Source organism: Clostridium sp. AF22-10, from assembly GCF_003478725.1.
GTDB lineage: Bacteria > Bacillota > Clostridia > Lachnospirales > Lachnospiraceae > Otoolea > Otoolea fessa.
Genome location: NZ_QUFZ01000001.1, coordinates 57672 through 288357, shown reverse-complemented (window position 1 = coordinate 288357; position 230686 = coordinate 57672). Strand labels below are relative to the sequence as shown.

The following is a 230686-nucleotide window of genomic DNA, read 5'->3' as shown; positions in this document are numbered from 1 at the left end:
GCCAGGACACATTCGTTGTCCATCCCCGAGTTATAATCAAGAACAATATAACTCCATAAGCAAATGATAATAACATCTATAAGACTATTTTTATTTGATTTTGCCGAAGAGATGATATATAATACATTACAGAAACAGAAAAGTTCACAAAAACGATTTGGAACCAGAGGGAAAATTGTACAAGATAGATGAATATATCATCGAGTATTAGTGGTAACCATAGTTGAGTGAGCTATTCAAACTTATATACATATCAGGAGGTATTATCTAATGAGCAAGTATGTTGACAGAGTTCTTGCAGAACTCAAAGAGAAAAACGCACATGAGCCGGAATTCCTTCAGACTGCAGAGGAAGTATTATCTACTCTGGGTCCGGTTGTAGATGCACATCCGGAGTACGAGAAGGTAGCTCTTCTTGAGAGAATGGTTGAGCCGGAGAGAACAATCGAGTTCCGTGTTCCGTGGGTTGATGACAACGGTGCTGTTCATGTAAACCGTGGCTATCGTGTACAGTTCAACGGCGCTATTGGACCGTACAAAGGAGGCTTACGTTTCGCTCCTTCTGTAAACCTGTCTATCATGAAGTTCTTAGGCTTCGAGCAGACATTCAAAAACAGCTTAACAACTCTGCCGATGGGCGGCGCTAAAGGTGGTTCTGACTTCGATCCGAACGGCAGAAGCGACAACGAGATCATGAGATTCTGCCAGTCCTTCATGACTGAGTTATATCGTCACATCGGACCGGACGTAGATATCCCGGCTGGTGACCTTGGTGTAGGCGGACGTGAGATTGGTTATCTGTATGGCCAGTACAGAAAACTTCGCGGTGCATTCGAGAACGGTACTATCACAGGTAAGGGAATGTCCTTCGGTGGTTCTCTGGTTCGTCCGGAAGCAACTGGTTACGGCGCTGTTTACTATGTAGAAGCTGTTATGAAACATGAGAACGATGACATCAAAGGCAAGAGCGTTGTTGTATCTGGTTTCGGTAACGTTGCTTGGGGTATCTGCAAGAAACTGGCTGAGCTGGGTGCTAAGGCTGTTACCCTGTCTGGTCCGGATGGATACATCTACGATCCAGATGGTGTTGTAACTGAAGAGAAGATCAACTACATGCTGGAGATGAGAGCTTCTGGACGTAACAAAGTTCAGGATTACGCAGACAAGTTCGGCGTACAGTTCTTCCCAGGTGAGAAACCGTTCGGCGTTAAGGCTGACATCATTATGCCGGCTGCTACTCAGAACGATGTTCGTATGGAAGAGGCTAAGAAGATCGCTGCTAACGGCATCAAGTACTACATCGAGGTAGCTAACATGCCAACTACCAACGAAGCTCTGAGATTCTTAATGGATCAGAAGAACATGGTAGTAGCTCCGTCCAAGGCTGTAAACGCAGGTGGCGTTCTTGTATCTGGTCTTGAGATGAGCCAGAACAGCGAGAGATACAGCTGGACAGCAGAGGAAGTTGATTCCAAACTTCATCAGATCATGACTGGTATCCATGATGGTTCCGCAGCAGCAGCTGAGAAATACGGCTTAGGCTACAACCTGGTAGCTGGTGCTAACATCGTTGGTTTCCAGAAAGTTGCTGACGCTATGATGGCTCAGGGTATCTGCTGGTAGTCAGTAGTTCCCCATACCATATGGAGTGAATGTATAAGTAATATAATTGCATAACGCAGTTACATAAAGAGACTGCTGATTCGGACAACCTGGCGACAGGAAGTCCGGCTCAGCGGTCTTTTTTGCGTAATAGGAAATTCCTTGGAATTCCCTATTACGCAAAAAGGCACTAACGTGCCAAGGAATAATTCTTCCCTCCCACACATAAAATAGTAATGGTAATTTTTGACAGTCTATCTAAGACGTAAATGTTCAAGCAGGGAGGAGAATGAGAGAATGAGAAGAACAAAAAAGACGAAAAAAACGAGAATGCAGGGACACATGGCAGTAGCAATTTCCATGGCGATGGCGGCAGGGCTGGCGCTGACGGGATGCGGCAGTACCGGAACGACAGGAGTATCGGCAGAGACATCTGCGGGAGGTAAAAATGAAGCCGGGAGGAATACTGCCGGTAACACAGCAGGCGGACAGGAAGAAAGTCAGAGTGGGGCTGGCGCTGCGCAGGTGACAGACACGAAAAAGGGCGGAAAGGATGGCGGAACCAGCCTCATTTTCACGACGGGAGGCGATCAGGGTACATATTATGGATTTGGCGGCGTGCTTGCAGGAAAGATAGGGGAATCGACCAGCACTTCGGTGACGGCGATCACATCGGGCGGTTCGCAGGCAAATATCGAGGCGCTGGATGCACATGATGCGGATTTGGGATTTGTGCAGTCGGATGTCATGGCATATGCCTACAATGGTACGAATCTCTTTGAAGAATATGGAAAAGTTGCTGATTTCTCGACCGTGGCGGCGCTCTATATGGAGCAGGTGCAGATTGTTACGCTGGATCCGTCGATTCAGTCGGTAGCCGATCTGGAAGGCAAAAATGTTTCGGTCGGCGCGGCGGGGTCAGGCGTCTATTATAATGCGGTGGATGTGCTGGGAGCATATGGATTGGATATCGAAAAAGATATAAATCCGACGTATCAATCCTTTGGGGACAGCGCAGAGGCGCTGCAGGATGGCAAGATTGATGCGGCATTTGTCGTAGCGGGTGCACCGACGACCGCAATCACCTCCCTGGCAGCGACGAAGGATGTGTATCTCGTCAGCCTGGACGATGAGCATATGGATCAGCTGATTAAAGAATCGCCATATTACAGCAAAAACACGATCCCAGCGTCCGCGTATGGAACGGATGAGGATATCAGGACGGTGGCTGTCGGTGCGGTAGTAGTGGCGCGCGATGACGTTCCGGCAGAGGATATCTATAACTTCTGCTATGGCGTCTTTGAAAACATGGATTCCATCAAGGCGGCGCATGCGAAGGGAGCGGAGCTGAACCTTGAATTTGCCACTTCGGTCACAGCGGTTCCGTATCATCCGGGAGCAGCGGATTATTTCGCAGAGAAAGGGATGGAGGTGCCGGTGAAATAAGGGGGAAACCCAGAAATGAAGTATGAAAGGGGGTTATACGAATGGGTGAATGGAAGGAAAAGAAAAACAGGGCACCAGATCTAAAATACCTGGAACGTGAAAGCCTGAAAAAGGGCGATTCGGACACAGGGACAGCTGCGGATGTTGAGTTAGTCATGAAAAAATATGACCGCGAGTCCAACACGCGCGTCTGGCAGGGGAAACCAGCATCGATCATCCGGTGGCTGTCGGTATTATTTTCCGTTTACAGCATTTATGTGACGCTTTTCAGTACCGCCTTGCCGGAAATCCGGTTGTCGATGTTTCTGGGAATGATTCTGATTCTCGGGTATCTGCATTATCCGATTCAGAAGGGAGACGGACGCATCAACCATATGCCGTGGTACGACTGGGTTCTGATGGCAGTGGGGGCGGTTCCATTTTTCTATTTTGCGGCGAACGCGCATGCGATCATTAAGCTGGCGACGCGGGTCACGAAGAATCCGGTTATGGTGCTGATGGCGATTCTGGCGGTGCTCTCGCTGATGGAACTTTGCAGGCGTTGTGTGGGAATCCCGATTCTCTGTGTGGTCGGTGCACTGCTTGTATATACATTTGCGACGGTGCGTTTTGGAAAGGTTATTTATGATTTATTTTACACGACGAGCGGAGTTATGAATACGCCGATCAATGTCTGTGCAAAATATATTGTGGTCTTCATCATTTTCGGGGCGTTTCTGGAACGGACGGGGATCTCGAATTTTTTTATCGACCTAGCGAACTGTCTCTGCGGTTCCTCGGCGGGCGGTCCGGCGAAGGTGGCGGTTATCTCCTCGGCGCTCTGCGGGATGGTATCGGGATCTTCGGTTGGAAATACTGTCACAACGGGTTCGGTCACGATCCCGATGATGAAAAAATGTGGTTACCGCCCGGAATTTGCCGGAGCAGTGGAGGCGGCTGCTTCGACCGGCGGGCAGATCATGCCGCCAATCATGGGCGCGGCAGCATTCCTGATGGCAGAATATATGGGCGTGCCGTATGCGACGGTGGCGCTGAAAGCGATTCTTCCGGCAGTGCTGTATTTTGCGGGTATTTATATCGCAGTGCATCTGGAGGCACAGAAACTGGGACTTCGTGGAATTCCGCGGGAGGAACTGCCGCAGATGCGGGTGCTGATGAAACAGATCTATCTGCTGGCACCGTTGATTGTGCTGGTGGTGCTGGTATCGACAAATACATTTACGATGCAGTTTTCTGCGTCGGTAGCGATCTTTGCCGCGATTGCGGTCGGTGCTCTGAACCGGAATAACCGGATCACGCTGAAAAAGATTGTGGATGCGCTGGAGGCAGGCGGACGCGGCACGATCACGGTGGCGGTTGCCTGTGCGATGGCGGGGCTGGTGGCTGGATGTATCACATCGACCGGTCTGGCATCGAAGCTGATCACGGCAATTGTGGCAGTTTCCCAGGGAAAACCGCTGATCGCGCTGTTCCTGACGATGTTATGCTGTATCGTGCTTGGCATGGGCGTTCCGACGACGGCAAATTACTGTATTATGGCGGCGACCTGTGCGCCGATTCTGATTGCACCGGAGATCGGGATCAATCTGGTCTGCGCGCATTTCTTTGTTTTCTATTTCGGAATCGTGGCGGATATCACACCGCCGGTGGCATTGGCAGCTTATGCGGGTTCCGCGATCGCGAAAGCGCCTCCGATGAAAACGGCACTCAATGCGACGCGGCTGGCGGTTGCCGCTTTTATCGTGCCGTATATTCTGGCATTTAACCCGGCGATGGTATTCATCGACACGAATGCACTGCAGGTTGTGCAGATCTGCATCACCTCGCTGCTCGGTATCTTCGGGATTGCGGCGGCGCTTAACGGTTTTCTGTTTGGATGGCTGTCCGTTGTAGAGCGGCTGGTTTTGATCGTGGGCGGTCTGTGCATGATGGATCCGGGCGCATGGACGGATCTTCTGGGACTTGTGTTGGTTGGCGGTGTGACATTCTGGCAGAAGAACCATGGATTGGAGAAAGATGCGGAGACGGGTGTTGGATGAATGAATTTGCATTGCAGTTTACATAACGTGTAAACTGTGATGTGAAGTGTGTGTAAACGTAGACCGCACAGGCGCAGGCATGTGCGGTCTTTTGTGGCATAGGAAACTTCGTGCGGTTTCAGCAAGGTATGTTTTTTGTTTCCGGTGGGATGTTTGCAAACCAGAGGCTGTGAATCGGGCGGTAGCGAATCGATTTTAAGATAATTTTCACAAATTCACTCTGGAAATATCGGGTGGAATATGGTTAAATAGTCAATAGAGTTTTGCCACCCAAAAGAGTGTAGAAGGAACGGAAAGGAGAAATACCAGGATGGATGAGAATAAAGAGTTGGTAGAGACAATGGAGGACTATGCCGAGGAGCTGGAGGCGTCTTTCAAACGCCTGCATGAGGGCGATATTGTGACAGGCACGGTTGTTGCAGTGACAGACGACCAGGTGCTGGTGGATTTGAAATATTTTGCTCAGGGCGTGATTGACCGTGAGAATCTGAGCAATGATCCGGATTTTAATATGAAGGAAGAGATTCAGCCGGGCGACCTGCTCACGGCAACGGTAATTCAGACCGACGACGGCGAGGGCAATGTCGTTTTATCCCGCAAGGAGGCGAATGACAGGATGACGTGGGAACATTTCCGTCAGCTGCTCGATGAGCGCACACCGCTTGAGGTTACTATTTCCGAGGTCGTAAACGGCGGTGCGGTTGCAATGGTGGAAGGCGTGCGCGGCTTTATACCGGCGTCGAGACTGGATGCAGCGTATGTCGAGGATCTGGACAGCTGGAATGGAAAGAAGATTCCGGTGCTGGTGATTGAGGCGGATGAGGAGAAGAAACGTCTCGTCCTGTCCGGCAGAGAGTTGGCGAGAGAAAAACAGGATGCGGAGAAGAAGAGCCGGATTGCGCGCTGTGAGACTGGCGCGATCATGGAAGGAACGGTCGAGACAATCAAGCCATACGGCGCGTTTGTCCTGCTGGAAAATGGCTTAAGCGGACTGGTACATGTTTCCCAGATGAGCAAAAAACGCGTGGAGAATCCGGGTGCAGTCGTAAAGGTGGGACAGAAAGTGACGGTGAAAATCCTGTCTACCGCAAATGGCAAACTAAGCCTCAGCATGAAAGAGGTAGAGCCGGACGAAGCGCCGGAAGAGGAAGTATTTAATTATCATGAGTCAGGCGAGGCGACAACCGGATTTGCCGAGCTGTTAAAGGGCTTTAAATTTGACTAAATAGCAGTAAAGGAGAGGGAAAATTGAATATCCCTGAGACGTATAATCAGCTTGACCAGTGGACGACAGTCATGTTTCTGTACAATTCTGCCCTGAAAGCGATTAACACGAAAATTGAAATTCTAAATAACGAGTTTATTCATTTATATAATTACAATCCGATCGAGCACATCAAATCGCGCCTGAAAACACCGGAGAGTATCGTCAAGAAGCTTAAACGCGGTGGATATGAGGTGACGATCCCGAACATGATTGAGCATCTGAGCGATATTGCGGGCATCCGTATTATCTGCTCGTTCAGCCCGGATATTTACCGGATCGCGGAGATGATCGCGCGTCAGTCGGATGTGACGGTGCTGGTGGTGAAGGATTATATCAAGAATCCGAAGCCGAATGGCTACAAGAGTTACCATATGGTTGTAACGATCCCGATTTATCTAAGCGATGGTCCGGTGGATACGAAGGTGGAGATCCAGATACGGACGATAGCGATGGATTTCTGGGCAAGTCTGGAACACAAGATTTATTATAAATTTGAAGGAAATGCGCCGGATTATCTGGAGCAGGAACTGAAAGCCTGCGCGGATATGGCGGATATGCTGGATAATAAGATGTTTTCCCTGAATCAGGCGATCACGAAGATTGCGGAGGAACAGGCGAAGGAGAAGGAAGCTGCGAAAGTGGCGGAGGAAATGAAGAAAGCAGAGCGGGAGGATGTGCCCGCGGGGAACGAGCAGGAGCCGAAAGACGGGAAACGGAGCGGGGAAGCTGCGACCGGGAACCGGAAAGAAGCCGGAGAGTAAGAGACGAAGAAAATGAAGATACGCAGGCGGATGGGTGAGACAAAGCAGATTGTTCAGGTAAATGGGGGGAATATTCTGCTGTTTGAGCTGGCTTTCCGTTTGCTCACGCTGCCGCTTCTTTTGCAGGCAGTGGCGGCGCTGTTCCGGCTGTCGGTGCGCGCGTCTGGCTACAGTTATGTGACGGTCAGCAATCTGGTTTCCTACCTGCTGCGGCCGGTTACGATCGCGATTCTGGTTTTGATGGCAGCGATCCTGCTGGTGGGAGTTTCCATCGAGGCGGCGGGACTTCTGGCGGCATATCAGGCGGCGGCACTCTCGCGGAAAATGAGCGCTTTTTCGATGTTTGCGGCAGGCATCCGTCTGACGGTATCAGAGATCCGAAAGCGGAATCTGAGGTTGTTTCTGGTGCTGGCGGTTCACGGCCTGGTGCTTCATTCATTTTTGATTTACCGGATGTTATGCCATGTGAAGGCGGTCAAATTTATCCTTCCGGCGCTTCTGGCGGAGAACTGGGGGCGGCTTTTACTGGTTGGCGTGATTGTTGGCGCGGTTGTGATTTCACTTCCGACGATTTTTATCTGTTTTGGCTGTATGCTGGAGCAGCGGTCGTTTCGGGGCGGATTTCTGCGAAGCAGGGAGCTGCTGCGCGGTAATCGGGTACAGGTAGTTGGGACACTTGTTTTGTGCAATCTGGTAGTTACGGCGGTGACGGTGGTGCTCTATCTGATTGCGGTTGTGATTGTGGCGGTGTTTGCTGTCTGGTTTGCGGACCGGCGTCTGGAATTGATTCTGGTTTTAGAGGCGCGCGACCGGATCGAGATGGTTCTGATGCCGCTCATGAGCATCGCGCTGATGTCGGTCAATTATGGCGCATTGACGGTGTTATATGTGCAGCTGGACCGGAAACGTCAGAACAAAGAGCGCTGGAAGTTTGAAGCTGGCGAACATGCGGGTCTTCCGTGGATGAGCCGCCGCAACCGGATGGCGGCGCTGGCACTTCTGACGGCATTGAGCGCCGGAGCAATGTACGACGCTTTTTACCGGGGCAATGTGCTGGCGGCGGATCAGCTGAGGGAAGTGCAGCTCACGGCGCATCGGGGCGCATCGACGAGTGCACCGGAGAACACGATGCCTGCGATGGAGGCAGCGGTCGATCAGATGGCGGATTTTGCAGAGCTGGATGTGCAGGAGACGCGGGATGGTGTGCTGGTATTGTTCCATGACAGCACTCTGGAGCGGATCGACGGGACGCGGCGGACGATCCGATCGCTTTCCTGGGACGAGCTGCAGCAGGTAGATGCCGGTGGCTGGTATTCGGAGCAGTACAGCGGGACACGGATTCCGAAGCTGGAGGACGTTATCGAATATGTCAGGGGACGGATGATGCTGAATATCGAGATCAAATATGCCGGCGCTTCGAGCGATCTGCCGGAAAAGGTCGTGGACTGTATCCGGGAGAATGATTTCGTGGAACAGTGCGTCGTGACATCGACGAGTCTTTCTTATTTAAAGCGGGTGAAGGCGGCGGATTCGGATATTTATACGGGCTATATCCTGTCGGCAGCATATGGAAGCTATTACGAGGATGATGCGATCGATTTTATCAGCCTGCTCTCCAGTTCAGCGAACCGGAAGCTGGTCGAGCGCGTCCATGCCTGTGGTAAGGAGGTTCATGTCTGGACGGTCAATAAAAAGAGTGAACTGGAGCGAATGAAGATGATCGGCGTCGATAACATCATCACCGACCGGCCGATCCTGGCGCGGGAGGTCATTCTGGGCGAGGAAAATGCGGAGAATCTGCTGGCGCGGCTGAGGGCGCTGCTGCGGTAAAGAAAGATTACAGGAAAAATAAAAATCAGGAGAAAAACATGAGATTTGTACTACAGAGAGTCAAACACGCGAGTGTAAAGGTAGACGGCGAGCTGATCGCTCGATCGGCCGTGGATATATGGTGCTGATGGGCGTCAGCGACACCGACACGGAGGAAATCACCGACAAAATGGTGGATAAAATGTGCAAGCTGCGTATTTTTGAGGATGAGAACGGCAAGACGAACTGTTCGCTGGCGGATGTGGATGGCGAGATCCTGCTGATCAGCCAGTTTACTTTGTACGCGGACTGCAGCCACGGAAACCGCCCGGGCTTTACGAGTGCGGGAAATCCGGAACTGGCGAACCATCTCTACGAACACGCGCTGGCGCGCTGCGCCGGACAGGTGCGGAAGGTCGAGCACGGTATTTTCGGGGCAGATATGAAGGTCGAGCTTTTAAACGATGGACCATTTACGATTCTGCTGGATAGTGATACGATAGTGAAAAAGAAATGATTCGCAAAAGGAGGAAGGATATGTCAGTAGCGAAAGAACAGAGAGAAAAACTGATCTGGGAATTTCCTAATATTGGAAAGAAAGCCCCGGAGCAGGAGGAAAAGGCATTTGCATATTGCGAGGGATATAAGGAGTTTTTAAATGCGGCAAAGACCGAGCGCGAATTTGTGCGCGAGGCGGTGCTCCGCCTGAAAGAGGCTGGTTATGAGGAGTTCGAAGAAGGAAAAATCTATCAGCCGGGCGACAAGGTATACCAGATCAACCGCAAGAAAGCGCTTCTGATGAGCACGTTCGGAAAACGTCCGCTGGAGGACGGCGTCCGCATTAACGTGGCTCACATCGATTCCCCGCGCCTGGATCTGAAACCGAACCCGCTGTATGAGAAGGCAGAGGCGGCATATTTCAAGACCCATTATTACGGCGGCATCCGCAAATACCAGTGGGCGACGATCCCGCTGGCGATGCACGGCGTTGTGATTTTAAAGGACGGCACCTCGATGGATATTTGCATCGGCGAAAAAGAGGGCGATCCAGTCTTCTGCGTGACCGATCTGCTTCCGCATCTTGCCGCACAGCAGAATGAGCGGAAACTGAAAGACGGCATCAAGGGCGAAGAATTAAATATCATTGTTGGATCCCTGCCGTACCCGTGCGAGGAAGAAGACTCGATCAAGGAGCCGGTCAAGCTGCTGGCGCTGTCGATCTTAAATGAGCGCTTCGGCATGACGGAGAAGGATTTCCTGCGTGCAGAGATCGAATTTGTGCCGGCAGTAAAAGCAACGGATGTCGGTCTGGACCGCAGCCTGGTCGGCGCTTACGGACAGGATGACAAGGTGTGCGCGTACACGGCACTGACCGCAGAGATGAAAGCCAAGTCCCCGGAATATACGACGGTTACGATTCTGGCAGATAAAGAGGAGATCGGTTCCGTTGGAAATACCGGCTTAAATTCCGATTTTACCCTGCATTATATCGAGGGACTGTGCAAGGCAGGAAATGTGGATGTCCGCAAAGTGCTGAAGCATTCTCTGTGCCTGTCGGCGGATGTCAATGCGGCGTATGACCCGACGTTTGCGAGTGTATTTGAAGAAAAAAACTCCTGCTATCTGAATAAGGGTGTCGTTTTGACGAAATATACGGGTGCGCGTGGCAAATCCGGCAGCAACGACGCGAGCGCGGAGACGATGGCGAAAGTGATCCAGATCATGGATGAGGCAGGCGTATACTGGCAGATCGGCGAGCTGGGCGCAGTAGACGTCGGCGGCGGCGGCACGGTTGCCTTGTTTGTGGCTGGCATGGATGTAGACGTTGTGGATATGGGTGTTCCGATTTTATCCATGCATGCCCCATTTGAGCTGGCGTCGAAACTGGATATCTATAACACATATCTGGCATTTGCAGCATTTTGCAGCTAAAAAATAGCCAGAAAATTCCGTCAGGAAAGACAAAACGTTTTTTCTGGCGGGATTTTTTTATCAAATAATTCATATCAGGTTTTCTTAAATTGGAAAAAGTGATGAACTATGAAAAAAGAGTGTTGCTGAAAATATAAAATATTGAAAAATCGCTTTTGCGACAGGCTGGTTTGTGGTATGATGATTGGTAAGACATACGTGCAGATATATCATATGTGCGTTTGAAAGCCAGGTGCCGGATGGCGCAGGCAGGAAATTGAGAGATAGAGGACGACTAAATGAAGAAATGGAAAATAGCAGGCATCTGTCTGGCGGTTGCGGTAGCAGCAGCGGCATCTGGATGCGGAAAAAAGACAGGGACTGAGACGACCGCAGCAGAGAGCACGGCTGCAGAGACAGAGGAGTATGTCGCAGAGAGCAGCGTGAAGCTGGGCGAGTACAAAGGCATCGCTGTGACCGTGACCGAGGCATCCGTGACGGACGAGGAAGTAGAAAACCAGATTCAGCAGGTGTTGAATTCAAAGGCCGAGTACCGCGAGGTAGATCGGGCAGCCCAGACGGGCGATCAGGTCAACATTGACTATAAGGGACTTTTAGACGGTGAGGCATTTGAGGGCGGTACCGCCGAGGGATATGACCTGACACTGGGATCCGGCAGCTTTATCGATGGATTCGAGGATGGGCTGGTCGGCGCTGTGAAGGGCGATCAGAAAGACTTAAACCTGACCTTCCCGGATCCGTATCCGAAAAACCCGGATCTGGCAGGTAAGGCGGTTGTATTTGAGGTAACGGTCAATGCGGTCAAGGAGCGCTCCGTTCCGGAACTGACGGATGAGTTCGTTGCTTCCGTATCACCGGATGATGGAACTGTGGAGAAATACCGTGAATCCACCCGTGAGAACCTCTTAGAGCAGAAACAGCTCTCGATTGACAATCAGAGAGATACGGATATTCTGAATGCGGTCGTGGACAATTCAGAAGTTGTATGCTCGACTGCATCGATCGACGAGGCATATGATACACAGTTAAAGGCATACACCAACATGCTTTCCTCCTACGGCGTCGATCTGGCGACCTATGCGGGCATGATTGGAAGCGACGAGGACAGCTTCAAGCAGGAGATCCGCCAGGAAGCCAAGGAAATGGCGAAACAGTCCCTCGTTTTAAATGAGATTGCGAAGCAGGAAAATATCACGATCGACGATTCGGACAAGGAAGCACTGGCGAAACGCTACGGCTACGAGAGCCTGGAGACGATGCTTCAGAACGATAACATCGATCAGAAGATGGTGGACGATACGGCACTAATGCAGAAGACACTTGATTTTCTGGTAAAAAATGCCAAGATCACCGTCAGCACTGAGGAGAACAATGCGGCGCTGAATACAGAAGCAGCCGAGGACGAGGCGGAGTAGAAAGCGTCTCATAAAAATACAGATAAGGGGATAGACATATGCAGATTTTATACGACAGAATCCGTAAAGATGGAATCGTAAGAGCAGGAAATGTATTGAAAGTGGATCGTTTCCTGAATCACCAGATGGATATTCATCTGTTCCAGGAGATCGGCAAGGAGTTTAAACGCCGTTTTGAGGGTGAGGAGATCAATAAGATCCTGACGATCGAGCGTCGGGTATTGGTATTGCCTGTATCGTAGCCGAATATTTTGATGTTCCGGTTGTATTTGCCAAGAAAACAAAGACGAAAAATATTGCCGGAGAAGTGTATACAACGAAGGTTGAATCGTTTACCCATGGCACTGTATATGATATTATTGTGTCCAAGGAGTTCCTTGGAAAAGGCGATAAGGTTCTGGTTATCGATGATTTTCTGGCAAAGGGCAAGGCATTAGACGGTCTGACCACTTTGATTCAGGATTCGGGAGCAGAATTAGTTGGTGCGGGCATTGTCATTGAAAAAGGTTTTCAGGACGGCGGCAAACGCATCCGTGATAAGGGCATCCGCGTTGAGTCACTGGCGATCGTAGACAGCATGAATGCAGAGACCGGGGAGATCGTATTCAGAAATGAAGATAAATAAAAAAGCATTGTTTTTTGATATTGATGGAACATTGTTTAGTGAAAAATTAAGGCAGGTACCGCAAAGCGCGGTGCTTGCCTTAAAAAAAACAATGGAAAAGGGAAATTTGACATTTATTAATACGGGGCGGACCTGGTGCCAGACGTCCAAAATTCGGGAGGAAGCGCCGGTAAACGGGCTGCTCTGCGGCTGTGGTACCTATATTTCCGTGGATGGAAAGACACTCTATGACCAGAGAATTTCGCAGGAATGGGCGGAGAAACTGAAAGAGGATATTCTGCGGTTCCGGATGGATACAGTGATGGAGGGCGTGGACGCCTGCTTTTTCCGGCCAGATGGGGTGCAGACCGAGACGATGCGGGCGATCCGCTCGATTCTCGACCAGAGCGGATCGGTTTCGACGAAGGGCTGGTCGGATCCGTCCTTTTCGATCAGTAAATTTTGCGTGGCAGTCGGAGCAGACAGTGATCCGGCGGGATTTTTTGAGACACTTCGGGATTTTGAGGTGATTGACCGGGGCGGCGACTTCTATGAGTGTGTGCCGATGGGGCATTCTAAGGCGAGTGCGATCGAGTGGATTTTGAAGCAATATGGGATCGCGCTGGAGGACGCGTGGGTCTTTGGAGACAGCATGAACGATCTGTCGATGTTCCAGTATGTGCCGAATGCGGTTGTCATGGGAAAACACGATGCCGGGCTGGAGCCGTATGCGACGTTTACGGCGAAGACCGTGGAGGAAGATGGGATTTACCGGGCGATGGAAGAGCTGGGACTTTTGTAAGGAAGCAATGGTTTGGTGTTTGATATATATGTATAAAGAGTGAAATTTGTGTGGATGTGTGGAGTTCAGAGAAACATCCTGTGGAGAGAAGTTTCAGGAAAGATTGACCTGGTGGATGTCTGAGACTTGAAATGCTCAAGATTGTGGATAGTTGAGACAGAACTAGAATGAAAGGGTGTTGGATAAAGATATATGAATTATGAGAAATCGGAAAAATATGAAGTTCTCAAGCGGTATTTCGGATATGACAGCTTCCGCGAAGGACAGGAAATGCTGATTGATGGGATTCTTGATGGGCGTGATGTGCTGGGAATCATGCCGACGGGCAGCGGAAAATCACTGTGTTATCAGGTTCCGGCATTGATTCTTCCGGGAATCACGCTGGTGGTGTCACCGCTGATTTCTCTGATGAAGGATCAAGTCACGGCACTCAATCAGGCGGGCGTCCACGCGGCGTATCTGAACAGTTCGCTGACGACGGCACAGTATTATAAGGCGCTTGGGTATGCGCGCGAGGGGCGCTATCCAATCATTTACGTGGCGCCGGAGCGGCTGATGACGGAGTCGTTTCTCGATTTTGCGATGCATGTGGATATTGCGATGCTGGCGATCGACGAGGCGCATTGCATTTCCCAGTGGGGACAGGATTTCAGACCGAGTTATTTGAAGATTGTTGATTTTATCGAGAAGCTGCCGAGGCGTCCGGTGGTCAGTGCTTTTACGGCGACCGCGACCAAGGAGGTCCGGGATGATATCATCGACATTTTGCAGTTACAGAACCCGGTGATGCTGACGACGGGATTTGATCGGAAAAACTTGTATTTTGCAGTGGAGACGCCGAAGGACCGCTATGCGGCAATCCGGGCATATCTGGAGGCGCACCCGGGACAGGGAGGGATTATTTACTGTCTGACCCGCAGGAATGTCGAGGAAATCTGTGAGAAGTTAATCCGGGATGGATTTTCAGTGACGCGTTACCATGCGGGACTTTCTGATGCGGAGCGGCAGAAGAATCAGGATGATTTTATCTATGACCGGGTTCCGGTGATGGTGGCGACCAATGCGTTCGGCATGGGAATCGACCGGTCGGATGTACGGTTTGTCCTGCACTGCGGGATGCCGAAGAACCTGGAAGCCTACTATCAGGAGGCAGGACGTGCCGGGCGTGACGGCGAACCGGCGGAGTGTATCCTGTATTATAGCGGGCGGGATGTGGTGACGAACCAGCTCTTTATTGAGCGGAACCAGGACAATCAGGAGCTTGACGACTATACGCGGCAGGTGGTGCTGGAACGTGACCGGGAACGCCTGAAAAAGATGACGTTTTATTGTTTTACGAATGAGTGCCTGCGTGATTATATCCTGCGGTATTTCGGCGAATATGGAAGTAATTACTGCGGAAACTGTTCGAATTGTATGACGCAATTTGACACGATCGATATTCAGGCGGCGGCAGAGAGTCTCTTAGGCTGTGTGCAGTCGTGCGGACAGCGCTATGGAACAACGGTGATTCTCGACACGGTTCACGGGGCGAATACGGTAAAGATCCGAAATTACCGGATGGATGAGAATCCGCATTATGGGGAGCTGGCGAAGGAGAGCGTCGTGCATCTGCGCCAGATGTTTAACTTCCTCCAGGTGGAGGAGTATCTGTTTGTCACGACGGATGAGTATTCGATTGTCAAATTGACAGAAAAAGGTGCTGCTTTCCTGGAAGCACCGGAGCCAATCGAGATGAAGATGGCGAAGGAGCGGGAAAAACAGGTAGCTGGAAGCAGCAAAAAGAGCCGCCGGGGCGCGAAGCTTCCAGCCGGGGCAGCCGAATTTACGGAGAAGGAAGAGACGCTCTTCGAGGCACTCCGCGCGCTGCGCCGCGAGATCGCATCCGAGGAAAAAGTGCCGCCGTATATCGTATTTTCTGATAAGACGCTGACGCATATGTGTATTTTAAAACCGGTCACGGAAGCGGAGATGCTGGAGGTGTCCGGCGTGGGTGCATATAAGTTTGAAAAATATGGAGAACGGTTTCTGGAGTGCGTGCGGAAGTTCTTAGAGTCTTAGTATCGGGTGTGTGTTCTGTTTGTGAGTGAAAAATGCCTGAAGAAAAGACAGAAAAATAAAAAAATATACATATGATGACAGATTTTAGCTTGTTAAACGCCACATTTTCTAGTATAATAAGGGTATCAATCCATGGATGGAAGTGACTGTGAACATGGAACTTTTAGAAGCAGTTTCAAACATTTATGAACACCTATTTAGATGGAGAAGGGGGCGTTTTTATGGAGAAAAGTTATACAAAGATCTACACAACTGGAGCGACAGTACCGTTAAAGATTCGTCCAGGACATTTCGCAACAAACCATGCACATATCAATTATTACATTGATGTGACGACCCTGAAAGCGAGAACGAAAGAGGCGGAGGAAGTTGCACAGGCGCTGGTTGGCATGTATCTGTATGACACTGTGATCGACACGATTGTCTGCATGGAGGGCACGGAAGTTATCGGTGCTTTTCTGGCGGAGGAGCTGGCAAAGGGCGGTTTTCTCTCGACGAACGCGCACAAATCTATCTATGTAATCAGCCCGGAGTTCAACAACAACAGCCAGATCATTTTCCGTGACAACCTGATTCCGATGATCCGCGATAAACACGTGATGATCCTGATGGCATCCGTGACGACGGGACGCACCTTAAATAAGGCAGTTGAGAGCATCCAGTATTACGGTGGTATCTTACAGGGCGCATCGGCGATTTTCAGTGCGATGGATTCGCTGGATGGTGTGCCGATCAAGTCAGTCTTTGGCAAGAAGGATTTACCGGATTATACGTATTCAGATTACCGTGACTGCCCGCTCTGCAAGGCAGGAAAGAAGATTGATGCGCTGGTAAATACGTTTGGATATTCGCCGATGGGGTGATGCAGCGATCGGAAGCTGCTTCGTTTGATGAATACAGGATTTGTAAAAGCCGGATCGTTGAAATGAAACGCGATCCGAATGCGGGTGCTGCATGGCAGCATAGAAAGCATTATTGAGAAAGAGATAGATTTTACAAGGTTTGAGAACAGATAGTGGATACCGCAAAACCACAGAATCCGTGCACTGACCTGTCAGAAATAAGAAGATGGGGAGCAGAGGGATGGGAAAAAGGTTTTGCGGTATCTCTTTTTGTGTCAAAGGTGCCAAGGCACATTAATGAAAAAAATAACAGAAACAAGAATAAAGAAGGGAAAGAAAGAGGGATAAAAATGGATACACAGCAGATGTTTCAGGAACTGGATCACCTTTATGCACAGGGAAAACTGGACGAAGCGGAAGAGAAAATGATGGGTTGGATGAAGGAAGGGCTGGATTCAGGGAACAAAAGCCTCTGCCTGATGATGTGTAATGAGATGGAAGGACTCTACCGGAATACCGGACGGGTTGCACAGGCAGTCGATATGGCGGATATGGCGCTGTCCCTGATTGCGGGGATGGGACTGGATGGTTCGATCCACCATGGAACGACACTTTTAAATGCGGCAACCGCGCGCCGGATGGCAGGAGATGTGGAGAAAGCGCTTTCCCAGTACCGGGAGGCGGAAGCGATTTTTAAGAATCTTGGAAAAACGGATGGCTATGAGATGGCAAGTCTCTACAATAATATCAGCCAGATTTATCAGGAACAGGAGGAACATGAAAAGGCGCTGGAATCGCTGGATAAGGCGCTGGAACTGATTAAAAAGATGGAGAACAGCGAGGCGGAGGTGGCAACGACCCATGTCAACCGGGCGCTATCCTTGATGGCGCTGGGACGGCTGGATGAGGCGGACGAAGAGTTAAAGGAAAGCCTGACCTTTTATGCGTCCCCGGAGGGCGTGCAGTCGGGACACTTTGGTTCGGCGCTGGCAGCAGCCGGGGAGCTGGCATGGAGGCGCGGTAATTATGATCAGGCGATCGGGCTGCTGGAAAAAGCGCTGATGGTAACGCAGTCCCGGTTTGGCGAGAGCGATGCGTGCGCGGTGATCCGCCAGAATCTGGAGATGATCAAAAAAGAAAAGGAAGAAAAAGGTATTACCGGTGATGAGGGCAGAACGGAAAGCACAGGCGGAAAACAGAGCACTGTGCGAGCTGCCAGTTCAAGGATGCGAAATTCTGAGACAGGACAAGAAAAAAGCGTTTTTTGAAAAGTTTTCAGATGGAAGATTTGATAAAAAGCGTGCAAGAAACGCGCATGAAAAAAAGATACTGAAAATAGAGAAAACGTAGAAATAGAAAAAACCATAAAATCAGGTAGGGGGATCAGATGCAGGGACTAGAACTGGCAAAACGATACTATGAAGAAGTTGGGCGTCCGATGCTGGAGCGGGATTTTCCAGAGCTTCTGCCGCGGCTGGCGGCGGGGCTGGTGGGCGAAGGTTCGGAATGCCTGGGATTTGACGATGCGATATCGCAGGATCACGATTTCGGGGCAGGTTTTGACCTCTGGCTTTCGGCGGAAGATTATAACCAGTACGGGAAGGCGCTTCAGGATGCTTACGACCGTTTGCCGGGGGAGTTTGCGGGCATTCCGGCACGGCTTACAAGTGCGCGGGGCGGCGGACGTGTCGGTGTGTTTGAGATAGAGGCATTTTACAGCCGTTTTATCGGGATGGAACAGCCGCCAAGGAGCTTGATGCGCTGGCTGCATCTGCCGGAGGATAAGCTGGCGGCAGTTACAGGCGGGGCAGTTTTTGAGGACGGACTGGGAGAATTTTCCGCGGTCCGCGAGGAGCTTCGGAAGTATTATCCAGAGGATGTCCGGATCAAGAAGATCGCGGCGCGGGCAGCGAAAATGGCGCAGTCGGGACAGTATAATTATGGCCGCTGTATGCGGCGGGGGGATACGGTTGCGGCGATGCTGGCGCTCGATGAATTTGTGCGGCAGGCGATTTCGATGGTCTATTTACTAAACCGGACGTATATGCCTTACTATAAGTGGATGTTCCGGGGAATGGAAAAATTTCAGATATTGCCGGAGGTGGCGGAAAAAATCCGGGAGCTTTCGGTGATGGGAGATACGAGCGAGATGTGGAAGCCGCCGTTTCCCCCGGGATGGAATCCTTATGTAAACCAGTTGGATCCGCGTGTGGGTCGGATTGAGAAAATCTGTCAGGCGGTAGTTGGGGAACTGCGAAAACAGGGACTGACTGACAGCCGGGATGCATTTCTGGAAGCGCACACGTGGGAGATCATGAAACGGATTCAGGATCCGGAGCTGAAAAAATGTCATGTGATGGAAGGATAAGCCGCGGATAGACACATCAAAATGGGAACGCGCATGGACTGTAAATGAAAGAAAAGATGCAGGAAATTGATTTGGAAGGGATCTGGCAAGCGAAAGGGAGGACAGCGTATGACGAAACAGGAGAAAATAGAGAAACTGATTCAGATGGAGTGGGAAGATTTTCAGAAAGTTAATAACGAGGGCGGACGTGCTTCTTGTCAGGACGATCCGGAGACATTTTTTATCATGCGACGAAGCCATTTTGCACCGTGGACAGAGGAACTCATCGACTGCGTGCTGGCGGATATGAACCGCGCCCATGAGCAGGGGCGCAATCTGGTAATGGAGAAATATGCGTGGATGATGGCGAGCACCGCACCGGAGCAGTTTAAGAAACTGCATCATTTTCTGATTGATCCGACGCTGGCGGGTGAACAGTGGAGTGATGCGATCGTGAAACAGCAGCTTGCTTGGATGGAAGAGTACCAGGCGAAATATCCGGTGCTGGCGTCTGGAAACCGGCTTCTCTACAGTTCTGAAGATACGCCGTATGATACTTCCTTCCAGACGTACCTGCTTGGAGAACTGCGGACTTACTCGGACAGCACCCTGCATACGTACTGGCAGTTTATCAATGACCTGAAAAAGGAAGGAAAGAGTCTGGCACTTCTGACGATGGAGGCGGAAGTGAAGGCATATGGATATGAGGGGCTGGATGCGGCGGAGAAGGCGCTCTCTAAATAAAAATTAGAAGGATGTATATTCGAAAATTTATGGCAATGATTTCGAAAAAGTGAATGTATAATAGCTAATATACAAGGTAAGTTGAAAAAAATCGGAGAGAATGAATGATCAAAGTTCCTCTCCGATTTTCTTATATCAGCACATTCTTTGTTTCCAATTTTTACGAAAACCGCCGAACCACCCGCATCACCTGTTCCACCGTATCGCTCAGATTCTTCCGGGCGGATGCCGGTTCCATTGCTTCTTCCAGCGAGCAGATGGAGCGGAGAATTGGGAAAAAGGCGTCGATTCCGGCATCGTTACACTGGATGGCATCTGGGGTGACGCAGCCGGAGAAGGCGAAGACGGGCTTGCCGTATTTTTTAGCCAGTCTGGCGACGGCGATGGGGGCTTTTCCCATAGCAGTCTGTCCGTCGAGACGACCCTCACCGGTGATGACGATATCGCTGTCCTGGATGAACGATTCCAGAGAAGTTTCTTCCAGCACGATCGAGGCGCCCGGTTCCAGGACAGCGTTCATATAGCTTAAAAAGGCAAATCCGAGACCTCCGGCGGCACCCGTGCCGGGAACCGTTGGATCGGCGTGTGGAAATTGCCGGGCAGTAAGGACGGCGTATGCCTGCATCCAGCGATCCATATTTACGATATCTTCCCTGGAAGCGCCCTTTTGCGGACCATAGACGGCACTGCAGCCATTTGGACCGCAGAGCGGATTGGTGACATCGCAGGCGATCCGGAAGCTGCACGCGGACAGTTCGGGAAGAACGGAGCCGGTACGGATGGAAGAAAGCTCTGACAGTCCGGCGGCACCCGGGGAGACGGGCGTTCCGTCTTCTTTGAGAAATTGATATCCCAGCGCGGAGAGCATGCCGAGTCCGCCATCGTTGGTGGCGCTGCCGCCGATGCCAATCAGGAAACGCCGGCAGCCTTGGCGGATGGCGTCAAGGATCAGTTCTCCGACACCGTAGGTGGTAGTGCGGAGTGGATTGCGTTCCGCAGCAGCCAGGAGCGGAAGTCCGGAGGCAGCAGCCATCTCGATCACCGCAAGCGGTTCGCCCTGTCCCGGTGAGGTGAGAATCCCGTAGTCGGCTTGAAGGGGGCGTCCGAGCGGATCGGAGACGGAGATGGTGCGGATCCTGCCGCCCAGTCCTTCCGTCAGGGCATCCACGGTTCCCTCGCCGCCATCTGCCAGAGGGCGCACGAAGACTTCTGCCTCGGGATAGACGCGGAGAATGCCGCCTTTGGCGGCGTTTCCGGCTTCCATTGAGGCCAGACTTCCTTTCAGGGAATCGATTGCAACCGTAATTTTCATATGAGGTTCCTCCTTTTTGGTGTTTTGGATCCGATTCATTGTTACTTTCAGATGGAAATTGAAACTTTTCTTGACAGCTATGCTTCTTTTTATTATAATACTATTGGACACTGGATACAATATTGGATGCTCCATTTTAAGAAACAAATTTGGCATTTATCTCATGTTTGAGATAGCCAGACGAGCGACAGGAGGTACCGATATGAGTAACTTAACAATCAGACCAATCAACACTGGTTTCGTGACGATGATTCCGAAACAGTATCTTTACCACCATTCTACGGTGGCATATTATCCCGATGCTTCCGATCGGGAGGAAGAATACCCAGTTTTTACGTATCTGGTAGAGGGCGGAGACAAACTGCTGCTTGTGGATACAGGCATGGCATACACAGAGCGCGCCGATAAATACCACCATCATGGATCATATCAGCCGGAGGGCATGGCGATCGCGGATCAGCTTGCAAAGATCGGATATAAACCGGAGGATATTGATATTGTAGTGTTTACCCATCTGCACTGGGATCATTGCTTCTATATGGATAAATTCACGAATGCGAAATTTTATGTAAACAAGAAGGAATACGAATTTGCGATGGATCCAATCCCGCTCTATTACAAATCATACGAGGCGCCGCAGCTTGGCATTACCCGCCCATTTGAGGGAATCAAGATGGAACTGCTAGAAGGCGAGGCAGAGGTCATGCCGGGAGTGCGCGTATTTGAGACGCCGGGACATTCCATCGGGCATCAGTCGGTTGAGATCGACACGGCAGCGGCAGATATATTTGCTGCGGTGATGCAATTTTCATTATGGATAATACGAAACCGATCGAAGAGATTCATTATGATATTACGCCTCCGAACCGGTTTTCAGATATTGTCTCCGCCTGGAAGAGCATCGAGCTTATCAAAGCCCGGGCAGAGAGTCTGGATAAGATTCTGACCTGTCATGACCGCGAGATGTTAGATCGGGTTTCGAAAACACCGATCCTTGGTCTTTAAGACGAAAGGCAGGTGAAAGAAGAAGTTCGTGAGACTTCGAGAAAATGGCAGTGGTTGGGGTAATTGCAAGCTGTGACACGAAATATCATGAAGTACAGTTTGTACAGAAAAAAATAAAAATGAGCGGAAACAGTCCGCTGATACTCGATGTCAGCACGGGACCGCATATTCCGATGCGCGCAGATGTCAGCCGGGAGGAGATTCTGGCAATGGGTGGTTATACCTGGGAGCAGGTGCACGCGATGGACAAGAGCGGTGCGATCGCAGCGATGACGGAGAGTATTTCCAAGATGCTGTTAAAACTCGTCGGGGAGAAAAAGATTGACGGCGTGATGGGAATGGGCGGACTGCAGAATACGGTCATGTGTTCTGCGGCGCTGCGGCTGCTTCCGATCGGATTTCCGAAGATTATCTGTTCCACGATCGCCAGCGGATACCGGTATTTTGACACGGTTGTGGGCGACAAAGATATCATGGTGGTTCCGTCGATCGTTGATTTTGCCGGTATGAACCCCGTTAATGAGGCGGTGTTGGGAAATACAGTCAGCGCCCTGATTGGCATGGTGACATATGGGGGAAAACGGATCGATACACATGGGGAAAAATATATCGCGACAACGCTTATGGGGATTACGAATGATACCGTGATGCGGGCATCCGACGAGCTGACGGCGCGCGGCAGAAAGATGATCAGCTTCCATTCGACCGGAATCGGCGGCCGGGTGATGGAGTCGATGATCCGCGAGGGCGTTATTTCAGCCGTTATGGATCTCTCACTGCATGAGATGACAGCGGAATATTTGGGCGATTACGGATACAGCAAGGGTGCGGATAACCGCCTGTGTGCGGCAGCGGAGATGGGGATCCCGGCGCTGATCTGCCCGGGCGGCATTGATTTTGCGTGTCTGAGGAAAGAGGAACTTTTAAAAGATGAGGAAGATCGGGGGTACGTATGGCATAATCAGGATTTAACACATACGCGCCTGTATGAGAGCGAAATTCTGGATATTACACACACGATCGTGGAACGACTGAATCGTTCCAAGGGAAAAACGGAGGTCATTCTCCCGATGGGCGGATTGCGGACAATGAGTTATCCGGGTGAATTTTTCTATAAACCGGAGACAATTCAGAAGATGCGTCAGATTTTCGAGGCGGATCTGAAGCCGGAGATTGTGTTTAAAGCGTATGATCTGAATTTCTGTGATCCTGAATTTGCGGATATCTGCGCACAGGAGATGGAAGCGCTGCTGAATGAAGCGGAGGGCAGCAGAAAGGAGAGCGCATGAAATATCAGGAATACAAAGAGCTGAGCGATGCGATGGAACAGGCGGCTCACAAATTTTATCAGCTCCGCTATCAGATGAGCAACGGCGGAAATCTGAGTATGCGTGCGCCAGGGCATGACTGGATGCTTGTGAAGGCGACGGATGTGGCGTTTGACGAGGTGTGCGCGGACACAATTGTTGTGACGGATTTTGACGGAAACTTGATTGAGGGCAATCGGAAACCATCCAAAGAAGCTCTTTTGCACGGTGCGATCTACCGGGAGCTCCCGGAGGTGTGCGCGATCATGCACTGCCATTCCCCATATGCGACTGCATGGGCGGATAAGCATGAGACGCTTGATTTTTCGACGCACCATTCGGAAATGAAGCTGGGCGGAAATGTGCCGGTGTTTGACACCCATTCGTATGCCGTTCCGAAGGAATATTTCCCGATGATTCTGGAAGAGTTCCGGAAAAATAAAGAGATGAATGCATTCCTTCTGCGCGGTCACGGTCAGGTGACGGTGGCAGGGACGATGCGCGAGGCAGCTTATCTGGCGGAACTTGTCGAGGAGACGGCGCAGATTTCGCTGCTGGCGGGTAGATAAGAAAAGCAGAAAAAAGTAATAGGCGGTGAACGCAGAGAGACAGGAACTGCGCTCATCGCCTTTTGTAATTATACGGCTGTCGATGCTTGGTAGGTGTTTTGTCTTTAAGAAAAATTGGCTTGGCGTCCAACACATTCGACAACATCTTTCAGATGACCGTAGATCGCCTGTTTGGTGGCGTCGATATCGCGGTTTTTCAGTCCCTGGATGATCTTTGCATGCTCGGACAGAGTATCGTTGATGCGTCCCTCCAGAGAGTAGTAGATGGATTTGAAGGAATCACATTTATTCCAGAGTCCCTGCAGGATCTCAACGGTGTCGTCGCAGCCGGAGAGCTCACAGAACCGGGTGTGAAACTGGCGGTCCAGCTGCATAAATTCCTTCGAATTATTGGAAAAATCGAGCATTTTTAAACTAATCTCTTCCAATTGGCGGATATCGTCATCACTTGCCCTGATACAGGTTCTGGCGGCGCAGTACTGCTCCATCAGGATACGGATGTCGTAGATTTCCGTCAGACGTTCCTTGGAGAGCTGGAATACGACTGCCCCACAGTGCGGTTTCGTGATCAAAAGTCCCTCTGCTTCCAGACGTTTGATTGCGTCGCGGACCGGGGTGCGGCTGACTCCAAGTGTTTTGGTGAGGCGTTCCTGGGCGATATGTTCGCCTGGCTTAAACTCACCTTGAATAATTGCATTTTTGACCCAGAGATAGACTGAGTCGGAAACGGTTGTATATTGAATAATTGGTTGTGTCTGATCCATAAACCATGGCTCCTTTTAAATTTCTTTATGATTATTATAACCGAAAAGAAAAGGAATAGCAATAAAATTGGATAATGTATCCAATCTGAAACTAAAATATTGTTTAAACTGTACAGAATGATGTTTATATAAGAAAGTTTATTGACAAAACAGACAGGTGGTGTTAGAGTAATAGTATCAAATTGTATCCAATATCCGGTGTCCAACGGAGAGGCGAAACAAAAAAGAAACGCAGAACGTGAAAAAGAGAAAAAGAAAGGAAGAAGGAACATGAGGAGAAGACGATTTGTGGCATTAGGTTTAGCAGCGATAATGGCAATGACGGCAATGACGGGATGCGGTGGAAGGTCATCCGCGAAAACAGACAGTACAACAGGCGGCGATAAAAAACAGGCAGAAGCAACCAGCGGAAAAGAAAAGATTACACTTCGAATTGGATCCGGACATTCGGAATCCAACCCATGGATCACAGCGCTGGAAGATTATTTTGTGAAAAATGTATCGGAGAGAGTCAGTGAAGAGACAAATTATGAGATCGACTGGGTTAAATCCTACGGCGGTTCTGTTATCTCCCTGGGAAATGAGTTGCAGGGCGTGCAGGATGGTCTGGTCGATATCGGATGTACGATTCTTGTATTTGAGGCATCCAGACTTCCGTTACAGGATATGGTTTACAGTATGCCGTTCTCCTGCTCCGATCCGCTGATTGTGGCAGAGACGATCAAACAGATGTATGAGAAATATCCGGAATTCACTTCGATTTATGAAGACAGCTACAACCAGAAGTTCGTCGGAATCGGTGTATCGGATCCGTATGGATTCTTCAGCACGAAAGAAGTTAAGTCTCTGGAAGATGTAAACGGAATGAAGATCGGCGCGGCAGGCATCAACCTCTCCTGGATCGAGGGCTCTGGTGCAGTCGGCGTCCAGACTTCCTTAAATGATACCTATCAGAACTTACAGACGAATGTATGTCAGGCGACGATTCAGCCGACCCATTCCTGTGTCAACTTAAAGGTATATGAGGTAGCGCCGTATTATCTGGACGCAAACTTCAACGTAGTTCCGTTCAATGCAATTACTGTCAATATGGATACCTGGAATGACCTGCCGGAGGATGTACAGAACATCATTTCCGAGGTTGGCGAGGGCTATCTGGACTATGAGTCTGAGTATATCAATACGATTCACGAAGAAGATATCAAAGCACTGGAAGAGCAGGGCTGTACCGTTACAACTCTGAGCCGTGAAGAGCAGGAAAAATGGGCAGCAAGTCTTCCGGATGTTGTCAATGGTCTGGTAAAGAGCCTTGACGACGCTGGGTACAATGGTTCCGAGATCGTGGAAGATTATTATGAGATTCTGGAATCTCAGGGTGTAGAGAGAGTACGCGACTGGAAGATCAGCGAGTAAGAAAATTGAAGGGAGCGGCTTGTCGCAGAGGAGAGTGTGAGCCGTGTGAAAAGTTCATCGGGACATACAGCGAAGGTATGTCCCGATGTGTTCAGAAAGACAGAGAAAGAACAGACAGAAGAGAGAAAAGGTGGGATGATATGTCAGTCCTTAGAAAATTAGATCGGTGTCTGGAACGTTTTTTGAGTATTATGGATGGAATTGCAGCGATCTCAGTATTTGGAATCATGATTCTGATTACAGCGGACGTTCTAAGCCGATTGATATTAAATAAACCGTTCGCGGGAACGGCGGAAATTGTCAGCAGCATTATCATTATCGTATGTTTTCTGGAGATCCGTATGTAGCAGTTAAGGGAGCCCATGTCCGGACAACTATGCTGTATGATAAGGTCGGTGTAAAGGGAAAACATGTGATCGATATTGTAGCAGCGCTGATTGGTGTTTTGGTGTATGCATTTATTATCCGGGCAAGCTGGGGAAATCTGTTAAATGCAATTTCGATTCATGAAGCGGAGATAGCCGGATCGGTCCGTATCACAACGGTTCCGGGGCGTTTTTCCATTATATTCGGTTCCGCGCTGATGATTCTGGAATTTATCAACCAGATTATAAAGTATACGTATGAATTAGTTACAGGAAAAAGCTTTGCAGAAGGGGGGAAGGCAGAATGAGTACAGGAGCAGTAGCAGCACTTTCACTGATTCTTTTGCTGGCGCTGATTTTCTTTGGTGTTCATCTGAGCACATCCCTGATGTTTACCAGTGTGCTCAGTGTATTCCTTTTCACGGGACGTTTTTCAACAGCGATGAACGTGCTAAGCCAGTCGGCGTGGGGCGCGGTCCGGCAGTATATGTTCGGCGTTATTCCGCTGTTTGTCTTGATGGGACTTCTGGCGAACTTATCCGGCGCCAGCCAGGATTTGTATGATTCAGCCAGCCTTTTATTAAAGAAAGTCCGGGGCGGCGTCGGAATCGCGACGGTTATCGCCAATGCGATTTTCGCAGCTATCACAGGTGTTACGGTTGCGTCAGCGGCTGTTTTTACGAAAATTGCACTTCCGCAGATGCTTCGTCTGAAATATAACCGTAAGATCGCGCTGGGAACGATCTCTGGCTCTGCGATCTTAGGTATGTTGATTCCTCCGAGTCTTCTGATGATTGTCTACGGCTCGCAGGCGGACGTATCGATCGGCAAGTTGTTTGTGGCGGCGGTTATGCCGGGTATTCTGATGACGATCGCATTTATCATCGTCATTTTGACGGTCGCACATATCAAACCGGATTATATTCCGGAGGTAGAGGAGCTGACTGAGTATGAAAAAGAAAATTTCTGGAAAATTGTGCTGCGTCCGTGGCCGATTGTTCTTCTGATTATCATCTCCCTCGGAGGTATCTGGTGTGGATTCTTCACTCCGACGGAAGCAGGCGGAGTCGGTGCGTTCGGCGCTTTCCTGATTGTGATTTTCCGGAAGCGATTCAACCGCAAGGAGTTCTGGGAGACGCTTTTATCGGCAGGTTCAACCTCCGGCAGCGTCCTGATTCTTCTGGTATCGGCATCCACATATTCCAAGACGTTGTCCATGTGCGGTGTCATCAATGTACTCCGGGATCTGGTAGAAGGTTTCAGCATCCCGCCGATCGGAATCGTTTTATTATTTATCCTGATTCTGATGGTACTGGGATGTATCCTGGATTCTACTTCGATTCTGCTTTTAACGACGCCTCTGATGTGCCCGATTATGGCAGATTTAGGCTATGACTTAGTATGGTTCGGTCTGGTTATGATCATTGCGATTGAAACCGGTATGATTACGCCTCCGTTTGGCATGAACGTATTTACCGTTAAATCGTCCCTGTACGGAATGGATGGCATGGAGGGGATCACAGTCAACGAGATTTTCGCCGGTTCGATGTGGTTTTTGGCAGCGATCATTATTGTCGATTTGATTTGTATTTTCATTCCGCAGATTGTATTATTCCTGCCGAATGCGATGTAATAGGAAAGGAGAAGTGTATGGCACAGATTAAGATTCCGAAAGAGAAAGTTGCGATTGTTTTGATTGAACCGCAGAATGACTTCTTGTCCGAGGGCGGAACGATGTACGCCCACATCAAGGAGCAGCTCGCCGAGCGTCATGTCATCGCCAATCTTCAGGATTTACTGGAGAAGGCGCGAGGTCAGGTGGCAAAAATCTTTTACTGCCCGTTCCATCCGTTTGATCCGGGATTTCCAGAGCTGAAAAAGGGTGGTCCGGCGTGTGAGGGTCTGCGTGGAATCGAGATGGATATGGAAGCAGACTGGGGAACCGGCGCATGGTTGCGCGGCACACCGGGACCGGAGATTATCAAAGAATTGACTCCGCAGCCGGGTGATGTGGTGGTTGAAGGCAAGAAAACGCTAGACGCGTTCCATTCGACTGGTTTGGACTATTATCTGCGGGCAAATGAGATCGAGTATGTAGCATTTACTGGTTTCCATACCGACTGGTGTGTAGAGTCATCGGCGCGTTCGGCGTATGATAAGGGCTACCGTGTCATCGTTATCAACGACTGCACCGCGACCGATACGCAGGAAGAGCAGGATTTCTGTGAAAAATGGATTTTCCCGAAGATTGGAAAAGTCATGAACCATGAGGAATTTCTGGAGGCGCTGGAGTAGCCAGAATGTGAGCGTGGCAGAGCTTTGAAATAAAAAAACGAAAACATCCCACGGGATTGCCGGAAGTAGCAGTTTCGTGGGACTTTTTTTGTCTATCGATGAAAATGTTGATTTTACATGTTTTTATTCAATTTTACATAAATAAGATAGTTACGAAGAACTCTGCCTGTTGTGATGCAAAGTGAAAATAGATTTCGGCAGAATCGAAGCAGCGGGACTGTACGGAAAAATACATGATGGAAACGCCTCTTTGTTGGTAGATCACATTGTCGTCGGATGATCAGAAAGTGTTGTAGTTTCTATTTTCGTTGTTAAAACAACTGAAAAAATGTCCCAAAGCATGTATACTCCTTCTTGTAAGCGGCACAATACATATGAATGGCAGGAGAGACTAGAGGCATGCTTGTCCATATGCAGAGAGTGGATGCTAGAAATATGGACATGCAGTATAAGCCGGAGAAAAAAGGAGAAATGAGCGTATGAGCAGAGAGGTAAATCCAAGAAAAGCGGCAGTCATCGGGTGCGGATTTGTGGGTTCAGCAACGGCATTTACACTGATGCAGAGCCGGTTGTTTTCGGAGCTGGTTCTTTTGGATGTTAATATGGAAAAGGCGGACGGCGAGGCGAAGGATATCGCGCACGGGATTCCGTTTGCGGGGCAGATGAAGATTTATGCAGGTACCTATGACGATGCGGCGGATGCGGCGATCATCATTATCACGGCGGGGGCGAACCAGAAGCCGGGGGAGACGCGGCTTGACCTGGTGCAGAAGAATACGGCAATTTATCAGAGTATCATCCCGGAGATTGTAAAACGCGATTTTGGCGGGATTCTGCTGATCGTATCGAATCCGGTAGATATTTTGACGTATGTGGCATTGAAACTGAGCGGGCTGCCGGAGAACCGGGTGCTCGGTTCGGGTACGGTGCTTGACACGGCACGGCTTAAATATGCGCTGGGCGAACACCTGGGCGTGGACAGCCGGAGTGTACATTCGTTTATCATCGGTGAGCACGGGGACAGCGAGATCGCGGCATGGAGCAGTACGAATGTATCGGGCATTCCGCTGAACGATTTCTGCGAGATGCGCGGGCATTTTAACCACGATGCGGCGATGGACGCGATCGCGGAGAAGGTCAAAAACAGTGCTTACGAGATTATTTCGAAAAAACAGGCGACGTATTACGGAATTGCGATGTCGGTAAAACGTATCTGCGAGTGTATCGTCCGCAATGAGCGCTCGATTCTGCCGGTGTCTGCGATGATGCACGGGGAGTACGGCATCGAAGACATCACGCTGAGTATGCCGGCGATCGTGGGAATCGGGGGTGTGGAGACGCATGTGCCGATTGCATTGAGTGAGGAAGAGGCGGAGAAGCTGGTGGAGTCGGCTAAGAAACTGAAAGAGGTAGCGAAAGGGCTGATAGAATGATGCCAGATGGGCTGCCGTACATTGGCACGGCAGCCCATCTGAACCAATCGGTTTTACTATAAAATTCTTTTCTATCAGTAAAGGCCATCTTTTAGGACAATAAGCGGGAATCCTCGGCAATTCAATTACCGAGATGAAAGCGCAGGAGTGTGCATATCTGCACAATGCAAATAGTATAATAATTCTCATCCTTTGATGGTAATGCCGTAACCGGCATACAATAAAAACGAAAATATGTTCGAATAATAATTGCGTATTACACTTCAATATGATATACTATATGTATGAAAGGAAATCTGATACATTATAGAACTTGCGTGTGTAATATTAACTACCATATGGTTTGGCCGGTGAAATACAGACGGAAGATATTAACCCCAGAAGTTGAGAAATACCTACAGGAACTCGTGCAGCAGATAGCTGACGATAAAGGTTTTACCGTTCATTTATTTGAATGTGGTGAAGGTGATCATGTTCACTGTTTTGTATCAGCTCCACCAAAGCTGTCAATAACAGCCATTATCAAGTATCTGAAGGGGATCACAGGCAGGAAATTATTCGAACGTTTTCCGGAAATAAGAAACCAGTTGTGGAAGGGAGAACTGTGGAACCATTCCTATTATGTGGAAACGATCGGATCCGTATCTGAGGAAAATATTCGCCGTTATATTGAACATCAGAGCAAGTCGTATTAATTCAATGTGAATTGTAAATATTCATATGCATGGCTGTCTGAAGGGGGAGGAGAATGCTGTTGTCGCACAGAACATCGGTCAATATCCGGCCGGAATATTCTAATATTATAGGGCATATGTGTTACGCTGCTTCCAAGCTCTGGAATGTCTGCAACTATGAACGCCGTCGATATAAAGAATTGGGGCTGGAGAAGTATCCTGACTGGTATTATCAGAAGAAAGCGCATAAAGGAGATCTGTGGTATAGACAGCTTCCGTCCCAGACAGCGCAGGAGACCTGCAAGCAGCTGGATAAAGCCTGGAAATCATTTTATGCCCTTAAAAAGACCGGCGGGATCAAAGTGCCAAATCCTCCGCGATTTAAACAGGACAATATACCGATCACTTACATGCAGATGGGAATCCGGCACGAGAAGGGTTCCGGCCAATTACGGCTGTCTCTGTCAAAGGATCTGAAAAGCTACATGGAAGAAACTTACGGGATTCATGAAAAATTTCTATATCTTGAAAATAAGATTTTCAGGAACATGGATCACATAAAGCAACTGCGGATCTATCCACCGGAAGATGGAAAATGTGACCTTATCGTTATCTATGAGGTCAAAGAACCAGAACTGGAAAGCGATACCAGCCAGTGCAGCCCGTTTTCACCAGAAATATCAAAAAGATATGCAGAAGCATCAAACAGAAAAGAGCGGGGCATGTATATAACGGATGGAGTAAGATATAATGCGGATGCAGTAGGAGCATTTAATATCCTGCGTAAACATCTTTCCGTATCCGGAAAACAGAAAGAACTGTCCGTAACCGGACTAAAGAATCCAGAAATAATAAAAGTAGCTGTATAGCCGAAAGGTAAGCGGTAGTGGTGTCATGGACGCACCCTGAAAAAAGGCGGTATCCCACCAGATTTCAGATGCTTTGGTAACTTAGTTACCGAGTAGTTCACTGTTATTCGAATTGATTGTGATTATTATACTGCAAAGCACAGGCCGCTGTCAGTGAATCCAATCGTGTAAAATGAATGTTTCAGTACATATAATAGGAAACGTCACATGAAATATGATAAGATAGTGAAAGCAATTTTCATAGAACGTCCCAATCGTTTTATTGCGCGGGTAAAGATTGATGGCTCGGAAGAGGTAGAATCGGTTCATGTAAAGAATACGGGACGTTGTCGTGAATTACTGCTGCGAGGGGCGGAAGTGATTTTGGAAGATTGCATAGAAAAGAATCCAAATCGAAAGACTCGCTATGATTTGATTGCAGTTAAGAAGAATAAGATATGGGTTAACATTGATTCTCAGGCACCGAATAAAGTGGTAAAAGAATGGCTGATGACACAGGGGTATGATTCTATTAAACCAGAGTATACCTTTGGAAATAGCCGGCTGGATTTCTATATGGAAAAAGGAAAGCAAAAATATCTAATGGAAGTCAAAGGCTGCACCCTTGAGATAGACGGAGTTGGATATTTTCCAGATGCCCCGACGGAAAGAGGAGTTAAGCATTTAAAGGAACTTGCAGCTGCGTGCGGACAAGGATATAAATGTTTGATAGCATTTGTGATTCAAATGGAAGGCATTAGTGAAGTCAGGCCGAATACGGAAACGCATCCCGAATTTGGCGCTGCACTTCACGAGGCAAAGGCAGCAGGTGTTGAGGTGCTTTTCCTGAAATGTCATGTTGGGATGGATAGGTTGGAAATCATAGGAGAAGATGAGTCTTGAGGGCAAGGTTCTAAAGGAGAGAGAAATCTATGATACGTGAAATTGAGAATAGAAGAAGTATAAGAAAATATAAGCCAGATGAGATCGAAAGGAAGTTAATTGACGAGATCATATACAGTGCTTCCCTTGCACCATCTGCTAAAAACAGGCAGCCTTGGAAATTTATTGTATATCAGGGGAAAGAAAAAGATAAACTGGTTGATGTCATGCGTCATGGTATAAATTCAGAAAAAATGACCCATGAACTTATGCCGGAATGGGCATTTGCCATACCGGATGCTGAGAATACCGTTAGAATCATGCAGGAGGCCCCATGCCTTATAGCAGTGCTTAATACCAACCAGCATACTCCATTTGCAAGCATTGAAAATGAAAAGCGAATTGTTGAAATATGTGATTCACTGTCCATAGGTGCGGCGATTGAAAATATGATTCTGACAGCAACGGGATATGGATTGGGCACCTTATGGATTGCCAATACTTGTTTTGCCTATAATGAGCTGATGGATTTTATCGGAACAGACAGCCAGTTGACAGGAATTGTTGCGATCGGCTTTGCCAATGAAGCTCCGGCTAAAAGACCAAGGAAACCTTTCGAAGAAATTATTGAGTACAGATAGGTAAATCGTAATGAGTTAATCGTGTTATAATCAGGTTGGATGGAGAATAATCATTATGATTAGAAAGTTGCAGAAGGCAGATATAACAGAGTTGCTGACATATGGTTGAAGACCAATCTGAAGGCACATTTTTTTATTTCCGAACAATACTGGATAAGTAATTATGAATTTGTGAAGGAATTGCTGCCACAGGCGGAGGTCTATGTGTATGAAGATGATAAAATGATTCAAGGCTTTATAGGAATAAATGATGAATACATAGAAGGTATTTTTGTTTCTGACGAAATGCAGTCACGTGGCATAGGTAAAATATTGTTGGATTACATCAAGGATAAAAAAGACAGATTACAGTTAAAGGTATACCAGAAGAATGTCAGGGCAATGTCTTTTTATCAACGAGAAGGATTTACTATTCAGAGTGAAGAGATGGACGAATTCACAAGAGAAAAAGAATATGTGATGAATTGGGAATCGTCTGGAATTTGAATACCCATGGCAGGAGGGGATGAACCGCCTGTTTGTTTACAAGATGGAAGATGATTCCCATTGGATGTAGTATTTTGCAGCAAGAATGCCGATGAGATTCTTCACCAGAAAAAAATATCTGAAGGGAGACTTTTGGTATGAAAAATAGAAAATACAGTCTTGTTTTTATAATGCTTTTGTGTATGATAATGGCAGTTTCAGCATTTCCGATGACAGTCAATGCCGATATGGGACCAAAGGCCTCTGTTCGGATTCAGTTTGAGCATATGGGGGATGAGCTCTGTTATGGAACTTTGCTGTCGAAGGAGAAATCTACTGGTCCGGCAAGTGCCTGGGATGGAAGAACGGAGAGTGCCCAGAAAGAGTACATGGATCCTGGTATCTGGAAGATCTTTGTGAATTACAAGGATCCGGATGGATACTATTTTCTGCAGCGGAGCTGGAAGGTAAGTGAAAGCAAAGAGCTTGCATGGACCTATTATCCGCCGGGTGATTTTAAGATTCTTCTGTATTATCCGGAAACGGAAACCTTTGTATCCAGTGGAATTTATGCTCGTTATGCATTTGATACGTATTATACAGTGGATATGGATGGTGTGGATATCGGTTCGGTGGAATACAATGATGATTTGAGTACCAATGAGCGGATTGAGGCCTACCGTTCGTATAATTACCGGCAGGAGATGCTGGCTCTTGGGGCAAGGATCGTCCTTACTATTTTAATCGAAATGCTGGTGGCGCTGCTGTTTGGTTTCAGACAGAAAAAACAGCTGTTGATTCTGGCTGTTGTCAACATTATTACGCAAATTATCTTAAATGTGCTGCTCAATGTGATTAATTATAATTCCGGCCCTCTTGCATTTACATTTTTCTATGTACTTTTTGAGCTGATTGTATTTGCTCTGGAGGCAGTGTTGTATTGCACAATTCTTAAGAGGCTATCAGAAAAGAAAAAGGAGGATGCATATTATATCCTGTATTCCTTTGTGGCCAATCTGATCTCATTTGGTGCTGGATTATTCCTGGCGGCGAAACTGCCGGGCATGTTTTGATATAGAGATAAGTTAAGGTAACTTCTCAACGTGTTCAAATAGAAATGGCTCAGAAGAAAGTTCATCCAAAGTGATAACATCTTTTTGAGCATAGAGGAATGGATATATATGAAAAAACTTCTAACTTTTATGATTGTGTGGACTTGTTTGCTTACCCTGGCTGGCTGTGGCAAGAAGGACATGGATTATACGATGCAAAATGAGTCAAGTGTTGCAGAAAGTGTCCGGGAGACCGGTGAGGAGTCCGTATTGATTCAAAATGAGGATGCAGGGGAAGGGGAAAATTCGGCTCCTGAAACTAAGTATATCACCATTGACTTATCCGGAGTTGGGGAGATTCATCCGAAGGGAGATGCAGTTTCACCGTTAACGTTAAAAATTGTGTCGGAAGAGGAAAATGGAATCGATTTTGCGAACGAATGGTATGAAAGCAAACAGTTATCCCTTCCTATGGTCGGAAAGGAATGGAATAATTTCTATGATGACGAATATCAGTATATCTGGTCCGGGGATGCGCTGTATATTTATGAAAATATTTCCGGAAATTGTCTGTATGTGCTGGAGTATCCAACGGATAAATGGTATATCAACGGCAATAATGCCTGCCTCCTGGATGATATCTTTTATGGCATCAGTGTGACAAATGGTTACGCACAGCCGGATAGCTGCTTTATGTTTGCCTATGATCTGGAAAATAACAAGCTTCTTTGGCGAAGTGGGGATCAGACCTGCAACACCATGAATTTTATTGTAAAAAAGGATGTTATTATCTGCGGGTATGGTTTTACCTCGGAAAAGGATTATCTTTATCAGCTCAACCTTCACACCGGCGAGGTTATTGCAAGCCTGGAGCTGAAAAAACAGCCGGATCTTCTGGTGCCTCAGGACAATATGCTTTATGTTCACACATACAGCTATAATTATACGATAGAAATGCAATAGGAAAGGAACAAGAACTGAATGGATTCATCTGCTTCAAAAAACTTTGAACTTACTGCAGCTGTCCTGCACATTATCGCCATGACACTTATGCTGATGGATCACCTTTGGGCGACGCTTCTTCCTGCTAGGGAGTGGCTTACCTGTGCCGGAAGAGTGGCATTTCCTATCTTCGCTTTTATGGCGGTGGAGGGGTACTTCCACACCAGAAGCTTTAAAAAGTACATCCTTCGGATGCTGCTGTTTGCAGTGCTTTCAGAAATTCCCTTTGATTTGATGTACGGCGGTACCTGGTTTTATCCGGTTCACCAGAATGTCCTCTGGACATTCCTGTTGGGTCTTTTAGGTGTCTGGCTTATGGAACAGGTACGGAAAAAAGGAAAAACCTGGATGTATCTGCTGGTGTGCGTTTTGGTTGTGCCGGCAGGTCTGGTACTGGGAACTCTTTGCATGGTGGATTACTACGGGGTTGGTGTTCTGACGGTATTTGTGTTCTATTCTACATGGGCGGAAATGGTGGTGCTTCTTGGGACAGCTGGCTGCCCTATACTGGCTGAATGTGGAACTGCTGGGCGGTCTGATGTATCCGGTTCAGCTCTTTGGCATGGAATTTGAACTGTGCCAGCAGGGGCTTGCGCTTCTGGCATTGATCCCCATCTGGCTGTACCACGGCAGACAGGGTTACCACAGTAAACCATTCCAGTATCTCTGTTATGCATTTTATCCAGTTCATATGCTGCTGCTTGTGGTGGTACTGAATTTCATCAACCGATGATAAAATTTTACAATCCCCGCCATTCATGGTATCATAACAGGTAGTAAAATTGCCTGTGAATACCTTGAATGGCGGTGATTTACGTCAGTCGGTTTACCGGGCTATCCGTCATGGCCTGATGCAGGCACATTCGATGCTTTTGGAGCCATTTTATGCATTTCATCTGACGATACCGGACAAGATGGTAGGACGTGCAATGACGGATCTGGAACGCCGGTTTGCGGTTTTTGAAGGACCGGTTCTGGAGGATGGACAGGCGATACTTACCGGCCGTGCACCGGCTTCATCCTTGGATGGATATCAGACAGAAGTAACGGTTTATACCAGCGGCTTAGGACAGCTTGTCTGTACCCTGGATGGATATGGACCCTGCCATAATGAGGAAGAGGTCATCGAAGCAGCCGGTTATGATCCGGATGCGGATTTGGCAAACCCAAGCGGCTCGGTCTTCTGTTCCCACGGAGCCGGTGTCTACGGTGAGACTGCCGCACACCGGAAGTCCGGAGGATGTAATATCCGCAGCTCTGATTATCGCTGATAAGATGGATGTACGAAGAAGCCGTGTTCGTGAAAAAGAGAGAGCCACTTTTGATATCCACGACCGTGTGAATTATGCGGTAACAGAGTCCAAACTTAAGATTGAAAAGGATCGTTCAGTTATTGCCCTGAATCTTCAGGTAGATGAAAAGATATGTTCCATGTATGATTATTTTGAGATTTTCCTGGGAAGAATGATGCTTTGCCGGAAGTCGGCGGAGATACTGGGAACGACCTTTAAGTTGACTTTAAATGGACGGAAGGTGCTGTAAAAAGTACCTCCCGTCCTTCTTTTCTGTTATCTTACTGATACGTCTCCGTCTTAATAAAGGAATCCATATATTTGATATACTCCTCTTTGGTAAAGATGGGCTGATAATTCGCTACAATCTCTTTTGCTTTCACAGCCCCGTCCCGAAGCAGGCGGTAAGCGGAGAGGGCGAAGATTTTTGCAGTGACCACATAGGCAAGCTCCTCATCCACGATATCGAAATCAACGGAGTGGAGGCCGCTTACCTTGCCGCCGGTGTTGAAGGTAAGGACCGGCTGCAGATGCTGTACATCCCCTACATCGGTGGAACCGCCGCTGTAGGCGTGAGTATCTTCCTGGACGATCTGGTAATCTTTTTCACTGGTTTGTGCGGCAATCTCAGCGGCTGCCAGGACTGATTCATCGGCTTTTTCACTCAGAGCCGGAAGGTATCCGGGCATAGTGGTGATTTCGCAGGAAGCACCGACGGCGATGGCACCTGCCTTGAAGGCACGGTCCGTTTTGGCAGCAGCATCGGCGATGGCATCCTTGTTGGCGGCACGTACCAGAGTTTCGATTACCACCTCATCCGGTACTACATTGACGAGATTTCCGCCTTTTGTGATAATGGGATGGATTCGGACATGGTCATCATCCCGGAAGGTTTCGCGCTGGTAAGCCAGGGCAGAAAGTCCGAGGGAAGCTGCATTTAATGCATTGACTCCCAGATGCGGGGTACCGGCTGCGTGGGCAGCCAGTCCTTTATAACGAATGACCTTGGAGACGAAACCATTGTTGGAGTGGGAACCCACACTGATATCCTTGTCACCGGTGTGGTGGACGATATCCAGGTCGATATCATCAAAAGCACCGATGCGGATGAGTTCACATTTTCCGCCGCCATATTTGATTTTTCCCTGGGCGGTCAGGGAGTTCTTGAATTCAATCTCACCATATTCCTCTGCCGGTACGGCGAAGAATACAACCTGTCCGTCCAGCTCTTTTTTAACATCTTCATTGGTCAGAGCCAGGGCTGCACCGATGACACCGGCCAGCTGGGCATGATGTCCGCAGCAGTGAGCTCCCTGAGTCTCCGGATTGGCATATTTATGTTCCGGGATGCGGAGCGCATCCAGTTCCCCGATGAGGGCCAGACTTACATTCTTTTTCTCTTCTTCATTTAAGTAGCTTTGACACCGGTGACAGCCAATCCTTCCGTTGTCTCAAGCCCCAGATTTTTCATGAAAGAAGCAAATTTTTCTGCAGTTCTGTATTCTTTATAACCCAGCTCTGCATGGGTGTAGATATCTTTGGCGAATGCAATGATCTCGTTGCGGTGTGCGTCGATGATATCGACAATTTTCTGTTCGGTTTTATCTAAAATGAGAGCCATGTGAAATCCTCCTGTTTCCTGCTGATGCCTTCCGATGCTGTTTCCTATTAGTTAAACAGTTCCTCCGGAACAAACCATAAACCATTGTTATTCTTGTCTAAATATTCTTTGAATTCATCGGAGTGGTAAGCAGCAACGATATCTTTTGCCCACTGAGCATCTTTATTTTCCTCTTTTACAACGACCTGCAGAATCAGATGCGGCAGAATGTCTTCCTGAAGAAGGGCAGTGGATGGATCGATTCCTGCATTGTATACAATACTTCCGGTGATAACCGCATAATCAAAGTCATCTAAAACAGCTGGAATATTGGTGGAGTTCATTTCGGTAAATTCGATGTTGTAAGGGTTTTCTGTGATATCCGCCTGGGTGACAGTGGAGAGATCCACATCCGGGTTTAAGGTGATCCATCCGGCTTTCTGTAAGAGTACATAAGCGCGGGCTGTGTTGGCGGCATCGTCCGGAACGGCTACTTTGGCACCGTCATGAATGGCGTCCAGAGAGGTTTCGGTGGCAGAAAAGATGGCAGCCAGAACGGTAGGAATCGGGGAAATCGGGACCAGGTTACCCTTCTGGGCTTCGTTGAAGTTTTCAGCATAAGCGGTATGCTGCTCTACATTGAAATCGATCTCGCCGTCATTTAAAGCAAGGTCATTCTGGAGAAGGTCAGAGAAATCAACCTCGGTGAGTGTATAGCCCTCTTTTTCCAGAATTGGTTTGATGGCATCCTCAAATAAGACAGTGTACGGACCGGCAGCTTTTCCGTATTTGAGCTCCTTCTTATTAGAATTGGAAGCATCGGCGGAAGCAGCAGATTCGGTGCCGGAAGAAGCAGCGGCAGTATCAGCAGCGAGCTCCAGCATCACTCTTTGAGCAGCCTCCCAGAACAGCAGCTGCGAGGATCAGACCGGCGGTCAGGGTGGTTCTTACATAAGCTTTTACATTTTTCATAATGGGGTTCTCCTTTTTTCGTTTTGTTATTTTGTATATAAAATAATTTAATAGCTTTTATGATATGATTTGGTTTACTGATGTGTCCGTCTCTTCTGTGACAGCCGGTTTCCCAGACTCTGGATGATCCAGACAAATGCAATCAGGATGAAAACGGTCGCAAACATCAGCGGGAAGTTAAAGGTCTGATAGCCGTAGGTCAGGGCGATGTTTCCGATGCCGCCGCCTCCGATGTAGCCAGCCATCGCAGTTGCTCCGATGAGGGCAATGGTTCCGGTTGTCAGAGCCAGGATAACCGAAGCAAATGCTTCCGGAAGCACAAAATGAACGATAATCTGGAACGTGGTCGCTCCCATCGACTGGGCTGCCTCGATGATGCCGCCGCCGACTTCCAGAAGCGATGTCTCAAGAAGTCTTGCTAAAAATGGAGCGGTATAGATAACTAATGGCACGATAGCCGCCCTGGTACCGATCCGGGTGCCGACGATGATTTTCGTAAAGGGCATTACACATACCAGAAGGATGATAAACGGTGTGCTTCGGATGATGTTGATGAAACCGTTTAAAATCGTGTAAAGCAATGGATTTTCCTTGAGCCCGCCTTTGCGGGTCAGCCATAAGACAATGGCGATGAAAAATCCGACGATGGAACCGATAATCAGGGAAAAACCGACCATATACAGGGTTTCCCAACCGGCCTTGATGAGTTTGTCTGGCGAAATGCCTAAATACTGCTGAATCATGGTAATACAACCTCCTTATATTCTTCGTTTGATTCGAGAATGTAGCGCTCGGCTTTTTTGATTTCCTCGTCGCTTCCGATGAAGAGAACGAGCATGATGCCGACGACGATGCCCTGAATAACGTTGATGGTGGAGTAGAGGATGTTGGTTTCCACCTCAAACCGCCGGTTGATATCCCAGAGAAGCGGCTCGGTGCTGTCTGTATTTTCCAGCTTGATGCGGAGCAGGCGGCTGTTCCGCGTTTCTCGGCGGATGCTCTCGACGAGCGGTTCCGGAATAACATCGTGGATGAGATTGCCGACAAACCGTTTGGCGATATCGGACTGCGGGTCTGAGAAAACCTGGATGACAGAGCCCGTTTCTACGACTTTACCGAAATCCATGACGGCGACTTTATTACAGATTTTCTGGATGACATTCATCTCATGTGTGATAATCACAATTGTAATATGAAGAGTTTCATTAATCTTCTTTAGCAAATCGAGAATGGAATCGGTCGTTTTCGGGTCGAGGGCGCTGGTCGCCTCATCGCAGAGAAGAATCGACGGATTATTTGCAAGTGCCCTTGCGATACCGACGCGCTGTTTCTGTCCGCCGGAGAGCTGTCCCGGATAGTAGGACTTCTTATCGGAAAGTTCGACGAACTCCAGCAGCTCATTCACACGCGCTTCGATGTCTTTTTTGGGGGTGCCGTTTAGTTTCAGGGCAATCGCGACGTTGTCGTAAATTGTCTTGGATTCCAGGAGGTTGAACTGCTGGAAAATCATTCCGATTCCCTTTCGGAGGCTGCGAAGCTCTTTTGCACTCAGGCTTCCAATGTCCTTATCTTCGACGAAAATCTTTCCGGAAGTCGGTCTTTCCAGGGCGTTTACCATTCGGATCAGGGTGGATTTTCCGGCACCGCTATAACCGATGACGCCGTAGATATCGCCCTTTTCGATTTCGAAGGACACATCCTTCAGTGCTTCAAATGCACCGTCTTTCGTCTGGAATGTTTTACTTAAATGTTCAAATCGAATCATTTCTGGTCTCCTTTAACTTTGTTTATCTGGGGAAGCACATTTTTAAGGGATAATTCCTGAAAAATGACTTCTGTATGTGTCGCGTTTTTTATACGAATGATATATCTAAATGCAATATAAATATTTAATTTTGCATACTGAAATATAAATGGGTACAAAAAAGGAGGTCTGGTTGTCCAGACCTCCTAAATTGGATTGTATCTATCACTTTCCAGTGAAAGCAAGATGAGAAAAACCTCATGAAGATATCATCCAGTTATCTGTCTGCACAACAAAAGTAAGAGTGTCACAGCAACAGCAGCACATACACTCCATACAACAACACATAGCAGACATAACTGAATAAGATGTTCTCATGATGGTTTCCTCCTTTCCTTAAAATTCATAAACGATTATAAAAATATATTTCCTACTTGTTTTGTGGGTTTTAAATGATAGTTCTTATTATAGCGCGGAAATGAGATTTGTCAATCATTTTTTTATTTCATAGGAAATTGCGTCCTAAGAAATAAAAAACGCTCCGCGAGAATGTGCCAAGGCACATTCTTTTTCATATCATCCAATACCGCCCAATGCGATGCCTAATATTAATACCAGCACACATACCGGAATATAAATATAGCGGCACACCGGTACAAACCATTTTGAAAATTTCTTTTCGCGACCTTTGTTGACCTGCGTTTCTGCATAGTCTTTTCCGAATACCCAGAAGAACATGATTCCGGCGAGTCCGGCACCGAGAGGGCAGATGTAGATGGAGAGAACGTCCATCCAGTCGGAGACGATGCCCTGGATTAACAGGGAGACGGCAGCTCCGATGATACCGATAACTGCGCAGGCAGGGACGCGGCCGAGGTGGAGTTTTTCCTGGACGGTGGCGATCGGTGCTTCGTAGAGATTGAGCAGGGAGGTCATCCCGGCGAAGAGAACGGCTACGAAGAAAATAATCGCGATCAACGTACCGCCCGGCATTGAGCGGATGAGGTTCGGGAGGTAGATGAAGAGAAGTCCCGGACCACCCTGATCAAGTTTTGCGCCGGTGGTTGCCATTGCCGGGATGATGACGAGGGCGGCGAGAATCGCGGCGATCGTATCAAACAGGGCAACCCGCGCGGCGGATGCCGGGATGTTTTCCTCATCGGAGAGGTAGGAACCGTAGATTAAGGTTCCATTTCCGGCGACGGACAGGGAGAAAAATGCCTGCCCCAGTGCGAAAATCCATGTTTTTGGGTCTGCGAGGATCTCAGGATCGATGCGGAAAATGTAGCGGTAACCCTGCATCGCACCCGGCTGGAATGCTACGTAGATGCCTAAAAAGACAAACAGGATGAAGAATACCGGCATCATCAGCTTGTTGGCGTTCTCGATTCCGCTTCCGACGCCGAACATCAGAATCAGAATGCAGAAGAAGAGGGCGGCAAGCTGCCAGCCATTGTTTCCAAATGCGGACGCCATCGAGCCGAAAGCAGAGGCAAAACCGTCTGTGTCGGCCGGGGCAAGCGTGGCACCGGTAAAGGCTCCGATGGCATATTTTAGGATCCAGCCCATGACGACGGTATAGCCGATCGCCATCGCGAGGGAACCGGCTGCCGGGATGAAACCGAGCGCGTCACCCAGTTTGCGCCTGCCGCGTGTCTCGCAGGCAGCGCCGAACGCGTCGATTGGACCGGAGCGGGTGCCGCGTCCCAGGCACATTTCCCCGATGACACCCGTGGAGCCGATCAGGGCGACGAAGATAAAGTACGGGATCAGGAACGAGCCACCGCCGTACAGGGAGACGCGGGTGGGAAACATCCAGAGATTTCCCATACCGACCGCTGAGCCGATACAGGCGAGGATGAAGCCCCACTTACTGTTGAAAGATTCTCTTTTTTCCATGAAATTGTAACTCCTCAAACATTATATAAGATTTGCCGCAAATATCTAGAAGTCCGCCGATTGGAAGCGGTCAGGCAGATGTTTGCATAAGTCCATCTATTATACCAGAAGAGAGGCATTGCTTTCAAGTGGCAGAGCGCGCGAATCGTATGTTTTAGGGGAAAAGGCGATCTAAAGTAACTGCCGGTGAACCGTTACAGGGAAATACCTTGATTTATAGGGTGGAAAGATGGTATTCTATAGAGGACGGCAGCGGCGGGCTTTGGGAGGGTGGCGCCGCGGCAGAGCAGATTCGAAAAGGAGAAGGTAGCACAATGAAAAACGCAAACAGGATTCCGGAGACGTTTCAGACGGATGCGGAATACAGACAGTGGATGGAGCGCTGGCAGCAGGAGGCGCGGGAGGCGACGATCGAGGGATTTAAGCAGAATCGTAAGTTAAACGGCATGACACAGACGGAGCTTGGCAGAAAGGCGGGGATTTCCCAGCCGAATATCACCCGCTTCGAGAGCGGCAGCTACAATCCGTCGCTGGATTTTATGGTAAAGATCGCAGCGGCGATGGGGAAACGGGTACAGATTACATTGGTAGATGAATAAGAGGCGTGCGCCGGGGCGCACAGGGACCATTTGGGGAATAAACAGGGGAGACAGCGGTGTGTGTGAGGCTGTCTCCCCTGTTTTTAATGAGTGCATTTCAGCGACGATTCAATAAACCGTGAAATCATATTCCACTCATAGCTCTGTTTCAGCCACGCAAATTTGATCGGGTACCGCGCTTCTTCCCCGAGCGTAAAGACATGGAGTGTATCCAGCTGTTCCTTGCTGAGAATAGAAAATGCGAGGTTTTTTGGGCTGATGCAGGCACCTTTTCCCATCGCGCAGAGGGCAAGCAGGGTAGCGATGTTGTCAGAGCAGGCATGAACCGAGGGGACGAAGTTGTCTGTCGCGAGGATATTCCGCCCGATGCGTCCGACTAGATCATGTTCACGGTTTAGGAGAAACGGACATGGAGCCAGAAGGGAGTAGCGGTGATGGCGGCTGACTTCCTGGATAATGGCTTCGGTCTGTTTGCCGTAAATGTTCTGCAGCAGGGCAGTGGAGACGATGAGAACCATCTCTTCCTCATAGAAATCCCGCAGAATGATGCCGGGAATGCGAACTGAAAATTGGCGATCGCCAGATCAATTGTGCCGTCCAGCAGGTATTTTTGCAGCACATCGTTGGAAGATTCGACGAGTTCCACATCCACGCCGGGATATTCCTTTTGAAAGGCGGCGATCAGCTCCGGCATGATGGCGTGTCCGCGCGTGAATGCGATGCCGATCCGCAGTTTTCCTGTCTGGTTATTTAAAATATCGCCAAATTCGTGAAGCATACAGTCATATTTTGTATTAAATTCCGTTGCATAGCGCAGAAATACCTCCCCCGCATAGGTAAGCTCCAGCGGGATGTGACGGATTAGGAGCGGACATCCAAGCTCCCGCTCGATTCCGGCGATATGGGCGCTTAATGTCTGCTGGGTAATATGCAGCGCATCGGCGGCCCTAGTGAAGCTGCGGTTTTTCGCAACCGCGGCAAAATATTCCATTGATTGAAAATTCATATTCGAATGACTCCTCTTTTCCCAAAACTTTCATCTTAAGTTTCTAAAAAGCATCTGACTATAAAAGTGGCCCTTCTAACTCAAACACCGTCCGCTGCAGCTGCGCGATCAGCAGGCTGGCAGCTGGGGACGCTTTTTTTGCTGACGGAATCCGGACACCGAGCACGCGCTCCATCGGCGGATTGAGCGGCAGCCGGACAACATTTTTAGAAATATCACGGACAACCAGCTCCGGCAGGATGCAGACGCCCAGGTTGTGGCTGACCATCGCCAGCATGGAGTAGGTGTTCTGCGAGGTAAACGACGGCTTTGGCGGTGTGATGCCGAGCTGCTGGAACTGGCGCAGCAGGTCATTTTCACCTTTTTCTTCTATATAAGAAACCTTGGGGAGATCCTTTAAGTCAAAGCGCTCATATTCAGCATAAGGGGAATCGTTCGCGCAGACAGCCAGGTAGGGTTCTTTTTTCAGGGGAAGCCAGTCCATCTTTCCGTCCGGGTGGGGGCCGACGATGCCAAAATCGATGGAGCTATTTTCCAGCCATCCTTCAATCTCCTGTGAACACCCCTCCAGCACTTCAACGGTCATATCCGGGTAATCGGTAAGAAACTTTTTGAGGGCGGGCGGCAGCCATTGGACGGAAGCGCTTAAGTAAGCGCCGATCCGGATGTGCCCGGTCTGGACACCCCGGATGGAGGCAGCTGTCTGATCAAAATATTCCGCCGCCGCCAGCGTCCGCCGGATCGGGGAAAGCAGTGCCTCGCCGTTCCGCGTCAGGGCAAGTCCTCTCTGGGAACGCGAAAACAGGGAAAACCCGAGTTCTGTTTCAATATTTCGCAGCATATGGCTTGCCGCCGACTGCGTGTAACCGTTTTTCTGGGCGGCACGCGTCAGGTTATTTTCTTCTGCAATGGCTAAAAAAAGCCGCATATCTTTGAGATCCAAAAAATACTCCCTCCATTTTCGTAATAAGCGTTCGGTCTGATTCATAAAATGTACAGAGCTGACAGATACCAAAGGAGGATGAGAAGATTTGTAAGAATTATGTAGAATACGAATCTGATTCATACGGAATATCCGGGCGGATTACATGGGTGCGTGTGCGGCGGACATTCATTCCGATGGCTCTGCCAAGTGTCCCTAGTATATCATATTCGTGAAAGAAATGGGAGAAAAAGATAGAAATATGCCTACGATCTCAAATACAACATAAAAAATTCATCTAAATGAAACACACAAAAAGTTAAAAAATAAACAAATGGTAAACAAAATTCATGAAACTCCGAAAGAAAATGGACAAAATTCTGAACGGGAGTCTAACGGAAAATGGTGCAGTTGTAGACAAAATATCATGATATCTTGTGCATTTATACTAATTGACGCCCGAAAAAGTGCAATTTATTTCATGAAAAAAACAGATGGATTCATGATTCTGCGCTATATCATGAAAATTCTGCATAATAAATTCAAATAATTTTGTTGAACAAATTTCACTTTAGTGATATAATTTTTTCAAAAGCAAGAAGTTTTTTGAGCGAATTGAAAAACTTGCTTAGCCAGCGCGCGGCACTACATCAAATAAAGGGGGAACTTTATATGGAAGCAATTAACAACATCGTCAATATGTTGAACGGACCCATTTGGGGCGTTGGAATGTTAGTTCTGATTGTTGGTAGTGGTTTATACTTTACAATCCGTCTCGGCTTTTTCCAGTTTGTTCATTTCAAAGATATGTGGAGCCGAATCATTGATAAGTCGGAGTCTGAATCCGGTATTTCTTCATTCGCATCTTTCTGTACGACCATGGCGATGCGTGTTGGTACCGGTAACGTAGCCGGTGTAGCCGTAGCTCTTTACATGGGCGGTCCTGGTGCACTCTTCTGGATGATCATCGCTGGTATGACAAACTCTGCTGTTTGCTTTACTGAGTGTACATTATCCGTACTTTATAAGAACCGTATCGATGGTCAGTATCGAAGCGGTGGTGCTTACTGTGCTGAGAGAGGTCTTGGCTGGAAAGCTTATGGTACTTTCTATGCAGCATTCTTCGGACTGGGCGTTGTATTATTCATGCCGGCAGCAGCTACCTATACAATCTGCGATGGATTTAAGAACGCTTTAGGTATTCCGATGTGGATTACGGCTCTGGTTATCGCACTGGCTATGGCAGTTGTAGTTATGGGTGGTGTTAAACGAATCAGTTCTGTAGCATCTATGCTGGTTCCGCCGATGGTAGGCGTTTACCTGATTGCAACAGTCGTTATCTTAATCGCAAACGCAGGTCAGATTCCGAGCGTTATCGCTCAGGTTGTATCCTGTGCATTTGGTTCCAAAGAAGCTCTTCTGGGCGGCGGCGTTGGTATCGCTATCCAGCAGGGTGTTAAACGAGGCACATTCTCATCTGCATCTGGTATGGGTGAGTCCATGCCGACCGCAGCAGCAGCAGAGACCAGCCACCCGATTAAACAGGGTATGGCAAACGCAGCTGGTGTTTGGCTGGATACCGTTATCGTATGTACCGCTTCTGGTCTGATGATGCTCTTAAGCGGATGCTACAATACACAGTTTGGTTACATCGGTGGTACCGGTGCAATGCACGATCAGATGGCTCAGTTAGCAGCAGATGGAACATATGGCGTTATCTTCGTTCAGAATGCCTGCAGCACCGTTATGGGAAGTATTGCTCCTCTGTTCATTGCTATCATGCTGGCTCTGTTCTCCTTTACCTGCTTAATCAGCTACTATTACGAGGGCGAGACTTCGGTTCTTTACCTGTTCCAGGGCGATGATAAAGCAGCTACCCGTAAAGTGGTTATCAGAATTATGCAGATTGTTATGCCTATCCTTATCTTCATCTGGGGCAATATCGATTCCGGTCTGGCTTGGAATCTTTCCGACCTTGCACTTGGTGGATCTACATGGATCAACATGTTAGTTGTACTGCTTCTGTCTCCGAGGTATTTGCACTGTACAAAGACTACGAAGAGCAGATGAAAGCAAAGAAAGACCCGTACTACAACCCGGATAAGCTTTGCTGGAAGGGCGTAGACGTTGAGATGTGGAAAGACATCAACAAAAAACGTATCGCAGAAGATAAATAATCGAATGTGAATCGTTACATATTATTAGATATAGAGTTTAACTCCTAAAGTCTAATATAAAAGGCAGTCCCTGTCGTGTGGCAGGGGCTGTTTTTTTGCTATTATATAGATAATGTCTATGATAGAAATGGTAATTTTTTGTAAATTGTCATTGACGATCCAGCCGCCGCGCGATACAATCAACCGCGAAAGGCGGTAATGGTATGGTACAGAAAGTGATTCGGGATCGCCTGGATGCGATCCTTCATTGGAATATATCCCTGGTCGGGGGATTTCTCGGAGCCTATGCGATTTTGCTTCATGCCGGAAACTTTGGCTCTGCTCAGACAGGCAACCTGATGGAGATGGGAGCGGAACTGGTATCGATGGAATGGTTTAACGTCCTTCTGCGCCTGGCTGCGCTGGTGCTGTTTGGACTGGGCGTGGCATCCGCATATCTGCTCACGAACTTTACGAATATAAACATGCGGAAACTTGCCCTCTGGGTGGATGCGGCTGCGCTGGCACTGGCATCGATGCTGCCGCTTGAACCGGCGCTGGTCGGAATTTATCCGATTTTCTTTGCATCCGCATTTCAGTGGGGCGTCTATTCCGGTGCCGACGGATTTAACAGTGCGACGATCTTTATGACGAACAACTTCAAACAGTCGGTGCTTGGCTGGCTGCAGTACGGTCTGACAAAGGATAAGGAATTTAAGAGAAAAGCAATTCTTTATACCTATACGGTCATCAGCTTTTTCCTGGGCGTGGTACTCGGAGCGTGGGCGGTCGGTCAGTTCGGCATCTACAGCGCCTATGTAGGCTTTCTGCCATTGGCGGCTGCGAGAACCTTTATCGCGGTCGGTACGGCTCCGCTTGAAAGCGAGACTCCAGAGGAGACGGCAGTCGAGGCGGCAGAGGAGATGGAAGAAGCAGAGAAGCTGGAGAAGGAGCAGAAGCTGTAAAGTCTGTTCCCTGCAAGTTTTCTACAGGATGAGGGAAAGAAAAGCGGCAGGAAACAGGCTTCGGCGGGAACAGGATGCGGAAAAATGCAGGCGTTTAAGAACAGCAAACGTGAAGCAGGGGACAGATTTAATGCTGGTGATATTGCTGCTGTAGAAATTTTCCCAGTATTCCTACTCCCTGATATAGCGCCGCAGACATAATACATAAAAGAATAATACTCATCACAACCATATCCATCTGGAATACCTGTGAGCCGTAGATGATCAGATATCCGAGTCCCTGTTTGGCAGCGAGAAATTCACCGATGATGACGCCGACCAGGCAGAGACCGATGTTGACCTTCATGTTGGCGAGAATCAGCGGGATTGAGCCTGGCAGCAGGACTTTGGTTAAAATATGAATCCGGTTTCCTCCGAGGGACCGGATTAATTTGATCTGGTCGGGATCCATCGAGGAAAATCCGTTGTGGAGTGTCAGGATCGAGCCGAAGACAGCGACCGAGATGGAGGCAACGATGATCGTGCGGATGTTGCTCCCAAGCCAGACGATGAGAATCGGGGCGAGGGCGGATTTCGGCAGACTGTTGAGCATGACGAGATACGGCTCCAGAATCTCTGAAAGATTCCGGCTCGACCAGAGGAGAATCGCGCCGATCAGCCCGCAGAGGATGACCAGTGTAAAGCTGATCAGCGTTTCATAGAGCGTCACACCGGTGTGGATGAGGATGCTTTTGTCCTGCATCATCCGCAGGAAACAGCGCACGGTGCGTGACGGGGAACTGAAAATAAACGCGTCGATGAGCCCCAGTCGGGCGCTCATTTCCCAGCATATTAAAAAGAAAACGAATAAGAAAATCCGGCAGAAGAGAACCAGACGGCGCCGATGGAGCTGGCGGCGGAGGTAGGCTTTCTGGGCGGTGGATTCTTTCTTACATTTCATACTTTTTGCCCTCCCCTTGCAGTGTCTTCCATAGTTCATTGAAATAAAGAGAAAAAGCCGGATCATTCCGGCGTTCCAGCGGTCGGTTAGCGGACAGCGGGAAGGTAACCGGCAGGATGCGGCAGATGGTTCCGGGGCGTTTAGTCAGAACCAGGATGCGGTCGGCGGCACTCACGGCTTCGGAGAGGTCGTGGGTGATCAGAATCGCTGTTTTGCGGCTCTCCCGGATGATGGTGCTGATATCGTCGCAGACGGTTAAGCGTGTCTGATAATCGAGCGCCGAAAATGGTTCGTCGAGAAGCAGAAGCTCCGGTTCCAGCGCCAGTGTCCGGATCAGGGCGGCGCGCTGGCGCATTCCACCGGATAGTTCGGAGGGGCGGGAATGCTCAAATTGTTCCAGTCCGTAGATTTTTAAGAGCCGGTGGAGGCGGTCTTCCGCGGCATGATCCATTTTTTTCTGGATTTCCAGCCCGAGGGCAGCATTCTGGATGATCGTCCTCCATTCAAAAAGCTGGTCGCTCTGCAGCATATAACCGATGCGGCACTGGCTTTTCGAGAGTGGAACCCCATTTATAAGAATGGAACCCTCTTCCAGAGGAAGGAGCCCGCTGATTAAGGAAAGCAGCGTGGATTTTCCACAGCCGGACGGTCCGACAATGGCGATAAATTCGCCGGTTTCTACCTGAAATGATATATCAGAAAGGGCTTTCGTCTCCCCAGACATCGTGTGATAGGAATAGGAAAGCCCGGAAACTTCCAGAATGGGCGGCATAAGCAAATACCTGGGTAACTGTGTATCAGTGGGACAGTTACGCTCCTTGAAACATTCTTACTTTATAATATGCGGAAATGAAAAGCCGGGTTACTGTACACGGGTAGGCACTTTTGGAACCGAAAGTGCCGTAAGAAAACGTGGTGGCAGCAGGAATTTGCCGTATTGAAATGCGAAGCCACGGCAAATTCCGTTACTGGACACGTATGCGTGTATAGTAACAAAGCCGGGTTACTGGTTGTGCGAGAAGCGCCTTGCATTGGTTGACCCGTGTGGAAAAGAGATGCTATAATAAAATATAGGTAATTGTGGAGAGAAAAGCGCTTATAGACAGGATACAGGGGGTATTTATGATACGCAGATATACAGTGGCATTGATGCAGATGGATACGCAGAATGATAAAGGGAAAAATCTGGAGACGGCATGCGCCTGGATTGACGAGGCGGCGGCAAGGGGGGCGAAGCTTATTTGTTTCCCGGAGGTGATGAATCTGATCGGGAAAAATATCGGTGAAGGCGGCGGACGCGAGGAAATTCCAGGGTACACGACCGAGCGCCTCTGCGCGAAAGCGAAGGAACACGGCATCTATATTCAAGGGGGCAGTATCACGCAGGCACTTCCGGGGGAAAAGCGATCGGCAAATACGAGTGTGCTGATTTCGCCGGAGGGGAAGATTCTGGCGACATACAGCAAACTGCATATGTTTGACATCACGCTGGCGGACGGCACGCCGTACCGGGAGTCGGACCGGGTCAAACCGGGCGATTCGATTGTGACGGTGGAGACGGAGCTGGGCGTTTTTGGAATGTCGATCTGCTATGATGTGCGTTTTCCGGAGATTTACCGGCTCATGGCGCTTCGCGGGGCGCAGGTTATCTTTGTTCCAGCGAGCTTTACGATGCCGACGGGAAAGGATCACTGGGAGGTTCTTCTGCGGGCACGGGCGATCGAGAACGGCTGTTACATTGTGGCAGCGGGACAGATTGGACAGAAACCGGCGTATGCAGCATACGGCAACAGCCTGGTGGCAGATCCGTGGGGAACGGTGATTGCACGGTCAAAGGATGCACCGGGGATCACCTATGCGGAGATTGATTTAGATTATCTGGATAAGATACGGAAACAGATTCCGTCGTTGGAAAACCGGCGGAGTGATTTGTATGAGGTGAGTGAGAAGAAGTAAGGCGTGAATATTTTCAGCCGGCAAAATGGCGGTGGACGGAAATGAAAAACGGGTGTATTCGGGCAAATGGATAAAAAGGATAGAGAAAAATGGAGTCCAGGGGGGAAAACCATGGTAAAGGTGTTTCTGGTAGAGGATGAGGCGATTATCCGGCGCGGTATCCGGGATAATATTGACTGGGCAAGCCACGGATTTGAATTTGCGGGGGAGGCGGGCGACGGCGAGTACGCGTATCCGCTGATATTGAAGGCACAGCCGGATATTCTGGTAACGGATATCAAGATGCCGTTTATGGACGGGCTGGAGCTGAGCCGTCTGGTGAAAAAGACGCTTCCGCGCACGCGGATCATCGTGCTCAGCGGCTACAATGAATTTGAATATGCAAAAGAGGCGATCAAGATAGGAATCAGCGATTATCTGCTGAAACCGGTATCCTCGGCGGGACTCATCGATGCGTTGAAAAAGGCGGCGGACGAGATCCGGGAAGAACGGGAAAAATCGAGGCTTCTGGAGCGGTATTTTGTCAGCTACGAAAAATATACAGAATTTCTGGACAAAACGGATTACAGCGGCGTTGACCGGAAGCTTATCAACGATTTTTTAAAGCTCGGCTCAGTCGAAGAGTGCAGTCCGTTTGTCGAGGAGTATTTCGCAGCGATCGGTGAACATAATTACAAATCGCTCTTGCTGCGTCAGTATATGACGATGGATATTTTTTACTGTGTGCAGGAGTTTTTGAAGAAATTGAAAGCGGAGCCGCCGGAGGTTTCGGAAAGCGTGGTTGACATAAAACGGGTTCCGAAGGTGATCGAGAGCGTGGAGATGACGAAAGCCTATCTGATTGAGGAGTTTACGGCTGCTCTGCAGGCGCGCGACCGGGCGTCGAACGACCGTTATGGCAGCGTGATCCGGGATGCAAAGGAATATATCCGGGCAAATTTCAGCCAGAGCGACCTGTCGCTGAACCGGATTGCCGTGCACATTGGCGTCAGTCCGAGCTATTTCAGCTCGATTTTCAAGCAGGAGACGGGGCAGTCCTTTGTGGAGTATCTGACGCAGGTGCGGATGGAACGGGCGTGTGAACTTTTGAAATGTACCTCCTACCGGACGTCCGAGATCGGGGAGCAGGTGGGATACAACGATTCACACTATTTCAGCGCGGCATTCAAGAAAGCGATGGGGCAGTCGCCGAAAGAGTATAAGGCGAGCCAGACGCGGCAGGAGTAAGAAAAGTGTCAGTACATAACTGAAAAAGGGAGGAAAGATATGGGAGTGGAGCAGGGGCAGATTGGAAAAACAGAAGAGATGGCAGATTTGAATAAAAATCAGGATCCGGGCGCTGATTCATTATCTGTTGCCCGTCCATATCGCCCTCTTTCTCTCCGCGCCCGTCTGATCCTTCTCCTCTTCGTGATCGCCATTCCATTGACAGGCATGGCGCTCGGATTCCAGAAGATGATCGCCTCCTATTCTGCTTCCTATGACGCGATTCTGGCGAATCTAAAGACGGCGAATGAGTACAACATAAAGTTCAAATCGGATATGGAGTATTCGATGTACCGTGTTATGATCGGGCTGATCGACGCGGAACAGTTCGAAAATGGAGATATTGTCGAGGGCGAGACGAAGTATGCGACGGTGGTCAAGAATCCCCACAGCCTGATTGCGTCGGCGAGACAGGCGTTCGGAACGACGATCGAGCGGGAACCGGGGTCGGACTGTGATATCAAGATAAGAGGTATCCTCTCCTGTCTGGATTCCCTGGAGCGGGCAGTGGATAAAATGATTGGAAATGCCGCCGCCGGTGGATATTACGATGAAAATGTCAATATCTGGGAGAATGACATCCAGGGTCTTTGCTCGATGATTCAGGATTACATCACGCAGTATACCTATTATGAGATGATCAACATGGAGCAGCTTCAGAAAGAGCTGAAGGTGCAGATGGCGGATCAGATGCAGAGCTATCTGGCGCTTCTTCTGGTGGTGCTGGTGGTCGGTATGTTTCTGGCAGTCACGATCACGAAATCCATCACGGAACCGCTGCAGCAGTTACAGAGGACGGCAGAACAGCTCGGCCGCGGGAACCTGAATGCGAGGGCGAGAACGGGCGGACTGGAAGAGATCAACGTGCTGGCACGGGCGTTTAACCAGATGAGCGACCGCATCCGGCGGCTGCTTGATAAGACGAGGCAGGAGCAGAAGAACCTGCGGGAGCTGGAGCTGCGCCTCCACCAGGAGCAGATCAGTCCCCATTTCCTCTATAATACACTTGATTCGATCGTATGGATGGCAGAGGGCGGCAACAACCGCCAGGTCGTGGAGATGACGACGGATTTAAGCGACTTTTTTCGCACGGTTTTATCGGGCGGGCGCGATTTCATCACGATCGAGGAGGAAGAATCACACATCCGGAGCTATTTAAAGATTCAGAAGATCCGGTACGAGGACATTCTCGACTATTCGATCGAGATCGAGCCGTCCATCCGGCACCGGATTGTGCTGAAAATGCTGCTGCAGCCGCTGGTGGAAAATGCCCTCTACCACGGCATCAAAAATAAGCGCGGCGGCGGATGCATTGTGCTCCGCGGCTATGAGGATCGGAATGGGCTTGTCTTTGAGGTGGAGGACGATGGGATTGGCATGGATGAGGCGGAGCTTGCCGCCGTGCGCGCCAAGCTGACACTGGAACCGGAAGAGGAACTTGCCCTGATCGGCAGCGGCGGATTTGGGTTACATAATGTGGCACAGCGGATTCAGATGTATTATGGCGATCAGGCTGAGATCCTGGTTGAATCTGAAAAGAATATCGGCACCTGCTTTAAGGTTTATTTGGGAAATCAAAAAAAATCATAACTTTTCGAAAAAATTGTAATTTTTTAAAGACATACCCGGAAAAACACAGAAAACGACAAACATCGCAAAAAAATAATATACCTTTTTCCAAAGATGCCCCGTATCCATGATGCGGGGTGCTTTGTTATAATAAATACGCAAAAACAAATATATTGGGTCTTATAAGGAGGAAACAGTATGAGAAAAAGATTAGTGTCCGCAGCTTTAGCAGCAGCAATGGCGTTATCCATGACCGCTTGTACAAGCAATCCGGCTGAGAAAGAGACGGAGGCAGCAGCTCCGGCTGATACAGAGGCAGCAGAAGAGGGCGAAGAGAAAGAAGCGGCAGCAGACGGCGATCTGATTACCGTAGGTTATGCACAGGTTGGTGCTGAGTCTGACTGGAGAACAGCCAACACCGAATCTTTCAAATCTACATTTACTGAGGAAAATGGTTACAAACTGATTTTCGACGATGCACAGCAGAAACAGGAAAATCAGATTAAGGCAATCCGTTCTTTCATCCAGCAGGGTGTTGACTACATCGTAGTTGCTCCGGTTGTTGAGACTGGCTGGGAGACCGTTCTGGAAGAAGCAAAAGAGGCTGGTATCCCGGTTATCCTTTCTGACCGTCAGATGCAGCTTTCTGATGACAGCCTGTATGAGGCATGGGTAGGCGGAAACTTCGTAAAAGAAGGCGAGACCTGCGGCGACTGGCTGGCTAAATATTTAGAGGATCAGGGACGCGGCGACGAAGAGATCAACATGGTTACCATTCAGGGTACCATCGGTGCATCCGCACAGGTTGGCCGTACGGAAGGTATGGACAACAAGCTGAAAGAGCACTCCAACTGGAAGATGCTTGACAGACAGTCTGGTGAGTTCACCCAGGCAAAAGGACAGGAAGTTATGGAGTCCTTCTTAAAGAGCTATGATGACATCGACGTTGTTATCTGTGAGAATGATAACGAGGCATTTGGTGCCATCGATGCTATCAAGGCAGCAGGCAAGACCTGTGGTCCGGACGGCGACATCATCGTTGTAAGTTTTGACTCTGTAAAGGCAGCTTTCGAGTCCATGATCGCTGGCGACTTAAACGCAACCTCGAGTGCAACCCGCTTCATGGTCCGCGTGTAGCTGAAATCATCCAGAAACTGGAAAAAGGCGAAGAGGTTGAGAAGATTCAGTACGTAGACGAAGCATACTTCGATACAAGCATGGATCTGGAAGAAATCTTAAAGACAAGAGCTTACTAATTCGCTTTTGAATGGTATTTTTAAATGTTAATAATCGGACAGGCAATCGCTTTTGACCGTAAGTGAATGAGTGTCAGACCGGAGGTTTCGGCGGACGGCAGGCACTTGGCAATCAGGAGGCGCGGGGCTGGAGGCTTAGGTTTCCGTCCCTGCGCTTTCTTTTTCAAAAAATAAGGAGGCAAAGCTTTTATGGAAAAGGATTCCGTTCTTGAGATGAGGCATATTTATAAGACATTCCCGGGTGTAAAAGCTCTGCAGAATGTGGATTTTACCTTAAAAAAAGGCGAAATTCATGCCCTGATGGGGGAAAATGGCGCAGGAAAATCCACGCTGATCAAAGTCCTGACGGGTGTAGAGGAGTTTGAAACAGGGGAAATCATGATAGACGGCTGCGATCATGCGATCATCAACCGCAGCCCGCAGGAGGCACAGAACCGGGGCATCAGCACCGTGTATCAGGAAGTCAATCTCTGTCCGAACCTGACGGTTGCAGAGAATCTGTTTATCGGACGCGAACCGCGAAAAGGCGGATTGATTGACTGGAAAACAATGAATAAAAAGGCCAGCAAACTGCTGCAGGACCTTGACATACATGCAGATGTAACACAGACGATCGACAATTATTCGATTGCAATTCAGCAGATGATAGCGATCGCCCGTGCAGTCGATATGTCGGCAAAGGTATTGATTCTTGATGAGCCGACCTCCTCCCTCGATGATGGAGAGGTAGAAAAGCTCTTTAATCTGATGCGCCGCCTGAAATCCGAAGGCGTCGGCATCATATTCGTTACACATTTCCTGGAGCAGGTGTATGCAGTCTGCGATAAGATCACCGTTCTTCGGAATGGGCAGTTGGTAGGACAATTTACGACGGCGGAGCTTCCGAGAGTCCAGCTGGTTGCCAAGATGATGGGAAAGGATTTCGATGATCTGGCAGCGATCAAGGATTCCAAGAGTGAGGAGAAACACGGCGAAGCGGACATCGTCATCAAGGCGGTGGGACTCGGAAAGAAAGGATACATAAAGCCGTTTGATCTGGTGATTCACAAGGGTGAAGTCGTCGGATTTACCGGGCTTCTGGGTTCGGGACGTTCTGAGACGGTCCGTGTTCTCTATGGAGCGGAAAAGCCGGATGAGGGCGAGCTGAGCGTCAAGGGAAGACCGATCGCGGCGCGCCACCCGCTGATTTCGATGAATGCCGGCATGGCATATCTGCCGGAGGATCGGAAAAACGAGGGTATCATCGCGGATCTATCCGTGCGTGAGAACCTGATCATGGCACTTCAGGCAAAACGCGGTATGTTCCACCTGCTCAGCCGCAAGCAGCAGGAAGAATTTACCGATAAATACATTGATATGCTGCAGATTAAGACCGCCAGCCGTGAGACACCGATCAAATCACTCTCCGGCGGCAACCAGCAGAAGGTAATCATCGGACGCTGGCTTCTGACCAACCCGGATTTCCTGATTCTGGACGAGCCGACCCGTGGTATCGACGTCGGAACCAAGACAGAGATTCAGAAACTGGTCGTAAAACTGGCAGAACAGGGCATGGCAGTCGTGTTCATTTCTTCCGAGATCGAGGAGATGCTCCGTACCTGCGACCGCATGGTTGTTATGCGCGATGGTGCAAAGGTAGGAGAACTTTCCGAGGATGAGATGAACCAGTCCAACATCATGTCAACCATTGCAGGAGGACAGTAGCTATGAAAAATATGACGTTCAAAAAAATTACCTCGCAGAGGCTGTTTCTCCCGATTTTCTGCCTTGCGCTGGTATTGCTGGTAAATATCGTCACGACGCCGAACTTCTTCGCGATCGAGGTGCGGAACGGCGTTCTCTACGGATACTTAATCGATATCATCAACCGTGCGTCAGAGCTGGTGATTCTGGCAGTCGGCATGACGCTTGTCGTATCGTCCTCCGCTGGAACGGATATTTCCGTCGGCGCGATCATGGCGGTCAGTGCGGCAGTCTGCTGCAACCTCTTAACCGGCGGCGAGCGCGCAGCAACTGCATATGCCAATCCGCTGATTCTCGGCTTCCTGGCAGCGCTCATCGTCGGCGCGGCGATTGGCTGCTTCAACGGTTTTCTGGTTGCAAAGTTAAACATCCAGCCGATGGTAGCGACTCTTATCATGTTTACCGCCGGGCGCGGTATCGCCCAGCTGATCACGGATGGACAGATCACATACGTGCGCGTGGACAGCTACCGTACCCTGGGCGCTTCCCTTCCGGGATTCCCGGTTCCGACCCCGTTTATCGTGGCGGTCGTCGTTGTGGCGCTGACTTCATTACTCTTGAAGAAAACGGCACTGGGTATGTACATCCAGTCGGTCGGTATCAATAAACGTGCGTCCCAGCTCGTCGGCATCAAGTCGGTTATGATTATTTTCCTTACTTATGCGTACTGTGGACTCTGCTCCGGTCTTTCCGGTCTGATTGCTTCCAGCCGCATCTACTCGGCGGATGCGAATAACATCGGTCTTAATATGGAGCTGGATGCGATTCTGGCAGTTGCCATCGGCGGAAACTCCCTCGGCGGCGGTAAATTCTCGCTGGCAGGTTCCGTCATCGGCGCGTATACGATTCAGGCGCTGACGACCACCTTGTATGCGATGCACGTATCCTCGGATCAGGTTCCGGTTTACAAGGCGATCGTGGTTGTCATCATCGTAGCACTCCAGTCACCGGGATTCGCTAGATGGAGAAAATCTCTGGCACAGAAAAAAGAACTGGGCGCGGCAGGAAAGGAGGCGGCATAAATCATGAAAGAAAAGAAGAAATTAAATCAGAACACGTTCCTGCTTCTTGTCACGATCCTGCTGTTCTTCGTGATGTACGCGATCGGCTGCGTGCTCTTTAATGCACAGGGCTTTGCCAAGACACAGAATTTCTTAAACCTCTTTATTTCCAATGCGGGTCTGATTGTCATCGGTATCGGCATGACGATCGTCATGATCACCGGCGGTATCGATATCAGCGTCGGTTCCTTCGTGGCGATGGGCTGTATGATGTTGGCATGGATGATGGAAAAAGGCGGTATCGGTGCGGTTCCGGCGGTTCTCATCGTGCTGGTGACCGGGATTGTCTTCGGTCTGGTACAGGGATTTCTGGTTGCCTACATGGATATCCAGCCATTCATTGTTACCCTGGCGGGTATGTTCTTTGCCCGCGGCATGACTGCGATCATTTCCAAGGACATGATCAGTATTACGAATGAAACTTTCATGGCATGGGCGAAGATGAAACTTTATATTCCGTTCGGCGGCTATCTCAACAAAAAAGGCATGATGATTTATCCATATATCTATCCGACGGTTGTGATTGCGCTGGTTCTTCTGGTTCTGGCATTTATCATGCTGAAATATACGAAATTTGGACGCAGCATCTATGCGATCGGCGGCAACGAGCAGTCAGCGCTGATGATGGGCTTAAATGTGCGCCGGGTAAAACTAAAAGCCTATATCCTGGACGGTTTCCTTTGCGGCGTCGGCAGTGTCCTGTTCTGTCTGAATACGCTGGGCGGCTTCGTTGAGCAGGCAAAGGGCTTCGAGATGGATGCGATAGCTTCCTCTGTTATCGGCGGCACGCTCTTAACCGGCGGCGTCGGTAATGTATTCGGAACCCTGTTTGGCGTCCTTATCAAGGCGACGATCGAGGCATTTATCACTTTCCAGGGAACCCTTTCTTCCTGGTGGACCCGTATCACGATCGCGGCGCTTTTATGCTTCTTCATCGTGCTTCAGTCGATCCTTGCGATGGTAAAGAAGAAAAAGTAGAAATTCTCTTCCGGAGACAGACAAACCGGCATGAATGTCTGGTATGACAGCATCAAGATAGAACAGTCAAAATGACGGGAAATATCCATGCAAAGAGAGGGAAGACATCTGAAAAAAGTACAGTACATATCAGAAACAATATAAAGATGTATTTTTTTGATTCGACATAATTCGAGAGAAAATCAACAAACCTATACATGATGCATAAATATTTAGCGAAAACAGCCGCTTTAATTTATGCATCATTTGTATTTCGGATAAAAGAATGTCAAAATTAGACGTTAAATTTATAACAATATACAAAATAAAATACAACTTTATGAAAAAATGCTCTTGTATTTACTTGCGCAATTTGTCCTAGATTGTTATAATAAAATTACAAAAAGTTGTGAAAAGCAACAACGCAGTGCGGCTGGGGTGCCGCTTGCAAAGAAAATTTTATGGGAGGTAGTTAGAATGAAAAAAATGTTCAAACGTGCCGCTGCATCCATGACAGCAGCAGCGATGGCAGTGAGCATGACCGCATGCGGCGGCTCTGGAGCAGCAAATGCGACACAGGCAGCAGATGCTTCTGCAGCAGAAGGAAGCGAGGCAGCAGCTTCGACGATCGACAACAAAGACATCAAGATCGGTGTTTCCATCTGGTCCTCCACCGATGTACTTGGTTCCCAGTGTAAGCTGATCATCGACGAGGCAGCAAAGGCTCTGGCGTTCAGGTTCAGTATGTTGACCAGGGTCATGTGTCGGAGAAGGTTACCGCATCCGTAGAGCAGTTAGCAGCAGCAGGATGCCAGGGTATCATCATCTGCAACTCTTCTGATACAGAGATGACATCCGCTATTAAGACATGTAATGACAATAAAGTATATCTGGCACAGTTCTTCCGTGTTATCAGCCAGGAGAACAGCAAGGATATCTATGATTTAGCAACCGCATCACCATACTACATCGGCGCTGTTCATGAGAACGAGCCGGAGAACGGTGAAAAATTAGTTCAGATTCTTCTGGACAAGGGCGACAGAAACATCGGTCTGATCGGCTGGGAGCAGGGCGACGCTACCTGGCTTGGCAGATGGGAAGGCTACAAAGCTGGTGTTGAGAAATGGAACGCAGAGCATCCGGATGATCAGGCAAAACTGTCTGAGCCGCAGTACGCAGGTACTTCTTCTGAGGGTGGTTCCAAGGCAGCAGAGGCTCTGATGTCCGCAGATCCGACTCTGGATGCACTGATTCCGGCAGGCGGCGGCGGTGACCCGCTTCAGGGCGCTATCGCAGCAGTTGAGCGTGCAGGCAAGACTCAGGATATCGACATCGTTTCCACGGACTTCCTTCCGGATCTGGGCGAGAGACTTGAAAATGGTTCTATGGCCGGTGAGTCCGGTGGACATTACTGCGATCCGCTTATCGCTTTCATGATGGTTTACAACGCAATCAAGGGCAACTACACAGGTATCGAGGGTAACTTCGAGGATGTTCCGTTCCCGTATCTGTATGTATCTTCTCCGGACGACTACAAAGCATATGAGCAGTACTTCGTAGATCAGCTTCCATACACCGATGAGGAACTGGTAGCTATGTCCGAGCTTAGCCTGGATGACCTGAAAGCAACTGCAGCTGGTATCTCCATCGAGGATGCTGCACAGAGAGCAGGCAACTAATTAGTTCAGAAACTGATTCAAATTATAGAATTTTAAGAGGCTGAATGTAATAGAAAAGGCCGGTATCGCACGGCGCGATGCCGGTCTTTTCTTTAAAAGAAAAAAGAAACTGAGCAGTTATGAATGAGGTATAAAATATGGGTTCTTCTGTTGTTGAAACAACCGGAAAGAAAAAACTTTCGGGAACTGCCAAGGGTTATATCATCCTGGTGGGTTTGGTAGTGCTTTCCTGGGCGATTTTTAAAGCTCTGACGCCGGGCAATTTTGGTTCTCCGGCCAATATGCTGAGTTATTTTCAGGCCAGCCTGATCGCGACGGTTGGTGCTGTTGGTTTTTACTTTGTTATGGTTATGGGTATGTTCGATTTTTCCATCGGCGCGAACATCATGCTTTCAGCGATTGTAGGCTGTGTATTTGCCTCTCGTTTCGGCATGGGATATGCCGGTCTTATCATCGGCAGCGTGCTGACTGGTACGATTGTCGGACTTTTAAACGGTGTTTTTTATGTAAAACTCCGTATCCCGTCCATGATTGTAACGACGGGTCTGGCTCTTATCTATGAGTCGGTTGCCAACTACATCGCAGGCGGCGTGGAGCAGACGCTTCCGTCCAACCTCCGTGCATTCGGACAGATGCCCTGGAACATTATTCTGGCACTTCTGGCATGTGTGGCAGCTTACATTTTCTTAAATTATACAAAGATTGGGACTTATACATATGCGATCGGCAGCAACGAGTTCGTAGCGAAAAACATGGGTATCAATGTCAATAAGTACAAAGTGCTTGCATTTATTTTGAGCGGCGCATTTTTAGGTGTTATGGCTATTTTGACGATCAGCTATGGTTCCTCTATGGTAGCGGTAACCGGTATGGCGTCGATGAGCCGTAACTTCGTTCCGACGATGGGATGCTTCTTCGGTCTGGCATTTAAGAAATATGGTATGCCGCTGCAGGCGATTGTCATCGGAGAGTTCGTTATCAACATTATTTTCTTTGGTTTCATCGCGATGGGCGCACCGACAGCAATTCAGGACGTTATCACAGGTCTGGCACTGTTAATCATAATCACGCTGACCACAAAAGCGGAAAAAGGCGAGATTGTCAAGTAAATCGAGGGAGGAAATGCAATGAGCGAGGTAAGATTACAGGTAAAAAATCTTTGCAAGTCCTCGGTATCACGAAGGCAGTTCAGAATGTGTCTTTTAATGTCAATAAAGGCGAGGTTCACGCGCTGATCGGAGAGAATGGTTCCGGTAAATCGACGCTGACCAACATGCTGACCGGCATCTACAGTATCGGAAGCGGTACCTTCATTCTGGATGGGAAAGAGATTCATCCGAAGAATCAGGTAGAAGCCAACAACGAGGGTGTTTCTATCATCGTACAGGAGTTAGGAACCTTGTCAGGACTTACAGTAGCGGAAAATATATTCCTGGGACACGAAGATCAGTTCGTACATATGGGAATTAAAAATACAAATGCCATGAATAAAAAGGCGACGGAGCTTCTGAAACAGTACGGCTTCGAGCGTATCAAGGCGGCAGACATTATCGACAACTACAATTTCGAGGACCGGAAGCTGGTCGAGATCGTAAAGGCGACCTACTTCAATCCGAAGATTGTTGTCATTGATGAGACGACCACGGCACTTTCCCAGGAAGGCCGTGAAGAACTTTACAAACACATGAACCGCATCCGTGAGAGCGGCAACACAGTCATCTTTATCTCCCATGACCTTCCGGAGATTCTGGAGAAGTCAGATACCATCACGATCCTGCGCGACGGCGTTTACATTGATACCGTCAAGAGCAAGGATGTGACCGAGGACGATCTGAAACGTCTGATGGTAGGCCGTGAGGTAACAGGTGATTATTACCGTGCAGATTACGGTGAGAAAGTATCAGATGAAGTCGTTCTTTCTGTTAAGAACGTGACGGTTCCGGGACTCATCGAGGATGTCAGTTTTGAACTTCACAAGGGCGAGATCCTTGGCTTTGGCGGTCTGTCTGAGTCCGGTATGCATGAGATCGGCAAAGCAATCTTTGGCGCATCCTATGACAGAACCGGTACGGTAGAGCTGGCAGACGGAACGCAGATTAACGATATCCCGAGCGCGATCAAGCACAGCATCGCGTATACATCGAAGGATCGTGATAATGAGTCGGTCGTTTTAAACCAGAGCATTGGCGACAACATCTGCCTGCCGTCCCTGGATTCGCTGGCAAACAAGATTCACCTGTTGAGCGATAAGAAATTAAGAGAATTTTCCAACCAGTTTGCAAAACAGATGTCCGTTAAGATGGTAAACGTAAACCAGTTCGTTTCGGAGCTTTCTGGTGGTAATAAGCAGAAGGTCGTTCTGGCAAGATGGATTGGAAAAGATTCCGATATTGTCGTTCTCGACAGTCCGACCCGTGGTATTGATATTAAGGTTAAACAGGACATTTACCAGTTAATGAACCAGATGAGAAAGAATGGAAAATCGATTATCATGATTTCCGAGGAGCTGATGGAGCTGATTGGTATGTGCGACCGCATCATTATCATGAAGGACGGCAAGATCAGCGGTGAGCTGGAACGTGATGAGGCGATGGATGAGAACAGCCTGATCACGATGATGGTATAAGGAGGATGCAATGGAGAATCAAGTTAAGACAAGTACGGAAAATAAAGAGCAGCAGCTCAAAAAGTTATCAAAAATGACGATGATCCGTTCGCTTCTGCCGATTGCGGGACTGATTATTATCTTTCTTATGTTCAATGCCCTGACGAATTTCCGGATGATGAATAACCTTCCTCTGGTACTTTCCCAGGTGTATGTCACTATGATTTCGGCAACCGGCGTATTCTTTATCATGACGATGGGCGGTCTGGATTTCTCCCAGGGTTCCATCCTTGGTATTGCATCGATTGTTGTCTGCATGGTTTCCAAGACCAGCATTCCACTGGCGATTGTGGCAGGTATCGCGGTTGGTGCAGCGATCGGTGCCATCAACGGTTACTTCTATGTATACCGCAAGATTAAATCCTTCATCGTTACGATTTGTACGATGTTCTTATTCCGTGGATTTATCAAATATCTGACGACCAACGCGCCGGTAGCCGGCTCTGCGATGTTAATCAACTTCGACAGCACTGAATTAAAGCTGGCTTGTACGTTGGTGGTCCTGATTATCGGATTTATTTTATTCCGCTTTACCAAGTTTGGTACTTATTTAAAGGCGATCGGAGCAGGTGAGAAAGCAGCGATGTTCTCCGGCATCCGTACCGACCGCATGAAGTTCCTTATCTACACACTGGCAGGTGCGATCACAGGATTTGCCGCATTTATCAATGTTATCAAGGTTGGTTCGGTTACTTCTTCCGGTGGTAACCAGCTTGAGACCCAGATCCTGATTGCACTGGTACTGGGCGGTATGCCGATTTCCGGTGGTGCGAAGGTACGTTTTGAGAATATCATCGTTGGTTCTCTTCTGTACATCGTCCTGAACAGTGGTCTGACGATGATGGGCTTTACCACACAGATGATGCAGCTCATCCAGGGTGTTGTATTCCTGATATTCGTAGCTGTATTCGCAGACCGTCAGTCTCTGCAGGTTATCAAATAGGACAGACAAAAGCGACATCTGGAGGTTACAGTATGAGGGAGAACAGCAGCCGGAATCAGGGTGGACTTAAATATCAGAAGCTCTACAACTGGGGTCGGACGCTGATTATGAGCGGGGTGCTCCGGAATATGGACAAGTTTCCATCCGAGCATATGCTCCAGAATAAATTTGGATACTCCCGCCAGACGGTCCGCAACGCGCTCGACCGCCTGGAGCAGGACGGGCTGATTGCCCGGGTCAAGGGAAGCGGCACATACGTTTCCTATGCGCCGGAGAAGGATAAGGAAGAACGTCCCCGCATCGGACTGATTCTCAGTTATTTTTCAGATTACCTGTTTCCGCAGGTGTACGAGGGAATCGAGTCCGTCCTGCGGGAGGAAGGTTATGAGATCAGCGTTTCGGTCACGCGTAACCGCTTAAATGATGAGGCCCTGTATCTCAAGGGGATGCTGGGGCGCAATGTGTCCGGACTCATCATCGAGGGGACGCGTTCCAGTTTCCCGAATCCGAATCTGCGGCTTTACAAGGAGATACGGCGGAGAAATATTCCGACGCTGTTTATTCACAATCATTACCAGAATGAGACGTTTGACAGCGTGGAGATGTCGGATGCGCGCGCGGGCTATGAGTTGACGCGGATTTTGATACAGAACGGACATACCCGGATCGGCGGTATTTTCAAATACGATGACTGGCAGGGGATCGAGCGTTACCGCGGCTTTATCGAGTGCCTGTCGGATTTCGGGATCGATTTCCAGGAGGACTGGATCCGCTGGTATTCGACCCGGGATATGGAAGAAAAATTAAGCAAAAAAGGACTCCAGCGGATGTACCGCCGGACGAAGGACTGTACCGCGATGATCCTCTACAACGACGAGGTAGCGGGCAGCTATATGGATTTTTTAAAGGACCGCGGACTGCGCGTGCCGGAAGATATTTCCCTGGTATCGTTTGATGATGCCGGACCGGTGCAGGAGGGGGATCTCACGATCTTGTCCGTGATTCATCCCAAGTACAATCTTGGGCGGCTGACAGCGCGCAATCTTCTGCGGATGATAGAGGATTCGGATTGGCAGGAAAAGAAGTATTCGTACCGGTTTCCGGTGATGTTTAACAACGGAAATTCGGTTCGGGATATACATTGAAAATGACAAGGAGGCAGATTAAAATGAAAAAGTTATACTTTATTGTGGGTTCCCAGGACTTATACGGAGAGGAATGCCTGAAACAGGTTGCAGAAGACAGCCGTCAGATGGTTGCATTCTTAAACGAAAAAGTGGGCGATCTGGCAGAGATCGAACTTCTTCCAACCGTAGAGACTTCTGAAATCTGTATTCAGGATATGCGGAAAGCTTCCAATGATGATGACTGTGTCGGCGTTATCACATGGATGCACACCTTCTCCCCTGCAAAAATGTGGATCAAGGGTCTGCAGGAATTAAGAAAACCGCTGCTTCATTTACATACACAGGCAAATGAGAAGCTTCCGTATGATGAGATCGACATGGATTTCATGAACCTGAACCAGTCCGCACATGGCGACCGTGAGTACGGCTTCATCGTTGCCAGAATGGGTATTCCGCATGAGGTTGTAGCTGGATATTACAAACATGATGATGTGGTAGCAAAGATCCGCCAGTTTGCATCCGTTGCAAAGGCTATCTCCTACTCCAAGTCCTTAAAGGTGGCTTCCTTCGGCAACAATATGCGCGAGGTGGCGGTTACCGACGGCGACCGCGTAGAGAGCCAGATCAAATACGGCTGGGAGTGTAACTATTACGCACTGGGCGATCTGGTTGACATCATCAACCAGGTAACCGAGGAAGAGATCGACGCGAAGATGAAAGAGTATACCGATAAGTATACAATGAAGACCGACCGCATTGATTCTGTCCGCGAGCAGGCTAAATATGAAGTGGGTCTGGAAAAATTTCTCTCCGCGAACGGAATCGGCGCATTTGCTGATACATTCCAGGATCTGCACGGCTTAAAGCAGCTTCCGGGTATCGCAGCACAGAACCTGATGGGCAAAGGCATCGGCTTTGGTCCGGAGGGTGATTACAAGATTTCCGCTCTGTCTGCAGTCCTGATGAAGATGTCCGAGGGCAAAGAGGGAGCAACCGGATTTATCGAGGATTATACCTACGATCTGACTCCGGGACAGGAGTTAGAGTTAGCTTCCCATATGCTGGAGGTTCCGCCGGCATTTGCAGCAACCAAACCGGAGATTGATGTAATTCCGCTGGGTATCGGCGGCAAGGAGGATCCGGCAAGACTGATCTTTGACGGCGTGACCGGCGATGGTATCCAGGTAACGATGGTAGATATGGGCGACCATTTCCGCATCATCTGTGCAGATATTGAGCTTGTAAAACAGCCGAAACCGATGCCAAAACTTCCGGTAGCGAGAATTATGTACCGTCATAAACCGAACTTCCAGATCGGTACGGCTGCATGGTGCTACGCAGGCGGCGCTCATCACTCCGTTGTATCTACCGCTCTGACAAGAGATGACATCGCTATGTTCGCGCGTCTGACCGGTACCGAGTTAATTACAATCGGCGAAGATACGACAGAGGCTGATTTACAGAAATTCTTTATGAAATAATAGGGCGTTTGAAAGATAAAAATTTTTGAAAAAGACGTAACTGCATAAGTTTTTGCCACAACTGTGAAAATAGAATAGTTATGAATGACGGGGCGTGCCGCAGCCAAGGGGATGAAAATTCCGGCGGCGGTGCGCTTTTTGCTACAATGAGGAGGATGGATATGGGCCGCAGTGCGGAAGAGATCAAGAAAGACATAGAGAGCGGAAATACAGCGCTCGGAATTGAATTTGGTTCGACCCGAATCAAGGCAGTCTTGACGGACGGCACGACCGCGCCGATCGCGCAGGGGAGCTATGAGTGGGAAAACCGTCTGGAAAATGGTATCTGGACCTATTCCCTGGAAGATATCTGGAAAGGCTTAAAGGACTGCTACGCGGATCTGGCTGCCGATGTGAAGAAACAATACGGTTTAACGCTTAAAAAGGTTGGTGCGATGGGCGTCAGCGCCATGATGCACGGCTATATGGCATTTGATGCGGACGGAAAACTGCTCGTTCCGTTCCGTACCTGGAGAAATACGATGACCGCCGAGGCAGCAAGACGCCTGACGGATCTGTTTAACTACAATATCCCGCAGAGATGGAGTATTGCACACCTGTATCAGGCGGTAATCAACGGCGAGGAGCATGTATCCCGCGTGCATTTTCTGACCACCTTAGCCGGATATGTACATTGGAAACTGACCGGTAAGCAGGTACTTGGCGTCGGCGATGCTTCGGGTATGTTCCCGATCGACCCGGCAACCGGACAGTATGATGCTGAAATGCTGGATAAATTCGAAGAAATGATGGTTCCGAAGGGATATCCGTGGAAGCTGCGCGACCTTCTGCCGGAGGTTCTGAGCGCTGGCGATGAGGCGGGAAGCTGACTGAGGAAGGCGCGAAGCTGCTGGATGAGAGCGGCAATCTGGAAGCTGGCATTCCGCTGTGCCCGCCGGAGGGCGATGCAGGAACCGGTATGACTGCAACCAATAGTGTGGCAGTCCGCACCGGTAACGTATCTGCCGGAACTTCCGTATTTGCAATGGTTGTTCTGGAAAAGACTCTGGAGACGGTTCACCAGGAGATTGACATGGTAACTACGCCGGACGGTCATCTGGTCGGCATGGTTCACTGCAACAACTGTACCTCCGATCTGAATGCCTGGGTAGGTCTGTTTGAAGAGTTCTATGAGCTGATGGGTCAGAAAACAGACCGCAACACCCTGTTTGGAACCCTGTACCGCAAGGCGCTTGAGGGCGATGAAGATTGCGGAGGACTGATGTCCTACTGCTACCTCTCCGGCGAGCCGATCACCGACTTCGAGGAGGGACGCCCGCTGTTTATGCGCCATCCCGACAGCAAGCTGGGACTGGCAAACTTCATGCGTACCCACTTATACAGTTCCCTGGCAACCCTGAAATATGGTCTGGACATTCTGTTCAAGGAAGAGCACGTGACACTGGATAAACTGATGGGTCATGGCGGATTCTTCAAGACCAAGGGTGTTGGACAGCGTATCATGGCGGCAGCGGCTGACGTGCCGGTATCCGTTATGGAGACAGCCGGTGAGGGCGGTGCCTGGGGTATCGCGGTTCTGGCGGCGTACCGCAAGGATAAGAAGCCGGGACAGAGCTTGTCCGATTACTTAAATGAGCAGGTGTTTGCAGATGCAAAGGCGGAGACGATGGAGCCGAATGCAAAGGATGTCGAGGGCTTCAATGCGTTTATGACAAGCTATATCAATGGTCTGGCTGCCGAGAGAGGCGCCGTAGAAGGAAGGTTTTAATCGATGCTGGAAGAATTAAAAAAAGAAGTATACGAAGCCAATATGCTGCTTCCGAAATACGGTCTGGTTACTTTTACCTGGGGCAATGTTTCCGGGATTGACCGTGAGAAGGGGCTGTTTGTCATCAAACCGTCTGGCGTGGACTATGACAAACTGACGCCAGATGATATGGTTGTCATGGATCTGGAAGGAAATCGCGTTGAGGGAACGCTGAATCCGTCCTCTGATACAAAAACCCACCTGATTCTTTATAACCGTTTTCCGAAGATCGGCGGCGTGGTTCACACGCACAGTCCGTGGGCGACTTCCTGGGCGCAGGCGGGACGCGACATTCCGTGCTACGGAACGACCCATGCAGATTATATCTACGGTTCCGTTCCATGCGCGAGAAACTTAAATGAGGAAGAATTAAAGAATTATGAGTGGAACACAGGCGTGCTGATCGCAGATTTGTTCGAGGAGAGGAAGCTTGACCCGATGGCTGTGCCATGTGTGCTCTGCAAGAACCATGGACCGTTTACCTGGGGCAAGGATGCCCATGAGGCGGTTCACAACGCGGTTGTACTCGAGGAGGTTGCCAAGATGGCGGCGCGCTGCGAGATGATCAATCCGGATGTGAAGGAAGCGCCGCAGTGCCTGCAGGATAAACATTATCTGCGGAAGCATGGCCCGGGGGCGTATTACGGACAGGGGGATTTGTAGTTACTGGGCACGTATGCGTGAACAGTAACAATTTGTAAAATATAGATTCAAGTATGGAAATAGATGGGACAAGTATGGTATACTTATGTATAGCAGATATAGGAGATACTGGCTATCTATCTTATAAAAATTAGGAGGATATGGGAAATGAAATTTTTTATTGATACCGCGAATGTTGATGAGATCCGTGAAGCGAATGATATGGGTATTATCTGTGGCGTTACCACAAACCCGTCTCTGATTGCAAAAGAAGGCCGTGATTTTAATGAGGTTATCAAAGAGATCACCAGCATTGTAGACGGACCGATTTCCGGTGAGGTTAAGGCTACGACTGTGAAGGCAGAGGATATGATCGCTGAGGGCCGTGAGATCGCTAAGATTCATCCGAACATGGTTGTTAAAATCCCGATGACTACCGAGGGCTTAAAGGCTGTGAAAGCTCTGTCCGCTGAGGGCATCAAGACCAATGTAACCCTGATCTTTACTGCCAACCAGGCACTTCTGGCTGCAAGAGCAGGCGCTACATACGTTTCTCCGTTCTTAGGCCGTCTGGATGACATCTCCACCAACGGTACAGACCTGATTTACGATATCGTAGAGATCTTTGACAATTATCCGGAGATTTCCACCGAGATTATCTGTGCTTCCACCAGACATCCGATGCACATCATCGAGTGCGCGAAGGCTGGCGCTGACATCGCAACTGTTCCGTTTAAGGTTCTGATGCAGATGGTAAAACACCCGCTGACCGATGCTGGTATCGAGAAATTCAAAGCAGATTATGAGGCTGTATTCGGTAAATAAAGAGAAACAATAGGAAATACCTCTTGAACTTCCGAAAAAAGCATGTTATACTAGGCACGATAACATAATAGACTGACTGGAAAGAGTGGACAAAAAAGTCCACTCTTTCTAATTTCATAGAAAGGTGGTGGGGGTATGGCAAAGGGAGAGCAGTACGAAGCACGGGTAGAGGCGTGGATCACGCCGGTTCTGGAGCAGCATCAGTTTGAGTTGGTTGATGTGGAGTATGTCCGCGAGGTCGGTGTCTGGTATCTGCGGTGCTACATTGACAAAGAGGGCGGTATTACCGTTGATGACTGCGAGGTAATCAGCCGTCTGCTTGGTGAATGGCTGGATAAGGAAGATTTCATCGAGGACAGCTATATATTGGAGGTGAGTTCTCCGGGACTGGGACGTCCTCTGAAGAAAGAGAAAGATTTTGCAAGAAGCATCGGCAAAGATGTGGAGATCCGCCTGTATAAAGCGATCGACAAACAGAAGGAATTTACAGGAACGCTTACGTCCTATGACGCAGATTCTGTGACAATCACGATGGAGGACGGCAGCGAGCGTACATTTGAAAAATCAGAGATTGCTTTGATTCGTTTAGCCTTTGATTTTTAGACGGTAGGAGGAGATAAAATAAAATGAATAAAGAGTTGATTGAGGCAATAAATCTGCTGGAAAAAGAAAACAATATCAGCAAAGATGTTCTTTTAGAAGCAATTGAAAATTCTCTGCTGACAGCATACAAAAACAATTATGGCCGGGCAGATAATGTCAAGGTAAACATCAACCGTGAAACAGGAGATTTTTCCATCGTGGCAGAGCGTGAGGTTGTGGAGACCGTAGAGGATCCGATGACCCAGGTAAGCCTGGCAGAGGCAAAGCTCTTAAACAGCAAGTATGAGCTGGGCGATGTCGTTCAGTTCTCTGTCAATTCCAAGGAGTTTGGACGTATCGCCGTTCAGAACGCGAAGAATGTTATCTTACAGAAACTTCGTGAGGCAGAGCGCAACGCCCTGTATGAGGAGTGGCACTGCAGAGAGAAAGATATCGTAACTGGTATCGTACAGCGCTATGTAGGACGCAACATCAGCATCAACTTAGGCAAGATCGACACGATCCTGAACGAGAGTGAGCAGGTAAAGGGCGAGGTATTCAAACCGACCGAGCGTATCAAACTGTATGTCATCGAAGTAAAAGAGACACAGCGCGACCCGCGTATCACCGTATCCAGAAGCCATCCAGATCTGGTAAAACGCCTTTTTGAGTCTGAGGTTGCCGAGGTCCGAGACGGTACCGTAGAGATCAAGGCGATCGCACGTGAGGCAGGTTCCCGTACGAAGATGGCAGTCAGCTCCAACGACCCGAACGTCGATCCGGTCGGTGCATGTGTCGGCTTAAACGGCGCGCGTGTCAGCGCGGTTGTCAATGAGCTGCGCGGTGAGAAGATCGATATCATCAACTGGGATGACAACCCTGCATTCCTGATTGAGAACGCATTAAGCCCGGCAAAGGTTATCCTGGTTGCAGCAGATGAGGAAGCACGCGAGGCACAGGTGATCGTTCCGGATTACCAGCTTTCCCTGGCAATCGGTAAAGAGGGTCAGAATGCACGCCTGGCAGCCCGCCTGACCGGCTTCAAGATCGATATCAAGAGCGAGACACAGGCAAGAGAGTCCGGTCTTTTAGATGAGCTTGAGAGCGGTTATGAGGAAGGCTTCGAGGGCTACACCGATGACCCGCTGATCAGCGTGGCAGAGGAAGACGCAGCCGAGGCAGCAGAAAATGAGGCGGCTGAGGGCACAGAAGAGCCGGCAGCGGAGCAGGAATAATCCTGACAGATAATGTGCGGGGATGCTGATTTCGGGCGGAACGAGCAGATTTGGCAGAAAGAAAGCAGCAGAACCGGGATTTGACAGAAATGGAAGTGATAGACAGTGGGAGCAAAGAAAGTGCCGCTCAGACAGTGCATCGGATGCGGAGAAATGAAGAGCAAAAAAGAAATGATCCGCGTTTTAAAGACAGCCGACGATACGATCGAGATTGACGCGACAGGCCGTAGGAATGGACGCGGCGCCTACCTCTGTCCTCGATGGACTGCTGGAAAAAGGCGGTAAAGAGCAAAGGATTGGAGCGGTCGCTCAAGATGGCGATTCCGAAGGAAGTCTATGAGACGCTGGAAAAGGAGATGGAGCAGTTTGGAGAATCGTAAAAAGGTGCTGAATCTTCTGGGACTGGCGACGCGCGCCGGTAAGACGGCAAGCGGCGAGTTCATGACCGAGAAAGCGATCAAGAGTGGAAAAGCGTATCTGGTGATCGTGTCAGAAGAAGCGTCGGACAATACAAAAAAGATGTTTGAAAATTCATGTGCATACTACAAGGTTCCCGTGTACCAGTTCGGCATGAAGGAAGAGCTGGGACACGCGATGGGAAAAGAGATGAGAGCGTCTCTGGCCGTTTTGGATTCCGGTTTTGCAAAGGCGTTAAGAGAGAAGTTAGATGATTAACGCTTTTCTGGGCGGGCTCTTTTAGGAGCTTATGCAGAACGGGAAGGCAGTGCCGGAACGGAGGTAGCAAAACATGAGAGTTAATGAGTTGTCAAAACAGATTGGCAAATCAAATAAAGAAGTTTTAGAGATACTGCAGAAAAACCATTTTGACGTAAAAAGCCATTCTTCCAAGGTGACGGAGGAACAGGCAGAAGTAGTCAGATGCTTCCTTGCAGGAGCAAAGAGACAGACGACAGCGTCAAAGACAGATACAGGAAAGGCGGAAACAAATCGAGTGGAAGATATAAAGAAAGAGCCGTTAGAGGCAGAGAAGAAAGAGGCGGAGAAGACAACTGAGCCGCCGAAAAAGCGGATTGCAGCGGTTTATCGTCCGCAGAACAGCGTACAGAGAGGAAGCCGTCCAGCAGGCAAGGGTAATGCAGGAAACGCAGCCAAGACCGGCGCACCGGCAAGCCGTCCGGCAGCAGCAGGCGCAGAGCAGACCGTACAGCCGGCTAAGAGCGCAGCTCCGGCAGAGAACCGTGACGGACAGAGAAGCGGCTATCAGGGAAACCGCGACGGACAGAGAAGCGGCGGCTATCAGGGCGGTCGTGATGGTCAGAGAGGCGGACGCGATGGACGCGGCGGTTTAAATATTCCGAAGCCATCCTTCGACAGCCCGGTTGTACAGAAACCGCAGAACAACAAGCAGAATAAGAATAATTACAAGAACGATAAATACAGCAAGATCGACCATGAGGAAGAGATGCACTCCAAGGGAAGAGGCGGAAAGAACGTAAAGAGCGCTGTTCAGCCGCCGCAGAAGAAGGAGGCAAAGGTTGAGGAGATCAAGACAATCACGATCCCGGAGGTAATTACCATCAAGGATCTGGCAGACAAGATGAAACTTCAGCCGTCTGTCATTGTAAAGAAACTCTTCTTACAGGGCAAGGTTGTCACCATCAATCAGGAAGTAGATTACGAGCAGGCAGAAGAGATCGCGATGGAGTTTGACGTACTCTGTGAGAAAGAGGTCAAGGTTGACGTCATCGAGGAACTTCTGAAAGAGGAAGAAGAGGATGAGAAGGACATGGTAACCCGTCCGCCGGTTGTATGCGTTATGGGTCATGTCGATCATGGTAAAACCTCCCTTCTGGATGCAATCCGCCAGACCAATGTAACTGCAAAAGAGGCAGGCGGTATCACCCAGCACATCGGTGCGTACATGGTAGAGATCAACGGACAGAAGATCACATTCCTCGATACGCCGGGACATGAGGCATTTACCGCAATGCGTATGCGTGGTGCAAAATCCACTGATATTGCAATCCTCGTTGTTGCAGCAGATGACGGTGTTATGCCGCAGACCATCGAGGCGATCAACCATGCGAAGGCAGCAGGGGTTGAGATCATTGTAGCGATCAACAAGATCGATAAGCCGAGTGCCAATATTGAGAAGGTAAAACAGGAGCTTATCGAGTACGAACTGGTTCCGGAGGACTGGGGCGGCAGCACCATCTTCGTTCCGGTATCTGCACATACCAAGGAAGGTATCAAGGAACTGCTTGAGATGATCCTTCTGACCGCAGAGGTCAAAGAGTTAAAGGCAAACCCGAACCGTAATGCGAGAGGTCTTGTCATCGAGGCGGAGCTGGATAAGGGTAAAGGTCCGGTTGCAACCGTCCTGGTACAGAAGGGTACCCTGCATGTCGGTGATCCGATCGCGGCAGGTGCCTGCTACGGCCGTGTCCGTGCGATGATGGACGATAAGGGACGCCGCGTCAAAGAGGCTGGTCCGTCCACTCCGGTCGAGATTCTGGGTCTTAATGACGTGCCGAACGCCGGCGAGGTATTTGTACAGCCGGAGAACGAGAAAGAGGCAAGAAGCTTTGCAGAAACCTTTATCTCTGAGAGCAAGAATAAGTTAATTGAAGATACAAAGATGAAGCTTTCCCTGGACGATCTGTTCTCCCAGATCAAGGCAGGAAATGTAAAGGAACTTCCACTGATCGTCAAGGCAGATGTACAGGGTTCTGTCGAGGCAGTAAAACAGAGCCTGATGAAGCTGTCCAACGAGGAAGTTGTAGTCAAGGTCATCCACGGCGGTGTTGGTGCGATCAACGAGTCCGACGTCAGTCTGGCAGCCGCATCCAACGCGATCATTATTGGTTTCAATGTGCGCCCGGACGCAACCGCGAAGTCCATCGCAGAGCGTGAGAAAGTAGACGTTCGTCTCTACCGCGTCATCTATCAGGCAATCGAGGATGTCGAGGCAGCGATGAAGGGTATGCTTGACCCGATCTACGAGGAGCAGGTAATCGGTCACGCCGTTGTACGTCAGACCTTCAAGGCTTCCGGCGTTGGTACTATCGCTGGTTCCTACGTCCTGGATGGTAAATTCCAGAGAGGCTGCAAGGCACGTATTACCCGTGACGGCGAGCAGATCTTCGATGGTCCGCTGGCATCCTTAAAGCGTTTCAAGGACGACGTGAAGGAAGTTGCTTCCGGATACGAGTGTGGTCTTGTATTTGAGAAGTTCAACGATCTGCAGGAAGACGATATGATCGAAGCATATGCGATGGTAGAGGTTCCGCGCTAGAAAGGCAGAGGGATTCATGCGTAAAAATAGCATTAAAAATACAAGAATTAACAGTGAAGTACAGAGAGAGCTGAGTTCCATCATCAGCCGTGAGCTGAAAGATCCGCGGATTCATCCGATGACAACGGTTGTCTCCGTGGAGGTAACTCCGGATCTCAAGTACTGCAAGGCGTATATCAGCGTGTTAGGCAACGAGGAAGCGGCGAAGGATACGATCCAGGGACTGAAAAGTGCTGTCGGATTTGTCCGCACCCAGCTTGCAAAACGCATTAATTTACGGAATACGCCGGAAATTACATTTATTCTCGATCAGTCGATTGAGTACGGTGTACACATGACCCGCCTGATCGATGAAGTAACTGAAAACCTCAGAGACTCAGAATCGGGAGATGAGGAAGAAAATGAGTAAAAATATCTTAGAGGCGTCACTGGAAGGGGCGGAGCACATCGTACTGCTTGGTCACATCCATCCGGACGGGGACTGTATCGGAACGACTCTGGGACTGCTTAACTATCTGCGGGAGAATTATCCGCAGATAGAGGCAGAACTGTTTCTCGACCATCCGGCTGCTAAATTTTCTTATATGAATGATTTTGAGAAAATTCATACCGAGATTGTGCCGGAAAAACAGTTTGATCTGTGCATTACGCTGGATGCCAGCGACAAAGAGCGTCTGGGCGGCTACGCGGTCTATTTTGACAGCGCCGCCAAGACACTCTGTATCGATCATCACAGAACCAATACAGGATTTGCAGAACAAAATTACATCATTCCGGACGCAAGCTCCTGCAGCGAAGTGTTATACACGCTTCTTGATGAGGCAAAGATCAGCAGGGAGGCGGCAGAGTGTCTCTATACCGGAATTGTGCATGACACAGGTGTATTTAAGTACAATTCAACGACCCGGAAAACGATGGAAATCGCGGGCGCGCTGATGGAAAAAGGCGTGAACGCGGCGAAGATCATCGACGACAGCTTTTACCGCAAGACCTACGCACAGAACCAGATTCTCGGAAAAGCGCTGCTTAGCAGTACACGGATTCTGGATGGAAGATGTATTTTCAGTGTGGTTTCCCAGAAAGAAATGGAGTTTTACGGTGTCGATACGAACGATCTGGATGGCATTATCGATCAGCTCCGGATTACCGAAGGAGTGGAATGTGCCATTTTCATCTATGAAAAGGCGTTCAACGAGTACAAGGTCAGCCTTCGTTCCAACGACTATGTCGATGTGAGCAAGGTGGCGGCGTATTTCGGCGGCGGCGGACACATCCACGCGGCGGGCTGCACGATGCAGGGACATCCGAGGGATGTGATCAACAACCTGACGGGACATATTGAGAAACAGATGGATGCCCGTAGGGAGGAATAGGAGGTTCTGTTGCTGATTGCGCTGCCTGCTTTCAGGTGCACAGCGCATGGACGGTAATAGTTCTGATTTTTTAGGAGATTTTATGTTTCACGGTGTGATAAACATTTATAAAGAACCGGGGTTTACGTCCCACGATGTGGTGGCGAAGCTCCGGGGCATTTTGAGACAGAAAAAGATCGGTCATACGGGTACGCTCGATCCGGCAGCGGAGGGCGTACTCCCTGTATGTCTGGGGAAGGGAACGAAGCTGTGCGACCTTTTGACGGATAAGAGGAAGACGTATCAGGCAGTTCTTTTGCTGGGAACCGAAACCGATACGCAGGATATGACAGGAACGATTCTTTCGGAGAAACCGACGGAACAGCTGACAGAACCGGCAGTCCGCGGGGCGGCGGAGAGCTTTGTTGGTCCATATATGCAGGTACCGCCGATGTATTCGGCGCTCAAGGTCAACGGAAAGAAGCTCTACGAGTTGGCGAGAGCCGGAAAAGAGGTAGAGCGGGCAGCGCGTCCGGTGGAAATCTATGATCTTCAGATAGATGCGGTGGAACTGCCGCGTGTGACGATGACCGTGACCTGTTCCAAGGGAACCTACATCCGTACCCTGTGCCATGACATCGGTGAAAAGCTGGGATGCGGCGGCTGTATGGAAAAACTGATCCGCACCCGCGTCGATCGATTTGCGATCGGGGACAGCCTGCGCCTGTCCGAGGTGGAAGCGCTGGCGAAAGCCGGTCAGATCGAGGATAGGATCGTGCCGGTGGATGGAATGTTTGAGGACTGCCCGGCGTATGTATCGGAGAGCGAAGTTCTGGATAAGCTTCTGCAGAATGGAAATCCATTCCCGAAGGGGCTGGGACCGAGAGACGGCTGCTTAGTGCAGATCGGAAGCAGTTTGGCTGAACACCAGGTTTCTGCGGATGGAAACTCAGAGATGGTACTTCCGGATTCTGGAATCATCCGCGTCTATGACAGCGCAAACCAGTTTATCGGTCTCTATGCCTATCAGCCGGAGAAGAAACAATGGAAACCACGTAAGATCTTTCTGGGAGGAGAGTAAGATGCAGTATTTTGCCGGAACCAGAGAATTTCAGATAAAAGAGCCGACTGCGGTCACGATCGGTAAGTTTGACGGTCTTCACAGAGGGCATCAGAAGCTGCTGCGGGAAGTGATGCGGTATCGGGAAAAAGGATATAAACCAGCGGTGTTTACCTTTGAGACGGCACCGGGAACCTTGATCCGGGGAAAGCTGCAGACGATGATCACGACCAACGAGGAGCGCGAGGAGAACCTGCGCGAGGCGGGGGTGGAGTATCTGGTGGAATATCCGTTCAACCAGGAAGTCGCACATATGGACCCGGAACAGTTTGTTGCCGAGATTCTGGTCGGCAAGATGGGCGCAAAGGCGATCGTGTCCGGTCCGGACTGCCATTTTGGCTACCAGCGGAAGGGCGATGCTGAACTGCTTCGGAAACTGGCACCGAAATATGGATATGAGGTGTCGATCGTTGAAAAGGCGATGGACGGCGATCGCGAGATCAGCAGCACCTATATCCGGGAAGAGCTGGCGAAGGGAAATATCCGCAAGGCGAATGAACTGTTGGGATATGAGTACCGGATCAGCGGACAGGTGGTACACGGGGAGCATTTAGGTTCCACCCTAGGGTTTCCGACGGCGAATATCCTGCCGGGAATCCAGAAACATCTTCCAGCGTTCGGGGTATATCTCTCCCGGACGGTGATTGATGGTGTTTCTTATGGAAGTATCACAAATATTGGAAAAAAACCGACGATTGCCGGGGAACGACCGGCGGGTGCGGAGACATATATCTATGATCTGGATGAAAACCTGTATGGGAAAAAGATAGAGGTTCATTTTTTAGATTTTATGCGGCCGGAGATGAAATTTTCCGGGGTGGATGAGTTGAAGATGCAGGTTTTGAAGGATAAAGAAACCGGGAGAAAAATGCACGGAGCGGAACGATGAGAGTTCAGCTTCGTGCATTTTTTAAATATGATTCAGGTAGGCAGCTGCTTCCTCTGCCGCCAAATGGATATATTCATTCATTGGTAAATTCTGTGTTCCTACTAAAATATGGCGGCAATAGGAGCTTCCATTGACAGGAATCAGGATTTTCTGGGCGCGGCTTTGTCCGATGGCGGCTGCCATGGCGGGGGTGATTTCTCCTAAGAGGGAGTCTGCAATGACGATGCCGATTGGTCCGATGATTAGGTCGGCATCTCGGCAGGCGACGAGAACGGGGTTTTCTCCGGTGGCGCCCATGGCAGCTCCGGCTTTCATCATCGCGGCAGTGGCAGTAGTGTTGGCACCGAGCGCGAGAAGCGGCTGTCCGGGACAGAGTTTCTGGATTTCTTCTACGAGGCGCGCCCCATGCGTCCGCCCTGACCGTCGATGATGACAACTTTTTTCATAATGGATAACCCCTTTCCTTTTCGTAGGATTTTCGTAGGACAAGATAATAAAAAAGAATGTGCCTTGGCACATTCTCGCGCAGGAACGAAAATAAGAGGGTCTAAATCTGCCTTTTGGACAAAATAAACACCCCAGTATATCTTTACTATAATATCATACATTTTGAAAAAAGAAAAGCAAAAAAGATCGATTTTTGTAAAATTTTTTGTTTACAAATAAAGCGCTTTCTATTATAATGCTGATAATGGCTAACTGGGGTCTGGCAGAGCTGCGATTGGCGGAGGCTGTCAGGGTGACGGAAGATCAGACAGACGCGCGTGAAGGCACCGCGGAGGTGCTTGATTTTTAGTTGATCCGGGAGGCCGCTTTTTTAAAGCCAAAAAACAGCAGACAATGAGAGGGAGAAAACATGAGGAGAAATGACATTCACAAAGTATTGATTATCGGTTCCGGTCCAATCATTATCGGACAGGCGTGTGAGTTCGATTATTCGGGAACACAGGCGTGCAAGGCACTGAGAAAACTCGGCTATGAGATTGTGCTGGTCAATTCCAATCCGGCTACGATTATGACGGATCCGGAGACAGCAGATGTGACTTATATTGAGCCGCTGAACGTAGACCGTCTGACTCAGATCATTGAAAAAGAGCGCCCGGATGCGCTGCTCCCGAACCTGGGTGGACAGTCCGGACTGAACCTCTGCTCCGAATTGGCAGCAGCAGGTGTTCTGGATAAATATGATGTTAAAGTAATCGGCGTTCAGGTTGATGCTATCGAGCGTGGTGAGGACCGTATCGAGTTTAAGCATACAATGGAAAGCTGGGTATCGAGATGGCTAGAAGTGAGGTTGCCTACAGCGTTGAGGATGCACTGGCAATCGCAGATAAACTGGGTTATCCGGTTGTTCTTCGTCCGGCTTACACCATGGGCGGCGAAGGCGGCGGTCTTGTATATAACGTAGAAGAACTGAAGACCGTGTGTGCAAGAGGCCTGCAGGCCAGCATGGTTGGTCAGGTTCTGGTAGAGGAGTCTATCCTTGGATGGGAAGAGCTTGAGCTGGAAGTTGTCCGCGATGCGAAGAACAACATGATCACTGTCTGCTTTATTGAAAATATTGATCCGCTGGGCGTACACACCGGAGATTCCTTCTGTTCTGCTCCGATGTTAACCATTTCGGAAGAAGTACAGAAACGTCTGCAGGAGAAATCCTACAAGATCGTAGAAGCAATCCAGGTAATCGGCGGTACCAACGTACAGTGGGCACACGATCCGAAGACAGACCGTGATATTGTTATCGAGATCAACCCGAGAACCTCCCGTTCGTCCGCACTGGCATCCAAGGCAACTGGTTTCCCGATTGCACTGGTATCAGCGATGCTGGCAACCGGTATGACTCTGGATGAGATTCCATGCGGCAAGAGCGGCACTCTGGATCAGTATGTTCCGTCCGGCGACTATATTGTTATCAAGTTTGCACGCTGGGCATTTGAGAAGTTCAAAGGCGCAGAGGACAAGCTGGGAACCCAGATGAAGGCAGTCGGCGAGGTTATGAGTATCGGAAAGACCTACAAAGAGGCATTCCAGAAGGCGATCCGAAGCCTGGAGAGAGGCCGCTACGGTCTTGGTCATGCGAAAGACTTCGATAAGAAGACAAAAAAAGAACTGCTTGCGATGCTGCATGTTCCGAGCAGCGAACGTCAGTTCATTATGTACGAGGCACTTCGTAAGGGCGCTACCGTAGACGAGCTGTTCGAATTAACCAAGATTAAACATTACTTCATCCAGCAGATGAAAGAACTGGTAGAAGAGGAAGAAAGCCTGATGCAGTATAAGGGCGAGGTTCCGCCGGTTGAGGTTCTCCGCCAGGCGAAGCTGGACGGTTTTGCAGATAAATATTTAAGCGAGCTGTTAGGCGTTACAGAGGAAGAGATCCGCGATGCAAGAACCAAAGAAGGTATCGTAGAAGGCTGGGAGGGCGTACACGTAAGTGCCACACCGGATTCTGCATACTACTTCTCCAGCTATCACATCAAGGATCAGAGTCCGTGCAGCGACAACAAGAAGATCATGATTCTGGGCGGCGGTCCGAACCGTATCGGTCAGGGTATTGAGTTTGACTACTGCTGCGTACATGCAGCTATCGCCCTGAAAGAGCTTGGATTTGAGACAATTATCGTTAACTGCAACCCAGAGACTGTATCTACAGACTATGATACCTCCGATAAACTGTATTTCGAGCCGCTGACTCTGGAAGATGTATTAAGCATCTATCACAAGGAGAAACCGCTGGGAGTTATCGCACAGTTTGGTGGCCAGACACCGCTGAACCTGGCAGCAGACCTGAAGAAATATGGTGTCAACATTCTGGGTACAACTCCGGAAACCATCGACATGGCAGAGGATCGTGACCTGTTCCGTGCGATGATGGATAAACTGCAGATTCCGATGCCGGAGTCAGGCATGGCAGTTACTGTAGAAGATGCATTGGAGATTGCTAATAAGATCGGTTACCCGGTTATGGTTCGTCCGTCCTATGTACTTGGCGGCCGCGGCATGGAGGTTGTTCATGACGATGAAGCGATGACCTTCTATATGAGAGCAGCTGTCGGCGTAACTCCGGACCGTCCGATCCTGATTGACCGTTTCCTGCATCATGCAACCGAGTGTGAAGCAGATGCGATCAGCGACGGCGAGAACGTATTTGTTCCGGCAGTTATGGAGCATATCGAGCTGGCAGGTATCCACTCCGGAGACTCCGCTTGTATCCTTCCGTCCAGAAATCTGACCAAGGATCAGGTAGAGACAATCCGCGATTACACAAGCCGTATCGCAAAAGAGATGCACGTAGTAGGTCTGATGAACATGCAGTATGCAATCGAGGACGGCGAAGTATACGTGCTGGAGGCAAACCCGAGAGCATCCCGTACCGTGCCGCTGGTATCCAAAGTATGCAACATCAAGATGGTAAAACTGGCAACGGATATCATGACTTCCTACTTAACAGGTCGTCCGTCACCGGTTCCGGCACTGAAAGAGAAGAAGATTCCGCACTACGGTGTTAAGATGCCGGTATTCCCGTTCAAGATGTTCCCGGAGGTTGACCCGGTACTTGGACCGGAGATGCGTTCCACCGGTGAGGTTCTTGGTATGTCCACCAGCGTTGGTGAGGCTATCTACAAGGCACAGGAAGCAACCCAGACACGTCTTCCTTCCTCCGGAACTGTCCTCCTGAGTGTCAATGACAAGGATAAGATAGAGCTTATCGAGGTTGCAAGAGGCTTCTACGAGTGTGGCTTTACCCTGATGGGTACAGGCAGAACCTGTGATGTGATGGTAGCAGCAGGACTTCCGGCTGAGAAGGTATGCAAGATCAACGAAGGCCGTCCGAACATTTTAGATAAGATTACCAACGGAGAAGTGGCAATCATTATCAATACCCCGAACGATAAGAAGGGCAGAGGCGATGACAGCTACATCCGTAAGGCAGCTGTAAAGGCGAAGATTCCGTACTTCACCAACATGGCAGCAGCAAAGGCTACTGTACAGGCGCTGAGAAGTATCAAGAAGAACGGACATCTGGAGGTTAAGTCCCTGCAGGAGTTCCATAGCGAGATTCAGTAAATAAAAATAAAAGGGTAAAATCCATTGTTACAGAGTCGTTTCAGTGGATTTTACCGTGACAGTGAATTAATTGAGCTATTATAGAAAAGAGCGTCTGCCCGGCTGTGAATGCGGGGCTGGCGCTCTTTTAATTGCAGATAGGAATTTTCTGAACTGAAAATTCCGTATGATATCGTATCGATAGCAGATTTTGCCGATTTGAAATGCGAAGCATCGGTAAAATCCCGTTGATGTGCACGGAATGAGTGAGCAGCAACGAATATGCCAGCTTTGCTGACCAGAATCACGCGCCAAGTCTCACGGACGTTCGACTTGAAATACGAGATGCAGCAGCCATGCGCCCAAAATGATTGAAAGCACATACACCGTGTTTCCGGCAAAAATTCCAAATTTAGCAGCGATCTGGGAGTACACAATCTGCGTGGTCGCGTAGTACGGCGTGATATAAAACATATCCGCGTTTCCATACGGATGTGAGGTAACATTGATGATGGTTGCGATGACGCATCCGACCGCAAATACAGCTGTAGACTGCCAGAATCCTTTGGCGGTTGGCAGCACCATGCGGGAAAAGGCGATGAGTAGCCCGATGAAGATCAGAAGGATATGCCAGATAAATCCATGCAGGGTCAGCGTCCAGTACGGGTGCATCAGACCGGACGGATCGACGAACACCATGACGGCACCGAGCAGGTTGTAATTATACATAAAAGTGCAAAAAATACGTTGATATTTATGCGGAACAAAGGGCAGCAGCAGGCAGAGGTACATCGGCAGGCTGCAGAGCTGGAATGGAAAATACCACCAGTCGTAGTGCTGGTTGTTTTCTATGTAATAGAGAAAAAGCTGTTTGTAGACCTCGGAAAATGCCAGAAAAACACCGCAGGCAAAGAGCAGATGCAGACGGAACGCTTCGGGGCGCGTCCGCAATTTCCATGCGGCAAAGGCGGCGAGCGGGATGCCGATCAGCATAAATACTAAATGAAAGGGAGACCAGACTGCGGGCGGTGTCATGGACCAGGCAGTTAAGGTAAGTAGACGGGAAATCATAAAAAGCCTTCTTTCGTAATAAAACCTAAGGAATGGTTCCGTATCTTGTGAATCATGCTGCAAGCGACCGCGCCCGGCGAGAGAATGTGACAAGGCACATTCTCTTTACGGAAGCAGATGCCCAGTACAGAGAAAACGGTACAGAATAGTTATAGTACGAAATATTAGATTTGCCAAGAATTAACAACAAGATCTGCCCATAATAAGACGATGGGAGATTTACATATTTGCAATTTTTTTCTTTCCAAAGCTGCAAGTTGACAAGCGCCGCCAATTTCCTATATTCTGTAGATATAAGAATCGAGTAAATGATACGGGAGATATACCATGAACCAAAATGAGACCCAATGGGATAGATTTCTGAAAATCCGAACAAGCGGCAGAGATGATTCGCATGCGGATCAATACCGATACCCATACGAACCGACGGCATACGTGGTTCTGGAACGGTTGGCGAACAGCGGATTAATTCGGAAGAATAATACCTTATTGGACTATGGAACCGGCAAGGGAAGAGTCTGTTTTTACTTGTCCTATCAGACAAGGAGTAAAACAATCGGAATCGAATACGATGAACGTATTTATCAGGGGGCAGCAGAAAATAAGGAGACGGCAGTGTCCGGAAACCGTACTTCCTTTATCTTAAGCAGTGCGGAGAACTATGAGCTTCCTTCAGAAGTGGACCGGTGTTATTTTTTCAATCCATTTTCGGTAGAGATATTGCACTCTGTTCTTGCCAGGATATATGAGTCCTATTACGAAAATCCGAGAGAGATACTGCTGTTTTTTTATTATCCATCGGAGGAATATATCAGTTGTCTGATGACGGAGGAACAGCTAATGTTTTATGATGAGATTGACACATCGGATTTGTTTCCGGGCGAGGACAAAAGAGAACGGATTATGATATTTGAGGTGATTTTATGAAGCTTTTATTTAAACAGCGGTTATTTTCGTGGTTTGACAGTTATGATATTTATGATGAGTTTGGCAATACAGTATATGTGGTAAAAGGCCAGTTGTCCTGGGGCCATAAGTTGGTGATATATGATGCAGACGGCAATGAAATTGGAATGGTTGTTCAGCGTGTACTGACATTTCTGCCAAAATTTGAGATATATAAAAAAGGCACCTATATCGGATGCTTGAGTAAAGAATTCTCTTTCCTGATGCCGCATTACAATATTGATTACAATGGCTGGCATATCGACGGTTCGATTATGGAATGGGATTATAATATCCTCGATCAAAGGGGATATTCGGTTGCCAGTGTCAGCAAAGAGCTGTTCCATATGACGGACACGTATGTGATTCAGGTAAATGAGCCGGAATATGCACTGGATGCATTAATGTTTGTGCTGGCGATCGATGCGGAAAAATGTTCGAGGACGTAAGAAAGGGTGCGTCTGCTTTTTGCTACAAGAGCACCGAGGCATTCTTGAATAATGACAGGACGATATGGTGAACACAAAAAAGAAACGAGCACCCCGCTTAAGCAATAGCTGTACGGTAACAAACCCATTTCTTGATTATATGATACATTGAACAGTATTAAATGTCAACGAAAAAAAGCATAAGAAATTTCAATGAAAAGCCAGCCAAGCTATTCATCGGAAAGACCATAGAAAAGCTAGGTTCAGATACACTGATTACTCTCCGTGCGTCCGGACCTGTTTTTTGTTGCTATCGTTTCTTTCAGTTGCCTTTGCCACGCCTGCTCTTGGGAGATTTCAGCATATCAGATTTACGAAGAATGCCCATGTTCGATATGGAGAATGTACAAGCCGCCTGGGAAGAGCGAGATAAGGAAATGTTGAAAGTTCTACTGCATGGGTATGTGTGGAACCATATAGAAGGTTAGTAAAAACATTCTTGAAATTGTTGATTCGTTACAGGTTGACAGTTACTGTCATCTTTGGTTTGTAATTGCATTTTTGTTAGATATAATTGATTTTATGAATTATCAATTGCATTGCAAAAAGAGTTCAGCATATATGGACGTGTATCTTGAAAGTGACATTTAGTTTTCTGAAGAAACAAATTATGTGAAACGCGTTTGGTAATTTTTACGAAAATATAAAGATATTTTGTTGAAAAATCCTATTGAAAACAGAATAATAAAAGTGTATTTTATATATAAATCCTCTTGCTTAATACGAGAGGTAATTTTTAAAAGAATTAGTAAGTGCACTGAACTAATTAAGTGAGTAAGGGGTGTAATATGGAGAAGAATGGAAATTTAGGGCATTTAGAATTAATACGAAAAATTAATCGGACATTGATTCTGAATATGGTCAAGGAGAAACAGCCGATTAGCCGTGCACAGATATCAAAGGCATTAAATTTAAGTAAAACAACAGTTAGTGCGATTGTAGATGAATTAATTAAGAAAAAGCTCCTAGTTGAGTATGGAGACTGTATGTCTCCATCAGGGGTTGGACGCCCATCTACTATGTTGGGATTTAATCCAAAATCTGCGTATTGTATTGGCATGGATATTGGCGGAACAAAACTTTTGTTTTTGATAACAGATTTGGTGGGTAATATTGTGTACGAAAAAAAAATACCAACCAAAAATCAGTTTGAGGAATTAGTCCAGATTGTAGAGGAGTCATTAGAAGCAGCAGGAATTAAACGAGAAATGATATTTGGCATGGGAATTGGAGTCCCGGGAACGGTGGATTCAGATGGAACAGTGGTGCGTGCCAAAGCATTATCGTGGAATCAATTTCCTTTGCAAAGTTTAATGAATGAATATTTTTCATTTCCAGTGTATGTCGGAAATGATGTGAATCTGGCAGCATTAGGTGAACGTTGGATAGGTTCAGGTGAACAGACGGATGATATGTTGTTTATTGCATTGGGAACAGGTATTGGCGGAGCATTAGTATGTGGTGGACAGTTGGTATTGGGGGCTCAAGGAAGAGCAGGAGAATTAGGATATTATTTAGAAAGTTCTGATGTGGAAAAAGGGGAAATTAATAAATTAGGACAACAGGGAATTTTAGAAAAAAAATGTTCTGGCTCGGCACTGGATCAAATTGTTGGTTCGGCAGAAGCATTATTTACAGCATATAGCCGAGGAGATGCCTCAGTAATACCGGTAATAGACAAATTTGTTCGTGATTTTTCAGTTGCGATAGCCAATACGATTAGTCTTTTAAATCCAGAGAAGGTTGTAATAGGCGGTGGAGTTTCTGATTCTATGGGATCTGTGATTCAGCGGATTCGAGAGGAGGTTGGCAGGCTTACGCCAATTCAGGCGGATATTTGTTTGGCAAACTTGGGAGGAAAAGCAGGAGCTCTAGGAGCAATTAATTTTGCTTCAAAAAAAATCGAAGAGCAGGACATACAGGTAAAAAAATAAAATAGAGAAAAATACAAGAGTTGGGAGGCATACATAGAATGAAGCAAACCATGAAGAGCTGTATATTGGAACAGCCAGACACAATTAGAAGAGTTTGCCAAAATGCAGAAAAAGTGTGTGATAGTGTGTATTCTATAGTGGGAAAAGGTCCATTTGATAAAATCTATTTAATTGGTTCTGGAACCTCACTTCATACAGCAATTGCGGCTAAATATGCATTTACAAAATGGTTCAATGCAGAGGTTCAGGTGTTTACCCCATTTGATTTTTTGTATTACTATCCACATTATCGACTAGATGAGAAAACGCTGATTTTAGGAATTTCACAGACGGCACGTAGTATTGGGACGATACATTGTTTGGAAAAAGGAAGAGAGTATGGGGCTAGAACCGTTATGGTAACAGCCGAGCCTGATAATCCTGGCGGAAAAAGTGCTGAGGCGATTTTGGATACATGTACAGGAGAAGAACTGGTAGGGGCCAAAACGAAGGGATTTACTTCGACTATAGCAATGTTGTATTTATATGCTGCGGGATTAGCTGGTAAGGAATTAGACATTTCGTTAGTTCCAAAATGGATGGAGCAAAGTTTGAGATGTACATCTGAAGAAATTGAAGATTTTGCGGAGGAGTATAAATCTGCTCCATCTGTGACAATTATCGGAGGTGGTACTTTAACAGCTGCAGCTAAAGAAGGGGCTCTTAAGGTATTAGAAGGAGTGCGAATCCCGGTAGAGGTATATGATGTGGAAGAGTACATGCATGGTCCGTATCATTGTCTTGAAAAGTGGTCATATTTGATTTTTTTGGTAAACGAGGGACCTGGAGTAGAGCGAATAAAGAGAATGATTCAATTTGCTCAGGAGCATTCGGATCACGTGACAGTTATTGGTTACGAGGGCTTTGAAAAAGAGATTGAAATAAAAGGTCGTTTTATCTCGCTTCCAGGAGGAATGGATGAAATTTTAACTCCATTATTTTACATTATTCCATTACAATGGCTGGCTAATGATGTAACAGAAAAGAAAGGACGTCACCCGGAACAATCAAGATACCCAGAATTTCATAAGATGCTAGGAAGTAAATATATGCCGAAAGTAAATTATTACCAGGGATAGAGATAAAGGAGGATGAAAAATGGCTAAATTGAAATTAGGTGTAGATGTAGGAGGAACGTTTACCGATGTAGTCGGAATAAATGAAGATGGTAAGGTGTATTTTGCAAAAACGCCTTCTACACCTGAAGATCAAAGTATAGGTGTTCTGAACGGAATTAGAGCACTTTTAGAAGAGTTGGGAGTAGCACCAGATTGTGTGACGGGTGTTGCACATGGAACGACAGTGGCTACAAATACACTTTTGGAACGAAACGGCGCTGTAACAGCATTAATAACAACAAAAGGATTTAGAGATGTTTTAGATATTGGTCGCCAGAGCAGACCAGAACTTTATGATTTACATGCTAGAAAACCAGCTTCATTAATTCCCCGATATCTTCGTCGGGAGGCAGACGAAAGAATGGATTATACGGGAACTGTATTGGTGCAGTTGGATATGGAGGAATTAAAGAAAACGATTCATGAATTAATGGAAGAGGGAGCGGAATCCATTGCAATCTGTTTTCTTCATTCTTATGCGAATGATGAAAATGAGAAAAAAGCGTTGGAAGTTATTCGTGAAATCGCACCAGATTTTCCAGTGTCTGTATCTAGTGAAATTTTGCCGGAGTTTCGTGAATTTGAACGAATGAATACAACCGTTATGAATGCATATGTTCAGCCAAGAATGCAGAAATATGTATCCCAGTTGCGTAGACGATTAGATGAAAATGGGATTAATTCTCCATTGACTATTATGCAATCTTCTGGAGGTATGATGACCGATCAGATTGCAGCTCAGAAGAGTGTGAATACGTTATTATCTGGTCCGGCTGGAGGTGTTTTGGCTGCCGAATTTCTTTCCAAGATTACGGATTATCATAATATTATTACTGGAGATCTTGGAGGAACGTCATTTGATGTAGGAATTGTGCAGAATGGTTCTATTGGTATCACAGGTGAAGGAGTGATTGAGGGATTTCCGGTAAAATTCCCACATATAGATATTACTACGATTGGAGCAGGAGGAGGCTCTATAGCATGGCTGGATGCTGGCGGAGCGCTTCGGGTTGGTCCTCGCAGTGCAGGAGCAGTACCGGGACCGGTTTGTTATAGCAAAGGAGGAACAGAACCAACAGTAACAGATGCTCATGCTGTGTTAGGTCGTGTGGGTGAAAAATTGCTAGGTGGAAAAATGCACCTGGATGTGGCGGCTGCACGGAAAGCGATAGAAGAAAAATTGGCCGTAAAATTAAATATGACAGTGGAGGAAGTAGCAGAGGGAATTCTTCGTGTAGCGAATTCCAACATGGTCAGAGCAATTAGAGTTATGACGGTAGAAAGAGGAATCGATCCGAGAAAGTTTGTGCTTCTGCCATATGGAGGAGCGGGAGCACTTCATGCGGTTGAACTGGCAAGAACTCTGGATATAGGAACAGTTGTTATTCCTATCGAACCTGGAAACTTTTCTGCTTTTGGATTATTAGTTGCACCAATTAGATATGATGAAGTATGCACGTATCATAAACATGAAAAAGATGTTTCTTTCGACCATATGGAAGAAAAATTTGAAAAATTAGAGGCTGAAGCAAGAAAAGAAATGGCTCGAGATGGCGTATCAGAGAGTAGCGTAAGTTTTGAGAGAAAAATAGATATCCGTTATTTTGGTCAGGCCTACGAATTAACGATTTCGGTACCCAATAGCCCGGTGAATCAGCTGGTTTGGGATAAGCTTGTGAATGATTTCAGTGATGCACATGAGCGTTCTTATGGATTTAAGAAGAATGATCCCATGGAGTTGGTTAGTTTGCGTCTTTCTGTAGTTGGGGAAATGGACAAAAGTAACTTGTATTCAAAAGGAGAAATTAGCAAGGAACTTCCAAAACCAGAAGAAATTCGAAAAGCTTATTTTATGGGAGAGTGGCTGGATACAGCCGTATATAAGCGAGATGCTTTAAAAGCAGGTAACAGCTTTATCGGTCCGGCAATCATAGAGGAAACAGGAGCTACGTCCGTAGTAGGGCCTGGCGATAAGGTGACAGTAGATGAGAGAATGAATTTGGTTGTGAAGATTGCAAATCGTGAGACTGGGAAGATGGAAGCATTAGAAGAGAACTAAAAGGAGGAATGAAAAGATGGATGCAATCACATTGGAAGTTATGCGAAATCGCTTTTTTGCAATTACAGAAGAGATGGGAGCAGCATTAATTCGGACAGCCTATTCCACAAATATTAAAGATAGAAGAGATTGTTCGTGTGCGTTATTTGATGTAAATGGAGAGACGATTGCACAGGCAGAGCATATACCTGTTCATTCAGGAGTGTTGCCTTGGGGAGTAAAGGGAGCTTTAAAGCATATTAACAAAAAAGAACTGAAACCTGGAGATGCTATCATGCACAATGATCCATTCATTGGTGGAACTCATTTGCCAGATATTATTATCTTTTCTCCGATCTTTTTTAAAGGAGAGCTAGTAGCTTTTGTAGGAAATCTGGCGCATCATGTAGATGTGGGAGGAAAGGTTCCGGGTTCGTTAACACCAGATGCAACGGAAATTTTCCATGAAGGGATTTGCTTCCCACCAGTAAAGATAAAAAAAGAAGGAAAAGTAGATCCTGAGATTTTTGCTATGTTTCGCTCTAATATCCGAACAAAATACGAAAGTAGTGGAGATTTGATGGCTCAGATTGCAGCAAATAATGTAGGAGAAAAGCGGTTTGAGGAATTATGTGATGAGATGGGCGTAGAAGTAGTTCTTGAGGCAATTGCAGAGTTAGAGAACTACTGTGACCGGCGAATGGGAGCAGAGTTAGAAAAACTTCCGAAAGGGACATTTGAATTTGAGGATTTCTTAGAGGGAGATGGAATTACTACAACAGAGCCATTAAAAATCAAGGTAACAATTACTACAGGAGGTCCACATATTAAAATTGATTTTACGGGAACATGCCCTCAGGTAAGAGGACCTTTGAATTGTGTTCGTCCGATGGCGTTGGCTTGCATTTATTATGTTGTTCGAGCAGTGACGGATCCCACGATTCCACCGAATTCTGGAACATATCGCCGCTTTGAGGTTATAACACCGGAAGGTTCCTTGGTAAATGCGGTATATCCAGCAGCTACCGGTTCTGGAAATTCTATTACGTGTCAGCGTTTGGTAGATGTACTGCTTGGTGCACTGGCTCAAGTGGTTCCAGAAAAAGTATGTGCGGCTGCTTGTGGATCTATGAATGGAATTCAGCTGGGTGGTTATAATCCAGAAACACATTCGTTCTTTGCTAATGGTGAAACTGTTGGAGGAGGATATGGTGGAATGTGCGATCAAGATGGAACCAGTGGAGTTAATACGCATATGACTAATACCAGAAATACACCAGTAGAAGTTCTTGAAAGAATCATGCCGGTTAAGGTAATACGATATGGTTTAGCTCCAAATTCTGAAGGACCTGGTAAGCACAGGGGTGGATTTGGAATTGAGCGAGTCCTGGAATTCCAGACAGATGAGGTGGACTGCTTTATTGCCTCTGATCGTGTTAATACGGCACCGTGGGGATTGAATGGTGGAAAAGCAGCATTAGGAGCTCGTTTTACAGTAAATAGAGCTGATGGAACGGAAGAACATTTGCCTCGAAAGCAAGGGTGCGTTTTTATAAGAAAGATAGACTCTATATTCAGACAAGTGGCGGCGGAGGTTGGGGTAATCCGCTTGAGAGAGATAAAAAAGCATTAAAGTGTGATGTGAAAGATGGCTTGATCAGCCAGGAACGAGCAGAAAAAGAATATGGTGGATGTTGAAAAAGGAGGAGTACAATGAAAAAATTAATTGCAACGACAATGGCAGCAATGATGGCATTAACTATAGTTGGATGTGGAGGTAATAATACAGTTGCACTGCAGAGCGATAAAGCGGAAGAAACTACGAAAGCAGATTCAGATGCAACTCATCTTGTTTTGACAACATCAGCGTTAGATCCAGAGGTTGCCCCGGATTATAATCCTGCTGATGGACTACTGAAATTTAAAGAAGAGGTGGAGAAAAATAGTAATGGCCGTTATGTAGTAGATATTTATTGGTATTCCAGTTATGCCAGCGATGCGGAATCCTTTCAGATGATTCAGGATGGGGAGACGGATTTTAACTTTGGTGCCGGAATGTCTAATGTAGATAAGAGATTTGCATGGCAAAGAATTCCATTTTTATTACCTGATTTAGACACAGTGAGGGAAAAGCTTGCTAATCCGAATGCAGAAGGATTTGCTATTAATACAAAGCTTTATGAAGAAAATGGAATTAAACTTTTGGCACAAAACAGTGGCTTACAGCGCCACATCTTTTCGACAGATAAATTGATTAAAGTGCCGAAGGATCTGGCGAATGAAACGTTTCGAACATATGAAGATGCTATTGTTAACGAATTTTATGGCGGTTTGGGAAATATCGCAATTATGCCATACGGAGAGTTATATACATCGCTGCAGAATGGTTTGATTACGGCTACGGATCAGCAGATACCTTCATATATTATTGAAAATTATTATGAAGTAGCACCATTTTATTCATATGTTGGAGCTCAGTGGACTTCGTATAGTTTGATGATGAATTTAGATAAGTTTAATCAGTATAGCGAAGAGGATCAAAAGATATTTGTAGATGCTGCCTGGGCGTGTTCAGAGGCTGAATATGAATCTTATAAAGATATGAAAGCAGACGCAGAAAAATTCTTTGATGAAAAAGGAATTACATATTATCAGCCAACAGATGAGGAATTGAATCAATGGAAAGAGTATGCGGCTTCTCTGTCGGATAAGTGGAGAGAACTGATTGGAGAAGAATTATACAATCAGGTATCTGAGCTGTTTAATTATTAATGGTATGGGGGATGCTGCAAGTGGATTGATATCTATGTTTGTAGTATCCCCTGCTTTTTTATTTACCGTTAAAGAGAGGAGGAACGTGGTGAAATTTTTAAAAAAATTAGATCATATAGTTGAATTTGTGGTTGGAAATTTAGCGGGTATTTTGTTGATTGTGATGATGATTATGGTTAATCTGACAATCTTCAGTCGTTGGGTATTTAATATTAATATGCACGGCTATGAGGAATTGCCAACAATTCTATTTATTGTATTTGTATGGCTTGGAGTAATACTGGTTGTGCGTGATGACAATATGCTAAAAGTCGATTTCTTCTTGAATCTGTGTAAGACGGAAAAGTCAAAAGAAGCACTTCATTTGTTTAGTTTGATTATTTCTACTATAATATGTGGATTATTTATGCCATTAACATTTAATTTAATGATGACACACATTGAACGTAATACGGTGTCTCCGGCTGTTGGATTTAGCATGTGGTGGGTATATGCTTCTGTATTTTTAGGAGCTTTGGGGATGATGGTTTATTATGTGGTGAATGTTTGTAAATCTATAAGGAGGTTACGCACATTATGATATTTGGAATAGCTGCAGTATTAATTTTACTCATGATTTTTTCCGGCGTTGCAGTTCCGTTAGCATTTTTGGGCGGCTCCTTTTTTGTGGCATATATGGGGCTTGGAAGTACAGGAACGTTTGCAACGAATGCGTTTTACATTTTGAACTCTATTTCTATGTTGGCGATTCCGCTTTTTATAGTAGGAGGTTCTTTGATTGAGCGAAGCGGAATTGCAAATGTGCTGATTCGGGTAGCGGATAAGATGCTACATAATGTAAAGGGAGGATTGACGGCCACAATTCCAGTAGTTTCCTGCTTTTTTGGAGCCCTTTGCGGTTCAGCATTGGCAACGGCTAATACACTGTCAACAGCTATGGTGCCAGAATTGGAAAAGAAAGGATATGATAAAGCATATTTAGCGGCATTAATTGCAGCTTCTAGTCCTTTTGGCTTTATGATTCCACCAAATGTAAATGCTATTATTTTTGCATCCGTGTCCTCGGCATCGGTTGGTGCTTTATTTATGGCTACGATTGTGCCGGGATTAATATGGGCAGGGCTCTATTTGATCATTAATCGGATTATTTATATAAAATATTATCATCCAGAATATGCGGGTAAAACAGTTGCATCCGTTTCTGCATGTACTGAAGATAATGAGCCTAAAGAAGAATCAGAAAAAAATGCGCGTGAGACTATAAGCCGGAATAGATTTTTTTTAGAGCTTGTTGTAGCAGTTTTAATGCCGGTAATTGTGTTAGGGGGTATCTATGGCGGCATTTTTACAGCGACAGAAGCAGGTGCAATTACCTGTTTATATGGAGCGATCATGGGAGTGGTAGTTTATAAAAAGCTTTCTCTGGTTCAATTGATGGGCGTTTTTTCTAAGGGAGTTAAGGATGTTTCGGCATTGGTTATAATGTTTCCAATGACTTTGATTTTCAGTCGTTTGATGACACTTAACCATATTCCCGAGTTGGTGGCAGAGTTAATGTTGGGAATTACCAATAATCGTATTGGTCTTATCCTGTTAATAGATCTTCTGCTGTTTTTTATAGGTTTTTTCTTGGATGGAAATGTTATTATTTTGACGCTGGTGCCGCTTCTTACACCGATTGCTACTGCATGTGGAATTGATACAATTCAGTTAGCAGTAATCGTTTTTGTTTCGATAGGTATTGGCTCAATTACACCGCCAATGGCTACTTGTCTGATGGCATGTTCCAGAGTTTGTGATGTTCCGATTCATAAACTTATTAAACCTATTCTTCCATTTTTGCTTTTTGGTGCATTACCTATTTTGCTGCTGGTATCGTTTGTTCCTGTCGTATCAACTGGTTGCCGGGCTTGTTTTATAGTTTCTAGTCAACGCTATTATAACGAATGGATTGCTTTTATGCGTTTTTTTAGCTGAGGCGCTGAACTATCAAGGTGTTGTCAAGTGCTTGTTGAGTTATTGGTAGAAAAAAGGAAATTTTTTTCAAAGAAATTCTCTAAGTAAATGATATTGCCTGTGGAGAGAACGTGAAGTTTGAAAACAGGAAACACAGAAAAAACAAAAATTTGGATTATTGAAAAAAATATATATCCAGTCTTTGGCAGTTGAGTGAAAATAAAATCGCTGTAACCTTTGTATTTGCTGGGGTGCAGCGATTTTTGTTGCTGTTGCAGACTATAGTATTTTTTTCTTCCTTGTCCATTTTTGGAATTGTTCTCATTTTACTGTTCGTTATGAATTGATAATCCGTTCGGAAACCGGAAACATTCTTCGAGATGTCATCTGCTTTCATTTACTTTCAAAATTTCACTAACCTGATTATGCAACTATTAAACTCCCGTGCCAAGAATTAACAACAAGATCTGTCCGTAACTGGAACCGTACAAATTGGAAAAGAATGCATAATCATACAAAACCCTGTAAAAAACAGGAATTCAGGCTTGATTATTTATAAAAATGCGGTATAATGTATTCCTAGATACAGTAATAAAAGTAAGAATATTCGTATTTACTGCATAAAAATACAAAAGCAGCGAATAGAAATGAGGAGGAATTTATTATGAAAAAGAAATTAGCAGCAATCGCTATGGCAACTGCTATGGCAGCATCGTTAGCAGCATGCTCTTCCAAACCGGCAGAGACAACCGCAGCCGCAGAGGAGAATGAGGAGACAACCGCAGAGGCAGCAGAGGGCAGCGAGGCAGCAGAGGCTGGCGACAGCGCATTTGCAGGAAAGACTCTGGTTATGTCCACCAACGCTGAGTTCGCACCGTATGAGTACCACGATGGAAATGATATCGTAGGTATCGACGTAGATATTGCAAACGCTATCTGCGAGGATATGGGAGCATCTCTGGAAATCACCGACGTAGCATTCGATTCTATCATCCCGGAGGTTCAGTCTGGCAAAGCTGATTTCGCAGCAGCAGGCATGACTGTTACCGAGGATCGTCAGACCCAGGTGGATTTCTCTGACACTTACGCAATCGGCGTTCAGTCTGTTATCGTAACAGAGGACAGCGACATCGCATCCCTGGATGATTTAAAGGGCAAGCAGATCGGCGTTCAGCAGGGTACCACCGGCGACCTGTACTCCACCGATGATTTCGGCGAGGAGAGCGTACAGAGATTTTCCAAGGGCGCCGATGCAGTACAGGCGCTGTCCACTGGCAAGATCGATGCAGTTATCATTGACAACAAACCGGCACAGGTATTTGTAGACGAGAATGAAGGCTTAAAGCTTCTGGAAACACCGTATGCAGAAGAAGAGTACGCAATCGCAGTTAAGAAGGGCAATACAGAGCTTCTGGACGCTATCAACGCATCCATCGCAAACCTGAAAGAGTCTGGAAAACTGGACGAGATCGTTGAAAAATACATTACCGCTGAGTAATATAAAAGAGAATTGAAATGAATCGTCAGATGGATGGATTCAGGTGATCCGGAAAACACCCAGAGTGCTTCCGGTATCTGACGGAACGGAAAAAGGTTGCTGCAGAATGGCGAAAACACGGTTCGGCGGCAGCCTTTTTCAAGTCTATATCACCTTACAAGGAGGAAAACAGATTGGAGAAACTCAAGCAGGCCTTATATTTAAACCTGATCAAGGATGACAGGTGGCAGTATCTGACAGGGGGCCTGAAAAATACCCTGATCATCACGTTATTTGCGACCCTGATCGGCATTGCCCTTGGTCTGCTGATTGCGATTGTTCGTGCAACTCACGACAAAACTGGAAAAATGAAATTTTTAAATGGTGTCTGCCAGGTATATCTGACGGTCATCCGGGGAACGCCGGTTGTCATCCAGCTGATGATTTTCTACTACTGTATTTTTGTATCGCGTGTATTTGCTGGCGTCTTTGTCGGTGTGATCGCGTTTGGTCTTAACTCGGCAGCGTATGTAGCGGAGATCTTCCGTTCCGGTATCATGTCGATCGACGAGGGACAGATGGAGGCAGGTCGAAGCCTTGGTTTTAACTATGTGCAGACGATGCGCTATATCATTATGCCGCAGGCATTTAAAAACGTACTTCCGGCACTTTGCAATGAGTTTGTTGTTCTTCTGAAAGAGACTTCGGTAGCCGGTTACGTGGCGGTGCAGGATCTGACGAAGGGCGGCGATATCATCCGTTCCAGAACGTATGACGCGTGGACACCGCTTCTGATAGTGGCTGCTGTTTATCTGGCGCTGACGATGATCTTCAACCACTTTGCACAGAATCTGGAAAGGAGCCTGAGAAAGAATGAACGATAAAGTACAAAACGGAGAAGTGATAATTGACATCAAGGATCTTTCCAAGGCATTCGGTGATTTAAAGGTCCTGACTAATATTTCTACCCAGATACGCAAGGGGGATGTTGTCTGTGTGATCGGACCATCCGGTTCCGGTAAATCCACATTTCTGCGCTGCATGAACCTGCTGGAAACCCCGACCGGCGGACACATCTATTTTGAGGGAACGGATATCACGGATCCGAAGACAAGCATTGATAAACTTCGTCAGAAAATGGGAATGGTATTCCAGCAGTTCAACCTGTTCCCGCACATGACGATTCTTGATAATATGACGCTGGCACCGATGAAACTGCTCGGACGCCCAAAGGACGAGGCAGAGACGGAGGCACTGAAGCTTCTGGAACGCGTCGGATTAAAGGAAAAAGCATCCGCCTATCCGGGACAGCTCTCTGGCGGTCAGAAACAGCGTGTGGCGATCGTCCGCGCCCTGGCGATGCATCCGGATGTGATGCTCTTTGACGAGCCAACCTCCGCGCTTGACCCGGAGATGGTAGGTGAGGTATTAAATGTAATGCGCCAGCTTGCCGAGGAGCACATGACGATGGTCGTGGTTACCCATGAGATGGGCTTCGCCCGCGAGGTGGCAACCCGCGTCATGTTCATGGAGGGCGGCAACTTCATCGAAGAAAACGAACCGAAGGAGTTTTTCGAGCATCCAAAGAGCGAAAGATTGAAGGCATTTTTGAGTAAGGTGCTGTAAGGAAATTTAATATTAGGAAAAGTCCGGTAGGGAGAGAATGTCATAGCACATTTTCTTTCTGCCGGGCTTTTTTTATGCCTGTAATATCTTTATGCGTTTTCTATTATCCATCTGGTTCTTCTAACTTCCGTTTTGAAAAATGTTTATTTGGAAAGAAAAGTTGTTAAAAAAATTGCAAATATATAAAACCAAATGAAATCTCCCATCGTCTTATTAGTAGAACAGCAGAAAAGGAGGAAGATTCTGAAAAGAAGGCGGAACAGAATGTTGAGACAAAGCTGGACAGTGGGAAGCAGGAGAAAAAAGAGAATGCGGTAGAACGGTCGGGTGAAAACATTAGAACCGATAGCGCTGAGGAAGCACTTCCATATGAGCTCGTGATTGTGGAGGCAGAGAAAAAATAAATCTATAATAAAGGGGAAAGAATTGTGGAAAATGGCAGTTCTTTCCCCTTTTATGGTTTTCACACGCCTGTGCCTACCACGTCACCACCCGGTCAATCACTGTCTGCTGTTCCTGACTCGATTTCATCAGGTAAATCCGGGTTGTCTCGATGCTGTCGTGTCCTAACAGATCCGCCAGCAGGGAAATGTCATTGAACCGTTTCAAAAAATTGATGGCGTAGCGGTGCCGGAAAGAATGCGGGTACATTGTTGCCGGATTGATGCGGTAGCGCTTTGCGATGTTTTTTAACTGCATCTCGATGGCGCGTGCGGAGATGCAGGTGCGGCGGCGGGTCAGGAAGAGAAAGCCGCTGTCGATGCCGCGGGAGGCAAAGTAGGGGATTGCTTCCCCGCAGAGGGAGCGGGGGAAGAACAATCGCCGTATCTTGCCGCCTTTGGAGTAGAGATCGAGATAGCCAAGCTGCAGATCCTCCATTTTGATCTGGCGCAGTTCACTGACGCGCGCGCCGGTGGAGGCGAGAAAACGCACGATGAAATACCAGAAGTAATTTTCATCCTTTTTTAGCCGCCGTTTGAGCCGGTCATAATCTTTCTGGGAGATCACTGTATCAAGGTAGGTGTGCTTCTGCTCCCGGATGGGGCGCAGGCGGTAGTGACCCGTGGGAGTGATGCGGAGTGAATCTGTGGGGGCGGATATGGGGGATTGAAAATTCGCCTTTTCATTATCCAACAATCCTCTGTTTTGCATAAAATCCAGAAACCGGTTCATCCCCAGAATCCGCGTATTCACTGTCGATGGCTTATAACATTCCAGCAGCCAGCGCCGGTACGACTGCAGGTGCTCGACTGAAAGGCTGTTATAATGCGAAAAAAACAGCCGGACGGAACAGCTGTAGACCCGGATGGTGATGGCGGCGTGCCCCTGTTTTTCAAGGTAAATGCCAAAGTCGGAAATAAGTGTTTCAAAATTCATATGTGCTTCATTTCCTCCTCTCTACCAGGTGACTACCCGGTTGACAATCTCATACTGCTCGCTGCTGGAACGACGCAGGTAAATCCGGGTTGTTTCGAGATTTTTGTGTCCAAGCAGATCGGAGAGCAGGGAAATATCGCCGCATTTTTCGATAAAACTCTTGGCAAACCGGTGGCGGAATGCATGCGGATGTACCATTTCCGGTGTCATGTGGTAGGAGAGGGCGATGGTTTTGAGCTGGCTGCGGATGCCGCCTGGAGAGATGGGGGAATCGAAGCGGTTGAGGAAGATGGGACCGTGGGATTTGTGGAGAAAGGAAAGCCATTTGAGGGTATCGGTTCGGAGTGACTGTGGGATGTAGATGCGCCGGACTTTATTTCCTTTGGAATAGATGTCCTTATAGCCGGAGAAAATATCTTCTGCCTGGAACTGAATCACCTCGCTGACCCGGACGCCGGTTGCCGCCATGAAACGGATGAGAAAATAGTAAGTGTACCGTTCATCCCGAAGCAGGCAGCGTTTCAGGTATTCATAATCCGCCTCGCTGATCATGTGATCCAGATATGTTTTCTGCTGGATTTTTACCATGGGAAGATGCCCGGGATAGAGCTTTTTAAAATCCAGGTAGGCATTCAAAGCCCGGATCCGCTGGTTGATGGTCTGCGGCTTGTAGTGCTCGAGCAGAAAGATTTTGTATAGCTTTAAATTGGGGTAAGTAATGTCACGGTAATAGGTAAAATACTGCCGTACAGCATAAGTGTAAGCGCGGAGTGTCTCATCGGCAAGGTTGCGCGTGAGCAGGTAGCGGGCAAATTCGTCCGCGGCCTTTTGGGCTCTTGCAGGTGCGGCAGCACGCGTTTGACCGGAAAGGCGTGGAATGGCAGCAGAAGTTTGCCTGGATGAGAGGGGGAGAGTGTGTTTGCTATGAGCAGCGTGTGGAAAAATATGATTTTCTATCATTTGTGGCATAATATGTAGGAACCTTCTTTCTGTATCATTGAGAAACGTCCATTGGCACAGAAAGAAAACTCTGCCGAGGCGTGGAACACACCGGAACGGATGAAAGGATGAAATGGCAGAGAAATCAATCCGGAATGCTGCTGGACGTTACAAAAGTCAATTATACAGGATTTAAAAGAAAGCGGAGAAAAAAGTGTCTCCGGTGTCTTTATCATACGGATACATTCTTTACAGGTTCATCGGTTTCACAGTTGAATTTCTTCATTAATTCCATCAGGCGGCACAGGCACTCGTCCATCGATGCCAGTTCTTCCGGGGTGTAAGCGCGCAGCCCAAACAGGGTGGAAGACAGCATTTCCTGCTTCATCTGGTTCATCATCTCACGACCGGAATCGCAGATGCGGATGTAGACGCGGCGGCGGTTGGCTGTATCGTGGATCCGCTCGACCAGACCGCGTTCCTCAAGAACCTTGATCATATGGGAGAGCTGCTGCTTTGTGATACTCAGCTTGTCCGCCAGCTCAGACATGGTATAGTCTTGATCTGCCCAGCTGTCGAGCGCGATCAGGGCAAAAAATGGAAGCGAGTTGACTTTCATATCATGGCTTGGCTGGTAGTGGCATTTCGCCAGGGAGAGAAAGCCGAGTGCAAACTCCAGGAAGTGAATACCGGTTTTTTTTAAAAGATTTGAATTTTTTTTGCCTGGATTCATAGGGAAACCTCCAAATTTAAATATCAAAGTAATAAAATGCGGTCCATTTCACAAACATAAATTGCAAACAAGGAAACATCAATTTACTTGTACTCTAGCACATCCAGACAAAAAGGTCAACAAATATAAAAAGTAAATAAATATTTACTATTGTGGATTGACAAATAACAAAGAATGCGGTATATGTTAATGTATCACGAAACGATGTGACAGAAACACAGAAACCATCTGTCACAGACTCACAATAAGGAGAACAATCTATGGTAGAGAATACGAACGGAGGCGGAAAGCAGCCGCCCAGAAAATCATTTCTATATTATTATGGACTGGTAATGCTGGTTGTCATGCTGTTAAACATTTTCCTCTTCCCATCCATGATGGATCGGACGCAGGAAGTGCGGTTTGACCAGTTCAGTGAACAGCTGAAAGAGAATAATGTCGATGAGGTGTATGTGACGACGAACAATGAGATCGTCTATACGCTGAAAAATGACGATAAAAACAAGACCTGGAATGTCACCTACAAAACCGGCGAGATTCCAGGTGTCAACCTGTATGACCTGCTGGATGGTAAGGACGTGAAATACAGTGCGGAGATCAATACACAGGCTTCTCCGCTTCTCAATTTTCTGCTGACCTGGATTCTGCCGCTGATTCTTTTTATCGGAATCGGACAGCTGATGGGGCGTTCGCTGATGAAGAAGATGGGCGGCGCCGGAAATGCGATGACATTCGGCAAGTCCAATGCAAAGATTTATGCAGAATCCGAGACGGGTATCACATTTGCAGATGTGGCTGGCGAGGAAGAGGCGAAGGATGCATTAAAAGAGATTGTCGATTTCCTGCATAAGCCGGAAAAATATTCGGAGATCGGTGCGGTGCTGCCGAAGGGCGCCCTGTTAGTCGGACCTCCAGGAACCGGTAAAACGATGCTGGCGAAGGCTGTTGCCGGGGAAGCACACGTTCCGTTCTTCTCGATCTCCGGTTCGGAATTTGTTGAGATGTTTGTCGGCATGGGTGCGGCGAAGGTGCGTGATTTATTTAAACAGGCCAATGAAAAAGCGCCGTGTATCGTATTTATCGACGAGATCGATACGATTGGTAAGAAGCGTGACGGCGCCGGCATGGGCGGCAATGACGAGCGCGAGCAGACGCTGAACCAGCTTCTGACTGAGATGGATGGTTTTGACGGCAAGAAGGGTGTTGTCATTCTGGCGGCGACCAACCGTCCGGAATCCCTCGATCCGGCGCTGCTTCGTCCGGGACGTTTTGACCGCCGGATTCCGGTAGAGCTGCCGGATCTGAAAGGCCGTGAGGCAATTCTGAAAGTCCATGGCAAAAAAGTTAAAGTGGATGAGAGTGTGGATTACAATGAGATCGCCCGTGCTACCAACGGTGCGAGCGGCGCGGAGCTGGCAAACATTGTCAATGAGGCGGCGCTGCGGGCAGTCCGGATGGGACGAAAGACCGTGTCCCAGCAGGATCTGGAAGAGAGTGTCGAGACGGTTATTGCCGGATATCAGAAGAAGGATGCCGGTGTTTCCGGGGATGAGAAGAAGATTGTCTCCTACCATGAGATCGGTCATGCGCTGGTAGCGGCGCTGCAGACGCACTCGGCTCCGGTCCACAAGATCACGATTGTGCCGCGAACCTCCGGGGCACTCGGATATACGATGCAGGTGGAGGCGGATCAGCGCTTCCTGATGAGCAGGGAAGAGGCGTTCAACAAGATCGTGACACTGACCGGCGGCCGTGCGGCGGAGGAGCTGATCTTCCATTCTATCACGACTGGGGCTTCGAATGATATCGAACAGGCAACCAAGATTGCCCGTGCGATGGTGACGCGTTACGGCATGAGTGACCATTTCGGCATGGTAGCGCTCGAGACGGTCAACAACGCCTACTTAGGCGGCGATACTTCCCTAGCTTGTTCGGCAGAGACGGCGGCGAGGGTCGATGAGGAAGTGATTGCGCTGGTAAAGAGCGCGTATGAGAAAGCGAAAGCTATTCTTTCCGGGCATGAGGATAAGCTTCATGAGCTGGCAGACTATCTTCTGGATAAGGAGACGATCACCGGTGAGGAGTTTATGAAGATTCTGGAAGAGAAGAAAGAGGATGGCGAGGCAGAGGCTAAAACAGAGCCGTGTATTATAAGGTGGACGGTTACGTGTTTGCCGAAGTTATAAGAGAAATCAGTTACAGTGAGCTGAGCAGGTATCAGGCATTTTGAAAGGAAATGTCTGGTGCCTGTTTTTGTGTTATCTGCGTCGAAAAAAGATGCTGGCAGCTGATTCCTCCGGTGTTCCCTTCCTGCATATCGGGGGATTACAGGAGGAAAACAGAAATAAGTAAAACTTATGAAAAGAAATTAATAAATATCACAGTAAAAATCAGGCAAATTCCTTGAAAATCGTCTGTAAATATGCAATAATATCTCCTGTATCGATCCAAATTTTCGGGAATGCGGTTTTATTTTCGGATTTCAGGTTCCGCGAGGGAATTCTGACAAACGATGAGAAAGGGAAAGAACCGCATTCGCAGGCATTCTTAGGAGGAAATGTTATGAGAAAAGTAGTAAGCGTGTTACTGAGCGCTGCCATGGCGCTGTCCCTGTGTGCAGGCTGTTCTTCTTCGTCTTCTGATACAGCAGATACGAAGGCAGCGGAGGAAAAGGGAGCTGACGCGGCAGACACAGAAGCAGGCGAGGCAGCAGAGGGCGTGATGCCGGCAGTTGCTAAAGAGGATCTGAAGGTCGGAGTGATTCATATTGGAAATCCGGCGGATGGTTCCGGTTACAGCTATACGCATGATCAGGGTATCGTAGCGATGCAGAAAGCCGTTGGTCTGGAGGATGATCAGATTATCCGCAAGAACAACGTAGCGGACGATGATCAGACTGCCATCGAGACAGCAATGCGCGAGTGTGTCGAGGAAGGATGCCAGATTATCTTCGCGACAAGCTGGGGCTACATGGATGCATGCGAGGCACTGGCAGAAGAATATCCGGACGTTATCTTCTCCCATGCAACCGGCTACAAATCCAACGGTGTGAACTTTAACAATTATTTTGGACGGATTTATCAGTCCCGTTACCTCACTGGTATCGCGGCTGGTTTAAAGACAGAGAGCAATAAGATCGGTTATGTCGGCGCCTGGGGCAAGGACAATGCCGAGGTTACCGGCGGATGTGACGCATTTGCAATGGGTGTATATTCTGTAAACCCGGATGCAACCGTTTACATCAAGACCACCAACAGCTGGTACGATCCGGAAGGTGAGAAACAGGCAGCCGTAGCCCTGATCAACGAGGGCTGTGATGTCATTGGACAGCACTGCGATACACCGAACCCGCAGCTGGCAGCTGAGGAAGCTGGCGTATTTGGTGTTGGTTACAACTCTGATATGAGCAAGGATGCTCCGAAGGCAGTTCTGACCTCCACCGTTTGGAACTGGGGCGCTTACTATACCAAAGCTGTACAGGATCTGATTGATGGTACATGGACAGGCGAGAACTACTTCGGCGGTCTGGAGGAAGGTCTGGTAGACATTTCCCCGTTATCTGACCTGTGCGTAGATGGTACGCAGGAGAAGATCGATGAGGCACGTGCGAAGATCGAGTCTGGCGACTGGGATGTATTTGATGGCGTGATCGAGTGCAACGACGGAACCACCGTTGGCACCGAGGGCGAGCATATGTCCGATGCAGATATCACAGGCAATATCCACTGGTATTTCAAGAACATCGTAGAGAAATAATCACGGAATTGTATACCTGGAAGCGATGCTGAAGCAGGTTCGGAAACGCTTCCGGGTGTTGCAGATTCCAAGAGTATATAACAGATAAAAGGAGGCAGCTTCAAATGGATCCACTTTCATTTGCGGCACCTCTTTTTTCTTTTTTAGAAAATTGATTAAAAAATTGGTTAAATATTCATTTGAGGTGACGATATGACAGAACAGTATGCCATTGAGTGTAGGCAGATCACGAAAGCATTCGGAAGCGTCGTGGCGAACGATAAGATTGATCTGACCGTCCGGTACGGCGAGATTATGGCACTTTTGGGAGAAAATGGTTCCGGTAAGACAACGCTCATGAACATGCTTTCCGGTATCTACCACCCAGATGCCGGTTCGATTCTGGTTGGAGGAAAAGAAGTCTCCATAAATTCGCCGGTAGATTCGAGAAATTTAGGAATAGGTATGATTCATCAGCATTTCAAACTGGTGGATGTGTTCAGTGCGATGGATAATATCGTGCTGGGAACCAAGGGAAAACGGCTGGGAAGAAAGGCGTTGCGGGAAAAAATTGAAGCGCTTGGACAGTCATTTGGACTTGAAATTGAACCGGAGAAAAAGGTCTACGACATGTCGGTCAGCGAGAAGCAGACGGTCGAGATCCTGAAGGTATTATATAGAGGCGCCCAGATCCTGATTCTGGACGAGCCAACGGCAGTCCTGACGCCGCAGGAGACGGAGCGGCTGTTTAAAATCCTGCGCCGGATGCGGGAACAGGGCTGTGCGATTATTATTATTACCCATAAATTAAATGAGGTTCTTTCTATCAGTGACCGTGTCACGATTCTGCGAAAAGGAAAGAGCATCGAGACGGTGGAAACTGCCGGATGTGATGAGAAGAAACTTACGGAGCTTATGGTTGGACGACCAATCAGCCTGAATATCGAGCGCCCGGAGCTGGAGAAGAGAGAGACTATTTTGAAGATTGTCGATCTGACCGTCGATAAGAGTGACGGCGGCGTGGCGCTGGATGATATTTCTTTTGAGATTAAAACAGGCGAGATTCTGGGCGTTGCCGGTGTTGCCGGAAGCGGCCAGAAAGAACTCTGCGAGACGCTGACTGGGTTGATGGACGCGAAAAAGGGCGCTATTTTGTACCGTAAGGAAAATATCATCGGTAAGACTCCGGCGGAGATCATCCGCCTCGGAATCAGCATGAGTTTCGTGCCGGAGGATCGTCTCGGCATGGGACTGGTTGCTTCAATGGGTATGGTTGATAATATGCTGCTCAAGTCCTATTCGGAAGGGAAAGGATTGTTTGTAGACCGGAAACCGGCGAGGGAGATGGCAGAACGCCTGATCGGAGAACTGGGAATCGTGACGCCGGGCGTTGATACGCCGGTGCGTATGATGTCGGGGGGAAATGTCCAGAAGGTACTTTTGGGACGTGAGATTGAGTCGAGCCCGCAGGTGCTGATCACGGCTTACCCGGTGCGAGGGCTTGATATTAATTCTTCCTATCTGATTTACGACCTCCTGAATCAGCAGAAGAAAAAGGGCGTGGCGGTTGTCTATATCGGTGAGGATCTGGATGTGCTTCTGGAGCTTTCAGACCGGATCATGGTACTCTGCCATGGAAAGATCACGGGTATCGTGGATGCGAAGAAGCTCACGAAAGAACAGCTGGGACTGATGATGACCGGTACCGAGGCGGGCGAGCTGGGGCTGGATAAGAGTATGGCATCCGAAAAGAAGGAGGAACAGGCATGAAAGAACCGTGGATCCGCGTTGTAAAAAAGGCGGAACTTGGAAAAAGAGAAACATTGATCCTCCGTCTGGAGGCGATCGTGCTGGCTCTGGTGGCAGGCGGATTCTTTATCCTGCTGATTGGGCAGAATCCATTTGTCATTTATCAGACGATTGTAACCGGAGCGCTGCGAAGCGAGATGGCGATACAGGCGACGGTCAAAATCATGATTCCACTTTTGATTGCGTCGCTGGGCGTGACGCTGGCATTTAAAATGAAATTCTGGAACATCGGAGCCGAGGGACAGATCATTATGGGCGGTATTTTTGCCTCGTATTTTGCACTGTTCCATGCGAACTGGAATCACTGGCTGCTGGTGATCGTGATGTTTTTGGCAGGCGCGATCGGCGGAGGTCTGTGGGGACTCATTCCGGCGTGGTTTAAGACCCGGTATGATACGAACGAGACGCTGTTTACGCTGATGTTAAACTATATCGCGCTGAATGTCATCGTATTTTTGAGAGAGGGCGCATGGCGTGACCCAGGTTCCCAGGGATATGCGAAGATTGCCCGTTTCAATAAGAATGCGGCGCTCGATAAGGTGTTCGGCATCCAGTTCGGCTGGGTGATTGCGCTGATTCTTGTGGTAGTGATAGCGGTTTACTTAAATCGTTCCAAGCAGGGATATGAGATCAGCGTTGTGGGAGAGAGCCAGGAGACAGCCCGCTATGCCGGCATGAATGTAAAAAAAGTGGTTCTGCGGACGATGTTTCTGTCTGGCGCTGTCTGCGGCATCGGCGGCATGGTGCAGGCGACCGGTTCGGATGTCACGCTGACGACGGCAGTTGCCGGAGGGGTCGGATTTACGGCGATCATCGTGGCATGGCTGGCACAGTTGAATCCGCCGGTGATTCTGCTGGTTACCTTTTTGTTCAGCGTGCTGGAAAAAGGAAGCAGCGTAGTTCAGTCTTCATTCGGATTGTCCTCGGACTGCGCGGATGTGCTGCAGGGAATCATCCTGTTCTTCATTCTGGGATGTGAACTGTTTATACGGTATCAATTTGTATTTCACGGAAAAGGAGGTACACGCGCATGAGCAGCGAGATCGTAATTAAATTTCTGGTGGCGGCTGTATTGGCGGGTACGCCTTTCCTGTTTGGCACGGTTGGCGAAATTTTGAGTGAGAAGGTCGGACACCTGAATCTGGGCGTCGAGGGCATGATGTCGATTGGCGCGTGCGCCGGATTCATGGTCGGCTATCAGACGGATAACTTTGTTGCGGCGCTGTTAGCTGCGGCGGTGGCTGGAATGCTGTCGGCATTGATTTACGGTGTTTTGACTGTCACATTTATGGCAAATCAGAACGTAACGGGATTGACCCTGACGATTTTCGGCGTCGGATTAGCCAATTTTATCGGCGTCTTTATGCTGGAAAAATCAGAGAACGGCACCCTGAAACTTCCGGATGCGGTGACGGCACAGATGCGTAACATCCACATCCCGGGACTCAGTGATCTGCCGGTGGTCGGAGAATTATTATTTTCCTATAACCCGTTCGTTTATCTTGGAATCATCATCGCGATTGTGGCGAGTTTCTACTTATATAAAACACAGGTTGGTTTAAATGTGCAGGCGATCGGAGAAAATCCGGGCGCAGCAGATGCGGCAGGTATCGAAGTTACAAAGTGGAGATACATTAATATCCTGCTATCCGGTGCGATCTGCGGTATCGGCGGCGCATATTGCTCGATGATCATCAACGGCGGCGTGTGGCTGCGCGACAGCGTCGGCGGTCTTGGCTGGATTTCCGTTGCCCTCGTTATCTTCGCGGCGTGGAAGCCGATCAATGTTATTTACGGTTCCTTTATTTTCGGGGCTCTGCGCGTGCTGAAATACTATGTGCCGAAAAACACGTATGCGATTCCAACGGCATTTTTCGATGCCCTTCCGTTCATTATCACCGCATTGGTGCTGGTGATCGCGTCGATGCGTAAGAATAAAGGGGCACATATCCCGGCGCATCTGGGCGAGAATTATTTCCGGGAGGAACGGTAGGAAAATGAAGGGGAACTTATAGGATTTGTGGGAGGGCTGCAAAAAGTAGTCACATGAAATAATAAGGGAAGCCCTTGATAGGTGATGTCAGATGGCGGCTTGAGATGATAGGACGACATCAGAAATGATATAGAAATAATAGAAAAGACGGTTGTTTGTCAAAGATTTTAAAGGGATAGAACAGAAAGATCGGACGAAAACCGTCTTTTTCTGTTTGAAATGGAAGGAAAGGTTATAAAACGATGTGGCAGGTTCGGAAATTCAGAAGATAAAAGGAAGAATTTGAAAAATGAATTTCGGACATAGAAAGGCTGATGGGAGGAAAATCTATGATTGCATCGAAACAGATTGCAGAAAATTATGTGGAGACGGGCAGAAAAAAGGCGGAACTTCCGGTGTCTCATATGCTGATACTCGGCTTTTTCGCCGGAATGTTCATCGCGCTGGCAGGCGCAGGGGCGTCGGTTGCCTCGGCAGCAATGACAAATGCCTCGGCATCGCGGATTGCTTCGGCACTCGTATTCCCGGCAGGATTGGCGCTGGTGGTCTGCACCGGGGCGGAACTTTTCACTGGGAACTGCCTGATGACGATCTCGGCGCTGCAGAAACGGATTTCCGTGGGCGGGCTGTTTAAAAATCTTCTGTTTGTCTATCTGGGAAATCTGATTGGCGCGATCTTTGTGGCGGTTTTATTTGTCTACGGGCATATTCCAAGCCTGTACGGTGGCGATCTGGCGCAGGTTCTTCTGAATACAGCCGTTTCCAAGGTGACCCTGACTCTGCCGGAGGTGCTGTGCCGTGCGATCCTCTGTAATGTGCTGGTTTGTATTGCAGTCTGGGCGGCGATGAGCTCCGAGCAGGTATCTGGCAAAATTCTGGCGCTTTATCCGCCGGTGGCGATTTTCATTCTCTGCGGCTTCGAGCATTGCATCGCCAATATGTTTTACATCCCGGCGGGGCTGATGATCATGGGCGAGTACGGTCTGGCAGCGGAAGGGCTGACGATCGGAACCTTTATTCTCAATAATCTGATTCCGGCTACGATCGGAAATATGATCGGCGGGATGCTGGTGATTGGAGGCGGGTACTGGCTGGTGTATCTTCGGGGAACGAAAAATCGTGAAATAAAATGAATGCGTGAAAAAATGAAATAGGGCGAAAGGGTATTTTTGTCTGGTCTCCATGTTAGGTTTGGAGTCGGGCGGAGGTGCCCTTTTTGTATTAGAATTGATGAAAAGTTTGACTTCTATTCCCAAGGAATATCTATGTTTAGCTGATTCAATTTTATCAAACAGAACAAATGTTTGCAAAGACTTTTGGAATGTGTTATACTAAGCATAATTACAGGGAAGACTGTGACTATAATGACTATAAAATAAGTCAGCAGCGACATGATAAAACAGAGCAGAGTCAATGATAATTGAGGTACAGATATGGCGAAGCAATATATAAAGATACGAGGTGCCAATGAGCACAATCTGAAAAACATTTCCATTGATATTCCGAGAAATGAGCTGGTTGTCCTGACCGGACTTTCTGGTTCGGGTAAATCATCTCTGGCATTTGACACGATCTATGCCGAAGGGCAGCGGCGGTATATGGAGTCCCTGTCGTCCTATGCGCGTCAGTTCTTAGGTCAGATGGAAAAGCCGGATGTCGAGAGCATCGAGGGCTTGTCTCCGGCGATCTCTATCGACCAGAAATCGACGAACCGGAATCCGCGTTCGACGGTCGGCACAGTGACGGAGATCTATGATTATATGCGTCTTTTGTACGCACGGATCGGTATTCCGCATTGCCCGAAGTGCGGTCGTGAGATCCGCCGCCAGACGGTCGATCAGATGGTTGACCAGATCATGGCGCTGCCGGAGCGCACAAAGATCCAGCTTCTTGCCCCGGTCGTACGCGGGCGGAAAGGACGCCACGAGAAAGTGCTGGAGCAGGCAAAGAAGAGCGGCTATGTCCGTGTGCGGGTGGACGGCAGCTTATACGAGCTTTCCGAGGAGATCACGCTGGATAAAAATATCAAGCACAATATTGAGATTGTGGTCGATCGCCTGGTGGTCAAGCCGGGGATTGAGAAACGCCTTTCGGATTCGATTGAAACGGTCATGGGTCTCTCCAATGGTCTGATGCTGACCGATACGGCGGTGCGGGATGAAAACGGCGAAGAAAAGCACGATACCCTGACGTTCAGCCAAAATTTTTCCTGCCCGGACTGCGGTATCAGCGTGGATGAGGTCGAGCCGCGCAGCTTCTCTTTCAACAACCCATTTGGTGCGTGCCCGGACTGCTTCGGTCTGGGATATAAGATGGAGTTTGACGAGGATCTGATGATTCCAGACAAGAGCCTGAGCATCAATCAGGGTGCGATCACGGCGATGGGATGGCAGTCCTGCACGGACAAAACGAGCTTTTCCGGCGCGATCTTAAATGCATTGGCAAAAGAATACGATTTCAGTCTGGATACCCCGTTTGAAGATTATCCGAAGGAGATCCATGATATTTTAATTTACGGAACCGGCGGCAAGGTTGTGAAGGTGTATTACCGTGGACAGCGTGGCGAGGGAATTTATGATATTGCCTTTGAGGGGTTGATTCAGAGCATGAACCGCAAATACCGTGAGACGTTCTCTGATTCAATGAAGGCGGAATATGAGACATTTATGCGGATCACGCCGTGTCCAGCCTGCAAGGGGCAGCGATTAAAGAAGGAATCTCTGGCAGTCACGGTTGGTGGGAAAAATATTTTCGAGGCGACCGATATGTCGATCGTCAAATTCCGCGAATTTATCGATGCGCTGGAGCTGACGCCGATGCAGCAGGCGATTGGTGCACCGATTTTGAAAGAAATTCGGGCGAGAATCAGCTTTCTTATCAATGTCGGTCTGGAATATCTTTCCCTGTCGCGTGCGACTGGCACGCTGTCCGGAGGCGAGGCGCAGCGAATCCGCCTGGCAACCCAGATCGGATCCGGTCTGGTCGGTGTGGCATATATTCTGGACGAGCCGAGTATCGGACTTCACCAGCGGGACAACGACAAGCTTCTGGATACCCTGAAACACCTGCGGGATCTGGGAAATTCAGTTCTGGTGGTTGAGCATGACGAGGATACGATGCGCGCGGCAGACTGTATCGTGGACATCGGTCCGGGCGCGGGCGAACACGGCGGCGAGGTCGTGGCGATCGGCACAGCGGAAGAGATCATGAAAAATGAAAAATCGATCACCGGCGCATATTTGAGCGGGCGCATTCAGATTCCGGTGCCGTCCGAGCGGAGAAAACCGGCCGGCTGGCTGACGGTGAAAGGCGCAGCGGAAAATAATCTTAAAAATATTGACGTCAAATTCCCGCTGGGCGTGATGACCTGCGTCACCGGCGTTTCCGGTTCGGGAAAGAGCTCACTTGTCAATGAGATTCTTTATAAAGCGTTGGCAAAGAAGCTGAACCGAGCACACACGATTCCGGGAAAACATAAATCCATCGAGGGCGTCGAGCAGCTTGATAAGATTATCGCGATCGACCAGTCTCCGATCGGGCGGACGCCGCGTTCCAATCCGGCAACCTATACGGGGGCATTTGATCTGATCCGGGATCTGTTTGCGGCATCTACGGATGCCAAGGCAAAAGGCTACAATAAAGGACGTTTCAGCTTCAATAAAAAAGGCGGGCGCTGTGAGGCGTGCTCCGGCGACGGCATCATCAAGATCGAGATGCATTTCCTGCCGGATATCTATGTGCCGTGTGAGGTCTGCGGCGGCAAGCGCTATAACCGGGAAACGCTGGAGGTCAAATATAAGGGGAAAAGCATCTATGATGTCCTCAATATGACGGTCGAGGAGGCGATGAAATTCTTCGAAAATGTGCCGTCCATACACCGGAAGATTGCGACACTCTACGATGTAGGACTTTCCTATATCCGTCTGGGACAGCCATCCACCGAGCTGTCCGGCGGCGAAGCCCAGCGAATCAAGCTGGCGACGGAGTTGAGCAAGCGTGGAACCGGCAAGACGATCTATATTCTGGACGAACCGACTACGGGACTTCATTTTGCCGACGTACACCGTCTGATTGAGATATTAAGACGTTTGTCGGATGGTGGAAATACCGTGGTTGTCATTGAGCATAACCTGGATGTCATCAAAACTGCTGACTACCTGATCGACATCGGACCGGAAGGCGGCGAGGGCGGCGGAACCGTGATTGCGAAAGGAACACCGGAAGAGGTGGCAGCGACGCCGGGATCGTATACGGGGAAGTATGTGAAGAAATATTTAAATGTTTAGGACAATAAGCGGGAATCCTCGGCAATTCAATTACCGAGATGAAAGCGCAGGGTGTGCATATCTGCACAATGCAAATAGTATAATAATTCTCATCCTTTGCTCTCAGTTGAGAAGCCCCCACCTCTTTAGGTGCGAGTAATAACAAATTTGTCTCAGTGGGAGTTAGGTCTCCGATTGAGATAAACGCTCCGCGAGGATGCGCAGTGATTCTGCATAGAATATGCATTTTTACTTGCGGATAGGAATTTTCTGCACTGAAAATTCCGTACGATATCATACTGATAGCGGATTTTGCCGATGCTTCGCTGACCAGAATCACGCGCCAAGTCTCACGGATGTTCGACTTGAATTGAATCGAAAAGCATTTTTCTGGAAAAAGTGCCTGAAAATACCGTAAAAATGGCTTGTCTTTAATTGCCGGGTATTTTATAATAAAAGTTACAGGAATTGACAGGAAGAGAACGTGGTATAGCTGCTGAACAGATTGCGACGGTTATTTTTCGATTGGCGGCGATGGGGCTGGAACGGAGTGATTACCTGCGGCAGCAGTATGACTGTTACAGTTCACATGTTGTGCAAGCGTGTGACCATAAATCCTGGAAGTTGATTCGAAGCTACAAGTTGATGAAGTACGGATCGCAGCATAAAATTATAGGAGGAATACTCGTGGAGAAAGAGATGATCATTGTACTGGACTTTGGCGGACAGTACAATCAGTTGATTGCCAGAAGAGTAAGAGAGTGCAACGTATATTGTGAGGTTCATCCTTACACCCTGCCGCTGGAAAAAATCAAAGAGATGAACCCGAAGGGTATCATTTTCACCGGCGGACCGAACAGTGTATACAAGGAGGAATCTCCGAGATGTTCAAAGGAAATCTTTGATCTGGGAATCCCGGTACTGGGTATCTGCTATGGCGCACAGCTGATGTCCTACCTGTTAGGTGGCGAGGTTGCCACAGCACCGGTCAGTGAATACGGAAAGACTGAGGTAGAGGTAGACACAACATCTAAGCTGTATGAGGGTGTATCCCCGAAGACCATATGCTGGATGAGCCATACCGACTATATTTCCAAGATGCCGGAAGGTTTCCGTGTGACAGCCCATACTCCGGTCTGCCCGATTGCAGGTATGGAAAATGAAGAAAAAGGCTGGTACGGCATTCAGGCACATCCGGAGGTACTTCATACACAGGAAGGCTCCAAGATGCTGCATAACTTCGTATACAGTGTCTGCCATTGTGCAGGTGACTGGAAGATGGATGCGTTCGTAGAGAAATCCATCGAAGAAATCCGTAAAAAAGTAGGAAATGGTCGTGCCCTTCTGGCTCTGTCCGGCGGTGTAGACTCTTCCGTAGCAGGCGTCCTGATGGCGAAAGCGATCGGCGACCAGCTGACCTGCGTATTCGTCGATCACGGTCTGCTTCGTAAAAACGAGGGTGACGAGGTAGAGGCAGTATTTGGTCCGAACGGTCCGTACAAGCTGAACTTCATCCGTGTCAATGCACAGCAGCGTTTCTACGACAAGCTGGCAGGTGTAACCGATCCGGAGCGCAAGCGTAAGATCATCGGCGAAGAGTTCATCCGCGTATTTGAGGAAGAAGCAAAGAAGATTGGCAAAGTAGATTACTTCGTACAGGGTACGATTTACCCGGATGTAATTGAGTCCGGTCTTGGAAAATCCGCTGTTATCAAGTCCCACCACAACGTAGGCGGACTTCCGGAACACGTAGATTTCAAGGAGATCATCGAGCCGCTGCGTATGCTGTTTAAAGATGAGGTCCGCCGCGCCGGTCTGGAGCTTGGTATTCCGGAAAATCTGGTATACCGTCAGCCGTTCCCGGGTCCGGGACTTGGCGTTCGTATCATCGGTGAGGTAACCGCAGAGAAGGTACGCATCGTACAGGATGCAGACGCTATCTACCGCGAGGAGATCGCAAAAGCAGGTATCGACCGCACACTCGGTCAGTACTTTGCAGCCCTGACCAATATGCGTTCCGTAGGCTGCATGGGCGATGTCAGAACCTATGACTATGCCATCGCACTTCGTGCCGTCCTCACATCCGACTTCATGACCGCAGAATCCGCAGAACTTCCGTGGGAAGTACTTGGAAAAGTCACAAGCCGAATTGTCAATGAGGTAAAAGGTGTAAACCGCGTACTGTATGATTGTACGGGGAAACCGCCGGCTACGATTGAGTTTGAATAAATCGAGTTGCTTAAAAAAGCCAGTGTTTATGCGGGTTTCAGCGATTTCGATTAGTCTTTTGATAACAAATTGATAACAGTCATAGCAAGTGCCATTATTCTTGTTATCCAGTGGTTTATGGGTAACGGAACAATTAACAGGTGGCTTGCAGACTAAAGTTCGGAGCTTGGCTCTGAACAAATTCCATATTATAAACTAAGCCCTTAGCTGTGGTTAATAACCATAGTTAAGGGCTTTTTTGTCGTTGCCAAAGCATCTGTAGGGAGCTGCCAGTGGCAGGTCCTGTAGGTGCTTATTTATCTTTCAAGTGGTCTTTGAATGCTTCCACGAGAGCGTCACTTAATTCCTGTGATGGAACTTTTGCCCAACGCTGTGTGGTGTCGAACTCTGGATAATGGTAACGCCAGTTATCGTATTCTTCTCTGTTGATTTCTTCGGAAGATAGCTTGTCTGCCTGTTCTTTCCAAGCATACAGCATTTTGAGGAGTTCATATGCTTCTCTGCCTTTGTCCTTGTTGACCTTTAAGCATACCTCTCCGTCTGCTTCACTGACAGTAAGACCGTAAATATCTTCAAGGGTAAACAGAGTGTGCATAAGACCGATATAGCTGTCTATGTCAGGAACATCAAGAGCCTGTGGAGAAACATCAAGCACCTGTGCCAATGCATTTGTAAGGTCTGCTTTCGGTTTGCGTGTACCAGTTTCGTACTGTGCCAAACGCACATCAGCACTCTTTTCTGGAAAACCGATTGCTGTACCGAGATACTTTTGTGTCATACCACGCATTAGTCTGAAAAAATGTATTCTTTCGCTGATAGCCATAATGATACGCTCCTTTTATATTTAGTGAAATAAGTATAGCAGAAATGTTTAGTGGAAGTCAAGAAAAACCGAAACAAAAATGTTTAATATTTTCTTTGCAACCACTTGACAATAGCAAATATGTTTAGTAAAATAAATTACGAATTAAACAAATATGCTTAATGCGACAACTGAATGACCGTCCGAAAAGCCAAACCGCCAAGACCTCGTCGGAGCAAGTTCCGTATCGTTCGCTTGTGTGCAAGCACAAAAGCTCATTCGCTGCACTGCTCCTCCTCTTCCCCAAAAGTCTCCGACTTTTCGGGAACCCCTATACGAGCGAGCGCCTGATGTACTGCGGTGCATTGGGACAGCACAGCGCCTGCCGACAAGCAGGAGTGCCTGTTGGAACTTTAACACGGAGAAAGCGGCAAGCAAAAAATTATTTTAAGAAAGGAAGAAAAAGGATATGGAAAACAGATTTATCCGAGCCGAAGATGTGGCTCAGGAACTAAACGTATCAAAACCTTATGCATATAAACTCATCAGACAATTAAATGAGGAATTGAAAGCAAAGGGCTTTATTACGATTGCAGGGCGTGTAAATCGCCAGTATTTTTACGAAAGGCTCTACGGAGCAGGAAAGGGGGAAATGTAAATGCCGGTATTTAAGAATGAAGATAACGGTACTTGGTATGTGATGGCAAGGTATGTGAACTGGAAAGGGGAACGCAAGCAGAAATGCAAGCGTGGCTTTGCTACCAAACGAGAAGCACAGGAATGGGAAAGAATGTTCAAATTGCAGACTTCTTCAGACCTTGATATGAGTTTTGAAGCCTTTACGGAGCTTTATATCAATGATGTGAAGAACCGTTTGAAGGAAAACACGTGGCTTACCAAAGAGCATATCATACGCACAAAGATACTTCCGTATTTCGGGAAACTGAAAATCAGCGAGATTTCCACAAAGGAGATTATTACTTGGCAGAATGAAATGCTTGCCTATCGTGATGAGAAGAAAAAGCCTTATTCACAGACGTATCTGAAAACGCTGCACAATCAGTTGTCCGCCATTTTCAATCACGCTGTCCGCTACTATGAACTGCGTTCCAATCCTGCGGCAAAGGTGGGAAATATGGGACGTGAGGAACACAAGGAAATGCTGTTCTGGACAAAGGAAGAATACAAGAAATTCTCTTTTGAGATGATGGACAAGCCTGTTTCCTTTTATGCGTTTGAAATGCTTTACTGGTGCGGTATCCGAGAGGGCGAGCTGTTAGCTTTGACTCCGGCAGATTTCAACTTTGATAAGGAAACAGTCACAATCAATAAATCCTATCAGCGTTTGAAAGGGCAGGATGTGATTACTTCTCCGAAAACGAAAAAGAGCAACCGCACGATTAAAATGCCGAAGTTTCTGTGTGAGGAAATGAAAGAATATCTCGGTATGCTTTACGGATTGAAGAAGAAAGACCGTATCTTTACGGTGACGAAAAGCTATCTTCATCACGAGATGGACAGAGGGGCAAAGGCGGCAGGCGTGAAGCGTATCCGCATTCACGATCTCCGTCACAGCCACATTTCACTCTTGATTGATATGGGCTTTTCTGCGGTGGCGATTGCTGACCGAGTTGGTCACGAAAGTATTGATATTACTTATCAGTACGCACACCTCTTTCCGTCAAAGCAGATTGAGATGGCAGAAAAATTAGATGATTTAGGGAAAGGAGATTTTGAAAATGTCAGCTAAGAACAGAGATAACAAAAATCGTTGGAGGAATATCACAGTAGGGTTTCGAGTATCGCCCGAAGAAAACGAACTCATTAACAGAGCTGTAGCTCTATCAGGATTGCCAAAACAGGAGTATTGTTACCGCCGTTGCTTAAATCAGGATGTGGTGGTACAGGGCAATCCGAGAGTGTATAAGGCGTTGAAAACGGAATTTGCCACAGCCTTGCGGAACTGAAAAGGATTGAAGCAGGAAAAGGTGTGGATGATGAACTGCTGAGTGTAATAGAACTGATTTCCATTATTCTCGGCGGTTTGAAAGGAGAGGATGCGAATGGAGAATAAAAAAGAAATGACTATTCCAAATGTATCTGCGGCAACAGATGCGGAACAGTCACTTTCCAAATGTACTGACAATAGTATAGTCAATCAGGATACGGATTTCAAGGGGTACGAGCAATCTTTTGAAGAAATGCAAAGGGAAATACTCAGACAGTTAGACCCTTCCTATCTGAAAACAGTATCAATGACAACGCTGTATGATACGGTGTTTGAGGTTCAGACACCACTTATCGACGGTCTGCTCCAAAGGGGAACTTACCTTTTCGTAGGTTCCCCGAAAGTGGGAAAGAGCTTTATGATGGCACAGCTTGCCTATCATATCAGCACAGGCACACCGCTTTGGGAGTATAAGGTGCGTAAGGCAACGGTGCTTTATTTTGCCCTTGAAGATGATTACCCACGTTTGCAGAAGCGATTGTTTCAGATGTTCGGTGCAAAGGAGACAGGCAATCTGTATTTCGCAACGGAATGTAAAACGGTCAATGGCGGACTGGAAGAACAGATAAGAGGGTTTATGAGGGAACACCCAGACACAGGCTTGATTATCATAGACACCTTAAAGCGTGTGCGTGAAGCAGGCGGAGCAGATTACAGCTACGCAAGTGATTATGATGTTGTGGCAAGGCTGAAAGCGTTGGCAGACAGTTACAAGGTTTCAATGCTTATTGTTCATCATACACGCAAACAAAAATCGGAAGATATATTCGATATGATTTCAGGCACGAATGGTCTGATGGGTGCGGCAGACGGTGCATTTGTTCTCAGTAAGGACAAGCGTACTTCCAACAATGCCACACTTGATGTTGCTGGCAGAGACCAGCAGGATATGAAAATCCATCTTGTAAGGGACAGCGAGCGATTGGTGTGGAACTTTGCAAAATCGGAAACGGAGATGTGGAAAGAACCGCCCGAACCTCTGCTTGAGAAGATAGCGGATACGCTCTTTTCGGAAAGTGACAGATGGGAAGGAACTGCTTCGGAACTTTGCGAAAGGCTTGCGGTGGATATAAAGCCGAATGTACTTTCTTTAAGGCTCAGTATCAACGCAAGCAGGCTGTTTCGTGATTACGGTATCCGTTATCAGAACAGCCGCACACACGACGGAAGAAAGGTTTCACTTTGGAAAGAAACCGAGCAGACGGCGTGACAAACGGTGTCAAAGGTGTCAATGTTTTTGAGAGCAGCACGCTGTGAAAAACATTGTCACCATCGTCACACTTTGACACCGGATAAAGTTTAGGGGAGTGTGCAGAGAGTGCCTTTTCAAAGGCGGCTCTTTGGTCTCGCCTGCTGGCTCGGTCGGTTCGCAGGCGTGTGTGCCACCGGCACACGCTCACCCCTCGGAGAGCCTCGGAGAACGCAAAACCTGTTTACAGGTCGCATTTTTGATGGGTGTACCCGTCAAAAGTGCTTTTGCGTTACTTTTGACAAAAGTAACAAACCTGAGAATGTTGAAATTTACAGATGGGAGATGAAAAAATGCAGAGAACGATAAGTGCAATGGTCGGTAAAGGCTCGGTCAATCACAATAGCCGAAAGTTCCGAGCAGAAAATGTAGACGGAACTCGTACTCATCTCAATATCGACTACTGCAATGAAAATATAAAGACAGTTTATCACGAATTGTTTGATGAAGCATTGGAAAGATACAATGCCAAGCAGATAAGGTCAGACCGAAAGATAAAAGATTATTATGAAAAAATCCGAAGTTCCAAGCAGGAAAAACCGTTCCACGAAATCATTTTACAGGTGGGCGGTAAGGGAAATATGAACGCCGATACGGAAAACGGAGAACTGGCAAAGCAGATTTTAGATGAATACTATCAGGGTTTTCAGGAGCGAAATCCACAGCTTCGGGTGTTCTCGGCTCATCTGCATATGGATGAAGCTACACCACATCTGCACATAGATTTTGTACCTTTTACCACAGGCAGCAAGCGTGGACTTGATACAAGAGTGTCACTAAAGCAGGCTCTTGCAACGCAAGGTTTTAAGGGCGGCAGTCGTGGCGATACGGAGTGGTCGCAATGGATACAGTCCGAAAAAGAACAGCTTGCGGCGGTGATGGAACGTTATGGGATTGAGTGGGAACATTTAGGCACACACGAAAAACATCTTTCTGTTTTGGATTATAAAAAGCAGGAAAGAGAAAAAGAAGTGGCGGCATTAGGTGCGAAAATCGAGCAGAAACAGATTGAATTTGATGTGTTGTCGGAACGAGTATTGAACTATGATAAGGCAAAAGACGAGCTGTCAAATCTTGAAATAGAGCTTGATACTGCACCGAAATATCAGTTGCCAGAACCAGAGAAATTTATGACTGCAAAGGCATATAAAACCAAAATGGCAGAGCCGGTTGTAAGGAAATTGAAGCAACTTGTCAAAACGGTGCTTGCCCGCTGCTTTGAGGGGTGGGACAACTATCATAGGCTGAATACAGCGAATGCACAGTTATACCGCACCAATCAGCGTTTGGAGAAAGTCAATGAAAGATTGACCGAAGAAAACAAAATCCTAAAAGCAGAAAATAAAGATTACAGCCTGCTCCGTAAGGTTTTTGGTCGCAAACAGATAGATGATTTGTTGGAGCAGGCAAGAACAGTTAAAGGTCGCAAGCGTGATAATACACGATCACGATAGACAAAAATCACAGGAGGAAAAGGAAAATGACAAAGACAATTTTTGAAGAAATGGGCGGAACTTATAGACAGGTGGGTGATTATTTATTGCCGAACATCACAGTACCAGCCGAAGAAGAAATAGAGCCGATTGGTTTATGGGGGAAACGACATGCAAGGCATTTAAAGGAACACTATAAAGTGTTATATATGAACCTGCTGACAAGCGGAAAGCTGCATAGTTATCTTGCAGAAGTCGATAAGCAAGCAGAGGATATGTTTCTTCGACTGGTAAAGGAATATGCCGACAGACAAGATGTGACGGAACAATTAAAGAAAGATAATCCCTACGAATGGATTGGAAGAATGAATAATATTCAGGCTTGTGTGAGGGAAGTTGTAGGAACGGAGTTGATTTACACATAAGCGTTTTACGGTATGGTGCTCCTGCGTTTGCTGGAGTGCTGTGGTTGTGGTTGTAAAGAGGTTGTGAAAGATTGAATTTCGTAATGGTTGGATGTATAATTAGGAAGTGAAAATTTTAATTTGCACTTCCATAAGGTGAAATGTATTGACACAAAAAATACAGTATGATAGTATTGCCATTAGAAGAAAGAAAGGCACATTTTGTGTAAGGTGAGGAAATGATTAATAGATAATTTGATTTAAGTAAGACACATATAGTTATTGAGCCTGTAGAGAATAGGTTTGTTTTGTGTACGCTTAAGTTGGATTATCGCAAGAGGCATTTCCTTTGTTTTCCTTTTGGAAAAGAAATAAGGGTCTATTTAGCGAGTCTATTTTTGCGTATGCAAAAAAGACTCGTTTTTGTGTGTTCAAAATAATAATTGGCTCAGACTTCGAAAAGGAGAAACTTTAATGTTGCAGATAAAAAAATTAAATTTAACACATAAAAAAGACCTGAGAATAATTCTTAATGATTTCAACCTTGTGCTAAATGATGGAGATAAGGCAGTTATTATTGGAGAAGAGGGAAATGGGAAATCGACATTAATGAAGTGGATATACAATCCGTCGCTTGTAGAAAACTATATAGAAGCAGATGGGGAAAGGATAATGGGACACGAACGTCTTGGTTATCTTCCGCAGGAGATGCTCGATGAAGATAAGGAAAAAACAATATACGAATATTTTTCTGAAGAGGAAATATTCTGGGAGAAAACGCCTAAAGAATTGTCTGTTATTGCGGGAAAATTTGGAATGAAAAATGATTTTTTCTACAGTAACCAGACAATGGGTAGTCTTTCAGGAGGCGAAAAAGTCAAGACACAACTTATGAGGCTTTTCATTCGCGATGTTTCTGTGCTGTTGTTGGACGAACCTTCCAATGACATCGACATTGCGACGCTTACATTACTGGAAAAAATCATAAATGACTGGAAGCACATTGTGCTTTTTATTTCACACGATGAAACGCTGATAGAGCGTACTGCCAACATGGTGATACATATCGAGCAGATTATACGAAAAACAAAGGCGAGATATACCGTGGCAAAGCTTCCCTATAGACGCTATGTGGAAGAACGGCTTCATAAATTTGAAATCCAAAAACAGCGGGCACTGAGTGACCGTAGGGAGAAAAAGATTCGCGATGAAAAATATCAAAGAGTTATGCAGAGTGTACAAGGTGCATTAAGAAGTTGTACCAGACAAGCACCGTCTGTTGCCAAAAACTTAAAGGACAAAATGCATACGGTTAAGGCAATGGAACGAAGATTTGAAAAAGAAGATGAAAATATGACTCAGATGCCGGAACAGGAAGAAGCAATCTTTGTCAAATTAGGGGATGAAAACTCACACATTCCCGCAGGAAAAACGGTCATAGAATATGAACTTTCAAAGCTTGTGACTCCGGATGGCAAAAGAATTTTAGCAGAAGGAATTCATTTAAAAATAAAAGGTTCAGAAAAAATCTGTATGATAGGAGCCAACGGGGCAGGAAAAACGACTCTTCTAAAAAAGATAGCGGAAGAACTCCTAAATCGGAATGACATTAAAGCAGAATATATGCCTCAAACTTATGAAGACCTGCTGGATTTGGATGTTACACCGGTTGATTACCTTGATAAAACAGGAGATAAAGAAGAGCGTACAAGAATTAGAACATACCTTGGTTCACTTAAATACACACCAGATGAAATGGAGCATCCGATTCGGGAGTTATCAGGCGGACAAAAGGCGAAAGTGCTTCTCTTGAGGATGAGCTTAAGTGGTGCAAATGTTCTTATTCTGGATGAACCGACAAGAAATTTTTCACCATTGTCCGGTCCGGTAATAAGAAAAATGCTCCGAGAATTTCCGGGGGCTGTCATTAGCATTTCTCACGATAGAAAGTATATTGAAGAGGTGTGCGATAAAATATATCAGCTAAATCCTAATGGATTACAGCTAATTGGTGATTGATAACAAAAAGGATGAAAGACTGACAAATTTCAGGCTTTTAGTGAGTTGGAAAGCATACAAAGATTTGAATTTGGAGGATAGATTATGGTACGTACAGAAGATGCATGTGAAATTATAAAATATGCTTTGCAAAACGAAATTAAAGTATATTTAGATGGCGGATGGGGTGTTGATGCACTTCTTAAAAGAGAATCAAGAATACACAATGATATTGATTTGTTTGTTGAACTGAAACATTATCATGATTATATTTATGTGATTAAGCAGCATGGATTTGAGGAAGTAAATACTGATTATACAACGGATGGTCATACTGTCTGGAAAGATGATAAACAAAGAATCATTGATTTACATTGTTTTGAATTTACAGATGACGGAATTGTTTATGAGGGAGATATATTTCCATCAAAAACTTTTTCCGGTATTGGAAAAGTTGGAGATATAACTGTTTCTTGTATTGAACCATTGAGTCAGGTAATGCTTCATTTGGGATATGAACACGATAAAAATGATGTGCATGATGTGATGCTGTTGTGTGAAACATTTCAAATAGCAATACCAGATGAATATAAGGAAAAGTAAAATTTCAGTTTTGTGTTGAATCTCTAAGCAAAATAGCTTATAATTTGACATGCTACATATAGTTATTATCCACAGTTATCGAGTAGGTGTTATCAATGCCGATAACAAAATGATAACATTAGCTCGTATAGGCAGGATAATATGGATATATCAAATAATCAAAAGAACGAGAAACATTACAGAGAATAATTCCTAAACAAAAAGCGTTAGTCTTTGTAGAGTTTGAATAGTCCACACAGTCACGAGAAACCAGTATTTATGCGGGTTGCAAGCAAATTTGCTTAGTGATTGGCAACAAAATGGCAACATTTTGTAATTATTCAAAAGATATAAATTTTATTTCATAACGTATATAAAGAAACCTTACTGATTTTCAGAAGTAAAAAAACTGAATATCGGTAAGGTTTTTCTAGTCTCTTCTTTTATTTTTCTTTTTTAGTCAATTCTTTTACGAGGTAATTACTCAGCTCCTGAGATGGTACCTTGGCACGTTTCTGGTAAGTATCCAGTTCCGGGTACTTATATCTCCATTCATCATATTCTTCCTTGCTGATTTCACCGTTTTCCAGTTTGTCAGCTTGTTCCATCCATGCACGAAACATTTCATCGACAGATGAGCCGGGAGCAGATATGGAAGAGTCAAGGCAGAGATGAGGTTGTCCATCTACATTTTTTACCTTCAGATCATACATATCTTCCAGTGCAAATAGTGTATGCATCAGCCTATATGGGTATCAATATCGGGCACGGTTAAAGCATGTGTGTTGACACCAAAGATCTGAGACATTTGTTTTACAAGATCAATCTTAGGAACTCTGGCTTCAGATTCATACTGAGCCATGCGGACATCTGAGGTTTTTCCCATGAATCCCAGTTGTTCTCCGAGTTGCTTTTGTGTCATGCCGATGCGGTTACGAAAATATTTGATACGTTGTCCGATTGCCATTTTTGTTTGCCTCCTTATAGTAGTCATTCGTGTTGTCATAATTAATTGTGATAGAAAATAAAACAATTCTGTTTAGGTTCAGTATAGCATGAGCACTTTCGGATAGCAAGAAGAACTTAAACAAAAAAATTTAATATTCTCATAAAATCACTTGACTTAAATTAAAATGTTTAGTATTATGCGAATGCAATAGCTTAAACAAATTACGTTAATATAGAGAGGAGAGATGCGATGTGACGAACAGAACTTTTATGACAGTAGAAGAAGTTGCAGCGGATCTGGGAGTTTCCAAGTCTTATGCTTATAAGATTGTCAAACAGTTAAATGATGAATTACAGAAGCTGGGTTATCTTACGGTAGCTGGCAGAGTAAACACCAATTATTTCCGCAAAAAAGTATGTTACAGCGAAGTGTAAGAGAGAGGAGAATTTGTATGAGTATTTACAAAGATAATGCCACTGGAAAGTGGCGAGTGGTCTATCGTTATACTGATTGGACAGGGGAAACACACCAGTCGTCGAAAAGAGGATTTCCTACAAAACGAGAAGCACAGATGTGGGAACGAGAGCTACTGCTGAAGAAAGAAGCCAAACTGGATATGACCTTCGAAAGCTTTTACGAGATTTATGTGGAGGATATGCAAAATCGAATTCGTGATAACACCTGGGGAACGAAGACAAATATTGCCAGAACTAAAATTCTTCCTTATTTCGGAAAGCGTAAGATGGGGGAAATTGAGCCAAGAGATATTATTGTATGGCAGAATGAACTGCTAGCGATCCGTCAGCCAAATGGAAAACCGTATTCCGCTGCTTATCTGCAGAAAATTCACAGTCAGTTAAGTGCTATTTTCAATCATGCAGTAAATTTTTATCATCTTCCATCTAATCCGGCACAGAAAGCCGGAAATATGGGAAAAGAGGAACACAGGGAAATGCTGTTCTGGACAAAAGAAGAATATCTGAAATTTGCAGATGTCATGATGGATAAGCCTGTTTCCTATTATGCGTTTGAAATACTTTATTGGTGTGGGCTTCGCATGGGCGAGTTATTAGCAATTACACCAGCAGATTTCAATTTTGAAACGCATACACTACGGATTAACAAGTCCTATCAGAGACTGCATCGGGAAGATGTGATTACACCGCCAAAGACATTAAAAAGTAATCGAACCATTAAGATGCCACAGTTTTTGTGTGATGAGATGCAGGATTATCTGAAAATGCTGTATGAGCCGAAAGAGGACGAACGGATTTTCACAATTTCCAAATCTTATCTGCATCATGAAATGAACAGAGGCTCAAAAATATCTGGGGTGAAACGAATTCGAGTGCATGACTTGAGACATTCCCATGTATCGTTATTAATCAATATGGGATTTACGGTATTAGCAATCGCAGACCGAATGGGACATGAGAGCATTGATATCACTTACCGATATGCACATCTGTTTCCAAGTGAGCAGACACAGATGGCAGAACAGCTGGATATTGAAAGGATGGAAAAATCAAATGGAGAAAAATCTGGACAGTAAAGGAAGATGGAGAAACAAAATCGTAGCATTCCGGGTATTACCGGAAGAAGCAGAGCAGATTGATGCATGTGTCCGGTTGTCAGGACTCAGCAAGCAGGAGTATATCACAAAACGATTAACTGATCGGGAAATTGTGGTACAGGGAAATCCAAGAGTGTATAAAGCATTGCGAAATCAGATGGCAGAGATTTATGACGAGCTGAAACATCTGGAAAAGTGCAGTGATGAGAATGAGGAATTGCTGAGTACCCTGCGATTGTTTGCAGAAATCTTAAACGGAGTGAAAGGGGAAAAGGAATGACAGCAAAAGAAAAAATGACTGTTCCGGTAACATCTGTTGGCGCAGATGTGGAACAGCCATCAAGTAATAAATTAACTAACCAAAGTATAGCAGATTTGCCCGGTAAGGGCAATCTGCAAGCCACAAATAATGCGGAAAATACAGCAAAATCAGTAAATAAAAGGAATCCGGATGAACTGGAAACAGTTTCTATGATGGAATTGTATGATACGGCATATCCGCCAAAGCTGCCAATCGTAGATGGACTTTTGTATAACGGAACGTATCTGTTTGTAGGTTTACCGAAAATTGGAAAATCTTTCTTTATGGCACAGATTGGGTATCACATTAGTAAAGGAATTCCATTGTGGGGATTTTCGGTGAGACAGGGAACGGTTCTGTATCTGGCACTGGAAGACGATTATGCAAGGTTGCAGAAACGATTATCACAGATGTTCGGAATGGAAGGCAGTGAGAACTTTTATTTTGCTACAAAGTCCAAATCATTAAATGCCGGATTGGAACAACAGCTTGTGCAGTTTGTAACAGAGCATAAGGACGCAAGGCTCATTATTATTGATACGCTTCAAAAAGTCCGGGAGGTTGGTGGAGATAAATTCAGCTACGCCAGCAACTATGAGATTGTGACGAAGCTGAAAGCATTCAGTGACCATTATGGAATCTGCTTTCTGGTGGTGCATCACACAAGAAAAATGGAATCCTCAGACAGCTTTGATATGATTTCCGGTACGAATGGACTGCTGGGAGCGGCGGATGGAGCATTCGTCATGCAGAAAGAAAAACGGACAGATAACAAGGCAGTTTTGGAGGTGGCAGGAAGAGACCAACAGGATCAGAAGCTGTACTTGAATTTTAATCGAGAAAGATGCGTCTGGGAATTAACTAAAACAGAAACAGAACTTTGGAAAGAACCAGAAGATCCATTGCTTGAAAAAATCAAAGAACTGGTAACAGACGAACAGCCGGAATGGACGGGAACAGCAACGGAACTGGTAAAACTTCTGCAGGTAGAGATGCAGCCTAACGCATTATCAAGAAAATTGAATGTCAGCCTGGAACGACTGCTTCTGGAATATGGAATCCAGTATAAAACAGAGCGAGGACATGATGGAAGAAAAATCAGACTGACTTTTGTAGGAACAACAGCGTGACGATATGTGACGGTTGTGACGGTATTTTAGATAGCGTGTCGGTAGTGAAAATATCGTCACTATCGTCACGACCGTCACGGAAAGGAAAAATATGGAGAAAAAAACGCAGGTACAGATACCAAAAGATTTGCTGTTAGCTCTGTTTCAGTACCATCTTGCCGGAAATGAAGATTATTTACCGGAAATTGAAAAAGCATTGATGGAAAAGCTGGACAGCATGGTAAAACGAGAGCTTTATACAACTTTTAAAACAGCAGCAACAGAGGAAGAACGGGAAAAGGCAAGGCAGGAATATTTGGATAAATGCGGAGTACCGGAGAGTTTTCGCTGGTAACAATTCTGCTTGATTACTTTATAACAGGAGCGTGACACGCACCTGTAGATAGCAGACAAGGAGAAGTCTGGAATGTGAAGTCGAAAGTGTGTTGGAAACCCGGAAAATGATGGATAAAGGAGAACGATGCAATGAGAGAAGGAAGATTAGGATATAACTGTGAAAATGGTAGATATGGATTACTGGTAATGGATTTGTGGATTGATACAGGATTTCATTGCGGAGAATGTATGGAAGTACTGGTGGACGACCAGTGGGTACAGACAAGAATGGAAATGAATCTGGCGAGAGAATGGTATCTGGTAGGAACACCATACTGCGGAGATCTGGAATATATTCGGGCAAGAATACCAGATTAAATCTGACAGGGAAATAGAAGAAAGCGAAATAGATAATCTGTTGTCAGAAAGAAAAAATAGCCCGGATACGGGCATAAAAACTGGGCGGATACGCCCAAGATGAAAAGCATAAGCCGGACAGTAGTTGTTACAGGCAGTATTTATCAAAGCCCTCGGCGCTTGAGAGCGAAATACACCCATCGCACAAAAATGTGTTTTATGCTCAAGGGTATTTCGCTGCCGGGAGCTAAAATGCCGGATACGGCAATAAGTTCGTAAACGAATGCCTGAGCATCCACTCACAAAAAATATAGCAGAATTTACTTTGCCGGAGACAAGGAGGGAGTGCCTATCGGAAGAAACTCATTTATTCAAATGACAAAACTAAGCAATGTAAAAGGCAGGATCACTTATATATCCAGTCATGCAAAACAGGAAAACCTTTATGCGGTTTATGAAACCACAGAACGGAAATTCTGGCGGGAACTTGCAAAATGTAATCAGGAAGAATTTGCAAAAAGTGGAACAGAAGGAAAATGTATTGAGGCAAGAGAATTGATCATTGCTTTGCCAGAGAGTTTTACAGAATATCAGCCGGACAGACTGCTGCAGCTTTTTACAAATCATTTTAAACAGAATTATGGAGCGGAGTGTATCGCTGCTTTGCACCACAATAAAAGAAAGACCAATTATCACATTCATTTGATATTTGCAGAACGGAGGCTATTGGATGAACCAATCATTAAGACTGCCAGTAGAAATATGTTTTATGATGAAAATGGAAAACATGTCCGAACCAAGAAAGAAATATTAGGAGAAGACGGAGAAATCCGGGAAGGCTGTCACATTGTAAAGAAGGGCGAGATTTATGAGAAGAAGTTGTTTACAGTTAAAGATGAACGGTTTAAAAGCAATTCTTTCCTGGATGAAGTGAAGCGTTCCTATACTGATCTGATTAATCTTTATATGAAAGATGAAAACCAGAAGCTGCAGGTATTTCAACGTGGCAGTGTTTATCTTGCAACAAAGAAAATTGGAAAGTGTAATCCTAAGGCATCGGAAATCGAAGCGAATAATCGGAAACGCCAGGAATGGAATCGGGCAGTTGATATGGCACTGATCAGTGGCATTCCAGAACCACAGATTATGGAAGTGAAACAAAAAAGGATTTCAGAACCAATCAAGAGTGCAATTTCCCGGAAAGGAAGAAAACCAAACTTATTTGCAAAAGTTGTTACGATGGCGATTGAGGCATTGGAACTGATGATAGAAAGCGTACTTGTGAAAAAGTATAAGGAATCATTGGAACAGAAAGAAGAATTACAGAAAACAGATGTTTCTGAAATGCGGACCGTAATGCCAGAAACAGGGCGAACAGAAGCAGAAATTAACGAGCCAGTGGAAAGATTGCCAGAACCGAAACAGCCGGAAATGACAAGAATGGCATCAAAATATCCGAGATTCTATAAGATTTACAATGAACTGGAACAGCAGAATAATGCAATTTATAAGAAAGAGAAACAGCGTTCTGCAAAGAAAAAAGAACTGTCTGAGATCAAAGGCTGGTTTAAAGGAAGAAAGAAAAAAAGAATTACAGGAAGAAATTGACGATCTGACAAGCCAGATCAGGAACATGAAAGATTATCTTCCGAAGATTGTACAGAAAGTCGGCTATAGAAATGTACAGGAATTTCTGAAAGACTTCAAAACTGCAAAGCCCGAGTATAGTCAGTATCAGAAGGCAATCGCACAATGGAAACAGGAAACCGGAAAAGAGCCAGAGCCACAGCCACATGGTGTCAGGGAAAAGCTGGCAGCAAACAGAAAGAAAATAGAGCAGGAACAGAAAAACATGCAACGCACCCGAAGCCAGAGTAAGGACCTAGGGGCAAGATAGGAGGACAAAATCATGGAGAAACACATTATGGGAGAAAACGGAATCAGCTATACTTTGGGAGAGGACGGTCTGTATTATCCAGACCTGTACCTCCCGGAGGAGACGGAGTATCCGATTGGGAAGTATGGAATGTTACGAAGGACGTATTTAAAAGGACATCGGAAAGGGCTGTATCTGGAGCTGGTACTTGCCGGAAAACTGAATGAGCATCTACACCAGATTGATGAGGAGTGTCATCAGATGATGGACAGGTTGGTGGAGCAGATGAAAGAAGAACAGGGAGTAACAGAAGAATTGAAGATGCAGGATCAGATGGCATGGGTTGGGAGAATGAATAATATCTGGGCTTGTGCGGAGGAAATTGTACTTCATGAAATAATAGTAAATTAAACCGCTGGTTAAATATTATGATATAATCTGAAAAAATAGATTTTATATCTAAAAAAATAGATATAGAATCTATTTTTATGCAAGCGATGTTGACGAAAAGATAAAACAATGATATACTAAACAGAACATACATTCGGAAGAAACATGAGGTGCGAGATGGCTATTTCATATAATGGACTATGGAAAATTCTGATTGATAACGGAATGAAAAAAGGGGATTTGAAGCGAAGAACAGGAATTAGTAATGGAACTATTGCTAAAATGACTAATGGTGAAGCAGTGACTTTAACTGTTTTGGAAAAGATATGTAATGAGTTAAATTGTGATATTGGTGATTTAGTTGAAATTGATACTTTCAATGTGAAAAAAGCAAAGGAGAAAAAGGATGCAAAAAGATAGATTGCTTAAACTGGTAGAAGCTTATCAGGAACACTTTAAACAATACAATAGACCAGATTACAATGAGACAGAAGTTCGTAATGATTTTGTAAATCCTTTTTTTGAAATATTAGGGTGGGATGTACAAAATAAAAAGAATTTGCCGCAGCATTTAAGAGAAGTAAAACATGAGGCATCTGTATTTGTAGAGGAAAACGGAAAACAAGTAAAAAAGAAGCCGGATTATGAATTTCATGTAGGTTCTACACCATATTTTTTTCTGGAAACTAAAAAGCCTAATGTAGATATCATGACAAGCAAAGAAGCGGCATTTCAAACTAGACGGTACGGCTGGAATGGAAATCTAGAAATATCTGTATTGTCGAATTTTACAGATTTGGTTATCTATGATACATCAGTAAGACCGAACGAGAATGATAAACCTTCAGTTGCCCAGATTGCTCATTTCCATTTTACAGAATATGTAGATAAATTTGATGAGATATCTAGGTTGCTTTCATATGAGACGGTGGTTTCGGGAGCTTTTGAAAGAACATTTGCGAATATATCCAGTTCGCTAAAGAAGGAACCATTTGATAAATATTTTTTATCACAAATAAAGGTATGGAGATTGGTATTAAGTGAGGATATTTTTGAAAATAATCCGACGATTAATCAGGAAACATTAAATATTTTCGTTCAGAAATTGATTAATCGAATTGTATTTTTAAGAATATGTGAAGATCGAGAATTAGAAAAATATGAAAGCCTTAAAAATATAGGTACATATGTGGAGTTGAAAAAAGTATTTGCGGCGGCAGATAAAAAGTATGACTCTGGACTATTTGAATTGATTGATGGGGAACAATTTGAAATATCTGATAGTGTACTTGTGGATATCTTTAAAGAATTGTACTATCCAAATAGTTGTTATGAGTTTAGCATAGTCGATCCATTTATTATTGGCCAAATTTATGAATTATTTTTGGAAGAAGAAATAGTAATAAAAGAAAAAACAGTAGTTGCAGAAAGAAAACCAGAAATTGTAGATTCACAAGGAGTGGTAAACACGCCCAAGAATGTTGCAGATATTATTGTTAAAACGACTTTGAATCCGCTGTTTACAAATGAAAAATTTACGGAATGGGGAAATTATAGAATAGTAGATATTTGTTGTGGATCTGGAAACTTTTTACTTGCCGCATATGAATTTATTATAAATCGTTATGTTGAATATTATATGAAAAATGATTTGGAAACAGCTATACAAAGGGGAATACTTATTCGTGACACGGCAAATAATTTTAAGTTGTCGTATGAACAGAAGAGAACGATTTTACAGAAAAACATATGGGGAGTAGATATTGATATTTTGGCTGTGGAGGTTGCAAAATTTAGTTTGCTTATTAAACTTATTGAAGAAAGCTCTTTATATGAAATGGAATGTTTTGTAAAAAATAATGGTTGCAGAATTCTTCCGAGTCTAGATAACAATATTAAAAATGGTAATAGCCTTGTAGATGAAAAGTATATGCAATATAATCAGGATTTGTTAGAGGATCCGGAATTGGTTGAAAAAATTAAAATTTTCAATTGGGAAACGGAGTTTGCAGGGAAAAAATTTGATGCAATTGTTGGAAATCCGCCATATATTCGAGTACAGAATATGGTGCACTTTTCTGAAAACGAGTATGAGTATTATAAATCTGAATTTTCAGAGTATGAAACGGCAAGAACAGATTTATTGGACAAGTATTTTTTATTCCTTGAAAAGGGATTGACACTATTAAAAGCGAATGGAAAAATGGGATATATAATTCCGCATAAATTTATGCTTATTAAATCGGGCAGTTCCTTGCGGAAAATGCTATCAGAGATGAAATGTGTTAAACAAATTATTCATTTTGGTACAGAGCAGGTTTTTAAAGGAAGAAGTACATACACTTGTCTTTTGTTTGTTGAAAAAAAAGAACGGAAATCATTTGAAATTGGTTTTGTCAAAGATATTAATAGGTTTTATGCAACAGGAGCAGTTGACATGCAAGAATACCCTATTGAATATCTTGGGGTAGCACCATGGACTTTTTTATCAAATGAGATAGTGCAAACTTTAGAAAAAAAGAAAGAATATTGTCAGCCGCTGGAATCTTTAGTTGATATTTTTGTCGGTTTACAAACAAGTGCAGATCCAATATATATTATTGAACCAAAAGAAGAAAAAGAAGGGATTATAAAATTTATTGATTGTAGAGGAAGAGAGTGGCAAATTGAATCGGCAATTACTAAACCATGCATTTATGATTTGCAACTAGAGAAATATGCCCAAATTAATGAAAATAGACGAATTATTTTTCCTTATTATCAGAAGGAAAAGAAACAAGTATTATATTCCATGGATGAAATGAAACAATTGTTTCCTAAGACATTGGAATATTTAGATTCCTTTAAAGAAGAATTATGTAAACGTAGCATTAACAATATGTCGGAGAATAATTGGTATCAATTTGGTAGGAGCCAAAGTTTAAAGAGGTTTGTAAAGGGTGATCATTTAGTTTGGTCAGTTTTAGCAACTCAGGGAAATTATGTATATGATGCCAGAACAATTTGCTTTACTGGTGGAGGGAATGGACCATTTTATGGATTAGAAAAGAAAGATGATACAAGAGAATCCTTGTTTTACATTCAAGCAGTATTGAATTATTGGATGATAGAAATGGTAGTAAAGAGTAAAGCAAGTAAATTTCGAGGGGACTATTATTCTCATGGAAAACAGTTTGTTGCACAGTTACCAATCTATAGAATAAACTTTGATGATTTAAATGAAGTGAAACTTCATGATGAGATAGTTGATACCGTTAAGAAGCTTATGGAATTAAAAAATAAAAGAGACGAACAGCATACAAAACTTCAAAAAGAAACGTATAAGAGATTGATTCAAATAGAAGATAAAAAATTAGATGGATTAATTTCAAAATTATATGGAGCTGAGAATTGTAGACGAGAGGATTTAGATGAAGAGTAAAAAAAGTTTTGATAAGTTGCGTGGGGGATATTACACCCCACAGGCTATTACAGAATTTATTTGTAAGTGGATAATAAGTAAGAATACCAAGAAAGTGTTAGAACCAAGTTGCGGCGATGGAAATTTTTTAAAAGCTATAGTAGAAAGAAGAGAGAAACTTAATTTAAATTTAGATATTACAGGAGTAGAATTGTGCCTTGAAGAAGCAAGGAAAGCGATGAAATATGGTACGAATGTAGAATGCCAGGATTTTTTTGCATTTTATAGAGATAAGGTTGTTGGAAAAAGGAACTATGATGCAATTGTAGGGAATCCCCCATTCATTCGGTACCAAGATTTTGATGAAAAATCCAGAGAAATTGCATTCTCTTATATGAAAGAAAATGGATTTCATCCGACAAAATTAACTAATATTTGGTTGCCTTTTTTGGTTTTATCATGTTTAGCGTTAAGTGAAAATGGAAGATTAGGAATGGTTATTCCAGCAGAGCTCTTTCAAGTAAATTACGCAGGAGAAACGAGAGAATTTTTAGCACAATATTTTGACAGACTAACATTAATTACTTTTCAGAAATTGGTTTTTGAAGAGATTCAACAAGAAGTGATTTTGTTATTAGGAGAGAAAAAGTCTGAGGATAAGGGAATTCAAGTAATTGAATTAACTGATTTAGATGACTTAAAAGAACTAGACCTTAATAATTTTTATAATTATGAAATGAAAGAGCTTAATCATAGTACAGAAAAATGGATTAAATACTATTTGACAAATCGAGAAATAAATTTAATTAGAAGATTGAGGGAAAGTGAAAAAATACCGTTTACAACAGAATTGTTTGAAATAAATGTAGGCTTAGTAAGCGGAGAAAATTCGTTCTTTTTGTTAAATAGAAACACAGTTGATGAGTATCAGCTTGCTAATTCAACTCGTATGGTCATTGGAAGAACGGAGCAATTAAAAGGGGTTATTTTGTCAGAACGAGATTTCAAGGCATTGATCGAAAACGGAAAAAAAGTGTACATGTTTATGCCTAAAAATTTGCCTTTTTCAGAGCTTAGTAAAGAAGAACAAGAGTATATTAATTATGGCGAAGAACAAGGATACAATAAAGGATATAAATGTCGCATAAGAAAAAATTGGTATTGTGTTCCACAATCGTGGGAGCCGGATGCCTTCATTTTAAGGCAGGTTAATCGTTATCCGCGAATTATATTAAATCATGTAAATGCTGTGAGCACAGATACAATTCACAAAGTGCGTTTCTTAGATGGAGTTAATCCTGAGTTTGTAGCAGCGGCTTTCTTAAATTCTTTTACATTGGCATTGGCGGAAATTACTGGGAGAAGCTATGGTGGTGGTGTTCTAACATTTGAACCAGGAGAGATACGTCAATTAAAAATTCCAATGAAGAATGCAGAAAAATTAGATGTTACTAAAATTGATAAATTAATTCGGGATGACAAAATAGAGGAAGTACTTGATTATACAGATCGGATTTTGTTGATTGAAGGATTGGGATTAACAGAATTTGAAGTTACTACATTAAGAAATATATGGATTAAGTTGAGTGAGCGTCGGATTGGAAGAAAAGAAAGAAGAATTTCGTGAAAAAATTGTAAAGTAATGCGGAGATGAGATATGAGAATACTGGCGATAACTATTCAAAATTTTCGAAAACTCTTACAATGTCATATAGAGTTTAGTGAAAAGACGACACTTTTTGTTGGGGCTAATAATAGCGGAAAAACGTCTGCTATGGATGCACTCGGAAAGTTTCTTGCAGATAGAAACTTTAACTTTAATGATATAACTATATCGAAGCGTTCAGCTATCAATAAAATTGGTGATAGTTGGATACAAGAAGATAGTAAAGAACCTACGACTCTTATGGAGTGGGAAAGTTTAGTTCCCAAAATGGATATATGGCTTGATGTAGAGCGTGATGAAATACATTATGTAGCAAATATCATTCCAACATTGAAATGGCGTGGAGGAAAGTTGGGTACTAGACTGGCATTTTTGCCAAAAGATATATCTAAATTATTTGCAGATTACAGAGAGGAATATTTTGCAGCACGTAGAGCTGAGACTGCTAAGAAAAATGTTGAGATAAGATTATATCCTAAAAATTTATGTGAGTTTTTAGAGAAAAATCTCAATGCATATTTTTCGATTAAAACATATATTTTAGATGCTGCAAGAGAAGAAACAGAGATACCTCAGGAAACACCTTTTGAAATGGAATGTTTTATTGATAATCCATTAAAGAGAATTATTAAAGTGGATATGATTGATGCACAACGTGGATTTGCAGATCCAGATAATACGGAAGGAACAACAAAATCTCAAAAACAGTTATCTGAGCAAATGCGAGATTATTATGAAAAACATCTTGATCCGGAGAAATCTCCGTCATCAGAAGATTTAGATATTTTACAGGCTGCTGAACAGGCACGACAAGTGTTTGATAAAAATCTTATTATTAAATTTGCACCAGCAATTCGTGAATTGGAGGAATTGGGATATCCAGGAATAGCCGATCCCAAACTTACAATCGCTACTAAAATGGTTATGGGTGAAACTTTAAAACATGATGCGGCGGTGCAGTACACACTTAGCAGGAGTGATACAACTTTAAAATTACCAGAAAAGTATAATGGATTAGGCTATCAAAATCTTATCTCTATGGTTTTTGATTTGATGAGGTTTCGAGATGATTGGATGCATGAAGGGAAGGCAAAACAGATAAAGAAAACTTCAGGTTTGGTGATTGAGCCGTTACATATCGTTTTAATTGAAGAACCAGAAGCACATTTACATGCTCAGGTGCAGCAAGTATTTATTCGTAAAGCATATAGTGTTTTGACGAATCATAGATTTATAAAGGAAAATAGTAACTTTGCTACGCAGCTAGTAATCAGTACTCATTCAAGTCACATAGCAAGGGAAAGCAATTTCGCTGATTTGCGTTATTTTAAAAGATTGGCAGAAAATTCAACAAATATAATTGCAACATCAAAAGTGATAAATTTATCTGATGTATTTGGCAAAAATGATGAAACAGATAAATTTGTAACACGCTATTTACAAACAACACATTGTGATTTGTTTTTTGCAGATGCTGTGATTTTGGTTGAGGGATCAGCAGAAAATATGTTAGTGCCACATTTTATACGGAATAAATATCCTAAATTATATCAAAGATATATATCAATTCTTAGTATAAACGGGAGACATTCTCATCGACTAAATCCGCTGATTGAAAAATTATGTATACCTACACTTGTTATTGCAGACATAGATTCAGCCGAAGCAACAGGACATCATAAAGCTATTTTTCCAGAACGTGGAAAAGGGGAGATTAGTAGTAATTATACGATTACTCAATGGCTTCTTAAAGAAAAAAATTTAGATAATCTTTTGTCATTACCTTTTGAAAAGAAAGAGCTATTACGAGAAACGCCTTATAAATATCCTATTCGAGTTGCATATCAAACACCAGTTATTATTGATTATGGAGGGGACGATAAAGAGGCGATTGCGAGTACATTTGAAGATTGCCTTGTTTACACAAATTATAAACTTTTTAAAGAATTATCAATAGATGATACAGGTAGTTTGATAAAGAGTGTATGTGATGAAATTAATTCAGCAGATTCTTTTGAAACTTTTCACAAGAAAGTATATGAAACATTGCGCAATGGAAAATCAGATCAAAAAGCTGAATTTGCATTAGATTTGATTTATGCGATTGACCCTAATGAACTTACAATTCCTACGTATATTGATGAAGGTTTAGCATGGTTACAAACATATTTAGATCCAGAGGAATAAAATAATGAAAAAAGAAATACCGTTAGAAAAAAGTTATGGGGATGATCATGTTGATGATCATGTGGATAAGGAGATAGAAGATTGCTTTTCTACAAAAAATCCAAAATGTTTTTTTGTATTTGCAGGAGCTGGTTCGGGGAAGACGAGAAGTCTCATAAACACATTGAATTTTTTAGATAGAGAACAAGGCGAAAATCTTTTAATGAACGGTAAACAGGTTGCAGTGATTACTTATACAAATGCGGCATGTGATGAAATATCTAGGAGGCTACAGTACAAAACAATTTTTTCTGTGTCTACAATACATAGCTTTTTATGGGATTTGATAAAATACTATCAAGCAGATATAAAGTCATGGCTTGTAGAATCTGTTCAAAAGGAGATTGAGGAACTTCAAAGAAAGAAGACTAAGAAAACTGGAAGCAAAGCAGGCGAAAAAAGAGAAGAGAAGATAAAAAAGAAGATGGATAGGCTTGCTAAAATTAGAACAGTACAAAAATTTTCGTACAATCCTAATGGAGACAATGTTGGATATGATTCGCTTAGTCATAGTGAAGTCATTAAAATGAGCACGGAGTTTATTGCAACAGAACCAACTATGCAGGATATTTTAACTTCAAAATATCCAATTTTATTAATTGATGAAAGTCAAGATACCAAAAAGGAATTGATTGATGCGTTGTTAATTGTGTGTGAAAAATACAGTGGGAAATTTATTGTTGGAATGTTTGGCGATACTATGCAAAAGATATATATGGATGGAAAAGAAGATCTTGCTAAATGTATTCCGGATAATTGGATAAAACCTGTTAAAATAATGAATCATCGAAGTGCAAAACGTATTGTCACTTTAGCTAATTCGATAAGAAGTACTGTAGATGACAAAAAACAACGAGCGAGAGACGATGCAGACGAGGGGATAGTACGATTATTTATTACTTCAGAATCGAAAGACAAGGAGTATATAGAAAAAAAAGTTGCAGAAATGATGGCACAAGATACTGGTGACGTTGGGTGGAATGATGATGATCAGTACAAAAGTTTGATTCTTGAGCACCATATGGCAGCAAGTAGATTTGGATTTTCTGAATTATATATGCCCTTAAATGATTCAAAAAAATTTGATACATCATTACGTGATGGTTCAATATTAGAATTATCGATTTTATCAAAGATTGTATCTCCTTTAGTGAAAGCTTATAAGATTGGAAATGATTTTGAAGTTGCCAAAATCGTTAGGAAAAATTCTCCTTTATTAAGTAAAGATGCTTTCGTAGAGGAATTTAAAGACCAAACAGAATTGCTGAAAAATGCTGAAGAAGCAGTGGAGACTTTGATGCAACTTTGGAATGATGAAAAAAATCTAACTTGTTTAGAAGTCCTGGAATCTATTCAAAATACAGGATTATTTGATGTTGGGAGTCGTATAGATGAATTATTAACAGAGTATTCTCAAGATGAAGATGAGAAGATAACAGCGCTGAGAACAGCGCTGTCTGTGCCATTTTACGAAGTAGAAAGATATGCATTATATGTTTCTGATAATACACGTTTCGCTACACATCAAGGTGTTAAGGGGTTAGAATTCCCTAGAGTTATGGTCATTCTGGATGACGCACAAGCTAAAGGTTTTTTATTCAGCTATGAGAAATTGTTTGGAGTGAAAGCACAGAGCGACACGGATATAAAAAATGAACGTGATGGTAAAGATACTGGTATTACACGAACAGCGCGTCTTTTTTATGTTGCGTGTACAAGAGCAGAAAATAGTTTAGCTGTTGTTGCTTATACAGAAAATGAAGAGCTGGTTAAAGCTACAGCATTATCGAATGGATGGTTCTTAGAAAATGAGATTTATATAATATAAAGTTTTGTAAGAAGTTGGAATAAAGGTTGTAAAATATTTTTGTGCCGGTTATAATGAAGTGGCAACAAATTGGCAACAGAAAATCAGCAAGCCCAAATAATATATGCAACTGAAATAAAATAACGGCAAAAAAGATACAAAACTTAAACAAATATATTTAATAATATCTTTGGACTTGCCGAGTTTGAATAAACAAAAATGTTTAGTAAATCCAGCGTTTATGCGGGTTTGCAGCACTTTTAAAAGTCTTTTGATAACAATTTGATAACGGTTGCATGAGAGCCATTATTCTTGTAATCCAGTGGTTTTAGGGTTAGAGAATGATTGACAGGTGGTTGTGCAACAAATAAATCCATATTTATCTAAAAAGCTTAGCTGTGGGTATAAAACTCATAGCTAAGGGCTTTTGTCGTGCTTATTTATCTGGTTTGAGTTTGTCTTGGAACATTTCGATCGTAAATAGTAAACCACACATCTCTAGAACTACACCTCCAAGTTTGAGATAATGTTGGAAAAGTTGTACAATACACTTTTCCCATTTTTCACACTAGGAGGTCAATTATGAACACCAAACTTGCCACAGCACAGATCCGTGTAAAAAACTGGGCTGCTATTATTCAGGAGCGCAACGAATCTGGTCTGTCTGTCAAAGATTATTGTGCACAGCATCAGCTTTCATGAGACTCTTATTATTACTGGCTCCGCAAAGTGAAAGAGGCCCTGCTTGTAGAAAGCGGCTTTGTTGAAGTAACGCAGCCAAAGCAGTTCCCTGTGCAGAGGTCTGTAACAGCTGATCCAAATGAAATGTTAACGCTCAAATTCTTCTGTGGTTCCAGTAACCGGAAGATCAAAGGGCTGGTCTGGGAGGAAGACGGCTTCCTGCTTATTTATAAGCGGCTGGAGGCGGGAACTTTTCAATGGCCCCGATCGGAAGCGGAAGCCCGGAACATCACTTCGGAGCAGTATCATCTGCTCATGAGCGGATACTCCATAGATCCATCTGTCCATAAGATCGATCCAAAACATCCAGTGTGACTTTTGTACAAAACAGAGAAGTTTTCTGTTTGATTCGAAAGCCTGTATGGGGATAAAAAGTTCTGTTTTTTATCCGCTTAACATGAATTGTGGACAGTCTTCTCTGCCACATGAAAAGTAAGCCGGATCCACCTGTTTTCAGGCAGCCTGGAAGGTATTCTCTACAGAAAGAACTGCTTTTGGAGCAGGAGTTTTCCACCGTCAAAATACCGAAAAGATATCGGTCTGATTTTTGTGTTTTTTCGCTTCTTCTGTTATACTGGATCCATAAAAGCGAAGGAGACTGATCGTCCGTATGGCACTTGCGTTATCAAAAGAACAGCTGGCAAAACTGAATAAAAAAGATATCCTGCAGCTCTTGCTTGAAAGCATGGAGCAGGAAAAAGAATTACGTAGCCAGCTGGCTGTTCTTACGGATGAGTTGAAACGGACAAACCAGCAGATGCAGGTGATCCTTGAAAAATGGAACCTTGCGCAGGCAACTCGCTTTGGACGTTTTTCTGAAAAAATGACATATGATACCGGAGCCTGCCAGCAGTTGGAACTAGCCATCATGTACGCGGAATGTTTCAATGAAGCAGAAGCATGTTTTTTACGGCAAATCTTGCTAATAACCCCAAGTTTCGCCTATAATAGGATTCAGTATGAATAATAGAAAGAAGGGGGTTAAGCAATGCAGGCATATACATATATTTCTAAGGGAAAGTTTGAATTAGTGGAAAAACCAAAACCGGTGCTTATGCACGAACGGGATGCGATTGTAAAGGTAACACTGGCCAGCATCTGTTCCAGTGATCTGCATATCAAACACGGAAGTGTGCCGCGGGCGGTCCCTGGAATTACAGTCGGCCATGAGATGGTAGGAATTGTGAAAGAAGTTGGGGCAGCGGTGACCCATGTGAAGCCGGGGGACAGGGTCACTGTAAACGTAGAGACCTTCTGCGGTGAATGCTTTTTCTGTAAAAATGGATATGTAAATAACTGTACGGAGGAGAATGGCGGCTGGGCCCTGGGATGCCGTATCGATGGCGGACAGGCCGAATATGTGCGGGTTCCATTTGCAGATCAGGGATTAAATAAGATTCCGGATGGAGTGACAGACCGGCAGGCACTGTTTGTGGGAGATGTGCTGGCGACCGGTTATTGGGCGTCGAGAATCTCTGAGATCACGGAGAAAGATACAGTTCTGATCATCGGTGCCGGTCCGACGGGTATTTGTACCCTTCTATGCGTAATGTTAAAGAAACCGAAACGAATCATTGTCTGCGAGAAAGATGAAAACCGTATCCGCTTTATAAAGGAGCATTATCCGGATGTATACACCGTTTCACCGGAGGAATGTCTGGAATATGTTCAGAAAAACAGTGATCATGCGGAGCCGATGTAGTCCTTGAGGTGGCAGGAGCTCCCTCTACTTTCCGGTTAGCCTGGGAATGTGCAAGGCCTAATGCAATCGTCACAGTGGTAGCGCTTTATGACGAAGCCCAGACGCTGCCGCTTCCGGATATGTATGGCAAGAATCTTACCTTTAAAACCGGCGGTGTAGATGGATGCGACTGTGAGGAGACGCTTCGCCTCATTGCAGAGGGCAAGATCGATACGGAACCGCTTATTACCCATACCTATCCGCTTAGCCGGATCGAAGATGCATACGAGCTTTTTGAGAACAAGAAAGATGGAGTGATTAAGGTAGCGGTGGAGTGCTAGTTGGATAAAGAAAGGTAAGAGATACATGCAGAACATCAGATGGGCAGTTCTTGGAACCGGAGTGATTGCAAATGAAATGGCCGTGGCCTTAAAGAAAAACGGGCGAAACATCGATGCGGTGGGTAACAGAACCCATGAGAAAGCGGTTGAATTTGCAGAAAAATATGGGATAAAAAAGGTATATGATAATTATAATGACATGTTTACAGACCCGGATATTGATGTAATCTATATCACAACTCCCCATAATACCCATATTAATTTTATGCGCAGGGCAATTGAGAATGGAAAGCACATTCTGGTCGAAAAATCTATCACCTTAAACAGCCGGGAACTGGATGAGGCAATTGCTCTGGCGGATAAAAAGGGTGTTGTCATAGGTGAGGCCATGACGATTTATCATATGCCGATTTATAAAAAACTTAAAGAGATTCTTGAGTCAGGGAAACTTGGAAAGGTGAATCTGATTACTATGAATTTTGGAAGCTTCAAAGAATATGATATGAACAACCGCTTTTTTAATAAAAACCTGGCAGGAGGTGCCATGCTGGATATCGGGGTGTACGCGCTTTCCTTTATCCGTTGGTTTATGGATTCCAAGCCGGATCAGCTTTTATCCCAGGTAAAACCGGCACCTACAGGAGTGGATGAACAGGCAGGATTGCTGCTGATGAATCAGGAAGGCCAGATGGCATCTGTCATGTTGTCGCTGCATTCCAAGCAGCCGAAAAGAGGCATGGTATCCTGTGAAAAGGGATATATAGAAATCATGGAATATCCGAGAGCCTGGGAAGCGAGAATCACCTATACAGATTCCGGAGAAACGGAAGTGATTCAGACCGGTGAGCATGCAGATGCGCTGGCCTATGAGCTGGCGGATATGGAGAAAGCCATCCGTGGGGATGCAGAATGCATGCATTTGGATTATACAAAAGATGTGATGGGTATGATGACGGAATTCAGAAAAGAATGGGGATTTCAGTATCCGGAGGAGATGTAAATTATGGTACGAAAACACATCTTTTTTTCAGGTGATGTCCAGGGCGTCGGCTTCCGCTACCGCTCCTTTTATATCGCCCAGTCCCTTGGCCTGGCCGGCTGGGTGGAGAACCTGTGGGACGGAAGAGTGGAGATGGAAGTGCAGGGAAGCGAAGCTTCCATTCGGGAAATGTTAGATCGGATTCAGCAACAGAGATGGATCAACGTGGCGGATATGGAGATCACAGAGATTCCCTGTGAAGAAGAAAGAGGATTTAAGATAAGATAGAGATAAAATGAGGGGGATGTTACTATGTTTATCAATTTTTCCAATCATCCAAGCAGACTTTGGGCAGAGGAAGAGAGAAATGCGGCTCTTCAGTATGGAACGATTGAGGATCTGGCCTTTCCGCAGGTTCCGGAAGGCGCAGTCTAATCACTGGCTAAGCCAGTGGTCATGATTTGCATTACCAGAGCCAATTCCATTTTTGGGTGTATAAAAATACAGGAAAATGACAAAAAACATGTAAATTTTTAGTTGGCTTTTTAGCATTCTATGGTACACTAATATGGTATATCAAAAAATGGGAGGAAGACTCAAAAATGAGCAAAAAAGAAGAAAAAGGGCTAAAGTCCTTTAACAAGGGATTCCAAGTGCCAGATACCTACATTATCATCTTTTTAGTAGTCGTTATCGCAGCACTTCTGACATTTCTTGTACCAAAGGGATTTTACGAAACACAGGATATTTCATATATGATCAATGGTGTTGAAAAAACCCGTACAGTAATCAAGGACGGAAGTTTCCAGTATCTGACAGATGATGCAGGAAATGTAGTAACAGAAGGAGTAGCACTCTTTAGCGGAGATGGTGGAACAGGATTCTTCAACTATATGTATAACGGAATCGTAAATAGTTCTGCAATCGAGATTATCGCATTCCTTATGGTAGTAGGTGGTGCATTTGGTATCATGATCCGTACAGGTGCGATTGAATCTGGATTGATCGGATTGATCCGTAAGGCCAAGGGAGCAGAAAAACTACTGATTCCGATACTTTTCGTACTGTTTTCTCTTGGTGGAGCAGTTTTCGGAATGGGAGAAGAAGCGCTTCCGTTTACTATGATTCTTTGTCCGTTGTTTGTAGCAGTTGGATATGATTCAGTTATCGCAGTTCTTGTTACTTATGTTGCCACACAGATTGGTTTCGGTTCATCTTGGATGAATCCGTTCTCTGTAGGCATTGCACAGGGTATTGCAGGTATTGACGTATTCTCCGGTGCAGGATTCCGTATGGTAATGTGGGTCGTATTTACAGCACTCGGCTGTGGAATGACTATGTTCTATGCATCAAAGATTAAAAAGAATCCGACAATCTCAATCGCATATAAGACGGATTCATATTTCCGTGAGCAGAATGAAACAACAGGAATTGACGAAGGACATTCATTTGGTCTTGGACACATTTTAGTCCTTCTGACACTGGCTGTTACAGTAGTATGGGTAGTTTGGGGAGTTATGACTCAGGGATACTACATGCCGGAGATTGCAACACAGTTCTTTATTATGGGAATTGTTTCCGGTGTGTTTGGAGTTATCTTTAAACTGAATGATATGAAACTGAATGATATTGCAACATCTTTCAAAGATGGAGCAAAAGACCTGATCGGTGCTGCCCTTGTCGTTGCTATGGCACAGGGAATCATGCAGGTTCTTGGTGGTTCTGATCCGACAACACCTACAGTTATTAATACAATTATGTATAATATTTCAAATGCATTGTCTGGAGTTTCCGGAGCAGTTGCAGCCGTACTTATGTATCTGTTCCAGTCCGTATTTAACTTCTTCGTTGTATCCGGAACAGGACAGGCTGCCATCACAATGCCGATCATGGCTCCGCTGTCAGACCTGTTAGGTGTTTCGCGTCAGACAGCTGTAGTTGCATTCCAGCTTGGTGATGCATTTACAAACCTGATTGTTCCTACATCCGGATGCTTGATTGGATCTCTTGCAATTGCAAAGATTGAGTGGTCTAATTGGATTAAATTCATGTGGAAATTCCTTGGTGTCTTAATGATTGGTGCAATCATTACAGTTCTTGTTGCAGTTGGAATTGGATTCTAAAATATGTATTTTATCTCAGTCGAGAAGACTCCCACCTCTTTTGGTGGCGAGTAATAGCAAATTTGTCTCAGTGGGAGTGATTTGTGATGAAATTAATTCAGAATATTGATGTTTATGCTCCACAGCATCTGGGGAAAAAAGATGTACTTATAATCAATGATAAGATTGTTAAGATTAAAGATGCGGGTTCTATATCCGCAGACGGATTTCTTTCTGAGACAGAAAGGATCAATGGAGAGGGGCTACTTTTAACTCCGGGATTCATTGATAGTCATGTTCATGTACTCGGAGGTGGTGGCGAAGGCGGATTCGCCAATCGTACTCCGGAAGCAACCATGGAAGGACTTACGAAGTTTGGAGTGACAACCGTTGTTGGCTGCCTTGGAACAGATGGAATCGGTCGTGATATGTGTGCACTGGTTGCAAAGACAAAAGGATTGAATGAGCAGGGAATGTCTGCATACTGTTATACCGGAAGTTATCAGATTCCGGTCCGCACGTTGACTGACAGTATTGTGAAAGATATTATGATGATTCAGGAAATCATTGGAACGGGAGAAATCGCGATCTCGGATCATCGTTCTTCACAGCCGACTTTCGAGGAATTTGCACGTGTCATTGCGGATACAAGGCTTGGTGGTGTTCTTTCCGGGAAAGCTGGCATTGTAAATGTTCATCTGGGCGATAGTCCGAGATGCTTAGATCTGATTGAACGAGTAGTCGATGAGACAGAGATACCGGCAACTCAAATACTGCCAACACATATCAATCGAAATGAGATGCTTTTTGGCAAGTCGATTGAGTATGCACTGAAAGGCGGAGCAGTAGACTTTACTGGAAATGAAGATATTGACTATTGGGAAACTATCTGTGATGAGGTACGTGTATGTAATGGTATCAAACGGATGTTAGATTCAGGAGTAAATCCTGACCGCATAACAATTTCTTCTGACGGGCAGGGAAGCCTTCCGATGTACAGTAGTGATGGCAAATTCCTTGGAATGGGCGTTGGACAGTCCAGCTGCCTTCTGAAGGAAGTAAAGGAATGTGTATTTAAAACAGAAATTCCTTTAGAAATAGCAATTTCTACAATTACATCGAATCCAGCAGATATTCTTTGTCTTAAGGGAAAAGGTAAGGTTGAAGAAGGCTATGATGCGGATCTTTGTATTCTCGACCAGGAACTTCAGCTTGTTGAAGTGATTGCAAAAGGGAATACAGTTTATAAAAAATAAAGGATATCAGATGTGAGAAGCATCAGTCACTTAGTTGGCTGGTGCTTTTTTGCGTGCTTATACAGTTGATAAAATGATAACCTTGCATAAAAAGAGATGCTGTCTGCTGGTAGAATTAAAAAGAAAAAAAGTTGTTGACATACACCACAAATATAATAACAATTCTAAATGTTTGAATTATAATTATTCTATATGATAGAAGAAGGAGATAAATGATAAATGGATGATTCCTTTCACTACTTGGGAGAGTTATTCTTTTATCTATTTAAGCGACCAGCTTAAGGCAAAGTTGACGGTATATCGGACGTTTTGTCCGAAACCATAGCCTGATCCCTTCTTTTACATACGACAGTATGCCTGAGATACCTTTAGCCAGCCGATAATAGCTGAAATGGATTTTTTCTTTTATAGGGTCTGCTTTCTGTATGATTGCAACCTTCAGGGCATGCGTTTCTGATTTCATGGACATATGTGCCAGAAATGCCATGCACAGGGTAATATAAAAATTTAGGGCATTGATTGCAGTGAGCTTCCTTACACGGAAGTTTTCAAACTGAAACATCTGCTTTTTTAGAGGTTTCTGGGCTTTGTGCTTGCAAAATGCTTGCAGTAAGTAAAATTTCTTATAATTTGAAAATACCAAGATGAAAATATCAAGGAAAGAAATCCCTTGACATTTCCCACCAACATGCCTAAAATAATAAACAGATTGCATACATGAAATCAATCAAACCAAACAAACCAAAAGCTATGATCGTGTTTTATAAGATACTGTTTCCGGTCAGAGAGAAGAGGTCAGCGGCTGTGAGCCTTTTTCCGTTCAGACAGATATCCGAATTTCCCACGGGAGCTGCATTGCTGAAATTTAGAGTAGGCATTGCCGTCTGGTGTACGTTACATACCGGAAAGTGTCTGTGGCAGACGAAAAAATGAGCTGCCGACAGGAAGCTGGGTGGTACCGCGGTATAGATATGATCGTCCCTTTGCACGTTTTGTGCGAAGGGATTTTTTTATGTCATGTCGCAAGCGACCGCGCGAGACGCCCGAATGTGCCAGAGAACATCCTTTATGCACAAATTCGTGTCCACAAGTTAAAGCAATATCAAGATAAAAAGCAACAAAAGTAATAGAAGGAGAGAAATCATGCAGGATTTAAAAGAGCTGAATGAAGTGATCACTGCGATCAAAGAGGAAATCCGCCAGGGTGCGGATGCTCTGACGACTTCCAAGAGTGTCTATGAGTTTAAGAAGACCTTTCTGGATAATAAGCAGGGCAGAATTGGTCTGCTGATGAAAGAAATGCGTAATGTTGCCAATGATCAGAAAGCGGAATTTGGTAAGACAATCAACGGCGCCAAGGAGTGGGCAAACAATTTCTTTGACGAGCTGGATCAGAAATTAAAGGAGAAAGAGCAGCAGCAGCGCTATGAATCAGAGAAGATTGATATTACGATGCCGCCGGTTAAAATCCGTTACGGCAAGCTGCATCCAGTTACGACGGTCCGCAATCAGCTGACGGATATCTTCACCTCTATGGGATTTGAGGTATATGAGGGAACCGAGATAGAGACCGATTATTATAACTTTACGGCTTTAAATACACCGCAGGATCATCCGGCACGCGATATGCAGGATACATTCTACCTGTCTCCGGAGTTCTTGCTTCGTACCCAGACATCGGCTGGACAGGTTCATGTCATGGAAGCGAAAAAACCGCCGATCAAGGTTGTTTCCCCGGGTAAGGTATTCCGTTCTGATGATGATGCGACCCATTCTCCGATGTTCAGCCAGATGGAAGGCCTGGTTGTTGATGAGGGCATCACCCTGTGTGATTTAAAGGGTATGCTGGATATGTTTGTTCAGAGAATTTTCGGTGAGCAGACAAAAACGAGACTTCGTCCGTCCTATTTCCCGTTCACGGAGCCGTCTGTCGAGGTCGATGTAAGCTGCTTCCAGTGCGGCGGAAAGGGCTGCCGTCTGTGCAAGGAAACTGGCTGGATCGAGGTTCTCGGCGCTGGTGTGGTAAATAAGAAGGTACTGGAAAACTGTGGCATTGATTCCAATAAATACAGTGGATTCGCATTCGGATTGGGTCTGGAGCGTATCGCAATGCTGAAATACGGCATCAACAACATCAAGATGCTTTTTGAGTCTGATCTGCGTGTGCTGGATCAGATCGATGACTGATCAGGACAGGAGGATTAGAAATGCTTGTACCGTTAAGCTGGTTAAAAGATTATGTAGATATTAATATTTCCGCAGATGAGCTGGAGAAGAAGCTTTTTGACTGTGGATTTGAGGTAGAAGAAAAATGGCAGGTTGGCAAGGATATCAGCGGCATCGTCGTTGGTTATGTTGACTCCTGTGAGCCGATTCCGGAAACACATCTTCATGTGTGCCAGGTCAATGTAGGTGGTCCGGAACTCTTACAGATCTGCTGTGGCGCTGACAATGTAAAAGCTGGTGGAAAATTCCCAGTTGCCATGATTGGCGCGAAAGTATATGCAACTGCAAAAGATCATGTGACGATCGAGGGCGTGGCTACCATTAAAAAGGGTAAATTGAGAGGTTATGAGTCCCAGGGTATGCTGTGTTCTGGTACCGAGCTTGGCTTAAACGAGGATCTGTATCCGGGTGCTGGTTACAACGGATTGCTGGTTCTGCCGGAGGATGCGGAAATTGGTTCGGATGTCAAAGAGCTGACCGGCTTAAATGACTGGATCTTCGATGTTTCTATCACGGCAAACCGTCCGGATTGCCAGAGTATTTTCGGTCTGGCAAGAGAGGTTGCTGCCGCACTGGGCGAGCCGCTCAAGACGCCGGCACTGGATTACACTGAGACAAAAGTTGAGAAAGAAGGCTTCAACGTAACGGTAGAGGCACAGGATCTTTGCCCGCGTTACATTGCACACTATGTATATGACGTAAAACTGGGTCAGTCCCCGGCATGGATGAGACGACGTCTGGCTTTGGTAGGGAATAATTCCATTTCCAATATTGTTGATATTACAAACTATATCATGCGTGAGTTAGGTCAGCCGCTTCATGCGTTTGACTGCGATTATCTGGAGGGCAATGCGATCAACGTAAGACGCGCGGCCGAGGGCGAGAAGATCGTGACGCTGGATGAGAAAGAATTTACCTTAAATCCGAACAATCTGGTTATCTGCGACGGCAAAAAGCCGGTAGCACTTGCCGGAATCATGGGTGGTTTAAATTCTGAGATCCGTGATACCACGACGGAAGTGATGTTTGAGGCAGCTAAATTTGCCCGTGACAACATCCGCAGAAGCTCCCGTGCATTAGGACAGGGATCCGACGCGAGCCAGCGATATTCTAAGGGGGTCGATGAGTACACAACTGAGATGGCGATGAAACGTGTCCTGCACCTGGTTGAGGAGCTGGGAGTTGGTAAGATTTCCAAGACCCATAAAAATGTAAATACCGGAAACTCCTTAGAGCCGACTACCTTCAAGACAAGTGTTAAGAAGGTAAACGCTGTTCTGGGTATTACCGTTCCGAACGAGGATATTTTACGCATCCTGACTGGCTTAAACTTCCAGCCGGAGATCAACGGCGACGAACTGACCATGCATTTCCCGGCATACCGCGAGGATATGGAAGATTATCCGGATGTTGCCGAGGAAGTGATCCGTATGTACGGCTACGATCACATCACATCGACCTTCCTGCCGAGTGCTAAGGTGACGATCGGTGGAAGCAACCTGCGTCAGAGAACAATTCTGAAAGTAAAGAGAACGCTGTGCAGTGTTGGCGCATTTGAGGGAATCCACTATTCCTTCTTCTCCCCGTCGGATCTGGATGAAATGGGATTTGCAGAGGACGCGCCAGAGCGCAGGGCGATCCGCATCATGAATCCGATCAACGAGGATCTGTCCCTGATGAGAACAACACTGGCACCGCAGATGATTCATGCGATGGGACGCAACCAGAAGAGAGGCATCTTCGAGGGACGTATCTTCGAGATTGGAAATGCATTTATTCCGAAGTCCCTGCCTCTGACGGAATATCCGGAAGAGCGAGAGACGCTGTGCATCGGTGCATTTGGTAAGGAAGAGTCCTTCTTTACCTTAAAGGGAATGGCAGAGGCAGTTGCCGATGTTTTAAATATTACTTTTAACTATGAAAAAGCAGAGAAACCGTTCCTGCATCCGTATCAGACCGCAGCGATCTTCTGCGAGGGCGAGGAGATTGGTTACCTCGGTAAGGTAAAATATGAGATCATGAAGGAAGAGGCAATGCGCGAAGATGCGTATGTGTTGGAGATCAGCATGAAAGCGCTGGAGAAATGGTATGGAAAAGCCAAAGTATTTGAGCCGCTTCCAAAATTCCCGGAGGAAAAACGTGATCTGGCGCTGGTTATGGACAAAGACATCACCTGCGGACAGGTTGAGGGCTGTATCCGCGAGGCTTGTGCTTACGTCAAGGATGTTAGCCTGTTCGACGTATACGAGGGCAGACAGATCGCAGCCGATAAGAAATCGATGGCATTTACCGTTCTCTTCACTCCGAAGGAAGAGGCGTTCAAGGCAGATACCGTTGACGGATATGTCAAGAAAGTGCTGAAACAGCTGAATAAGATGTATGGAATTGAGCTGAGAAGCTGATTTTGAAGAAAAGAAAAGGCTGCTGTCCAGAGAGAGAAACTTTGGACGCAGTCTTTTTGTGTAATAGGAAATTCCTTGGAATTCCCTATTACACAAAAAGGCACTAACGTGCCAATGATGCGCACTCGCGCGAAGCAGAAACATGTCGCAAGCGACCGCGCTCGGCGCGAGAATGTGCCAAGGCACATTCTTTTTCACGTTCATAAAAAATGTTTGATGATAAGTTTGATTACGCTTCATTTTCTATTCGTATAATCACAATATCATTTAATTTCAAAACCATATTTTTCTGCGGAAGCACCGACAGATCATCGCGCAGCACCAGAAATATCTTGATATTCTGCTCTTCTTCCATCTCTTCAATGGTTTTTCCGGCATATCGTTTATCGACGAAAACCTCGGCAATTTCCTGAATATCCGCGTCCTTCATGCTGGACAGGCTGCTCTTGCGCTGGTACTGTTCGACGAAACCGGCGCTGATGATACCGGTTGGGATCGCGACGGCACCGACTCCGAGGTAGGCGATGCAGATCGCCATCACGCGCCCAAGCGTTGTGACCGGGTAAATATCGCCGTAACCGACGGTCAGCAGCGTGGACATACTCCACCAGATGCCGCTGAATGCATTGCGGAAAATGTCCGGCTGAGCGTTGTGCTCGACACTATACATGCACATGCTGCTCGCCAGCATCAGCACCATGACGATGAACACAGAGGAAATGATCTGGTTCCGTTTTTCATAGAGTACGGTGGTAATGATGTTGAACGAGTCGTATTTCGCATTGAGCCGGAACAGATGGAAAATCCGCGCCACGCGCAGCATACGGAAAATGATGAAGCCCGACAGAAAAAAGACCGGGATGATCGTCAGTAGATCCACCACTCCATCAAAGGAAATGAGAAAGCAGAACCGGGCGCGTCCCGGCGTTTTTTCTGGATAGAGATAGTCGGCAGTCCAGATGCGCAGCGCGTATTCAATACAGAAAATCAGGACACTGGCATGTTCCAGCATGGTAAACAGACCACCGAAGGATGTTAATTGATCGAATGTTTCCAGAAACGTGACAATGATATTGCAGATGATCGTGAAGGTGATGAAAATATCGAATGCACGGCTGATACGGTTGCTCTTGTCGCCGATCTGGATGATGTTAAATATTTTTTCTTTCATAGTGGATATTTTTATAATAATTTTTGGGTGAATGTGTTTCCCTGTTGGTATAAAAGAGGGGGGTATCTCAGTCGAGAAGATTCCTACCTCTTCAGGTGGTGAGTAATAGCAAATTTGTCTCAGTGGAAGCCTTGTCTCCGACTGAGATAAACGCTCCGCGAGGTTGCGCAGTGATTCTGATAGGAATATGTCAGCTTCGCTGACCAGGATCACGCGCCAAGTCTCACGGACGTTCGACTTGAATATAGTTGCAGATACTATTATTGTATCATTTTCAGGCATCCCTTGCAATCTTTCTGGTGTCTGGGTATAATTTCTGTAGGTAATTTAAAAAGGTAAAATGCTTTGTTTAAAACGGCCGCATTTAAAATAGAAGGTGCCGTATAATAGCAAGCATGCTCACAAAGGAGGAATACGATGCTGTTTATTTATTATCCAAAATGCAGTACCTGCCAGAAAGCGAAAAAATGGCTGGATGCACAGGAAATTTCATATACAGAGCGCCATATCGTGGAGGAAAATCCGACGTATGAGGAATTGAAGAAGTGGCAGGCGAGAAGCGGGCTGCCGATCAAGAAATTTTTCAATACGAGCGGGATGCTATATAAGGAAATGCAGTTAAAGGATAAGCTGCCGCAGATGAGCGAGGACGAACAGTTGAAGCTGCTTGCCACCAATGGGATGTTGGTAAAACGCCCTGTCATTGTGGATGGAGATACTGTTTTAACGGGATTTCGGGAGAAGGAATGGGAAGAGAAGCTGCGGTGATGGACTGGGAGCAGAAGTTTCCTTTCTTACGTGAAAAAGGACACGTGGTCTCGCTGATTGGCGGAGGCGGAAAGACGACGCTTCTGTATGCGCTGTCGGCGTACTGCACGGCGAAGGGATGGCGGGTGCTGACGGCGACGACGACGCATATTCGGAAGCCGGTAAATGTGCCGTGGATTGTGGTAAATGAGGAAGAAAATACCGCGTGGGAGAATGCCAGAAAAGAGCGCGATCGTCTCTGGCAGCAGGGAACCTATGTCGTAGCCGGAACCCCAGCCCCACACGAAAAATTGACAATTCTGCCAGAATCGATTCGAAGCGAGTGGATTTCGGATGCAGATATCACATTTCTGGAGGCGGATGGCGCGAAATGTCTTCCGTGTAAATTTCCGGCGGCGTATGAGCCGGTGATACTGCCGCAGAGCGATATCGTGCTGGCGGTTGCGGGGCTGAGTGCCCTGTATCGTCCGCTGGGGGAGGTGTGCTTTCGGGCGGAACTGGCGATTGAGGCGTGGAACAGGGATGTGTGCGAGTATGGGGACGCAGCTTATCCCAAAGAAGGAAAAAGACTGCTCAAAGAAGTGCCCATTTCGAAAGATACGCCTTTGACCCCAGAACTTCTGGCGTGGCTTCTTGGTAGCGAAAACGGTGCCAGAAAAGATATATCGGGGCGTTCGTTTTTTGTGGTTCTGAACCAGGCGGACACGTCAGAGCGCCGGAGGATGGCAGAAAGGTACTGGATATCCTGAAACATAGCTACGGAATTCAGGGAATTTTAACTTCCTTTTCAGAAACAGAACGAAATCAGGGGTGAGAAAAATGAGTGAGAAAAAGGACATTGTATTTTGTACGGGCGGCGGCTGTACGGCGAAGCTGGGAGCCGGTGTTTTAAGCCGCATTTTGGAAAAACTACCGCGCGGCGAGAAGGATCCGAATCTTTTAGTCGGATATGACAGCCGGGACGATGCGGCAGTGTATCAGGTCACGGAGGAGCTGGCGCTGGTACAGACGGTTGATTTCTTCCCGCCGATGGTGGACGATCCGTATATTTTTGGACAGGTTGCAGCGGCAAATGCGCTGAGCGACGTGTACGCGATGGGCGGTGAGGTCAAGACGGCGCTGAATCTGGTGTGTTTTCCGGAATCAATGGATTTGAATGTTCTGGGACAGATTTTACAGGGCGGCGCGGAGAAGGTGGCAGAAGCAGGCGGCATTCTCGCGGGCGGTCACTCGATTGCGGACACGGGCGTGAAATACGGTTTGTCCGTGACGGGACTGGTAAATCCGAAAAAGCTGTACGCCAATGATGCCGGACAGCCGGGCGACCGCCTGATTTTGACAAAGGCATTGGGTGTTGGGCTGATTTGTTCGGCAAACCGCGTCGGAGAAGTGACAAAAGAGCAGATGGACAGAGCGGTACAGTCGATGACGACGCTCAATAAAACAGCGGCGGAAATCAGCCGGAAGTACACGGTTCACGCGTGCACAGATGTGACTGGGTTCGGTTTTCTGGGACATCTGCATGAAATGATGGGGCGCGGGCTGTCGTGCGAGATTGATGTGAAGCATATCCCGGTGCTTCCGGGCGCACGTGAGTCGGCAGATGCGTTTTTATACACGGCGGCAGGACAGAGAAACCGCAACTATGTCGGGGCGGCGGTGCAGTTTGAAAATGTACCGTTTTCAATGGAAGAGGTCTTGTTTGACCCGCAGACCTCCGGCGGACTTCTGATGGCAGCTGCCCCGGATGAGGCGGAGAAACTGGAACAGGAGCTGCAGAACGCCGGGCTTCCGGCGCGGATCGTGGGAACGATCACGGAACCGGGAAAGGTTGAAATTTTTGTACGAGGATAGGAGGAAACAGAAATGAAGAAAGTAGATGCAAGAGGAGACGCATGCCCGATTCCGGTCGTAAAGGCAAAACACGCGATAGAGGAACTTTCGGGTGCCGGACAGGTGGAAGTGCTGGTGGATAATGAGATTGCAGTTCAGAATCTGACGAAAATGGCAGAGCAGAAGGGCTATCAGAGCAGTGCAAAGAAGCTGGCGGATCAGGAATATCAGGTTATCTTTACGGTGGGTGAACAGACAGAAGAGGAAAAAGCACAGGCAGGAGCCGGATGCGAAGCCTGTATTCCGGACAGCCGTACCGATACCGTGGTTGTGATTGCCAATGATAAGATGGGCGAGGACAGTGAGGAACTTGGAAAGACGCTTTTGAAGGCATTTACATTTGCCCTGACCCAGCAGGACAACTTGCCGAAAACCATTCTTTTCTATAACGGCGGAGCCAGTCTGACCTGTGAAGGATCTCCGATGCTGGAGGATCTGAAGACACTGGAGGCAGAAGGTGTGGAGATCCTGACCTGCGGCACCTGCCTGAATTTCTATGGTCTGACCGAGAAGCTGGCAGTCGGCGGTGTAACCAACATGTATGTCATCGCTGAAAAAATGCTGGGCGCTGGAAATGTGGTAAAACCATGATTTATATGGACAATGCGGCGACTTCGCTTCAAAAGCCGCTGCAGGTGGAACAGGCGGTCCTTGAGGCGCTTCGCACCGCAGGAAATCCGGGGCGCGGCGCGCATGAGGCAACCTTACATGCTTCAAGACTGGTGTACGGGGCACGTGCGGCAGCAGCAGAATTGTTTGATGCGGAAGATGCGTCGCGGATTGCCTTTACGGCAAACGCAACGGAGGCGCTGAACATAGCCATTTCCGGGCTGATTCGTCCGGGCGATCACGTGATCACGACGGTCTGTGAGCATAATTCGGTGCTGCGTCCTCTTTATCGTCTTCGTGATCAGGGTTCGATGCTTAGTTTTGTGGGTGTGGATGCGCGTGGAAATCTAAAATATGAAGAGTTGGAAGCATTTCTGCGCCCAGAGACGCGTGCGGTGGTAATTACCGGCGCCTCCAACGTGACAGGAAATGTGACGGATCTTTCCTATATTTCTTCGTTTGTTAAACGGAATGGACTGCTTCTGATTGTGGATGCGTCGCAGACTGCAGGGGAAGAACTGTTTTCCGTGCAGAAGCTCGGAATCGACGTGCTCTGTTTTACCGGGCACAAGGCGCTTCTGGGACCACAGGGAACCGGCGGGCTGTATGTGAAGCCGGGACTTTCGGTGGAACCGCTTCTGGTTGGCGGCAGCGGCATTCACAGTTATGATGAACACCATCCGAAGGAAATGCCAACGGCACTCGAGCTGGGACGCTCAATGTCCATGGTCTGGCGGGGCTGGCAGCAGGCATCCGTTACCGGATGGATCAGGGGATCGAGAAATTGCAGAAACGGGAGCGGGATTTAACACGCCGTTTTTACGAACAGGTGAAGGAAATTCCGGGCATCATTGTGTATGGAGATCCGGCGGCAAAATGTCATGCGCCGATCGTCTCCCTCAACCTTGCCGGGGAAGATTCGGCACGTGTGGCGGATGCACTCTGGGAAGAATACGGCATCTGCGTCCGCGCGGGGGCACACTGTGCGCCGCTCATGCACCGGGCGCTTGGAACGGTAGGTCAGGGAGTGGTGCGGTTCAGTTTTTCGCATTTTAATACGGAAGAGGAGATTGAGAGGGCAGCAGAAGCAGTTCGGGCACTGGCAGAGGAAGCGTAGGGGAGAAATTGGTAGTATGAGAGAAAAACATCCATTTATCGTACTGTCCTTTCAGACAACTGTGGCGGCGATGGAATGGGAAAAACGATGTATGGAAACGGGCATTTCGGGACGTTTAATTCCACTTCCGAGGGAGATTTCTGCCGGCTGTGGTCTTGCGTGGCGGATGCGTCCGGAAGAGTGGGAGCAGTGGAGCGGACGGATAGACACTTCTGTTTATGATAAGGTGTCGTGTGTGTGGCAGTAAAAAGAATTACTCTAAAAGTAGAAAACACAATCAAAGGAATTATTTGAAGAAGAAGCTGCATAAACAGGTAATGGAAATAATAGTAACAAAAGTGAGATAGGAGAAGGCATCCTCATGAAACGAGATGATTTAATTATTGTGCGCGGCGGCGGTGACCTGGCAACTGGAACGATTCATCGGCTCTGGGCGGCAGGGCTTCGGGTGCTGGTGCTGGAGATTGAAAATCCGGCGGCGATCCGGCGACAGGTAGCTCTGTGTGAGGCGGTTTATACAAAAACAACTGAGGTCGAGGGGCTTCGTGCTGTCCGGATTGATCGATATGAGGAGGCAGAAGCGGTCTGGCAGGAAAATAGCGTGCCGATTTTGATTGATCCGAAAGGCGTGTCGATTGGAGCGCTGAAACCGGCTGTTGTGATCGATGCGATTCTGGCAAAGCGAAATCTTGGAACCCGCCGGGATATGGCACCGCTCACGATTGCACTTGGTCCGGGCTTTACGGCAGGTGAGGATGTGGATGTTGTGGTGGAGACAAAGCGCGGTCACCGGCTGGGGCGAATTATCCGCGAGGGTGCGGCAATCCCGAATACGGGGATTCCGGGCGTGATCGGCGGATACGGTGCAGAGCGGGTGATTCACGCGCAGGCAGCGGGTATTTTCAAAAATGTGCGTGTGATCGGTGATATCGTTGAAGCCGGGGACACGATCGCGGAGATTTGGCAGGAGGACGGAACGAAACTTCTGGTTCAGACACAGATCACGGGCATTCTGCGAGGTCTTTTGCGGGATGGTTATCGGGTGACGGAACATTTCAAGGTAGCAGATGTCGATCCGAGAAAAGAGGAACTTTCCAACTGTTTTCTGATCTCGGACAAGGCGAGATGTATCGCGGGAAGTGTACTGGAGTTGGTGTGTGCCCAGTTATGGAAGTAAAAGAGAGACTATAGCAATAGTTCCTTTGAGAAAAATTCTAAGAAATTTCATCCTAATCATTGACGTATAGCAAAAAAACAGCGTAAAACTTTCTGGATAAGCTCCTTTGGCAGGCAGCTTTGATAAACATCAGGATCTGGTTTTGGAAGATGATCTCTATGATTGTTAGAATCTTCATGTCATAGGAAACTTCGTCCTATGACACAAAAATGCTCCGCGGAAAAGCACAGCGAACTATAAAGACGCTGTGCCTTCCGGGGTTTCTTCCCCTTCATTTGCTTCCTCCATGGTGACAATCGGCTGGATGGCCTCATCGGTGTAGCGGACGCGCAGAACTGCCTGCGGCCAGTTAAGCTTAATGAGAGCTGTTTTCTGCCGTTCTTTTCCGGCTTTTTCGATTAGGTCGAGCAGTTCACGCAGAACTTCCTTTGTCAGATAGCCGCCGCGCCAGTGAAACGTCAGTGTTTTTCCTTTTTTGGTCGCCTGTAAGGAGCGCTTGTAAACGTCCTCCTGTTTGGTAAAGGAAAGCTTCTTTTCTTTGTAGTAGAAATGATCGCTGTCCGTGCAGGCAGGCGCCGGGGCGATGAGCGGTTCGTGGTCGCGGAAGATCGCCTTGTCGTCGAGATTGAAGTAATCGTAGCGGATTTCCTCGCCGGTCTGGAGACATTTGCCGAGACTGTTGTCGAAGGTAGCGTCCAGATGGTAGTACGTTTTCCCGATCTTGACGATGTTCCAGGTATGGCGGTATTTGATGCCCTTTTCAGGGTTATTGCCGCAGAGCGCGATCATGCACCAGATGCCGAGCGTATCACAAAGAATTTTGACCGATTTGGCGATGCCTCGCAGACGCCGACGCCCTGTCCCAGAGGTCCGATGATCTCATGGGAGTAGGGCTTTTTTAATTTGTCATAGTGAACGTGTTCGCAGATAAAATCGTGGATATAGCGTTCTTTTTCCAGTTCAGTCAGCTTCATTGCTGGGCGGGCAAGTTTTTCGACGCGGGCGCCATCGCTTTCTGATGTTCGCGGATCTTGCCCTTGTCAAAGAGGTATTCCGGTATCAGGATCAGATTCGGGGAATCTGGGTAATACTTATATTTAAAGCCGGAAGCCCAGAAAATCTCCGGGTGATCGAGCCGCAGTTCAAAAAATACATTGCTTAAATCCTTTCCCTCCAGGCGCGGAATCTGAAATTCGTCGGAGAGATTGGTAAGCCCCTGCTGCATGGCGCGGTAGGCGGCTTGCTGGTTCTTGTTCATGTGATTATAGTAAAATGGTTCCATTTTGATATTCCTTTGTAACCTCTTTATATTTTAGTGTGATTCAGCCGCTTTCTCAATCTGCCCGGATTCCGGGTCAAACCAGACGCGATCGCCCTCATCGATTCCGGCATCATAGAGTGCCTGATCCGCGGTGCGTATCGTGTATTCTGGATGCTCTGAGAGGTTTGCATTTTCAGTTGTGTCCAGCAGACGGACACAGACCATCGTTTCCTGTCCGTCCGGGCGTTCTTCACAGCCAAAATCGGCTTCGTATATTTCTAAAACCCGGCAAAGACGCGGGAATGTTTGATTGCTGTTCATTGTGTATATGCCTCATTCCATGGGAAAATTCCTGTTTTTGTCTTTTTAATTTTAGCAGAAGATGATAAGGCAGGCAAGTAGAGATGAAGGGGGGAAAAATAAATTAAATGCGAAGCCACGGCAAATTCCGTTACTGGGCATGATGCGTGAACAGTAACGATGGGGCGGCTGGGAAGAAAAGCGGGAGGGGGAGAAATTTGAGGAGAAAATTGCCGGCAGATACTTGTAATTCTAATAAAAACAGGTAGAATAGAAGCTGTCTATGTCCTCGGGAGACGGACATAAAAGTTACAATCACGGGGGTTATAAGTAAATGGCAAAAAAGAAAAACAGCTTCAGCGGTTCGCTGGGGTTTGTGCTGGCAGCAGCCGGAAGTGCCGTCGGTGTAGGAAATATCTGGCGTTTTCCGTATTTATGTGCGAAAGACGGAGGCGGACTGTTCCTGCTGGTGTATCTGGTGCTGGTGGCGACATTTGGATTTGTACTTCTGACGACGGATGTGGCGATCGGCAGAAGAACGAAGGAGAATGCGCTGCAGGCGTTTGGAACGCTGCATCCGAAGAGGAAGTTTGTCGGATACCTGACGTTTCTGGTTCCGATGTTAATTATGACGTATTATTCGGTCATCGGCGGATGGATCACGAAATATTTCTTTGAGTATTTGACGACATCCGGCAGGGATGTGGCGGAGGACGGATATTTTACATCGTTTATCACGGAAAAGAATGCGCCGCTGATTTTCACGGGAATTTTTCTGGCGCTCACAATCTGGGTTGTATACAGAGGTGTAGAGAAGGGAATTGAGAAATTTTCCTGTTTTATCATGCCGGGACTGATCCTGTTAGTCATCGGAATCGCGATTTTTTCATTGACGCTTTCCTACACGGACGCGGATGGGACGGTCCGGACGGGAATACAGGGATTCCTCGTCTACGTGCGCCCGGATTTTACGGGACTGACGGTAAGAGGATTTCTGGAAGTACTGCTGGATGCGATGAGCCAGCTCTTTTTCTCACTGAGTGTGTCGATGGGAATTATGGTAACATATGGTTCTTATGTCAAAGATGAGATCGATTTGAACAAGGCGACCAATCAGATTGAATTTTTTGATACAGGTGTGGCGCTTCTGTCCGGTATGATGATTATTCCGGCGGTCTTTGTATTTTTAGGACGCGATGGCATGGCGTCCGGTCCGAGTCTGACCTTTATTTCGCTTCCAAAGGTATTTCAGGCGATGGGCGGCGCCGGTCATATCGTGGGACTTGCATTTTTCCTGATGCTTGGCTTTGCGGCGCTGACATCCTGCGTTTCTGTCATGGAAACGCTGGTTGCCAACTGCATGGAAGTGTTTGGAAAGACGAGAAAACAGATGTGTGTGATGGTCGGAATCTATTCCCTGATCACGGCAGTTCTCATTTGTCTGGGCTACAATGTTCTGTATTTTGAGTTGAAGCTGCCGAACGGTTCCACCGGACAGCTGCTTGATGTGATGGATTATATCAGCAACAGCTTCCTTATGCCGATCATTTCCTTCTTAACCAGCATCCTGATCGGATGGGTGGTCGGACCGAAGTGGATCGTGGAAGAAGTCGAGAAAAATGGGGAACATTTTTCAAGAGCAGGTATGTACAGCTTCTTAATCCGGTATATTGTGCCAGCTGTCATGCTGGTTCTTTTCCTGGTATCGACCGGGTTTATTAATATGCTGTAATGAAAAATGGTTTTAGCCGATTTTCACGGAAAGTGCGAGAATTGGTTAAAACCTTTTTTATAGAAAAATGCGTCCCATTATTCTTCACGGTCATCCGACTCGATCTCATAGGTATATCCGGCATTTTCGATCGCCTGAATTGTATCCTTGATGCCCTGTCCGCCTGCTTTTTTTATAGGATTCAATAAAAACAGGAATCTGTTCGGAATAAAACCTATTAAAGATGTAGGAAAATAGGAACTATTAAAACCGATTTTATCATTTTTACCGGCTAGTGTCAACTTATAAAATTGTAAAAGTTTACAATCAAAACTGGACAATATATCGATTTTTTGCTATGATAAGCTAGTTAGAAAAAACTAACTTGCAGGGAACGTGAAAACGCAGTAAATTAGGTACATAGGTGTGAAAGCTAGGCAGCCTGATTGGATAGAGTGGAGAAACAATGCAGTATTTGTGGATAAATCCGGTTTCTGCCGGGATGTGTGAGGAAGATTCGCTGAAGCGTTTTTTAGAACGGCATGGTCTGACGCGGGTCGAGTGCCGGGGCGATTGGGGACGGATCGTCCGGGAAAGATATGAAGCTAGTCTGCGGGCGGGCGTGACGCTTGCGGATGCGCGCTGTCCGGAGGCGGTTCGGCTGCTTGAAGAGATACAGAAGGAGCCGGAAAACGAATCTGGAATTGAAAACCTGAAAGTTGCCCCGATCGAGCCGATTTTACTTCACTGTGCGCGGGAATTAAGCACGCGTCCGGATCTGGCGGATGGGGAGAAGATCATCACGACGCCATGCCAGAGTCTTGCGGTGCTTGGAAATTCGCTGGGACTTGAGAATACGCGGTTTATCGCATGGAATCGTCTGGCGGGCGGTGAGGTGTGCGTCCGGGCGATCGAAGACAGCCCGATTCCGCCGGGGTATTTTGCGGGAATCTGCCGGAAAGATGGACAGGCGGCGAAGGTAGAGAGTGTCAGCAGTCCGGAGAAAATCCGGGCATATGTGGAGAGCGGAAGCTGGAAGCAGGCGGATCTGCTGGAACTTTTGTATTGTAAGGATGGATGCCATCACGGGGATGGCGTGCAGACAGAGTGAGAGAAAGTTGCGCTTCATGGAAAACGCTTGAAGAAGCGGAAAATGCATGAATTGCGGCAAAAGAATGGGAAGAATGAAAGAAACGAAGAAATTCAAGGATAATTGGCAGAAATACTTCGGTCCGGCGCTGGGAATCGGAGCGGTATTTCTGATCTGGTATTTGGTCTGCCGCATGGAGATGGTCAGTGCGTATGTGCTGCCGTCCCCGGCGCGGGTGTGGACGAGCTTTTTAAAAATGGTGAAAACCGGGGAACTGTGGCGGGATGTTTCAATCAGTTTCCTGCGTGTCATGAAGGGATTTGCGATTGCGTTCCTGTTTGCCTTTGTGCTGGGAATGTTCCGGGCGATGTTTCCGGGCAGCAGCGTTTACTATGAGTATATTGTGCAGTTTTTCCGCAATGTCCCGCCGCTCAGCATGATTCCGCTGCTGATTCTCTGGTGCGGAATCGGAGAGACGACGAAGACGGTGATTATTGTGCTGGCGTCCTTTTTCCCGATGTACTTAAATATCGTGAAGGGATTTACCGGGTGCGATTCGAAACTTCTGGAAGTGGGCGATATGTTCGGCTACTCGAAGCGCCGCAAATTTTTCCGCATCATTCTGCCCTATGCGATGGCAGATATTCTGGTCGGAATGCGGATCGGGCTTGGCTATAGCTGGCGCGCCATTATCGGTGCGGAGATGGTGGCGGCGTCCACCGGGCTTGGACATATGATTTTATTTGCACAGCAGATGTCGCGGACCGACAAGGTGATCGTGGGGATTCTGGTGATCGGGGCAGTCGGATATGTGACGGACCGCCTGTTTGGATGGATGATAGGATTTGTGCTGAAAGGATCCGGGGAAAATGGCTGGAATTGAACTGATTGATATTCATAAAACATACCGAGTGGATAACCGGGAGATTCCCGTTTTAAACGGGATCAACCTGTCGCTTCCGGCGGGGAGAATCACCGTGATTCTGGGGCAGAGCGGATGCGGGAAAACGACGCTTCTGCGGCTGACCGGAGGACTGGAGACGGCGGACAGCGGAGAGATCCGCTGGGAGAGCGCCCACAAGACGGCATTTGTCTTTCAGGAACCGCGCCTCATGCCGTGGCTGACCGTCTGGGAAAATGTGGTGTTCGGGCTTTCAAAAAAGGAGACAGATCCGGGGAAAATAGAGGCGGTTATCCGCACGGTCGGATTATCTGGATTTGAAAAAGCATATCCGGCACAGCTCTCCGGCGGAATGCAGCAGCGGGCGGCGATCGCGCGGGCGCTGGCGTATGAGCCGACCTTTATCATGATGGATGAGCCGTTTGCCGCGCTTGACTATTTTACAAGGGAACAGATGCAGAAAGAGCTTCTGCGCGTCCAGCAGGAGCGCAGTGCGAGCATTCTGTTTGTGACGCACAGCATCGATGAGGCACTGATTCTGGGAAGCCAGATTGCGGTCATTGAAAAGGGCATGGTCAAGGCGCTCTATGAGGTCAAGGCACCGCAGGAAGAGAGGAATCTTTTGGAGGATGAGATGATAACCCTGAAAAGGGATATTATAAATAATTTACATTTTATTTAGAGGAGGAACGATTATGATGAAACGATGGATGGCAATGGGAATGGCACTCTGCCTTACCGCAGCTTCCCTGGCAGGCTGCTCCGGTACAAAAGATGCGGCTGAGAGCACGCAGGCAGAGGCAGAAACCAGCGCAGAGGAGGCGGCAGCCGAGGAGGAGACAGCGAAAGAATCTGATCTGGATAAGCTGACCTTTACGTATGTAACTTCTCCGCTCAATGTGCCGACGATCATCGAAAAAAATCAGGGTATTTTTGAAAAAACATTTGGCGATATGGGGATTGAGGTTGATTATGCGGAGCTGACCTCCGGGGCAGATCAGACACAGGCGCTGGCTTCCGGCGATGTGCAGGTTTTGTATGCGGTTGGCGGTACTTCGGTGATTCTGTCTGCAGCAAATGGAGCGGATATCAAGGTATTAAATATGTACAGCCGTTCTCCGAAGGCATTCTGTATGTATTCTAAGGATGAGTCCCTGACGACGCCGGAAAGCCTGAGAGGAAAGACAATCGCAGGACCGACCGGAACCAACCTGCATGAGCTTCTCGTTTCCTATCTGGCAACGGCTGGCATGACGATCGACGATGTCAACTATGTCAATATGTCGATCCCGGATGCAAAAGCAGGTCTGGACGGCGGCAGTGTAGACGTGGCTCTGGTTGCTGGCGCAACTGCTTACAATGCAGGGAAGCAGGGTTACCACCTGGTAGCCGACGGCGAAGGCCTGATTAAGGCGATCATGCAGTGGCAGTGACGCAGAAATTCTATGACGAGCACCCGGAGATCATCGAGAAGCTGGAAGAAGCACAGACCGAGATTGCTGATTTCATGGAAGAAAAACCGGATGAGACGATGCAGATCGTAGCCGATGAGCTGGATCTGGACACCGATGCAGTCAAAAGCATGTACGATCTCTATGATTTCTCTACCGAGATCACAGATGATGACAAAGAAGGCTTCCAGAAGACCGCTGATTTCATGTATGAATCCGGCATGATCGACGAGGCATTTGATGTAAAACAGTTATTTATTGAAAAATAATCAGTGAACATTTGAGAGGATAAACGATTGAAAAGCAGCTCCCGGAGTGTGGATTCCGGGGGCTGCTTTTACGATTGCATATGCAATTATGAAAATACGGAATGTTTACGCTAATACCTTTTTAATCGCTTCTAACAGCTCATCATACGTCTCATAAGCCGGAATCTGCGGATATTCTGCCTTGATCTCCTCCGTCGTGCGGAAGAGGAAGCCCGCCTTGCTTGCCTCAATCATGGCGAGGTCGTTGTGGCTGTCGCCGCTGGCGATCGTCTCGAAGCCGCAGGACTGGAGTGCTTTGACGGTTGTATATTTGGATTTCTCACAGCGCATCTTAAAATCGGTAATCTCACCATTTTCGCTGACAACCAGAGAGTTGCAGAAGATGGTCGGATAGCCAAGTTTCTTCATCAGAGGTCCGGCAAACTGGGAGAAGGTATCGCTGATGATGATTACCTGAGTAATTTCTTTTAATTTGTCTAAAAACTCCCTTGCGCCCGGAAGCGGATCAATTTTAGAGATCGTTTCCTGAATTTCCTTGAGTCCCAGTCCGTGCTCGCGCAGGATGTTTAAACGGTAATTCATCAGTTTGTTATAATCCGGCTCATCGCGGGTGGTGCGTTTTAACTCCGGGATTCCGGTTTCTTCAGCAAATGCGATCCAGATTTCCGGCACTAATACACCTTCTAGATCTAAACATACAATATCCATGTCTCCTCCTGTCTGATACAACGCCTGTCAGCGCTGTGCTTGGTTGAAAAATTTGCTTCCTATTATAGACGAAATGCAGGGGAAATACCAGAGAAATTTGAAAAAAGATGAAAGAATAGAAAAAAGTGCGTTATTGGGCACGTATGCGTGAACAGTAACAAAAGTGCCAATTATTCGCGGTGAGAAAGATTCAGAAGTGAAGAGTTGGCATCATATAGTAGCAGAGTGGTTATCAATAGAATTAAAAAATACCAAAAAAGGGAGTCTCTTTTCGTGAGCGAGAGACTCCCTTTTTGGTACCTATAGTCGGGTTATAATTTGATTTTGATGAAATCATTAGCAATGCGCCGGTTTATTCATTTCAGATCTTTTATCGTTTTCTGTCTTCGAAGCAGTCGATTTCGAAAACAGTACTTTACCGGAATGAACCACAATAATGACACCCAGAACCATCAGCAGAACCGCGATGATAAGCTGCAGTCCTTCTACCATAAAGACAGCGGTTCCGGCATTGTAAGCCTTTACCAGTGCGATGCAGCGCTCAACGAGTGCGGTGAAGGTAACGCACAGCATAACAACCAGTGGAACCAGCAGCGTGCGGTTTTCACGGCCGGTGACGCGTAAGAAGACGCACAGGGTGATGAGAACCAGGGCGCTTAACAGCTGGTTGGCGCTGCCAAACAGCGGCCAGATGTTGGAATAGCCAATCTGGGTTAAAATGTAGCCGCATACCAAGGTGATAACCGTTGCAAAATATTTGTTGCAGAGAAGCTTTCTCCATCCTTCGGCGTGTTCCATGTCATCGACACTGAACAGCTCCTGGAAGGACATACGTCCGATACGTGCAACGGAATCCAGGCTTGTCAGGGCAAGTGCGGAGACGCACATCGTCATAAAGCACTGGGCAGCGTAAACTGGGATTCCAAACATCTCCAGGAATCCGGCAACACCGGAGGAGAAGATAGCAAACGGAGTACCGGCTGCAGGCGTGCCATCAGCGGAAGCGGCAGCACCGGCAACGCACAGAGCCAGGACAGCCAGTAAACTTTCCAAAAGCATAGCGCCGAAGCCAACTTTCGGCATATCCTTTTCATTGGTGATTGCCTTGGAGGAAGTACCCGAGGAAACCAGGCTGTGGAAACCGGATACGGCGCCGCAGGCAACGGTTACAAACAAAATCGGGAACAGGTCACCGGATTTCTCATTGTGGAAACCAGTGTAAGGCGCCAGGTTCATTGCCGGATGTGCGACAAGCAGTCCAACGACGGCACCGATAATCATACCGGCAAACATAAAGGTTGTCATCAGGTCACGCGGTTCCATCAAAAGCCACATAGGAAGAACGGCTGCGAGGAAAATGTAAGCGAATACCATGTAGGACCAGTTCGCCTTGGTGGTAATGAGCGGGCAGTTCATGCCGATGACGAAAGCAGCTACCGTGCAGACAAGTCCGAGCAAGGTCTGTTTCCAGCCATGGAACTGAGCCTTTTTCTGAATCAGCCCAAATACAACGGCAAAGGCAATGAACAGAAGGGAAATGCTTCCGGCTGCGCCGTTGACAGTTGCGGCGGCGGATAAGCTGGTCACGCCGTCTATCGTCTCATATGCATTGAATGTACCAGCAACCATGTCGGCAAAAGCGGCGGTTACAATTAAAGTAAAGAGCCAGCAGAACAGAAGGAACAGCTTTTTACCGGTTTTGCCGATGTACTGTTCAATCAGAAGTCCCATCGATTTGCCTTCATTTTTAACGCTGGCGTACAGGGCACCAAAATCGGTAACAGCGCCGAAGAAGATGCCGCCGAGGATGATCCAGAGAAAGACTGGAACCCATCCAAAGACAGCCGCCTGAATAGCACCGGTGACAGGACCGGCACCGGCGATGGATGAAAACTGGTGGGCAAATACAACCCAGCCATCGGTCGGAACATAGTCCTGACCATCTTCTTTTGTGACGGCCGGTGTTTTGGCGTTTGGATCAATGCCCCATTTATGGGCGAGCCATCTGCCGTAGAGCAGATAACCAGCCGCCAGACAACAGGCTGCGATAACTACGATAACTAATGTGTTCATAAAGATACCTCCATTCCCATAGGTCAAATGGTTTTTAGTGTCCCGGCAGTTTGCCGGAGTTTCGGGAGCGGGGAAACAAAAAAGCCTCCGTCCTCCTGAAACTTTTAAAAGTTCAAGAAGACGGAGGCATAAGCATCCGCGGTACCACTTCTTTTACCGGCTGTAAAGCCGATCTCTCAGCCATATCCATCATTCTGAATATGTTCCTCTTTAACGGTAGGAATCCGGACCGGACTACTGGTATCCTGCATGCGTTTGTCCGATCAGCTCACAGGGGATAATTTCCATCGGCGTTACTGTCTTTCATCGCCCGGCAGCTCTCTGAAAACGTGGAGAATTGGAAATCGTGTCCTGCTCAATGCTTTTTACAAGTACGAATTATAGACTTTTTTAAAGGAAAGTCAATCGAAAAAATAGCCGGAAGTTTGTGACAGAAATTTTACAAATCCGTCATTTTGACAAAAAAATCACAACTAAGAAATTTAACAAATGCTTATCTAGAAGTCTGAGTTACTGTTTACGCATACGTGCCCAGTAACAAGTCGGAAACATTCCTGTGTTAAAACTTCGAAAGAACTGGACACACCCTTATTTTGCTGTATAATAGGTAATTGTCGGTTCTTTTTAGGGCTGGCAATTACTTTTTATTTAAATTGGGAAGAAAAAGGGAGAGTTTGAGGTATGGAAAAAATACGTCCAATGTTGTTTACAACATTGAAGAAGTATTCCGGCGCACAGCTGATGTCAGATGTGGTAGCGGGTATCATCGTAGCGATCATCGCGCTGCCGCTTTCGATCGCGCTGGCGCTGGCTTCGGGTGTAGGTCCGGAACAGGGTATCTACACGGCGATTGCAGCCGGATTTGTGATCTCATTTTTAGGGGGCAGCCAGGTACAGATTGCAGGTCCAACGGCGGCATTTGCAACGATCGTGGCAGGTATCGTGGCGAAGAGCGGCGTGGAAGGGTTGGCAGTTGCGACGATCATGGCAGGTATTATCCTGGTTGTCATGGGATTCTGCCATTTTGGTTCATTGATTAAGTTTATTCCGTTTACAATTACAACCGGATTTACCTCCGGTATCGCGGTGACGATCGTCATCGGTCAGTTGAAGGATTTCTTCGGCGTGACCTATCCGGCAGGAATGGAGACGATCGAGACGATGCAGAAGCTGAAAGCGTTCGCAGCCGGATTCGGAAGTGTCAACCTGCACGCGATCATCGTCGGCGTGGTGTGTCTGGCGATTCTGATCGTGATGCCGATGATCACGGAGAAAATTCCGGGATCGCTGGTAGCTGTTATCGCAGGTATTTTAATGGTAAAATTCCTGCCGCTGCATGTGAATACGATCGGCGACCTTTACACGGTCAGCAACAAGCTTCCGGCGTTCCGTCTGCCGGTGTTCAGCTACGATGTGATTCAGGGTTCCCTGTCGGATGCGTTTACGATTGCAGTTCTGGCGGCGATTGAGTCTCTGCTTTCCTGCGTGGTAGCGGACGGCATGATCGGCGGAAAACACCGTTCCAACACGGAGCTGGTGGCACAGGGCGCGGGTAATATTATTTCCGCCCTGTTTGGCGGTATTCCGGCGACGGGCGCGATCGCGCGTACCGCAGCCAATGTCAAAAATGGCGGCCGTACCCCGGTTGCAGGCATGGTTCATGCGGTTGTCCTGCTTCTGATTCTGGTAGTTCTGATGCCGTGTGCAAGCTGGATCCCGATGCCGACCATCGCGGCAATCCTGTTTATGGTTGCCTACAATATGTGTCAGTGGAGAACCTTCGTCCGTCTGACCAAGACGGCTCCGAAGAGTGATATTGCGGTTCTGGTGCTGACCTTCTTCTTAACCGTTATCTTCGATCTGGTTGTAGCGATCGAGATCGGTATGCTGTTATCCTGCCTGCTGTTTATGAAGCGGATGAGCGATGAGACGGGCGTCAGAAGCTGGCTTTATGTCGAAGAAGTAGAGGAGCAGAAGCGCAAAGCGCAGGAAGTAAGAAAAGCGAAAAAAGCCGGAAAAGAGCTTTCAGTGGAAGAGGCACAGCTCTTAGCGGCAGCTGCAGAAGATGAAGAAGCAGCCATGAAAGAACAGGCACGTCTGCGGGAGATACCGAGAGAACTGGCTGTTTATGAGATTACAGGACCTCTGTTCTTCGGTGCAGCAGACCGCATCAACCAGATTGAAACCCGCGAGGAGACGAAATGCCTGGTTCTTCGTATGCGTGCTGTTCCGGCAGTTGACAGTACAGCGATGAATTCGATGGTTGCCCTCTATGAGCGCTGCCAGAAGAACGGCGTCACATTGATTTTGTCCCATGTCAACGAGCAGCCGATGCACGTGATGGAGAAAGCAGGATTTGTGGATATGGTCGGACGCGATCATTTCTGCCCGAATATCGAGGCAGCACTTGATCATGCGGACGAGGTGCTGGGAAAATAATTATGGACATCTATCGGAGAATGAAAGAAGTATTTAGGCGCATTCCGGACGGCTGCGTGACGACCTACGGTCAGGTAGCGCTCCTGTGCGGTGCACCGCGCCATTCCCGTCAGGTGGGATATGCGCTCCGCACCAACCGCCTGGGCGATGTCCCGGCATTCAGGGTGATTAATTCCAAGGGCTTTCTAAGCGGCGCAGCGGCGTTCGACTATCCGGGACAGCAGAAAAAACTGCTGGAACAGGATGGAATACGGGTGGACTCCACCGAGGACGGTGACCGCGTCGATTTAAAACAATATGGATGGAAACCTTCGATGGACGAGGCAGAAGAATTGTATGCGTTGTTTCGGAAGTTGGGGATCTGAGTGGGAATCAAGGAAAATGCATCTGAATGAGATATTGGTAAGCGAAAGAAGTGAAATGAGATGGATAAGATGGCAGACGATAGGGGCTGCATCTTATCCATTTTTAATAGACATTTCTGACCGTTTATTATTAAATTGTCTCCGCGATCTGCCGTGCCACATAGACACCGCTGGCAGATGCATGGGAAAGGGAATGGGTAATACCGCTGCCGTCACCGATGACGTAGAGTCCATCATGACAGGTCATCAGGTTGTGATCCACTTCCACCTCCATGTTGTAGAATTTTACCTCCACTCCATAGAGAAGGGTGTCATCATTCGCCGTACCCGGTGCTACCTTATCCAGGGCATAAATCATCTCGATAATACCGTCCAGAATCCGTTTTGGGAGAACCAGGCTCAGATCACCGGCAGCCGCATTGAGGGTTGGAACCGTAAAAGATTCATTGATTCGCTGCTGCGTGCTTCTTTTTCCGCGGATCAGGTCTCCAAAACGCTGCACAATTACACCACCGCCCAGCATGTTGCTGAGTTTTGCAATACTCTCTCCATATTCATTGGAATTCTTGAAGGGCTCTGAAAAATGTTTCGCCACCAGGAGGGCAAAGTTCGTGTTATGGGTCTGCTTTGCAGGATCCTCGTAGCTGTGGCCATTTACCGTTACGATGCCGTTGGTATTTTCATTTACCACAGCTCCCTTGGGATTCATACAGAAGGTGCGCACGTAATCCTCGTATTTTTCCGTGCGATACACGATCTTGCTCTCATAGAGTTCATCCGTAAGATCCGAAAAGATCTCAGCCGGCAGCTCAACCCGGACACCCAGATCCACACGGTTGGAATTCGTATGGATATCCAGATCCTTGCATACCTTCTGCATCCACTTACTGCCGCTTCGGCCGGCGGAAATGATACATTTCGTACCCTCAAAGGTTGTATCATCGCTGTAAACCTTGTAACCTTTCTCCGTTTTCTCCACGGTTTCGATGGCACAGTCAAAATAGAAATCCACCTTATTCTTCAGATGATCATAGAGGTGCTCCAGAACAATATAATTAATATCTGTACCCAGATGGCGGACCGAAGCATCCAGAAGATGCAGGCCGTGCTGCATACAGGTTTTCTTGAATTTTGTTCCCGCAGTGGAATACAGCTTCGTGCCCTCCCCGCCAAAACGGAGGTTGATTCCATCCACATATTCCATCAGTTCAATGGCTGTCTTTTTTCCGATATACTCATAGAGAGTGCCGCCGAAATCATTGGTAATGTTGTATTTTCCATCAGAAAATGCACCGGCTCCGCCGAATCCACTCATGATGGAGCAGCATTTGCAGTGAATACAGGACTTGATTTTATCACCATCAATGGGACATTTACGGTGCTCCAGCGGATGTCCTACCTCAAAAACAGCGATCTTTAAATCCGGTTTACGTTCCATCAGCTCATAGGCAGAAAAGATACCGCCGGGACCGGCGCCGATAATTAACACATCATACATATTGAAATTCTCCTTGTTTTCCTAAAATTTGATTCCCTCTTTCTGTATTATAGCATAAATTTCGAAAAAAGAGGCAGCACGTCATGCGCTGCCCCGAAACATCATCCCCTATGTCGTCATGGCATCTTCCGTTATTATATCATCACCTCAGAATAAAGATTCTTTTATGGCTGTAACCATCAGCCTGATTCCCTTTGTAAAATTACCGGAGGTGTTTTCGAGCCTGATGACCTCTCCGGCGCTTCTTGGCAAAGGGCTGGCGCTGGAACTTGTATCTACCTTTTTTCCGTTTGTAAGCTACACACTGGGACTCCGCCAGATGGAGGCAGGAAAAGCCTCGGTTCTGGCGTTTGCTGAGCCGATGGTGGCAGATGTGGCTGGGATTGTGGTATTTGGAGAAATGCTGCGGGTTGAAAATGTGCTGGGCATTCTTTTGATTTTTACGGCATTGGTGGTGTTGAACAGCCGGAACGTAAAACGGTAAAATCAGGGGCTAATCGATAATGGAACTGTGACGAAAACACGGATCACAAATCTTAAACGGATATCCAACCGGCAGCATCCGTCCGCAGCGCTGGCAGCGGGCGATGTAGCTTTTTTTGCCCTTGGACAAATACTGCATGATCGTGCCTTCAGTGCGGCTGCGTTCCTGTTCGAGCCAGTCCTCGTCGATGAGCTTGTCAAAACGATGGGAGAACTGGTAGTAGAGGTCGAGCTTGCGGTAATACGTTTCGTATTTCTGCAGCCCCAGCTTGGAGCCGGCGCCTTTGTCCGGGTGTTTCAGGCGCTTGTCCGCCGGGTAATCCTTGCAGTAGCGCAGCCATTGCAGGACAACCTGATGATCCTTGATATCGATGGGACAGCTGATCATGCGGTAGAGAATCCGTTTGTCATCGAATCCGTAGATATCGTCTCTGTGGCGTTCTGCCTGCGCATAAAGGCTTAAAATCTCATCGACGCTGACCTTTTCAAACGGAGGCGTCGGCTCAACGGATTTCCAGACTTTGATGATAACGTCCAGCGGCTCGTCCAGATCGAGGAGAATCTGCGGGAAACCGAGGCTGACTTTTTCGATTGGTTCTTCCTCCTGAGTAAGCTGTTCCCGGATATAATCAAGGGATTCCTGCCCCATCGCGTTGACGTAGCCGGTGTCAAAGAGTCCGAAGCGTCCGGCGCGCCCGGCGATCTGCTTGACCTCCGGTACGGTCAGACCGCGCCGGGTGGTACCGTCAAATTTCTGGGTCTGGACAAATACGATACGCCGGACAGGCAGGTTGAGTCCCATGCCGATCGCGTCGGTGGCGACGACCACCTTGGTTTTGCCGCTGGTAAAAAGCTGCATCTGGCGGCGACGGATCTCCGGCGGCAGGCTTCCGTATATAACACTTGCCTTGATACCTTCTTCTTCCAGACGGCCCGCCACATCCAGCACAGATTTTTTGGAAAATACGACGAGTGCATCGCCGGGAAGAACACTTTCCGGGAAAGAAAATGGCGTGTCCTCACAGATGAGCGCAGTTTTGCGCTGATACCGGCAGATGGCAAGGCTGTCGCCGCACAGATGGATCAGGTGTGTGACAGCAGATTCAGCGGCGGGACTCATGCAGACATGGATTTCGTGGGCTTTCAGTCCCAGAATCGCCTTTGTCCAGCAATGCCCGCGGTCTGGATCGGCGGTCAGCTGTGCCTCATCAATCACGGCAATATCGTATTCCTCGGAGAAATCTGCCATCTCGATCGTCGAAGCTGTGATCCGGCTGTCATCGTCGGCGATACACTCCTGACCGGTCAGCATGGTGCTGGGAACGCCGCAGTCGTGCATTTTTTCATATACCTCAAGCGCCAGAAGGCGCAGCGGACCGAGGTAAGTGCCCTTTTTCGCTGTTTTTAAGCGTTCCAGCGCGTGAAATGTTTTGCCGCTGTTGGTCGGTCCGATGTGGAGAATGAAACGGCGGTTCATCGCCATAGTCTCCGGAAATTCCAGCTCTGGGCGGGATGGGACGAGATCCATGATTTTATACTGGATGACGTAGCGCTTATAGATCTGGTAAAGCTCCAGAAGTGTCTGCGTGCAGAGCTGACCATCCAATTCTGTTTCCAGATAATTCAGAAAATCCACGGAAATATCATCGCGCTGGGCGGGCAGAAACATTGCCTCATCCAGGCGGATGAGCTGTGGCAGCAGGCTGGTTTCAATGAGCTTTGTGACAGCATCGTTGTGGGAACGGTACGCAAAATAAGCCAGATTTTTGATCTGGCGGTGCCATTCCTCCAGCGAGAGGCTGGTGACCTGCGTCGGTTTGGTGCGTTTCAATGTTTTTAACAGCCGGTTCGTCCGCTCGTTCAGATCGCGGGGGCGGGAACTGGTCTTTCGTTTTTTCTTGCTTGCCGCCTGATATTGGCGGATATATGTCTGAAGAAGCTGATTTGGCTCGAGCATTTGAACGTCTCCTCTTTATGTAAATATCTTGTCCGATACAAATTCTAATTTAAAACGTAGCTGTTCAGTACCTTCACAGTCACGCGCAAAAATCCATTAAAAATTGCCTGCGGCGTTTCTATTATCGCAGAAGTTGCATGGATGTGCAAGAACGGGAAATCAGATTGCAGAAAAACATAAAAATATTTGATATAATTAAGAACACTTATTAAAATAGAAAGGTCAACATCTATATGGCATCAAACTATAAAACGGGCGCCAGCCTGAATTTAACTCTCTTCGAGATGCAGCTTCTAAGCCACAGCCCTCTGTTTCGAGGCGCGGGAGAATCTGGAATCGGGGAGATGCTGTCCTGTCTGGGGGCGGAGGAACGCAGTTATGAAAAAGAAGAAATGATTTATCGCGCGGGGAATACGGTCACATCTCTGGGGGTGGTGATGCACGGAAGTGTGATGATTGTCAACGATGATCTGTGGGGCAACCGCAGCATTCTAGACCGGGTAGAACCAGGACAGATTTTTGCGGAGACATATGCGTGCGTGCCGGGGGAAAAGCTGCTGGTCGATGTGTTTGCAGCGGAGGTGACGGAAGTGCTGTTTTTAAATGTTGGAAAAATGCTGTCGCAGTGTCCCAATTCTTGCGGACATCACACGCAGCTTATCCGCAACCTGCTTGCAATCTCGGCGCAGAAAAACTTGCAGCTGTCCCGCCGGATCTTCAATACATCGTCGAAATCCATCCGGGGACGGCTTCTGTCGTACCTCTCCGATCAGGCGGTAAAAAATGAGAGCGAGAGATTTGATATACCATTCAACCGCCAGCAGCTCGCCGACTATCTGGGCGTGGACCGGTCGGCGCTGTCGGCAGAGCTGGGGAAAATGCAGCGGGAAGGGCTTCTGGAATTTAGAAAAAATCACTTTCATTTATATGAAGAGGTTAGAAGCTTGTAGATTACAAACAAAAATACCCTGTCAGGAGCATTAAAATCCGACCGACAGGGTATTTTTAGTGAAAATCCCTATGGGTGTAACAAGATCGGCTGTCCATTCCCTATACTTTCCTGCACCGGCTGTTTCAGCATATCCAGAAATGCCTGTGCCGCCGGCGTCAGCGGGCGCATCGGGTTTTGCAGGACGAGGATCTGGCGCTTCGGGATAGTAATATTTAGGTGAAGCTGGAACACGCGGTAGTTGAGCAGGTAGTTCCGGGCAAATTCCGAGGGAACAAAGCCGATTCCCAGATTGTGGGAGACGGTCGGGGCGATCAGGTCGTTGGAAGAAACTTCGATGCTCGGGCGCAGATCCAGCCCCTGTTCCTCAAAGAGATTGTCCCAAAAAAGCCGCGTCGTTGTGCCGGACTCCATGCTGACAAGTGGGTGCATACAGAGCTCTTCAAGGGAGAGTGTGCGGTTCTGCAGCTCGGAAAAACGGTTTCCGGCGATGACGATGTCCTGGAACTCGGAAACCGGCATCACGTGAACCAGATCCAGCTCCTTCATGATCTCGTGGATCGGAGAGATGATGACGGCAAAGTCATTTTCCCCGGCCTTTAAGGAAGAAGCGGTGATCGGCGCAGAGTTGGAATGGATCTGCACGGTCACATTCGGAAAACGCTGCTGGAACTGTTCAATATAAGGAAGCAGAAAGAAGCGCATCGTCAGCTCGCTCGCACCGATCGAAACCCTGCCGCTCTGACTGTTCGTATATTCTTTTAAAATCTCTTCCGCGCGTCCCATCTGCTGGCAGGGACGGTTGATCTGGCGGAACAGGATCCGCCCTTCATCGGTCAGGGTCACGCCTTTTTGGGAGCGGTTGAAAAGTTTGCACTGAAGCATATCTTCTAAATTATGAATGTATTTTGTTACGGTTGGCTGCGTGAGGCAGAGATTCAAAGCCGCCTGGGTAATATTCTGGCATCGAGCCACCTCATAGAAAACCTTGTAGTAGTCGAAACTGATGTCCATGTATGTAGTTGAAATCCTTTCTGTATGTCGGACTGTTTCTGCCTGATTGAAACAGTGTTTATCTGATTTTATATCTGTACGTGTATTTACCAAATATAGTCACACTTTATCGTATTTTTCCAGAAATGTCCAGCCACAATAACGATTACCAATAACTATCACCATTCATTTTATCTATGGATATAGGAAAAAAATATAATTTTACCATTTGTATTTCTGGGAGTAAGATCGGGAACAGACGGGAAGAATGTGGAGACACAGGAGAAAACGTTACTGGGCACGTATGCGCGAACAGTAACTAGAACACGTGGCGGCATCGGGAAATGAAAGAACAATAGCCGGGGCAGCCGCGGGAGAACAACCCGGAGAGAGGAAGTGACAGTATGGGAGATCTGGGTGCGACCCTGATCAAGGAATTGAACTGTGAGACAGCCTTTACAATTGGCGGGATCGGCATATCAGAATCCGTTGTGGTTACATGGATCATGATGGCAGTGGTGCTCGTGGTTTCACTGATTGTGACGCACGGTCTGAAAGTTGAACATCCCGGACGCGGACAGCTCCTTCTGGAGAACGCTGTTACGTGGCTGCAGGGCATTGGCGAGGGAATCCTCGGAGAGGAAGGAAAAGGCTATGCGCCGTATCTGACATCCGTGCTGATGTATCTGGGCGTGGCGAACCTGCTTGGTATACTGGGATTCAAGCCGCCAACCAAGGATTTGAACGTCACGGCAGCACTGGCGCTGATGAGTATTGTGCTGATTGAGACAGCAGGGATTCGGGTCAAAGGTTTAAAAGGATGGTTAAAGAGCTTTACAGAGCCGATCGCCATCGTGACACCGATCAATATCATGGAGGTATTTATCAAACCGTTGTCGCTGTGTATGCGACTGTTCGGAAACGTGTTGGGCGCGTTCGTCATCATGAAATTGATTGAATACATCCTTCCGGTAGGGCTTCCGGTATTGTTCAGCGCTTACTTTGATATCTTTGACGGTCTGATTCAGGCGTATGTATTTGTCTTCCTGACAGGGCTTTTTATCAAGGAATCAATCGAGTAATAGAAGAGAAATAGAAAATTACAAAAAGGAGACTTTATTATGGGTACAATCATTGCAATCGGAGCAGGTCTGGCAGTTCTTGCAGGCGCAGGAGCCGGAATTGGTATCGGAATCGCCACATCTAAGGCGACTGAGGCAGTCGCAAGACAGCCGGAGGCAGAGGGAAAAATCACAAAGATTCTATTGTTAGGTGCGGCACTTGCCGAGGCAACTGCTATTTATGGTTTCGTTATTGCCCTTTTGATTATTATTCTTTTAAGCTGATACGATAGAAAACGAAAGGTGGGGCAAGGCTATGTTACGGTTGGACATCAACCTGGTTTTTACGATCATCAACCTTTTAATCTGGTATGCAATTATCCGTATTTTCCTCTTTAAGCCGATCAACAAAGTGATCGATAAACGGAATGCAGCCATTCAGGAAAAGTATGATGAGGCAAAAAAGATGCAGGAAGAAGCGCAGGCGGAGAAAGAGAAATACGCAGCCTGCCAGGATGAAATAGAAGCAGAGAAAAACAAGGTGCTGGATGCGGCGCGTGCGAGTGCACGTGAGGAAGGACGCCAGCTGATTGAAAACGCCCAGAAAGAGGCAGATAAAGTCATCCGTAAGGCGGGCGAGGATGCACGCCGGGAGAAGGACAAGATGCTCGAACAGGCGAAGCATGAAATTTTGTCGCTGGTTCTGGACGCGGCGGCTGGTTCGATGAACAAGAAGTCGGATGACAGCGCTCTTTATGATGAGTTTTTGAAGAAAGCGGGTACGACGGAGAATGAAGAAACTTGATGTCTATTTACAAGAAATAAAGAGGCAGAAGATTTCTGTCGATGATCTGCAGCATGCGGCTGAGATACTGGCTGCGACACCGCAGCTTCCGGCAGAGCTTGAAAATCCGGATTTGACCCGTGAGAAGCGGGAAGATCTGGTTCGTAGCCTGTTTCCGCTGGCAGTCCGGGGAATCATCGAGGTGCTGGCACAGGATCAGACAATGAAAATGATGCCGGATCTGATTAAGGAAGCGGAGACGTTTGAAAAGCCGGATAAATATCTGCGCTGTGTGCTGGAATATGTCAAAGAGCCGGATGAAAAACAGGCAGCCGGAATCCGGAAATTTCTCTCGGAGAAATATCCGGGACGGGAACTCCGGATTGTGAAGGAAGAAAAGCCGGAGCTTGGAAGTGGTTTTATCCTCCGGGTCGGAAGTGAGGAATATGACTGGAGCACGGAGGGAAGAAAACGGGCACTGGCAGATAAATTAAAGAATCTGGTAAAAGAGCCGGATTCGGGTGATTTCCTTACCCAGAAGGGAATCATCGGGATTCTGAAAGGAAATCTGGATGGAATCGACATTTCAGCCCGTGAGATCGGTACGGTCAGCCGGGTGGGCGACGGCATCGCCTATGTGGATGGAATCGACCATGCGATGTACGGTGAGATTGTGGCGTTTGACGGCGATGTGAGAGGCATGGTACAGGATATCCGGTCGAAGGAGATCGGCTGCATCCTCTTTGGACATGCGAACACCATCGGAGAAGGAAGCCGCGCGATGCGGACCGGCAAGATGGCAGGTATCCCGGTTGGCGAGGGATTCTTAGGGCGTGTTGTAGATGCGCTGGGCAATCCGATCGACAATAAAGGGGAGATTGAGGCAGCCGGATACCGTCCGGTGGAATCACCGGCGCCGGGTATTATCGAGCGTCAGTCAGTTGATACCCCGATGGAGACCGGTATCCTCTCGATCGATTCGATGTTCCCGATCGGACGCGGACAGCGTGAGCTGATCATTGGTGACCGCCAGACCGGTAAGACCTCGATCGCGGTAGATACGATGCTGAACCAAAAGGGAAAAGACGTGATCTGCATCTATGTGGCGATCGGTCAGAAGGCTTCAACGGTATCGAGACTGGTTCATACACTGGAAAAACACGGGGCGATGGAGTACAGCATCGTGCTGGCAGCGACGGCGAGTGATCCGGCGTCCTTACAGTATATCGCGCCGTATGCAGGAACGGCACTGGCAGAATATTTTATGCATCAGGGAAAAGATGTTCTGATTGTCTATGACGATTTATCGAAACACGCGGTTGCGTACCGTGCACTGTCTCTTCTGATGGAACGTTCTCCGGGACGTGAGGCATATCCGGGCGATGTATTCTATCTGCATTCCCGTCTGCTGGAGCGCTCGGCGCGGCTTTCGGATGAGCTGGGCGGTGGTTCAATCACAGCGCTGCCGATTGTCGAGACACAGGCGGGCGATGTGTCGGCGTATATCCCGACCAACGTTATTTCCATCACAGATGGACAGATTTTCCTGGAAAGTTCGCTGTTCTTCGAGGGCATGCGCCCGGCGGTCAATGTAGGGCTTTCGGTATCGCGTGTCGGCGGCGCAGCGCAGACCAAGGCGATGAAGAAGGCAGCCGGAAGCGTACGTATCGACCTGGCACAGTACCGCGAGATGGAAGTATTCACACAGTTTAGCTCCGATCTGGATCCGGCAACTAAGGCACAGCTTACCTACGGCAGCGGTCTGATGGAGCTGTTAAAACAGCCGCTTGAGCATCCGCTCTCGATGGAAGAACAGGTTGTGATTCTGTATGCGGCAACGAGCCATCTGCTGGTAGATATTCCGAAGGAAAAGCTGAAAGCATTCCAGGGCGGGCTCTACGAATATATGAGAAGTTTCTACCCGCAGGTGGGCGATGCACTCCGCACGACGAAGACACTCAGCGATGATATCCAGCGAGAGATTGCGAAGGCGGTGGGCGAGTACAAGGCAAAATTCCTGAAAGCACAGGGAAATGCGCCGGAGGCAGCAGCGGATGCAAAACCGGATAAGCAGTAAGGCGGTGATGGAAGATGGCAGGACTCAGAGAGATCCAGAACCGGATCCGGAGTATTCAGGATACGCGCAAGATCACGAATGCGATGTACCTGATATCTTCGACAAAATTAAAGAAAGCCAGAAAAGAACTGGCAGAGACGGAGCCGTATTTCTATGCATTGCAAAATGTCATCCGGCGTATCCAGAGGCATCTGCCAAACATGGAAAGCCCTATTTTGAAAAAGAAGGACACCAGTCGAAAAAAACGGGGCTGCTGGTTATTTCCGGTGATAAAGGGCTGGCGGGTGCTTATAACCATAATATCATGAAGATGGCGGATACATTTTTAAAGGATCCTTCCCGCGAGGTACATCTGTTTGTCATCGGTGAGACGGGGCGGCAGTTTTTTGCCTCCCAGCACATCCCGATTGAAGAAAATTTCCAGTATACGGCGCAGGATCCGACGTTTAACCGGGCAAGGTGGATTGCTGGAATGCTTCTGGAACGATATTTGTCGGGTGATTTGGATGAGATCCATGTCCTGTATACAAGAATGGAAAATGTGATGCAGAGTGTGGCGAAGGATAAAAGGGTGCTTCCGATTACCAAGCCGGATATGCACGGAATGGCGATTCCGGTCGATGTGCGGCTGGAGGAGTTTTCCCTCCGGCCAACGCCGGAGGAAGCGATGAATGCGATCGTTCCGAACTATGTAGCCGGATTTATCTATGGCGCGCTGGTTGAGTCGTTCTGCAGCGAGCAGAATGCCCGTATGATGGCGATGGATGCGGCGACGGATAATGCGGATGCACTTTTAAAAGATTTGAATACGATGTACAACCGGGCGCGGCAGGCGGCGATCACACAGGAGATCACCGAAGTATGCGGCGGCGCGGCTGCACAGAGACGAGAACGAGAAGAGGAGATGAGAGTGTGATGGGAGAACAGGCGGCAGAGACAAAAAAGACTGAAACCAGCCTGCCGGAAGGCAAGATTGTCCAGGTTTCCGGTCCGGTTGTCGATGTGAAATTTGAGAGCGGTCCCCTTCCGGAGATCCGGGACGCGCTCACAGTAGAAAATCAGGGAAAGACGTGTGTGATGGAAGCTGCCAAGCACATGGGAAATAATATCGTCCGCTGCATCATGCTGTCGGCAAGCGAGGGCTTGAGCCGTGACATGAAGGTAACACCGACGGGAGAAGGCATTTCCGTTCCGGTTGGCGAAAAGACGCTTGGACGTTTGTTTAATGTTTTAGGTGAGACGGTAGATGGAGGAGAAAAGCTGGATGGTGAGGAGCACTGGTGTATTCACCGGGATCCGCCGCCATTTGAGGATCAGAGCCCGGTCGCGGAGATTCTGGAGACGGGCATCAAGGTTATTGATCTTCTGGCGCCGTATTCCAAGGGCGGAAAAGTCGGTCTGTTTGGCGGCGCGGGCGTCGGAAAAACAGTCCTGATTCAGGAGCTGATCCGGAATATTGCGATGGAGCAGGGCGGTTATTCTATCTTTACGGGTGTCGGTGAGCGTTCCCGTGAGGGCAATGACCTCTGGAGTGAGATGAAGGCATCCGGTGTTCTGGAAAAGACAGCGCTCGTGTTTGGACAGATGAACGAGCCGCCGGGAGCTCGTATGAGAGTTGCAGAGACCGGGCTTACGATGGCAGAATATTTCCGTGACAAAATGCACCGGAATGTGTTACTATTTATCGATAATATTTTCCGTTATGTACAGGCAGGTTCGGAGGTTTCAGCGCTGCTTGGGCGTATGCCGTCGGCGGTTGGTTATCAGCCAACGTTAGCGAATGAGATGGGCGAGCTGCAGGAGCGGATTGCCTCGACGAAAGATGGTTCGGTCACTTCAATCCAGGCAGTCTATGTACCGGCGGATGATTTAACCGATCCGGCACCGGCGACTACCTTTACCCATCTGGATGCGACTACGGTTCTTTCCAGAAAGATCGTAGAACAGGGTATCTACCCGGCGGTCGATCCGCTGGAATCCTCGTCCCGTATTCTGGAACCGGATGTGGTCGGAGAAGAACACTATGAGACGGCCAGACGGGTGCAGGAGATTTTGCAGAAATACAAGGAATTGCAGGATATCATTGCAATTCTGGGTATGGACGAGTTGTCTGAGGAAGATAAGCTGACCGTCGGTCGCGCAAGAAAGATACAGCGTTTCTTATCCCAGCCGTTCCACGTGGCGGAGAACTTTACCGGTGTACCGGGCAAGTATGTGCCGTTAAAGGATACCGTCAAGGGCTTTAAGGCAATTCTGGATGGTGAGATGGATGCGTACCCGGAGGCAGCATTCTTCAATGTCGGAACGATCGAGGATGTAGTGGCAAAGGCGAAGGCTTTAGAGAAACAGGAGGCGTAGGAACGGATGGCAGATTTTCATGTAAAAATCATATCCAGCAACCGGACATTCTATGAGGGAGTCTGCCACTGTCTGATCCTTCCGGCGGTGGATGGTGAGATGGCTGTCATGGCGCACCATGAGAGCGAGATCGTGGCAGTCAAAGCGGGAGAAATGCGTTTCCAGGCGACAGAGGACGGTCCGTGGGAGGCGGCAGTCGTCGGGCAGGGCTTCTGTGAGATCGCCAACAACCGTGTTATGTTGCTGGCAGATACGATCGAGAAACCGGAGGAGATCGACCGGATCCGGGCGCAGGAGGCATTAGAGCGTGCGAAAGAGCGGCTGCGCCAGAAACAGAGCATTTCCGAGTATTACAGCACCCGCGCGGCGATGGCGAGAGCGCTGGTTCGTCTGAAAGAGACGGAAAAATTTGTGGACTAGGTGCGTTAGAGGCGGATTTGAGCCTGGTGTGATTCTGTGGCAGATGCGGTTCAGAAAGAAATGACAGAAAATCAGTAAGAATGGAGAACAGGGCATGACATTACTTCAGTTAAAATACGTGGTGGAGGTGGCGGCAGCCGGAACCATCAGCGGGGCGGCAAAAAAACTTTATATTGCACAGCCGAGCCTCACGGCGGCGATCAAGGAACTGGAGCATGAGATTGGTTTTTCCCTGTTTACCCGCACGAACAAGGGCGTGGTGATTTCCCCGGACGGGGAAGAATTTCTGGGGTATGCGAGACAGGTGATCGAGCAGGCAAACCTGATCGAGGAGCGCTATTTTGGCGCTGTGCCGCAGAAACGCCAGTTCTGTGTCTCCACCCAGCACTATTCCTTTGCCGTTGAGGCGTTTGTCGATCTGATCCGCGAGTACGGCGGAGAAGAGTACGATTTCCGTATCCGCGAGACGCAGACGTATGAGCTGATTGAGGATGTGGCGAAGCTTAGGAGCGAGGTTGGCGTGCTGTATCTGAACCGTTTTAACGAGACGGTGATCCGCAAGACGCTGCGGGAACACGACCTCAGATTTACCCGGCTTTTTACAGCAAAGCCCCATGTATTTATCGGTGCGGCCAATCCGCTTGCAAGCCGCAGTTCTATCACCCTGTCGGATTTGGAACCTTATCCGCGTCTGTCTTATGAGCAGGGCGAGCACAATTCCTTTTATTTCTCCGAGGAGATCCTCAGCACGCTGGACAGCCGCAAGGACATCCTGGTGTCCGACCGCGCGACCCTGTTTAATCTTCTGATTGGGCTGAATGGGTATACGATCTGCAGCGGTGTCATCAATGAGGAACTGAACGGACCGAATATTGTAGCGATTCCACTTGATGTGGACGATTATATGGAGATCGGTTACATTACCCACAATCGCGTGACACCGGGACGGTTTGCGGGACTGTATATTGAGGCGTTGAAGCGGAGAGTGGGAGTGCCGGTTCCCAAAGTGTCTACCCGTGAACCAATAACCAGAATTCCTGTTTCCGACAGGTGATTTTTTGGTTTGACTTTTTTTAAAACAGGAAATATAATAATACCGAAACGAGTAGCAAACGAGTGTAAATCCAGCTTTTGCTGCTCTTTTTTTATTATTTCATAAAGAATGTGCCAAGGTGCATTTTTTATGAAATTTCATAAAAATGCCATTAAAAAGTGTGTTGCAAAATAAATGCTTTTGAAATAAAGTCTTCCGGAACGGGAAAACATGAGTCAATCTGAGAGTTTACAGAAAATATTCAAGGAATGTGCATAACCTATATTTGCTGTCACAGAAAGATGTGGGGAAAGAGGAAAATTTATTGTTGAAACCGTTTTATTTGCTGCCATTTTTAACGTGACAAATCGAAATCTTTTGCCGAAGATAGATTTGTATGGAAATAGGAACGGAATCGGAAAGAGGATGATAGAATGCGGCAGAATAGAGAAATGATTTCATGTCAGCGTCCATAATCAGCACTTCCTTTTTGTAAGAAATGTGGTATACTCGATAGAACATGAAAACCATATTAAAAAAGGTGAAAAGCAGAATGAATCATATTTCAATTACAACCCTGGAAGCGCCGGAGCTGGATATCTACGCCCGGCTGAGCGAGGGGCAGTTATTTCATTATAATGAACCAAAGGAAGGTCTTTTCATTGCGGAAAGCCCTAAGGTCATCGGGCGGGCGCTCGACGCGGGATATGAGCCGGTTTCTTTTCTGATGGAAGAACGCCATATCGAGACAGAAGGGCGGGAGATTCTGGAACGCCCGGTGTGTGCGGGAGTGCCTGTGTTTACGGCACCATTTGATGTGCTGACGCGCCTGACCGGCTTTAAGCTGACGCGCGGGATGCTGTGTGCGGTGAAACGGAAGAAAATGCCGGGGATCGAGGAAATCTGTGCAGGTGCCAGACGGATCGCGATTCTTGAGAATGTAGAAAATCCTACGAATGTGGGGGCGATTTTCCGGTCAGCGGCGGCGCTCTTTATGGATGCGGTGCTTCTGACACCGGGATGCAGTGACCCGCTGTACCGCCGCGCAAGCCGTGTCAGTATGGGAACAGTGTTTCAGGTGCCGTGGACGTACATTCCGAAGGGCGACTGGGCGGAGAACAGTATGGAAACGCTTAAGAAGCTGGGATTTCTCACGGCGGCGATGGCGCTCAGTGACCGTTCCGTGAGTATCGCGGATCCGGCGCTTTCGCAGGAAGAAAAATTAGCGATCATTCTCGGAACCGAGGGTGACGGGTTGGCGGCATCGACGATCGCGGCGTGCGATTACACCGTGAAAATCCCGATGTCACACGGTGTGGATTCGCTCAACGTGGCAGCAGCGAGTGCAGTGGCGTTCTGGCAGCTGGGCATGGGAAACAGGAAATAAAGTTCTGGCTGTGTAAAAAAAATGTACATTGGTTAAATGCGTTTCAAATGCCAGAAATGAGTGCGGAAATGGATGGAAAGAATCGTTTGGAGGAAGGAGAAAATAGAATGAAGTGTCCAAAATGCGGACAGGAAGCAGTTGGAAATTTTTGCAGTAACTGCGGAACTCCGCTTGTAAATGATACAGTACGCCGAGAACAGGAAACGGTGGGAAGAAAGCCGGAAAATAGCTATGACGACGGTGATTCAGAACAGCGGAATCCAGCTCGGATGGAATCGGATGAGAAAAAGGCGGAATCCGGCTCTGGATCGAAACGAAACAGTCAGGAAAAGCGGAGCAGCCAGAGTCAGGACGCACAGAAGCGTGAGGAAGAGCGCCGCGACAATGAACGCTGCCAATCCCAGGCACAGGAGGATGCCCGCCGCGACCGTGAAGCGGCATCGCGCAGACGACAGGACGCGAGACGTTCTTCTTCCAGCTCGAAAGAGGATAAGCGGGATGCAAAACAGCAGAAGCAGATGGAAAAACGCCTTCATGCTCTGGAGTCGGAGCGGGAGCGCTCAGAGCGTCAGAAAAACCGGATGGAGCGCAGCCACCAGCGGGAACTGGAACGCCAGTCACGGGAGGCAGAGCGCACCAGACGGGCGGCGGAGCTCAGTGAGGCGCATACGCAGAGTGACTCAAACGACGGTCCGTCCGTGCTGGATGTGACGGCAGCCGGAGTAACCGGTGTGGTTGTGCTGATGGCGCGCGTGATGCAGGCAGCCAGCTTCCTTCTGATGGCGGGAATCACCTGGGCAAATGCGAAGGCATTCCGGTATGGCGGCGACGATCTGGGCTATATCGGAACTATGATTACCGAGGAAAATTATGGTCTGGGGCTGTATGTAGGGATTGGCGTATTTCTGGTACTGATGGGCGCGATCTGGTGCCTGTGGATTCTGTCAGGCAAGCACGCGGGTGGTAAAGTACGGCTGCAAAAATACGATACGGGGCGCGGATTTATCCCGTTTATAATCATCCTTGTTCTGGTATTAGCAGCCGGTCCGGCAGCGTACCTGATGCCGAAGAATGCGGGCAGCTTACAGCCGATTGTGGACGGCGGCTATGCGGCGCTGGAGGCGATCAATGCGAACCACGGATTTCTGCTGTTCTGCAGCATCGGAGGCGCGATCCTTTCGTTTATCCGGAAAATGTTGCTGGTATAATTTTATAATTCATCTAATTGCCCGAACTGATACCCCATTTCCTCCCATTTTGCCAGAAGTTCATCGAGAATCTGAGCGTTGGTTTGCGAAGTGCTGTGCAGAAGGACGATCGCGCCGGGGTGGATGCGCGTCAGAAGCTTGGAAAATGCTTCTTCTTTGGATGGCTGCTGATCCTGCATCCAGTCCACATAGGCGAGACTCCAGAAAAAGGTCTTGTAGCCGAGCTCCTTTGCCATCTGCAGGTTCGATTCACTGTATTTGCCCTGCGGCGGACGGTAATATTTTTTCATTGTCTGCCCGGTGACGGACTGGTAGAGTGTTTCCAGGGCAGTCAGCTCCTTTTCAAATGCTGCTTTGTCGGAAATGCGGGACATATCGGGATGGTGATACGTGTGGTTGGCGACGGTGTGACCCTCTGCGATCATCTGTTTTACCAGTTCAGGACTGGTTTCGAGATAGTTGCCGACGACGAAAAAGGTTGCCGGGACATGGTGTTTTTTCAGTGCTTCCAGAATGGCAGGTGTGCAGCCGTTTTCATATCCGGCGTCGAAGGTCAGATAGATGACGGGTTTGGAGGTATCGCCTACATAGAAAGCATCAAAATTTTTTAAAGTGTCGGCGGAGGCATTGCCGACCGGTGTCTGCCCTGGACTGGGAAATCCAAGTCCCCAGTTTCCATCTGCGGAAACCGGAATCGAATCGGAATCAAAGGCAGGCGGGAGCGAGCCACAGGCGATAACAGGCGCTGAAACCGTGTGCCCGGATGGACGGCGCAGGAAATGTGCGGCAGTCTGCCCGGCGAAGAAAGAGATGGCAAACAGGGCGGGAACCAGCAGCGGGGAAATGATGTGCCGGAAACGTGATGGAACAGAATGCATGGGAAAATGAATGAACATGATGTGACCTGAAAGATATATTTTCATTAGTATATGAAAGAAGGGGGAACATCATGTTTTTATTATAATTTGCTGTCCGTGAAATGCACCGAATCGGAAAAACCAAGCGGTACCATATAACAAATTTTATGTGCTGACATAACAAATTAATGCTTGTCATGCCCTTTGTACCTATGTTATTATTATAACGATGCTTAGATGAGATGATCCGAACCCTTGAACAAGGGGAGCTGGATGAAAAGCAGACCATGAAATTATGATGAAATAAATAAGAGAAACAAGGAGGATGTTGAAGGATGAAGCCTTATAGCGAGATGACGAAAGAAGAACTTCTGGAACTTAAGCGTGATCTGAGCGATCAGTACCGGGAGTTTCAGGGCAAGAATCTGACGCTGGATATGTCACGCGGTAAGCCAAGTGCAGAGCAGCTTGATTTATCGATGGGAATGATGGACGTACTGAGCAGCGACAGTGATCTGACCTGCGAAGATGGGACAGACTGCCGCAATTACGGCGGTCTGGACGGTATCAGCGAGGCGAAGGAGCTGTTAGCGGATATGATCGAGGTTCCGGCTGACAATATCATTATCTATGGAACTCCAGCCTGAACGTAATGTACGACACCATCTCCCGTTCTGTGACTCATGGCGTTATGGGAAATACCCCGTGGTGCAAGCTTGACAAGGTTAAATTCCTGTGTCCGGTACCGGGATATGACAGACATTTCTCCATTACTGAATATTTTGGCATCGAGATGATCAACATTCCGATGACCGCAGATGGTCCGGATATGGATCTGGTAGAGCAGTATGTGACAACCGACCCGACCGTAAAGGGAATCTGGTGCGTTCCGAAGTACTCTAACCCGACCGGCAATTCCTACTCCGATCAGACGGTACGCCGTCTGGCACGCATGCATCCGGCTGCTCCGGATTTCCGTATCTACTGGGACAATGCATACGGTATCCATCATTTATATGACGATGAGCAGGATCATGTGCTGGAGATTCTGGCAGAATGTAAGAAAGCCGGCAACCCGGATATGGTTTACAAATTCTCTTCAACCTCCAAGATTACGTTCCCGGGTTCCGGCATTGCGGCAATCGCAACCTCCCACAATAACCTGGATGATATCAAGAAACAGTTAAAGATTCAGACTATCGGTCATGATAAAGTGAATCAGCTCCGCCACGTGCGTTTCTTCAAGGATATCCACGGCATGGTAGAGCACATGAGAAAGCACGCCAACATCCTGCGTCCGAAATTCGAGGCTGTTGAGAACATTCTCGACCGTGAGCTGGGCGGACTGGAGATCGGTACTTGGACAAAACCGCACGGCGGCTACTTCATTTCCTTTGATTCCCTGAACGGCTGTGCGAAGGAGATCGTTGCGAAGTGCAAGAAAGCAGGCGTTGTTATGACCGGAGCCGGTGCAACTTATCCATATGGCAAGGATCCGGAAGACCGCAACATCCGTATTGCTCCGTCCTATCCGCCGCTGCAGGATCTGATCACTGCAACCGAGCTGTTTGCACTCTGCGTCAAGCTGGTCAGTGTCAACAAGCTGTTAGAGGAAATGTAATATTAAACCAAGAAGTACAGGAATTGTATGGGTATGTCGAAGGACCGCTGCCCATACAATTCTTTTTTCGGAGAAAAAGTGATGATAAAGGAAAAGTTATCCCTGATCTGGGGAAAGTTTGTAAACAGGGAGACGATATCGTATCTGATATTCGGCGTTCTGACGACGCTGGTGGACTGGATTTCCTATGCGGTTTTCCGCCACAACGGCATGAACTACCGTATGGCGACGATCTGCTGTCAGGCGGCGGCGATCCTGTTTGCATATGTGACAAACAAGATCTGGGTATTCCGAAGCTACAATTTCCACCCTGTATATCTTCTTAAGGAAATGGCTTCGTTTTTCTCCTGCCGTATTCTCACATCGGTGTTCACGTATGTGGCGATGATCGTGATGGTAGACGGCATGGGAATCAAACAGGATATGATCTGTAAGATTGTGGTATCAGCGATCTCGCTGGTGTTGAATTATATTTGCAGTAAATTATTTATTTTCAAAAAGAAAGAATCCTCGAAATAGGGCTGTGTGGGGAAATGACAGCGGAAATGGATGCTGAAGACAGACCGGAAAGAGTAGAGAAAACGCCGCCTGAACAGGATTCTGGATGGAGGGAAGATGGAGCAAAGAGAACGAGACGAAAGTTCCAGTAAACTGGAAGAAGCACTCAGGGAGCTTACGGGAGCGGAAACAACGGGGAAAATAGAGGAGTATGAGAACGAGCGGGAAGGTGCGGACGTGGATTCGGAGATCGCTTGTACAGATATGAGACGTGCTGAACGAATGCCTGCCTGGAGACAGGAAGAAGATGCCAGAAAATCTAAACTTTCAGAGTCCAGAGCAGATGTCGTTAATGAGTTGAATGACGATGACTGGGAGCAGGAAGAATTAGATGAATTAGATGAGTGGGATGAACCAGAGAAATCACCCCGCGGAATGGGGCGCCTGGCTGCGGTTTTCCGTCCGTCGGATGATCTCCTGGCGGCATTTTTCCTGCCGGTGGTGATTTTGATCCTGATTTTTGCATACCGCGGTATTTTCCCCTTTGGGCAGGAAAGCTTCCTGCGGACGGATATGTACCACCAGTATGCGCCGTTTTTCTCGGAATTCCGGCATAAGCTTTTAAGTGGCGAGAGCCTGCTTTACAGCTGGGATGTCGGCATGGGCGTAAACTTTGCCGCGCTCTATGCGTACTATCTGGCGAGCCCGTTTAACTGGCTGCTGCTGTTATGCCCGTCGTCCCTGATTATCGAATTTATGACCTACATGATCGTGTTCAAGAGCGGTCTGGCGGGTCTTTCGATGGCGTGGTATCTGAAAAAGTACACGGGTTCACAGAAGTTTGGAGCGTGCTATTTCGGCGTATTCTATGCGCTGTCCGGCTATATGGCGGCGTATAGCTGGAACATCATGTGGCTGGACTGCATCGTGCTGCTGCCGCTGATCCTGCACGGCCTGGAGCGGCTGGTGCGCGAAAAAAAAGGGCTTTTTTACTGCCTGATGCTGGGACTTTCAATCCTGTCCAACTACTATATATCAATTATGATATGCCTCTTCATGGTGATTTACTATGTGGCGCTCCTGTTTCTGGAGAAACGGCCGGGATGGAAAGATTGTCTGCACAGCTTTTTCCTGTTTGGTGTGTATTCGCTTCTGGCGGGTGCGCTGGCGGCTGCGGTGCTTCTTCCGGAGATTGCGGCGCTGCAGAGTACGGCGTCTGGCGATTTTAATTTTCCGACCACACTGGAAATCTACTTCCCGATCTTTGACATGATCGCGCGGCACATCGGAAATGTACAGGTGGAGACGGGACTCGACCATTGGCCGAACCTCTACTGCGGCGTGGCAGTTTACATTTTCATGGGGTTGTATTTTCTGAACCGCCGGATTGCGATCCGGGAAAAGGTTGTGTACGGTGTGCTGTTGCTCTTTTTCTATGCCAGCTTTTCGTTCAATGTGCTGAATTTTATCTGGCATGGCTTCCATTACCCGAACAGCCTGCCGTGCCGCCAGTCGTTTATCTATATCGCGCTGGTGCTGACGATGTGTTTCCGGGCGTATCTATATCTGGATGAAATATCCAAACGGCAGTTTGCCGGGGTGACATCCGCCGCGATTGGCTACGTGATTCTGGCAGAAAAGCTGGTGACGGACGATGCGTTTGAGCCAGTTGTCTGGTATGTGGCAGTGGTGCTTCTGCTGCTGTATCTGGGCGTCTTTTATTTCTATCAAAATAAAGAACATTTCGCGTTCACGGCGGCGCTTCTGGCGATGGCGCTGGTAAGTGTGGAGGCGCTTGCCAATATGGCGGCAACGAGTATTCCGACGACGAGCCGGACTGATTATGTGGCAGACAATCAGGATGTTGCAGCGGTGACAGAGCCGCTCAAAAAGACGGAATTTTACCGGATTGATAAAACGAATGCGCGCACGAAAAATGATGGCGCGTGGATGCATTTTCCATCCGTATCTCTGTTTTCATCGGTGGCAAATGCCGGGGTGACGGATTTCTTCAAACAGATGGGCTGCGAAGGTTCGACGAACGCATACAGCATTGTGGGAAGTACGCCGCTGGTGGATTCGTTATTTTCAATCAAATATGCACTCTATGGGGGCAAGCAGGACAATCCGCGCCTGTCGCTCTATACATTTTCAGGTGACACGTACCTCTATGAGAATCCGTGGACGCTGCCGCTCGGCTTTATCCTGCCGGACATAGTGGAAACGGGCTGGAAACGCGATCTTTCTTCGCCGGCGGATGTCCAGAATGATTTATCGGATGTGCTGGGCGTGCCGGAGTGCCTGATTTTCACGGACGGGGAGGAGCAGGGGAATCGTTTTTCCTTTACAGCACCGGAAGATGGGGAGTATTATATAAGTGTCGCAAACCGTCAGATTGATTCGGTTAAACTGGATGTCGGCGGGGAGAGCCGCAGCATTGATACGTTGAAACGCGGGTATCTGGTGGAAACCGGATATGTGAAGGCAGGCACATTGATTCTGCTGGAGAGCAATGACAGTGCCGGAAGCATGGACGCGAGCGCGTACCGCTTTGACGAAGCCGGGCTGCGTGCGCTCTATGAGCGCCTCAACCAGCATCCATTTGAACTGGAAACATTGGGCGAGGAGGCGATGAAGGGCACGATCGACGCGGGCGAGGGCGGAACGCTGTTCCTCACGATCCCGTATGACGAGGGCTGGACGGTCACGGTGGATGGAAAAGAAGCTATCACGCGTCCGGTCTGGAAGGCATTTACCGGCGTGGAACTGACGGCGGGAACCCATACGGTGGAACTCAGGTATTATCCGCAGGGACTGCATGAGGGACTGCTGATCAGCGGAGGTGCGCTGTTTGTGTTGGCGGTGATTGTGGCTTCTATGTATATAAGGAAGAAGAAGCAGGGGAAAACTTCTGCAAAAATGAGAAGAACGGTGGAAAAAGAGCCGGATGGCGATTTAAAACTGAGAAATTGAGATACAAAATTTATAGAAAAGAGGTTAAAATCATGAAAAAGCTGGAAGAATATGTAAGAAGCATTCCGGACTTCCCGGAGCCGGGTATCATTTTCCGCGATATTACTACGATTTTACAGGATGCAGACGGACTGCAGCTTGCGATCGACGGAATCCAGAAATCCTTAGAGGGCGTGGATTATGATATTGTGGTTGGTCCGGAGTCCCGCGGGTTTATTTTCGGCGTGCCGGTTGCATATGCGATGCACAAGGGATTCGTGCCGATCCGCAAGAAAGGCAAACTGCCGTGCAAGACGGTATCTGTAAGCTACGATCTGGAGTATGGCAGCGCGGTTCTGGAGATGCATGAGGATGCCATTAAACCGGGACAGAAGGTAGTTATCGTTGACGACCTGATCGCAACCGGCGGAACGACCGAGGCGATTGTCAAGCTCATCGAGAAGATGGGCGGCGAGGTTGTAAAAATCTGCTGCGTGATGGAGCTGGCAGGCTTAAAGGGACGCGAAAAACTGAACGGATATGCGGTGGATGCCCTAATTACCTATGAGGGGAAATAGGTAACGGTTCACGGGTAGGCACTTTTGAAACCGAAAGTGCCGTAAGAAAACGTGGCGACAGCAGGAATTTGCGAAGCCACGGCAAATTCCGTTACTGGGCACGTATGCGTGAATAGTAACAAAATAGTTTGCCGTTGCATTTTTTGTCAAATATTCGTATAATAGGGGTATTCTATATAATATTTTATTTCATTTGCGTGAACCGCTTTCCGGATTCCGAACGGCAGGCGTTTCAGTTATCTACGGAAGGGTCAGGAGGCATATATGGGAAATTTGGATAAAATAAAAAAGCTGGATCAGGAAATTGAAGCGCCGGCGGATTTTACGAGTCCGGAGGTACTGTATAATGAGTTGATTGCCGCCATTCGCAAGTACCATCCGTCGGATGACATCAGCATGATTGAGAAAGCGTACCAGATCGCGTATGACGCACACAAGGACCAGAGGCGTAAATCAGGTGAACCGTATATCATCCATCCGCTCTGTGTGGCGATCATTCTGGCGGATCTGGAGCTGGATAAAGAGACTCTGGTGGCAGGTATCCTGCACGATGTCGTGGAAGATACGGTCATGACAGAGGAGGAGATCACGGCGATCTTTGGCGAGGAGGTAGCACTTTTAGTAGACGGCGTTACCAAGCTGACCCAGATCTCGTGGACGATCGATAAAGTAGAGATTCAGGCGGAAAACCTACGTAAGATGTTCTTAGCGATGGCGAAGGACATCCGGGTTATCCTGATTAAGCTGGCAGACCGTCTGCACAATATGCGGACACTTCAATATATGAAGCCGGAAAAACAGAAAGAAAAGGCGCGTGAAACGATGGATATCTACGCGCCTATTGCTGATCGTCTCGGTATTTCCAAGATCAAGACCGAGCTGGATGATTTGTCTCTCAAATATCTCCAGCCGGAGGTTTACAAAGAATTGTCCGAAAAACTGGCGCTCCGTAAGGACACCAGGGAGGCGTTTATCCATAAGATTATGGATGAAGTCAAGAAACATATGGACGATGCGGGCATCGAAGCCAAGGTAGACGGCCGTGTGAAACATTTCTTCAGCATCTATAAAAAGATGGTAAACCAGGACAAGACGCTGGATCAGATCTATGATATTTTTGCGGTCCGGATTATCGTGGAGAGCGTGAAGGACTGTTATGCGGCGCTCGGTGTCATCCATGAGATGTACAAACCGATTCCGGGACGTTTTAAAGATTATATTGCCATGCCGAAACCGAATATGTACCAGTCGCTGCATACGACTCTGATTGGCAGCAGCGGACAGCCGTTTGAGATTCAGATCCGCACCTATGAGATGCACCGTACCGCTGAGTATGGTATCGCGGCACACTGGAAATATAAGGAGAGCGGCAGCAGCAAGGCGGCGATTGACAGCGCCGAGGCAAAGCTTTCCTGGCTGCGTGAGATCCTGGAATGGCAGCGGGATATGTCCGATAATAAAGAGTTCTTAAGTCTCTTAAAGAGTGATCTGGATCTCTTTACGGATGATGTATACTGCTTTACCCCGACGGGCGATGTCAAGAACCTGCCGAGCGGTTCCACCCCGATCGATTTTGCGTATTCGATCCACAGTGCGGTCGGCAACAAGATGGTTGGTGCCCGTGTCAACGGAAAACTGGTCAACATCGATTATGTCATTAAAAATGGTGACCGTGTCGAGATTATTACCTCCCAGAATTCCAAGGGACCGAGCCGCGACTGGCTGAAACTGGTTAAGAGCACACAGGCGAAGAATAAGATCAACCAGTGGTTCAAGAGCGAGCTGAAAGAGGACAATATCCTGCGCGGCCGTGCGCTTCTGGATAAATATTGTAAGGCGAAGGACATCAATTATTCAGAGTTAAATAAACCGGAATATATGGAAAAGGTCATGAAGCGCTATGCGTACCGTGACTGGGATTCCGTTCTGGCATCGATCGGACATGGCGCCCTCAAAGAGGGACAGGTCATCAACAAGATGCTGGATGAGCGCAACAAGAAGTTAAAGAAGGAAGTAACCGACACGACGATCCTCGATAACATGGCGTCGGATGGAAACAAGGTTCCGGTGATCGCAGCCGGGAAGTCGAAGAGTGGTATCGTTGTCAAGGGAATCCACGATCTGGCGGTTCGTTTTTCGAAGTGCTGCAGCCCGGTTCCGGGCGATGAGATCGTCGGATTTGTCACAAGGGGACGCGGTATCTCGATCCACCGGACGGACTGCATCAATGTGATGAATCTGCCGCAGGAAGAGCGTGAGCGCCTGATTGAAGCCGAGTGGCAGCAGCCGGAAGCACAGACGGGCACGGAAAAATATTCCACCGAAATCAAGATCTATGCGAACAACCGCATCGGCATGTTTGTGGATATTTCCAAGGTATTTACCGAGCGCCAGATCGATATTACCTCGATGAATGTGCGGACAAGCAAGCAGGGCAAGGCGACGATCGTCATGACGTTCGATATTCACGGAATTGAGGAATTAAATAAATTATCTGATAAACTCAGACAGATTGAAGGAGTATTAGATATAGAGAGAACTGCCGGATAAGCGGTTCTCTCTATATTTCACAGGTACTTACACCCTGTGAAAGTTTCACATATTATTAGGAGGAAAAGATGGAGATAAAACGGCTGATCGTGGGAATGGTCCAGACGAACTGTTATATTGCGGTGCATCCGGAGACGAAAGAAGCTGTGATTGTCGATCCGGGCGATGAGGCGGCGCGGATCGAGGATGCACTGGCGCAGACCGGAGCGAAGGCAAAGGCGATTCTGCTGACTCATGGACATTTTGACCATGTGACGGCGATGGAAGAGCTGAGACGGGATCTGGGCGTGCCGGTCTATGCCTGTGAGCAGGAGCAGGCGGTCTTGGCGGATCCGGATAAGAACCTGTCCGTCCAGTTTCAGGGCGGCGGTCTGCATCTGAAAGCGGATATGCTTTTGAAGGATGGAGAGACGTTCGAGGCAGCGGGCTACACGTTCCAGATGCTTCATACACCGGGACATACAGAAGGTTCCTGTTGTTATTATGTAAAATCAGAGAAGGTGCTGTTTTCGGGAGATACCTTATTTGAAGGTTCTTACGGACGCATCGATTTCCCGACTGGAAGCGGACGTCAGATGATTCATTCGGTGGCAGATATCCTTCTGAACCTGCCGGATGATACGAATGTATATCCGGGACACATGGGATATACGACGATCGCCGACGAAAAACAGTACAATCCGCTGGCGGGATACAGGGGGCGCGAAGCATGATAGCGATTTTGTTAAATGACGCGTCCTTTGAACAGGATATCCGTGAGCTCCTGATGGCATTTTATCCGGGCGAGACATTTACGCACAAGGAAGAGGAAGCCGGGGAGGCGGATCTGATTGTGCGGGGAGTCCGGGACGGAAACTCGTTTTCCCTGGATGTGACGCCGGTGAAGAAAGATGCCGTTCACTTTGCTTTGATTTATCCGGATTTTTCCAACCGTTTTGAGACGAAAAATGAGATCAAACAGACGTTATACCGTCTTTTGAGTGCCCAGACCGGCAGAGAGCTTCCGTGGGGGACGCTTACCGGCATCCGTCCGACGAAGATTGCGCTCACGAAGCTGTATGATGGCTGGACGGACGAGCAGATCGAGACCTATATGCGCGAGACGTATTTCACCAGCAAGGAAAAGATCGATCTGAGCATCGACGTGGCGGAGCGCGAGAGACGCCTGCTGTCCACGATCGATTATGAGAATGGGTACAGCCTGTATGTGGGAATCCCGTTCTGTCCGACGACCTGCCTGTACTGTTCGTTTACGTCGTTTCCGATTGTGAAATGGGAAAAACGGATGGACCTCTACAAAGAGGCGCTTTTTAAGGAAATGGAATATGTGGCGGAGCAGATGAAGGATCGCCCGCTTTCGACCATCTATTTTGGAGGCGGCACACCGACCTCGTTAAATCCGCAGGATCTGGATGAGATCCTGACAAAGGTGGAAGAATTATTCCCGGTGGAACAGGCAGTTGAATTTACCGTTGAGTCGGGACGTCCGGACAGCATCACGCGCGAAAAGCTGCAGGTGCTCCGGAATCACGGCATTTCCCGTATTTCCATCAATCCGCAGACGATGAAGCAGGCGACGCTTGACCTCATCGGACGCCGTCATACGGTGGAGGATGTGAAGGAAAAATTCCTGCTGGCGCGGGAGTTGGGATTTGACAATATCAATATGGACCTGATCGTGGGTCTGCCGGAGGAGACGATCGACGATGTCCGCCAGACAATGGAGGAGATCAAGGCACTCAGACCGGACAGCGTGACGGTGCATTCGCTGGCGATCAAGCGCGCGGCGCGCCTGAATATCTATAAGGAGCGCTACGGAAATCTGAAGATTGTCAATACACAGGAGATGATTGACCTGACCGCGCAGTATGCCGAGGAGATGGGACTGAAACCGTACTATCTCTACCGCCAGAAAAATATGGCGGGCAATTTTGAAAATGTCGGTTATGCGGTTCCGGGCAAGGAATGTCTCTATAATATATTGATTATGGAAGAAAAACAGACGATCGCCGCCTGCGGTGCGGGAACGACTACCAAGGTTTATTTCCCGGCAGAAAACCGGATTGAGAGGGCGGAGAACGTCAAGGAAGTTGAGCAGTATATCGACCGGATCGATGAGATGATCGGGCGGAAAGAGAAGCTGCTTGGACGAAGAGAGTAAAAACGAAAAATTCACAGATACAGGGTGTCAGATGCAGAAAAACACTTTGTAACAGAGAAACATAAAAATCCAGTTTCCAGCATGGAAAAGTGAAGTTTTCTTTGCGCGGGAAATATGGTCGCAGAAAGACATAGAAGGAGTTTGACACATGGCTTTAAAGAAAAAACCAGTTACAGGCATGAAGGACATTCTTCCGGGCGAGATGGAGATCCGGGATTATGTGCTGAATATCATCAAAGATACCTACCGCGGATACGGCTTCTCAGCGATCGAGACTCCGTGCGTGGAGCACATTGAGAACCTGACCAGCAAGCAGGGCGGCGACAATGAGAAGCTGATCTTCAAGATTTTAAAGAGAGGCGAGAAGCTGAACGTCGAGGCAGCACAGACAGAGGCAGATGTCGTAGACGGTGGTCTCCGCTATGACTTAACTCTGCCGCTCAGCCGTTATTATGCAAACAATTCTGCTAATTTATCAGCGCCGTTCAAGGCGCTGCAGGTCGGAAGCGTATGGCGTGCCGATCGTCCGCAGAAGGGGCGTTTCCGTCAGTTTGTACAGTGTGATATCGATATTTTAGGTGATGCGACAAACCTGGCTGAGATCGAGGAGATTCTGGCGCTTACCAAGGCGCTGAAGCGCATCTGCCCGGACAAGGCATACACTGTCCGCGTCAATGACCGTGCGATCTTAAAGGGCATGGCAGATTACAGCGGATTCCCGGAAAATGAGACCGATAAGGTATTTATCATTCTCGATAAGATGGATAAGATCGGTCTGGACGGTGTCCGCGAAGAGCTGCTTGCAGAAGGTTATGCGCCAGAGGCGGTTGAGAAATACACCGGACTTCTGGCAGAGATTCAGAACGATGCGGCAGGCGTCCGCGCGCTGGGCGAGAAGCTCTCCGGCGTGATGGATCCGGCAAAGGCAGAGAATCTGGCAACGATCATGGAGACTGTTAAAGCGGTTGCAGACATCGAATTCGGTCTTGAATTTGACCCGACGCTGGTGCGCGGCATGGGCTACTATACCGGAACGATTTTTGAGGTTCCATGGAAGGCTTCGGCGGCTCCGTTGCAGGCGGCGGACGTTACGACAAGCTGATCGGCAAATTTACCGGCGTCGATACACCGGCGTGCGGATTTTCCATCGGTTTTGAGCGTATCATCACGATCCTGATGGATTCCGGTTTCAAAGTACCGGAGGCAGCCGGCAAGAAAGCATTCCTGTATGAGAAAGGTTTAAGCGGCGAGCAGTTCCGTGCCGTCTTAAAGAAAGCACAGGAAGAGCGCGCTAACGGCACCCGCGTGGCAGTCGCACAGATGAACAAGAACAAGAAATTCCAGAAGGAGCAGCTGGCGAAGGACGGCTACGAGGAGATCGTGGAATTTTACAAAGACAGTTTGAAGTGATTCAGTTTTTGAATTTTTCAGATAAAACTATAATAAACGGAGGAAATACTATCATGGCAGAATCTATGGCAGGACTGAAACGTTCCCATCGCTGTACCGAGCTGGGAACTGCCAATATCGGTGAGAAAGTAACCGTTATGGGCTGGGTTCAGAAGAGCAGAAATAAAGGCGGCATTATTTTCGTGGATCTGCGGGATCGTTCCGGTATCCTGCAGCTGATCTTCGAGGAAGCTGACTGCGGCGCTGAGAGCTTTGCAAAGGCAGAAAAGCTGAGAAGCGAGTTCGTTATCGCTGTAACCGGACGCGTAGAGGCACGTTCCGGTGCAGTAAATGAAAACTTAAAGACAGGTGCGATTGAGATCCGCGCGGATTACCTCCGCATTTTGGCAGAGTCTGAGACACCGCCGTTCCCGATCGAGGAGAACTCCAAAACCAAAGAGGATCTTCGCCTGAAATACCGTTACCTGGATCTGAGACGTCCGGATATCCAGAGAAACCTGATGACAAGAAGCCGCGTGGCTATCCTGACCCGTGCATTCTTAGCAGAGGAAGGCTTCCTTGAGATTGAGACTCCGACTCTGATTAAAAGTACTCCGGAGGGCGCGAGAGACTACCTGGTACCGAGCCGTGTACATCCGGGCAGCTTCTATGCACTGCCGCAGTCTCCGCAGCTGTTAAAACAGCTTCTGATGTGTTCTGGATATGACCGCTACTTCCAGCTGGCACGCTGCTATCGTGACGAGGACTTAAGAGCCGATCGTCAGCCTGAGTTTACCCAGATCGATATGGAGCTTTCTTTCGTTGACGTTGAGGACGTTCTGGATGTCAATGAGCGTCTGTTAAAGAAGCTCTTCAAGGAGATCTGCAATTACGATCTGCAGCTTCCGATCCAGCGTATGACCTGGCGCGAGGCAATGGATCGTTTCGGTTCCGATAAGCCGGATCTGCGTTTCGGCATGGAGCTGAAAAACGTATCGGATGTAGTAAAAGACTGCGAGTTCGTTGTATTTAAGAGTGCACTGGAAAATGGCGGCTCTGTCCGCGGTATCAACGCAGAAGGACAGGGCGCTATGCCGAGAAAGAAGATCGATGCGCTGGTTGAGTACGCAAAAGGCTTTGGTGCAAAAGGTCTTGCATATCTGGCAATCCATGAGGACGGTACCTACAAGTGCTCCTTCTCCAAGTTCATGAAGCCGGAAGAGCTGGATGCACTGGTGGCTGCTATGGGCGGTAAGCCGGGCGATCTGCTTCTGTTCGCAGCTGACAAGGATAAAGTTGTATTTGATGTACTTGGAAACTTACGTCTGGAGATCGCTAGACAGCTTGACCTCTTAAAGAAGGATGATTTCAAGTTCCTGTGGGTAACCGAGTTCCCGCTGCTTGAATATTCAGAGGAAGAGGATCGCTACGTAGCTATGCACCATCCATTTACCATGCCGATGGAAGAGGATCTTCCGCTGATCGATACCGATCCGGGCAAGGTACGTGCAAAAGCATACGATATCGTCCTGAACGGTACCGAGATGGGCGGCGGTTCTGTCCGTATCCATCAGGCAGACATCCAGGAGAAGATGTTTGAGGTACTTGGATTCACGAAGGAGAAAGCACAGGAGCAGTTCGGCTTCCTGTTAGACGCATTCAAATACGGAGTACCGCCGCACGCTGGTCTGGCTTACGGTATGGACCGTATGGTTATGCTGATGGTCGGCGCAGACAGCATCCGCGACGTCATCGCATTCCCGAAGGTAAAAGATGCTTCCTGCCTGATGATGGAAGCACCGTCTCAGGTTGATCCGAAACAGCTTGAAGATCTTTCCATTGGTGTGGTCGAGAGCGATGAAGCGGAGAAGACCGAAGAATAAAATATAAGATATGGAACAGCCTGGGAAGACTGTGAAATAGAAAGCAAACAGGGCTGGATGAGAAATGCAGGGAAATACTGGATTTTGTCGGACAGTCCTGTTTTGCGTGTGAGATGAAAAAGTTCCATTTGTCCTTGGCAACTGAATATATAAATTGCTTGCATTGGGGAACTCAGGAGGATGGAAAAGGACTCTCTTTTCTATATGTGGCAGAAACTATGAATCTTTTGTGAACCTATGGAATCTCCCACCCGAATCTGCTAAAATACAGACAGATTGAGAATGTAATCAGGATATGACAGCGTGGAAAAAGGTTCTGTCATACACGGCAGAGTAAAATAAATGAGGTGAAGATTTTATGGATAAGATTAAAATACTGGTCGTGGACGATGAGGCGAGGATGCGGAAGCTGGTGAAGGACTTCCTTTCGATTAAAGGGTATCAGGTGCTGGAAGCCGGGGACGGCGAGGAGGCGGTGGATCTGTTTTTCCAGCAGAAGGACATTGCGCTGATTCTTCTGGATGTGATGATGCCGAAGATGGACGGCTGGGAGGTTGTGAAGACGATCCGCAAGTATTCGCAGGTGCGATCATCATGCTGACGGCGAGAGGCGAGGAGAGCGACGAGCTGCAGGGCTTTAATCTGGGCGTGGATGAGTATATTTCCAAACCGTTCAGTCCGAAGATCCTGGTCGCACGTGTGGAGGCGATCCTGCGCCGCAGCAACGGCGGCAGCCAGGATGTGATCGATGTGGGCGGCATCCACATTGATAAGACGGCACATCAGGTCAGCGTGGATGGAAAACCGGTGGATTTAAGCTACAAGGAATTTGAGCTGATGACGTATTTTGCAGAGAATCAGGGAATTGCGCTTTCGAGAGAAAAAATTCTGAATAATGTATGGAATTATGATTATTTCGGCGATGCGCGGACGATCGATACGCATGTGAAGAAGCTTCGGAGTAAGCTGGGCGAGAAAGGCGAGTACATCAAGACGATCTGGGGCATGGGCTACAAATTTGAGGTAAGCGAATGAAACGTTCGGTCCGATGGAAATTTACAATCATATTTGCCGGGTTGATGACGGTTGCAATCGCGCTTATCTGGTGTATCAATAACTGGTTTCTGTCCGGATATTACCAGAATTATAAGATTCATACGCTGGAAAAGGGATATCGGGCGATTGACGCGATTATCCAGGATGAGGTCCGGAATGGCGAGAGTTCGCTGGAGGACGCACAGGCGGAGCTGAATTCGGGTTGGAAAGAGTACCAGAAGTCGAAAGATGGAAGTTCTGATATGGACAGTGCGGATGGCGGTTCGGCTCAGTCTGGTAAAAATGGAACCGGTGATAGGGCTGGCGATGAGACACAGGATGCGTTGGGTGAATATGCGGAAGGTGACACGGTGGTGCTGGAGGATGACTCGGAGGATGCATCGGCGGATGAACTGGATGGGGAGGAAGCTTCGAGCGGCGGTGTCCGGCTGGCAAATGTGATCCGCGAGCTGCGTGACCGGTCGAATATTTCCCTGCTTTTATATGACAGCGAGAGTGACCAGACACTCGTCTCCTCGGCGCGGGATGTGGAAGTCATGCGTGACCGGGTGCGGCGCTATATCGTCGGTCATGCGGGGGCGAAGCGGGATGTATTGCGGGAATATGACAACTACATGATTCAGAAGACGTTTGACCCGCTCAGCAAGACGTTTTATCTGGAAAGCTGGGGATTTTTCTCGGATAATGCGACCATTTTCATCATGACGATGCCGATGGAGAGCATCCATGAGAGCGCGGCTATCTCAAACCGGTTTCTGATGTTTGTTGGAATCGTGGTAATTCTGGCGGGAAGTATTCTGATTTATTTTATTACCCGGCACATTACGATGCCGATCAAACGGCTGTCGGAGCTGTCGGAAAAGATGTCGAACCTGGATTTTGATGCCCGCTATGAGACAAGCCGCCGCTCGACGGAGGAAATTGATACGCTTGGAAACAGCATGAATGTGCTTTCGGAGCGCCTCAAGACAACGATCGGGGAACTGAAAGAGGCGAATGCACAGCTTAAAAAGGATATTGACGAGAAAGTGCAGATCGATGAGATGCGGAAGGAGTTCATTGCGAATGTGTCGCATGAGTTAAAGACGCCGATCGCGCTGATTCAGGGCTATGCGGAAGGACTCGTCGAGGGCATGGCGGAGGACAAGGAGAACCGCGATTATTACTGCGGCGTTATCATGGACGAGGCTGGGAAAATGAATCGGATGGTGCGCCAGCTTCTGACCTTGACGGCGCTGGAATTTGGGGGAGAACGGCTGTCTGTGGAGCGGTTTGACCTGACGGAGCTGATTGCCAGTGTGATTTCTTCTTCCGGTGTGCTGCTTAAGCAGAATGAGCTGACTGTGGATTTTGACGGGAAGGAACCAGTCTACGTCATGGGCGATGAATTTAAAATAGAGGAAGTCATCACCAATTACCTGACGAACGCGATTCATCATGTGGGTGGCAGGGAGAAGAAGATTCAGATTCGGATTGACCACCGGCGCGATGGAAAAGAGGTTTGCGTGGAAGTATTTAACACGGGAAATCCGATCCCGGACGAAGCGCTTCCGAACCTTTGGACGAAGTTTTACAAGGTAGATAAAGCGAGAACGCGGGAATATGGCGGCAGCGGCATCGGGCTTTCGATCGTCAAGGCGATCATGGAGATGCACCATAAGGCGTGCGGTGTGAAGAACCATGAGAACGGTGTGGAGTTCTGGTTTACGCTGGACACGGCTGGTGAAAAATGAAAATAAAATTTTGCCAGAGACAGAATCTTAGAATTATGAAATATGTTTCAGAATCGTGATTTGCATTATATATGAGATGATATAAAAAACACTTGAAAATACAGGGAATTTCGGCAGCCTGGGGCAAAAATATTTTGTCCCAATATGGTTGAAATTCCCTGTATTTTTGCGTTTTTTTGTCCGAAATTAAAATCTTAAATAAATATAAAAGATCCGTCATTTCCTTGACAACGAAAAGAAAAGAAAATATAATAATAACGTAACAAGATTTAATAATTATGTAACATTTCGACCGATAGATAGCACCACAGCGATTGGGACTCGATTCTTTTGTTTCAGCAATATCTGCGGGAATCACAAAATCTAATTAAGGAGTTTTGAAGCATGAATTTAAATAGAACAAAGAAACTTTTCAGTATGGTATGCGTGTGCTCAATGCTGACCATTGGCAGCGCGCAGGCAGCTTTTGCGGGGCCGTCTACAGGTTATGAGAGCGACATGGTGGCAACCGTGGCAGCAGACCTTTCGATCTATGCGGATGAGGATGAAAACTCAGAAGTAGTAGCGATGGCTGAAAAGGGCGAGTCCTATGACGTAGTTGGAAAGGCAGATGACAGCTGGATCAAGGTAGCGGCCGGTGAGATGGAAGGCTATTTGAAGGTTCAGAGTAGCGTTATGCTCAGCAAGGCAGAGGAAGCAGCTGCAGTCGCAGATGCATTTGTCGCAGAGCAGAGCAATCTCTCGACCAGAGAGCAGTTAGTCAATTATGCACTGCAGTTTGTAGGTGGACGTTATAAATTTGGCGGCAGCGACCCGCACACAGGGGTTGACTGTTCTGGTTTTACGAAATATGTGATGCAGCACGGTGCCGGTGTGAGCCTGAACCGTTCTTCAACTTCCCAGTCCAAGCAGGGTACAGCAATCAGCGCTGACCAGATGCAGCCGGGCGACCTGATTTTCTACGGAAGCGGAAGAGGTATCAACCATGTAGCGATGTATATCGGCGACGGCAAAGTGGTACATGCTTCAACTGAAAGAACCGGCATCAAGACTTCCCCATGGAACTACCGCACACCGGTTAAGATTGTGAACGTGCTGGGTTAAGAATGAATTTACGAAACATCTGCATTGAACCTTTTCATGAAAAAAGGGTTGGATGCAGATGTTTTTTGATTTCATAGGAAATTGCGTCCGATGAAACAAAAAAATATTACTGGCATAAAAAGTAAGAATTACCCTGCATACTTTCGCAGTAAAATTCCATACTAAGACCTGTAACAAGAAAGTGACGGTTAAGCGGCTGTTCACAGGAAGCCGGAACCGACACGTAGAAAACCTGACAGGGCAGGAATTTAGGAGGAATGACTTATGTCAAGCAAAAACAGTTACAGCAACTATGATAACAGTGCCGAGAAAAACAGCACCAAAAATGCATCCAAGAACAGCTCTAATTATGGTTCCAACCAGAGCCAGAACCGCATGCAGAACCAGAGCCAGAACCGTTCCAGAAATAGCTCTAAAAACCAGTATCAGGACAAGACAGAGGATGATTACAGCGATTGTGACTGATGAGACAGGCAGATAAGAGAAAAAATAGTGAATGCCGGGAATGCGGAATATCCACCGTTTCCCGGCATTTGTTCGTCTTTTGTACTTTCGTGCCAATGGAAGAGGCTGCCGCATCTCCTCTGACACCTGTCCGCCGGACAAAGCATATATTAATATTACATAGAGGTAAAAAAGAAATCGGGTTCTGTCAGAAACCGTTTTTGTATAAAATGAGGAGGGATGACGGATGTATCAGACCATACCGGTGCGGTATCTGGACGCGTGGCTGGAGCAAGGGTACACGGGACGCTGATTGACCTTCGGACGCCGGAAGAATATAATGTGTCTCACCTCTGCGAGGCGGAAAATATTCCATTTTTATGGCTTCAGGATAACCGGCAGACACTTACAGGTGAACGTCCGCTTCTGTTTTACTGTGCGCGGGGGAGTGAAAGCCTTCTGGTGTGCGGCTGGTATGACCGGATGGGATATGAGGTTTATAATCTGGGCGGCGGTTACCGCTTTTATCAGGGGAAGTATCAGTGCAGCCTGAGATAGACACTTTTGCCGCGGCTTTTCATTGACAGATGCAGACCAGTCAACTAGAATAAAAATGGTGAAGACTGTAATGAAAATAAAAGGATTCTTTGCATGAAATGATTTGGCAATGAATCCACAGAGAGATAAGAGGAAAAAAGATTGGAACGATATGAACTGATTGCTCCCTGTCATTTTGGACTGGAAGCAGTGTTAAAAAAAGAGGTAGTGGATCTGGGCTATGAGGTTACCGAGGTGGAAAATGGTCGCGTAACCTTTATCGGCGATGCGGAGGCGATCTGCCGTGCGAATATTTTTCTGCGGACGGCGGAGCGCGTCCTTTTAAAAGTGGGAAGCTTCAAGGCAGTGACCTTTGACGAGCTGTTTGAGGCGACCCGTGCGATTCCGTGGGAGAAATATCTTCCGAAGGACGGTAAATGCTGGGTTAAAAAGGCGTCGTCTATTTCGAGTAAGCTGTTCAGCCCGTCAGATATCCAGAGAATTATGAAAAAGGCGATTGCCCGTCATATGCAGGAATATTACGATCTGGACCGGATGCCGGAGACGGGCAATGAATATCCGCTGCGCGTCTTTTTCTATAAGGATCAGGTGACAGTCGGTATCGATACGAGCGGCGAGTCGCTGCACAAGCGCGGTTACCGTCAGATGACGAGTAAGGCGCCGATCACGGAAACACTGGCAGCGGCGCTGATTCTTCTGACTCCGTGGAAAGCGGACCGGATTCTGGTCGATCCGTTCTGCGGAAGCGGTACTTTCCCAATCGAGGCGGCGATGATCGCGGCAAATATGGCACCGGGCATGAACCGTTCCTCCTGTCGGAGAGCTGGACAAACCTGATTCCGAAGAAATGCTGGTACGACGCGATCGATGAAGCGACCGAGATGGTGGATGATACCGTAAAGGTAGACATTCAGGGCTACGATATTGACGGAGAGGTAATCAAGGCGGCGCGGGAAAATGCGGAGAGAGCCGGAGTGGATCACATGATTCATTTCCAGGAGCGCCCGGTGGCGCAGCTGAGCCATCCGAAGAAATATGGCTTTATTATCACAAACCCGCCTTACGGCGAGCGTATCGAGGAGAAAAAGAACCTTCCAGCGCTCTATAAGACGATCGGTGAACGGTTTAAGGCGCTGGATTCCTGGTCGATGTACCTGATTACCGCGTATGAGGACGCAGAGCGCTATATTGGCAGGAAAGCGGACAAGAACCGGAAAATCTACAATGGTATGATGAAGACGTATTATTATCAGTTTATGGGTCCGAAGCCGCCGAGAAGAAAAACGGGGGATCAGGTTGAAGCGTAATGTTTTCTATGGGGCGCTTCTGGTGCTTCTGCTGGGATTTCTGGTACGCGAGAACCGTCTGATTCATATTCCGAAGCAGGTGGAAAAGACGGAGGAGAGCGCCGAGTGGCAGCCGGAGTGGTATGAGCAGATGGCCGAGGAGATTAATGACAGCCCGATCACGCTGGAAGTCGATGGAACAATGGTCGATCCGCAGCTTGGAAGCTTGAGAATGTCGCAGGACGGGCAGTTTATGATACCGTATGGGATGCTGCCGGACGCGCTTTCCTGTGCGGCGCTTCTCTACGATGGAAACCGGCTTGTGATGGAGCGCGGCAATACTCATGCGGAGATGACGGTCGGAAGCCCGGAACTTTTGCTTGGGGAGGAGAGCCAGACGATTGCAGCAGCCCCAGAGTGGGAAAATGGAATCCTGTATGTGCCGCTTGAGGCGGTGACGGAGGTATTTTCCTATGAAGAAAATTGGGATGCAGAGAACCGGAAAATGGAACTGACTGGGTCAGAGGATCCAGCCACGTTTTTGCCGGAATCCTATGATTACCGGAAGGCTGGCCGGGCACCGGCGGTTAAAAACCAGGGGAGTCTCGGAACGTGCTGGGCGTTTGCATCGGTGATGGCGCTGGAAAGTCGTGTCCGGCCGGAGTGGAATGTCAGCTTTTCGGAGGATCATATGTCCCTCCGGAACAGCTTCCATTTTTCACAGAATGCCGGGGGCGAGTATACGATGTCGATGGCGTATCTGCTGGCGTGGCAGGGACCGGTGCTGGAAGAAGAGGATCCATACGGCGACGGCTATTCGCCTGACGGTTTAAGCCCTGCTTGTCATGTGCAGGAGATACAGGTGTTGCCGGAGAAGGATTATGAGGCGGTTAAACGGGCGGTTTATCTGTACGGAGGCGTTCAGAGCTCCCTGTATACGGCGATGGTCAGTGACCGCGACGATACGCATTATTACCGGAAAGAGACAGGGGCGTACTGGTATAATGGCGATGAGAAGCCCAATCATGACGTTGTGATCATCGGCTGGGATGACCACTATTCGAGAGACAATTTTAACCAGCCGCCGGAGGGGGATGGCGCGTTTATCTGCGCCAACAGCTGGGGCGGCGAATTTGGGGACGATGGGTATTTTTACGTGTCCTACTATGATACAAATATTGGGATCCACAACATTCTCTATTCCGGAATCGAGTCGGCAGATAATTACGACCACATTTACCAGACAGATCTGTGCGGCTGGGTCGGGCAGCTCGGTTACGGAAAAGAATCGGCATTTTTTGCCAATATTTATACGGCAGAGGAGAAAGAAGAGCTGGAGGCAGTCGGCTTCTATGCAACCGGGGAAAATACATCGTATCAGGTATATACCGTGACGGACGCCGAGGGCAGCTCCCAGTTCGGGCGGCGCAGAAAGGTGGCTTCCGGGGAGGTTGCGAACGCCGGATATTATACGGTTTTGCTGGATAAGACGGTGACGCTGGAGGCAGGCGAACGGTTTGCCGTGATTGTCGAGATCACGACGCCGGGAGCGATTCATCCGGTGGCGATCGAGTACAGTTCGCCGGATAAGGGACTGACGGTCGATTTAAGCGACGGTGAAGGCTATATCAGTTACCGCGGTTCCTCCTGGGAGCGCGTGGAGACGGAGCAAAACTGCAATGTGTGTTTGAAAGCGTATACGAGGAATGTGGATTCCTAGAATTGATTGCTGGTACGGATGTGAAGGTATGGCGGAAGCTGTTTTTGAAGAACGGTGATTCGGAATGTCGGGATATGAAAAGCCATGCTGTTTGAGGATAAAGGAGCGAGGAAAAGTGAGCGAGAAAATTATATTTGCGACGGGAAATGCGGGAAAGCTGAAAGAGATCCGTGAGATTTTAAAGGATTTAAACCGTGAGATTGTTACGATGCGCGAGGCTGGATTTGAAGGCGAGATCGAGGAAAATGGAACCACCTTCCGCGAGAATGCAGAGATCAAGGCGAAGGCAGTCTGGGAGAAGACGGGCGGCATTGTGCTGGCAGATGATTCTGGACTGGTGATAGATTATTTAAACGGCGAGCCGGGCGTTTATTCAGCGCGGTATTTAGGGGACACACCGTATGAGGAAAAGAACCAGATTTTGATTGAGCGCGTGAAGGATGCAAAAGGAAAAGAGCGGAGCGCCCGTTTTATGTGCAATATCGCGGCAGTGCTGCCGGATGGCAGAGTGCTTCACACAGAAGCGGCGATGGAGGGCGAGATTGCAAAGGAAGCGGCTGGAAATGGCGGATTTGGATATGATCCGATTCTCTGGCTGCCGGAGTACGGCAAAACGTCAGCAGAGCTCACGATGGAGGAGAAAAACCGTATCAGCCACCGGGGCAAGGCGCTGGAGCGGATGAAGGATGCGCTGAAGGAGGCGCTTGGCGAGTGATGAAAAAAATATTAATTACAAGCGACACCCACCGTCGGATGGTAATCTGCTGGAAGTCATCCAGAATGAAGCACCGTTTGACATGTTCATTCATCTGGGTGACGCCGAGGGAAGTGAGGACATGATTACGTCGTGGTGTAAGGAGCAGAACCCGGACTGCGAGGTCTATATGGTGCTGGGAAATAATGATTTTTTCTCCCATCTGGACCGCGAGAAGGAGATTTCGATTGGAAAATACCGCGCATTTCTGACCCACGGTCATTTTTATAGCGTATCGGTTGGGACGGAGCGCCTGATCGATGAGGCACAGGATCGCGGCGTGCAGATTGCGATGTTTGGACATACCCACAAGCCGTATCTGGAGCGGCGCGGGGATCTGACTGTGTTGAATCCGGGCAGTCTTTCGTTTCCGCGCCAGGAGGGCAGACGCCCGAGCTACATGCTCATGGATCTGGATGACGAGGGCGAGGCGCATTTTACGACCTGCTATTTGTAGAGGTCTGTTACTGGGCACATATGCGTGTCACTGTTCACGTATACGTGCCCAATAACTATGAAACCGAAAAAGCAAATATCCGCATATTGACGCATTTTCGGTAAATTGTTATAATGAGAGAGATTGTGAAAAAGGTACTTATCAATGATTCAATCGACCCAATAAAGATGCCGGGGACGGAGGTTTCGTTTCCGAGGCAGGAGTATGACATGAGACTGGAAGCTTTAATTCAAAATATGACGGATCAGATCAAAGAGGCGCAGCTAAAACTTGGTTATGCCAGGGAGACGATGCGCCTTTATTATCCGCTTTCTTCCCTGAATGCGATGCTGGAGATACAGGAGACGGATATCCGGGAGCTGGCGAAGAAGATACGGCATGAGCTGGAGGCGAAGAAGGAGAAAATGGGAGATACCCAGATTCGGATCCACGCCGATCGGATCGTCTTTACGATCCCGCCGGATTTTGTGGAGTATGTCCATGAGCAGGTTCCGGAACCGCCGTTTTTAAAAGAGCTGATCCAGTTGTTTCGGGAAAAGCACGCCTGCACAAAGGAAGAGATTACCGCTGTGTTTGAAAAATTCGGCGCGTATGAGTGCCGGCAGATGCCGGATGGCATGGATTTTGATTATGTCATTTATTTTACAGACAGCAGCATTGATGCATATGATTACTGTATCCGTGAGGAGATGGGGCACACGATTTACCACCGATTTGCACGGGCTGATTTTGAGGCATTGATGACGATTCAATAAAAAGGAGATTAGACGGATGGAAAACGAGACAAAGCAGACAAATACGAATGAACAGGAGCCGGATATCTTCGCACAGAAGTTAAGAGAGGCAGATTCCTTATATGCCATTCTTTCCGGATGTACGAAAGAGCCGTATGTATACTGTGATCCGGAAACAATGGATGATGCCATCCTGCTGTTTACGGACGAAGAGGGCGCAAAGGCAGGCGCACAGAAGCTGGCAGAGCAGCAGATTCCGGTAGGAATCGCGAAGGTGGACAGAAAGAGCCTTCTGCTTTTCTATACCAGCCTTTACACGATGGGTGTCAATGCTATCCAGGTACACGTGGGCGAGGAGCAGAAGATGATTCAGCTGACCGAGTTTGTAAGACGCAAAGACCCGGAGGAGAGCAAGAATGGAAAAGTCTGGGTGGAGAACCCGGAGCTGCACCTGACGATGCTTTACTATATGCAGGATCTGCGCCGTCAGCCAAATCAGGAGATTACGCCGGAATTAAACGATTTACAGGAGGAGATCGGCGCGCACTTCACGAAGGGCCGCTATATCGTGCCGCTTCCAGAGGAAGGAAATGGCATTCCGCTGGTTAAATTAAAGAGCGGAGATATTTTCCAGCCGATCTTTACGGATGTGATCGAGTTCCAGCGCTTCAACCGTGAGAAGAAATTCCGCCCGGTTGTCGTAGATGCGCTCAAGCTGGCTCAGGTACTCCCGGAGGAGGCAAAGGGCATCGTTCTCAATCCGCTGGGCGTTAATATGCCGCTGACCGTACAGAAAGTAAAGAAGCAGCCGGAAGCACCGGTCCAGAAGCCGGTATCCGTAGAGGCACAGATCGACGCAGCTATCCGCGAGGTTCAGGCAGAGGCTGGACGGGAGTAGGAAAGGAAAGAGTATATGTATCAGGCAGCAGACGCAAGATATGATGGAATGACCTACAACCGCTGCGGCAGCAGCGGACTCAGGCTTCCGGCAGTTTCGCTGGGATTCTGGCATAATTTTGGCAGCACCGGCGTCTATGAGACAATGCGGAAGCTGTGTTTTACCGCTTTTGACAATGGCGTCACGCACTTTGACCTTGCCAACAATTATGGACCGGAGCCGGGAAGTGCTGAGGAAAATCTGGGACGGATTGTAAAGGAAAATTTCATGCCATATCGAGACGAGCTGATCATCAGCACGAAAGCCGGATACGAGATGTGGAACGGCCCTTATGGAAACTGGGGCAGCCGCAAATACCTGCTCGCAAGCCTCGATCAGAGCCTTACACGCCTGGGACTTCCGTATGTAGACATTTTCTATCATCACCGGATGGACCCGGAGACGCCGCTTGAGGAGACGATGGGAGCACTCGATCAGGCAGTTAAGAGCGGGAAAGCTCTCTATGCAGGACTTTCCAACTACAATGGACAAAAAATGCAGGAAGCCGCTGCGATCCTGCGTGATCTGAAATGCCCGTTCGTCATCAATCAGAACCGCTACAGCATCTTTGACCGCACGATCGAAAACAACGGCTTAAAAGAAGCTGCTGTCAAAGAAAAGAAAGGTCTGATTGCATTCAGCCCGCTTGCACAGGGAACCTTAACCGACCGTTATCTGTACGGCATCCCAGCCGACAGCCGCGTCATGACCGACGGCAGATTTCTCAAAAAAGACCAGCTCACCGAAGAAAAAATCAGCCAGATCCGCGCCCTCAACGAGATGGCCGGACAGAGAGGCGAAAAACTCTCCCAGATGGCGCTCAAATGGGTCATGAAGGATCCTGTGGTAACCAGCGTTCTCATCGGTGCGTCCAAACCGGAGCAGATATTAGATAATCTGAAAATGTTGGATGGGGCACCGTTGAGCGAGGAAGAGCTGCTTAAAATCGATCAAATTTGTGGAATAAAATAAACAGAAAACGCCCAGCGGCGCAATTATGCGTACCCGCTGGGCGTTTCCGTCCGTGTTGGCAAACCATATCTATTTAACCGCCACAACCACCCTATTCGGCAGGCAAACCAGCGATTCCCCACTCTCTGAAACGGTTCCCTGCTTCACACAGAGCTTGTCCGGGCAGTCTGCCTCTTCGATCCGGGCACATCCATCTTGAATCACCAGATGATTTTGTCCCCCCTGATACCCGTCGATCCAGGTGTCTATCTCCTCATCCAGCCGGTAGGTGGCGACGGTTGTTCCATTGACACTGACATCGACGGTAAAAGCATCCTTCTGGCGCTGCAAGCGCACAACCAGAAAACCGATGAGTATGACGGCAAGAAGAACCAGAATCAAAACAAAATCATTTCTATTTTTCTTTGATTTCATCAATAAATGCCTCCGCTCCATCCGAGTAAATCAGTTTATAATCATCCGTGATAAAATAAGCATAAATGCCATCCATTGAATTGATGAGTTCCAGGCCCTTATCCAGTCCCATTGAGAAACAGGTCGTGCTGAGTACATCGCCATCCACCGAACGCGGGGAGACGATCGTCACGGAAACCAGTCCGTTCTGGTACGGATAGCCTGTTTTCGGGTTTAACAGGTGATGGTAATTGACACCGTTTTTCTCAAAATGGCGCTCATAGACGCCGGAGGAGACAACGGACATGTCATCAATATTCAGATCGGCAAAAACCGTTGCATAGTCGGCAAACGGTTTCTGCAGCCCGATGCGGAACGGCTGGTGGTTTGTGCGCTCACCGACACAGAGTACGTTGCCGCCCAGGTTGATGATGGCGCTTTCGACGCCGGATTCGGTCAGATAGTCTTTCATGCGGTCGGCAATGTAGCCCTTGGCGATGGAGCCGAGGTCAATCGTCGTGTCCGGGGAGAGGAAGGTTAAAGTATTTCCGTCAAGTTTCACATTTTTCCAGTTGACGCGTTCTGCCGCCGCTGTTATGTCATCCTCCGCCGGGATCACGTGCTCGTCGCTGGTAAAATTCCAGAGAGAGCTGAGCGGCTCGATCGTCAGGTCGTAGGCACCATCGGAAACCTCACTGTAATGCAGTCCTTCAGAAATCATCGCCGCCATATCATCGGAGACGGTAAAAGTCGTTTCGTCGGCGCTGCGGTGGTTTAACTTGTAAAGCTCGCTGCCCTCGATCGTCTTGCTGAAACGGTTTTCGTACTCCTGGCACATGTCCACACAGTGGTCAAGGATCGCTTCATCCTGCGAATCATAGAGTGTGATGTTGACAAATGTATTCAGCAGAAACGCGGAACGGCTGATCGGCTCCCGGCGGGATTTGCTGAAAAGAAGCGCCGCGCCGCAACCTAAAAATACAACGGCAAAAAGTGTCAGAAGCGCGGATAAATCTTTTTTTTTCATAAAGAGCTCCATTCTTAAAAATATCGAAAATTCGGTTTGAAACTATGGTTGCAAAAATGTCTGCAACTACTCTAACAAAGGTTGATAGGAAAGTCAAGATTACTGCCCAGAAACCAAACGCAGCGGCAAAATCGTTACTGGGCACGGGTAGGCACTTTTGGAACCGAAAGTGCCATCCGTTACTGGGCACGTATGCGTGAACAGTAACAAATCGGAGTTACGCGCTTTACAAAACTAAAAATTTTTACTAATATATAGAGAGGCATACAGAGGAGGAAGAAATGCAGAAAAAAGGACGAGTGGGCACATCCAGAGCCGGAAAAATCGCTTTATATGGAATGATGACAGCACTGGCATTTCTGCTGAGCTATGTCGAGACCCTGATACCGATCAACCTGGGCGTTCCGGGGGTCAAGCTGGGACTGGCGAATCTGGCGTCGATCGTGAGTCTGTATCTGCTGGGATCCGGTGCGGCAGCGGCGATTGCATTGGTGCGTATCGTGCTGGTAGGATTTACGTTTGGAAACCTGTCGATGATGCTGTATAGTCTGGCAGGTGCTGCGGTCAGCCTTCTTCTGATGGTGGTGTTCCGCCGGTTGGACTGGTTCGGCGTGACCGGTGTCAGCATCCTGGGTGGTGCGGGACACAACATCGGGCAGCTTATCGTGGCGGCGCTGGTGGTGGAAAATGCGAGTCTGTTCTACTATCTTCCGGTGCTTCTGGCAGCCGGAACGGCAGCGGGGGCGCTGATTGGGCTTCTCGGAGGAATCCTGGTAAATCGCTTAAAATGTCTGGATTTGACAAAATTTATGTAAATGGAAGCCACAAGAGTAAGAGGATGTACAGTGACTGTTCATATGCAGGCATTTTTGGAACCGAAAATGCCATGAGATAAGGTGGCGCAGTGGTAGATGGGCAGATAAAGTGTTACTGTTCACAGGTAGGCACTTTTGGAACCGAAAGTGCCGTAAGAAAACGTGGTGGCAGCAGGAATTTGCCGTATTTAAATGCGAAGCCACGGCAAATTCCGTTACTGGGCACGTATGCGTGAACAGTAACGATAAAGTTATAATGATAAAAGGATAAGAATGAAACAGCAAGGTTGTTTTTCAGTCAGGAGGATAGGGTATGGCAGTATATGAAGAAATCAGAAATTTAGTACAGTACGGAGTCAATACGGGGCTTCTTCAGGAGTCGGATCGCATTTACGCGACGAACCAGATTCTCGAGGTCCTGGGACTGGATGAATATGAAGAACCGCAGGGCGCATGCAGGGAGATTTCACTGGAAGAGACGTTGGATGCCCTGCTTGATTATGCACATGAGACGGGCGTTTTGAAGGAGGACGGCGTGGTGTACCGCGATCTGTTCGACACGAAGCTGATGAACTGCCTGATGCCGCGCCCGAGCGAGGTGATTGGACATTTCTGGAAATTGTATGAGGAATCGCCGGAGGCGGCAACCAATTATTATTACAAATTGAGCCAGGATTCCAATTACATCCGCCGTTACCGTGTTTCCAAGGATATGAAATGGAAAACGGATACAAAATACGGGGAGCTGGACATCACGGTTAATTTATCCAAGCCGGAGAAAGATCCGAAGGCAATCGCGGCAGCCAAACTGGCAAAGCAGAGCGGTTATCCGAAATGTCTCTTATGCAAGGAAAATGAAGGCTATGCCGGACGTGTCAACCATCCGGCGCGCAATAACCACCGTATTATCCCGATCACGGTCAATGACAGCCAGTGGGGCTTTCAGTATTCGCCGTATGTGTATTACAATGAGCACTGCATCGTGTTCAACGGTGTGCACACGCCGATGAAGATCGAACGGGCAACGTTTGTCAAATTGTTTGATTTTGTGAAATTGTTCCCGCACTATTTCCTGGGGTCCAATGCGGATCTGCCGATCGTCGGCGGTTCGATTTTAAGTCACGACCATTTTCAGGGCGGACATTACACGTTTGCGATGGCAAAAGCGCCGATTGAACAGAAATTTGAGATGGAAGGCTTCGAGGATGTGGAAGCCGGAATCGTTAAATGGCCGATGTCAGTTCTGCGGACCCGTTCCAAGAATCCAGACCGCCTGATTGATCTGGGTGAAAAAGTGCTGCGTGCATGGCGCAGCTATACGGATGAGGATGCTTTTATTTATGCTGAGACGGACGGAGAACCGCACAACACGATCACGCCGATTGCCAGAAAAAATGGCGATTTCTATGAGCTGGATCTGGTGCTCCGCAATAACATCACGACGGATGAGTATCCGCTTGGTGTTTACCATCCGCACGCGAAGCTGCATCACATCAAGAAAGAAAATATCGGTCTGATTGAGGTCATGGGTCTGGCGGTGCTCCCGTCCAGATTGAAACAGGAGCTTGCCGATCTGGCGGAGGCGATCCTTTCCGGAGGCGATATCCGTTCCAATCCAGAGCTTGAAAAGCATGCGGACTGGGTGGATGAGTTCCTGCCGAAGTATGAGCATATAACAAGTGAAAATATAAACGAAATCCTGCAAAAAGAGGTAGGTCTTGTCTTTGAGCAGGTACTGGAAGACGCGGGCGTATATAAGTGTACGCCGGAAGGCAGGGAGGCATTTGCCCGGTTCCTGCGCTCAGTGGGCTTCCGATAAAGAGGAGATAATGGAGAGAGATTTATTTTTAAGAAAATATCGGATCGAACAGGAAGACTTTGACGCGGCGGGCGTTTCCTGGGAGGAATTGACTGCGATCGCGGATCATTATGCGACGATCGAGGGAAAGCTGCGGGAGATTGGCAAGGATTTTGTAGATAAGTATCTGTATGATATTGAAAAAGCGGGGATCCATTCCTACCGTTACCGTACCAAGGCACCGGGGCATCTGCTGGAGAAGATTATCCGCAAGAAAAAAGAGCAGCCGGAGAAATTTGCCAGCTGGGAGTTGATAATTACTGGAAATACGTGACGGACCTTATCGGTATCCGTGTATTCTTCCTGTACCGTGAGGATTGGCGTCATTTCCATGAATACATCACATCGGCGTTTGAAAATGCCCCGGAGCAGTATGTAAAAGACCGTGAGCGCGATTTTGACAATGATGAGACACACTGCTATATTGCAGAGCGTCCGAAGGTATACCGCCGAAACGGGGACAGCCGGATCTACGATGAAAATGTGATCGAAATCAAGTCAGGCGGTATCTACCGTTCCCTTCACTACATCATCAAATACCGCGGTTACTACGTCGAGATTCAGGCGAGAACGCTGTTCGAGGAGGGATGGAGTGAGGTTGACCACGACATTGTTTATCCGTACCACAAGGACGACGTGATGCTGCGCGATTTCTCACGCCTGTTAAACCGGCTCTCCGGCATGGCGGATGAAATGAGCTCGTATTTCCGCCGGATGAAGGTGGAGAAGGAGTTTGAAGAGGTCCTGCTCGGAGAATATAAGGAAGACAAAGAGGCGAAGCTACTCGCAAGTATGCGGGAGCTGCTGGGGAAAGAAGAACGATAAGGAGTAGGGAAAAGATAACTGGATCAAAAAAACGGGCATTGGAATGCTTGCTATCCACACAGTGTGGATGAATAGCATTTCAATGCCTGTTTTATGGAGCTATAATTATAGATCCAGCTTCAAATCGCCTTCCTTGATCCATCCGGCTTTCCGGCAAAGTGCGCCGAAGAACAGGGTCAAAACAGCCGGAAGCACGAAGCAGATGAGCAGGATGCCCGGCCACATCATCGAATTTCCACTTCCCTGCATGGCGGTGTAGATGCCGATCGGTCCGACGAGACCGCAGGTTCCCATGCCGGAACCGGCTGGAATATTTTCCAGATGGAAGACCATCGTGGAGAGCGGACCGGTGACCATCGAGGCGAGTGTCGGTGGAATCCAGATTTTCGGGTTCCGGACGATATTTCCCATCTGGAGCATCGAGGTTCCGAGTCCCTGTGCCAGAAGACCACCCCATTTATTTTCACAGAAGCTTAAAACGGCAAATCCGACCATCTGCGCGCAGCAGCCTGCGGTGGCGGCACCGCCTGCCAGACCGTCGAGGCTTAACATGATGCAGATTGCCGCACTGCTGATCGGAAGCGTCAGGGCGATGCCGATCAGGGCAGAAACCAGAATACCCATGAAAAGCGGCTGCATGACGGTCGCTGTCTTCACCAGATTTCCGAAAGCGGTCATGAATGCGGAGACGCCCGGACCGACAAACTGTGCGGCCAGGATGCCGGAGATGATGGTGACACCCGGGGTGACGAGAATATCAACCGGTGTCTCTTTGGAGACGATTTTTCCAAGCTCGGCTGCGATGATGGTGGCAACGAGCGCGCCGACCGGACCGCCGAGTTCATTGCCCGCGATGCCGACGGTAGCGGCGGAGAAAAGGACGAGCGTCGGTGCCTTTAAGGCGTAGGCAATCGAGACGCCGAGCGCTGCACCGGTCGCGCTCTTGGCGTAGCCTGCGATCGTGGTAAAAATTACAACGCCTGTCTTCTCCCCCAGTGTGCCGAAGATGGTACCGATCAGAAGAGAAGCAAACAGACCAAATGCCATCGCGCCCAGCGCATCGATGAGATACGTCTGAACGGAGATGATAACCTGCTTCCGTTTCAGAAAAGCTTTCACACGTTCCATATTGATAGAACCTCCCAGAGTAAAATAATTGTGAACGGAATGAATCGTTTCGGCCATTCCGGTCAAATAAATGGCTTACACCTGTCTTGACAGGTGTAATGGACGTTTGTATTTTAACACGAAATGGAGAAAATACAAGAGAAAATATAGAAAAAAGTAAAAAAGTTATGATACAATAAAAAATAATTGACGAGGTGTTTTCGAAAAAGTATGTTCGATTCGAGGGGAGGTATTTCATGCAGAGACGAATTTGTCCGATTTGCGACCATCCGATCAAGTATGGTCATTATTGTTCTTTTTGTAAACAGTGGATCCGGAATCCTAACTATGTCAATGCAACTTATTATCTGAATGAGCGTCACCCGGCGCATGAGACGGACTGTGAGTATCACAATGCGGGATCTGCCTCGTGGGAAACGAGTGCAAGGGCAGGAACAGATGCCATCCGCACGCTTGCGGACCGGGCGAAGGCATATTCCCAGACGCAGAAAGCAGCAGGCGCAGGCAGACAGGCATCCGTCCGGACACAGAACCAGAACAGTATGTCGTATCAGACAACGCAGAGACGAAGTGCGGTGCAGCAAGGAAAAAATCAGAAAAAGAAGGGGAAAATGAGCCTTGTGCTGGTGATTTTGCTGATTTTGTTTGCTTTGTCTGGAATTAATTATCTGTATCGTATGTTTATGTATTTTATTTGGTTCCTATAGATTTTGCCTATGGCAAGACATAGAAAATCAATCCAGAAGATAGCTGTCGGAAGTCTGGCGTTCATTGGGGAAATATGGTATACTGAGCAAAAATCATATAGAATACATAGGCAATAGAGGTCCGGGGCAGAACCGGACGAAATGATGAGAACAGGAGATAAATACGATGAAGATTAAGGATATTTTAGCCAAAGGACAGCCGACGCTTTCGTTTGAAGTGTTCCCGCCGAAGGAGGAGAGCAACTTCGCTTCCGTTGAGAAAGCGGCGCTTGAGATTGCAAAGTTAAATCCGTCATTTATGAGCGTGACCTACGGAGCAGGCGGCGGCACAAGCCAGTATACGGTCCAGATCGCATCGGATATCCAGAGCACCTGCCAGGTGCCGACGCTGTCACATCTGACCTGCGTCTCCTCGACTCGTGAGAAGGTGCACAGTGTCCTGCGCGAGATTCAGGCACACGGAATTGAGAATGTCCTGGCACTTCGCGGCGATATTCCGAAAGACGGCAAGGTAGAAAAAGATTATCAGTATGCATCCCAGCTGATCCGCGAGATCCGTGAGACCTGCCCGGCTCTGTGCATCGGCGCAGCCTGCTATCCGGAGGGACATGTGGAATCTGTCAACAAGACAGTGGATATCGATCATCTGAAAGAAAAAGTGGAAGCGGGCTGTGATTTTGTGACGACCCAGATGTTCTTTGATAATAATATCCTTTATAATTACCTGTACCGTATCCGAGAAAAAGGAATCACGGTTCCGGTTGTCGCAGGCATCATGCCGGTGACAAACATAAGTCAGATTAAGCGCATCTGCAGCATGTCCGGCACCTACCTTCCGGCACGCTTCAAGGCGATCGTAGATCGTTTTGGTGATAACCCGGCAGCGATGAAGCAGGCAGGTATCGCCTATGCAACTGAGCAGATCATCGATCTGATTGCGAACCATGTAAATGGAATCCATGTATATTCAATGAATAAACCGGATGTAGCGGCGCAGATTAAGAACAACCTGTCGGAGATTCTGTAATGGCGGAAGTCAATCGGAGAGAAATATATCGGTATTTAGGAATTAAAGGGCAGCAGGAGCCGGATCCGCAGACGAAAGATCTGGTGGAGGACTGTCTGGGAGAATTAGAGCGGTCCGTCAACTGCCGGAGCTTTTTCAGACGCTATCCGCTGACGCTGTTGCCAGATTCAGAACTTGATTTTACGTGTTTTAAAGTAAAAAGCCGGGCGCTCAGCCGCAATTTAAAGGACTGCCAGGAGGTCATCCTTTTTGCGGCGACGCTGGGGGCTGGTGTGGATCTGCTTCTGCGCCGATACAGCCGTCTTTCGATGAGCCGGGCGGTTGTCCTGCAGGCGTGCGCGGCGGCACGGATTGAGAGTTACTGCAATGAAATCAATGACAAATTAAAAGCGGAGGCAGCAGAAGAAGGACTCTATCTGCGTCCCCGCTTTTCGCCAGGTTATGGAGATCTGCCGCTTTCGTGCCAGCCGGATTTCTGCCGGGTACTGGAAGCGGAAAAGACGGTGGGGATTACATTGACGGAAAGTTTTTTGATGATGCCGTCCAAGTCGGTGACGGCGGTCATCGGAGTATCGAAGATAGCGGCGGGCTGTGTGAAAGAGGGCTGTGAGGTCTGTTCAAACAAAAACTGCCTGTACCGGAGAGATAAATAAGTAAGAAACAAAAAACAGAGAGGAAGCTGACATGGGTATACGGGAAGATTGGAACGATAAAATACTGGTATTTGACGGAGGAATGGGAAGTCTTCTGCAGGGAGCCGGGCTGAAACCGGGCGAACTGCCGGAAACCTGGAATATCAAGCATCCGGAGGTTCTGGTAAAGATCCATGAGGATTATCTGAACGCGGGCGCGAATATTATTTTATCGAATACATTCGGCGCGAACCGCCTGAAATACAATGAGGCAGCCGAGTTTAATCTGGATGAGATCGTGGATGCGGCGATGAAAAATGCCCGGACAGCGGTAGAACACTGCGGCCGTGGTTATGTAGCGCTGGATCTGGGACCGACCGGACGCCTTTTAAAGCCAATGGGTGATCTGGACTTTGAGGAGGCGGTCTCCATCTATACCGAGGTGGTAAAGGCAGGCGTGCGAGGCGGCGCGGATCTGATTCTGATCGAGACGATGAGCGACACGTATGAACTCAAGGCAGCGGTTCTGGCGGCAAAGGAAAATTCCGATCTTCCAATCTTTGCAACCACAATTTTCGATGGAAAAGGCAAACTTTTAACTGGCGGAACACCGAAGTCCGTTGTGGCACTTTTGGAAGGTTTGGGCGTGGATGCGCTCGGAATCAATTGTGGATTAGGTCCGGTTCAGATGAAGCCGATTGTGGAAGAACTGCTTCGGTATGCGTCGATCCCGGTGGTTGTCAATCCAAATGCGGGACTTCCGCGAAGCGAGGGAGGAAAGACCGTATATGATATTGATCCGCCAGAATTTGTCGAGGAAATGAAAGGAATGCTGGAGATGGGCGTTTCGGCAGTCGGGGGCTGCTGTGGTACGACCCCGGAGCACATCCGTCTGCTGGCAGAGATGTGTAAGGGCAGAACGAGAAAGCCGATCGAGCCGAAAAATGACACTCTCATCACTTCCTACGCGTCGGTAGTTGAGATGGGAACCGATCCGGTCATTATTGGCGAGCGCATCAATCCGACCGGAAAATCAAAATTCAAACAGGCGCTGCGCGATCACAACCTGGAATATATCCTGCGCGAGGCGATCACCCAGCAGGAAAATGGCGCTGCGGTGCTTGACGTCAACGTGGGACTGCCGGAGATCGATGAAGTGGCGATGATGCGCGAGGTCGTACAGGAATTGCAGGCGGTGACCGAGCTTCCGCTGCAGATTGATACGACTGATACAGAGGCGATGGAACAGGCGCTGCGTATTTATAATGGAAAGGCACTGATTAACTCTGTCAATGGCAAACAGGAGGTCATGGACGCTGTATTTCCGCTGGTAAAACATTACGGCGGCACGGTGGTTGCGCTGACGATCGACGAGGAAGGCATTCCGGCGACGGCGGACGGACGTATGGCGATCGCGCGGAAAATCTGTGCGGAGGCGGAAAAGTATGGCATCCAGAAAAAAGACATCGTGATCGATGCGCTCTGTATGACGATCAGCTCCGAGCCGACCGGCGCGCTGGTGACGCTGGAGACGGTGCGCCGTGTCCGTCAGGAACTTGGCTGCAATACGATTCTCGGCGTTTCAAACATTTCCTTCGGATTACCGCAGCGTGAGATTGTCAACTCCAATTTCTTTACGATGGCGATGCAGAGCGGTCTGACCGCAGCGATCATCAATCCAAATTCGGCGGCAATGATGCGTTCTTATTATAGTTACCGGGCTCTGGCAGCACTGGATGAACACTGCGGCGATTATATTGAGCAGGCAGCGCGGCTGGCGATTCCAAAGGCAGGTGCGGGCGGAGCTTCCGGCGCAGGTGCAGCAGGCAGCGCAGGTTCGGGTGCCCCGGCGGCAGGTGCAGCTGGAGCTTCCGGCAGTGCGGACACTGGCAGCCAGGCATCCGGTCCGGAGCATCAGCTTACGGTCAGTGTGGAGAGAGGTTTAAAAGAGCAGGCGGCATCGGCAGCCGGGGAACTCTTAAAGACCATGGATTCCCTGACCGTCATCAATTCCTGCATGATCCCGGCACTCGATAAGGTCGGAAAGGGTTTTGAGGCAGGCACCGTCTTTCTGCCGCAGCTTCTGATGAGTGCGGAGGCAGCAAAATCGGCGTTTGAGGTCATCAAAAACCAGATGGAGTCCTCCGGGGAAGCAGGAGAGAAGAAGGACAAGATCGTGCTGGCGACCGTCAAGGGTGATATTCATGACATTGGAAAAAATATCGTAAAAGTATTATTGGAGAATTACAGCTATGATGTGCTGGATTTAGGTAAGGACGTAGCTCCGGAGGCGATCGTGGAAGAGACGATCAAGAACCATGTAAGACTGGTCGGTCTGTCCGCCCTGATGACGACCACCGTGCCGAGCATGGAGGAGACGATCAAGCAGCTCCGCAAGGAAGCACCGTGGGCGAAAGTCATGGTCGGCGGCGCGGTTCTGACCCAGGAATACGCGGATATGATCGGAGCAGATGCGTATTGCCGCGATGCGATGGCGTCTGTTAATTATGCGCAGCAGGTGCTGGTCTAACGCTTGACAGTCTGCCTTACTTAGACTAAAATTAGGGTAATTAAAACTAAGAATTGACGAGGGAGGGACAGCTATGGTATCGAAGAAAGTGAAAGTGGTTAATCCATCGGGACTTCACCTGCGGCCGGCTGGCGTGCTTTCGCAGACCGCGATGAAATTTAAGAGCCGGACTCTGATTGAGTGCGGGGAGAAACATATTGTGGCAAAGAGCGTGCTGAACGTGATGGCAGCGGGTATCAAGTGCGGCACCGAGATCACGGTTGCCTGCGACGGACCGGATGAGGAAGAAGCGCTGAAGACGATTACCGAGGCGATCGAGAGCGGACTCGGAGAAGAACTGGAACAGTAAGGTATCAGCCATTGCCTGCACAGTGTGCGGACGGTGACACACATATCAGAACCAGAGGGGGATATTGCAGAACGGCAGAAATTGCAGTTGTGCAGGTATCCCTTTTTAGATGGAAAAGAGGGGTTTTTATGGAACTGAAAATTTACGAACACAAAGCGCAGTATTATGAAACCGACCAGATGGGAATCATTCACCATGCAAATTACCTACACTGGTTTGAGGAAGCGCGGATCGACATGATGGAGCAGATGGGAATGGGATATGACATCATGGAAAAACAGGGGATCATAAGCCGGTGCTGTCGGTTCACTGCGATTATAAGAGCATGGCGCGGTTTGGCGAGACGGTGCAGGTGCTGGTTCAGATGAAGGAATACAACGGCATCCGCATGACGCTGGAATACACGGTTTTTGACAAGGAAACGGGCGCAATCCGCTGCGTGGGTGAGAGCCGCCATTGTTTCCTGACCCGCGACGGAAAGCCGGTTTCCCTGAAACGCAACTATATCGAGATGGATCGTGCGTTTAGGGAATACAGCGAACAGAGCCAAAAAGAAGAGTAAATGCTGACTGGTTCGAAAATGACAGATGCGCTTATAAAGTGCTTGAAAAGCGGGAAAATTGTGGTATGATGTAAAAGATAAAAAAAGAAACGCAGAGTAGGAATACAGGCGTTAAGTGCCGGTTGAACAGGGAGTTGTCAGCCGGACGAAGAGACCCTCCGGGGTTTCGCGGTCAGTATTCCGCATCCCGCTGCATCGTTGATACAATCTATCTCCTGATGTGGTTCGAGAGATCTGCAGAAAAGGAGGTATTTTTTTATGAAAAAATTTGCAGTATGTTATCAGGCATCCTTTCAGGAACTGAAACACGTGAAAACACTCACGACTGCCGCCATGCTGATGGCTGTCTCCGTTGTTCTGGGATACTTCACGATTGAGGCTGGTCCGTATTTGAAAATCGGATTCGGCGGTGTGGTCAACCAGTTTGTCTACTACCTCTTCGGTCCGGTGGCTGGAGCGGTCTATGGCGGAGTCTTGGACCTGGTCAAATATGTCGTAAAGCCGACAGGGGCATTTTTTCCGGGATTTACGCTGAATGCGATGCTGGGCGGCGTGCTATATGGCACAATTCTGTATCGGAAACCGCTTACCTTCCGCCGGGCGCTCTGGGCGGATCTGGTGGTGGCGCTGATCTGCAACATATTTTTGAACACACTCTGGCTTAGCATGATGTCTGGAAAAGCAATGATGGTGCTTCTGCCGATGCGTGTGCTTAAGAATCTCATCAAGTGGCCGGTGGATGCAGCACTCTTTTATCTGATTGCAAAACGGATGGAGAGTCTTGGACTTGTGCGGATGATCCGTAAATTCCAGGCGGAGTGATGCTGGAGGATTCGTTTTGAGCAAAAGGAAACATACATGGACAGCGAAAGTCTGCAGGCACGGTGGCTGCATGCCATGAAAGGAACCGTTTATGAAAAATGCATCATGCATGATGGAGGAAAACAGATGAGAGAAAAAGCAGTTTCGCGGAGCCGGGAACATTCGAAGGATGTGGCGCTTTGCGGTCTGTTTGCGGCGCTGGTCGCCGTGGGGGCATTTATCAAGGTTGTCATTCCGACCGGCGCAGATACCATGAACTTCACCTTGCAGTGGTTTTTCGTGATGCTGGCAGCATTTCTGCTGGGCTCCAGACGGGCATTTACCAGTGTGGGTGTCTATTTGCTGATTGGACTTGCGGGCGTCCCGATCTTTGCACGCGGCGGCGGTCCGGCGTATCTGCTGCGCCCGACCTTTGGTTTTCTGCTGGGATTTCTCCTTGCGGCGTGGGTCATGGGAAAGGTCTGTGAATGTTTGAATTCCTGGAAAATGGGAGCGCTGATGACGGCGGCGACGGCTGGATATGTGGTATATTATGGAATGGGAATGGTTTATTTCTATCTGATTACCCATCTCGTAACCCTGCAGCCGATCGGCTGGAAAGCGATTGTGCTGGTTTACTGCCTGCCGGAGATGCCGGCGGATTATATTCTCTGCATTCTGGCGGCGATCATGGCAAGACGGCTGCGCCCGATGGTACAGGCGTATCTGTAGAGAAAAATGAATAGGATATAAAAAAGACAGACAGTCTGAATGCAGTGCAGCAAACGGGCTGTCTGTTTTTGTCTCATAGAAAACGTTACTGTTCACGCATACATGTACAGTAACGGCACATTCTTTTGTAACGCTGCCAGTTGTGTTTGCCCCCTATCATTTTTGCAGAAAATATGGTAAAATGTACGGAGATTACGACAGGGGAGGATTTGGGCGTTACAGGTTTTTGGTCTTGGAAAACGTCTGAAGAGGATGCAAAAACGAAAACCAGCGAACGATCAGAATCCAACCTGATAAAAAGGAGAAGTATGTATGAGTGAGAATTGCAGTCATAATTGTTCAAGCTGCGGCGAAACGTGTGCCAGCCGGACGATGGAGAGTTTCCGGGTGCCGTTAAATCCACAGAGTTCAGTTAAAAAAGTAATTGGTGTAGTCAGCGGCAAGGGCGGCGTCGGAAAATCCCTGGTGACATCCCTGATGGCATGTAAGATGCGTGCGAGAAACAACCGCGTTGGCATTCTTGATGCAGATATTACAGGACCGTCGATCCCGAAGGCATTTGGCATTCACGGCATGGTAGGTGTGACAGCGGATCAGCTGATGCTGCCGCGCACGACCTCGACGGGGATAGAGATTCTTTCTTCGAACCTGATTCTGGAGCATGAGACGGATCCGGTAATTTGGCGTGGACCGGTTGTGGGCGGCGTGATTAAGCAGTTCTGGAGCGAGGCACTCTGGAAGGACATTGATTATATGTTTGTCGATATGCCTCCGGGAACCGGCGATGTGCCGCTGACTGTATTTCAGTCCCTGCCGCTGGCAGGTATTATTATTGTGACTTCCCCGCAGGAGCTGGTTTCGATGATCGTGGCAAAAGCGGTCAACATGGCGAAGAAGATGGATATTCCGATTCTGGGACTGGTTGAAAACATGAGTTATCTGGAATGTCCGGACTGCGGAAAGAAGATTTCTGTGTTCGGTGAAAGCCATATCGAGGAGACGGCAGACGAGTATGGGATTCCGGTGCTTGCGAAGATTCCGATCGATCCGTCGATTGCGTCCAAGGTGGACGAGGGGCTGGTTGAGTATGTGGAATCCCCATGGCTGGATGCGGCGGCTGACGCAGTTGAGAAGGCATAAAAGAATATAGATATATAGAAGAGGTGGAAGAATACAAATGAATATTGCTCAGAATCCCAACAGCGAGCTGAGCCATTTCGCGGTCAATACGCCTCAGGTGTTTGAGATTCCTGAGACATTCCGGGAGACGGCAAGGCAGTTTCAGGAAGCGATGATGCAGTACAGCTGCGCGATTCGAGAGTTTAAGACGAAGCTGGAAGTGCTCAACGATGAGCTTTCCATGCGGAATGCAAGAAACCCGATCGAGATGATCAAGGCGAGAGTGAAGAAGCCGAAGAGTATTGTAGAAAAACTGCAGCGGCGCGGACTTCCGCTTTCGATCGAATCGATGGAGTCCAACCTGGATGATATAGCGGGTGTCCGTGTGATATGTTCGTTTGTGGACGATATTTACGAGATCAGCCGGATGCTGGAACGCCAGGATGATGTGACCATCATTGCGATCAAGGATTATATCAAGGCGCCGAAGGAAAACGGCTACCGCAGCTACCACATGATCGTGGAAGTACCGGTATTCTTTTCAAACAGTAAGAAAAATATCCGTGTGGAAGTCCAGATCCGCACGATCGCCATGGATTTCTGGGCGAGTCTGGATCACCAGCTCAAGTATAAAAAGCAGCTGGATGCCCAGGAAGCCGCAGAGATCGGTGCGGAGCTGAAAAAGTGCGCGGATGTCATCGCGGAGACGGATTGCAAGATGTTAAGCATCCGTCAGAAGATTGAGGAAAAACATCCGATGCAGGAAGAATATCGTGATGTAAACGAATAGCTCATGTATCGGGGTGCTTTTGGCGGCTGAAGCGCCTGCCATATCTTTAATACATAAAATAGGACAGGGTTTCGGTAATTCGGAACCCTGCTTTTTTATAGATCGAGAGTGCCGGATAATTGTCACTGCTGACGTGAAGAACAATCCGGGTGCAGCCGCGCGTGATCAGATCGTTTAAGACCAGACAGAAAGCAGCTTCACCGATTCCCAGTCCGCGGCAGAGGTCATGGACCCGGAAACCGTAGAAACAGGCATGAAATGTGCCGGGAACGTCCGGGACGGGCTGCATACGCGCCATGCACACGGCAGCCGGAGAGCACATCGGATCCGGCGGAGTCTCTAAAAATTCATAGGTCAGAATTGTAACGGCCGGATCTGGATCATCGGCGCTGTGGAAGCAGTCCCAGCAACTGTCGGGATCAACACTTTCGTTGACGTCACCTTCCGGTGCAGAAGTGCAGGTAAAGGTAAGCGGGCGTTTTTCAACCATGGGAGAGTCAAAGCGTTCGGCCGCCGGGTCAAAGTCCCATTTCATCTGATATTCCTGATCAACGCGGTCAGCGTGAATGGCTTTCATCGTGGCAGCCGTATCAGCAGATTCCGGGTCAACCGGAAATAGAATATCGTGCTCACCGGAGATGTCGCAGGCTTTTTCTAAGAGTGCGGCAAAATATCCGCGTCGGCGCAGGGAAGGGCGGGTGAAGGCGATGCATTCGACGGGTTCCTCGTCCGAAGAGCCATCCGGTGGAAGGAGCATTCCCATGATGGCTGCAAGTGTCTCTGATTCATCCAGAAGAAGCAGGAAACAATTTCCGTCTTCAAATGGGAAAGAAATGTGGATTGGCTGCGTCTTCTGGCATTCATTCAACAGTGCCAGGATCTGTTCTGCCTGTCTGGCAGAGAGTGAGTTTGTCTGAATTAAATTCATAACTTCTAATCCTTTCTTTCTTGCGATACAAAGTGTACCAGCCACGAAAAGCAGCTGGGAAGATAAGTCTTTCATAAAGATAAACGTATTTGCGGATAAAAACTTCACGCTTTTTGGAACGAAAATGTCTGGATTTTACGAATCGGAAAAGCTTACCTGTATCGTATAAAAAAGACGCAAAAAATTCAAGGAAATTGACAGAATTTATGCTAATTTTCATATTGTCCTATAAATTTGAGAGTGATAGAATAGAGGCATTAAATACGAAAGGTGAAGACATCATGAAGTACTTGAAAGAAGTGACAATTATTTTTGGCATCACAATGTTGGGAGAGTTTTTGAACTATCTGCTTCCGTTTCCGGTTCCGTCTGGCGTATACGGATTGTTCATTCTTCTGCTTCTGCTTTGCACAGGTGCATTACATACAGAAGATGTGGCGGAAGTGGGAGATTTCTTCCTGGATACGATGCCGATTATGTTTATACCGGCAGGTGTAGGTCTGCTTGACAGCGTGCAGGAGGCGGAGTCCATCCTGGTGCCGCTGACCGTGATTACCGTGATTTCGACGGTATTTGTTATGGTTGCGACCGGGTGCGTGGCGCAGAGCATTATCCGCAGAAAGAATAAAGGAGGTGCGAAAGCATGAATGGACTGATTCATTCTTCTCTTTATTTTGGAATGCTGGTCAGCGTCGGCGCGTATATGTTGGGCGTCTGGC

Annotated in this window: 205 protein-coding genes, 14 pseudogenes, 1 riboswitch and 1 other annotated feature (1 of these 221 running past the window's edge); of the genes and pseudogenes, 185 read left to right on the top strand and 34 right to left on the bottom strand. The window is 47.6% G+C overall.

Annotated elements, in window-relative coordinates:
• Positions 1-270: 270 nt before the first annotated feature.
• From gdhA to DWX91_RS01220, 16 genes and pseudogenes are all read left to right on the top strand, one after another.
• The gene (gene gdhA, locus DWX91_RS01295; protein WP_118471372.1) at positions 271-1623 is read left to right on the top strand and encodes an NADP-specific glutamate dehydrogenase; all 1353 of its coding nucleotides are present in this window, start codon (positions 271-273) and stop codon (positions 1621-1623) included.
• Between the two features lie 276 nt (positions 1624-1899).
• Positions 1900-3048: a TAXI family TRAP transporter solute-binding subunit gene (locus DWX91_RS01290; RefSeq protein WP_233430208.1), complete on the top strand. Its 1149-nt coding sequence runs from the start codon at positions 1900-1902 to the stop codon at positions 3046-3048.
• A gap of 41 nt (positions 3049-3089) precedes the next feature.
• Complete coding sequence (locus DWX91_RS01285; protein ID WP_182426688.1) at positions 3090-5087, top strand: TRAP transporter permease; 1998 nt, start codon at positions 3090-3092, stop codon at positions 5085-5087.
• Positions 5088-5397: 310 nt separating this feature from the next.
• Positions 5398-6312, top strand: coding sequence for a S1 RNA-binding domain-containing protein (locus DWX91_RS01280; RefSeq protein WP_107000639.1), 915 nt, complete (start codon positions 5398-5400; stop codon positions 6310-6312).
• 71 nt (positions 6313-6383) lie between these two features.
• The gene (locus DWX91_RS01275; RefSeq protein WP_337550534.1) at positions 6384-7115 is read left to right on the top strand and encodes a GTP pyrophosphokinase family protein; all 732 of its coding nucleotides are present in this window, start codon (positions 6384-6386) and stop codon (positions 7113-7115) included.
• Positions 7116-7127: 12 nt separating this feature from the next.
• Complete coding sequence (locus DWX91_RS01270) at positions 7128-8945, top strand: glycerophosphodiester phosphodiesterase family protein (RefSeq protein WP_118538186.1); 1818 nt, start codon at positions 7128-7130, stop codon at positions 8943-8945.
• A 118-nt stretch (positions 8946-9063) separates the two neighbouring features.
• Positions 9064-9441 (top strand): D-aminoacyl-tRNA deacylase, encoded by a 378-nt coding sequence (dtd, locus tag DWX91_RS01265; RefSeq protein ID WP_412693797.1) that lies wholly within the window; start codon positions 9064-9066, stop codon positions 9439-9441.
• 20 nt (positions 9442-9461) lie between these two features.
• Complete coding sequence (locus DWX91_RS01260; RefSeq protein ID WP_118523081.1) at positions 9462-10856, top strand: aminopeptidase; 1395 nt, start codon at positions 9462-9464, stop codon at positions 10854-10856.
• 278 nt (positions 10857-11134) lie between these two features.
• Complete coding sequence (tig, locus tag DWX91_RS01255; RefSeq protein ID WP_118538184.1) at positions 11135-12271, top strand: trigger factor; 1137 nt, start codon at positions 11135-11137, stop codon at positions 12269-12271.
• Positions 12272-12309: 38 nt separating this feature from the next.
• Positions 12310-12896 (top strand): annotated as a pseudogene (locus DWX91_RS01250) (xanthine phosphoribosyltransferase).
• The gene (locus DWX91_RS01245; protein WP_243098939.1) at positions 12883-13677 is read left to right on the top strand and encodes an HAD family hydrolase; all 795 of its coding nucleotides are present in this window, start codon (positions 12883-12885) and stop codon (positions 13675-13677) included. The pseudogene DWX91_RS01250 and the gene DWX91_RS01245 overlap by 14 nt, the downstream one beginning before the upstream one ends.
• A 192-nt stretch (positions 13678-13869) precedes the next feature.
• Positions 13870-15738, top strand: coding sequence for a DNA helicase RecQ (gene recQ, locus DWX91_RS01240; RefSeq protein WP_118538182.1), 1869 nt, complete (start codon positions 13870-13872; stop codon positions 15736-15738).
• Between the two features lie 221 nt (positions 15739-15959).
• The gene (locus DWX91_RS01235) at positions 15960-16601 is read left to right on the top strand and encodes a hypothetical protein (RefSeq protein ID WP_022359975.1); all 642 of its coding nucleotides are present in this window, start codon (positions 15960-15962) and stop codon (positions 16599-16601) included.
• 329 nt (positions 16602-16930) lie between these two features.
• A complete protein-coding gene (locus tag DWX91_RS01230; RefSeq protein ID WP_118538180.1) occupies positions 16931-17848 on the top strand; it encodes a tetratricopeptide repeat protein in 918 nt (305 codons plus the stop codon).
• Between the two features lie 119 nt (positions 17849-17967).
• Entirely contained in the window at positions 17968-18948 is a 981-nt protein-coding gene (locus tag DWX91_RS01225; protein WP_118538178.1) for a DUF4037 domain-containing protein, read from the top strand.
• Between the two features lie 108 nt (positions 18949-19056).
• A complete protein-coding gene (locus DWX91_RS01220) occupies positions 19057-19671 on the top strand; it encodes a DUF4125 family protein (protein WP_118524767.1) in 615 nt (204 codons plus the stop codon).
• Between the two features lie 160 nt (positions 19672-19831).
• Here the strand turns inward: DWX91_RS01220 and DWX91_RS01215 are convergent, their stop codons facing one another.
• Complete coding sequence (locus DWX91_RS01215; RefSeq protein WP_118471354.1) at positions 19832-20983, bottom strand: glycerate kinase; 1152 nt, start codon at positions 20981-20983, stop codon at positions 19832-19834.
• A gap of 202 nt (positions 20984-21185) precedes the next feature.
• Between DWX91_RS01215 and DWX91_RS01210 the strand changes: the two genes are divergently transcribed.
• The 3 genes from DWX91_RS01210 (at position 21186) to DWX91_RS01200 (ending at position 23864) form a co-directional block, all read left to right on the top strand.
• Positions 21186-21929, top strand: a complete 744-nt coding sequence (locus DWX91_RS01210; RefSeq protein ID WP_243015217.1) for an N-acyl homoserine lactonase family protein — start codon at positions 21186-21188, stop codon at positions 21927-21929.
• A 103-nt stretch (positions 21930-22032) separates the two neighbouring features.
• Positions 22033-23277, top strand: a complete 1245-nt coding sequence (locus DWX91_RS01205; protein ID WP_118538176.1) for a Tm-1-like ATP-binding domain-containing protein — start codon at positions 22033-22035, stop codon at positions 23275-23277.
• Positions 23274-23864, top strand: a complete 591-nt coding sequence (locus DWX91_RS01200; protein ID WP_118471348.1) for a class II aldolase/adducin family protein — start codon at positions 23274-23276, stop codon at positions 23862-23864. Before DWX91_RS01205 ends, DWX91_RS01200 begins: the two co-directional genes overlap by 4 nt.
• Before the next feature lie 104 nt (positions 23865-23968).
• On the opposite strand, the gene DWX91_RS01195 is transcribed toward DWX91_RS01200, so the two are convergent.
• Positions 23969-24628 (bottom strand): GntR family transcriptional regulator, encoded by a 660-nt coding sequence (locus tag DWX91_RS01195; protein ID WP_107000626.1) that lies wholly within the window; start codon positions 24626-24628, stop codon positions 23969-23971.
• A gap of 288 nt (positions 24629-24916) precedes the next feature.
• On the opposite strand from DWX91_RS01195, the gene DWX91_RS01190 reads away from it, so the two are divergent.
• From DWX91_RS01190 to DWX91_RS01115, 17 genes and pseudogenes are all read left to right on the top strand, one after another.
• Positions 24917-26041 carry a C4-dicarboxylate TRAP transporter substrate-binding protein gene (locus DWX91_RS01190; protein ID WP_243022040.1) on the top strand — a complete coding sequence of 375 codons (1125 nt, stop codon included), beginning with the start codon at positions 24917-24919 and terminating at the stop codon, positions 26039-26041.
• A gap of 140 nt (positions 26042-26181) precedes the next feature.
• Entirely contained in the window at positions 26182-26388 is a 207-nt protein-coding gene (locus DWX91_RS16910) for a hypothetical protein (RefSeq protein ID WP_207664025.1), read from the top strand.
• Positions 26364-26714, top strand: coding sequence for a TRAP transporter small permease (locus tag DWX91_RS01185; protein WP_207664024.1), 351 nt, complete (start codon positions 26364-26366; stop codon positions 26712-26714). Before DWX91_RS16910 ends, DWX91_RS01185 begins: the two co-directional genes overlap by 25 nt.
• Positions 26711-28039 carry a TRAP transporter large permease gene (locus DWX91_RS01180; protein ID WP_022359989.1) on the top strand — a complete coding sequence of 443 codons (1329 nt, stop codon included), beginning with the start codon at positions 26711-26713 and terminating at the stop codon, positions 28037-28039. The genes DWX91_RS01185 and DWX91_RS01180 overlap by 4 nt, the downstream gene beginning before the upstream one ends.
• Before the next feature lie 17 nt (positions 28040-28056).
• Positions 28057-28701 carry a cysteine hydrolase family protein gene (locus DWX91_RS01175; RefSeq protein WP_022359990.1) on the top strand — a complete coding sequence of 215 codons (645 nt, stop codon included), beginning with the start codon at positions 28057-28059 and terminating at the stop codon, positions 28699-28701.
• A gap of 479 nt (positions 28702-29180) precedes the next feature.
• Positions 29181-30134 carry an L-lactate dehydrogenase gene (locus DWX91_RS01170; protein ID WP_022359991.1) on the top strand — a complete coding sequence of 318 codons (954 nt, stop codon included), beginning with the start codon at positions 29181-29183 and terminating at the stop codon, positions 30132-30134.
• 284 nt (positions 30135-30418) lie between these two features.
• Entirely contained in the window at positions 30419-30829 is a 411-nt protein-coding gene (gene tnpA / locus DWX91_RS01165) for an IS200/IS605 family transposase (protein WP_118469513.1), read from the top strand.
• 53 nt (positions 30830-30882) lie between these two features.
• Positions 30883-31677 (top strand): hypothetical protein, encoded by a 795-nt coding sequence (locus DWX91_RS01160; protein ID WP_243022027.1) that lies wholly within the window; start codon positions 30883-30885, stop codon positions 31675-31677.
• Between the two features lie 207 nt (positions 31678-31884).
• Positions 31885-32559, top strand: coding sequence for a DNA/RNA nuclease SfsA (gene sfsA, locus DWX91_RS01150; RefSeq protein WP_118538174.1), 675 nt, complete (start codon positions 31885-31887; stop codon positions 32557-32559).
• 29 nt (positions 32560-32588) lie between these two features.
• On the top strand, positions 32589-33179 hold the full coding sequence (locus DWX91_RS01145) for a nitroreductase family protein (RefSeq protein WP_118538172.1): 591 nt from the start codon (positions 32589-32591) through the stop codon (positions 33177-33179).
• A 55-nt stretch (positions 33180-33234) separates the two neighbouring features.
• Positions 33235-33665: pseudogene (locus DWX91_RS01140) on the top strand (N-acetyltransferase).
• Positions 33666-33802: 137 nt separating this feature from the next.
• On the top strand, positions 33803-34717 hold the full coding sequence (locus DWX91_RS01135; RefSeq protein ID WP_243098938.1) for a hypothetical protein: 915 nt from the start codon (positions 33803-33805) through the stop codon (positions 34715-34717).
• Between the two features lie 108 nt (positions 34718-34825).
• Entirely contained in the window at positions 34826-35659 is an 834-nt protein-coding gene (locus DWX91_RS01130) for a hypothetical protein (RefSeq protein WP_118472237.1), read from the top strand.
• A gap of 18 nt (positions 35660-35677) precedes the next feature.
• Positions 35678-36271, top strand: a complete 594-nt coding sequence (locus DWX91_RS01125) for a TraX family protein (protein WP_412693796.1) — start codon at positions 35678-35680, stop codon at positions 36269-36271.
• Positions 36237-36431: a TraX family protein gene (locus tag DWX91_RS17755; protein WP_412693795.1), complete on the top strand. Its 195-nt coding sequence runs from the start codon at positions 36237-36239 to the stop codon at positions 36429-36431. Before DWX91_RS01125 ends, DWX91_RS17755 begins: the two co-directional genes overlap by 35 nt.
• A 55-nt stretch (positions 36432-36486) precedes the next feature.
• Positions 36487-36969, top strand: coding sequence for a hypothetical protein (locus DWX91_RS01120; protein WP_333549071.1), 483 nt, complete (start codon positions 36487-36489; stop codon positions 36967-36969).
• Positions 36908-37240, top strand: coding sequence for a hypothetical protein (locus tag DWX91_RS01115; protein ID WP_347560917.1), 333 nt, complete (start codon positions 36908-36910; stop codon positions 37238-37240). The genes DWX91_RS01120 and DWX91_RS01115 overlap by 62 nt, the downstream gene beginning before the upstream one ends.
• A gap of 31 nt (positions 37241-37271) precedes the next feature.
• On the opposite strand, the gene DWX91_RS01110 is transcribed toward DWX91_RS01115, so the two are convergent.
• The 6 genes from DWX91_RS01110 to DWX91_RS01090 all read right to left on the bottom strand — a co-directional run bounded on the left by DWX91_RS01110 (position 37272) and on the right by DWX91_RS01090 (position 43205).
• A complete protein-coding gene (locus DWX91_RS01110) occupies positions 37272-38339 on the bottom strand; it encodes a M20/M25/M40 family metallo-hydrolase (RefSeq protein WP_243098945.1) in 1068 nt (355 codons plus the stop codon).
• Between the two features lie 59 nt (positions 38340-38398).
• Entirely contained in the window at positions 38399-38611 is a 213-nt protein-coding gene (locus DWX91_RS16990) for a hypothetical protein (RefSeq protein ID WP_243098937.1), read from the bottom strand.
• 47 nt (positions 38612-38658) lie between these two features.
• On the bottom strand, positions 38659-39474 hold the full coding sequence (locus DWX91_RS01105) for a MetQ/NlpA family ABC transporter substrate-binding protein (protein WP_118538168.1): 816 nt from the start codon (positions 39472-39474) through the stop codon (positions 38659-38661).
• A 162-nt stretch (positions 39475-39636) separates the two neighbouring features.
• Positions 39637-40305: a methionine ABC transporter permease gene (locus tag DWX91_RS01100; RefSeq protein WP_022360002.1), complete on the bottom strand. Its 669-nt coding sequence runs from the start codon at positions 40303-40305 to the stop codon at positions 39637-39639.
• The gene (locus DWX91_RS01095; RefSeq protein WP_107000613.1) at positions 40302-41327 is read right to left on the bottom strand and encodes a methionine ABC transporter ATP-binding protein; all 1026 of its coding nucleotides are present in this window, start codon (positions 41325-41327) and stop codon (positions 40302-40304) included. The genes DWX91_RS01100 and DWX91_RS01095 overlap by 4 nt, the downstream gene beginning before the upstream one ends.
• Positions 41328-41882: 555 nt before the next feature.
• Positions 41883-43205 (bottom strand): sodium-dependent transporter, encoded by a 1323-nt coding sequence (locus tag DWX91_RS01090; protein WP_022360004.1) that lies wholly within the window; start codon positions 43203-43205, stop codon positions 41883-41885.
• Positions 43206-43519: 314 nt separating this feature from the next.
• Between DWX91_RS01090 and DWX91_RS01085 the strand changes: the two genes are divergently transcribed.
• Positions 43520-43804 (top strand): helix-turn-helix domain-containing protein, encoded by a 285-nt coding sequence (locus DWX91_RS01085; protein WP_022360005.1) that lies wholly within the window; start codon positions 43520-43522, stop codon positions 43802-43804.
• Between the two features lie 394 nt (positions 43805-44198).
• Here the strand turns inward: DWX91_RS01085 and DWX91_RS01075 are convergent, their stop codons facing one another.
• Both DWX91_RS01075 and DWX91_RS01070 read right to left on the bottom strand, forming a co-directional pair.
• Entirely contained in the window at positions 44199-44810 is a 612-nt protein-coding gene (locus DWX91_RS01075) for a LysR family transcriptional regulator (protein WP_118538164.1), read from the bottom strand.
• Positions 44811-44868: 58 nt separating this feature from the next.
• Positions 44869-45753 (bottom strand): LysR family transcriptional regulator, encoded by an 885-nt coding sequence (locus DWX91_RS01070; RefSeq protein WP_181357188.1) that lies wholly within the window; start codon positions 45751-45753, stop codon positions 44869-44871.
• 651 nt (positions 45754-46404) lie between these two features.
• Here DWX91_RS01070 and DWX91_RS01065 point away from each other — a divergent pair.
• Both DWX91_RS01065 and DWX91_RS01060 read left to right on the top strand, forming a co-directional pair.
• Positions 46405-47802, top strand: coding sequence for an alanine/glycine:cation symporter family protein (locus tag DWX91_RS01065; protein WP_243098936.1), 1398 nt, complete (start codon positions 46405-46407; stop codon positions 47800-47802).
• Positions 47803-48112: 310 nt separating this feature from the next.
• Positions 48113-48853 carry a YoaK family protein gene (locus tag DWX91_RS01060; protein ID WP_118472231.1) on the top strand — a complete coding sequence of 247 codons (741 nt, stop codon included), beginning with the start codon at positions 48113-48115 and terminating at the stop codon, positions 48851-48853.
• Between the two features lie 127 nt (positions 48854-48980).
• On the opposite strand, the gene DWX91_RS01055 is transcribed toward DWX91_RS01060, so the two are convergent.
• Both DWX91_RS01055 and DWX91_RS01050 read right to left on the bottom strand, forming a co-directional pair.
• Positions 48981-49793 carry an ABC transporter permease gene (locus DWX91_RS01055; RefSeq protein WP_118472230.1) on the bottom strand — a complete coding sequence of 271 codons (813 nt, stop codon included), beginning with the start codon at positions 49791-49793 and terminating at the stop codon, positions 48981-48983.
• Positions 49783-50565, bottom strand: coding sequence for an ABC transporter ATP-binding protein (locus DWX91_RS01050; RefSeq protein WP_118472229.1), 783 nt, complete (start codon positions 50563-50565; stop codon positions 49783-49785). The genes DWX91_RS01055 and DWX91_RS01050 overlap by 11 nt, the downstream gene beginning before the upstream one ends.
• A 350-nt stretch (positions 50566-50915) precedes the next feature.
• Between DWX91_RS01050 and DWX91_RS01045 the strand changes: the two genes are divergently transcribed.
• From DWX91_RS01045 to DWX91_RS00925, 26 genes and pseudogenes are all read left to right on the top strand, one after another.
• Positions 50916-51749 (top strand): carbon-nitrogen hydrolase family protein, encoded by an 834-nt coding sequence (locus DWX91_RS01045; protein WP_118472228.1) that lies wholly within the window; start codon positions 50916-50918, stop codon positions 51747-51749.
• 111 nt (positions 51750-51860) lie between these two features.
• Entirely contained in the window at positions 51861-52976 is a 1116-nt protein-coding gene (locus tag DWX91_RS01040; RefSeq protein WP_118472227.1) for a response regulator, read from the top strand.
• Positions 52977-53015: 39 nt separating this feature from the next.
• Complete coding sequence (locus DWX91_RS01035) at positions 53016-54605, top strand: sensor histidine kinase (protein WP_118472226.1); 1590 nt, start codon at positions 53016-53018, stop codon at positions 54603-54605.
• A gap of 177 nt (positions 54606-54782) precedes the next feature.
• A pseudogene (locus tag DWX91_RS01030) lies at positions 54783-55840 on the top strand (ABC transporter substrate-binding protein).
• A 189-nt stretch (positions 55841-56029) separates the two neighbouring features.
• Entirely contained in the window at positions 56030-57544 is a 1515-nt protein-coding gene (locus tag DWX91_RS01025) for a sugar ABC transporter ATP-binding protein (protein WP_118472224.1), read from the top strand.
• A gap of 2 nt (positions 57545-57546) precedes the next feature.
• Complete coding sequence (locus DWX91_RS01020; RefSeq protein WP_118472223.1) at positions 57547-58605, top strand: ABC transporter permease; 1059 nt, start codon at positions 57547-57549, stop codon at positions 58603-58605.
• A 3-nt stretch (positions 58606-58608) separates the two neighbouring features.
• Positions 58609-59622 (top strand): ABC transporter permease subunit, encoded by a 1014-nt coding sequence (locus DWX91_RS01015; RefSeq protein ID WP_117796234.1) that lies wholly within the window; start codon positions 58609-58611, stop codon positions 59620-59622.
• A 456-nt stretch (positions 59623-60078) separates the two neighbouring features.
• A complete protein-coding gene (locus tag DWX91_RS17750) occupies positions 60079-60390 on the top strand; it encodes a hypothetical protein (protein WP_347474984.1) in 312 nt (103 codons plus the stop codon).
• Positions 60363-61280, top strand: coding sequence for a substrate-binding domain-containing protein (locus DWX91_RS01010; protein WP_243022553.1), 918 nt, complete (start codon positions 60363-60365; stop codon positions 61278-61280). Before DWX91_RS17750 ends, DWX91_RS01010 begins: the two co-directional genes overlap by 28 nt.
• A gap of 137 nt (positions 61281-61417) precedes the next feature.
• Positions 61418-62389 (top strand): ABC transporter permease, encoded by a 972-nt coding sequence (locus DWX91_RS01005; RefSeq protein WP_107000588.1) that lies wholly within the window; start codon positions 61418-61420, stop codon positions 62387-62389.
• A gap of 86 nt (positions 62390-62475) precedes the next feature.
• The gene (locus tag DWX91_RS01000) at positions 62476-63906 is read left to right on the top strand and encodes a sugar ABC transporter ATP-binding protein (RefSeq protein WP_243098935.1); all 1431 of its coding nucleotides are present in this window, start codon (positions 62476-62478) and stop codon (positions 63904-63906) included.
• Between the two features lie 10 nt (positions 63907-63916).
• The gene (locus DWX91_RS00995; protein ID WP_107000586.1) at positions 63917-64888 is read left to right on the top strand and encodes an ABC transporter permease; all 972 of its coding nucleotides are present in this window, start codon (positions 63917-63919) and stop codon (positions 64886-64888) included.
• 32 nt (positions 64889-64920) lie between these two features.
• A complete protein-coding gene (locus DWX91_RS00990; protein WP_107000585.1) occupies positions 64921-66033 on the top strand; it encodes a GntR family transcriptional regulator in 1113 nt (370 codons plus the stop codon).
• A gap of 23 nt (positions 66034-66056) precedes the next feature.
• Complete coding sequence (gene araA / locus DWX91_RS00985) at positions 66057-67496, top strand: L-arabinose isomerase (RefSeq protein WP_022358939.1); 1440 nt, start codon at positions 66057-66059, stop codon at positions 67494-67496.
• Positions 67497-67657: 161 nt separating this feature from the next.
• Positions 67658-69264: pseudogene (locus DWX91_RS00980) on the top strand (FGGY-family carbohydrate kinase).
• A 3-nt stretch (positions 69265-69267) separates the two neighbouring features.
• Entirely contained in the window at positions 69268-69966 is a 699-nt protein-coding gene (locus DWX91_RS00975) for an L-ribulose-5-phosphate 4-epimerase (protein WP_118472220.1), read from the top strand.
• A gap of 147 nt (positions 69967-70113) precedes the next feature.
• Positions 70114-70770 (top strand): fructose-6-phosphate aldolase, encoded by a 657-nt coding sequence (fsa, locus tag DWX91_RS00970; protein WP_022358583.1) that lies wholly within the window; start codon positions 70114-70116, stop codon positions 70768-70770.
• A 135-nt stretch (positions 70771-70905) separates the two neighbouring features.
• A complete protein-coding gene (gene rimP, locus DWX91_RS00965) occupies positions 70906-71373 on the top strand; it encodes a ribosome maturation factor RimP (protein ID WP_118468290.1) in 468 nt (155 codons plus the stop codon).
• 23 nt (positions 71374-71396) lie between these two features.
• Positions 71397-72587, top strand: a complete 1191-nt coding sequence (nusA, locus tag DWX91_RS00960) for a transcription termination factor NusA (RefSeq protein WP_107000580.1) — start codon at positions 71397-71399, stop codon at positions 72585-72587.
• A gap of 153 nt (positions 72588-72740) precedes the next feature.
• Positions 72741-72967: pseudogene (locus tag DWX91_RS00955) on the top strand (YlxR family protein).
• Positions 72954-73262, top strand: coding sequence for a L7Ae/L30e/S12e/Gadd45 family ribosomal protein (locus DWX91_RS00950; protein ID WP_107000578.1), 309 nt, complete (start codon positions 72954-72956; stop codon positions 73260-73262). Before DWX91_RS00955 ends, DWX91_RS00950 begins: the two are co-directional and overlap by 14 nt.
• A gap of 73 nt (positions 73263-73335) precedes the next feature.
• Positions 73336-75843, top strand: a complete 2508-nt coding sequence (gene infB, locus DWX91_RS00945; RefSeq protein ID WP_118491659.1) for a translation initiation factor IF-2 — start codon at positions 73336-73338, stop codon at positions 75841-75843.
• A gap of 16 nt (positions 75844-75859) precedes the next feature.
• Positions 75860-76252: a 30S ribosome-binding factor RbfA gene (gene rbfA / locus DWX91_RS00940; RefSeq protein ID WP_022360140.1), complete on the top strand. Its 393-nt coding sequence runs from the start codon at positions 75860-75862 to the stop codon at positions 76250-76252.
• Positions 76245-77216 carry a DHH family phosphoesterase gene (locus tag DWX91_RS00935; protein WP_118472218.1) on the top strand — a complete coding sequence of 324 codons (972 nt, stop codon included), beginning with the start codon at positions 76245-76247 and terminating at the stop codon, positions 77214-77216. The genes rbfA and DWX91_RS00935 overlap by 8 nt, the downstream gene beginning before the upstream one ends.
• Positions 77217-77298: 82 nt before the next feature.
• Positions 77299-78276 (top strand): tRNA pseudouridine(55) synthase TruB, encoded by a 978-nt coding sequence (truB, locus tag DWX91_RS00930; protein ID WP_022360142.1) that lies wholly within the window; start codon positions 77299-77301, stop codon positions 78274-78276.
• 1 nt (position 78277) lies between these two features.
• Positions 78278-79204, top strand: coding sequence for a bifunctional riboflavin kinase/FAD synthetase (locus DWX91_RS00925; RefSeq protein WP_118472217.1), 927 nt, complete (start codon positions 78278-78280; stop codon positions 79202-79204).
• Positions 79205-79225: 21 nt separating this feature from the next.
• Here the strand turns inward: DWX91_RS00925 and DWX91_RS00920 are convergent, their stop codons facing one another.
• Entirely contained in the window at positions 79226-79723 is a 498-nt protein-coding gene (locus DWX91_RS00920; RefSeq protein ID WP_412693794.1) for a DUF3842 family protein, read from the bottom strand.
• A 337-nt stretch (positions 79724-80060) separates the two neighbouring features.
• Between DWX91_RS00920 and carB the strand changes: the two are divergent.
• Positions 80061-83272 (top strand): annotated as a pseudogene (gene carB / locus DWX91_RS00915) (carbamoyl-phosphate synthase large subunit).
• Positions 83273-83569: 297 nt separating this feature from the next.
• On the opposite strand, the gene DWX91_RS00910 reads toward carB, so the two are convergent.
• Positions 83570-84322, bottom strand: coding sequence for a YwaF family protein (locus DWX91_RS00910; protein ID WP_118472214.1), 753 nt, complete (start codon positions 84320-84322; stop codon positions 83570-83572).
• 327 nt (positions 84323-84649) lie between these two features.
• Here DWX91_RS00910 and DWX91_RS00905 point away from each other — a divergent pair, with 327 nt between their 5' ends.
• The 12 genes from DWX91_RS00905 to DWX91_RS00845 all read left to right on the top strand — a co-directional run bounded on the left by DWX91_RS00905 (position 84650) and on the right by DWX91_RS00845 (position 98715).
• Positions 84650-85249 (top strand): methyltransferase domain-containing protein, encoded by a 600-nt coding sequence (locus DWX91_RS00905; protein ID WP_118472213.1) that lies wholly within the window; start codon positions 84650-84652, stop codon positions 85247-85249.
• A complete protein-coding gene (locus DWX91_RS00900) occupies positions 85246-85716 on the top strand; it encodes an LURP-one-related/scramblase family protein (protein WP_117796222.1) in 471 nt (156 codons plus the stop codon). Before DWX91_RS00905 ends, DWX91_RS00900 begins: the two co-directional genes overlap by 4 nt.
• Before the next feature lie 827 nt (positions 85717-86543).
• On the top strand, positions 86544-87689 hold the full coding sequence (locus tag DWX91_RS00890) for an ROK family transcriptional regulator (RefSeq protein ID WP_117796220.1): 1146 nt from the start codon (positions 86544-86546) through the stop codon (positions 87687-87689).
• Between the two features lie 38 nt (positions 87690-87727).
• A complete protein-coding gene (locus tag DWX91_RS00885; protein ID WP_118468274.1) occupies positions 87728-88807 on the top strand; it encodes an SIS domain-containing protein in 1080 nt (359 codons plus the stop codon).
• Between the two features lie 19 nt (positions 88808-88826).
• The gene (locus DWX91_RS00880; RefSeq protein ID WP_118472212.1) at positions 88827-90905 is read left to right on the top strand and encodes a hydantoinase/oxoprolinase family protein; all 2079 of its coding nucleotides are present in this window, start codon (positions 88827-88829) and stop codon (positions 90903-90905) included.
• 16 nt (positions 90906-90921) lie between these two features.
• Positions 90922-92517, top strand: coding sequence for a hydantoinase B/oxoprolinase family protein (locus DWX91_RS00875; protein WP_118491657.1), 1596 nt, complete (start codon positions 90922-90924; stop codon positions 92515-92517).
• Between the two features lie 80 nt (positions 92518-92597).
• Positions 92598-93656, top strand: a complete 1059-nt coding sequence (locus tag DWX91_RS00870; RefSeq protein WP_118538162.1) for a TRAP transporter substrate-binding protein — start codon at positions 92598-92600, stop codon at positions 93654-93656.
• Entirely contained in the window at positions 93610-94236 is a 627-nt protein-coding gene (locus DWX91_RS00865; protein ID WP_117796217.1) for a TRAP transporter small permease, read from the top strand. Before DWX91_RS00870 ends, DWX91_RS00865 begins: the two co-directional genes overlap by 47 nt.
• Positions 94233-95633: a TRAP transporter large permease gene (locus DWX91_RS00860; protein WP_118481912.1), complete on the top strand. Its 1401-nt coding sequence runs from the start codon at positions 94233-94235 to the stop codon at positions 95631-95633. Before DWX91_RS00865 ends, DWX91_RS00860 begins: the two co-directional genes overlap by 4 nt.
• A 643-nt stretch (positions 95634-96276) precedes the next feature.
• Positions 96277-97110, top strand: a complete 834-nt coding sequence (locus tag DWX91_RS00855) for a basic amino acid ABC transporter substrate-binding protein (protein ID WP_117796215.1) — start codon at positions 96277-96279, stop codon at positions 97108-97110.
• A gap of 173 nt (positions 97111-97283) precedes the next feature.
• Positions 97284-97973, top strand: coding sequence for an amino acid ABC transporter permease (locus DWX91_RS00850; protein WP_022360148.1), 690 nt, complete (start codon positions 97284-97286; stop codon positions 97971-97973).
• Complete coding sequence (locus DWX91_RS00845) at positions 97963-98715, top strand: amino acid ABC transporter ATP-binding protein (protein ID WP_118468269.1); 753 nt, start codon at positions 97963-97965, stop codon at positions 98713-98715. Before DWX91_RS00850 ends, DWX91_RS00845 begins: the two co-directional genes overlap by 11 nt.
• Positions 98716-99192: 477 nt before the next feature.
• Here the strand turns inward: DWX91_RS00845 and DWX91_RS00840 are convergent, their stop codons facing one another.
• From DWX91_RS00840 to DWX91_RS00830, 3 genes are all read right to left on the bottom strand, one after another.
• Positions 99193-100092, bottom strand: coding sequence for a tyrosine-type recombinase/integrase (locus DWX91_RS00840; protein WP_118468267.1), 900 nt, complete (start codon positions 100090-100092; stop codon positions 99193-99195).
• Positions 100093-100113: 21 nt separating this feature from the next.
• Positions 100114-101061, bottom strand: coding sequence for a tyrosine-type recombinase/integrase (locus DWX91_RS00835; RefSeq protein WP_243017785.1), 948 nt, complete (start codon positions 101059-101061; stop codon positions 100114-100116).
• A 202-nt stretch (positions 101062-101263) separates the two neighbouring features.
• Positions 101264-101764: a MarR family winged helix-turn-helix transcriptional regulator gene (locus DWX91_RS00830; RefSeq protein WP_118472209.1), complete on the bottom strand. Its 501-nt coding sequence runs from the start codon at positions 101762-101764 to the stop codon at positions 101264-101266.
• Positions 101765-102024: 260 nt separating this feature from the next.
• Between DWX91_RS00830 and ftsH the strand changes: the two genes are divergently transcribed.
• From ftsH to guaA, 8 genes are all read left to right on the top strand, one after another.
• A complete protein-coding gene (gene ftsH / locus DWX91_RS00825; RefSeq protein WP_118491648.1) occupies positions 102025-103950 on the top strand; it encodes an ATP-dependent zinc metalloprotease FtsH in 1926 nt (641 codons plus the stop codon).
• Positions 103951-104326: 376 nt separating this feature from the next.
• Positions 104327-105520 carry a BMP family ABC transporter substrate-binding protein gene (locus DWX91_RS00820; protein WP_107000564.1) on the top strand — a complete coding sequence of 398 codons (1194 nt, stop codon included), beginning with the start codon at positions 104327-104329 and terminating at the stop codon, positions 105518-105520.
• A 192-nt stretch (positions 105521-105712) separates the two neighbouring features.
• Positions 105713-107269, top strand: coding sequence for an ABC transporter ATP-binding protein (locus tag DWX91_RS00815; protein WP_118472208.1), 1557 nt, complete (start codon positions 105713-105715; stop codon positions 107267-107269).
• Entirely contained in the window at positions 107266-108342 is a 1077-nt protein-coding gene (locus tag DWX91_RS00810) for an ABC transporter permease (protein ID WP_118472207.1), read from the top strand. Before DWX91_RS00815 ends, DWX91_RS00810 begins: the two co-directional genes overlap by 4 nt.
• The gene (locus DWX91_RS00805) at positions 108339-109301 is read left to right on the top strand and encodes an ABC transporter permease (protein ID WP_022360158.1); all 963 of its coding nucleotides are present in this window, start codon (positions 108339-108341) and stop codon (positions 109299-109301) included. The genes DWX91_RS00810 and DWX91_RS00805 overlap by 4 nt, the downstream gene beginning before the upstream one ends.
• Before the next feature lie 329 nt (positions 109302-109630).
• Positions 109631-110434 (top strand): formate/nitrite transporter family protein, encoded by an 804-nt coding sequence (locus DWX91_RS00800; RefSeq protein WP_182427373.1) that lies wholly within the window; start codon positions 109631-109633, stop codon positions 110432-110434.
• A gap of 300 nt (positions 110435-110734) precedes the next feature.
• A complete protein-coding gene (gene uvrA / locus DWX91_RS00795; RefSeq protein WP_118472205.1) occupies positions 110735-113587 on the top strand; it encodes an excinuclease ABC subunit UvrA in 2853 nt (950 codons plus the stop codon).
• Between the two features lie 666 nt (positions 113588-114253).
• A complete protein-coding gene (gene guaA, locus DWX91_RS00790) occupies positions 114254-115795 on the top strand; it encodes a glutamine-hydrolyzing GMP synthase (protein WP_117796206.1) in 1542 nt (513 codons plus the stop codon).
• A 292-nt stretch (positions 115796-116087) separates the two neighbouring features.
• Here guaA and DWX91_RS00785 read toward each other — a convergent pair whose 3' ends face one another.
• Positions 116088-116618, bottom strand: a complete 531-nt coding sequence (locus DWX91_RS00785; RefSeq protein WP_009247529.1) for a helix-turn-helix domain-containing protein — start codon at positions 116616-116618, stop codon at positions 116088-116090.
• Between the two features lie 448 nt (positions 116619-117066).
• Here DWX91_RS00785 and DWX91_RS00780 point away from each other — a divergent pair, with 448 nt between their 5' ends.
• From DWX91_RS00780 to DWX91_RS00745, 8 genes and pseudogenes are all read left to right on the top strand, one after another.
• The gene (locus tag DWX91_RS00780; RefSeq protein WP_009247528.1) at positions 117067-117255 is read left to right on the top strand and encodes a transcriptional regulator; all 189 of its coding nucleotides are present in this window, start codon (positions 117067-117069) and stop codon (positions 117253-117255) included.
• On the top strand, positions 117256-118347 hold the full coding sequence (locus DWX91_RS00775) for a site-specific integrase (protein WP_009247527.1): 1092 nt from the start codon (positions 117256-117258) through the stop codon (positions 118345-118347). It abuts the gene before it with no gap.
• A pseudogene (locus tag DWX91_RS00770) lies at positions 118337-118671 on the top strand (hypothetical protein). Before DWX91_RS00775 ends, DWX91_RS00770 begins: the two are co-directional and overlap by 11 nt.
• Entirely contained in the window at positions 118661-119815 is a 1155-nt protein-coding gene (locus DWX91_RS00765) for an AAA family ATPase (RefSeq protein ID WP_009247525.1), read from the top strand. Before DWX91_RS00770 ends, DWX91_RS00765 begins: the two are co-directional and overlap by 11 nt.
• Before the next feature lie 332 nt (positions 119816-120147).
• Positions 120148-121308, top strand: a complete 1161-nt coding sequence (locus DWX91_RS00760; protein ID WP_009247524.1) for a plasmid recombination protein — start codon at positions 120148-120150, stop codon at positions 121306-121308.
• Between the two features lie 26 nt (positions 121309-121334).
• Positions 121335-121712: a TnpV protein gene (locus DWX91_RS00755; RefSeq protein ID WP_009247523.1), complete on the top strand. Its 378-nt coding sequence runs from the start codon at positions 121335-121337 to the stop codon at positions 121710-121712.
• A gap of 453 nt (positions 121713-122165) precedes the next feature.
• Complete coding sequence (locus DWX91_RS00750) at positions 122166-123710, top strand: ATP-binding cassette domain-containing protein (RefSeq protein WP_009247522.1); 1545 nt, start codon at positions 122166-122168, stop codon at positions 123708-123710.
• 84 nt (positions 123711-123794) lie between these two features.
• The gene (locus DWX91_RS00745; protein ID WP_009247521.1) at positions 123795-124292 is read left to right on the top strand and encodes a nucleotidyltransferase domain-containing protein; all 498 of its coding nucleotides are present in this window, start codon (positions 123795-123797) and stop codon (positions 124290-124292) included.
• 422 nt (positions 124293-124714) lie between these two features.
• Here the strand turns inward: DWX91_RS00745 and DWX91_RS00740 are convergent.
• A pseudogene (locus DWX91_RS00740) lies at positions 124715-125238 on the bottom strand (helix-turn-helix transcriptional regulator).
• A gap of 233 nt (positions 125239-125471) precedes the next feature.
• On the opposite strand from DWX91_RS00740, the gene DWX91_RS00735 reads away from it, so the two are divergent.
• The 24 genes and pseudogenes from DWX91_RS00735 to pheT all read left to right on the top strand — a co-directional run bounded on the left by DWX91_RS00735 (position 125472) and on the right by pheT (position 151989).
• Positions 125472-125654 carry a DNA-binding protein gene (locus DWX91_RS00735; protein ID WP_118472203.1) on the top strand — a complete coding sequence of 61 codons (183 nt, stop codon included), beginning with the start codon at positions 125472-125474 and terminating at the stop codon, positions 125652-125654.
• A gap of 17 nt (positions 125655-125671) precedes the next feature.
• Positions 125672-126772 (top strand): site-specific integrase, encoded by a 1101-nt coding sequence (locus DWX91_RS00730; RefSeq protein WP_118472202.1) that lies wholly within the window; start codon positions 125672-125674, stop codon positions 126770-126772.
• Complete coding sequence (locus tag DWX91_RS00725; RefSeq protein WP_118491646.1) at positions 126750-127073, top strand: plasmid mobilization protein; 324 nt, start codon at positions 126750-126752, stop codon at positions 127071-127073. The genes DWX91_RS00730 and DWX91_RS00725 overlap by 23 nt, the downstream gene beginning before the upstream one ends.
• A complete protein-coding gene (locus DWX91_RS00720; protein ID WP_118472200.1) occupies positions 127070-128224 on the top strand; it encodes an AAA family ATPase in 1155 nt (384 codons plus the stop codon). The genes DWX91_RS00725 and DWX91_RS00720 overlap by 4 nt, the downstream gene beginning before the upstream one ends.
• Positions 128225-128315: 91 nt before the next feature.
• Complete coding sequence (locus tag DWX91_RS00715; protein ID WP_118472199.1) at positions 128316-128558, top strand: complexin-2; 243 nt, start codon at positions 128316-128318, stop codon at positions 128556-128558.
• Positions 128559-128689: 131 nt separating this feature from the next.
• The gene (locus DWX91_RS00710; protein WP_118472198.1) at positions 128690-128917 is read left to right on the top strand and encodes a DUF5348 domain-containing protein; all 228 of its coding nucleotides are present in this window, start codon (positions 128690-128692) and stop codon (positions 128915-128917) included.
• Between the two features lie 354 nt (positions 128918-129271).
• Positions 129272-130504 carry a MobA/MobL family protein gene (locus DWX91_RS00705; RefSeq protein ID WP_243098934.1) on the top strand — a complete coding sequence of 411 codons (1233 nt, stop codon included), beginning with the start codon at positions 129272-129274 and terminating at the stop codon, positions 130502-130504.
• Between the two features lie 25 nt (positions 130505-130529).
• The gene (locus tag DWX91_RS16985; protein ID WP_243098933.1) at positions 130530-130793 is read left to right on the top strand and encodes a hypothetical protein; all 264 of its coding nucleotides are present in this window, start codon (positions 130530-130532) and stop codon (positions 130791-130793) included.
• A gap of 12 nt (positions 130794-130805) precedes the next feature.
• Complete coding sequence (locus DWX91_RS00700; protein WP_118472197.1) at positions 130806-131183, top strand: TnpV protein; 378 nt, start codon at positions 130806-130808, stop codon at positions 131181-131183.
• Positions 131184-131339: 156 nt separating this feature from the next.
• Positions 131340-131582 (top strand): helix-turn-helix domain-containing protein, encoded by a 243-nt coding sequence (locus DWX91_RS00695; protein ID WP_118472196.1) that lies wholly within the window; start codon positions 131340-131342, stop codon positions 131580-131582.
• Positions 131569-134583, top strand: a complete 3015-nt coding sequence (locus tag DWX91_RS00690) for an Eco57I restriction-modification methylase domain-containing protein (RefSeq protein ID WP_182430791.1) — start codon at positions 131569-131571, stop codon at positions 134581-134583. Before DWX91_RS00695 ends, DWX91_RS00690 begins: the two co-directional genes overlap by 14 nt.
• Complete coding sequence (locus DWX91_RS00685; protein ID WP_182430789.1) at positions 134573-136189, top strand: N-6 DNA methylase; 1617 nt, start codon at positions 134573-134575, stop codon at positions 136187-136189. The genes DWX91_RS00690 and DWX91_RS00685 overlap by 11 nt, the downstream gene beginning before the upstream one ends.
• A gap of 30 nt (positions 136190-136219) precedes the next feature.
• A complete protein-coding gene (locus DWX91_RS00680) occupies positions 136220-138415 on the top strand; it encodes an AAA family ATPase (RefSeq protein WP_118472195.1) in 2196 nt (731 codons plus the stop codon).
• Positions 138416-138419: 4 nt separating this feature from the next.
• Positions 138420-140282, top strand: coding sequence for a UvrD-helicase domain-containing protein (locus DWX91_RS00675; protein ID WP_118472194.1), 1863 nt, complete (start codon positions 138420-138422; stop codon positions 140280-140282).
• Between the two features lie 708 nt (positions 140283-140990).
• Positions 140991-141317 carry an IS66 family insertion sequence element accessory protein TnpB gene (gene tnpB / locus DWX91_RS00670; RefSeq protein WP_347474982.1) on the top strand — a complete coding sequence of 109 codons (327 nt, stop codon included), beginning with the start codon at positions 140991-140993 and terminating at the stop codon, positions 141315-141317.
• A gap of 295 nt (positions 141318-141612) precedes the next feature.
• The gene (locus tag DWX91_RS00665) at positions 141613-141969 is read left to right on the top strand and encodes a hypothetical protein (protein WP_118472193.1); all 357 of its coding nucleotides are present in this window, start codon (positions 141613-141615) and stop codon (positions 141967-141969) included.
• A 21-nt stretch (positions 141970-141990) separates the two neighbouring features.
• Positions 141991-143024 (top strand): annotated as a pseudogene (locus DWX91_RS00660) (alcohol dehydrogenase).
• Between the two features lie 25 nt (positions 143025-143049).
• The gene (locus tag DWX91_RS00655) at positions 143050-144024 is read left to right on the top strand and encodes a Gfo/Idh/MocA family protein (RefSeq protein WP_118472191.1); all 975 of its coding nucleotides are present in this window, start codon (positions 143050-143052) and stop codon (positions 144022-144024) included.
• A gap of 3 nt (positions 144025-144027) precedes the next feature.
• Positions 144028-144291 (top strand): acylphosphatase, encoded by a 264-nt coding sequence (locus DWX91_RS00650; protein WP_182426641.1) that lies wholly within the window; start codon positions 144028-144030, stop codon positions 144289-144291.
• Between the two features lie 24 nt (positions 144292-144315).
• Positions 144316-144438, top strand: coding sequence for a hypothetical protein (locus DWX91_RS17745; protein WP_022360385.1), 123 nt, complete (start codon positions 144316-144318; stop codon positions 144436-144438).
• A 167-nt stretch (positions 144439-144605) separates the two neighbouring features.
• Entirely contained in the window at positions 144606-146126 is a 1521-nt protein-coding gene (gene yfcC, locus DWX91_RS00645; RefSeq protein WP_118468203.1) for a putative basic amino acid antiporter YfcC, read from the top strand.
• An 86-nt stretch (positions 146127-146212) separates the two neighbouring features.
• On the top strand, positions 146213-147361 hold the full coding sequence (gene iadA, locus DWX91_RS00640; protein WP_118472190.1) for a beta-aspartyl-peptidase: 1149 nt from the start codon (positions 146213-146215) through the stop codon (positions 147359-147361).
• Positions 147362-148504: 1143 nt separating this feature from the next.
• A complete protein-coding gene (pheS, locus tag DWX91_RS00625; protein WP_117796200.1) occupies positions 148505-149548 on the top strand; it encodes a phenylalanine--tRNA ligase subunit alpha in 1044 nt (347 codons plus the stop codon).
• Between the two features lie 20 nt (positions 149549-149568).
• Positions 149569-151989 (top strand): phenylalanine--tRNA ligase subunit beta, encoded by a 2421-nt coding sequence (gene pheT / locus DWX91_RS00620; RefSeq protein ID WP_118472188.1) that lies wholly within the window; start codon positions 149569-149571, stop codon positions 151987-151989.
• A gap of 229 nt (positions 151990-152218) precedes the next feature.
• Here pheT and DWX91_RS00615 read toward each other — a convergent pair whose 3' ends face one another.
• Entirely contained in the window at positions 152219-153160 is a 942-nt protein-coding gene (locus DWX91_RS00615) for an ion transporter (protein ID WP_022359086.1), read from the bottom strand.
• A 417-nt stretch (positions 153161-153577) separates the two neighbouring features.
• Here DWX91_RS00615 and DWX91_RS00610 point away from each other — a divergent pair, with 417 nt between their 5' ends.
• The 8 genes from DWX91_RS00610 (at position 153578) to yqeB (ending at position 158724) form a co-directional block, all read left to right on the top strand.
• Entirely contained in the window at positions 153578-153928 is a 351-nt protein-coding gene (locus DWX91_RS00610) for an arsenate reductase family protein (protein ID WP_022359085.1), read from the top strand.
• Positions 153907-154677 carry a selenium cofactor biosynthesis protein YqeC gene (gene yqeC, locus DWX91_RS00605; RefSeq protein WP_243033931.1) on the top strand — a complete coding sequence of 257 codons (771 nt, stop codon included), beginning with the start codon at positions 153907-153909 and terminating at the stop codon, positions 154675-154677. The genes DWX91_RS00610 and yqeC overlap by 22 nt, the downstream gene beginning before the upstream one ends.
• 70 nt (positions 154678-154747) lie before the next feature.
• Complete coding sequence (selD, locus tag DWX91_RS00600; RefSeq protein ID WP_118472187.1) at positions 154748-155782, top strand: selenide, water dikinase SelD; 1035 nt, start codon at positions 154748-154750, stop codon at positions 155780-155782.
• A 12-nt stretch (positions 155783-155794) separates the two neighbouring features.
• Positions 155795-156412: a sulfurtransferase-like selenium metabolism protein YedF gene (yedF, locus tag DWX91_RS00595; protein WP_118472186.1), complete on the top strand. Its 618-nt coding sequence runs from the start codon at positions 155795-155797 to the stop codon at positions 156410-156412.
• On the top strand, positions 156409-157239 hold the full coding sequence (locus DWX91_RS00590; RefSeq protein ID WP_412693793.1) for an aminotransferase class V-fold PLP-dependent enzyme: 831 nt from the start codon (positions 156409-156411) through the stop codon (positions 157237-157239). The genes yedF and DWX91_RS00590 overlap by 4 nt, the downstream gene beginning before the upstream one ends.
• Positions 157161-157547, top strand: a complete 387-nt coding sequence (locus DWX91_RS17740) for an aminotransferase class V-fold PLP-dependent enzyme (protein WP_412693802.1) — start codon at positions 157161-157163, stop codon at positions 157545-157547. The genes DWX91_RS00590 and DWX91_RS17740 overlap by 79 nt, the downstream gene beginning before the upstream one ends.
• Before the next feature lie 16 nt (positions 157548-157563).
• Entirely contained in the window at positions 157564-157794 is a 231-nt protein-coding gene (locus tag DWX91_RS00585; RefSeq protein ID WP_107000534.1) for a DUF3343 domain-containing protein, read from the top strand.
• 114 nt (positions 157795-157908) lie between these two features.
• Positions 157909-158724 (top strand): selenium-dependent molybdenum cofactor biosynthesis protein YqeB, encoded by an 816-nt coding sequence (gene yqeB / locus DWX91_RS00580; RefSeq protein WP_118293485.1) that lies wholly within the window; start codon positions 157909-157911, stop codon positions 158722-158724.
• A gap of 234 nt (positions 158725-158958) precedes the next feature.
• On the opposite strand, the gene DWX91_RS17735 is transcribed toward yqeB, so the two are convergent.
• From DWX91_RS17735 to DWX91_RS00570, 4 genes are read right to left on the bottom strand one after another with little or no spacing between them, the layout of a single operon-like run.
• Complete coding sequence (locus DWX91_RS17735) at positions 158959-159513, bottom strand: hypothetical protein (RefSeq protein WP_412693792.1); 555 nt, start codon at positions 159511-159513, stop codon at positions 158959-158961.
• Positions 159510-159698, bottom strand: coding sequence for a hypothetical protein (locus tag DWX91_RS17730; RefSeq protein WP_412693791.1), 189 nt, complete (start codon positions 159696-159698; stop codon positions 159510-159512). The genes DWX91_RS17735 and DWX91_RS17730 overlap by 4 nt, the downstream gene beginning before the upstream one ends.
• Positions 159695-160006 (bottom strand): hypothetical protein, encoded by a 312-nt coding sequence (locus DWX91_RS17725; protein ID WP_412693790.1) that lies wholly within the window; start codon positions 160004-160006, stop codon positions 159695-159697. Before DWX91_RS17725 ends, DWX91_RS17730 begins: the two co-directional genes overlap by 4 nt.
• 30 nt (positions 160007-160036) lie before the next feature.
• Entirely contained in the window at positions 160037-160306 is a 270-nt protein-coding gene (locus DWX91_RS00570; RefSeq protein ID WP_117796193.1) for a hypothetical protein, read from the bottom strand.
• Between the two features lie 313 nt (positions 160307-160619).
• Here DWX91_RS00570 and DWX91_RS00565 point away from each other — a divergent pair, with 313 nt between their 5' ends.
• The 6 genes from DWX91_RS00565 (at position 160620) to DWX91_RS17720 (ending at position 165707) form a co-directional block, all read left to right on the top strand.
• Positions 160620-162017 (top strand): sodium-dependent transporter, encoded by a 1398-nt coding sequence (locus DWX91_RS00565; protein ID WP_118472183.1) that lies wholly within the window; start codon positions 160620-160622, stop codon positions 162015-162017.
• Positions 162018-162462: 445 nt separating this feature from the next.
• Positions 162463-163107, top strand: a complete 645-nt coding sequence (locus DWX91_RS00560) for a hypothetical protein (protein ID WP_118472182.1) — start codon at positions 162463-162465, stop codon at positions 163105-163107.
• A 73-nt stretch (positions 163108-163180) separates the two neighbouring features.
• Complete coding sequence (locus tag DWX91_RS00555) at positions 163181-163969, top strand: ABC transporter permease (RefSeq protein WP_118472250.1); 789 nt, start codon at positions 163181-163183, stop codon at positions 163967-163969.
• Positions 163956-164669 (top strand): ABC transporter ATP-binding protein, encoded by a 714-nt coding sequence (locus tag DWX91_RS00550; RefSeq protein WP_117796190.1) that lies wholly within the window; start codon positions 163956-163958, stop codon positions 164667-164669. The genes DWX91_RS00555 and DWX91_RS00550 overlap by 14 nt, the downstream gene beginning before the upstream one ends.
• 13 nt (positions 164670-164682) lie before the next feature.
• Complete coding sequence (locus DWX91_RS00545) at positions 164683-165420, top strand: NrtA/SsuA/CpmA family ABC transporter substrate-binding protein (RefSeq protein WP_412693789.1); 738 nt, start codon at positions 164683-164685, stop codon at positions 165418-165420.
• Positions 165411-165707, top strand: coding sequence for a hypothetical protein (locus tag DWX91_RS17720; protein WP_412693788.1), 297 nt, complete (start codon positions 165411-165413; stop codon positions 165705-165707). Before DWX91_RS00545 ends, DWX91_RS17720 begins: the two co-directional genes overlap by 10 nt.
• 105 nt (positions 165708-165812) lie before the next feature.
• On the opposite strand, the gene thrH is transcribed toward DWX91_RS17720, so the two are convergent.
• Both thrH and DWX91_RS00535 read right to left on the bottom strand, forming a co-directional pair.
• Positions 165813-166415 carry a bifunctional phosphoserine phosphatase/homoserine phosphotransferase ThrH gene (gene thrH, locus DWX91_RS00540; protein WP_022359071.1) on the bottom strand — a complete coding sequence of 201 codons (603 nt, stop codon included), beginning with the start codon at positions 166413-166415 and terminating at the stop codon, positions 165813-165815.
• A gap of 336 nt (positions 166416-166751) precedes the next feature.
• Positions 166752-168488: a carbon starvation protein A gene (locus DWX91_RS00535; RefSeq protein WP_118472181.1), complete on the bottom strand. Its 1737-nt coding sequence runs from the start codon at positions 168486-168488 to the stop codon at positions 166752-166754.
• Positions 168489-168601: 113 nt separating this feature from the next.
• Positions 168602-168856: a binding site (T-box leader), on the bottom strand.
• A 313-nt stretch (positions 168857-169169) separates the two neighbouring features.
• On the opposite strand from DWX91_RS00535, the gene DWX91_RS00530 reads away from it, so the two are divergent.
• Positions 169170-170927 carry a SulP family inorganic anion transporter gene (locus tag DWX91_RS00530; protein ID WP_118472180.1) on the top strand — a complete coding sequence of 586 codons (1758 nt, stop codon included), beginning with the start codon at positions 169170-169172 and terminating at the stop codon, positions 170925-170927.
• Between the two features lie 2 nt (positions 170928-170929).
• A complete protein-coding gene (locus DWX91_RS00525; protein ID WP_118472179.1) occupies positions 170930-171292 on the top strand; it encodes an MGMT family protein in 363 nt (120 codons plus the stop codon).
• Positions 171293-171422: 130 nt separating this feature from the next.
• On the opposite strand, the gene DWX91_RS00520 is transcribed toward DWX91_RS00525, so the two are convergent.
• Positions 171423-172790, bottom strand: coding sequence for an NAD(P)/FAD-dependent oxidoreductase (locus DWX91_RS00520; protein WP_118472178.1), 1368 nt, complete (start codon positions 172788-172790; stop codon positions 171423-171425).
• Between the two features lie 166 nt (positions 172791-172956).
• Between DWX91_RS00520 and DWX91_RS00515 the strand changes: the two genes are divergently transcribed.
• Positions 172957-173274: an EamA family transporter gene (locus DWX91_RS00515; protein WP_182431278.1), complete on the top strand. Its 318-nt coding sequence runs from the start codon at positions 172957-172959 to the stop codon at positions 173272-173274.
• Positions 173275-173283: 9 nt separating this feature from the next.
• Here DWX91_RS00515 and DWX91_RS00510 read toward each other — a convergent pair whose 3' ends face one another.
• A complete protein-coding gene (locus DWX91_RS00510; RefSeq protein ID WP_118472176.1) occupies positions 173284-175230 on the bottom strand; it encodes an SUV3 family DEAD/DEAH box RNA helicase in 1947 nt (648 codons plus the stop codon).
• Positions 175231-175514: 284 nt separating this feature from the next.
• Between DWX91_RS00510 and DWX91_RS00505 the strand changes: the two genes are divergently transcribed.
• The gene (locus tag DWX91_RS00505) at positions 175515-176180 is read left to right on the top strand and encodes a Crp/Fnr family transcriptional regulator (RefSeq protein WP_118472249.1); all 666 of its coding nucleotides are present in this window, start codon (positions 175515-175517) and stop codon (positions 176178-176180) included.
• A gap of 68 nt (positions 176181-176248) precedes the next feature.
• Here DWX91_RS00505 and DWX91_RS00500 read toward each other — a convergent pair whose 3' ends face one another.
• Positions 176249-177193, bottom strand: a complete 945-nt coding sequence (locus tag DWX91_RS00500) for a LysR family transcriptional regulator (RefSeq protein WP_118472175.1) — start codon at positions 177191-177193, stop codon at positions 176249-176251.
• Positions 177194-177576: 383 nt separating this feature from the next.
• Between DWX91_RS00500 and DWX91_RS00495 the strand changes: the two genes are divergently transcribed.
• From DWX91_RS00495 to DWX91_RS00450, 11 genes are all read left to right on the top strand, one after another.
• A complete protein-coding gene (locus DWX91_RS00495; protein ID WP_107000520.1) occupies positions 177577-178254 on the top strand; it encodes a F0F1 ATP synthase subunit A in 678 nt (225 codons plus the stop codon).
• 39 nt (positions 178255-178293) lie between these two features.
• Positions 178294-178518 (top strand): ATP synthase F0 subunit C, encoded by a 225-nt coding sequence (gene atpE, locus DWX91_RS00490; RefSeq protein WP_022359062.1) that lies wholly within the window; start codon positions 178294-178296, stop codon positions 178516-178518.
• Positions 178519-178549: 31 nt separating this feature from the next.
• Positions 178550-179038 (top strand): ATP synthase F0 subunit B, encoded by a 489-nt coding sequence (locus DWX91_RS00485; RefSeq protein WP_118468166.1) that lies wholly within the window; start codon positions 178550-178552, stop codon positions 179036-179038.
• The gene (atpA, locus tag DWX91_RS00480) at positions 179025-181094 is read left to right on the top strand and encodes a F0F1 ATP synthase subunit alpha (protein ID WP_118468164.1); all 2070 of its coding nucleotides are present in this window, start codon (positions 179025-179027) and stop codon (positions 181092-181094) included. The genes DWX91_RS00485 and atpA overlap by 14 nt, the downstream gene beginning before the upstream one ends.
• A 14-nt stretch (positions 181095-181108) precedes the next feature.
• A complete protein-coding gene (locus DWX91_RS17715; RefSeq protein ID WP_412693801.1) occupies positions 181109-181402 on the top strand; it encodes a FoF1 ATP synthase subunit gamma in 294 nt (97 codons plus the stop codon).
• Positions 181345-182010 (top strand): ATP synthase F1 subunit gamma, encoded by a 666-nt coding sequence (gene atpG, locus DWX91_RS00475; protein WP_412693800.1) that lies wholly within the window; start codon positions 181345-181347, stop codon positions 182008-182010. Before DWX91_RS17715 ends, atpG begins: the two co-directional genes overlap by 58 nt.
• Positions 182011-182051: 41 nt before the next feature.
• Positions 182052-183452: a F0F1 ATP synthase subunit beta gene (gene atpD / locus DWX91_RS00470; RefSeq protein WP_107000980.1), complete on the top strand. Its 1401-nt coding sequence runs from the start codon at positions 182052-182054 to the stop codon at positions 183450-183452.
• A gap of 6 nt (positions 183453-183458) precedes the next feature.
• Positions 183459-183872, top strand: coding sequence for an ATP synthase F1 subunit epsilon (gene atpC, locus DWX91_RS00465; RefSeq protein ID WP_022359057.1), 414 nt, complete (start codon positions 183459-183461; stop codon positions 183870-183872).
• 94 nt (positions 183873-183966) lie between these two features.
• On the top strand, positions 183967-184926 hold the full coding sequence (locus tag DWX91_RS00460) for a LysR family transcriptional regulator (protein WP_118472174.1): 960 nt from the start codon (positions 183967-183969) through the stop codon (positions 184924-184926).
• A gap of 532 nt (positions 184927-185458) precedes the next feature.
• Complete coding sequence (locus tag DWX91_RS00455; protein WP_118472173.1) at positions 185459-186292, top strand: TrmH family RNA methyltransferase; 834 nt, start codon at positions 185459-185461, stop codon at positions 186290-186292.
• A gap of 107 nt (positions 186293-186399) precedes the next feature.
• Positions 186400-187500 (top strand): zinc ribbon domain-containing protein, encoded by a 1101-nt coding sequence (locus tag DWX91_RS00450; RefSeq protein WP_118472172.1) that lies wholly within the window; start codon positions 186400-186402, stop codon positions 187498-187500.
• Positions 187501-187502: 2 nt separating this feature from the next.
• On the opposite strand, the gene DWX91_RS00445 is transcribed toward DWX91_RS00450, so the two are convergent.
• A complete protein-coding gene (locus DWX91_RS00445; RefSeq protein WP_243017783.1) occupies positions 187503-188396 on the bottom strand; it encodes a polysaccharide deacetylase family protein in 894 nt (297 codons plus the stop codon).
• A 296-nt stretch (positions 188397-188692) separates the two neighbouring features.
• On the opposite strand from DWX91_RS00445, the pseudogene DWX91_RS00440 reads away from it, so the two are divergent.
• The 21 genes and pseudogenes from DWX91_RS00440 (at position 188693) to DWX91_RS00340 (ending at position 213744) form a co-directional block, all read left to right on the top strand.
• A pseudogene (locus tag DWX91_RS00440) lies at positions 188693-189978 on the top strand (aminotransferase class I/II-fold pyridoxal phosphate-dependent enzyme).
• A gap of 81 nt (positions 189979-190059) precedes the next feature.
• Complete coding sequence (locus tag DWX91_RS00435; RefSeq protein WP_118468332.1) at positions 190060-190497, top strand: GtrA family protein; 438 nt, start codon at positions 190060-190062, stop codon at positions 190495-190497.
• A 96-nt stretch (positions 190498-190593) separates the two neighbouring features.
• Positions 190594-193449: a YfhO family protein gene (locus DWX91_RS00430; RefSeq protein WP_118538158.1), complete on the top strand. Its 2856-nt coding sequence runs from the start codon at positions 190594-190596 to the stop codon at positions 193447-193449.
• 32 nt (positions 193450-193481) lie between these two features.
• Positions 193482-194006, top strand: a complete 525-nt coding sequence (locus tag DWX91_RS00425; RefSeq protein WP_022359322.1) for an adenine phosphoribosyltransferase — start codon at positions 193482-193484, stop codon at positions 194004-194006.
• A 264-nt stretch (positions 194007-194270) separates the two neighbouring features.
• Positions 194271-196556 (top strand): RelA/SpoT family protein, encoded by a 2286-nt coding sequence (locus DWX91_RS00420; RefSeq protein WP_022359323.1) that lies wholly within the window; start codon positions 194271-194273, stop codon positions 196554-196556.
• A 68-nt stretch (positions 196557-196624) separates the two neighbouring features.
• Positions 196625-197269, top strand: a complete 645-nt coding sequence (locus DWX91_RS00415; RefSeq protein WP_022359324.1) for an MBL fold metallo-hydrolase — start codon at positions 196625-196627, stop codon at positions 197267-197269.
• On the top strand, positions 197266-198717 hold the full coding sequence (gene hemZ, locus DWX91_RS00410; protein ID WP_118472170.1) for a coproporphyrinogen dehydrogenase HemZ: 1452 nt from the start codon (positions 197266-197268) through the stop codon (positions 198715-198717). The genes DWX91_RS00415 and hemZ overlap by 4 nt, the downstream gene beginning before the upstream one ends.
• 148 nt (positions 198718-198865) lie before the next feature.
• A pseudogene (gene hisS / locus DWX91_RS00405) lies at positions 198866-200127 on the top strand (histidine--tRNA ligase).
• A gap of 53 nt (positions 200128-200180) precedes the next feature.
• A complete protein-coding gene (gene aspS, locus DWX91_RS00400; RefSeq protein WP_107000508.1) occupies positions 200181-201989 on the top strand; it encodes an aspartate--tRNA ligase in 1809 nt (602 codons plus the stop codon).
• A gap of 358 nt (positions 201990-202347) precedes the next feature.
• Positions 202348-203024: pseudogene (locus DWX91_RS00395) on the top strand (response regulator transcription factor).
• Positions 203021-204778 carry a sensor histidine kinase gene (locus DWX91_RS00390; RefSeq protein WP_118472169.1) on the top strand — a complete coding sequence of 586 codons (1758 nt, stop codon included), beginning with the start codon at positions 203021-203023 and terminating at the stop codon, positions 204776-204778. Before DWX91_RS00395 ends, DWX91_RS00390 begins: the two are co-directional and overlap by 4 nt.
• A gap of 384 nt (positions 204779-205162) precedes the next feature.
• Positions 205163-205882, top strand: coding sequence for a C40 family peptidase (locus DWX91_RS00385; protein WP_022359330.1), 720 nt, complete (start codon positions 205163-205165; stop codon positions 205880-205882).
• 264 nt (positions 205883-206146) lie between these two features.
• Complete coding sequence (locus DWX91_RS00380; protein ID WP_107000506.1) at positions 206147-206347, top strand: hypothetical protein; 201 nt, start codon at positions 206147-206149, stop codon at positions 206345-206347.
• A gap of 219 nt (positions 206348-206566) precedes the next feature.
• The gene (locus tag DWX91_RS00375) at positions 206567-206884 is read left to right on the top strand and encodes a rhodanese-like domain-containing protein (RefSeq protein WP_243015232.1); all 318 of its coding nucleotides are present in this window, start codon (positions 206567-206569) and stop codon (positions 206882-206884) included.
• A gap of 141 nt (positions 206885-207025) precedes the next feature.
• Positions 207026-208191: pseudogene (locus DWX91_RS00370) on the top strand (class I SAM-dependent RNA methyltransferase).
• Complete coding sequence (locus DWX91_RS00365; RefSeq protein WP_118472168.1) at positions 208181-209890, top strand: lectin like domain-containing protein; 1710 nt, start codon at positions 208181-208183, stop codon at positions 209888-209890. The pseudogene DWX91_RS00370 and the gene DWX91_RS00365 overlap by 11 nt, the downstream one beginning before the upstream one ends.
• Before the next feature lie 115 nt (positions 209891-210005).
• Positions 210006-210605, top strand: a complete 600-nt coding sequence (rdgB, locus tag DWX91_RS00360; protein WP_118472167.1) for an RdgB/HAM1 family non-canonical purine NTP pyrophosphatase — start codon at positions 210006-210008, stop codon at positions 210603-210605.
• Positions 210605-211101, top strand: a pseudogene (locus tag DWX91_RS00355) (metallophosphoesterase). The gene rdgB and the pseudogene DWX91_RS00355 overlap by 1 nt, the downstream one beginning before the upstream one ends.
• 125 nt (positions 211102-211226) lie before the next feature.
• Positions 211227-211856: a DUF3877 family protein gene (locus DWX91_RS00350; protein WP_181986221.1), complete on the top strand. Its 630-nt coding sequence runs from the start codon at positions 211227-211229 to the stop codon at positions 211854-211856.
• Between the two features lie 16 nt (positions 211857-211872).
• Complete coding sequence (locus DWX91_RS00345) at positions 211873-212733, top strand: SseB family protein (protein WP_022359338.1); 861 nt, start codon at positions 211873-211875, stop codon at positions 212731-212733.
• Between the two features lie 15 nt (positions 212734-212748).
• Entirely contained in the window at positions 212749-213744 is a 996-nt protein-coding gene (locus DWX91_RS00340) for an aldo/keto reductase (protein WP_107000500.1), read from the top strand.
• Positions 213745-213813: 69 nt separating this feature from the next.
• On the opposite strand, the gene DWX91_RS00335 is transcribed toward DWX91_RS00340, so the two are convergent.
• Both DWX91_RS00335 and DWX91_RS00330 read right to left on the bottom strand, forming a co-directional pair.
• Entirely contained in the window at positions 213814-214158 is a 345-nt protein-coding gene (locus tag DWX91_RS00335) for a NusG domain II-containing protein (protein ID WP_181357182.1), read from the bottom strand.
• Positions 214139-215164 (bottom strand): FAD:protein FMN transferase, encoded by a 1026-nt coding sequence (locus DWX91_RS00330; protein WP_118538156.1) that lies wholly within the window; start codon positions 215162-215164, stop codon positions 214139-214141. The genes DWX91_RS00335 and DWX91_RS00330 overlap by 20 nt, the downstream gene beginning before the upstream one ends.
• 281 nt (positions 215165-215445) lie before the next feature.
• Between DWX91_RS00330 and DWX91_RS00325 the strand changes: the two genes are divergently transcribed.
• From DWX91_RS00325 to DWX91_RS17705, 4 genes are all read left to right on the top strand, one after another.
• A complete protein-coding gene (locus DWX91_RS00325) occupies positions 215446-215979 on the top strand; it encodes a Gx transporter family protein (RefSeq protein WP_118472165.1) in 534 nt (177 codons plus the stop codon).
• A 313-nt stretch (positions 215980-216292) separates the two neighbouring features.
• Positions 216293-217798: a UDP-glucose--hexose-1-phosphate uridylyltransferase gene (gene galT, locus DWX91_RS00320; RefSeq protein WP_118472164.1), complete on the top strand. Its 1506-nt coding sequence runs from the start codon at positions 216293-216295 to the stop codon at positions 217796-217798.
• Between the two features lie 10 nt (positions 217799-217808).
• The gene (locus tag DWX91_RS17710) at positions 217809-218111 is read left to right on the top strand and encodes a hypothetical protein (protein WP_412693787.1); all 303 of its coding nucleotides are present in this window, start codon (positions 217809-217811) and stop codon (positions 218109-218111) included.
• The gene (locus DWX91_RS17705; protein WP_412693786.1) at positions 218108-218662 is read left to right on the top strand and encodes a hypothetical protein; all 555 of its coding nucleotides are present in this window, start codon (positions 218108-218110) and stop codon (positions 218660-218662) included. Before DWX91_RS17710 ends, DWX91_RS17705 begins: the two co-directional genes overlap by 4 nt.
• Positions 218663-218767: 105 nt before the next feature.
• Here DWX91_RS17705 and DWX91_RS00310 read toward each other — a convergent pair whose 3' ends face one another.
• Positions 218768-219790 carry a PTS transporter subunit IIC gene (locus DWX91_RS00310; RefSeq protein ID WP_118472163.1) on the bottom strand — a complete coding sequence of 341 codons (1023 nt, stop codon included), beginning with the start codon at positions 219788-219790 and terminating at the stop codon, positions 218768-218770.
• Between the two features lie 236 nt (positions 219791-220026).
• Here DWX91_RS00310 and DWX91_RS00305 point away from each other — a divergent pair, with 236 nt between their 5' ends.
• From DWX91_RS00305 to DWX91_RS00260, 11 genes are all read left to right on the top strand, one after another.
• Complete coding sequence (locus tag DWX91_RS00305) at positions 220027-220497, top strand: hypothetical protein (RefSeq protein WP_118293476.1); 471 nt, start codon at positions 220027-220029, stop codon at positions 220495-220497.
• Positions 220498-220663: 166 nt separating this feature from the next.
• On the top strand, positions 220664-221524 hold the full coding sequence (gene metF, locus DWX91_RS00300; protein WP_118538154.1) for a methylenetetrahydrofolate reductase [NAD(P)H]: 861 nt from the start codon (positions 220664-220666) through the stop codon (positions 221522-221524).
• Entirely contained in the window at positions 221524-222177 is a 654-nt protein-coding gene (locus DWX91_RS00295; RefSeq protein WP_118472161.1) for a vitamin B12 dependent-methionine synthase activation domain-containing protein, read from the top strand. Before metF ends, DWX91_RS00295 begins: the two co-directional genes overlap by 1 nt.
• A 31-nt stretch (positions 222178-222208) precedes the next feature.
• Positions 222209-224686: a homocysteine S-methyltransferase family protein gene (locus DWX91_RS00290; protein ID WP_118472160.1), complete on the top strand. Its 2478-nt coding sequence runs from the start codon at positions 222209-222211 to the stop codon at positions 224684-224686.
• Between the two features lie 73 nt (positions 224687-224759).
• Complete coding sequence (locus tag DWX91_RS00285) at positions 224760-225035, top strand: HPr family phosphocarrier protein (RefSeq protein ID WP_022359351.1); 276 nt, start codon at positions 224760-224762, stop codon at positions 225033-225035.
• 128 nt (positions 225036-225163) lie between these two features.
• Positions 225164-225403 (top strand): acyl-CoA thioesterase, encoded by a 240-nt coding sequence (locus DWX91_RS17700; protein WP_347474973.1) that lies wholly within the window; start codon positions 225164-225166, stop codon positions 225401-225403.
• Complete coding sequence (locus tag DWX91_RS17695; protein WP_347474972.1) at positions 225361-225597, top strand: hypothetical protein; 237 nt, start codon at positions 225361-225363, stop codon at positions 225595-225597. Before DWX91_RS17700 ends, DWX91_RS17695 begins: the two co-directional genes overlap by 43 nt.
• 90 nt (positions 225598-225687) lie before the next feature.
• Positions 225688-225792: riboswitch (THF riboswitch) on the top strand.
• A gap of 63 nt (positions 225793-225855) precedes the next feature.
• Positions 225856-226419, top strand: coding sequence for a folate family ECF transporter S component (locus DWX91_RS00275; RefSeq protein ID WP_022359353.1), 564 nt, complete (start codon positions 225856-225858; stop codon positions 226417-226419).
• A gap of 36 nt (positions 226420-226455) precedes the next feature.
• Positions 226456-227130, top strand: a complete 675-nt coding sequence (locus tag DWX91_RS00270; RefSeq protein WP_412693785.1) for a biotin transporter BioY — start codon at positions 226456-226458, stop codon at positions 227128-227130.
• 312 nt (positions 227131-227442) lie between these two features.
• Positions 227443-228270, top strand: coding sequence for an Mrp/NBP35 family ATP-binding protein (locus DWX91_RS00265; RefSeq protein ID WP_118472159.1), 828 nt, complete (start codon positions 227443-227445; stop codon positions 228268-228270).
• Positions 228271-228307: 37 nt separating this feature from the next.
• Complete coding sequence (locus tag DWX91_RS00260) at positions 228308-229039, top strand: GTP pyrophosphokinase family protein (protein ID WP_118538152.1); 732 nt, start codon at positions 228308-228310, stop codon at positions 229037-229039.
• Between the two features lie 46 nt (positions 229040-229085).
• Here the strand turns inward: DWX91_RS00260 and DWX91_RS00255 are convergent, their stop codons facing one another.
• A complete protein-coding gene (locus DWX91_RS00255; RefSeq protein ID WP_182427959.1) occupies positions 229086-229967 on the bottom strand; it encodes a GNAT family N-acetyltransferase in 882 nt (293 codons plus the stop codon).
• Positions 229968-230248: 281 nt separating this feature from the next.
• On the opposite strand from DWX91_RS00255, the gene DWX91_RS00250 reads away from it, so the two are divergent.
• Together DWX91_RS00250 and DWX91_RS00245 are read left to right on the top strand one after the other, a co-directional pair.
• Positions 230249-230614: a CidA/LrgA family protein gene (locus DWX91_RS00250; RefSeq protein WP_107000488.1), complete on the top strand. Its 366-nt coding sequence runs from the start codon at positions 230249-230251 to the stop codon at positions 230612-230614.
• Positions 230611-230686, top strand: partial view of an LrgB family protein gene (locus DWX91_RS00245; protein ID WP_107000487.1) — the start only. Its footprint extends 617 nt past the window's final position; only the first 76 of its 693 coding nucleotides appear in the window; the start codon lies at positions 230611-230613; the stop codon falls past the right edge of the window. The genes DWX91_RS00250 and DWX91_RS00245 overlap by 4 nt, the downstream gene beginning before the upstream one ends.

Bases quoted from the DNA above. Each gene is read 5' to 3' on its own strand.
- DWX91_RS17700 (WP_347474973.1), top strand. From the start codon at position 225,164: ATGGAACTGAAAATTTACGAACACAAAGCGCAGTATTATGAAACCGAC.
- tnpA (WP_118469513.1), top strand. From the start codon at position 30,419: ATGAAAGGAAATCTGATACATTATAGAACTTGCGTGTGTAATATTAAC.
- DWX91_RS01275 (WP_337550534.1), top strand. From the start codon at position 6,384: ATGTTTCTGTACAATTCTGCCCTGAAAGCGATTAACACGAAAATTGAA.
- DWX91_RS00885 (WP_118468274.1), top strand. From the start codon at position 87,728: ATGAAGCAAACCATGAAGAGCTGTATATTGGAACAGCCAGACACAATT.
- DWX91_RS01210 (WP_243015217.1), top strand. From the start codon at position 21,186: ATGAGTAACTTAACAATCAGACCAATCAACACTGGTTTCGTGACGATG.
- DWX91_RS01230 (WP_118538180.1), top strand. From the start codon at position 16,931: ATGGATACACAGCAGATGTTTCAGGAACTGGATCACCTTTATGCACAG.
- DWX91_RS01105 (WP_118538168.1), bottom strand. From the start codon at position 39,474: ATGCTGGAGCTCGCTGCTGATACTGCCGCTGCTTCTTCCGGCACCGAA.
- DWX91_RS00745 (WP_009247521.1), top strand. From the start codon at position 123,795: ATGGTACGTACAGAAGATGCATGTGAAATTATAAAATATGCTTTGCAA.
- DWX91_RS01145 (WP_118538172.1), top strand. From the start codon at position 32,589: ATGATACGTGAAATTGAGAATAGAAGAAGTATAAGAAAATATAAGCCA.
- DWX91_RS00805 (WP_022360158.1), top strand. From the start codon at position 108,339: ATGAGCAGCGAGATCGTAATTAAATTTCTGGTGGCGGCTGTATTGGCG.
- recQ (WP_118538182.1), top strand. From the start codon at position 13,870: ATGAATTATGAGAAATCGGAAAAATATGAAGTTCTCAAGCGGTATTTC.
- DWX91_RS00765 (WP_009247525.1), top strand. From the start codon at position 118,661: ATGGAGAATAAAAAAGAAATGACTATTCCAAATGTATCTGCGGCAACA.
- DWX91_RS01270 (WP_118538186.1), top strand. From the start codon at position 7,128: ATGAAGATACGCAGGCGGATGGGTGAGACAAAGCAGATTGTTCAGGTA.
- DWX91_RS00860 (WP_118481912.1), top strand. From the start codon at position 94,233: ATGATATTTGGAATAGCTGCAGTATTAATTTTACTCATGATTTTTTCC.
- atpA (WP_118468164.1), top strand. From the start codon at position 179,025: ATGAAGAAACTTGATGTCTATTTACAAGAAATAAAGAGGCAGAAGATT.
- DWX91_RS00800 (WP_182427373.1), top strand. From the start codon at position 109,631: ATGATTGCATCGAAACAGATTGCAGAAAATTATGTGGAGACGGGCAGA.
- DWX91_RS00275 (WP_022359353.1), top strand. From the start codon at position 225,856: ATGAAAAAATTTGCAGTATGTTATCAGGCATCCTTTCAGGAACTGAAA.
- DWX91_RS01245 (WP_243098939.1), top strand. From the start codon at position 12,883: ATGAAGATAAATAAAAAAGCATTGTTTTTTGATATTGATGGAACATTG.
- DWX91_RS00990 (WP_107000585.1), top strand. From the start codon at position 64,921: ATGAGGGAGAACAGCAGCCGGAATCAGGGTGGACTTAAATATCAGAAG.
- DWX91_RS00545 (WP_412693789.1), top strand. From the start codon at position 164,683: ATGATGAAACGATGGATGGCAATGGGAATGGCACTCTGCCTTACCGCA.
- yqeC (WP_243033931.1), top strand. From the start codon at position 153,907: ATGGGAAGAGAAGCTGCGGTGATGGACTGGGAGCAGAAGTTTCCTTTC.
- DWX91_RS00695 (WP_118472196.1), top strand. From the start codon at position 131,340: ATGGCTATTTCATATAATGGACTATGGAAAATTCTGATTGATAACGGA.
- hemZ (WP_118472170.1), top strand. From the start codon at position 197,266: ATGATAGCGATTTTGTTAAATGACGCGTCCTTTGAACAGGATATCCGT.
- DWX91_RS00565 (WP_118472183.1), top strand. From the start codon at position 160,620: ATGGCAAAAAAGAAAAACAGCTTCAGCGGTTCGCTGGGGTTTGTGCTG.
- DWX91_RS00775 (WP_009247527.1), top strand. From the start codon at position 117,256: ATGCCGGTATTTAAGAATGAAGATAACGGTACTTGGTATGTGATGGCA.
- DWX91_RS00750 (WP_009247522.1), top strand. From the start codon at position 122,166: ATGTTGCAGATAAAAAAATTAAATTTAACACATAAAAAAGACCTGAGA.
- DWX91_RS00550 (WP_117796190.1), top strand. From the start codon at position 163,956: ATGGCTGGAATTGAACTGATTGATATTCATAAAACATACCGAGTGGAT.
- DWX91_RS01050 (WP_118472229.1), bottom strand. From the start codon at position 50,565: ATGCCGCCCATTCTGGAAGTTTCCGGGCTTTCCTATTCCTATCACACG.
- DWX91_RS17730 (WP_412693791.1), bottom strand. From the start codon at position 159,698: ATGAAGCTGACTGAACTGGAAAAAGAACGCTATATCCACGATTTTATC.
- DWX91_RS00455 (WP_118472173.1), top strand. From the start codon at position 185,459: ATGAATCATATTTCAATTACAACCCTGGAAGCGCCGGAGCTGGATATC.
- DWX91_RS00425 (WP_022359322.1), top strand. From the start codon at position 193,482: ATGAAAAAGCTGGAAGAATATGTAAGAAGCATTCCGGACTTCCCGGAG.
- DWX91_RS00655 (WP_118472191.1), top strand. From the start codon at position 143,050: ATGCAGAACATCAGATGGGCAGTTCTTGGAACCGGAGTGATTGCAAAT.
- pheS (WP_117796200.1), top strand. From the start codon at position 148,505: ATGCAGGATTTAAAAGAGCTGAATGAAGTGATCACTGCGATCAAAGAG.
- pheT (WP_118472188.1), top strand. From the start codon at position 149,569: ATGCTTGTACCGTTAAGCTGGTTAAAAGATTATGTAGATATTAATATT.
- DWX91_RS01015 (WP_117796234.1), top strand. From the start codon at position 58,609: ATGAAAGAAAAGAAGAAATTAAATCAGAACACGTTCCTGCTTCTTGTC.
- DWX91_RS00995 (WP_107000586.1), top strand. From the start codon at position 63,917: ATGGAGAATCAAGTTAAGACAAGTACGGAAAATAAAGAGCAGCAGCTC.
- DWX91_RS00500 (WP_118472175.1), bottom strand. From the start codon at position 177,193: ATGGACATCAGTTTCGACTACTACAAGGTTTTCTATGAGGTGGCTCGA.
- DWX91_RS00905 (WP_118472213.1), top strand. From the start codon at position 84,650: ATGAACCAAAATGAGACCCAATGGGATAGATTTCTGAAAATCCGAACA.
- DWX91_RS00935 (WP_118472218.1), top strand. From the start codon at position 76,245: ATGAGTAAAAATATCTTAGAGGCGTCACTGGAAGGGGCGGAGCACATC.
- DWX91_RS01285 (WP_182426688.1), top strand. From the start codon at position 3,090: ATGGGTGAATGGAAGGAAAAGAAAAACAGGGCACCAGATCTAAAATAC.
- DWX91_RS01260 (WP_118523081.1), top strand. From the start codon at position 9,462: ATGTCAGTAGCGAAAGAACAGAGAGAAAAACTGATCTGGGAATTTCCT.
- DWX91_RS00415 (WP_022359324.1), top strand. From the start codon at position 196,625: ATGGAGATAAAACGGCTGATCGTGGGAATGGTCCAGACGAACTGTTAT.
- DWX91_RS01180 (WP_022359989.1), top strand. From the start codon at position 26,711: ATGAGTACAGGAGCAGTAGCAGCACTTTCACTGATTCTTTTGCTGGCG.
- DWX91_RS00585 (WP_107000534.1), top strand. From the start codon at position 157,564: ATGAGAGAAAAACATCCATTTATCGTACTGTCCTTTCAGACAACTGTG.
- DWX91_RS00515 (WP_182431278.1), top strand. From the start codon at position 172,957: ATGGCTGTAACCATCAGCCTGATTCCCTTTGTAAAATTACCGGAGGTG.
- DWX91_RS00285 (WP_022359351.1), top strand. From the start codon at position 224,760: ATGGTATCGAAGAAAGTGAAAGTGGTTAATCCATCGGGACTTCACCTG.
- DWX91_RS16990 (WP_243098937.1), bottom strand. From the start codon at position 38,611: ATGGCTCTCATTTTAGATAAAACCGAACAGAAAATTGTCGATATCATC.
- DWX91_RS00610 (WP_022359085.1), top strand. From the start codon at position 153,578: ATGCTGTTTATTTATTATCCAAAATGCAGTACCTGCCAGAAAGCGAAA.
- DWX91_RS00810 (WP_118472207.1), top strand. From the start codon at position 107,266: ATGAAAGAACCGTGGATCCGCGTTGTAAAAAAGGCGGAACTTGGAAAA.
- DWX91_RS00570 (WP_117796193.1), bottom strand. From the start codon at position 160,306: ATGAACAGCAATCAAACATTCCCGCGTCTTTGCCGGGTTTTAGAAATA.
- metF (WP_118538154.1), top strand. From the start codon at position 220,664: ATGAAGATTAAGGATATTTTAGCCAAAGGACAGCCGACGCTTTCGTTT.
- DWX91_RS01065 (WP_243098936.1), top strand. From the start codon at position 46,405: ATGGAAGCAATTAACAACATCGTCAATATGTTGAACGGACCCATTTGG.
- DWX91_RS00420 (WP_022359323.1), top strand. From the start codon at position 194,271: ATGGGAAATTTGGATAAAATAAAAAAGCTGGATCAGGAAATTGAAGCG.
- araA (WP_022358939.1), top strand. From the start codon at position 66,057: ATGAAAAAGTTATACTTTATTGTGGGTTCCCAGGACTTATACGGAGAG.
- DWX91_RS01200 (WP_118471348.1), top strand. From the start codon at position 23,274: ATGAAATATCAGGAATACAAAGAGCTGAGCGATGCGATGGAACAGGCG.
- DWX91_RS01175 (WP_022359990.1), top strand. From the start codon at position 28,057: ATGGCACAGATTAAGATTCCGAAAGAGAAAGTTGCGATTGTTTTGATT.
- iadA (WP_118472190.1), top strand. From the start codon at position 146,213: ATGAAATTAATTCAGAATATTGATGTTTATGCTCCACAGCATCTGGGG.
- atpE (WP_022359062.1), top strand. From the start codon at position 178,294: ATGGGTACAATCATTGCAATCGGAGCAGGTCTGGCAGTTCTTGCAGGC.
- DWX91_RS00780 (WP_009247528.1), top strand. From the start codon at position 117,067: ATGGAAAACAGATTTATCCGAGCCGAAGATGTGGCTCAGGAACTAAAC.
- DWX91_RS01045 (WP_118472228.1), top strand. From the start codon at position 50,916: ATGATACGCAGATATACAGTGGCATTGATGCAGATGGATACGCAGAAT.
- DWX91_RS00380 (WP_107000506.1), top strand. From the start codon at position 206,147: ATGTCAAGCAAAAACAGTTACAGCAACTATGATAACAGTGCCGAGAAA.
- selD (WP_118472187.1), top strand. From the start codon at position 154,748: ATGAGTGAGAAAAAGGACATTGTATTTTGTACGGGCGGCGGCTGTACG.
- DWX91_RS00375 (WP_243015232.1), top strand. From the start codon at position 206,567: ATGACGGATGTATCAGACCATACCGGTGCGGTATCTGGACGCGTGGCT.
- DWX91_RS01135 (WP_243098938.1), top strand. From the start codon at position 33,803: ATGAAAAATAGAAAATACAGTCTTGTTTTTATAATGCTTTTGTGTATG.
- DWX91_RS00725 (WP_118491646.1), top strand. From the start codon at position 126,750: ATGGAGAAAAATCTGGACAGTAAAGGAAGATGGAGAAACAAAATCGTA.
- DWX91_RS00325 (WP_118472165.1), top strand. From the start codon at position 215,446: ATGCAGAAAAAAGGACGAGTGGGCACATCCAGAGCCGGAAAAATCGCT.
- DWX91_RS01075 (WP_118538164.1), bottom strand. From the start codon at position 44,810: ATGAATTTTCAATCAATGGAATATTTTGCCGCGGTTGCGAAAAACCGC.
- DWX91_RS00855 (WP_117796215.1), top strand. From the start codon at position 96,277: ATGAAAAAGAAATTAGCAGCAATCGCTATGGCAACTGCTATGGCAGCA.
- DWX91_RS00290 (WP_118472160.1), top strand. From the start codon at position 222,209: ATGGGTATACGGGAAGATTGGAACGATAAAATACTGGTATTTGACGGA.
- DWX91_RS00305 (WP_118293476.1), top strand. From the start codon at position 220,027: ATGCAGAGACGAATTTGTCCGATTTGCGACCATCCGATCAAGTATGGT.
- DWX91_RS00495 (WP_107000520.1), top strand. From the start codon at position 177,577: ATGGGAGATCTGGGTGCGACCCTGATCAAGGAATTGAACTGTGAGACA.
- truB (WP_022360142.1), top strand. From the start codon at position 77,299: ATGTTTCACGGTGTGATAAACATTTATAAAGAACCGGGGTTTACGTCC.
- DWX91_RS00815 (WP_118472208.1), top strand. From the start codon at position 105,713: ATGACAGAACAGTATGCCATTGAGTGTAGGCAGATCACGAAAGCATTC.
- DWX91_RS00250 (WP_107000488.1), top strand. From the start codon at position 230,249: ATGAAGTACTTGAAAGAAGTGACAATTATTTTTGGCATCACAATGTTG.
- DWX91_RS17695 (WP_347474972.1), top strand. From the start codon at position 225,361: ATGGCGCGGTTTGGCGAGACGGTGCAGGTGCTGGTTCAGATGAAGGAA.
- DWX91_RS00820 (WP_107000564.1), top strand. From the start codon at position 104,327: ATGAGAAAAGTAGTAAGCGTGTTACTGAGCGCTGCCATGGCGCTGTCC.
- DWX91_RS00830 (WP_118472209.1), bottom strand. From the start codon at position 101,764: ATGAATCCAGGCAAAAAAAATTCAAATCTTTTAAAAAAAACCGGTATT.
- DWX91_RS00530 (WP_118472180.1), top strand. From the start codon at position 169,170: ATGGAAAAAATACGTCCAATGTTGTTTACAACATTGAAGAAGTATTCC.
- DWX91_RS00460 (WP_118472174.1), top strand. From the start codon at position 183,967: ATGACATTACTTCAGTTAAAATACGTGGTGGAGGTGGCGGCAGCCGGA.
- DWX91_RS00870 (WP_118538162.1), top strand. From the start codon at position 92,598: ATGAAAAAATTAATTGCAACGACAATGGCAGCAATGATGGCATTAACT.
- DWX91_RS00720 (WP_118472200.1), top strand. From the start codon at position 127,070: ATGACAGCAAAAGAAAAAATGACTGTTCCGGTAACATCTGTTGGCGCA.
- DWX91_RS00535 (WP_118472181.1), bottom strand. From the start codon at position 168,488: ATGAACACATTAGTTATCGTAGTTATCGCAGCCTGTTGTCTGGCGGCT.
- DWX91_RS00450 (WP_118472172.1), top strand. From the start codon at position 186,400: ATGAAGTGTCCAAAATGCGGACAGGAAGCAGTTGGAAATTTTTGCAGT.
- DWX91_RS01220 (WP_118524767.1), top strand. From the start codon at position 19,057: ATGACGAAACAGGAGAAAATAGAGAAACTGATTCAGATGGAGTGGGAA.
- DWX91_RS00910 (WP_118472214.1), bottom strand. From the start codon at position 84,322: ATGATTTCCCGTCTACTTACCTTAACTGCCTGGTCCATGACACCGCCC.
- DWX91_RS00785 (WP_009247529.1), bottom strand. From the start codon at position 116,618: ATGGCTATCAGCGAAAGAATACATTTTTTCAGACTAATGCGTGGTATG.
- DWX91_RS00700 (WP_118472197.1), top strand. From the start codon at position 130,806: ATGGAGAAACACATTATGGGAGAAAACGGAATCAGCTATACTTTGGGA.
- nusA (WP_107000580.1), top strand. From the start codon at position 71,397: ATGAATAAAGAGTTGATTGAGGCAATAAATCTGCTGGAAAAAGAAAAC.
- DWX91_RS16910 (WP_207664025.1), top strand. From the start codon at position 26,182: ATGTCAGTCCTTAGAAAATTAGATCGGTGTCTGGAACGTTTTTTGAGT.
- yqeB (WP_118293485.1), top strand. From the start codon at position 157,909: ATGAAACGAGATGATTTAATTATTGTGCGCGGCGGCGGTGACCTGGCA.
- DWX91_RS01205 (WP_118538176.1), top strand. From the start codon at position 22,033: ATGGCAGTGGTTGGGGTAATTGCAAGCTGTGACACGAAATATCATGAA.
- DWX91_RS00690 (WP_182430791.1), top strand. From the start codon at position 131,569: ATGCAAAAAGATAGATTGCTTAAACTGGTAGAAGCTTATCAGGAACAC.
- DWX91_RS00650 (WP_182426641.1), top strand. From the start codon at position 144,028: ATGGTACGAAAACACATCTTTTTTTCAGGTGATGTCCAGGGCGTCGGC.
- atpC (WP_022359057.1), top strand. From the start codon at position 183,459: ATGGCAGATTTTCATGTAAAAATCATATCCAGCAACCGGACATTCTAT.
- sfsA (WP_118538174.1), top strand. From the start codon at position 31,885: ATGAAATATGATAAGATAGTGAAAGCAATTTTCATAGAACGTCCCAAT.
- DWX91_RS00615 (WP_022359086.1), bottom strand. From the start codon at position 153,160: ATGAAAGAAAAAATATTTAACATCATCCAGATCGGCGACAAGAGCAAC.
- DWX91_RS01215 (WP_118471354.1), bottom strand. From the start codon at position 20,983: ATGAAAATTACGGTTGCAATCGATTCCCTGAAAGGAAGTCTGGCCTCA.
- DWX91_RS00445 (WP_243017783.1), bottom strand. From the start codon at position 188,396: ATGTTCATTCATTTTCCCATGCATTCTGTTCCATCACGTTTCCGGCAC.
- DWX91_RS00345 (WP_022359338.1), top strand. From the start codon at position 211,873: ATGGAAAACGAGACAAAGCAGACAAATACGAATGAACAGGAGCCGGAT.
- DWX91_RS00760 (WP_009247524.1), top strand. From the start codon at position 120,148: ATGCAGAGAACGATAAGTGCAATGGTCGGTAAAGGCTCGGTCAATCAC.
- DWX91_RS01090 (WP_022360004.1), bottom strand. From the start codon at position 43,205: ATGGAAAAAAGAGAATCTTTCAACAGTAAGTGGGGCTTCATCCTCGCC.
- DWX91_RS00330 (WP_118538156.1), bottom strand. From the start codon at position 215,164: ATGAAAAAAAAAGATTTATCCGCGCTTCTGACACTTTTTGCCGTTGTA.
- DWX91_RS00485 (WP_118468166.1), top strand. From the start codon at position 178,550: ATGTTACGGTTGGACATCAACCTGGTTTTTACGATCATCAACCTTTTA.
- DWX91_RS00710 (WP_118472198.1), top strand. From the start codon at position 128,690: ATGAGAGAAGGAAGATTAGGATATAACTGTGAAAATGGTAGATATGGA.
- gdhA (WP_118471372.1), top strand. From the start codon at position 271: ATGAGCAAGTATGTTGACAGAGTTCTTGCAGAACTCAAAGAGAAAAAC.
- DWX91_RS01125 (WP_412693796.1), top strand. From the start codon at position 35,678: ATGGATTCATCTGCTTCAAAAAACTTTGAACTTACTGCAGCTGTCCTG.
- DWX91_RS17745 (WP_022360385.1), top strand. From the start codon at position 144,316: ATGTTTATCAATTTTTCCAATCATCCAAGCAGACTTTGGGCAGAGGAA.
- DWX91_RS01005 (WP_107000588.1), top strand. From the start codon at position 61,418: ATGGGTTCTTCTGTTGTTGAAACAACCGGAAAGAAAAAACTTTCGGGA.
- DWX91_RS16985 (WP_243098933.1), top strand. From the start codon at position 130,530: ATGAAAGATTATCTTCCGAAGATTGTACAGAAAGTCGGCTATAGAAAT.
- DWX91_RS00335 (WP_181357182.1), bottom strand. From the start codon at position 214,158: ATGAAATCAAAGAAAAATAGAAATGATTTTGTTTTGATTCTGGTTCTT.
- yedF (WP_118472186.1), top strand. From the start codon at position 155,795: ATGAAGAAAGTAGATGCAAGAGGAGACGCATGCCCGATTCCGGTCGTA.
- DWX91_RS01095 (WP_107000613.1), bottom strand. From the start codon at position 41,327: ATGATTCGATTTGAACATTTAAGTAAAACATTCCAGACGAAAGACGGT.
- DWX91_RS01100 (WP_022360002.1), bottom strand. From the start codon at position 40,305: ATGATTCAGCAGTATTTAGGCATTTCGCCAGACAAACTCATCAAGGCC.
- infB (WP_118491659.1), top strand. From the start codon at position 73,336: ATGAGAGTTAATGAGTTGTCAAAACAGATTGGCAAATCAAATAAAGAA.
- DWX91_RS01040 (WP_118472227.1), top strand. From the start codon at position 51,861: ATGGTAAAGGTGTTTCTGGTAGAGGATGAGGCGATTATCCGGCGCGGT.
- DWX91_RS01060 (WP_118472231.1), top strand. From the start codon at position 48,113: ATGGTACAGAAAGTGATTCGGGATCGCCTGGATGCGATCCTTCATTGG.
- DWX91_RS00890 (WP_117796220.1), top strand. From the start codon at position 86,544: ATGGAGAAGAATGGAAATTTAGGGCATTTAGAATTAATACGAAAAATT.
- DWX91_RS00505 (WP_118472249.1), top strand. From the start codon at position 175,515: ATGCAGCTTCTAAGCCACAGCCCTCTGTTTCGAGGCGCGGGAGAATCT.
- DWX91_RS17735 (WP_412693792.1), bottom strand. From the start codon at position 159,513: ATGATCGCGCTCTGCGGCAATAACCCTGAAAAGGGCATCAAATACCGC.
- DWX91_RS01025 (WP_118472224.1), top strand. From the start codon at position 56,030: ATGGAAAAGGATTCCGTTCTTGAGATGAGGCATATTTATAAGACATTC.
- DWX91_RS17715 (WP_412693801.1), top strand. From the start codon at position 181,109: ATGGCAGGACTCAGAGAGATCCAGAACCGGATCCGGAGTATTCAGGAT.
- DWX91_RS00715 (WP_118472199.1), top strand. From the start codon at position 128,316: ATGGAGAAAAAAACGCAGGTACAGATACCAAAAGATTTGCTGTTAGCT.
- DWX91_RS00255 (WP_182427959.1), bottom strand. From the start codon at position 229,967: ATGAATTTAATTCAGACAAACTCACTCTCTGCCAGACAGGCAGAACAG.
- DWX91_RS00920 (WP_412693794.1), bottom strand. From the start codon at position 79,723: ATGTGCCAAGGCACATTCTTTTTTATTATCTTGTCCTACGAAAATCCT.
- DWX91_RS00260 (WP_118538152.1), top strand. From the start codon at position 228,308: ATGAATATTGCTCAGAATCCCAACAGCGAGCTGAGCCATTTCGCGGTC.
- DWX91_RS01160 (WP_243022027.1), top strand. From the start codon at position 30,883: ATGCTGTTGTCGCACAGAACATCGGTCAATATCCGGCCGGAATATTCT.
- DWX91_RS01290 (WP_233430208.1), top strand. From the start codon at position 1,900: ATGAGAAGAACAAAAAAGACGAAAAAAACGAGAATGCAGGGACACATG.
- DWX91_RS17750 (WP_347474984.1), top strand. From the start codon at position 60,079: ATGAAAAAAATGTTCAAACGTGCCGCTGCATCCATGACAGCAGCAGCG.
- DWX91_RS00435 (WP_118468332.1), top strand. From the start codon at position 190,060: ATGATAAAGGAAAAGTTATCCCTGATCTGGGGAAAGTTTGTAAACAGG.
- rbfA (WP_022360140.1), top strand. From the start codon at position 75,860: ATGCGTAAAAATAGCATTAAAAATACAAGAATTAACAGTGAAGTACAG.
- DWX91_RS00270 (WP_412693785.1), top strand. From the start codon at position 226,456: ATGGACAGCGAAAGTCTGCAGGCACGGTGGCTGCATGCCATGAAAGGA.
- DWX91_RS00900 (WP_117796222.1), top strand. From the start codon at position 85,246: ATGAAGCTTTTATTTAAACAGCGGTTATTTTCGTGGTTTGACAGTTAT.
- DWX91_RS01280 (WP_107000639.1), top strand. From the start codon at position 5,398: ATGGATGAGAATAAAGAGTTGGTAGAGACAATGGAGGACTATGCCGAG.
- DWX91_RS01020 (WP_118472223.1), top strand. From the start codon at position 57,547: ATGAAAAATATGACGTTCAAAAAAATTACCTCGCAGAGGCTGTTTCTC.
- DWX91_RS00925 (WP_118472217.1), top strand. From the start codon at position 78,278: ATGCAGTATTTTGCCGGAACCAGAGAATTTCAGATAAAAGAGCCGACT.
- DWX91_RS17725 (WP_412693790.1), bottom strand. From the start codon at position 160,006: ATGGAACCATTTTACTATAATCACATGAACAAGAACCAGCAAGCCGCC.
- DWX91_RS00680 (WP_118472195.1), top strand. From the start codon at position 136,220: ATGAGAATACTGGCGATAACTATTCAAAATTTTCGAAAACTCTTACAA.
- DWX91_RS01225 (WP_118538178.1), top strand. From the start codon at position 17,968: ATGCAGGGACTAGAACTGGCAAAACGATACTATGAAGAAGTTGGGCGT.
- DWX91_RS00880 (WP_118472212.1), top strand. From the start codon at position 88,827: ATGGCTAAATTGAAATTAGGTGTAGATGTAGGAGGAACGTTTACCGAT.
- DWX91_RS01195 (WP_107000626.1), bottom strand. From the start codon at position 24,628: ATGGATCAGACACAACCAATTATTCAATATACAACCGTTTCCGACTCA.
- DWX91_RS00730 (WP_118472202.1), top strand. From the start codon at position 125,672: ATGAGTATTTACAAAGATAATGCCACTGGAAAGTGGCGAGTGGTCTAT.
- DWX91_RS01035 (WP_118472226.1), top strand. From the start codon at position 53,016: ATGGGAGTGGAGCAGGGGCAGATTGGAAAAACAGAAGAGATGGCAGAT.
- DWX91_RS00560 (WP_118472182.1), top strand. From the start codon at position 162,463: ATGCAGTATTTGTGGATAAATCCGGTTTCTGCCGGGATGTGTGAGGAA.
- galT (WP_118472164.1), top strand. From the start codon at position 216,293: ATGGCAGTATATGAAGAAATCAGAAATTTAGTACAGTACGGAGTCAAT.
- ftsH (WP_118491648.1), top strand. From the start codon at position 102,025: ATGGTAGAGAATACGAACGGAGGCGGAAAGCAGCCGCCCAGAAAATCA.
- fsa (WP_022358583.1), top strand. From the start codon at position 70,114: ATGAAATTTTTTATTGATACCGCGAATGTTGATGAGATCCGTGAAGCG.
- DWX91_RS00840 (WP_118468267.1), bottom strand. From the start codon at position 100,092: ATGAATTTTGAAACACTTATTTCCGACTTTGGCATTTACCTTGAAAAA.
- DWX91_RS00265 (WP_118472159.1), top strand. From the start codon at position 227,443: ATGAGTGAGAATTGCAGTCATAATTGTTCAAGCTGCGGCGAAACGTGT.
- DWX91_RS00520 (WP_118472178.1), bottom strand. From the start codon at position 172,790: ATGTATGATGTGTTAATTATCGGCGCCGGTCCCGGCGGTATCTTTTCT.
- DWX91_RS00390 (WP_118472169.1), top strand. From the start codon at position 203,021: ATGAAACGTTCGGTCCGATGGAAATTTACAATCATATTTGCCGGGTTG.
- DWX91_RS17710 (WP_412693787.1), top strand. From the start codon at position 217,809: ATGGAGAGAGATTTATTTTTAAGAAAATATCGGATCGAACAGGAAGAC.
- uvrA (WP_118472205.1), top strand. From the start codon at position 110,735: ATGGCGAAGCAATATATAAAGATACGAGGTGCCAATGAGCACAATCTG.
- DWX91_RS00835 (WP_243017785.1), bottom strand. From the start codon at position 101,061: ATGCCACAAATGATAGAAAATCATATTTTTCCACACGCTGCTCATAGC.
- DWX91_RS01055 (WP_118472230.1), bottom strand. From the start codon at position 49,793: ATGAAATGTAAGAAAGAATCCACCGCCCAGAAAGCCTACCTCCGCCGC.
- DWX91_RS00525 (WP_118472179.1), top strand. From the start codon at position 170,930: ATGGACATCTATCGGAGAATGAAAGAAGTATTTAGGCGCATTCCGGAC.
- DWX91_RS00385 (WP_022359330.1), top strand. From the start codon at position 205,163: ATGAATTTAAATAGAACAAAGAAACTTTTCAGTATGGTATGCGTGTGC.
- aspS (WP_107000508.1), top strand. From the start codon at position 200,181: ATGGCAGAATCTATGGCAGGACTGAAACGTTCCCATCGCTGTACCGAG.
- DWX91_RS00675 (WP_118472194.1), top strand. From the start codon at position 138,420: ATGAAAAAAGAAATACCGTTAGAAAAAAGTTATGGGGATGATCATGTT.
- DWX91_RS01235 (WP_022359975.1), top strand. From the start codon at position 15,960: ATGGAGAAAAGTTATACAAAGATCTACACAACTGGAGCGACAGTACCG.
- DWX91_RS00430 (WP_118538158.1), top strand. From the start codon at position 190,594: ATGGAGCAAAGAGAACGAGACGAAAGTTCCAGTAAACTGGAAGAAGCA.
- DWX91_RS00755 (WP_009247523.1), top strand. From the start codon at position 121,335: ATGACAAAGACAATTTTTGAAGAAATGGGCGGAACTTATAGACAGGTG.
- DWX91_RS00340 (WP_107000500.1), top strand. From the start codon at position 212,749: ATGTATCAGGCAGCAGACGCAAGATATGATGGAATGACCTACAACCGC.
- DWX91_RS00295 (WP_118472161.1), top strand. From the start codon at position 221,524: ATGGCGGAAGTCAATCGGAGAGAAATATATCGGTATTTAGGAATTAAA.
- DWX91_RS00590 (WP_412693793.1), top strand. From the start codon at position 156,409: ATGATTTATATGGACAATGCGGCGACTTCGCTTCAAAAGCCGCTGCAG.
- DWX91_RS00510 (WP_118472176.1), bottom strand. From the start codon at position 175,230: ATGCTCGAGCCAAATCAGCTTCTTCAGACATATATCCGCCAATATCAG.
- tig (WP_118538184.1), top strand. From the start codon at position 11,135: ATGAAGAAATGGAAAATAGCAGGCATCTGTCTGGCGGTTGCGGTAGCA.
- DWX91_RS00845 (WP_118468269.1), top strand. From the start codon at position 97,963: ATGAACGATAAAGTACAAAACGGAGAAGTGATAATTGACATCAAGGAT.
- DWX91_RS00310 (WP_118472163.1), bottom strand. From the start codon at position 219,790: ATGGAACGTGTGAAAGCTTTTCTGAAACGGAAGCAGGTTATCATCTCC.
- thrH (WP_022359071.1), bottom strand. From the start codon at position 166,415: ATGGATATTGTATGTTTAGATCTAGAAGGTGTATTAGTGCCGGAAATC.
- DWX91_RS01185 (WP_207664024.1), top strand. From the start codon at position 26,364: ATGTTTTCTGGAGATCCGTATGTAGCAGTTAAGGGAGCCCATGTCCGG.
- DWX91_RS00975 (WP_118472220.1), top strand. From the start codon at position 69,268: ATGCTGGAAGAATTAAAAAAAGAAGTATACGAAGCCAATATGCTGCTT.
- DWX91_RS00705 (WP_243098934.1), top strand. From the start codon at position 129,272: ATGACAAAACTAAGCAATGTAAAAGGCAGGATCACTTATATATCCAGT.
- DWX91_RS00665 (WP_118472193.1), top strand. From the start codon at position 141,613: ATGGCACTTGCGTTATCAAAAGAACAGCTGGCAAAACTGAATAAAAAA.
- DWX91_RS01085 (WP_022360005.1), top strand. From the start codon at position 43,520: ATGAAAAACGCAAACAGGATTCCGGAGACGTTTCAGACGGATGCGGAA.
- DWX91_RS00555 (WP_118472250.1), top strand. From the start codon at position 163,181: ATGAAAGAAACGAAGAAATTCAAGGATAATTGGCAGAAATACTTCGGT.
- DWX91_RS01170 (WP_022359991.1), top strand. From the start codon at position 29,181: ATGAGCAGAGAGGTAAATCCAAGAAAAGCGGCAGTCATCGGGTGCGGA.
- DWX91_RS00685 (WP_182430789.1), top strand. From the start codon at position 134,573: ATGAAGAGTAAAAAAAGTTTTGATAAGTTGCGTGGGGGATATTACACC.
- dtd (WP_412693797.1), top strand. From the start codon at position 9,064: ATGGTGCTGATGGGCGTCAGCGACACCGACACGGAGGAAATCACCGAC.
- rimP (WP_118468290.1), top strand. From the start codon at position 70,906: ATGGCAAAGGGAGAGCAGTACGAAGCACGGGTAGAGGCGTGGATCACG.
- DWX91_RS17755 (WP_412693795.1), top strand. From the start codon at position 36,237: ATGTATCCGGTTCAGCTCTTTGGCATGGAATTTGAACTGTGCCAGCAG.
- DWX91_RS01130 (WP_118472237.1), top strand. From the start codon at position 34,826: ATGAAAAAACTTCTAACTTTTATGATTGTGTGGACTTGTTTGCTTACC.
- DWX91_RS00875 (WP_118491657.1), top strand. From the start codon at position 90,922: ATGGATGCAATCACATTGGAAGTTATGCGAAATCGCTTTTTTGCAATT.
- yfcC (WP_118468203.1), top strand. From the start codon at position 144,606: ATGAGCAAAAAAGAAGAAAAAGGGCTAAAGTCCTTTAACAAGGGATTC.